General features: G+C 69.0%; 206 protein-coding genes, 6 tRNA genes, 1 other RNA gene and 1 riboswitch (1 of these 214 running past the window's edge). Of the genes, 91 read left to right on the top strand and 122 right to left on the bottom strand.

Features of this window, described 5'->3' with window-relative positions; genetic code table 11:
* The first annotated feature begins 87 nt into the window (after nt 1–87).
* A complete protein-coding gene (locus tag F8O03_RS12090; RefSeq protein WP_151424087.1) occupies nt 88–738 on the top strand; it encodes a Maf family protein in 651 nt (216 codons plus the stop codon).
* A gap of 165 nt (nt 739–903) precedes the next feature.
* Complete coding sequence (locus tag F8O03_RS12095) at nt 904–2,964, top strand: glucose PTS transporter subunit IIA (protein WP_151424088.1); 2,061 nt, start codon at nt 904–906, stop codon at nt 2,962–2,964.
* A 36-nt stretch (nt 2,965–3,000) separates the two neighbouring features.
* Here the strand turns inward: F8O03_RS12095 and F8O03_RS12100 are convergent, their stop codons facing one another.
* Nucleotides 3,001–3,930, bottom strand: coding sequence for a glycosyltransferase family protein (locus tag F8O03_RS12100; protein WP_151424089.1), 930 nt, complete (start codon nt 3,928–3,930; stop codon nt 3,001–3,003).
* Nucleotides 3,931–4,043: 113 nt separating this feature from the next.
* Complete coding sequence (locus F8O03_RS12105; protein ID WP_151424090.1) at nt 4,044–4,604, bottom strand: SDR family oxidoreductase; 561 nt, start codon at nt 4,602–4,604, stop codon at nt 4,044–4,046.
* Between the two features lie 107 nt (nt 4,605–4,711).
* Here F8O03_RS12105 and F8O03_RS12110 point away from each other — a divergent pair, with 107 nt between their 5' ends.
* A complete protein-coding gene (locus F8O03_RS12110; protein WP_151424091.1) occupies nt 4,712–5,200 on the top strand; it encodes a MarR family winged helix-turn-helix transcriptional regulator in 489 nt (162 codons plus the stop codon).
* A 6-nt stretch (nt 5,201–5,206) separates the two neighbouring features.
* Here F8O03_RS12110 and F8O03_RS12115 read toward each other — a convergent pair whose 3' ends face one another.
* Nucleotides 5,207–5,761, bottom strand: a complete 555-nt coding sequence (locus F8O03_RS12115; RefSeq protein ID WP_167516563.1) for a TetR/AcrR family transcriptional regulator — start codon at nt 5,759–5,761, stop codon at nt 5,207–5,209.
* 116 nt (nt 5,762–5,877) lie between these two features.
* Here F8O03_RS12115 and F8O03_RS12120 point away from each other — a divergent pair, with 116 nt between their 5' ends.
* Complete coding sequence (locus F8O03_RS12120) at nt 5,878–6,939, top strand: SDR family NAD(P)-dependent oxidoreductase (RefSeq protein ID WP_151424093.1); 1,062 nt, start codon at nt 5,878–5,880, stop codon at nt 6,937–6,939.
* Nucleotides 6,940–7,217: 278 nt separating this feature from the next.
* Here F8O03_RS12120 and F8O03_RS12125 read toward each other — a convergent pair whose 3' ends face one another.
* The gene (locus F8O03_RS12125) at nt 7,218–9,290 is read right to left on the bottom strand and encodes an ABC transporter ATP-binding protein (RefSeq protein ID WP_151424094.1); all 2,073 of its coding nucleotides are present in this window, start codon (nt 9,288–9,290) and stop codon (nt 7,218–7,220) included.
* Nucleotides 9,287–11,020: an ABC transporter ATP-binding protein gene (locus F8O03_RS12130; RefSeq protein WP_151424095.1), complete on the bottom strand. Its 1,734-nt coding sequence runs from the start codon at nt 11,018–11,020 to the stop codon at nt 9,287–9,289. The genes F8O03_RS12125 and F8O03_RS12130 overlap by 4 nt, the downstream gene beginning before the upstream one ends.
* A gap of 363 nt (nt 11,021–11,383) precedes the next feature.
* On the opposite strand from F8O03_RS12130, the gene F8O03_RS12135 reads away from it, so the two are divergent.
* Entirely contained in the window at nt 11,384–13,168 is a 1,785-nt protein-coding gene (locus tag F8O03_RS12135) for an ATP-binding protein (RefSeq protein WP_151424096.1), read from the top strand.
* 129 nt (nt 13,169–13,297) lie between these two features.
* Nucleotides 13,298–14,062 carry a sulfite exporter TauE/SafE family protein gene (locus tag F8O03_RS12140; RefSeq protein ID WP_151424374.1) on the top strand — a complete coding sequence of 255 codons (765 nt, stop codon included), beginning with the start codon at nt 13,298–13,300 and terminating at the stop codon, nt 14,060–14,062.
* Between the two features lie 89 nt (nt 14,063–14,151).
* Here F8O03_RS12140 and F8O03_RS12145 read toward each other — a convergent pair whose 3' ends face one another.
* The gene (locus F8O03_RS12145) at nt 14,152–15,600 is read right to left on the bottom strand and encodes an NAD(P)H-quinone dehydrogenase (RefSeq protein ID WP_104252218.1); all 1,449 of its coding nucleotides are present in this window, start codon (nt 15,598–15,600) and stop codon (nt 14,152–14,154) included.
* Between the two features lie 128 nt (nt 15,601–15,728).
* Between F8O03_RS12145 and F8O03_RS12150 the strand changes: the two genes are divergently transcribed.
* Both F8O03_RS12150 and F8O03_RS12155 read left to right on the top strand, forming a co-directional pair.
* The gene (locus F8O03_RS12150; protein ID WP_104252217.1) at nt 15,729–16,559 is read left to right on the top strand and encodes a purine-nucleoside phosphorylase; all 831 of its coding nucleotides are present in this window, start codon (nt 15,729–15,731) and stop codon (nt 16,557–16,559) included.
* Nucleotides 16,559–18,280 carry a phospho-sugar mutase gene (locus tag F8O03_RS12155; RefSeq protein WP_151424097.1) on the top strand — a complete coding sequence of 574 codons (1,722 nt, stop codon included), beginning with the start codon at nt 16,559–16,561 and terminating at the stop codon, nt 18,278–18,280. The genes F8O03_RS12150 and F8O03_RS12155 overlap by 1 nt, the downstream gene beginning before the upstream one ends.
* 723 nt (nt 18,281–19,003) lie before the next feature.
* On the opposite strand, the gene F8O03_RS12160 is transcribed toward F8O03_RS12155, so the two are convergent.
* The 12 genes from F8O03_RS12160 to F8O03_RS12215 form a co-directional block, all read right to left on the bottom strand.
* Nucleotides 19,004–19,552 carry a methylated-DNA--[protein]-cysteine S-methyltransferase gene (locus F8O03_RS12160; protein ID WP_151424098.1) on the bottom strand — a complete coding sequence of 183 codons (549 nt, stop codon included), beginning with the start codon at nt 19,550–19,552 and terminating at the stop codon, nt 19,004–19,006.
* Entirely contained in the window at nt 19,549–21,249 is a 1,701-nt protein-coding gene (locus tag F8O03_RS12165; RefSeq protein WP_151424099.1) for a DNA-3-methyladenine glycosylase 2 family protein, read from the bottom strand. Before F8O03_RS12165 ends, F8O03_RS12160 begins: the two co-directional genes overlap by 4 nt.
* A 130-nt stretch (nt 21,250–21,379) precedes the next feature.
* Nucleotides 21,380–21,865 (bottom strand): PTS sugar transporter subunit IIA, encoded by a 486-nt coding sequence (locus F8O03_RS12170; protein ID WP_151424100.1) that lies wholly within the window; start codon nt 21,863–21,865, stop codon nt 21,380–21,382.
* Nucleotides 21,862–23,004: an adenosine deaminase gene (locus F8O03_RS12175; protein ID WP_244296238.1), complete on the bottom strand. Its 1,143-nt coding sequence runs from the start codon at nt 23,002–23,004 to the stop codon at nt 21,862–21,864. Before F8O03_RS12175 ends, F8O03_RS12170 begins: the two co-directional genes overlap by 4 nt.
* Nucleotides 23,005–23,142: 138 nt before the next feature.
* Nucleotides 23,143–24,465 carry a thymidine phosphorylase gene (locus F8O03_RS12180; RefSeq protein WP_151424101.1) on the bottom strand — a complete coding sequence of 441 codons (1,323 nt, stop codon included), beginning with the start codon at nt 24,463–24,465 and terminating at the stop codon, nt 23,143–23,145.
* Entirely contained in the window at nt 24,462–24,881 is a 420-nt protein-coding gene (locus F8O03_RS12185; protein ID WP_151424102.1) for a cytidine deaminase, read from the bottom strand. Before F8O03_RS12185 ends, F8O03_RS12180 begins: the two co-directional genes overlap by 4 nt.
* Nucleotides 24,882–24,889: 8 nt before the next feature.
* Nucleotides 24,890–26,200 (bottom strand): ABC transporter permease, encoded by a 1,311-nt coding sequence (locus F8O03_RS12190; protein ID WP_151424103.1) that lies wholly within the window; start codon nt 26,198–26,200, stop codon nt 24,890–24,892.
* Nucleotides 26,197–27,522, bottom strand: coding sequence for an ABC transporter permease (locus F8O03_RS12195; RefSeq protein WP_151424104.1), 1,326 nt, complete (start codon nt 27,520–27,522; stop codon nt 26,197–26,199). Before F8O03_RS12195 ends, F8O03_RS12190 begins: the two co-directional genes overlap by 4 nt.
* On the bottom strand, nt 27,519–29,018 hold the full coding sequence (locus tag F8O03_RS12200) for an ABC transporter ATP-binding protein (RefSeq protein WP_104252208.1): 1,500 nt from the start codon (nt 29,016–29,018) through the stop codon (nt 27,519–27,521). Before F8O03_RS12200 ends, F8O03_RS12195 begins: the two co-directional genes overlap by 4 nt.
* Nucleotides 29,019–29,203: 185 nt before the next feature.
* Nucleotides 29,204–30,289: a BMP family lipoprotein gene (locus tag F8O03_RS12205; protein WP_244296240.1), complete on the bottom strand. Its 1,086-nt coding sequence runs from the start codon at nt 30,287–30,289 to the stop codon at nt 29,204–29,206.
* Between the two features lie 239 nt (nt 30,290–30,528).
* Nucleotides 30,529–31,614: a BMP family lipoprotein gene (locus F8O03_RS12210; RefSeq protein WP_151424105.1), complete on the bottom strand. Its 1,086-nt coding sequence runs from the start codon at nt 31,612–31,614 to the stop codon at nt 30,529–30,531.
* A gap of 91 nt (nt 31,615–31,705) precedes the next feature.
* Nucleotides 31,706–32,818, bottom strand: a complete 1,113-nt coding sequence (locus F8O03_RS12215; RefSeq protein ID WP_151424106.1) for a mannose-1-phosphate guanylyltransferase — start codon at nt 32,816–32,818, stop codon at nt 31,706–31,708.
* 124 nt (nt 32,819–32,942) lie between these two features.
* Between F8O03_RS12215 and F8O03_RS12220 the strand changes: the two genes are divergently transcribed.
* The 8 genes from F8O03_RS12220 (at nt 32,943) to F8O03_RS12255 (ending at nt 41,880) form a co-directional block, all read left to right on the top strand.
* Nucleotides 32,943–34,088, top strand: coding sequence for a glycosyltransferase family 4 protein (locus F8O03_RS12220; protein WP_151424107.1), 1,146 nt, complete (start codon nt 32,943–32,945; stop codon nt 34,086–34,088).
* Between the two features lie 302 nt (nt 34,089–34,390).
* Entirely contained in the window at nt 34,391–34,723 is a 333-nt protein-coding gene (sdhC, locus tag F8O03_RS12225; RefSeq protein WP_104252310.1) for a succinate dehydrogenase, cytochrome b556 subunit, read from the top strand.
* A 12-nt stretch (nt 34,724–34,735) separates the two neighbouring features.
* The gene (gene sdhD / locus F8O03_RS12230) at nt 34,736–35,179 is read left to right on the top strand and encodes a succinate dehydrogenase, hydrophobic membrane anchor protein (protein WP_179557903.1); all 444 of its coding nucleotides are present in this window, start codon (nt 34,736–34,738) and stop codon (nt 35,177–35,179) included.
* A 55-nt stretch (nt 35,180–35,234) separates the two neighbouring features.
* The gene (gene sdhA / locus F8O03_RS12235) at nt 35,235–37,037 is read left to right on the top strand and encodes a succinate dehydrogenase flavoprotein subunit (RefSeq protein WP_104252203.1); all 1,803 of its coding nucleotides are present in this window, start codon (nt 35,235–35,237) and stop codon (nt 37,035–37,037) included.
* A gap of 14 nt (nt 37,038–37,051) precedes the next feature.
* The gene (locus tag F8O03_RS12240; protein WP_104252202.1) at nt 37,052–37,813 is read left to right on the top strand and encodes a succinate dehydrogenase iron-sulfur subunit; all 762 of its coding nucleotides are present in this window, start codon (nt 37,052–37,054) and stop codon (nt 37,811–37,813) included.
* Between the two features lie 155 nt (nt 37,814–37,968).
* Nucleotides 37,969–39,036 (top strand): YihY/virulence factor BrkB family protein, encoded by a 1,068-nt coding sequence (locus F8O03_RS12245; protein ID WP_151424108.1) that lies wholly within the window; start codon nt 37,969–37,971, stop codon nt 39,034–39,036.
* A gap of 64 nt (nt 39,037–39,100) precedes the next feature.
* Nucleotides 39,101–40,639 carry a class I adenylate-forming enzyme family protein gene (locus tag F8O03_RS12250; RefSeq protein WP_151424109.1) on the top strand — a complete coding sequence of 513 codons (1,539 nt, stop codon included), beginning with the start codon at nt 39,101–39,103 and terminating at the stop codon, nt 40,637–40,639.
* A gap of 11 nt (nt 40,640–40,650) precedes the next feature.
* Nucleotides 40,651–41,880: a beta-ketoacyl-[acyl-carrier-protein] synthase family protein gene (locus tag F8O03_RS12255; RefSeq protein WP_244296244.1), complete on the top strand. Its 1,230-nt coding sequence runs from the start codon at nt 40,651–40,653 to the stop codon at nt 41,878–41,880.
* A 230-nt stretch (nt 41,881–42,110) separates the two neighbouring features.
* Here the strand turns inward: F8O03_RS12255 and F8O03_RS12260 are convergent, their stop codons facing one another.
* The 4 genes from F8O03_RS12260 to ptsP all read right to left on the bottom strand — a co-directional run bounded on the left by F8O03_RS12260 (nt 42,111) and on the right by ptsP (nt 46,400).
* Nucleotides 42,111–42,926, bottom strand: a complete 816-nt coding sequence (locus tag F8O03_RS12260; protein ID WP_151424111.1) for a MetQ/NlpA family ABC transporter substrate-binding protein — start codon at nt 42,924–42,926, stop codon at nt 42,111–42,113.
* Nucleotides 42,927–42,983: 57 nt separating this feature from the next.
* Nucleotides 42,984–43,643 carry a methionine ABC transporter permease gene (locus F8O03_RS12265; RefSeq protein WP_244296247.1) on the bottom strand — a complete coding sequence of 220 codons (660 nt, stop codon included), beginning with the start codon at nt 43,641–43,643 and terminating at the stop codon, nt 42,984–42,986.
* Nucleotides 43,644–43,663: 20 nt separating this feature from the next.
* Nucleotides 43,664–44,404 (bottom strand): methionine ABC transporter ATP-binding protein, encoded by a 741-nt coding sequence (locus F8O03_RS12270; RefSeq protein WP_244296249.1) that lies wholly within the window; start codon nt 44,402–44,404, stop codon nt 43,664–43,666.
* A gap of 304 nt (nt 44,405–44,708) precedes the next feature.
* Nucleotides 44,709–46,400, bottom strand: coding sequence for a phosphoenolpyruvate--protein phosphotransferase (gene ptsP, locus F8O03_RS12275; RefSeq protein ID WP_104312849.1), 1,692 nt, complete (start codon nt 46,398–46,400; stop codon nt 44,709–44,711).
* A gap of 154 nt (nt 46,401–46,554) precedes the next feature.
* Between ptsP and F8O03_RS12280 the strand changes: the two genes are divergently transcribed.
* From F8O03_RS12280 to F8O03_RS12310, 7 genes are all read left to right on the top strand, one after another.
* Nucleotides 46,555–47,643 (top strand): YihY/virulence factor BrkB family protein, encoded by a 1,089-nt coding sequence (locus F8O03_RS12280; protein ID WP_271984557.1) that lies wholly within the window; start codon nt 46,555–46,557, stop codon nt 47,641–47,643.
* A gap of 61 nt (nt 47,644–47,704) precedes the next feature.
* Nucleotides 47,705–48,553 (top strand): exodeoxyribonuclease III, encoded by an 849-nt coding sequence (locus F8O03_RS12285; RefSeq protein WP_151424114.1) that lies wholly within the window; start codon nt 47,705–47,707, stop codon nt 48,551–48,553.
* A gap of 49 nt (nt 48,554–48,602) precedes the next feature.
* Complete coding sequence (gene trpS, locus F8O03_RS12290; RefSeq protein WP_151424115.1) at nt 48,603–49,610, top strand: tryptophan--tRNA ligase; 1,008 nt, start codon at nt 48,603–48,605, stop codon at nt 49,608–49,610.
* A 91-nt stretch (nt 49,611–49,701) separates the two neighbouring features.
* Nucleotides 49,702–50,439, top strand: a complete 738-nt coding sequence (locus tag F8O03_RS12295) for a polyprenol monophosphomannose synthase (protein ID WP_151424116.1) — start codon at nt 49,702–49,704, stop codon at nt 50,437–50,439.
* Between the two features lie 15 nt (nt 50,440–50,454).
* On the top strand, nt 50,455–51,087 hold the full coding sequence (gene ribA / locus F8O03_RS12300; RefSeq protein ID WP_151424117.1) for a GTP cyclohydrolase II: 633 nt from the start codon (nt 50,455–50,457) through the stop codon (nt 51,085–51,087).
* Nucleotides 51,088–51,323: 236 nt separating this feature from the next.
* Nucleotides 51,324–52,736 (top strand): MFS transporter, encoded by a 1,413-nt coding sequence (locus F8O03_RS12305; RefSeq protein WP_104252189.1) that lies wholly within the window; start codon nt 51,324–51,326, stop codon nt 52,734–52,736.
* A gap of 187 nt (nt 52,737–52,923) precedes the next feature.
* Nucleotides 52,924–54,945 (top strand): ABC transporter ATP-binding protein, encoded by a 2,022-nt coding sequence (locus F8O03_RS12310; protein WP_151424118.1) that lies wholly within the window; start codon nt 52,924–52,926, stop codon nt 54,943–54,945.
* A 653-nt stretch (nt 54,946–55,598) separates the two neighbouring features.
* Here F8O03_RS12310 and F8O03_RS12315 read toward each other — a convergent pair.
* The 14 genes from F8O03_RS12315 to F8O03_RS12380 all read right to left on the bottom strand — a co-directional run bounded on the left by F8O03_RS12315 (nt 55,599) and on the right by F8O03_RS12380 (nt 69,479).
* Entirely contained in the window at nt 55,599–56,165 is a 567-nt protein-coding gene (locus F8O03_RS12315; RefSeq protein ID WP_151424119.1) for an isochorismatase family protein, read from the bottom strand.
* Nucleotides 56,166–56,228: 63 nt separating this feature from the next.
* Nucleotides 56,229–57,692, bottom strand: a complete 1,464-nt coding sequence (gene dacB, locus F8O03_RS12320) for a D-alanyl-D-alanine carboxypeptidase/D-alanyl-D-alanine endopeptidase (protein ID WP_167516565.1) — start codon at nt 57,690–57,692, stop codon at nt 56,229–56,231.
* A 92-nt stretch (nt 57,693–57,784) separates the two neighbouring features.
* The gene (locus F8O03_RS12325) at nt 57,785–58,567 is read right to left on the bottom strand and encodes a dihydrofolate reductase family protein (protein ID WP_151424121.1); all 783 of its coding nucleotides are present in this window, start codon (nt 58,565–58,567) and stop codon (nt 57,785–57,787) included.
* 62 nt (nt 58,568–58,629) lie between these two features.
* Nucleotides 58,630–59,556, bottom strand: coding sequence for a dihydropteroate synthase (gene folP / locus F8O03_RS12330; RefSeq protein WP_151424122.1), 927 nt, complete (start codon nt 59,554–59,556; stop codon nt 58,630–58,632).
* A gap of 71 nt (nt 59,557–59,627) precedes the next feature.
* Nucleotides 59,628–59,703: transfer RNA gene (locus F8O03_RS12335), tRNA-Thr, on the bottom strand.
* Nucleotides 59,704–59,790: 87 nt separating this feature from the next.
* Nucleotides 59,791–61,386 carry an alpha/beta hydrolase gene (locus F8O03_RS12340; RefSeq protein WP_151424123.1) on the bottom strand — a complete coding sequence of 532 codons (1,596 nt, stop codon included), beginning with the start codon at nt 61,384–61,386 and terminating at the stop codon, nt 59,791–59,793.
* The gene (locus tag F8O03_RS12345; protein ID WP_151424124.1) at nt 61,383–62,552 is read right to left on the bottom strand and encodes a DNA polymerase III subunit delta'; all 1,170 of its coding nucleotides are present in this window, start codon (nt 62,550–62,552) and stop codon (nt 61,383–61,385) included. The genes F8O03_RS12340 and F8O03_RS12345 overlap by 4 nt, the downstream gene beginning before the upstream one ends.
* A gap of 2 nt (nt 62,553–62,554) precedes the next feature.
* On the bottom strand, nt 62,555–63,193 hold the full coding sequence (gene tmk, locus F8O03_RS12350) for a dTMP kinase (RefSeq protein ID WP_151424125.1): 639 nt from the start codon (nt 63,191–63,193) through the stop codon (nt 62,555–62,557).
* Nucleotides 63,190–66,087, bottom strand: a complete 2,898-nt coding sequence (gene topA / locus F8O03_RS12355; protein WP_244296250.1) for a type I DNA topoisomerase — start codon at nt 66,085–66,087, stop codon at nt 63,190–63,192. The genes tmk and topA overlap by 4 nt, the downstream gene beginning before the upstream one ends.
* Before the next feature lie 152 nt (nt 66,088–66,239).
* The gene (locus tag F8O03_RS12360) at nt 66,240–66,608 is read right to left on the bottom strand and encodes an Rv3654c family TadE-like protein (protein WP_151424126.1); all 369 of its coding nucleotides are present in this window, start codon (nt 66,606–66,608) and stop codon (nt 66,240–66,242) included.
* Nucleotides 66,605–66,961: a TadE family type IV pilus minor pilin gene (locus tag F8O03_RS12365; RefSeq protein WP_244296252.1), complete on the bottom strand. Its 357-nt coding sequence runs from the start codon at nt 66,959–66,961 to the stop codon at nt 66,605–66,607. The genes F8O03_RS12360 and F8O03_RS12365 overlap by 4 nt, the downstream gene beginning before the upstream one ends.
* A gap of 8 nt (nt 66,962–66,969) precedes the next feature.
* On the bottom strand, nt 66,970–67,188 hold the full coding sequence (locus F8O03_RS12370; protein WP_151424127.1) for a DUF4244 domain-containing protein: 219 nt from the start codon (nt 67,186–67,188) through the stop codon (nt 66,970–66,972).
* A gap of 60 nt (nt 67,189–67,248) precedes the next feature.
* A complete protein-coding gene (locus F8O03_RS12375) occupies nt 67,249–68,289 on the bottom strand; it encodes a type II secretion system F family protein (RefSeq protein WP_151424128.1) in 1,041 nt (346 codons plus the stop codon).
* The gene (locus F8O03_RS12380; protein WP_151424129.1) at nt 68,286–69,479 is read right to left on the bottom strand and encodes a TadA family conjugal transfer-associated ATPase; all 1,194 of its coding nucleotides are present in this window, start codon (nt 69,477–69,479) and stop codon (nt 68,286–68,288) included. The genes F8O03_RS12375 and F8O03_RS12380 overlap by 4 nt, the downstream gene beginning before the upstream one ends.
* 573 nt (nt 69,480–70,052) lie before the next feature.
* Here F8O03_RS12380 and acs point away from each other — a divergent pair.
* On the top strand, nt 70,053–72,020 hold the full coding sequence (gene acs / locus F8O03_RS12385; RefSeq protein ID WP_151424130.1) for an acetate--CoA ligase: 1,968 nt from the start codon (nt 70,053–70,055) through the stop codon (nt 72,018–72,020).
* Nucleotides 72,021–72,107: 87 nt separating this feature from the next.
* Here acs and F8O03_RS12390 read toward each other — a convergent pair whose 3' ends face one another.
* Together F8O03_RS12390 and sp36 are read right to left on the bottom strand one after the other, a co-directional pair.
* Nucleotides 72,108–72,569: a RidA family protein gene (locus tag F8O03_RS12390; RefSeq protein ID WP_104312868.1), complete on the bottom strand. Its 462-nt coding sequence runs from the start codon at nt 72,567–72,569 to the stop codon at nt 72,108–72,110.
* The gene (gene sp36 / locus F8O03_RS18095; protein ID WP_167516566.1) at nt 72,566–72,730 is read right to left on the bottom strand and encodes a Sp36 family protein; all 165 of its coding nucleotides are present in this window, start codon (nt 72,728–72,730) and stop codon (nt 72,566–72,568) included. The genes F8O03_RS12390 and sp36 overlap by 4 nt, the downstream gene beginning before the upstream one ends.
* 163 nt (nt 72,731–72,893) lie before the next feature.
* Here sp36 and F8O03_RS12395 point away from each other — a divergent pair, with 163 nt between their 5' ends.
* From F8O03_RS12395 to F8O03_RS12430, 8 genes are all read left to right on the top strand, one after another.
* Nucleotides 72,894–75,350, top strand: coding sequence for a transglycosylase domain-containing protein (locus F8O03_RS12395; protein ID WP_167516567.1), 2,457 nt, complete (start codon nt 72,894–72,896; stop codon nt 75,348–75,350).
* Nucleotides 75,351–75,383: 33 nt separating this feature from the next.
* Nucleotides 75,384–76,367, top strand: coding sequence for a metallophosphoesterase (locus F8O03_RS12400; protein WP_151424132.1), 984 nt, complete (start codon nt 75,384–75,386; stop codon nt 76,365–76,367).
* Between the two features lie 4 nt (nt 76,368–76,371).
* Complete coding sequence (locus F8O03_RS12405; protein ID WP_151424133.1) at nt 76,372–78,900, top strand: transglycosylase domain-containing protein; 2,529 nt, start codon at nt 76,372–76,374, stop codon at nt 78,898–78,900.
* 85 nt (nt 78,901–78,985) lie between these two features.
* A tRNA-Pro gene (locus tag F8O03_RS12410) sits at nt 78,986–79,059 on the top strand.
* A gap of 89 nt (nt 79,060–79,148) precedes the next feature.
* Nucleotides 79,149–80,036 (top strand): aminoglycoside phosphotransferase family protein, encoded by an 888-nt coding sequence (locus tag F8O03_RS12415; RefSeq protein ID WP_167516568.1) that lies wholly within the window; start codon nt 79,149–79,151, stop codon nt 80,034–80,036.
* A 116-nt stretch (nt 80,037–80,152) separates the two neighbouring features.
* Entirely contained in the window at nt 80,153–81,274 is a 1,122-nt protein-coding gene (gene solA, locus F8O03_RS12420; RefSeq protein ID WP_151424135.1) for an N-methyl-L-tryptophan oxidase, read from the top strand.
* On the top strand, nt 81,271–82,173 hold the full coding sequence (locus tag F8O03_RS12425; RefSeq protein ID WP_151424136.1) for a LysR family transcriptional regulator: 903 nt from the start codon (nt 81,271–81,273) through the stop codon (nt 82,171–82,173). The genes solA and F8O03_RS12425 overlap by 4 nt, the downstream gene beginning before the upstream one ends.
* Nucleotides 82,174–82,237: 64 nt before the next feature.
* Nucleotides 82,238–83,614 carry a sodium/glutamate symporter gene (locus tag F8O03_RS12430; protein ID WP_244296253.1) on the top strand — a complete coding sequence of 459 codons (1,377 nt, stop codon included), beginning with the start codon at nt 82,238–82,240 and terminating at the stop codon, nt 83,612–83,614.
* Between the two features lie 93 nt (nt 83,615–83,707).
* Here F8O03_RS12430 and F8O03_RS12435 read toward each other — a convergent pair whose 3' ends face one another.
* The gene (locus tag F8O03_RS12435; protein WP_151424137.1) at nt 83,708–84,220 is read right to left on the bottom strand and encodes a mycothiol transferase; all 513 of its coding nucleotides are present in this window, start codon (nt 84,218–84,220) and stop codon (nt 83,708–83,710) included.
* The gene (locus tag F8O03_RS12440; RefSeq protein ID WP_151424138.1) at nt 84,217–85,323 is read right to left on the bottom strand and encodes a glutathione S-transferase family protein; all 1,107 of its coding nucleotides are present in this window, start codon (nt 85,321–85,323) and stop codon (nt 84,217–84,219) included. Before F8O03_RS12440 ends, F8O03_RS12435 begins: the two co-directional genes overlap by 4 nt.
* 153 nt (nt 85,324–85,476) lie before the next feature.
* Between F8O03_RS12440 and F8O03_RS12445 the strand changes: the two genes are divergently transcribed.
* Both F8O03_RS12445 and F8O03_RS12450 read left to right on the top strand, forming a co-directional pair.
* Nucleotides 85,477–86,259 (top strand): glucose 1-dehydrogenase, encoded by a 783-nt coding sequence (locus F8O03_RS12445; RefSeq protein ID WP_104252167.1) that lies wholly within the window; start codon nt 85,477–85,479, stop codon nt 86,257–86,259.
* 68 nt (nt 86,260–86,327) lie between these two features.
* Nucleotides 86,328–86,720 (top strand): DUF1801 domain-containing protein, encoded by a 393-nt coding sequence (locus F8O03_RS12450; protein ID WP_151424139.1) that lies wholly within the window; start codon nt 86,328–86,330, stop codon nt 86,718–86,720.
* A 58-nt stretch (nt 86,721–86,778) separates the two neighbouring features.
* On the opposite strand, the gene F8O03_RS12455 is transcribed toward F8O03_RS12450, so the two are convergent.
* The 3 genes from F8O03_RS12455 to F8O03_RS12465 all read right to left on the bottom strand — a co-directional run bounded on the left by F8O03_RS12455 (nt 86,779) and on the right by F8O03_RS12465 (nt 89,861).
* Complete coding sequence (locus F8O03_RS12455) at nt 86,779–88,437, bottom strand: polysaccharide deacetylase family protein (protein WP_151424140.1); 1,659 nt, start codon at nt 88,435–88,437, stop codon at nt 86,779–86,781.
* Nucleotides 88,434–89,096, bottom strand: coding sequence for a hypothetical protein (locus F8O03_RS12460; protein WP_151424141.1), 663 nt, complete (start codon nt 89,094–89,096; stop codon nt 88,434–88,436). Before F8O03_RS12460 ends, F8O03_RS12455 begins: the two co-directional genes overlap by 4 nt.
* Nucleotides 89,097–89,246: 150 nt before the next feature.
* A complete protein-coding gene (locus F8O03_RS12465) occupies nt 89,247–89,861 on the bottom strand; it encodes a TetR/AcrR family transcriptional regulator (RefSeq protein WP_151424142.1) in 615 nt (204 codons plus the stop codon).
* 219 nt (nt 89,862–90,080) lie between these two features.
* Here F8O03_RS12465 and F8O03_RS12470 point away from each other — a divergent pair, with 219 nt between their 5' ends.
* The gene (locus F8O03_RS12470) at nt 90,081–91,343 is read left to right on the top strand and encodes an MFS transporter (RefSeq protein WP_151424143.1); all 1,263 of its coding nucleotides are present in this window, start codon (nt 90,081–90,083) and stop codon (nt 91,341–91,343) included.
* The gene (locus F8O03_RS12475; RefSeq protein WP_151424144.1) at nt 91,340–92,998 is read left to right on the top strand and encodes an amidohydrolase; all 1,659 of its coding nucleotides are present in this window, start codon (nt 91,340–91,342) and stop codon (nt 92,996–92,998) included. Before F8O03_RS12470 ends, F8O03_RS12475 begins: the two co-directional genes overlap by 4 nt.
* Before the next feature lie 97 nt (nt 92,999–93,095).
* On the opposite strand, the gene F8O03_RS12480 is transcribed toward F8O03_RS12475, so the two are convergent.
* The 3 genes from F8O03_RS12480 to F8O03_RS12490 form a co-directional block, all read right to left on the bottom strand.
* Nucleotides 93,096–93,353: a type II toxin-antitoxin system RelE family toxin gene (locus F8O03_RS12480; RefSeq protein WP_151424145.1), complete on the bottom strand. Its 258-nt coding sequence runs from the start codon at nt 93,351–93,353 to the stop codon at nt 93,096–93,098.
* Nucleotides 93,350–93,613, bottom strand: coding sequence for a type II toxin-antitoxin system Phd/YefM family antitoxin (locus F8O03_RS12485; protein WP_151424146.1), 264 nt, complete (start codon nt 93,611–93,613; stop codon nt 93,350–93,352). The genes F8O03_RS12480 and F8O03_RS12485 overlap by 4 nt, the downstream gene beginning before the upstream one ends.
* 91 nt (nt 93,614–93,704) lie before the next feature.
* A complete protein-coding gene (locus F8O03_RS12490) occupies nt 93,705–94,646 on the bottom strand; it encodes a LysR family transcriptional regulator (protein WP_151424147.1) in 942 nt (313 codons plus the stop codon).
* 121 nt (nt 94,647–94,767) lie between these two features.
* On the opposite strand from F8O03_RS12490, the gene F8O03_RS12495 reads away from it, so the two are divergent.
* Nucleotides 94,768–95,760 (top strand): DUF1852 domain-containing protein, encoded by a 993-nt coding sequence (locus F8O03_RS12495; RefSeq protein ID WP_151424148.1) that lies wholly within the window; start codon nt 94,768–94,770, stop codon nt 95,758–95,760.
* 20 nt (nt 95,761–95,780) lie between these two features.
* On the top strand, nt 95,781–96,815 hold the full coding sequence (locus tag F8O03_RS12500; protein ID WP_104252304.1) for a methionine synthase: 1,035 nt from the start codon (nt 95,781–95,783) through the stop codon (nt 96,813–96,815).
* 52 nt (nt 96,816–96,867) lie between these two features.
* On the opposite strand, the gene F8O03_RS12505 is transcribed toward F8O03_RS12500, so the two are convergent.
* Together F8O03_RS12505 and F8O03_RS12510 are read right to left on the bottom strand one after the other, a co-directional pair.
* Nucleotides 96,868–97,470 carry a thymidine kinase gene (locus F8O03_RS12505; protein WP_151424149.1) on the bottom strand — a complete coding sequence of 201 codons (603 nt, stop codon included), beginning with the start codon at nt 97,468–97,470 and terminating at the stop codon, nt 96,868–96,870.
* A gap of 91 nt (nt 97,471–97,561) precedes the next feature.
* Nucleotides 97,562–98,071 (bottom strand): GNAT family N-acetyltransferase, encoded by a 510-nt coding sequence (locus tag F8O03_RS12510; RefSeq protein WP_151424150.1) that lies wholly within the window; start codon nt 98,069–98,071, stop codon nt 97,562–97,564.
* A gap of 88 nt (nt 98,072–98,159) precedes the next feature.
* On the opposite strand from F8O03_RS12510, the gene F8O03_RS12515 reads away from it, so the two are divergent.
* Nucleotides 98,160–99,398 (top strand): APC family permease, encoded by a 1,239-nt coding sequence (locus F8O03_RS12515; RefSeq protein WP_151424151.1) that lies wholly within the window; start codon nt 98,160–98,162, stop codon nt 99,396–99,398.
* A gap of 319 nt (nt 99,399–99,717) precedes the next feature.
* On the opposite strand, the gene F8O03_RS12520 is transcribed toward F8O03_RS12515, so the two are convergent.
* The 7 genes from F8O03_RS12520 to pta all read right to left on the bottom strand — a co-directional run bounded on the left by F8O03_RS12520 (nt 99,718) and on the right by pta (nt 111,140).
* Entirely contained in the window at nt 99,718–101,208 is a 1,491-nt protein-coding gene (locus tag F8O03_RS12520) for a malate:quinone oxidoreductase (protein WP_151424152.1), read from the bottom strand.
* Nucleotides 101,209–101,398: 190 nt separating this feature from the next.
* Entirely contained in the window at nt 101,399–102,451 is a 1,053-nt protein-coding gene (locus F8O03_RS12525) for an aspartate-semialdehyde dehydrogenase (protein ID WP_151424153.1), read from the bottom strand.
* A gap of 25 nt (nt 102,452–102,476) precedes the next feature.
* Nucleotides 102,477–103,748: an aspartate kinase gene (locus F8O03_RS12530; protein WP_104252152.1), complete on the bottom strand. Its 1,272-nt coding sequence runs from the start codon at nt 103,746–103,748 to the stop codon at nt 102,477–102,479.
* A gap of 183 nt (nt 103,749–103,931) precedes the next feature.
* On the bottom strand, nt 103,932–104,528 hold the full coding sequence (gene recR, locus F8O03_RS12535; protein ID WP_104252151.1) for a recombination mediator RecR: 597 nt from the start codon (nt 104,526–104,528) through the stop codon (nt 103,932–103,934).
* A 42-nt stretch (nt 104,529–104,570) separates the two neighbouring features.
* Nucleotides 104,571–107,549 (bottom strand): DNA polymerase III subunit gamma and tau, encoded by a 2,979-nt coding sequence (locus F8O03_RS12540; RefSeq protein ID WP_151424154.1) that lies wholly within the window; start codon nt 107,547–107,549, stop codon nt 104,571–104,573.
* 234 nt (nt 107,550–107,783) lie between these two features.
* Nucleotides 107,784–108,971: an acetate/propionate family kinase gene (locus F8O03_RS12545; protein WP_151424155.1), complete on the bottom strand. Its 1,188-nt coding sequence runs from the start codon at nt 108,969–108,971 to the stop codon at nt 107,784–107,786.
* A gap of 54 nt (nt 108,972–109,025) precedes the next feature.
* Nucleotides 109,026–111,140, bottom strand: coding sequence for a phosphate acetyltransferase (gene pta / locus F8O03_RS12550; RefSeq protein ID WP_151424156.1), 2,115 nt, complete (start codon nt 111,138–111,140; stop codon nt 109,026–109,028).
* Nucleotides 111,141–111,242: 102 nt separating this feature from the next.
* Here pta and ffs point away from each other — a divergent pair.
* From ffs to F8O03_RS12565, 3 genes are all read left to right on the top strand, one after another.
* Nucleotides 111,243–111,339, top strand: an RNA gene (gene ffs, locus F8O03_RS12555) — signal recognition particle sRNA small type.
* 94 nt (nt 111,340–111,433) lie between these two features.
* Nucleotides 111,434–112,087: an SDR family oxidoreductase gene (locus F8O03_RS12560; RefSeq protein WP_151424157.1), complete on the top strand. Its 654-nt coding sequence runs from the start codon at nt 111,434–111,436 to the stop codon at nt 112,085–112,087.
* A 106-nt stretch (nt 112,088–112,193) separates the two neighbouring features.
* Nucleotides 112,194–112,281, top strand: a tRNA-Ser gene (locus F8O03_RS12565).
* A 282-nt stretch (nt 112,282–112,563) separates the two neighbouring features.
* Here F8O03_RS12565 and F8O03_RS12570 read toward each other — a convergent pair.
* From F8O03_RS12570 to F8O03_RS12590, 5 genes are all read right to left on the bottom strand, one after another.
* Complete coding sequence (locus tag F8O03_RS12570) at nt 112,564–113,703, bottom strand: hypothetical protein (protein WP_151424158.1); 1,140 nt, start codon at nt 113,701–113,703, stop codon at nt 112,564–112,566.
* Between the two features lie 267 nt (nt 113,704–113,970).
* Entirely contained in the window at nt 113,971–115,320 is a 1,350-nt protein-coding gene (locus F8O03_RS12575) for a hypothetical protein (protein ID WP_151424159.1), read from the bottom strand.
* A gap of 249 nt (nt 115,321–115,569) precedes the next feature.
* Nucleotides 115,570–115,953 (bottom strand): 50S ribosomal protein L7/L12, encoded by a 384-nt coding sequence (rplL, locus tag F8O03_RS12580; protein WP_104252146.1) that lies wholly within the window; start codon nt 115,951–115,953, stop codon nt 115,570–115,572.
* A 45-nt stretch (nt 115,954–115,998) separates the two neighbouring features.
* Nucleotides 115,999–116,514 carry a 50S ribosomal protein L10 gene (gene rplJ, locus F8O03_RS12585; protein WP_104252145.1) on the bottom strand — a complete coding sequence of 172 codons (516 nt, stop codon included), beginning with the start codon at nt 116,512–116,514 and terminating at the stop codon, nt 115,999–116,001.
* Nucleotides 116,515–116,792: 278 nt separating this feature from the next.
* Entirely contained in the window at nt 116,793–117,665 is an 873-nt protein-coding gene (locus F8O03_RS12590; RefSeq protein WP_151424160.1) for a LysR substrate-binding domain-containing protein, read from the bottom strand.
* 113 nt (nt 117,666–117,778) lie between these two features.
* Here F8O03_RS12590 and F8O03_RS12595 point away from each other — a divergent pair, with 113 nt between their 5' ends.
* From F8O03_RS12595 to F8O03_RS12610, 4 genes are all read left to right on the top strand, one after another.
* Nucleotides 117,779–118,930, top strand: a complete 1,152-nt coding sequence (locus F8O03_RS12595) for an FAD-dependent oxidoreductase (RefSeq protein ID WP_151424161.1) — start codon at nt 117,779–117,781, stop codon at nt 118,928–118,930.
* Between the two features lie 23 nt (nt 118,931–118,953).
* Nucleotides 118,954–120,201, top strand: a complete 1,248-nt coding sequence (locus tag F8O03_RS12600) for an allantoate amidohydrolase (RefSeq protein WP_151424162.1) — start codon at nt 118,954–118,956, stop codon at nt 120,199–120,201.
* A 117-nt stretch (nt 120,202–120,318) separates the two neighbouring features.
* On the top strand, nt 120,319–121,311 hold the full coding sequence (locus F8O03_RS12605; protein ID WP_244296254.1) for a YqaJ viral recombinase family protein: 993 nt from the start codon (nt 120,319–120,321) through the stop codon (nt 121,309–121,311).
* 48 nt (nt 121,312–121,359) lie between these two features.
* The gene (locus F8O03_RS12610) at nt 121,360–122,385 is read left to right on the top strand and encodes an NADP-dependent oxidoreductase (protein ID WP_244296255.1); all 1,026 of its coding nucleotides are present in this window, start codon (nt 121,360–121,362) and stop codon (nt 122,383–122,385) included.
* Here F8O03_RS12610 and F8O03_RS12615 read toward each other — a convergent pair.
* On the bottom strand, nt 122,382–123,050 hold the full coding sequence (locus F8O03_RS12615) for a FadR/GntR family transcriptional regulator (RefSeq protein ID WP_151424163.1): 669 nt from the start codon (nt 123,048–123,050) through the stop codon (nt 122,382–122,384). The genes F8O03_RS12610 and F8O03_RS12615 overlap by 4 nt on opposite strands.
* A gap of 188 nt (nt 123,051–123,238) precedes the next feature.
* Here F8O03_RS12615 and F8O03_RS12620 point away from each other — a divergent pair, with 188 nt between their 5' ends.
* Nucleotides 123,239–125,026 carry a 2-isopropylmalate synthase gene (locus tag F8O03_RS12620; RefSeq protein WP_151424164.1) on the top strand — a complete coding sequence of 596 codons (1,788 nt, stop codon included), beginning with the start codon at nt 123,239–123,241 and terminating at the stop codon, nt 125,024–125,026.
* A gap of 122 nt (nt 125,027–125,148) precedes the next feature.
* On the opposite strand, the gene rplA is transcribed toward F8O03_RS12620, so the two are convergent.
* The 5 genes from rplA to F8O03_RS12645 all read right to left on the bottom strand — a co-directional run bounded on the left by rplA (nt 125,149) and on the right by F8O03_RS12645 (nt 127,942).
* Complete coding sequence (gene rplA / locus F8O03_RS12625; protein WP_068482355.1) at nt 125,149–125,835, bottom strand: 50S ribosomal protein L1; 687 nt, start codon at nt 125,833–125,835, stop codon at nt 125,149–125,151.
* 103 nt (nt 125,836–125,938) lie between these two features.
* Nucleotides 125,939–126,370: a 50S ribosomal protein L11 gene (rplK, locus tag F8O03_RS12630; protein ID WP_104252140.1), complete on the bottom strand. Its 432-nt coding sequence runs from the start codon at nt 126,368–126,370 to the stop codon at nt 125,939–125,941.
* 112 nt (nt 126,371–126,482) lie between these two features.
* Complete coding sequence (gene nusG / locus F8O03_RS12635; RefSeq protein ID WP_104252139.1) at nt 126,483–127,412, bottom strand: transcription termination/antitermination protein NusG; 930 nt, start codon at nt 127,410–127,412, stop codon at nt 126,483–126,485.
* A 75-nt stretch (nt 127,413–127,487) separates the two neighbouring features.
* Nucleotides 127,488–127,799, bottom strand: coding sequence for a preprotein translocase subunit SecE (secE, locus tag F8O03_RS12640; protein ID WP_104252138.1), 312 nt, complete (start codon nt 127,797–127,799; stop codon nt 127,488–127,490).
* Nucleotides 127,800–127,869: 70 nt separating this feature from the next.
* Nucleotides 127,870–127,942: transfer RNA gene (locus tag F8O03_RS12645), tRNA-Trp, on the bottom strand.
* Nucleotides 127,943–128,134: 192 nt separating this feature from the next.
* Between F8O03_RS12645 and F8O03_RS12650 the strand changes: the two genes are divergently transcribed.
* Nucleotides 128,135–129,346 carry a pyridoxal phosphate-dependent aminotransferase gene (locus tag F8O03_RS12650; protein WP_151424165.1) on the top strand — a complete coding sequence of 404 codons (1,212 nt, stop codon included), beginning with the start codon at nt 128,135–128,137 and terminating at the stop codon, nt 129,344–129,346.
* Between the two features lie 106 nt (nt 129,347–129,452).
* Here the strand turns inward: F8O03_RS12650 and F8O03_RS12655 are convergent, their stop codons facing one another.
* The 4 genes from F8O03_RS12655 to F8O03_RS12670 form a co-directional block, all read right to left on the bottom strand.
* Nucleotides 129,453–130,241 (bottom strand): hypothetical protein, encoded by a 789-nt coding sequence (locus F8O03_RS12655; protein ID WP_151424166.1) that lies wholly within the window; start codon nt 130,239–130,241, stop codon nt 129,453–129,455.
* 588 nt (nt 130,242–130,829) lie between these two features.
* Nucleotides 130,830–132,563, bottom strand: a complete 1,734-nt coding sequence (gene poxB, locus F8O03_RS12660; protein WP_151424167.1) for a ubiquinone-dependent pyruvate dehydrogenase — start codon at nt 132,561–132,563, stop codon at nt 130,830–130,832.
* Between the two features lie 81 nt (nt 132,564–132,644).
* The gene (locus F8O03_RS12665; protein ID WP_151424168.1) at nt 132,645–133,049 is read right to left on the bottom strand and encodes a VOC family protein; all 405 of its coding nucleotides are present in this window, start codon (nt 133,047–133,049) and stop codon (nt 132,645–132,647) included.
* Between the two features lie 10 nt (nt 133,050–133,059).
* The gene (locus F8O03_RS12670; protein ID WP_151424169.1) at nt 133,060–133,554 is read right to left on the bottom strand and encodes a helix-turn-helix domain-containing protein; all 495 of its coding nucleotides are present in this window, start codon (nt 133,552–133,554) and stop codon (nt 133,060–133,062) included.
* 207 nt (nt 133,555–133,761) lie between these two features.
* Between F8O03_RS12670 and F8O03_RS12675 the strand changes: the two genes are divergently transcribed.
* From F8O03_RS12675 to F8O03_RS12700, 6 genes are all read left to right on the top strand, one after another.
* Nucleotides 133,762–134,685, top strand: coding sequence for an ABC transporter ATP-binding protein (locus F8O03_RS12675; RefSeq protein ID WP_151424170.1), 924 nt, complete (start codon nt 133,762–133,764; stop codon nt 134,683–134,685).
* The gene (locus F8O03_RS12680; RefSeq protein WP_151424171.1) at nt 134,682–135,572 is read left to right on the top strand and encodes an ABC transporter permease; all 891 of its coding nucleotides are present in this window, start codon (nt 134,682–134,684) and stop codon (nt 135,570–135,572) included. Before F8O03_RS12675 ends, F8O03_RS12680 begins: the two co-directional genes overlap by 4 nt.
* A 54-nt stretch (nt 135,573–135,626) precedes the next feature.
* Nucleotides 135,627–136,862 carry a sensor histidine kinase gene (locus F8O03_RS12685; RefSeq protein ID WP_244296289.1) on the top strand — a complete coding sequence of 412 codons (1,236 nt, stop codon included), beginning with the start codon at nt 135,627–135,629 and terminating at the stop codon, nt 136,860–136,862.
* Entirely contained in the window at nt 136,859–137,572 is a 714-nt protein-coding gene (locus F8O03_RS12690; RefSeq protein WP_151424173.1) for a response regulator transcription factor, read from the top strand. Before F8O03_RS12685 ends, F8O03_RS12690 begins: the two co-directional genes overlap by 4 nt.
* A 10-nt stretch (nt 137,573–137,582) precedes the next feature.
* A complete protein-coding gene (locus F8O03_RS12695) occupies nt 137,583–138,029 on the top strand; it encodes a hypothetical protein (protein ID WP_151424174.1) in 447 nt (148 codons plus the stop codon).
* A 390-nt stretch (nt 138,030–138,419) separates the two neighbouring features.
* The gene (locus F8O03_RS12700; protein WP_151424175.1) at nt 138,420–138,671 is read left to right on the top strand and encodes a hypothetical protein; all 252 of its coding nucleotides are present in this window, start codon (nt 138,420–138,422) and stop codon (nt 138,669–138,671) included.
* A 110-nt stretch (nt 138,672–138,781) separates the two neighbouring features.
* Here F8O03_RS12700 and F8O03_RS12705 read toward each other — a convergent pair whose 3' ends face one another.
* From F8O03_RS12705 to F8O03_RS12715, 3 genes are read right to left on the bottom strand one after another with little or no spacing between them, the layout of a single operon-like run.
* Complete coding sequence (locus F8O03_RS12705; RefSeq protein ID WP_151424176.1) at nt 138,782–139,837, bottom strand: UDP-N-acetylmuramate dehydrogenase; 1,056 nt, start codon at nt 139,835–139,837, stop codon at nt 138,782–138,784.
* Nucleotides 139,834–140,325, bottom strand: coding sequence for a MaoC/PaaZ C-terminal domain-containing protein (locus F8O03_RS12710; RefSeq protein WP_151424177.1), 492 nt, complete (start codon nt 140,323–140,325; stop codon nt 139,834–139,836). Before F8O03_RS12710 ends, F8O03_RS12705 begins: the two co-directional genes overlap by 4 nt.
* Nucleotides 140,326–140,329: 4 nt before the next feature.
* On the bottom strand, nt 140,330–140,782 hold the full coding sequence (locus F8O03_RS12715) for an FAS1-like dehydratase domain-containing protein (protein ID WP_416375799.1): 453 nt from the start codon (nt 140,780–140,782) through the stop codon (nt 140,330–140,332).
* Nucleotides 140,783–141,003: 221 nt separating this feature from the next.
* On the opposite strand from F8O03_RS12715, the gene F8O03_RS12720 reads away from it, so the two are divergent.
* From F8O03_RS12720 to F8O03_RS12740, 5 genes are all read left to right on the top strand, one after another.
* A complete protein-coding gene (locus F8O03_RS12720; RefSeq protein WP_151424179.1) occupies nt 141,004–141,588 on the top strand; it encodes a hypothetical protein in 585 nt (194 codons plus the stop codon).
* Nucleotides 141,585–142,157 carry an OmpA family protein gene (locus F8O03_RS12725; protein WP_151424180.1) on the top strand — a complete coding sequence of 191 codons (573 nt, stop codon included), beginning with the start codon at nt 141,585–141,587 and terminating at the stop codon, nt 142,155–142,157. The genes F8O03_RS12720 and F8O03_RS12725 overlap by 4 nt, the downstream gene beginning before the upstream one ends.
* Before the next feature lie 9 nt (nt 142,158–142,166).
* Nucleotides 142,167–142,772 carry a hypothetical protein gene (locus F8O03_RS12730; RefSeq protein WP_151424181.1) on the top strand — a complete coding sequence of 202 codons (606 nt, stop codon included), beginning with the start codon at nt 142,167–142,169 and terminating at the stop codon, nt 142,770–142,772.
* Between the two features lie 168 nt (nt 142,773–142,940).
* A complete protein-coding gene (locus F8O03_RS12735; RefSeq protein ID WP_208851866.1) occupies nt 142,941–144,161 on the top strand; it encodes a glycerate kinase family protein in 1,221 nt (406 codons plus the stop codon).
* Nucleotides 144,158–145,720, top strand: a complete 1,563-nt coding sequence (locus tag F8O03_RS12740; RefSeq protein WP_151424182.1) for an SLC13 family permease — start codon at nt 144,158–144,160, stop codon at nt 145,718–145,720. The genes F8O03_RS12735 and F8O03_RS12740 overlap by 4 nt, the downstream gene beginning before the upstream one ends.
* 147 nt (nt 145,721–145,867) lie before the next feature.
* Here F8O03_RS12740 and F8O03_RS12745 read toward each other — a convergent pair whose 3' ends face one another.
* The 3 genes from F8O03_RS12745 to F8O03_RS12765 all read right to left on the bottom strand — a co-directional run bounded on the left by F8O03_RS12745 (nt 145,868) and on the right by F8O03_RS12765 (nt 150,180).
* On the bottom strand, nt 145,868–146,758 hold the full coding sequence (locus tag F8O03_RS12745) for a class II glutamine amidotransferase (protein ID WP_167516570.1): 891 nt from the start codon (nt 146,756–146,758) through the stop codon (nt 145,868–145,870).
* Nucleotides 146,759–147,103: 345 nt separating this feature from the next.
* A complete protein-coding gene (locus F8O03_RS18100; RefSeq protein WP_167516571.1) occupies nt 147,104–149,281 on the bottom strand; it encodes a chorismate-binding protein in 2,178 nt (725 codons plus the stop codon).
* Complete coding sequence (locus F8O03_RS12765) at nt 149,278–150,180, bottom strand: aminotransferase class IV (protein ID WP_167516572.1); 903 nt, start codon at nt 150,178–150,180, stop codon at nt 149,278–149,280. Before F8O03_RS12765 ends, F8O03_RS18100 begins: the two co-directional genes overlap by 4 nt.
* 163 nt (nt 150,181–150,343) lie before the next feature.
* Here F8O03_RS12765 and F8O03_RS12770 point away from each other — a divergent pair, with 163 nt between their 5' ends.
* Nucleotides 150,344–150,793 carry an arsenate-mycothiol transferase ArsC gene (locus tag F8O03_RS12770; protein ID WP_151424185.1) on the top strand — a complete coding sequence of 150 codons (450 nt, stop codon included), beginning with the start codon at nt 150,344–150,346 and terminating at the stop codon, nt 150,791–150,793.
* A 28-nt stretch (nt 150,794–150,821) separates the two neighbouring features.
* Here the strand turns inward: F8O03_RS12770 and F8O03_RS12775 are convergent, their stop codons facing one another.
* The 7 genes from F8O03_RS12775 to F8O03_RS12805 form a co-directional block, all read right to left on the bottom strand.
* Nucleotides 150,822–151,493, bottom strand: coding sequence for a riboflavin synthase (locus F8O03_RS12775; protein ID WP_151424383.1), 672 nt, complete (start codon nt 151,491–151,493; stop codon nt 150,822–150,824).
* Between the two features lie 2 nt (nt 151,494–151,495).
* Nucleotides 151,496–152,005, bottom strand: coding sequence for a 6,7-dimethyl-8-ribityllumazine synthase (gene ribH, locus F8O03_RS12780; protein WP_151424186.1), 510 nt, complete (start codon nt 152,003–152,005; stop codon nt 151,496–151,498).
* A complete protein-coding gene (gene ribB / locus F8O03_RS12785) occupies nt 152,002–152,700 on the bottom strand; it encodes a 3,4-dihydroxy-2-butanone-4-phosphate synthase (protein WP_151424187.1) in 699 nt (232 codons plus the stop codon). Before ribB ends, ribH begins: the two co-directional genes overlap by 4 nt.
* Complete coding sequence (gene ribD / locus F8O03_RS12790; protein ID WP_244296256.1) at nt 152,697–153,803, bottom strand: bifunctional diaminohydroxyphosphoribosylaminopyrimidine deaminase/5-amino-6-(5-phosphoribosylamino)uracil reductase RibD; 1,107 nt, start codon at nt 153,801–153,803, stop codon at nt 152,697–152,699. The genes ribB and ribD overlap by 4 nt, the downstream gene beginning before the upstream one ends.
* A 109-nt stretch (nt 153,804–153,912) precedes the next feature.
* Nucleotides 153,913–154,037, bottom strand: a riboswitch (FMN riboswitch).
* Nucleotides 154,038–154,124: 87 nt separating this feature from the next.
* On the bottom strand, nt 154,125–154,904 hold the full coding sequence (locus tag F8O03_RS12795) for a PIG-L deacetylase family protein (protein WP_151424188.1): 780 nt from the start codon (nt 154,902–154,904) through the stop codon (nt 154,125–154,127).
* Nucleotides 154,897–156,159: a glycosyltransferase gene (locus F8O03_RS12800; RefSeq protein WP_151424189.1), complete on the bottom strand. Its 1,263-nt coding sequence runs from the start codon at nt 156,157–156,159 to the stop codon at nt 154,897–154,899. The genes F8O03_RS12795 and F8O03_RS12800 overlap by 8 nt, the downstream gene beginning before the upstream one ends.
* A 177-nt stretch (nt 156,160–156,336) precedes the next feature.
* Complete coding sequence (locus F8O03_RS12805) at nt 156,337–156,810, bottom strand: hypothetical protein (RefSeq protein WP_151424190.1); 474 nt, start codon at nt 156,808–156,810, stop codon at nt 156,337–156,339.
* 241 nt (nt 156,811–157,051) lie between these two features.
* On the opposite strand from F8O03_RS12805, the gene F8O03_RS12810 reads away from it, so the two are divergent.
* Both F8O03_RS12810 and F8O03_RS12815 read left to right on the top strand, forming a co-directional pair.
* A complete protein-coding gene (locus F8O03_RS12810) occupies nt 157,052–157,405 on the top strand; it encodes a DUF7882 family protein (protein WP_151424191.1) in 354 nt (117 codons plus the stop codon).
* Nucleotides 157,406–157,491: 86 nt separating this feature from the next.
* Nucleotides 157,492–157,899, top strand: coding sequence for a DUF7882 family protein (locus F8O03_RS12815; RefSeq protein WP_151424192.1), 408 nt, complete (start codon nt 157,492–157,494; stop codon nt 157,897–157,899).
* Here the strand turns inward: F8O03_RS12815 and F8O03_RS12820 are convergent.
* Nucleotides 157,881–158,138, bottom strand: coding sequence for a hypothetical protein (locus F8O03_RS12820; protein ID WP_151424193.1), 258 nt, complete (start codon nt 158,136–158,138; stop codon nt 157,881–157,883). The two genes, F8O03_RS12815 and F8O03_RS12820, sit on opposite strands and share 19 nt — an antisense overlap.
* Before the next feature lie 166 nt (nt 158,139–158,304).
* On the opposite strand from F8O03_RS12820, the gene F8O03_RS12825 reads away from it, so the two are divergent.
* From F8O03_RS12825 to F8O03_RS12845, 5 genes are all read left to right on the top strand, one after another.
* The gene (locus tag F8O03_RS12825; RefSeq protein ID WP_151424194.1) at nt 158,305–159,012 is read left to right on the top strand and encodes a GAF and ANTAR domain-containing protein; all 708 of its coding nucleotides are present in this window, start codon (nt 158,305–158,307) and stop codon (nt 159,010–159,012) included.
* Nucleotides 159,009–159,722: a GAF and ANTAR domain-containing protein gene (locus F8O03_RS12830; protein WP_244296258.1), complete on the top strand. Its 714-nt coding sequence runs from the start codon at nt 159,009–159,011 to the stop codon at nt 159,720–159,722. Before F8O03_RS12825 ends, F8O03_RS12830 begins: the two co-directional genes overlap by 4 nt.
* A gap of 166 nt (nt 159,723–159,888) precedes the next feature.
* Nucleotides 159,889–160,149, top strand: coding sequence for a hypothetical protein (locus tag F8O03_RS12835; RefSeq protein WP_104252104.1), 261 nt, complete (start codon nt 159,889–159,891; stop codon nt 160,147–160,149).
* Nucleotides 160,150–160,222: 73 nt separating this feature from the next.
* A complete protein-coding gene (locus F8O03_RS12840) occupies nt 160,223–161,608 on the top strand; it encodes a cytochrome P450 (RefSeq protein WP_151424195.1) in 1,386 nt (461 codons plus the stop codon).
* 124 nt (nt 161,609–161,732) lie between these two features.
* Nucleotides 161,733–162,023, top strand: coding sequence for a hypothetical protein (locus F8O03_RS12845; protein ID WP_104312938.1), 291 nt, complete (start codon nt 161,733–161,735; stop codon nt 162,021–162,023).
* Between the two features lie 22 nt (nt 162,024–162,045).
* Here F8O03_RS12845 and F8O03_RS12850 read toward each other — a convergent pair whose 3' ends face one another.
* The 3 genes from F8O03_RS12850 to F8O03_RS12860 all read right to left on the bottom strand — a co-directional run bounded on the left by F8O03_RS12850 (nt 162,046) and on the right by F8O03_RS12860 (nt 164,191).
* Nucleotides 162,046–162,387: a DUF7882 family protein gene (locus F8O03_RS12850; RefSeq protein WP_104252101.1), complete on the bottom strand. Its 342-nt coding sequence runs from the start codon at nt 162,385–162,387 to the stop codon at nt 162,046–162,048.
* A gap of 88 nt (nt 162,388–162,475) precedes the next feature.
* Complete coding sequence (locus tag F8O03_RS12855) at nt 162,476–163,153, bottom strand: DUF6766 family protein (RefSeq protein ID WP_151424196.1); 678 nt, start codon at nt 163,151–163,153, stop codon at nt 162,476–162,478.
* Nucleotides 163,154–163,303: 150 nt separating this feature from the next.
* Nucleotides 163,304–164,191: an SDR family oxidoreductase gene (locus tag F8O03_RS12860; RefSeq protein WP_151424197.1), complete on the bottom strand. Its 888-nt coding sequence runs from the start codon at nt 164,189–164,191 to the stop codon at nt 163,304–163,306.
* 171 nt (nt 164,192–164,362) lie between these two features.
* On the opposite strand from F8O03_RS12860, the gene F8O03_RS12865 reads away from it, so the two are divergent.
* Genes F8O03_RS12865 through F8O03_RS12875 form a run of 3 tightly spaced genes read left to right on the top strand, consistent with a single transcriptional unit; the run spans nt 164,363 to nt 168,819 of the window.
* Complete coding sequence (locus tag F8O03_RS12865) at nt 164,363–165,355, top strand: cation diffusion facilitator family transporter (RefSeq protein WP_151424198.1); 993 nt, start codon at nt 164,363–164,365, stop codon at nt 165,353–165,355.
* Nucleotides 165,356–165,412: 57 nt separating this feature from the next.
* Nucleotides 165,413–166,444: a PfkB family carbohydrate kinase gene (locus F8O03_RS12870; RefSeq protein ID WP_151424199.1), complete on the top strand. Its 1,032-nt coding sequence runs from the start codon at nt 165,413–165,415 to the stop codon at nt 166,442–166,444.
* Nucleotides 166,441–168,819 carry a glycoside hydrolase family 65 protein gene (locus tag F8O03_RS12875; RefSeq protein ID WP_151424200.1) on the top strand — a complete coding sequence of 793 codons (2,379 nt, stop codon included), beginning with the start codon at nt 166,441–166,443 and terminating at the stop codon, nt 168,817–168,819. The genes F8O03_RS12870 and F8O03_RS12875 overlap by 4 nt, the downstream gene beginning before the upstream one ends.
* Here the strand turns inward: F8O03_RS12875 and F8O03_RS12880 are convergent, their stop codons facing one another.
* The gene (locus F8O03_RS12880; protein WP_167516573.1) at nt 168,820–169,875 is read right to left on the bottom strand and encodes an ankyrin repeat domain-containing protein; all 1,056 of its coding nucleotides are present in this window, start codon (nt 169,873–169,875) and stop codon (nt 168,820–168,822) included.
* 206 nt (nt 169,876–170,081) lie between these two features.
* Between F8O03_RS12880 and ppk2 the strand changes: the two genes are divergently transcribed.
* Both ppk2 and F8O03_RS12890 read left to right on the top strand, forming a co-directional pair.
* Nucleotides 170,082–170,987, top strand: a complete 906-nt coding sequence (ppk2, locus tag F8O03_RS12885) for a polyphosphate kinase 2 (protein WP_151424202.1) — start codon at nt 170,082–170,084, stop codon at nt 170,985–170,987.
* 28 nt (nt 170,988–171,015) lie between these two features.
* Nucleotides 171,016–171,798, top strand: coding sequence for a maleylpyruvate isomerase N-terminal domain-containing protein (locus F8O03_RS12890; RefSeq protein WP_151424203.1), 783 nt, complete (start codon nt 171,016–171,018; stop codon nt 171,796–171,798).
* Between the two features lie 18 nt (nt 171,799–171,816).
* On the opposite strand, the gene F8O03_RS12895 is transcribed toward F8O03_RS12890, so the two are convergent.
* From F8O03_RS12895 to F8O03_RS12910, 4 genes are all read right to left on the bottom strand, one after another.
* Complete coding sequence (locus F8O03_RS12895) at nt 171,817–172,995, bottom strand: Gfo/Idh/MocA family protein (protein ID WP_151424204.1); 1,179 nt, start codon at nt 172,993–172,995, stop codon at nt 171,817–171,819.
* A complete protein-coding gene (locus F8O03_RS12900) occupies nt 172,992–173,837 on the bottom strand; it encodes a sugar phosphate isomerase/epimerase family protein (protein ID WP_151424205.1) in 846 nt (281 codons plus the stop codon). Before F8O03_RS12900 ends, F8O03_RS12895 begins: the two co-directional genes overlap by 4 nt.
* A gap of 98 nt (nt 173,838–173,935) precedes the next feature.
* Nucleotides 173,936–174,520, bottom strand: coding sequence for a TetR/AcrR family transcriptional regulator (locus F8O03_RS12905; RefSeq protein WP_167516574.1), 585 nt, complete (start codon nt 174,518–174,520; stop codon nt 173,936–173,938).
* A gap of 35 nt (nt 174,521–174,555) precedes the next feature.
* The gene (locus F8O03_RS12910; protein ID WP_244296260.1) at nt 174,556–175,038 is read right to left on the bottom strand and encodes a hypothetical protein; all 483 of its coding nucleotides are present in this window, start codon (nt 175,036–175,038) and stop codon (nt 174,556–174,558) included.
* 182 nt (nt 175,039–175,220) lie between these two features.
* Here F8O03_RS12910 and F8O03_RS12915 point away from each other — a divergent pair, with 182 nt between their 5' ends.
* Nucleotides 175,221–176,066 (top strand): PhzF family phenazine biosynthesis protein, encoded by an 846-nt coding sequence (locus F8O03_RS12915; RefSeq protein WP_151424207.1) that lies wholly within the window; start codon nt 175,221–175,223, stop codon nt 176,064–176,066.
* Nucleotides 176,067–176,177: 111 nt separating this feature from the next.
* Here the strand turns inward: F8O03_RS12915 and F8O03_RS12920 are convergent, their stop codons facing one another.
* Nucleotides 176,178–177,149: a pentapeptide repeat-containing protein gene (locus F8O03_RS12920; RefSeq protein ID WP_244296263.1), complete on the bottom strand. Its 972-nt coding sequence runs from the start codon at nt 177,147–177,149 to the stop codon at nt 176,178–176,180.
* Between the two features lie 155 nt (nt 177,150–177,304).
* Here F8O03_RS12920 and F8O03_RS12925 point away from each other — a divergent pair, with 155 nt between their 5' ends.
* From F8O03_RS12925 to F8O03_RS12935, 3 genes are all read left to right on the top strand, one after another.
* Entirely contained in the window at nt 177,305–178,255 is a 951-nt protein-coding gene (locus tag F8O03_RS12925; RefSeq protein WP_151424208.1) for a metal ABC transporter substrate-binding protein, read from the top strand.
* Entirely contained in the window at nt 178,252–179,043 is a 792-nt protein-coding gene (locus F8O03_RS12930) for a metal ABC transporter ATP-binding protein (protein WP_151424209.1), read from the top strand. Before F8O03_RS12925 ends, F8O03_RS12930 begins: the two co-directional genes overlap by 4 nt.
* A gap of 112 nt (nt 179,044–179,155) precedes the next feature.
* Nucleotides 179,156–180,019, top strand: a complete 864-nt coding sequence (locus tag F8O03_RS12935) for a metal ABC transporter permease (protein ID WP_151424210.1) — start codon at nt 179,156–179,158, stop codon at nt 180,017–180,019.
* A 136-nt stretch (nt 180,020–180,155) separates the two neighbouring features.
* Here F8O03_RS12935 and F8O03_RS12940 read toward each other — a convergent pair whose 3' ends face one another.
* Both F8O03_RS12940 and F8O03_RS12945 read right to left on the bottom strand, forming a co-directional pair.
* Nucleotides 180,156–180,836, bottom strand: coding sequence for a metal-dependent transcriptional regulator (locus tag F8O03_RS12940; RefSeq protein WP_151424211.1), 681 nt, complete (start codon nt 180,834–180,836; stop codon nt 180,156–180,158).
* Nucleotides 180,837–180,908: 72 nt separating this feature from the next.
* Nucleotides 180,909–181,241: a tryptophan synthase subunit alpha gene (locus tag F8O03_RS12945; protein ID WP_244296265.1), complete on the bottom strand. Its 333-nt coding sequence runs from the start codon at nt 181,239–181,241 to the stop codon at nt 180,909–180,911.
* Nucleotides 181,242–181,388: 147 nt separating this feature from the next.
* Here F8O03_RS12945 and F8O03_RS12950 point away from each other — a divergent pair, with 147 nt between their 5' ends.
* Both F8O03_RS12950 and F8O03_RS12955 read left to right on the top strand, forming a co-directional pair.
* Complete coding sequence (locus tag F8O03_RS12950) at nt 181,389–182,957, top strand: sensor histidine kinase (RefSeq protein WP_151424212.1); 1,569 nt, start codon at nt 181,389–181,391, stop codon at nt 182,955–182,957.
* Entirely contained in the window at nt 182,954–183,610 is a 657-nt protein-coding gene (locus F8O03_RS12955) for a response regulator transcription factor (RefSeq protein WP_151424213.1), read from the top strand. Before F8O03_RS12950 ends, F8O03_RS12955 begins: the two co-directional genes overlap by 4 nt.
* 63 nt (nt 183,611–183,673) lie before the next feature.
* On the opposite strand, the gene F8O03_RS12960 is transcribed toward F8O03_RS12955, so the two are convergent.
* From F8O03_RS12960 to F8O03_RS12980, 5 genes are all read right to left on the bottom strand, one after another.
* A complete protein-coding gene (locus F8O03_RS12960; RefSeq protein ID WP_151424214.1) occupies nt 183,674–184,033 on the bottom strand; it encodes a hypothetical protein in 360 nt (119 codons plus the stop codon).
* Nucleotides 184,030–185,307 carry a phosphotransferase family protein gene (locus F8O03_RS12965; RefSeq protein ID WP_151424215.1) on the bottom strand — a complete coding sequence of 426 codons (1,278 nt, stop codon included), beginning with the start codon at nt 185,305–185,307 and terminating at the stop codon, nt 184,030–184,032. The genes F8O03_RS12960 and F8O03_RS12965 overlap by 4 nt, the downstream gene beginning before the upstream one ends.
* A 135-nt stretch (nt 185,308–185,442) precedes the next feature.
* On the bottom strand, nt 185,443–185,811 hold the full coding sequence (locus F8O03_RS12970; protein WP_151424216.1) for a hypothetical protein: 369 nt from the start codon (nt 185,809–185,811) through the stop codon (nt 185,443–185,445).
* Nucleotides 185,812–186,009: 198 nt separating this feature from the next.
* Nucleotides 186,010–186,558 carry a type 1 glutamine amidotransferase domain-containing protein gene (locus tag F8O03_RS12975; RefSeq protein WP_151424217.1) on the bottom strand — a complete coding sequence of 183 codons (549 nt, stop codon included), beginning with the start codon at nt 186,556–186,558 and terminating at the stop codon, nt 186,010–186,012.
* 137 nt (nt 186,559–186,695) lie between these two features.
* Nucleotides 186,696–187,673 (bottom strand): DNA topoisomerase IB, encoded by a 978-nt coding sequence (locus F8O03_RS12980; protein WP_151424218.1) that lies wholly within the window; start codon nt 187,671–187,673, stop codon nt 186,696–186,698.
* A gap of 202 nt (nt 187,674–187,875) precedes the next feature.
* Here F8O03_RS12980 and F8O03_RS12985 point away from each other — a divergent pair, with 202 nt between their 5' ends.
* On the top strand, nt 187,876–188,106 hold the full coding sequence (locus tag F8O03_RS12985) for a hypothetical protein (RefSeq protein WP_151424219.1): 231 nt from the start codon (nt 187,876–187,878) through the stop codon (nt 188,104–188,106).
* Nucleotides 188,107–188,109: 3 nt separating this feature from the next.
* The gene (locus F8O03_RS12990; protein ID WP_151424220.1) at nt 188,110–188,613 is read left to right on the top strand and encodes a hypothetical protein; all 504 of its coding nucleotides are present in this window, start codon (nt 188,110–188,112) and stop codon (nt 188,611–188,613) included.
* A 212-nt stretch (nt 188,614–188,825) separates the two neighbouring features.
* On the opposite strand, the gene F8O03_RS12995 is transcribed toward F8O03_RS12990, so the two are convergent.
* The 3 genes from F8O03_RS12995 to F8O03_RS18275 are packed head-to-tail and all read right to left on the bottom strand — an operon-like array spanning nt 188,826 to nt 191,962.
* Nucleotides 188,826–189,731, bottom strand: coding sequence for an IclR family transcriptional regulator (locus tag F8O03_RS12995; protein WP_151424221.1), 906 nt, complete (start codon nt 189,729–189,731; stop codon nt 188,826–188,828).
* A 9-nt stretch (nt 189,732–189,740) separates the two neighbouring features.
* Nucleotides 189,741–191,342, bottom strand: a complete 1,602-nt coding sequence (locus F8O03_RS13000; protein ID WP_151424222.1) for a GMC family oxidoreductase — start codon at nt 191,340–191,342, stop codon at nt 189,741–189,743.
* A complete protein-coding gene (locus tag F8O03_RS18275) occupies nt 191,339–191,962 on the bottom strand; it encodes a gluconate 2-dehydrogenase subunit 3 family protein (protein WP_208851867.1) in 624 nt (207 codons plus the stop codon). Before F8O03_RS18275 ends, F8O03_RS13000 begins: the two co-directional genes overlap by 4 nt.
* A gap of 317 nt (nt 191,963–192,279) precedes the next feature.
* Between F8O03_RS18275 and F8O03_RS13010 the strand changes: the two genes are divergently transcribed.
* Both F8O03_RS13010 and F8O03_RS13015 read left to right on the top strand, forming a co-directional pair.
* Nucleotides 192,280–192,843, top strand: a complete 564-nt coding sequence (locus F8O03_RS13010; protein ID WP_151424223.1) for a DJ-1/PfpI family protein — start codon at nt 192,280–192,282, stop codon at nt 192,841–192,843.
* An 823-nt stretch (nt 192,844–193,666) separates the two neighbouring features.
* Nucleotides 193,667–194,221 (top strand): hypothetical protein, encoded by a 555-nt coding sequence (locus F8O03_RS13015; protein ID WP_151424224.1) that lies wholly within the window; start codon nt 193,667–193,669, stop codon nt 194,219–194,221.
* A gap of 437 nt (nt 194,222–194,658) precedes the next feature.
* Here F8O03_RS13015 and F8O03_RS13020 read toward each other — a convergent pair whose 3' ends face one another.
* The 5 genes from F8O03_RS13020 to F8O03_RS13040 form a co-directional block, all read right to left on the bottom strand.
* Nucleotides 194,659–195,444, bottom strand: coding sequence for an SDR family NAD(P)-dependent oxidoreductase (locus F8O03_RS13020; RefSeq protein ID WP_151424225.1), 786 nt, complete (start codon nt 195,442–195,444; stop codon nt 194,659–194,661).
* A gap of 242 nt (nt 195,445–195,686) precedes the next feature.
* On the bottom strand, nt 195,687–197,366 hold the full coding sequence (locus F8O03_RS13025) for an SDR family oxidoreductase (protein WP_151424226.1): 1,680 nt from the start codon (nt 197,364–197,366) through the stop codon (nt 195,687–195,689).
* Between the two features lie 134 nt (nt 197,367–197,500).
* Nucleotides 197,501–198,499, bottom strand: a complete 999-nt coding sequence (locus F8O03_RS13030) for an anti-sigma factor (RefSeq protein WP_151424227.1) — start codon at nt 198,497–198,499, stop codon at nt 197,501–197,503.
* Nucleotides 198,496–199,056, bottom strand: a complete 561-nt coding sequence (sigK, locus tag F8O03_RS13035) for an ECF RNA polymerase sigma factor SigK (protein ID WP_249312354.1) — start codon at nt 199,054–199,056, stop codon at nt 198,496–198,498. The genes F8O03_RS13030 and sigK overlap by 4 nt, the downstream gene beginning before the upstream one ends.
* Before the next feature lie 97 nt (nt 199,057–199,153).
* Nucleotides 199,154–200,950 carry a cytochrome c biogenesis protein CcdA gene (locus F8O03_RS13040; RefSeq protein WP_151424229.1) on the bottom strand — a complete coding sequence of 599 codons (1,797 nt, stop codon included), beginning with the start codon at nt 200,948–200,950 and terminating at the stop codon, nt 199,154–199,156.
* A gap of 285 nt (nt 200,951–201,235) precedes the next feature.
* On the opposite strand from F8O03_RS13040, the gene F8O03_RS13045 reads away from it, so the two are divergent.
* Nucleotides 201,236–201,925 (top strand): fasciclin domain-containing protein, encoded by a 690-nt coding sequence (locus tag F8O03_RS13045; protein ID WP_104252061.1) that lies wholly within the window; start codon nt 201,236–201,238, stop codon nt 201,923–201,925.
* Between the two features lie 283 nt (nt 201,926–202,208).
* Complete coding sequence (locus F8O03_RS13050) at nt 202,209–202,481, top strand: GlsB/YeaQ/YmgE family stress response membrane protein (protein ID WP_151424230.1); 273 nt, start codon at nt 202,209–202,211, stop codon at nt 202,479–202,481.
* A gap of 317 nt (nt 202,482–202,798) precedes the next feature.
* On the opposite strand, the gene F8O03_RS13055 is transcribed toward F8O03_RS13050, so the two are convergent.
* The 4 genes from F8O03_RS13055 to F8O03_RS13070 form a co-directional block, all read right to left on the bottom strand.
* Nucleotides 202,799–202,872, bottom strand: a tRNA-Met gene (locus tag F8O03_RS13055).
* Nucleotides 202,873–202,904: 32 nt separating this feature from the next.
* Nucleotides 202,905–202,979 (bottom strand) — tRNA-Thr (locus tag F8O03_RS13060).
* Nucleotides 202,980–203,075: 96 nt separating this feature from the next.
* A complete protein-coding gene (locus F8O03_RS13065; RefSeq protein ID WP_151424231.1) occupies nt 203,076–204,329 on the bottom strand; it encodes a M23 family metallopeptidase in 1,254 nt (417 codons plus the stop codon).
* 228 nt (nt 204,330–204,557) lie between these two features.
* On the bottom strand, nt 204,558–205,427 hold the full coding sequence (locus F8O03_RS13070) for an inositol monophosphatase family protein (protein ID WP_151424232.1): 870 nt from the start codon (nt 205,425–205,427) through the stop codon (nt 204,558–204,560).
* A 126-nt stretch (nt 205,428–205,553) separates the two neighbouring features.
* Between F8O03_RS13070 and F8O03_RS13075 the strand changes: the two genes are divergently transcribed.
* The 4 genes from F8O03_RS13075 to F8O03_RS13090 all read left to right on the top strand — a co-directional run bounded on the left by F8O03_RS13075 (nt 205,554) and on the right by F8O03_RS13090 (nt 211,045).
* Nucleotides 205,554–206,339: a DeoR/GlpR family DNA-binding transcription regulator gene (locus tag F8O03_RS13075; RefSeq protein WP_151424233.1), complete on the top strand. Its 786-nt coding sequence runs from the start codon at nt 205,554–205,556 to the stop codon at nt 206,337–206,339.
* Nucleotides 206,336–207,343, top strand: a complete 1,008-nt coding sequence (locus tag F8O03_RS13080; RefSeq protein WP_151424234.1) for a 1-phosphofructokinase family hexose kinase — start codon at nt 206,336–206,338, stop codon at nt 207,341–207,343. Before F8O03_RS13075 ends, F8O03_RS13080 begins: the two co-directional genes overlap by 4 nt.
* On the top strand, nt 207,340–209,376 hold the full coding sequence (locus tag F8O03_RS13085; protein WP_151424235.1) for a PTS fructose transporter subunit IIABC: 2,037 nt from the start codon (nt 207,340–207,342) through the stop codon (nt 209,374–209,376). The genes F8O03_RS13080 and F8O03_RS13085 overlap by 4 nt, the downstream gene beginning before the upstream one ends.
* Nucleotides 209,377–209,575: 199 nt before the next feature.
* Entirely contained in the window at nt 209,576–211,045 is a 1,470-nt protein-coding gene (locus F8O03_RS13090; RefSeq protein ID WP_151424236.1) for an alanine/glycine:cation symporter family protein, read from the top strand.
* Nucleotides 211,046–211,147: 102 nt separating this feature from the next.
* On the opposite strand, the gene nhaA is transcribed toward F8O03_RS13090, so the two are convergent.
* From nhaA to F8O03_RS13120, 6 genes are all read right to left on the bottom strand, one after another.
* On the bottom strand, nt 211,148–212,473 hold the full coding sequence (nhaA, locus tag F8O03_RS13095; RefSeq protein ID WP_151424237.1) for a Na+/H+ antiporter NhaA: 1,326 nt from the start codon (nt 212,471–212,473) through the stop codon (nt 211,148–211,150).
* Nucleotides 212,474–212,617: 144 nt separating this feature from the next.
* Entirely contained in the window at nt 212,618–215,644 is a 3,027-nt protein-coding gene (locus F8O03_RS13100) for an aminotransferase (protein ID WP_151424238.1), read from the bottom strand.
* A 383-nt stretch (nt 215,645–216,027) separates the two neighbouring features.
* On the bottom strand, nt 216,028–217,608 hold the full coding sequence (locus tag F8O03_RS13105; protein ID WP_151424239.1) for a GMC oxidoreductase: 1,581 nt from the start codon (nt 217,606–217,608) through the stop codon (nt 216,028–216,030).
* A 46-nt stretch (nt 217,609–217,654) separates the two neighbouring features.
* On the bottom strand, nt 217,655–219,160 hold the full coding sequence (locus F8O03_RS13110; protein ID WP_151424240.1) for an MFS transporter: 1,506 nt from the start codon (nt 219,158–219,160) through the stop codon (nt 217,655–217,657).
* 161 nt (nt 219,161–219,321) lie between these two features.
* Nucleotides 219,322–220,206, bottom strand: a complete 885-nt coding sequence (locus F8O03_RS13115) for a hypothetical protein (protein WP_151424241.1) — start codon at nt 220,204–220,206, stop codon at nt 219,322–219,324.
* Nucleotides 220,203–221,240, bottom strand: a complete 1,038-nt coding sequence (locus F8O03_RS13120; protein ID WP_151424242.1) for a Gfo/Idh/MocA family protein — start codon at nt 221,238–221,240, stop codon at nt 220,203–220,205. The genes F8O03_RS13115 and F8O03_RS13120 overlap by 4 nt, the downstream gene beginning before the upstream one ends.
* Nucleotides 221,241–221,351: 111 nt before the next feature.
* Here F8O03_RS13120 and F8O03_RS13125 point away from each other — a divergent pair, with 111 nt between their 5' ends.
* The 3 genes from F8O03_RS13125 (at nt 221,352) to F8O03_RS13135 (ending at nt 224,187) form a co-directional block, all read left to right on the top strand.
* Complete coding sequence (locus tag F8O03_RS13125; protein ID WP_104252046.1) at nt 221,352–222,629, top strand: ROK family protein; 1,278 nt, start codon at nt 221,352–221,354, stop codon at nt 222,627–222,629.
* A 143-nt stretch (nt 222,630–222,772) separates the two neighbouring features.
* Entirely contained in the window at nt 222,773–223,174 is a 402-nt protein-coding gene (locus tag F8O03_RS13130; RefSeq protein WP_151424243.1) for a hypothetical protein, read from the top strand.
* Nucleotides 223,171–224,187, top strand: coding sequence for an apurinic/apyrimidinic endonuclease family protein (locus tag F8O03_RS13135; protein ID WP_151424244.1), 1,017 nt, complete (start codon nt 223,171–223,173; stop codon nt 224,185–224,187). The genes F8O03_RS13130 and F8O03_RS13135 overlap by 4 nt, the downstream gene beginning before the upstream one ends.
* Before the next feature lie 102 nt (nt 224,188–224,289).
* Here the strand turns inward: F8O03_RS13135 and F8O03_RS13140 are convergent, their stop codons facing one another.
* The 4 genes in view from F8O03_RS13140 to F8O03_RS13155 are tightly spaced (at most 45 nt apart) and all read right to left on the bottom strand, a layout consistent with a single transcriptional unit that may run on beyond the window.
* Complete coding sequence (locus tag F8O03_RS13140; protein WP_151424245.1) at nt 224,290–225,300, bottom strand: sugar phosphate isomerase/epimerase family protein; 1,011 nt, start codon at nt 225,298–225,300, stop codon at nt 224,290–224,292.
* A 45-nt stretch (nt 225,301–225,345) separates the two neighbouring features.
* On the bottom strand, nt 225,346–226,500 hold the full coding sequence (locus F8O03_RS13145; RefSeq protein ID WP_151424246.1) for a Gfo/Idh/MocA family protein: 1,155 nt from the start codon (nt 226,498–226,500) through the stop codon (nt 225,346–225,348).
* Complete coding sequence (locus F8O03_RS13150; RefSeq protein ID WP_151424247.1) at nt 226,497–226,895, bottom strand: C-glycoside deglycosidase beta subunit domain-containing protein; 399 nt, start codon at nt 226,893–226,895, stop codon at nt 226,497–226,499. The genes F8O03_RS13145 and F8O03_RS13150 overlap by 4 nt, the downstream gene beginning before the upstream one ends.
* Nucleotides 226,896–226,914: 19 nt before the next feature.
* On the bottom strand, nt 226,915–227,513 hold the 3' portion of the coding sequence (locus F8O03_RS13155) for a sugar phosphate isomerase/epimerase family protein (RefSeq protein WP_104252287.1). The gene runs 445 nt beyond the window's last position; the window shows 599 of its 1,044 coding nt (coding positions 446–1,044); its start codon lies beyond the right edge, outside the window — the gene reads right to left on this strand; its stop codon occupies nt 226,915–226,917.

The following is a 227,513-nucleotide window of genomic DNA, read 5'->3' on the forward strand; positions in this document are numbered from 1 at the left end:
CTGACCGCGCCCTGACCGGCAGCATCGAGAGCTGTCTCGCGTGCTCTCCACCGCCGCGTCGTCCCACAGCCCCGGTACCCTCGCCTCATGCGCCTGTACCTCGCCTCGACGTCGCCCGCCCGTCTCATGCTGCTCCGCCAGGCGGGCATCGAGCCCGTCGTCATCCCGTCGAGCGTGGACGAGGACGCCGTGATCGAGGCCCGCCTCGCTGAGGGTCCTCTCGAGCCGAGCGACTACGTGCAGCTGCTCGCTCGGGCCAAGGCGCTTGCGGTCGCGGATGCGCCAGACCCGTCGACGGGAGAACCCATCGACGGGCTGGTGCTCGGCGGCGACTCGATGTTCGAGATCGACGGCCGGATGCTCGGCAAGCCCCACGAGCCGCAGGTGGCCCGCGAGCGCTGGCTCGCGCAGCGAGGACAGACGGGCACGCTGTGGTCCGGGCACTGGCTCGTCGACCGCCGTGGCGGTTCGAGCGCGTCCGGGGACGGGGTCGGCAGCACCGCGAGCGCGAGCGTGACGTTCGCCGGCGACCTCGACGACGCCGAGATCGACGCCTACGTCGCCTCGGGCGAGCCGTTGCACGTGGCCGGCGCCTTCACGATCGACTCGCTCGGGGCGCCGTTCATCGACCGCATCGAGGGCGACCCGTCGACGGTTGTTGGACTCTCGCTGCCCGCGCTCCGACGGCTCGTGCGCGGGTTCGGCGTCGAGTGGCCGGAGCTCTGGAACCGGGCCTGACCCTCCGCGACCCACGGGCTCGCGGCATGCCCCGAGCAAGCGGTTTCGCGCATTCGGACACAAAATGAGCACAGACGCTCCTCGCGTCTAGCGGATGTCGGAGGCCGGGCGTAACGTCGCGCTCGAGTCGTCAACGGTGACGTCTCACAGGGGAGGGGTCCTGCCATGTCCGCACCATCATCAGGAGCTTCTGGGCCAGCCCAGGAGATCGTCGACCAGCTCGGTGGGGCCGGGAACATCGACAACCTCACACATTGCGCCACCCGGCTGCGATTCCAGTTGCGCGACGCCTCCGGCATCGACCAGGCGGCCGTCGAAGCGATTCCCGGCGTCATGGGGGTCGTGCCCCAGTCTGGCGACCGGTACCAGGTCGTCATCGGCGGCGGCGTTCAGAACGTCTACAACGACATCCAGGCGCTGCCCTCCATGTCGGGAGGCGGCGCGCCCGCCGATCCGGAGGACGCGGCCTCCATCAAGGCGGCGGCGAGAGCGAAGGGTCCCCGCGGCAGGTTCGCCTGGCTCGACAGCGTCTTCGAGTTCCTGTCCGACTCGTTCCGGCCCATCCTCGGGGCGCTGCTCGGCGCATCCCTGTTCATCACATTCATGGCCCTCATGAGCACGCTCGGCGTCATTCCCAACTGGGCCGACCCTCGCACGGATCTGCCGCCGTCCTGGCGCTTCCTCAACCTGTGCTGGCAGGCGGTGTTCGTCTTCCTCCCCCTCTACATCGCCTACAACGCGTCGAAGCGGGTCGGGGCCGACCCGTGGATCGGGTTCGCCATCATGGGCGTCGTCATGCTGCCCGGCTTCACGGGGCTCGCCGATGGCATCGACCCGATCGAGGTGTTCGGCTCCGAGGTGTCGGTCGTGCCGATCTTCGGACTGCCGCTCACGGTCTTCGACTACAGCTCGCAGGTGTTCCCGCCGCTGCTCATGGCCGCGCTGCTCGGGCCCCTGTACAAAGGCTTGAAGAAGCTCATCCCCGAAGACCTGCACCTCATCTTCGTGCCGTTCCTGAGCATGCTGATCATGATCCCGCTCACTGCATTCCTCATCGGCCCGATCGGCGTCTACACGGGAGCCGGGCTCGCGAACCTGCTGCGGGCGATCAACGACTTCTCGCCGCTCATCTTCGCCATCGTCATCCCGCTCGCCTACCCGTTCATGGTGCCGCTCGGCCTGCACTGGCCGATCAACGCGATCATGCTCCTCAACATCCAGACGCTCGGCTACGACTACATCCAAGGCCCCATGGGTGCATGGAACTTCGCGTGCTTCGGCGCGACCGCCGGCGTGCTGTACCTGTCGATCCGCGAGAAGGATGCGCAGATGCGGCAGACCTCCACGGGCGCTCTCGCGGCTGGCCTCCTCGGCGGCATCTCGGAGCCGTCGCTGTACGGCATCCATCTGCGCTTCAAGCGCATCTACGGGCGGATGCTCGTCGGCTGCCTCGTGGGCGGCGTCATCATCGGCATCGGCGGCGGCGTCAAGACGAGCGCCTTCGTCTTCACCTCGCTCCTCACGATCCCCGCCTTCGATAACATCCCGCTGTACGCCACCGCGGTCGGCGCGGCGTTCTTCGTGGCGATGTTCCTCGTCATCTTCTCCGGGTACCGCAGCCCCGAGCAGCAGGCCGCCTTCGAGGCGGCCCGCGTGCCCGTGGCCGATCTGGAGGCCGCAAAGAAGGGCGAGAGCACGGACGATGTCATCGCGGCAGCCGGCTCCCGCGAGGCCGAGGCGCAGCCGCGCACCATCGAGGTGCTCTCTCCGCTGGACGGCGAGATCGTGGCACTCTCCGAGGTTCCAGACGCCGTCTTCAGCCAGGGCATCATGGGCCCGGGCGCCGCCATCAAGCCGAGCGGGAACGTCGTCTACGCGCCCGGAACCGGCACGGTCGCCGTCGCGCAGCCGACCGGCCACGCCTTCGGACTCCAGCTCGACAACGGCCTGGAGGTGCTCATCCACGTGGGCATCGACACGGTCGAACTCGATGGCAAGGGCTTCGACGTCAAGGTCAAGGCGGGTGACAAGGTGACGCCGGAGACCGTGCTCGTCGAGTTCGACCGCGGCATCGTGGAGGCGGCCGGCTTCTCGCTCGTCACGCCGATCATCGTGCTGAACGCGGCCGCGTTCGCGTCGGTCGAGGCCGTTGGCCTCGGGGGCGGGAAGGTCGGCACCCCGATCCTCGAGGCGGTGACGAAAGTGACCGCGCCGAGTGAGGCGTAGCCGGAACCGCTGGTCTCGACCACGGAACGGCGCGCGTCACCCCCGGGCGGCCAGGATCTCCCTCGCTGAGATGAGCAGCGTCAGCGCCCGCGCGTCGAACGAGTGGAACTCGGCGACCGTGCGCGCGGTCGCCAGTCGCTCCGCGGGAGTCGGCCATCCGGTCGCCCCTTCCGCGAGGAGAGCACGGAGCTCGTCGACGGAGGAGTAGGTGCGCACGGAGCCGCCGAACTCGACGGGGAACCCACCGGTGATCTCGTCGGAGACGACGGCGGCGCCGGCGGCGACCGCGTCGAACAGGCGGTTGGAGACGAAGCCGTGCTGCGCCATATCGTCCCAGTGATCGTTGAGCACGACGCGCGCGCCGCGGTACGCACCGGGCGCCGCGGCGTTGTCGAGGTACTCGGATCTGATGTGGCGTGCGTCGATGAACTGCTCCCACAGGTCGCCGTACACCTCGAGGTCGGCGCCAGCGGCGATGGAGTCTCGCACGATGGGCCGGAAGACGTTGCGCGAGCGCCCGACGAACAGCACTCCGGACTCGAGGTCGCCGGGCTGAGGCTCTGGCGTGAACCGCTCAGCGTTGGTGGCCTGGAGCAGCGGCCGGATCTCGCGGTCCGCGCGCGACATGACGGCGGCCCACGGCACGCTCGCGGCGAGGCGCAGGTCGAAGGGCAGGTCGAGCTCCTCCTCGCTCACCCAGTCCGGGTGGCTGATGATCCAGAGGATATTGACGGCTCCGTCGACGAGTTCGGGGCGGTGGAACCCGCGGAGGTGCAGAGCAACATCGTCCTGCACGCTCGGGTCAGGCCGGTTGCGCGTCCCCCAGCGGTCGACGTACACGGTCTGCCCGAGGCGGCGCAGGGCGGCCGCGAGGTCGTCCGCGTAGAACACGTCCCCCCAGACGTCACCTTCCGGGGAGTCTGGAGCCGGCACTTTGATGGCCCACGTCAGCGGGGGTTCGTCCATGGTCGCTCCGACGGCACGCCTGGCGCGGGACAGCAGAGCACGAAGGAGGTTCTCGGCGCGGGGGGACACCGGGTCAGCTTAACCGTCGGAGACGGTGTCGGCCCGATCCTCGGTCATCGCGGCGCGACGACGGATGCGCCTCGGATGAGCTCCTCGAGGTCGCGGACGTGGACAGCCGGAACGGGGAGGTTCGACCGTTCCGCGGCGAGGCGGATGCGCTGCTCGATATCGGCGTTCTCCGCGAGCTGGTCGGCGGCCCCCGACTCGGCTGCGACCTCGCGGACGAGGATGAGCTGCGCATCGGCCGGCCAGCGGTCGGCGCGTTCGTCGACGCGCGCTGCGTCGCTGGCGCCAGCCACCCGGAGCTTGCCGAGAAGGCGCTCCGCCACCTGCTCGGCGGTCCCCTGACCGAGCTCGCCGAGCAGCACCCCGAAGTGCGTGACCTCCCCGATGTTCAACTCGATGCTCTCGCGCAGCTCCGCGAGCGCCTGCGGGGTGGTCGCGGTGAGCTCGACGGGCATGATCGCGTCGGCGTAGTCGTCGACGAGCAGCGCGAAGGGCGCGACGTCGCGGCCCACGATGGCAACCGTGCTGCCCCCGCGCAGGAGGGCATCGGCGAGGCGTCGGTCGGCCCCGTTCTCGCCGCCGGCGATGCACCAGGTCTCATTGCTCATGATCGACTCCGTTCTCTGCGGCGCGCTCGCTTGGCACCTGCACCCCGAACTATACTTAGCTAGATCCTCACTATTAGAGTGATGCTCGGCAATCTCAGGAGGTTCCCATGGAGGCAGACGCTGCACGCGACGAGCTGCTCGCGCAGCTGAACGACGTCCGAGCCGAACTCACCCGTGGCCTTTCTGCCCGACACATGGCCCCCTTCCTCGAGCTCGACATCACGGCGCAGCAGCTGAAGACCGTCTTCCTCGTCACAACCGGCACCGTCACGACGATCTCCCAGGCCGCCGAGCACCTGGGCGTCGCCGTCCCCACAGCCTCCGCGAGCATCGACAAGCTCGTCGAGCACGGGCTCCTGACCCGGACCGAGGGCAAACCCGACCGGCGTATCAGGCACCTCGCCCCGACGCGGAAGGCCATTCGACTGCACGAGCGCTTCCTGGGACTCCGGACCGACACCGACGAGTTCGCCGCGCACTTGAGCGACGACGAGCTGCGTGGACTGGTGCTCGGCTTCCAGGGCATCCGCCGCGTGCTCCGCCAGCTGTCGGACGGAGCCGACGCGGCAGACGGAGCCGACGCGACCGGCGCCTGACCTCGCTCAGGGCGCGAACGACCGCCAGAACAGCTCGAGGGACCTGCGAGCAACGGCCTCGCGCTCCCCGCGGGGCGTGCGAGGCAGCACCCCGGCGAGCATCGAGAGCAGCAGGAGCACGTCCTCAGCACTGATGTCGCTCCCGACTCGGCCAGCCGAGCGCTCCCGCGGGAGGGCGATGTCGAGCACCGCGAGCATGCGTTCGCGCACCGTCGAGCCGTGTGCATCACCGACGTCTGTCAGCGTGAGCTGGATGAGCCCGACCGACACGAGCATCTGCTGGACGATGAGGTCGAGGAGATCCGCGAGGCCGGAGCTCGGCGACTGCATGAGCTCCTCCAGCTCGACGATGGCGTCGCCGAAGACCGCGAGCGCCAGTGCGCCCCGCGTGGGAAAGTGCCGGTAGAGACTCCCCTGGCCGACGCCTGCCAGCTTCGCGACGGCACTGAGCGGCGCCTCGACTCCCCCCTCGGCGAAGACGACGCGCGCGGCCTCGATGAGGGCGCGGCGATTCTCGGGCCCCGCGCTTGGTCCTCGATTGGCTTTCGCTGGAGTCGACACCGGGATAGCATAATCCGGACAGTGTTGTCCGGTTCGTTCGATCCGGCGCTGTCGCCGCCTATCTCGAGGCTCCAGCGAGCGGCGAGGGGCGGCCCGAGCAGAAAGCTGGCATCCAGATGACCTCGAGCGCACACCCCCTGACCGCCGACAACACCATCGGCGAATGGCTCACCGACCCGACAGGCGGCGTGGTGATCCGCGAGATCCTCGCCCAGGGCGGGCAGGACGCCTCCTCCCTCGCCCCCGTCGCTGGCGTACCGCTCTCACAGCTGGTCGAGCTCAGCCAGGGCAAGTTCCCGCAGGAGATGGTGGATGCGATGATCGCGCGCGTCAACAGCGGCGAGGTCACCCCCGCCTCCCCCGGCGACTTCGGCCCCGTCGCCGACCTCGACGCACCGCCCGCTCCCCGCGCCGCCGCCTGGGTCGAGGCGGTGACCGGGGGACGCTTCGCCGGCAAGACCATCATCGTCACGGGCGCAGGCTCCGGCATCGGCAAGGCCACGGCATCGCGCATCGCGCGCGAGGGCGGGCGGGTCATCGCGGTCGACGTCTCGTCCGAGCGCCTCACCGCTCTCGTCACCGAGCACGAGGGTGCCGACATCGTCACCCTCACGGCCGACATCACCGACGACGCGGGCGTCGCCCAGATCGTCGAGGCAGCAGGGACGCAGGTCGACGGCCTCGCGAACATCGCCGGCATCATGGACAACATGACCCCCGTCGGCGAGGTCAGCGACGAGATCTGGAACCGCGTCTTCGCTGTCAACGTGACCGGCACGATGAAGCTCATGCGCGCCGTGATCCCGGCGATGCTCGCCGTCGGCAAGGGCGCGATCGTCAACGTCGCCTCCGAGGCGGCCCTCCGCGGGTCGGCAGCTGGCGCCGCCTACACCGCGTCGAAGCACGCCGTCGCCGGCCTCACGAAGTCGAGCGCGTTCATGTACGGCCCGAGCGGACTCCGCATCAACGCCGTCGCCCCAGGCGGCGTCGCCACCAACATCGAGGCGCGCTTCGACTCCGAGCTCGGCGCGAAGCGCGTGCAGCAGGGCATGGCGATCATGCCGACGCCGACGAATGGGACGGCGCTCGCCGCATCCATCACCTTCCTGCTGAGCGACGACGGCGTCAACGTCAACGGCGTCATCCTCCCCTCGGACGGCGGCTGGTCTGCCGCGTAGGCCCCGGCGCCACCCGGAGTGCCCGCCGCACGCACGGCGGGCACTCCTCCGCACGTAGGCTTCCCGCATGAGCAAACCCGTCACGCGCACGCGCAAGTTCTTCTGGATCGGCCTCGTCGTGATCGCACTGGTCTTCATCGGCTCCGGCGTCTACGAGATGCTCGCCTGACCGCATCCGTCGCCCCACCCCCTGAACGCAGTTTCGGGATGGGCTTCTCGCTTCGGGATGGGAAAGAACCCATCCCGAAGCGCGGAACCCATCCCGAAACGGTGGAGGACTACGAGGTGAGCTGGCTCTGCTCCGCGTCCAGGTCGCTGACGGCCTGCTCGAACTGCGAGTTGTAGAGCCTCGCGTACGCGCCACCCTGCTTCACGAGCTCATCGTGCGTCCCCTGCTCGACGATGGAGCCGTGCTCCATGACGAGGATCAGGTCGGCGTCGCGGATCGTCGAGAGGCGGTGCGCGATGACGAAGCTCGTGCGCCCCTGGCGCAGCGCAGCCATGGCCTGCTGCAGGAGCAGCTCCGTGCGGGTGTCGACCGAGCTCGTCGCCTCATCGAGGATGAGGACCTGCGGGTCGGAGACGAACGCGCGCGCGATCGTGATGAGCTGGCGCTCACCGGCGGAGACGTTCGACGCGTCCTCGTCGAGCACGGTGTCATACCCCTCGGGGAGGGAGTGCACGAAGCGGTCGACGTAGCAGGCGGTCGCGGCTGCGAGGACCTCCTCGTCGGTCGCGTCCTGACGTCCGTAGCGGATGTTCTCGCGGATCGACCCGGCGAACAGCCACGGGTCCTGCAGCACCATGCCGGTGCGGCTGCGGACATCTTCTCGCCGCAGCTCGGCGATGTCCTGCCCATCGAGCAGGATGCGCCCGCCGTCGAGCTCGTAGAACCGCATGATGAGGTTCACGAGCGTCGACTTGCCAGCACCCGTCGGTCCGACGATCGCGACCGTCTGCCCCGGCTCGACCGAGAAGTTGAGGTTCTCGATGAGCTTCTGCTCGGGGGTGTACGAGAAGGTGACGTCGTCGAAGACGATCTCCCCCGCGCCGTTCGCCGGCTCGGGGGCGTCCTTCGAATCGGGCTCCTGCTCCTCCTCGTCGAGCAGCTCGAACACGCGCTCGGCCGAGGCCGTTCCCGACTGCAGCACGGCGGCCATGCCACCGAGCTCCGCGAGGGGCTGCGTGAACTGCTGCGAGTACTGGATGAACGCCTGCACGTCGCCGAGGCGGAGGTTGCCGCTCGCGACCATGAGGCCACCGAGCACCGCGATGCCCACGTAGGAGAGGTTGCCGATGAACATCATCGCGGGCATCATGACGCCAGCCCAGAACTGCGCCTTGAAGGCGGCCTGGAAGAGCTGCTCGTTGTCGACCTGGAACTGCTCCTGCGCATCCTTCTCGCGCCCGAAGACGCGGACGAGCGCGTGGCCGGAGAAGGACTCCTCGACGCGTGCGTTGAGGCGCCCAGTCTTCTTCCACTGCTCGGCGAAGTTCTTCTGCGACTTCGGCCCGATGACGCCGAAGATGACCCCCATGAGGGGCAGCGTGACCAGCGCGACGAGCGCGAGCTGCCAGGAGATGGAGAACATCATGACGAGCACGCCCACGACCGTCAGCACGCTCGTGACGACCTGCGACAGCGACTGCTGCATGGTCTGCGTGATGTTGTCGATGTCGTTCGTGACGCGGCTCAGCAGCTCACCGCGCTGCACGCGGTCGAAGTAGCTCAGCGGCAGCGAGTTGATCTTGCGCTCGACGTCTTCGCGCAGCTTGTACATCGCCTTCATCATGATGATGTTGATGACGTAGCCCTGCAGCCACATGAGCAGCGCCGAGAAGACGTACAGCGCGAGCACGGAGAGCAGCACCATGCCGAGTCGCTCGAAGTTCACGCCCTCGCCAGGGGTGATGTCCATGGCCGCGACCATGTCGGCGAACTGCGTCTGGCCGGAGTCGCGAAGCCCCGCGACGACCTGCTCCTTGGACGCTCCCGAAGGCAGCTGGCTGGAGACGACGCCCTCGAAGATGAGGTTCGTCGCCTCACCCAGCACGCGGGGGGCGATGACTGAGAGCACGACGCCGACCGCCCCGAGGAACGACACGATGATGAGCGCGGCCCGGTACGGGCGGAGCCTGCCGAGCAGCCTGCCGAAGCTCTGCCCGAAGTTCTTCGCCTTGCCGGGAGCCACGCTGTCCCAGTCCCCGGACGACTGGCGAGCCTGTTCGGCGAGCTCGAGTTCGAGCTGCTCCTCCTCCGTCAGCACCTTCTCGACGACCTCCTTTGGCTTGCGTCCGCGTCCGCGCGATGCCTTCGCATCCTGCTTCTGGTTCTCTGCGTCACGGCTCATGACTGTGCCTCCACTGCAAGCTGGGAATCCACGATCTCCTTGTACGTCGTGCAGCTCTCGAGCAGCTCGTCGTGTGTTCCGAGACCGACCATGTGACCGTCATCGAGGACGACGATGCGGTCGGCCTCGACGATGGTCGAGATGCGCTGGGCGACCACGATCTTGGTGACGCCCGGCAGCTGCTCCCAGAGGGCGCGGCGCAGCCTGGCGTCGGTCGTGAGGTCGAGCGCCGAGAACGAGTCATCGAAGACGAACACCTTCGGCTCGTGCACGATGGCTCGCGCGATGGCGAGTCGCTGCCGCTGCCCACCCGAGACGTTCGTGCCGCCCTGGGCGATGCGCGATTCGAGCTGCTTGTCCTTCTCCTGCACGAACGCGGTCGCCTGCGCGATGTCGAGCGCCTTCCAGAGCTCGTCGTCCGTTGCAGCCTCGCGACCGTAGCGGAGGTTGGACGCGATCGTGCCGGTGAAGAGGAACGGACGCTGCGGAACGAGGCCGATGCCGTCCCAGAGGAGCTCCGCATCCGCCTGGCGCACGTCGACCCCATTGACTTTGACGGTGCCACCCGTCGCATCGAACAGGCGCGGGATGAGCGACACGAGGGTCGTCTTGCCCGCACCCGTCGAGCCGACGACGGCGACGGTCTCCCCGGGGGCCGCACGGAACGAGATGCCGGTGAGGACAGGCTCGTCGGCGCCCGGGTACGTGAACTCGACGTCGTCGAACTCGATGACTCCTGGCTCTGGGAAGTCGGTGACCGGGTTGGCCGGCATGATGAGCGTCGACTCGGTGGCGAGCACCTCGGAGATGCGGTCGGCGCTCACCGCGGCGCGCGGGATCATGATCGTCATGAAGCTGGCCATGAGCACGCCCATGAGGATCTGCATGACGTAGGCCATGAACGCGAAGAGCGTGCCGATCTCGACCGTGCCCTGGTCGACCTGGATGCCGCCGAACCAGATGACGCCGACCACGGTGATGTTCAGGACGAGCATGGCGAGCGGGAAGAGCGTGACGAAGAGGTCGCCGACGCGCTTGCCGAGCAGGAAGAGGTCGTTGTTCGCGACCTCGAAGCGCTGCTCCTCGATGGGCTCGCGCACGAACGCGCGCACGACGCGCACGCCCGTGAGCTGCTCGCGCAGGATGCGGTTGATGTTGTCGAGCTTCACCTGGAACTGGCGGAACAGCGGCACCATGCGGCTGATGATGATGCCGACCAGCAGGAGCAGCACGGGTGCCGCGACGCCGATGATCCAGGACAGGCCCACGTCCTGCTGCAGGGCCATGATGATGCCGCCGATCGCGAGCATCGGGGCGGAGACCAGCATGGTGGAGGCCATCATGGCGAGCATCTGCACCTGCTGCACGTCGTTCGTGTTGCGCGTGATGAGCGAGCCCGCGCCGAAGCGCGAGACCTCGCGCTCGGAGAAGCTGCTGACTCGGGCGAACACGTCGGCGCGGATGTCGCGGCCGAGCGCCATGGCCGCGCGGGCTGCGAAGACCGTCGCGATGATCGAGCAGGTGATCTGGCCGAGCGAGATCGCCAGCATGACCGCGCCGGTCGACCAGATGTAGTCGGTGTCGGCGTTGGCGACGCCCTTGTCGATGATGTCGGCGTTGAGTCGCGGAAGATACAGCGACGCGAGCGCTTGGAGGAACTGGAAGACCAGCACGCCCGCGAGGAGCGGCCAGTACTTCCGTAGGTAACGGGCGAGGAGCTTACCGAGCATCGATTCTCCGGAACGACGAGGCCTCTTCGACGGCGCATCCGCTAACGTGGTGGATGCGCGTCACCGAAGACGCGGAGTGGACGGCAGTGTGGGCGGGCCCGGAGCGGACCTGGCACGAATGACCATTGCTGGCTAGGTGCCTGGCTGGGCAAAAAACCGCAGCCCTGTAGCTAAGCACGAGGTGACATCACCTGCAATCGGCTTCCCACCCCATGGGAATGTGCGGCGACGCCAATGTCGCCCAACTGACAGCACCTCGGCGTGGTGAGAACCTCCAACCGCGCGCATCTGACAACCTTCTCCGGATAAGTTTGTCGAATCGAGCCAAATCCGGCCGCCCCGACCTCAATAGGCTTAGGAACCATGTCGCGAATCTCGAAGCTCCTCATCGCCAACCGTGGCGAAATCGCCGTACGCATCGCACGGGCTGCTCGAGACGCGGGTATCACCTCCGTCGCCGTGTACGCAGACCAGGACCGCGACGCACCGCACGTTCGCCTCGCCGACGAGGCCTACGCGCTGCGCGGCGCCACCAGCGCCGAGACGTACCTCGTGATCGACAAGCTCCTCTCCATCGCGCGCCGCTCCGGTGCTGACGCCGTGCACCCCGGCTACGGCTTCCTGGCCGAGAACGCCGACTTCGCTCGCGCCGTCATCGGCCAGGGCCTCACCTGGATCGGCCCCTCCCCGGAGGCCATCGAGGCGCTCGGCGACAAGGTCACCGCCCGCCACGTCGCCGAGAAGGTCGGCGCACCGCTCGCCCCAGGGACGCTCAACCCCGTCGAGGGTCCGGACGAGGTGCTCGCCTTCATCGACACGCACGGTCTGCCCGTCGCCATCAAGGCCGCGTTCGGCGGCGGCGGACGCGGACTCAAGGTCGCCCGTGAGCGCGAGGAGGTCGCCGAGCTCTTCGAGTCGGCGACGCGCGAGGCGATCACGGCGTTCGGCCGCGGCGAGTGCTTCGTCGAGAAGTACCTCGACAAGCCGCGCCACGTCGAGACGCAGTGCCTCGCCGACGCCCACGGCAACGTGGTCGTCGTCTCGACCCGCGACTGCTCGCTGCAGCGCAGGCACCAGAAGCTCGTCGAAGAGGCACCGGCCCCCTTCATCACCGCCGAGCAGGAGGCAGAGATGCGTCGCGCGTCGAAGGCCATCCTCAAGGAGGTCGGCTACGTGGGCGCGGGCACCTGCGAGTTCCTGCTGGCCGCAGACGGCACCGTCGCGTTCCTCGAGGTCAACACGCGACTCCAGGTCGAGCACCCCGTCTCCGAAGAGGTCACCGGCATCGACCTCGTGCGCGAGCAGTTCCGCATCGCACAGGGCGAGGCGCTCGGCTACGACGACCCCCAGGTGAGCGGTCACTCCTTCGAGTTCCGCATCAACGGCGAGGACCCGGGCCGCGGCTTCTTCCCAGCCCCTGGAACGATCACGACCTTCCGGGTGCCCGGCGGCCCCGGCGTCCGCGTGGACTCCGGTGTCCGAGAGGGCGACGTCGTCTCCGGCGCCTTCGACTCGCTGCTCGCGAAGCTCATCGTCACGGGCGCCACGCGCGAGGAGGCGCTCGAGCGCTCCCGTCGTGCCCTCGAGGACTTCGAGCTCAACGGCATGCCGACGGTGCTCCCCTTCCACCGCTCGGTGGTGCGCGACCCCGCGTTCACGGCCGAGAACGGCGAGTTCGGCGTGTACACGAGCTGGATCGAGACCGAGTACAACAACACCATCGAGCCGTGGGGCGGTGAGGCCGGTGACGTCAACGAGCCCATCGCTCGGCGCAACGTGGTCGTCGAGGTCAACGACAAGCGCCTCGAGGTGTCCCTGCCCGAGCGCCTGCTTGCGGTGACCGGCGCAGGCCACGGCGGAGCGGGCCGCACCATGGCCGGCCACGCCCCGAAGCGTCGCACCCACACCAACGTCGAGACGCATTCGAGCGGAGACATCACCGCCCCCATGCAGGCGACGATCGTGAAGTTCGCCGTCGAGGAGGGCCAGAAGGTCGTCAAGGGCGACCTGCTCGTCGTCCTCGAGGCCATGAAGATGGAGCAGCCCATCCAGGCTCCGCGTGACGGCGTCGTCGCGGCCATCACCGGCGCTGCGGGCGAGACGGTCTCGAGCGGCACGAAGCTGCTCGAGCTCGCCGACGCCGAGTAGCCTCGACTGGTGCTCGATGCTCCTCTCCTGACCTCCGCGCTGCTCTCGTCACCCCTCGACGCATCTGTCGTCGCGGCTGACCCGAGCTGGCTCGAGTCGTTCACCGGCCTCGAGGGCTTCAACGGCTGGCTGCTGGCGCTCGTCATCGCCGGCGGCTTCGCCGCCGGCTGGGTGGATGCGGTCGTCGGGGGCGGCGGACTCATCCAGCTCACGATGCTCCTCACCCTGCCCGGCGTCACGCCCGTGCAGGCGCTCGCGACCAACAAGCTCGGCAGCATCGCCGGTACGACCACCAGCTCGATCACGTACTTCCGGCGCGTGAAGCCCGACCTGCGCACCGCGCTGCCCATGGCGGCGATCGCGCTCTTCGGCGCCTACGGCGGCGCGATCCTCGCCTCCAGCATCCCCGCCGCCGCCTTCAAGCCCATCATCGCCGTCGCGATCCTCGGCATCGGCATCTTCACGGCATTCAAGCCGAGCGTCGGGCAACTCGACAAGCTCAAGTACGAGGGCCGCAAGCACCACGTCGTCGCGGGACTCATCGGCTTCGCGATCGGCGTCTACGACGGCGTGCTCGGACCAGGCACCGGATCGTTCCTCGTCATCGCCCTCGTGTCGCTGCTCGGCTACTCGTTCCTGCAGGCCAGCGCGAAGGCGAAGATCGTGAACCTCGGCACGAACCTCGGCGCGCTGCTCTTCTTCGCACCACAGGGGTACGTGCTGTGGGGTCTCGGCGCCATCCTGGCGGTCTCGAACGTCGCCGGCGGCTACCTCGGCGCGCGCACCGCCATCCGCGGCGGCAGCAAGCTCATCCGCTGGGTGTTCCTCATCGTCGTCGGCGTGCTGTTCATCAAGCTCGCGTTCGACATCTGGAACGAGTACGTCGGCGCGTAGCTCGAGCAGCGCAGAGCAGCGCAGACGGCAGATGCTCAGGGCCGACACGCGAGCCAGGCCCCGAGCATCCGGTCAGCTGCTGTCAGCCGCTAGCTCTTCGTCTGCTCCGAGTACGGAACGTGCATGGCGTGCGCCGCATCCGAGATGCTGCTCGCGAGCGACGGGTAGACGGCCCACGCGCGCGCGACCTGATCGACCGTGAGGCGCTGCTCGATCGCGATCGACAATGGCAGCACGAGCTCCGAGGCGCGCGGCGCGACGATGACCCCGCCGATGACGGTACCGAGGTCGTTGCCCGCGATGAGCTTCACGAAGCCGTCGCGCACACCCTGCATCTTCGCGCGCGGGTTCTCACTCAGCGGCAGCTTGTAGACGCGCCCCTCGCGGGTGCCGTCCTCGATCGAGCGCTGCTGCCACCCGACCGTGGCGATCTCCGGGTAGGTGAAGATGTTCGATGCCACGTTGCGGAGGTTGATGGGACGAACCTCATCGCCGAGTGCGTGGAACACCGCCGTGCGCCCCTGCGTGGAGGCGACGGATGCGAGCGGGAAGAACTCCGTGCAGTCACCCGCCGCGTAGATGTTCGGCACGGAAGTGCGGGCGACGCGGTTGACGCGGATGTGGCCGGAGGGCGTGACCTCGACGCCGGCGCCCTCCAGGCCGATGCCAGAAGTGTTCGGGATGGATCCGACCGCGATGAGGCAGTGCGAGCCACGCACCTCGCGCCCGTCGTCGAGCGTCGCCACGACCTCGTCGCCGTCGCGGACGACGGTCGCCGCGCGGGACTTCGACAGGACCGTCATGCCGCCCCGCTTGAAGACGTCCTCGATCACGTCGGCCGCATCCGCGTCCTCATTGGGAAGCACGCGGTCGCGGCTCGAGACGAGCGTGACCTTCGCGCCCAGCGCCGAGTATGCGGAGGCGAACTCCGCGCCCGTGACACCGGATCCGACGACGATGAGATGGCTCGGCATCTCCTTGAGGTTGTAGAGCTGCGTCCACGTGAGGATGCGCTCGCCGTCCGGCTTGCACGAGTCGAGCGTGCGCGGGCGAGCACCGACCGAGATCACGGCGGAGTCGAACTCGATGCGATCGAAGTCCTGCCCGCCGGAACCCGTACCAACCGTGACCGCCGAGTTGCCGTCGAGCTTGCCCTCACCCTGGATGACGTTGACGCCCGCCGCCTCGAGGGTGCGCTGCATGTCATCCGACTGGTTCTGCGCAAGACGCAGCAGACGCTTGTTGAGCTTCGAGAGGTTCACCGCCACCTCGGGCTTCAGCGGCTTGCCGCTGTCGCCCTTCGCGAAGAACTGCACGCCCAGCTCCCCGGACTCGCGGATCGCCGTCGCGGCCTCCGCACTCGCGATGAGGGTCTTCGACGGAACGACGTCGGTGAGGACTGCGGAGCCGCCGACGCCGACGCGCTCGACGAGAGTGACTTCCGCGCCGAGGCGGGCTGCCGACAGTGCGGCTTCGTACCCGCCTGGCCCCCCGCCGACGACGACGATGCGGTGCTTGCGATCAAAGGGCGTGGCCATGAGCCCATTCTGCTCCTCCCGCATGAACCCGCCAAACCGGGCCGGTATCCGGGCCATTTCCGGTCGCCCGCGGAGTTCATCAGCCCACGCTCCCCGTTCGCCGCGCCACGGTCGCTACGCTGGTGAGCATGTCAACGCACGAAGCAACCTCGATCGACGACCCAGCCACCTCACCCTTCGAGTTCGCGCAGGCAGCTGCCGCGGTCATCGCCGAGAAGACGGGTGTCGAACGCCACGACATCGCGCTCACCCTCGGCAGCGGGTGGGGCCAGACCGCCGATCTGCTCGGCGAGACGATCGCGACCATCCCGGCCGACGAGGTGCCCGGCTTCGCGAAGTCGGACATCCCCGGTCACTCCGGGACCCTCCGCTCCATCCGCCTCGCGAACGGCAAGCACGCGCTGGTCATCGCCGCGCGCACCCACTACTACGAAGGCAAGGGCGTGCGCCGGGTCGTGCACTCCGTGCGCACCGCCGCCGCCGCCGGTGCCTCCGTCATGATCCTCACGAACGGCGCAGGCGGCGTGCGGCCCGAGTGGGGCCCCGGCACGCCCGTGCTGATCTCGGACCACATCAACCTCACGGCCGACTCGCCGCTCGAGGGCGCGACGTTCATCGACCTCACCGACCTGTACTCGGCACGCCTCCGCGAGCTGGCGCTCACGGTGCGCGAGCTCGACGAGGGCGTCTACGTGCAGTTCCGCGGCCCGCACTACGAGACGCCCGCCGAGGTCAAGATGGCGCGCACGATCGGCGGCGACATCGTCGGCATGTCGACCGCGCTCGAGGCGATCGCCGCACGCGAGGCAGGCATGGAGGTCCTCGGCATGTCGCTCATCACGAACCCAGCAGCCGGCGTCTCGCCGAACCCGCTCAGCCACACCGAGGTGCTCGAGGCGGGCAAGGCGGCAGAAGCCGACCTCGCCGAGCTGCTCTCGCAGATTGTCGTGAAGCTCTGATGAGCGGCCTCGCCCGCCAGCTCCAGGTCGCCCTGCGACACAACGCCGTCGCCTGGCTCGCCCAGGACCCAGACGAGCTCACGCGCGCCGAACTGCAGGAGCTCATCCACGCCGCGGGCGACGTCTCGCCCGAGCTCACCGTCATCGAAGACACCGACACGAGCGAGCGAGCGCGCGCCTGGCGCGAGCTGCACGACCGGTTCTCGGCACGTCTCGCCTTCGGGACCGCGGGCCTCCGCGGCAGGCTCGGAGCCGGACCCAACCGCATGAACCGCGTGCTCGTCGCCCAGGCCGCGCGTGGCTTCGCCGACTTCCTGCTCTCGCGCGAGGAGTCGCCGTCGATCGTGGTCGGCTACGACGCCAGAAACAACTCGAAGCGGTTCGCCGAGGACACCGCCGAGATCATGCAGGCCGCAGGGGTGGCCGCGACGATCCTGCCGCGGCAGCTGCCGACCCCCGTGCTGGCCTTCGCGGTCCGCCGACTCGGCGCATCCGCCGGCGTCATGGTCACCGCGTCGCACAACCCGAAATGGGACAACGGCTACAAGGTCTACCTCGGCGGCGCCGATGACGGCTCGCAGATCGTCGCGCCCGTCGACGCCGAGATCGCGGCGGCCATCGGGGCCGTCGCGGCCGGCACGACCGTGCCCGAGATCCCACGCTCGACCGACTACGCGACGGCCGACGAGTCGATCGTCAGCGAGTACGTGTCCGCGACGGCTTCGCTGCTGCGCGGAACACCGAGCGACGTCCGCTTCGTCTACACGCCCCTGCACGGCGTCGGATGGGAGACCTTCCGCGCCGTCATCGCCGAGCTCGGCGTCGCCGAGCCCGTGGTCGTCGCGCAGCAGGTCGAGCCGGACGGGGCCTTCCCCACGCTCGACTTCCCGAACCCCGAAGAGCCGGGCGCCCTCGACCTCGCCTACGAGACGGCGGATGCGGCCGGCATCGACCTCGTCATCGCCCACGACCCCGACGCCGACCGACTCGCGGTCGCCGTGAAGGACGCAGCCGGATGGCGCCGATTCGGCGGCAACGACATCGGCAAGATCCTCGGCTGGCGCGCCGCCGAGCAGGCGAAAGCGGACGGCGTGCACGGCACGCTCGCGACCTCCGTCGTCTCCGCACCGGCGCTCGGACGCATCGCGCACGAATACGGGCTCGACTACGCCGAGACGCCGACAGGATTCAAGTGGATCTCGCGCGCCCCGAACATCCTCTACGGCTACGAGGAGGCCCTCGGCTACCTCGTCAACCCCGAGACGGTGCACGACAAGGACGGCATCTCCGCGTCCGTGGCGATCCTCGAGCTCATCATGGGGCTGCAGGCCGAGGGGCGCACGCTCATCGACCACGACGACGCGTTCGCCGAGCGGTTCGGCACGTTCGTGTCGACGCAGGTATCGGTGCGCTTCGACGACATCACCGAGATCCCGCGCGTCATGGCCGTGCTGCGCGGCAACACCCCCACCGAGGTCGGCGGTGTCGAGGTGCTCGAGACCGGCGACCTCTCGGGCGACGAGGTGCCCATCGACCTGCTCCGCTACCAGCTCGCTGACGGCACCCGCGTCATGGTGCGCCCGTCCGGCACCGAGCCCAAGATCAAGGTCTATGTCGACGCGTCGAGCGAAGACGGCTCGCCCGCAGAACGAGCGGCCGACGCCGAAGCGAAGGCAGCGCGCGCCGGCGAAGCACTCCGCGTGACCCTCACCACCGCGTAGGCACCGCACCGCGCGTCCTCGGAGCCCCTCGGGTTGGAGATCTCTCCATCCCGAGGGGCTCTTGTCGTTCTCCCGCTGCGTCGTCTCCCCTGGCCCGCGCCGCCCTCTGTCGTTCCCGCGCTGTCGCCCCGCATCCGCCTCGCATCCGCCCCACATCCGCCCCACATCCGCCTCGTGATGGGAACCTCGCAGTCTTGCGGGAACATTCCCCAAACGAGGCGAGGTTCCCATCCCGAAACTGCGAGCGTGGCCCGAGGCGACGTTCCCTCCCGACGCGACCCTCCCGGCCCGACCCTCCCGGCCCGACAACATCGTCTCGGGATGGGTTCCACCCTTCGAGATGGGTTGCAACCCATCCGCGTGCGCGAAACCCATCCCGAGTAGGCCCCGATCAGAGTGCGGTCACGCACATCCACGCTCGCACCACCCAACCCAGACTTCGGGATGGGAACCTCGCAGTCTTGCGGGAAACTTCCCACAACGAAGCGAGGTTCCCATCCCGAAACCGCGCGCGTGGCCCGTCGCGACCCTCCCGGCCCGCCCCGACCCTCCCGGCCCGACAACGTCGTTTCGGGATGGGTTCCACGCTTCGAGATGGGTTGCAACCCATCCGCGTGCGCGAAACCCATCCCGAAGCTGGCGAGGTGAGCTACAGGTCGGCCAGAGCTCCGTGTCCAACCGTGGCGAGCACGGGCGAACGCCGTCGCGCGTGGATACGGCGTGTCAGGCTGCGTGGGCGAGTTCGCGCTGCAGCAGCGAGCGCTTCACGTCGACGCCCCACGCGAAACCGCCGAGGGTGCCGTCCGAGCGCAGGACCCGGTGACACGGCACGAACAGCGCCGGGGCGTTGCTCGCGCAGATGCTCGCGGCGGCCCGCACGGCCGTCGGACGGCCGAGGGCTGTCGCGAACTCCGTGTAGGTGAGCGGATGCCCGGCTGCGATGTCGCGCAGGCCCCGCCACCCCTGCATCCTGAACTCCGCGCCGAACTGGGCGACGGGAACGTCGTCGATGGCATCGAGCTCGCCGTCGTAGTAGGCACTGACGGCGTCGGATGCTGCCAGGCGTCCGCGGGTGAGGACCATCGGCCTGGCTCTCGGCGTGATGCGGGCGACGACGAGCTGCTCGTCGTCGCTCCACCCGGATGAGAGGACCGCGCCGTCGCTCTCGCGGGCGACGATCGTGAACGGGCCGTCCGGGGTGCCGAACGTCTCGATGACGGCCCGCTGCTCGACCGCTGCTGCCGGCGTGCCTGGGGTCTGGTGTGTGCTCATGCTGGGTTCTCCGTGCTGTGAGGTGCGGACCGGCGTGCCACGGCCGCAGACGGCTGCGTGGCGGGCCCTGTCCTGGTGGTCTTGTCGGCAACCGCCCGCGCCCTGGGTGGCGTCGCTCCCCAGAGGTGCAGCGAGAGGTAGCTTCGCCATGGCCTGAACTGGTCCGCGAACGCGACGAGGGCCTTCGGCTCTGATGGCAGGCCGAGGGCCTTGGCCCCGCTGCGCAGGGCCACGTCACCGGTGAGCAGCACGTCCGGGTTGCCGAGCACGCGCATGCTCACGTAGCCGGCGGTCCAGTCTCCGATGCCTCGGAACGCGGTCAGCGCCGAGTGCTGCTCAGCGACATCATCGCCGTGCGAAAGACGCAGCTGGCCGCTGGCGATCGCCTCCGCGACGCTCGTGATCGTCGCCGAGCGAGCGCGGGGGCCAGCAAACGACTCGTCGCCGAGCTCTGCGATGGCGGAGGCGCTCGGGAAGAGCCGAGTGATGCGACGGCCCGGACCCGGCTCAAGAGCGGCGTCGACGCCAGCGACGGCGGTGCCCGCCGTGTCCACCTCGTCCGGCCGGGGAGGGTCGCCGTGTGCCGCGAGCCCGACGCCGGCGCGCGCCGTCAGTCGGCCGAGGGCCGTGCGGGCCGCTGAGACGGTGATCTGCTGTCCGATGATCGCGCGGAACAGCATCTCGTCGGGGTCCACCGCCCCGGGGAGGCGCCTGCCGGGGCGAAGACGCACGCGCTCGGCGATCTCCGGATGCACGGAGAGGGCCGCGTCGATCGCCGTCGGGTCAGCATCCAGGTCGAAGAGCCGGCGGACGCGGGTGACGAGCGTCTGCAGGTCGCTGAGATCGGTGAGCTGGGCCCGGAGGCGCAAAGACGAGGGTTGTGCGCCACCCGCGTCCACGCTGAACCAGGCTGGGCCGCCCGGCAGCAGGAGGCTGCGCTCGTAGCTGTTCCCCGTCGCGACCTCCACGCCGTCGATGGCGCGCTCCCCCAGCCAGGTGAAGACCCCGGCGGCGTCGTACGGCTCGCGGTAGGCGAGAGCGAGGGTCAGCGGGACCCCACCGGCCCCGAGGACAGGGCGCTCGCCGTCGACACCGGGGCTCGCAGCCCGCGCTCTGGCCGATCGGCCACGCGTCGCGTCGCGCACCTGCGTGGGCGTCAGCTGGAAGACCTCCTGGACGGTCTCGTTGAACTGCCGGACGCTGGAGAACCCCGCCGCGAACGCCACATCGGCGAAGGGCAGGTCCGTGGCTCCGAGGAGGGTCGCGGCCGTTCGGGCGCGTTGCGCGCGGGCGAGCGCCAGCGGGCCCGCGCCGAGCTCCGCCGCGAGGACGCGTCCGAGGTGCCGAGAGGAGTAGCCGAGCCTCGCGGCCAGACCCGGGACGCCCTCGCGTTCGACCACCCCGTCGGCGATCAGTCGCATGGCGCGGCCGGCGACGTCTCCTCGGAGGTTCCAGGCGGGGTCGCCGGGCGCCGCATCCGGCAGGCAGCGCTTGCAGGCCCGGTAGCCCGCCTCGTGCGCCGCTGCACTGGTCGTGTAGAACGTGACGTTCTCGCGGTTCGGTGTGCGCGCGGGGCAGCTCGGTCGGCAGTAGATCCCGGTCGAGCCGACGGCCGTGATGAACTGGCCGTCGAAGCGGCGGTCCTTGGCGAGGATCGCTCGGTACCGGTCGTCTCCGGTCAGGTCGGTGCTTGCCATGCGACGAGTCTGGCAGGTTCGAAGCGCATCCACTCGCGGAAATCGGACACGACGGTGGAGGATTGCTGGCGACCGATCACGGTCGCGTCGGGTGGGGCTCGCAGGCCCCGGGGCATACGGAGCGCCGGCGTCAGGCGATGACGAGTCCCGCAGCCGCGAGGCGCGGTTTGAGCAGCTCGACCAGCGACGCGGGCGACTCCGCTGCGATGAGCTCGCTGAGCACTGCCTCGTTGTCGAAGGTCTTCGCGAGGGCCGCGATGAGCTTCAGGTGCTCGGATGCGCTGGTCGCCGTCATGCCGACGACGACCCGCACCGGGTCGTAGCGCGCGTGACCGAAGCCGACTCCCTCCGGGTAGGTGATGACGGCGAGACCGTTCTCGATGGTCTCCTCGCCGGGTCGCGCGTGCACGAGCGCGACCCCTGGGCCGACGACGACGTAGGGGCCGAAGCGCTCGATGACGCGGACCATGTTGCTCGTGTACCCGCGCTTCGCGAACCCGCGCTCGGCGAGCAGCTCGCCCATCTGGCCGACGGCCTGCCGCCAGTCGAGGGCGTGCTCCGCGAGGCGCACGCTGGTGGGGTCGAACTGCAGCTCAGGTGTGGCCTGCGCGTTCATGCTCCCGCCTCGTCGAACCCTTCGCTCACGATCTCCGCCAGCTCTTCGCGATCCTCGATCGGCAGGAAGGCGCCTTCCGCGGCGTTGAGCTGGAATGTCTCGAGGTCAGCGAGGTCGTAATCGAAGGTGTCCGCGAGCAACGTCAATTCGCGGGAGATGCTCGTGGCGCTCATGAGGCGATTGTCGGTGTTGACGGTCACGGTGAACCCGAGCTGGTAGAGCAGATCGAAGGGGTGGTCTTCGATGTTCTCACCCCAGGCGGCGATGGCGCCGGTCTGCAGGTTCGAGGACGGGCTGAGCTCGAGCGGGATGCGGCGGTCGCGCACCCACTGCGCGAGTCGCCCGAGCGACACGTAGGTGCCGTCCTCGTCTTCACCCTCGAGGTCGATGTCTTCCGCGATGCGCACGCCGTGGCCGAGACGCAGCGCGTGTGCGTCGAAGATGGCGCTCTCGATGGAGTCGAGCCCGGCTGCCTCGCCCGCGTGCACCGTCGTCGGGAAGCGCTCAGACATGAGGTAGTCGAAGGCCTCCTGCAGGTTCGTGGGCGGGAAGCCGTCTTCCGGGCCGGCGATGTCGAAGCCGACGACACCCTGCTCGCGGTGGCGGACGGCGAGCTTGGCGATCTCGAGGCCGTTGCCCGCGTGGCGCATCGCGCTGACCAGCTGGCCGATGCGGATGCGCTTGCCGTGCGAACGCACGTCGTCGATGCCCTCGTTGATGCCTGCCTGCACGGCGTTGACCGCGTCGTCCAAGCTCAGTCCGCGCTTGAGGTGCTGTTCGGGAGCCCAGCGGACTTCGCCGTAGACGACGCCGTCGGCGCCGAGGTCGTTGACGAAGTCGCGGGCGACGCGGCGAAGGCCGTGTGCGGTCTGCATGACGGCCGTGGTGACGTCGAAGGTCTTCAGGTACTCGACGAGCGAGCCGGAGTCGGACTGGTCAGCGAACCAGTTCGAGAGCTCGGGCGCGTTCGCTGCGGGGAGCTCGAGGCCGATCTCGTCGGCCAGCTCGATGATCGTCTGGGCGCGGAGTCCGCCGTCGAGGTGGTCATGCAGCGACACCTTGGGCAGCGCGCGGATGTTGGTGCCGTCTCGCAGCGTGAAATCGTCCTCGTCGTATGGCGCGGAGCTCTGCACAGACACGGTGTTCCCCTTCGAATGTGGCCGCGATCCAGAAAGTGCGGCCGTCCAGAGCCATGATTCTATCTGGCGGAGGCAACCAGCGCGCGACCTGGCGTGGCGGTGTGGAGAAGGTCTCCCTTCTCCACACCGCGAGCTCGACTACTCTGCGCCGACGCGGCCAGCGATGAGCGGACCGCCGGTGAGGATCTCCGAGCCGGCGTCGCCGATCTCGTACGCCCCCTCGAGCGCCTCGAGGGCACGTGGGAAGCGGGCCGCATCCTCGGCGGAGAGCGTGAAGAGCACGTCCCCCTTCTTCACGGCGTCGCCCGGCTTGGCCGCGAGGTCGATGCCTGCCGAGTGGATGACCGGGTCCTGCTTGCGCGCGCGTCCGGCCCCGAGGCGCCACGCCGCGATGCCGAACGGCAGCGCTTCCTGGCGGACGAGCACACCGTCGCGGTCGGCGCGCACCTGGTGCGTCTCGCGCGCGACGGGCAGCGCCCCATCCGGGTCGCCGTCCTGCGCCGAGACCCACCGGCGCCACACGTCCATCGCCGCGCCGTTCTTCAGCGCGCCCTCGACGTCGGCGTCCGGCTGCCCCGCGAGGCGGAGCATCTCGCGAGCCAGTTCGACGGTGAGCTCGACGACATCGGCGGGGCCGCCACCGGCGAGCACCTCGACTGACTCTCGCACCTCGTTGGCGTTGCCGATCGCGAGCCCGAGCGGCACGTTCATGTTCGTGAGCAGCGCCGAGGTGCGGACGCCGGCATCCTCGCCGAGCGCGACCATCGTCTCGGCGAGCGCCCGCGAACGCTCGATGTCGCCCATGAACGAGCCGGAGCCGAATTTCACGTCGAGCACCAGCGAGTCGGTGCCCTCGGCGATCTTCTTCGACATGATGCTCGATGCGATGAGCGGGATGCACTCGACGGTTCCCGTGATGTCGCGGAGCGCGTAGAGCTTCTTGTCTGCGGGAGCCAGGCCGGCGCCGGCCGCGCAGATGACGCCGCCGATCTCCTGCAGGAGGGTGAACATCTCCTCGTTCGAGAGCTCGGCCCTCCAGCCGGGGATGGCTTCGAGCTTGTCGAGGGTGCCGCCCGTGTGGCCGAGTCCGCGGCCCGAGAGCTGCGGCACGGCCACGCCGAACGAGGCGACGAGCGGCATCAGCGGGAGCGTGATCTTGTCGCCGACGCCACCCGTGGAGTGCTTGTCGACCGTGACCTTGCCGAGCCCGTCGAAGTTCATCCGCTCACCAGACGCGATCATCGCGAGCGTCATGTCGCGGATCTCGGTGCGCTCCATGCCGTTGAGGAAGATGGCCATCGCCATCGCGGCCATCTGCTCGTCGCCCACGTAGCCGTTCGCGTAGCGCGAGATGAGCCAGTCGATCTCGGGCGTCGACAGCACACGGCCGTCGCGCTTCGCCTTGATGAGGTCGACGGCGTCGAACGCCTCGATTGCGGACTGGGCGGGGGTGGAGCTCATTTGATCCCTTCGAGATCTCTGGGGCCGAACGCGTCCGGCAGAACCTGGTCGATGGTGCGGATACCCGAGACGGTCTCGAGGAGCATCCCCGGTGCCGAGAACTCGTACAGCAGCTGGCGGCAGCGGCCGCACGGCATGATGACGTCGCCGTCGCCGTTGCAGCAGGTGAAGGCGACGAGCTTGCCGCCTCCGCTCGCCTGGAGTGCCGATACGAGTCCGCACTCGGCGCAGAGGCCGACCCCGTAGCTTGCGTTCTCGACGTTGCAGCCGACGACGATGCGACCGTCTTCGACGAGCGCGGCCGCGCCGACGGAGTAGTTCGAGTAGGGCGCGTACGCCTTCGTCATGATGTCGCGCGCAGCCTCGCGGAGGGTCGCCCAGTCGGGCTCGAGCGCTTCGGTTCCTGTTGCCGTCATGGCTGCACCTATGCCTTCACGTAGGGTTTGCCCGCCGCGGCGGGGCCTCTGGACTGGCCGACGAAACCGGCCACGGCGAGGATCGTCACGATGTACGGGATCATCGCCATGAACTCGGGCGGGATGTTCGCCCCGACCTGGCTCACGAGGGTCTTCAGGTTCGAGGCGAACCCGAAGAGCAGCGCGGCGAGGGTCGCGTAGACCGGGTGCCAGCGGCCGAAGATGAGGGCGGCGAGGGCGATGTATCCCTGGCCGCTCGTCATCTCCTGGCTGAACGACCCGACGCTGCCGAGTGTGAAGAAGCTGCCGCCCGCGCCGGCGATGGCGCCGGAGAGCAGGACGTTCCAGAAGCGGGTCTTGTTCACCTTGATGCCAACCGTGTCGGCCGCCTTCGGGTGCTCGCCGACGGCGCGGAGGCGCAGGCCCCAGCGGGTCTTGAAGAGGGCGAAGGTGAGGACGGGCACCGTGATGAACATCAGGTACACGATGAACGTGTTGTCGAACAGCAGCGGCCCGATGACCGGGATGTCACTGAGCAGGGGAATCGCGAAGCGCGGGTACTTCTCGTCCTGGGCGATCGTGTTGAGGAATCCGCTGTCGCGCGTCATGACGCCCGAGTAGAGGAAGTTCGTGAGTCCGATCACGAGCATGTTGATGACGACACCGACGACGACCTGCTCGACCAGGTAGCGGATCGAGAAGACGGCGAGGATGAGCGACACGAGCATGCCGGCGAGGATCGCGCCGAGGAGGCCGAGGAACGGGTTGCCCGTCATCGATCCGATGAGCGCGGAGGTGAAGGCACCGGCGAGGAGCTGGCCCTCGATGGCGATGTTCACGACGCCGACGCGCTCGGAGACGAGGCCGGCCATCGAGCCGAAGATGAGCGGGGTCGAGATCGCGAGCGTTCCCGTGAGCAGCCAGGTCAGCGGCACGTTGGCGTTCGCGCCGATGAAGACGATGAGCGCCCACACCCAGAGGATGCCGAAGACGACCATGACCCACATGGGCAGCTTCGCGCCTGCCGCGGTGCGGAGGAAGGCGACGACCGTGATGCCGGCGAGGATCACGCCGATGACGAGGTTCGTGACCATGGTCGGGAGGACCAGCGGGTCGAACTTGATCGGCACGCCGTCCGAGTTGAGGTCGATCGTGCTCGAGGCGCCCGCGGGTGCGAGGAGCCCGAAGACGACGAGGACGAGCGCGCTGAAGAAGGCGTACGCGATGGGGGCCTTCCAGCTGCGCGTCGTGCGGACCTCAGCCTTGGTGCTCGCGCCTACCGGGATCTGCTCCTCGGTGCTCGGCGTCACTGCGGTCATGCGTTCACCTCGTTCTTCTTGCCGTTGCTGCCTTTGCCCGTGCCGTCCTTCGTGCTCGACGGCCCGTCATCCTGCCCTTCCCTCGCTGCGCGGATGCGGTCGAGCAGGCGGATGCCGGAGGGCTTCGGCAGGCGGAAGATCGCCCGGATGAGCGGAGGCGCCGCGATGAAGAGGACGATGAGGCCCTGGATGACGGCGACGATGTCGATCGGGATGCCCTCGACGACCTGCATCGGGAAGGAGCCGGCCTTGAGCGCGCCGAAGAGGAGGCCGGCGAGGATGATGCCGACGGGGTGTCCCGCGCCGAGGAGCGCGACCGTGATGGCATCGAAGCCGATGCCGGCGTGGACGCCGGGGTCGTAGCCCGCGGTAGCGCGTCCGAGCACCTGGGTGGCTCCGGCGAGGCCGATGAAGGCACCGGCGATGGCCATGGTGAGGAACGTGATGAAGGCGACGTTGATGCCCGCGGTGCGAGCGGCGCTCGGGTTGAGGCCGACGGCTCGCACCTTGAAGCCGATCGTCGTGCGCTCCATGATCCACCAGTAGACGAAGGCGGCGATGATCGCGAGGATGAAGCCCCAGTCGGCGGCGCCCACGAGGTCGGGCAGCTGCGCCGACTCGACGATGGGCTTGGCCTTGGCGTTTCCGCCGGCGCCTTCCGCCTGGAAGGCCGGGGTCTTGAGCAGGTACGTGAGACCCCAGAACGCGATCCAGTTGAGCATGATCGTGACGATCACCTCGTGCGCACCGGTCTGCGCCTTCAGCCACCCTGCGATGCCGGCCCAGATCGAGCCGCCGACGATGCCGGCGAACGCTGCGACGAGCACGTGCACGACGAAGGGAAGCTGCAGGCTCGCGCCCACGAAGCCGGTGAAGAGCGCGGCGATGAGGATCTGTCCCTGACCACCGATGTTGAACAGGCCAGCGCGGAACGCGAAGGCCACCCCGAGGCCGGCCGTGATGAGCGGCGTCGCCCACATGAGCGTGTTCGTCAGCGGGACGAAGCCGTTGCGGGGCGAGTAGATCGCGCCCTCCCACAGCGCGCGGAACGCACCGCCGATGACGCCGCCCGCGGCGGTGAAGAGGTCCATCGGCCGCGAGAAGAAGTACCCGGTCGTCTCGAGCACATCGTCGCTGGTGAAGACGACGAGGAGCGAGCCGATGAGCAGCGCGAGCACGATCGCCAGGATGGAGCGCAGCGGCCCGCCCCCGAGGATGTCGCGCCAGAGGCCGTGCCACGGCGACTGCTCGCTCGCGGTGACCGGCACCTGCGTGCCGGGTGGTGGCGGCGTCTCGGCCGTCACGTTCTGGAGCTGGCTCATACTTCGACCCCCGCCATCATCTGGCCGAGCACGTCGCGCGACGTCTCCGGTCCAACGATTCCCATGCTCTTGCCCTGGTACATGACCATGATCCGATCCGCCAATTGCACAACCTCGTCGAGCTCGGTCGACACGATGATGACCGGGATGCCCGAGTCGCGGACGCGCACGATCTGCTCGTGCACGAACTCGATCGATCCGACGTCGAGACCGCGCGTCGGCTGCGAGGCGATGAACATCCGCAGGTCCCGGCCGAGCTCGCGCGCGAGGACGACCTTCTGCTGGTTGCCACCGGAGAGGCGGCCGACGGCTGTCTCGATGGAGGGTGCCCTGACGTCGAAGTCCTTGACGTTCTTCTCGGCGAAGGCCGTGATCTCGCGCAGGTTCAGCGCGATCCCGTTCGAGAACGGTGCACGGTCGGCGCGGTCGAGCACGAGGTTCTCGGCGATCGTGAAGTCGCCGACGATGCCGTCTTCCGTCCGGTCTTCCGGCACGAAGCCGAGCCCGGCATCCAGCGTCTTCTTGACGGTCTGCCCGATGAGCTCGTTGCCGTCGAGGCTGATCGAGCCGAGAGCCTTCTTGTGGAGGCCGAGGATGGCCTCCGTCAGCTCGGTCTGGCCGTTGCCCTGCACACCGGCGATGACGAGGATCTCGCCCTCGCGAACCTCGAAGCTGAGGTCGTCGACCTGCTTGGCGCCGACCTCGTCGAAGACCGTCAGCTCGGAGACGACGAACGTCGTCTCCCCCAGCTTCGGGGCCTCCTTGTCGACGTCGAGGTCCACCGCACGGCCGACCATCTTCGCGGCGAGCTCCTCGTTGGACTCGCTCGGGAGTGCTGTGCCGACGACCTTGCCGCGGCGGATGACGGTGATGCGGTCCGCGACCTTGCGGACCTCGCGCAGCTTGTGCGTGATGAAGACGATGGACGTGCCCGCCTTGCGCAGCTGGTCCATGATGACGATCAGCTCGTCGGTCTCCTGCGGCGTGAGCACGGCGGTTGGCTCATCCAGGACGAGGATCTTCGCGTCTCGCGAGAGCGCCTTGATGATCTCGACGCGCTGCTGCGCGCCGACGGGCAGGTGCTCGACCAGCGCATCCGGATCGATGTTGAAGCCGAACTGCGCCGAGAGGTCGCGAACCTTCTGGCGAGCGCTGTCGATGTCGAGGACACCCGCACCGTTCGCTGGCTCGTGGCCGAGCATGAGGTTCTCGGCCACCGTGAAGACGGGGATGAGCATGAAGTGCTGGTGGACCATGCCGATGCCGGAGGCCATTGCGTCGCCCGGCCCGGAGAAGTGCTGGACGGCGTCGTCCAGCAGGATCTCGCCCTCGTCGGCCTGGTACAGGCCGTAGAGCACGTTCATCAGGGTCGACTTGCCAGCACCGTTCTCGCCGAGGAGCGCATGGATCTCGCCCTCCTCGATCGTGAGGTTGATGTTGTCGTTGGCCGTGAAGGCACCAAATCGCTTGGTGATGCCTCGAAGCTCGAGTTTCATAGCGGTCCACTTCGCTGTGCGGTAGTGCGGGATACGGCCTGGTGGGCCGGTCGTGCTGGAGCCGGGACGGCGGGTGGCCGCCACCGGCTCGGATTGCATGCGTAGGCATGCTACGGGGCCGCCGCGAGTTGCGCGACGGCCCCGCATCCATGTTGTGCCCGGACGTCAGTCCAGACACCGGAGGGTCAGACCTTTGGTGAGGAAGGCGACAGTTCCGGGTACTTGCCGTCGATGACTTCCTGCTTCAGCGACTCGATCTCGTCGAGCGTGCCTTCCGGCAGCTCCGACTCGAAGGCGCCGAAGCCGGAGAGGCTGACGCCCTCGTTCTCGAGGACGCCCGTGTAGGTCGTGCCACCCTCGAAGGTGCCGTCGACGCTCTGGGAGATGGCGTCGAGAACGGTGACGTCGAGTCCCTTCATGATCGAGACGAGGATGATGTCCGCGTACTGCTCGTCGGCGATGGCGAGGTCGGAGTCGACGCCGAGGATGACGGCGTCCTGACCGCCTTCGCGGATCGCTTCTGCTGCGCCCTGGTAGAGGGGCCCGCCGACGGGGAGGATGACGTCCGCACCCTGGCTCAGGAAGCCGGTGGAGATCTCCTTGGCACGGGAGACGTTCGTGAAGTCATCGACGAACGAGCCCTGCTGCGAGTCGACGTCCCAGCCGATGACCTTGACGTCCTTGCCCTTGACCTCGTTGAAGTGCTTGACGCCGTTGGCGAAGCCGTCCATGAAGATCGTGACGGTCGGGATGGCCGCGCCGCCGTAGGTGGCGACGGTGCCCGTCTTCGAGTACGCGGCTGCTGCGTAGCCGGCGAGGAACGCGGCCTGCGCCGTGTCGTAGTTGAGCTCGAGCACGTTCGGGATGCCGAGGCCCTCGACGTCGACGATCGCGAAGTCGACCTCTGGGTTCGCCTCTGCTGCGGCAGCCGTCGCGTCGGCCAGCTTGAAGCCGACGGGGACGATGATGTTGCAGCCCTGGTCGACCATGGTCGTCAGGTTGGCCGCGTAGTCGTCCGGCGTCGCCGACTCTGCTTCGAGCACGCTGACTCCGAGCTCGGACTCCGCGTCCTCGAGACCGGTGTGCGCGAGCTGGTTGAAGGAGCGGTCGTCGAACCCGCCCTCGTCAGACACCATGCACGCGGTGAAGTCGGATGCACCTTCAGCTGGCGCGTCGCCCGCGTCCGGAGCTGGGGCACAACCGGCGAGCACGAGGGCTGCGACGCCCATGGTGCCAATTGCAGCGAAGCGCTGCTTCGAAGAGATAGCCACTCTCGATCCTCCTGAGTTGGATGTCCGTCGCACCGCAGAACGCGGATGCCGACGAAGCTGGTGATTGCCCGAGCATAGCCGTAGCCCGGCGTCACAATACGGCCGAGATCGGAATCGAAACCCGACCGTTGCACAGTTACGAGTGTGTTTCTCGGCGCGTCGGGCACCGATTCTCACGGGGTCGGAATTCTCCGAGCCGATCGGTCGGTGCGGGGTGCTGGATCGGGTCGCGAATCCGCTCAGTTCGCGCCCGTCGGCGACGACGGCGACTCGACGACGACGTCCCCCGCCACGATCTTGGCCTTCAGATCCTCGACCTCGGCCTTCAGCTCGGCGGGGATCTTCGAGTCCCAGTCGTGGAAGGAGGAGAGCCCGACTCCGTCGTTCCCGAGCGTGCCCACGTTGTTGCCCGGCTCGAAGGTGCCGTCGATGTCGGAGCCGATGACGCCGAGGATGGCCGGCTCCATCCGCTTCTCGACGGTCGTCACGAGCAGGGGGCGGTACTCCTCGCCGAGGAGCTCGTAGCCGTCGGAGTCGACCCAGATGATGCCGACGTCGCCGGCCGCGAGCGCTGCCGCGGCGGCGCCTTCACCGGCTTGGGCTGCGACAGGCATGATGATGTCCGCACCCTGCGAGATGAGCCCCTGCGCCGTCGTCTGCGCGGCGTTCGTGTTGGTGAAGTCGTCCGTGAACGAGCCCTGCTGCGTCTTCGGATCCCACCCGACGACACGCACCGACGCGCCCTTGGCGGTGTTGTACTGCTCGACGCCCGCCGCGAAGCCATCCATGAACACGGTCACGGGTGGCTGGTTGCCGCCGCCGAAGGTCCCGACGACGCCCGTCTGGCTGACGCCGGCCGCGAGGTACCCGGCGAGGAACGCGGCCTGCGCGGTGTCGTGCACGATCGAGGCCACGTTCGGCCCTTCGACGACTTCGTCGACGATCGAGTACGTGATGTCGGGATTCGCCTCGGCGGACGCCCTGGTCGCGTCGGCGAGCTCCCACCCGACCGTCACGATGTAGTCGCAGCCCTCACCGACCATGGTCTCGAGGTTCGTCTCGTAGTCGGCCTGCGACTGCGAGACGGTCTCGCGCATCTCCACGCCGTACTCCTCCTGCGCCGCCTCGAGCGACTCGAAGACGGCCTGGTTGAAGGAGCGGTCCTGGATGTTGCCGCTGTTCGCGACCATGCACGCGAGGTAGTCGCTGCCAGCGCCCGCCGCATCCGTCGAGCCCGGGGCGTCCGGCGGAGCCTGGCAGGCGGTCAGAGCGAGGGTGGCGACGGCGAGGGCACCGAAGGCGCCTGGGATGCGAGAGCGTGACATGCCGGAAGAGTAGTGGGCGCCGAGCCCAGACCGCTACGCGCGTGCACGGATCGTTGTGACCGTGCACGCGCGCAGAGAAGAAGGAGGCGGACTACAGGACTTCCGGGCGCCTCGACTCCTTGATCTCGGCGACCAGCTGCTTCACCTTCTGCGCGTTGGCCGCGGTCGTGACGAGCAGCGCATCCGGCGTATCGACCACGACGATGTCCTTGATGCCGGCGATGGCGACGACCCGGTCGGTGTGGTTGACGATGAGACCCGAGCCATCGACGACGACGACGTTGCTCTCGTCTCCGTGCACCGTCACCCCATTGCCGTTGGTGCTCTTGCGGAGTCGGCTCACCGCTGCGAAGTCACCCACGTCGTCCCACTGGAAGTAGCCGGGGATGACGGCGAGCTCACCACGCGCGGCGGCTGGCTCAGCCACCGTGTAGTCGATGGCGATCTTCTCGAGGCCAGGCCAGACGCGCGCCGTGACCTCGGCCTGCTGCTCGGTGCCCCAGGCATCCGCGATCTCGTTGATGCCAGCGGCCAGGGCCGGGTTCGACTCGGCGAGCGCCTCCATGAGGCGGTCGACGCGCGCGAAGAACATGCCGGCGTTCCACAGGTACTCGCCTGAGGCCAGGTAGCGACGCGCGGTCGCCTCCTTGGGCTTCTCGACGAACGCGTCGACCTTGCGGGCGCTCGGTGCGGCCGGGATCTTGAGGGGCTTGCCGGCGCGGATGTAGCCGAACGCCGTGGACGGCTCGATGGGCTGGATGCCGATCGTCACGATGACGCCGGCGTCGGCAGCCTCGACGGCCTCGCGGACTGCCGCGGCAAAGCGATCCGTCGCGCCGATGAGGTGGTCAGCGGCGAACGAGCCGATGATGGCGTCCGGCACACGACGCTGCAGGATCGCGGCAGCGAGTCCGATCGCCGCCGTCGATTCGCGACCCTCGCTCTCGAGGACGATGTTCTCCTCGATGAGCTCGGGAAGCTGCGCGCGCACCTCCTTCGCGTGCGCTTCACCCGTGACCACGAGCAGCCGGTCTTCAGCGCACAGCGGCGCGAGCCGGTCCCAGGTCGCCCTGAGCAGGGTCGAGCCGTTTCCGACGACGTCGTGGAGGAACTTCGGGGCTTCGGCCCGCGAGAGGGGCCAGAGTCGGGAACCGACGCCTCCCGCTGGGATCACGCCATAGAACCGATCGATCGCATCTGCCATGCGCAACACCATAGGGGAACACTGTCTCCTGCTGGTTTCGGCGTGACGAAGCTGTGGATATGTCGTCGGGAACACGTCGCCGGGAGTTCACCTCGACGCCACGCCGACCGCCTACCTTCGCATCATGCGCATCGCGGTCGTCACCGAGAGCTTCCTCCCCACTGTCAACGGCGTGACGAACAGCGTGTGCAAGGTGCTCGACCACCTCGCACTGCGCGGCCATGAGGCGATGATCATCACCCCGGCCGCCGGCTCGCCGAGCGAGTATCGCGGGTTTCGTGTCGTCGAGGTGCCGGCGCTCGACTACCGCCAGTTCCCCGTGGGCCTCCCTTCCCCAAGGGTGGACCGACTCCTCGCCGAGTTCGCGCCCGACATCGTGCACGCGGCGAGTCCCCTCTTTCTGGGATCGCAGGCGATCGCCGCCGCGAAGCGACGCGGCATCCCGAGCGTCGCCGTCTTCCAGACCGACGTCGCCGGGTACACGAAGCGCAACCGCCTGAGCGCCATGGAGGGCTTCGCCTGGTGGTTCATCCGCTGGCTGCACAACAACGCGGATCTGACCCTCGCGCCGTCGAGCGCGGCGCTCGGTGATCTGCGTCGCGCGAAGATCACCAACGCCACCCGCTGGGGTCGAGGCGTCGACCTCGAGACCTATCACCCGCGGAACAAGCACGAACAGGCCGTGCAGAACAGCCGCCGGCGGCTGGGCGCCGACTCCCGCACGATCATCGGCTACGTCGGTCGCCTCGCACCGGAGAAGCAGGTCGAGCGCCTCGCCTCGCTGCGCGGCCTCGATGGGGTGCAGCTCGTCGTCGTGGGCGATGGGCCTTCTGAACCGAGCATCCGCAAGGCACTGAAGGGCGTGCCCGTGCACTTCGCCGGCAGACTCGGTGGCCGCGACCTGGCTCTGGCCTACGCGAGCTTCGACGTCTTCGTGCACACGGGAACAGAGGAGACGTTCGGTCAGACCATCCAGGAGGCGCACGCGAGCGGCCTCCCCGTCGTGGCACCATACGCCGGTGGCCCGATCGACCTCGTCGAGCACGGCGTCGACGGCTTCCATTTCGATCCTGACCGAGCGGGCGACCTCGACCTCAGGGGCATGCTCGAGCAACTCGTCGATTCCCCGGGTCTTCGAGCGCGCATGGGCGAGGCCGGCCGACGGCGCGTGCTCTCCCGCTCGTGGACGAGCGTCTGCGACGAGCTCCTCGCGCACTACGCTTCCGTCATGGCGGATGCGCGGCAGCCGAGCGTTCTGCCCCACGCCTGAGCGTTCGGGCCCAGGCGCGGACGCCACCGCCGAATCATCACAAAGGAAGGTAAACCTTCCCAGCTGAGAAGCGCGGGAGGCGTAGTCTAGGCGGGTATCAACATGCCCAACGCAGTGTGGTTGGGGCCTGCCGCTCATCTTCACCTCCTCGGCGCAAGAGTCCTGAGCGGAAGAACGCAACGCGACAGAAGGGCAATCCCGTGTCAGCCGTACAGACACCAGCTCCGGCGGGCTCGACAGCCCCGAAGAAGTCAGCGAAGAAGCCGCATCGCGGCGGCACGCTGTACCGGGGGAACGAGGGCATGTGGTCCTGGGTTCTCCACCGCATCACCGGCGTCTCCATCTTCTTCTTCCTGATCGTGCACGTGCTCGACACGTCGCTCGTGCGCGTCAGCCCTGAGGCCTACAACGCGGCCATCCACACCTACCAGACGCCCATCATGGGCATCGGCGAGGTCGGACTCGTGGCAGCCATCTGCTACCACGCGTTCAATGGCATCCGCATCATCCTCATCGACTTCCTGCCGGGCGGCGCGAAGTACCAGAAGCTCATGTTCTGGATCGTCATCGGCCTGTGCGTCGTCACGATGATCGGCTTCACGCCCCGCCACCTCATCAACGTGTTCAGCCACTAGGAGGGAGCTGCCATGACTATCGAAACCATCGAGTACCCGCGCTCGGCAGCTGCCGCCAAGAACAGCACCAACTGGGAGCGCATCGGATGGGCGTTCATGCGCGTCTCCGGCGTGCTGCTCGTCATCCTGATCTTCGGCCACCTGTTCACGAACCTCATGGTCGGGCAGGGCGTCGCGGCGATCGACTTCGCCTTCGTCGCCGGCAAGATGGCCGACCCGTTCTGGGTCGTCTGGGACACGCTCATGCTCGTCCTCGCGTTCATCCACGGCGCCAACGGCATGCGCACGATCATCAACGACTACGTGTCGAAGGCCAGCACGCGCCGCGCCCTGCAGGTGACGCTGTTCATCGTCACGACGGTGCTCATCGTCCTGGGCCTCCTCGTGATCTACACGTTCGACCCGTGCCCCGCCAACGGCGCCGCCGAGAACCTGCCGAGCTTCTGCCCGGCCTAGCCGCGGCGTTCGGCCACACGACTTCCACCACCTGAGAAAGAAGAGCCACAGACATATGGCAGAGAAGCTCGCTCCGACGCGCACCGTCGACGGCGTCCACTACCACCAGCACGAGATCGTCATCGTCGGCGCTGGTGGCGCAGGGATGCGCGCGGCCATCGAGGCCGCCCAGGGCGCAGACACGGCTGTCGTCACGAAGCTCTACCCGACTCGCTCGCACACCGGTGCGGCCCAGGGCGGCATGGCCGCGGCCCTCGCGAACGTCGAGGACGACAACTGGGAGTGGCACACCTACGACACCGTCAAGGGCGGCGACTACATCGTCGACCAGGACTCTGCCGAGATCCTCGCGAAGGAAGCCATCGAGGCGGTCATCGACCTGGAGAACATGGGCCTCCCCTTCAACCGCACGCCAGAGGGCAAGATCGACCAGCGCCGCTTCGGTGGCCACACGCGCGACCACGGCAAGGCGCCGGTTCGCCGCGCCTGCTACGCGGCCGACCGCACCGGCCACATGATCCTCCAGACGCTGTACCAGAACTGCGTCAAGCACAACGTGAAGTTCTTCAACGAGTTCTACGCGCTCGACATCGTCATGACCGAGGTCGACGGCCAGGAGGTCCCCGCGGCCATCGTGGCGCTCGAACTCAAGACAGGCGAGCTGCACGTCTTCCAGGGGAAGGCCTTCATCTTCGCGACGGGCGGCTTCGGCAAGGTCTTCAAGACGACGTCGAACGCGCACACGCTCACGGGCGACGGCATGGGCATCGTCTGGCGCCGTGGCCTCCCGCTCGAGGACATGGAGTTCTACCAGTTCCACCCCACCGGTCTTGCCGGCCTCGGCATCCTCCTCACCGAGGGCGCACGCGGCGAGGGCGCGATCCTCCGCAACGCCTCCGGCGAGCGCTTCATGGAGCGCTACGCGCCCACCATCAAGGACCTCGCACCCCGCGACATCGTCGCCCGCTCCATGGTGCAGGAAGTCCTCGACGGTCGCGGCGCCGGCCCGCACAAGGACTACGTCTACCTCGACTGCACCCACCTCGGTGCCGAGGTCCTCGAGACGAAGCTGCCCGACATCACCGAGTTCGCGCGCACCTACCTCGGCGTCGACCCGGTCACCGAGCCCGTGCCCGTCTACCCGACCGCGCACTACGCGATGGGCGGCATTCCCACGAACAACGCCGGTGAGGTGCTCTCCGACAACGAGACCGTCATCCCCGGCCTGTATGCAGCCGGCGAATGCGCCTGCGTCTCGGTGCATGGCTCGAACCGACTCGGCACCAACTCGCTGCTCGACATCAACGTCTTCGGCAAGCGAAGCGGCCGCAACGCCGTCGAGTACGTCAAGACCGCGGAGTTCGCTCCCCTGCCCGACGACGCCGCCGCGTTCGTGAAGAGCATGGTCGACGACCTCCAGGCATCTACCGGCACCGAGTCCGTCGCCGGCCTCCGCCGCGAGCTGCAGGAGACGATGGACAAGAACGCCCAGGTCTTCCGCACGTCGGAGACACTGACCGAGGCGACCAAGGTCATCCACTCGCTGCGCGAGCGGTACACGCAGATCGCCGTCTTCGACAAGGGCAAGCGCTACAACACGGAGCTCCTCGAAGGCATCGAGCTCGGCTTCCTGCTCGACCTCGCCGAGGTGCTCGTCTACTGCGCACTCAACCGTGAGGAAAGCCGTGGCGGCCACATGCGCGACGACTTCCCGAAGCGCGACGACGTCAACTGGATGCACCACACCATGGCGTACCTCACCGGCGACCGGAAGTCCCCCGACCCCGCCGACCACATCCGACTCGACAAGAAGCCCGTGCGCGTGACGCGCTACGAGCCGACCGAGCGCAAGTACTAGGAAGGGCGGAACGAATGACTGCTGCAACAACTGAAGCCCCCGAGGCGGCCATCGAGGCTCCCAAGCCGTTCACGGTGACGCTCAACGTCCGCCGCTACAGCCCCGAGACGGACACCGAGCCGTACTGGGAGGCGTTCGACGTCGAGATGTACCCGACCGACCGCATCCTCGACGCGCTGCACCGCATCAAGTGGGACCAGGACGGCTCGCTCGCGTTCCGCCGCTCCTGCGCGCACGGCATCTGCGGTTCCGATGCCATGCGCATCAACGGCCGCAACCGCCTCGCCTGCAAGACGCTCGTCAAGGACCTCGACATCTCGAAGCCCATCTACGTCGAGGCCATCAAGGGGCTCCCCCTCGAGAAGGACCTCATCGTCGACATGGAGCCGTTCTTCGAGGCGTACCGCGAGGTCCAGCCCTTCCTGAAGGCACAGGCTGAGCCCGAGAAGGGCAAGGAGCGCTTCCAGTCGATCGCCGACCGCGAGCGCTTCGACGACACCACCAAGTGCATCCTGTGCGCCGCGTGCACCACGTCGTGCCCCGTCTTCTGGACCGACGGCCAGTACTTCGGACCCGCCGCGATCGTCAACGCGCACCGCTTCATCTTCGACTCCCGTGACGAAGACGCGAAGGTCCGCCTCGACATCCTCAACGACCGTGAGGGCGTGTGGCGCTGCCGCACCACCTTCAACTGCACCGAGGCCTGCCCCCGTGGCATCCAGGTGACCAAGGCCATCGCCGAGGTCAAGCAGGCGATGCTCAAGGGCCGCGTCTAGCGGTCCAGCGACCGCACGCGAAGAGGGGCAGCCGAGATCGGCTGCCCCTCTTCGCGTCTCCACTCGTCACGCCTCACCGCGTCCCCCGAATGCGACTCCGGCTCCGGAGCGCGCGCCCTCCCCCTCGACTCGCCGCCCCCGCCTAGCCTGCTCCTATGACCACTCCCGGCTCACCCCACGAGACCAGCGTCGTCAAGGCGCAGACGGCCCCGGATGCGAGGGATCCGCGCAAGCCGGAAGGGCTCAAACCGGTTCTCGGTCCGGCATGGCGCTACATCCTGGCGCGCGCCGTCCGCGAGTTCCTGCGCGACAAGAGCACGGTGCTCGCCGCCGCGCTCACGTTCTACATGCTGCTCGGGGTCTTCCCCGCCCTACTGGCGCTCATGTCCGTCATCGGCCTCTTCGGTCTGACGGAGGAGGCGGTGTCGTTCATCGACGAGATGTCGACCTACCTGACCGATCCGACCTTCGCCGAGACGCTGCGGAACACGGTCGAGCAGCTCGGCGAGTCCAGCGGCGCAGGAACTGCGTTCGTGGTCGGTCTGCTCGGTGCCCTCTGGTCGGCGTCCGGGTACGTGAACTGCTTCTCGCACGCCATGAACACGGTCTACGAGATCGACGAGGGTCGCCCGTTCTCGAAGCTCCGCCCGATCATGATGATCTGGACGATCGTCCTCCTCGTGCTCATGCTGCTGATCTTCGGGATCCTGGCGCTGTCCGGGCCCGTGGCCGCGGCGGTCGGCGGTCTCATCGGCCTCGGTGACGCATCGCTCACGGTCTGGAGCTTCGCCCGCTGGCCCATCGTCCTCGTCGTCGTGATCGTGATGATCGCGGTGCTCTTCTACGGAACGCCCAACGTGAGGCTGCCGAAGTTCAAGTGGATGACGCTCGGCGCGTTCATCGCACTGGTCGTGACGGTCGTCGCGAGTGGCGGCTTCTTCTTCTACGTCGCGAACTTCAGCAGCTACGAGCGGCTGTACGGCGGCGTCGCCGGTGTCATCATCGCCCTGCTCTGGCTGTCGATCGTCAACCTCGCACTCCTCTTCGGCGCGCAATGCGACGCGGAGATCGAGCGGGTGCGGGAGCTGCGCGGGGGCATCGAGGCTGAGCAGAGCATTCAGCTGCCGCCCCGCGACACGAAGGCGAGCGCGAAGCGGCTCGAGCAGATCGACAGGGACATCGCGAAGGGTCGCGAGCTGCGGAACGGCGTGGGGCTCGACTGAGGTGCCCGCGCCGGGATGCCCGCTCGCCCCGGTCGTGCTGAGGTTCACGACTTAGACTCGTCCGGTGCCCATCACTCGCACGCTCATCGACACCGCCGACCGCTGGCCCACCCGCACCGCGCTGGCCGGTGACGGCGAGCGCTTCACCTACGGCGAGCTGTCGAGCTCCAGCACCCAGGTGCGGGCAGGTGTCGAGACGCTGCTCGGCTCGTCGGAGCCGGCCGCGAGCGGTGCGTCCGCCGCCGAGACAGGGGGCGTGCCGATCGTGGCGCTCTCCTTGTCACGCGCCATCGACGCTGCCCGCCTGCTGACGGGAGTCATCAGCTTCCGCGGAGTCGCCACCGTGCTCGACCCGCTCTGGCCGCTCGAGCACCGCCTCGAGATCCTGCGCCGAGTCGAACCGGCGCTCGTCATCACCGACGACCCGGAGTTCGCCGAGCAGCTGGACGCCGCAGCCTGGGGTGGGACGGTGACGTCGCTGGCGTCGTTCGACCTAGCCGCCGCGGAGGCGCTCGCCAGGCGAGGCGAGGCGGCACCTGGCCCCGAGGTCAGGCCGCGGGACGAGCCCTTCCTGCTGCTGTTCACCTCGGGCACCACCGACCTCCCCAAGGGGTTCCTCCGCACGCGCGGCAGCTGGGACCACAACGTCGACATCAGCCGCCGCTACCTCGGCACCGCCGACGGCCGCTCGACGATCGCGCCCGGCCCACTCTCGTACAGCCTCACGCTGTACGCGCTCGTCGAGGTGCTCGGGACTGGTGGTTCGCTCCACCTGCAGAGCACGTTCGATGCGCGAGCGGTTGCGCGCACCATCGCGGAAGAGCGCATCGAGCGATTCGTCGGTGTGCCCGCCATGCTGCCTGCCCTCCTCCAGGCGGCACGCCGGACCGAGCTGTCGCTCGACTCGCTCGTTGAGGTCATCACCGGCGGGGCCAACCAGCCCGCGCACATCCGCAGCGGCTTCGAGGAGGCCGTCCCAACGGCTCACCTGCGCAGCTACTACGGGGCCTCCGAGATCGGGTTCATCGGGTACAGCGACGAGGGCGACGGCACGAACCTCGCCCCATTCGCCGGCGTCGAGGTGAGCGTGCGCGACGACGCTGGGGCGGACGTGCCAGCCGGTGAGACCGGCACGCTGCACATCCGCGTGGGGTCAGCCGTCGAGCGATACCTCGCTGCAACGAGCGCAGACCGCATCACCGATACCGAGGGGTGGGCGAGCGTCAACGACCTCGCGTCGTTCGCGGACGGGCGCATCCAGCTGCTCGGCCGCGCCGGTGACGTCGCCGTCTCCGGCGGGCACAAGGTGTCGCTCCCCCAGGTCGAGCGCACCCTGGCCTCGCTGCCGGGTTGCGAGCAGTGCTGCGCCGTCGCGCTGCCGGACGACACGCTCGGCTCGCTCGTGGCGGTCGTGATCGAGGGTGACGCGGATGCGCTCCCCAGCAAGGCGCGGATGCTCGGCCACCTGCGGGCGCGCCTCGCGCCACAGTTCGTGCCCCACCGCCTCTATCGCGCATCCCTGCTGCCACGAACGGCAGGTGGCAAGATCCGCCGCTCGGCCGTCCTCGACCTCGTCACCGCAGGCGACGCGGGGCGGCTGTGAGACGCGCCGTCGTGACCGCCGTCGGTGCGGTCGCCCCGAACGGGCTCGATGTTCCGAGCATCTGGTCGTCGCTGCTCGCGGGCCGCAGCGGCATCCGACGGATCGAGAGCGTTGATGTCGCCGACCTCGCCGTGCGAGTCGCGGGCGAGGTGCGCGGCTTCGTCGCAGCCGACCACCTCCCCAAGCGGGACATCGCCCGCCTCGATCGGCACGCGCACTACGCGGTGGCCGCCGCCGACGAAGCCATGCGCTCGACGGGCATCACGCCAGGGTCGCTGCCATTCGACTCGGCCAGGTTCGCGGCGACCATCGCGACCGGCTCCGGTCCCGTCTCGCTCACCCAGGACGCCGCGCGCATCCTCGACAGCTCCGGGCCTCGCCGCGTGCCACCAGGCGTCGTCGTGTACGGCGGCCCGGACGCAGCCGCCGCGTACCTGAGTGAACGGTATGGCGCGCGCGGCGCCACCGCCGGGCTCTCCGCGACCTGCGCGAGCGGCACCGTCGCCCTCGGCGAGGCGATGCGCACCATCAGGCACGGGTACGCCGACGCCGTGCTCGTCGTCGCAGCGGACGACTGCCTCAACCGCGTCAACCTCGCCGTCAACGCCACCCTCGGCGCCCTCGCGCTCGGGCACGACGATGCCCCGGAAACTGCCAGCCGCCCCTTCGACCGCGGCAGGCACGGATTCGTGATGTCGGCGGGTGCGGCCGCGCTGCTCGTCGAGTCAGAAGACAGCGCACTCGCGCGCGGTGCCGACATCCTCGCGGAGATCGCCGGATACGGCGCGACATCGGATGCGTACCATCCGACGGCTCCACGACCCGACGGCAGCGGAGCACTCGCCGCCATGCGCGCCGCCCTGGACGACGCAAGCCTCGACGCGAGCGGGCTCGACCACGTCAACGCGCACGGCACGAGCACGCCGCTCAACGACGCCATGGAGACCGCCGCGCTTCGCGAGCTCCTCGGCGCACGCCTGGGCGAGGTTCCCGTGACCGCGAACAAGTCCGCCACGGGCCACCTGCTGGGCGCCGCGGGGGCCCTCGAGGCGGTCATCTCGCTACTCACGATGCGCGACTCCGTGATCCCGCCGACCCTCAACCTCGACGACCCGGAGTACCCGGACCTGGACCTCGTCGCGCACGAGGCGCGCCCCTCCCGCATCCGCACCGTGCTGTCGAACTCGTTCGGCTTCGGCGGGCACAACGCGTCGCTGCTGCTGCGCGAGTTCAGCGCCTGACCGCCGCGCCGAGCCCACGGCTCCACTCCCCGCCGACCGCGCGCCCGCACGTGCGCCCACGCGCCCGCCCGCACGCTCGCCCGCGAACGCTCCCAGCCCGCCCGCGAACGCTGCCAGCCATCTGGTCCGAATGACGCCCCGAGAAGGGCGCATCGACTGGCGGTGATCGCCTCAGCGAAGGCCGTCTGGGCCATTCGCCTGGCAGCGATCCGCGGCGGTGACCCTGCTCGCTAGAAGGCCGGCGGGACGTCCAGCGACTCGAGGGTCTCCCGAACCTCGTCGCTCGTGAACGCCTTCTCGAGTGCCGTGATCTCCGGAGTGCCGAGCTTGTCCTCGCGTGTCACGAGCGTCACCGCGAACTGCTCATCCTGCTCGACGGCGAGCCCGTTGTCGACGGGCGTCAACCCGAGCTGCCGCGCGAACGACGGCAGGTTGAAGACCGCGTCCGCCTCCTCGTAGGCCGTGTTGAGCTGCAGCAGGTCGACCTGCGTGATCGCAAGCTCGCGCGGGTTCTCGATGATGTCCGTCACCTTGGCCGTGAAGCGGTCGACGCCCTCGTCGAGGGTGATGATGCCGCCATCGGCAAGCAGCTGCAACGCGCGTCCAGCGTTCGCGCCGTCGTTGGGGATGACGACGCTGCCACCCTGCGGCAGCTCGTCAAGCGAAGACAAGGTCTTCGAGTAGAACGCGACGACCGTCGAGTAGATCGGCGTGACGCCCGCGAGCGACGCATCGTTCTTGGTGTTGAACTCCTCCATGAACGGCACGAACTGCACGAAGTTCGCGTCGATCTCCCCGTTCTCGACGAGGACGTTCGGCTGCACGTAGTCGGAGACTGGGACGAGCTCGATCTCGTAGCCGTCCTCGATGGCCTCGGCCGCCGCCTCCACGACATCCGTCATCGGGGTGACCGTCGCCGCCACCTTGATGGTGACGACGTCGCCACCGCCGCTCGCCCCGCCGGCGGTCGGCGCGCATCCGGCGGCGAGGAGGGCGAGGGATCCGACGGCAAGCGCGGCCCCGATCGTGCGGAGTCGAAGTGTCATAGCTGGTGGTTCCTTTTCGGTGCGTTCGAGGGCTGGATGCGGGGGGGCGGGATGCGGTCAGCGCCGGTCGAGCGCCACCGAGAGCCGGTGGCCGCCGGTCTGCAGCAGCTGGACGCACACGATGACGATCACGATGGTCGTGTACATGAGCGGGTAGTCGTACTCCTGGTATCCGAACCGGAGGGCGAAGTCGCCGAGGCCGCCGCCGCCGACGACGCCGAGCACCGTCGAGTAGGAGAGCAGGCTGATCGCGGCGGAGGTGAGCGCGTAGACGAGTCCGCTGCGCGCTTCGACGAAGAGGAACCGGGTGACGATCTGCCCGGTGTCGGCCCCCATCGACCTCGCCGCGTGCAGCACGCCGGACGGCACCTCGAGCAGGATCTGCTCGACGAGCCTCGCGTAGATCGCGACGCCGACGAAGCACAGCGGGAACGTCGCGGCCTGCGTGCCGAACGTCGTGCCGAACACGAGGCGGGTGAGTGGGATGAGGAAGACCACGAAGAGCAGGAACGGGAACGAGCGCACGACGGTCACGTAGAGGTTCGCTGCGCGCCAGATGACGCGGTTCTCGCGCACCCCGCCGGGGCGGGTCAGGAAGATGACCACGCCGAGCGGCAGCCCGAGCACGATCGCAGCCGCGAGGGAGAAGACGAGCATGTAGCCCGTCTCGCCGAGCGCCTGCCAGATGGCGTCGGCGTTGGCGGTGAGAGAGGTCACGATGCTGTCGAGGAGCTCCATCACGAACCGAGCACCCGCTTGGCGTGCTCGACGTACGAGCCGCGGTCGTCCCGAGCGCTGTGCTCCACCGTCACGATGCCCTGCAGCCGCCCCTTGTCGAGAATGGCGGCGCGGTCGCAGATCGCCTTGACGGCGGCGAGCTCGTGCGTGACGAGCGCGATGGTCGTGCCGAAGTCGTCCCTGGTGGAGGCGAGCAGCCGCAGGATGTCGCTTGTCGTGCGCTCGTCGAGCGCGGACGTGGGCTCGTCGCAGAGCAGCAGCGGGGGCCTCGTCACGAGGGCCCGAGCGATGGCGACCCGCTGCTTCTGCCCGCCGGAGAGCTGGGCTGGATAGGCGCTGCCGCGGTCGCTGAGACCCACGTAGTCGAGCAGCTCATCGACGAACGCGGGCTCGCGGCGCCGTTGGAGCCGAAGCGGGAGCTCCACGTTCTGCCGAGCCGTGCGGTTCGCGAGCAGGTTGAAGCTCTGGAACACCATGCCGATGCGGCGGCGCAGAGCCCGGCGCTCTCGTTCGCGCATCCCGGACGGGTCGGCGCCCTCGATGAGCACCCGACCCGCGCTCGGCGTCTCGTCGGCGTCGAGCAGCCGCAGCAGCGTCGACTTGCCGGCACCCGACTCCCCCACGATGCCGATGATCTCACCGCGGTGCAGCTCGAGGTCGATGCCGTCGAGCGCAGGCGCGCCGGCCCCGTACCGCACCGTGACGCGTTGGAGAGCGGCCACGGGGCCGAGTTCAGGCATGCGCATCCCGTCGTTTTTTGGATTGTGTGCAACTATACGCGAACCGCGCTCGCCGTGCCGATCGAGGGTGGACACTCGCGATCGAGCGTCCACCCTCGACTCGGGATGGCTTCCTCGCTTCCGGATGGGTTGCAACCCATCCCGACGCGCGTGGCCCATCCCGAGACCACGGGTAGTGAGCCCGCCGCAGCTGGCGCAGAGAATGAGCGCACAGCAGAGCGGGGTGCGTCCGGAAGGTTCCGGATGCACCCCGCTGGGGATCTGGTCAGCCGGGCGGAGATCCGCTCGGCTTCAGAACGAGTGGCTAGACCTCGACGACGGGCACGGCCGTCGTGATGACGCCGCGCGTCGCGAGCGCGTCGACGACGCGGCCCTTCGCGCCCTCCGCGGACTTCGCGAAGATCGCGAGGTGCGCGATCTCCTTCGCCTGCTCGAGCGTGACGCGCTTGAGCGCCGCGCGGACCTCGACGAACGCGGGAGGCGCCATCGAGAGAGAGCGCACGCCGAGCCCGACGAGCACGATCGCGAGGTTCGGGTCGGCCGCAGCCTCGCCGCACACGCCGACATTCTTCTGGTGGTGCTCGCCCGCGTCGCCGATGCGCTCGATGAGTCGAAGCACGGCCGGGTGCCACGGGTCCTGGAACGCGGCGACGCTGCCAAGCAGGCGGTCCGCGGCCAGCGTGTACTGCGTCAGGTCGTTGGTGCCGACAGAGACGAAGTCGCTCGTCTCGAGGATCTGCTCGGCCAGGAGCGCGGCAGAGGGAACCTCGATCATGCTTCCGGCCGTCATGAGGCCGTACTCGCGGGCGAGCGACGTGAAGTGCTCGCTCTCGTGCGCGTCGGAGACCATCGGGGCCATGACCCAGACCTTCGCCTCGGTCGCGGCCTGAGCGTTGGCGAGCGCCTGGAGCTGATCGCGGAGGATCTGCTCCTTCTTCATGAGCACGCGGATGCCGCGGAGTCCGAGAGCCGGGTTCGGCTCGTCGGCCTCGGTGAGGAACGCGAGGGGCTTGTCGGCCCCGGCGTCGAGGACGCGCACGACGACCTTCTTGCCAGGGAAGTGGGCGAGCGCGGCCGTGTAGTCAGCCGTCTGCTTCTCCACCGTCGGCGCGGTGTCGCTGTCGAGGAAGAGGAACTCGGTGCGGAAGAGGCCGACGCCCTCGGCGCCGAGAGCGGCTGCGCGCTCCGCATCCGCCGGCTTGCCGATGTTGGCGAGGATCTGCACGGGTGTGCCGTCTGCGAGCTCACCCGGCTCGACCGGGGCGGCCTTCATCGCCGCGACGCGGTCGATCTCGGCCTGCGCCTCAGCGATGCGCTCCGCACTGGGCTCGGTGATGACCTGCCCCTTGGCCGCATCGACGACGATCGTCATGCCGTCGAGCAGGCTGTCGGCTTCCTTGACGGCGACGACGGCGGGGAGGCCCTTCTCGGCCGCGAGGATGCCCGTGTGCGCCTTCGGGCTGCCGTCGCGAGTGACGAGCGCGAGCACCTTCGACAGGTCGAGCTTCGCCGTATCGGCAGGCGCGAGGTCGTGCGCGACGAGGATGAACGGGGTGTCGCTCGAGGGCACCTCGGGGGCGGGGACGCCGCGGAGCAGCGCGATGACGCGCTGCGAGACATCACCGAGGTCGGTGGCCCGCTCAGCGAGGTAGCCGCCGAGGCTCTTCAGCATCTCGGCGAAGGAGGAGAAGGATTCGAAGACGGCGCGCTCGGCGGTCTTGCCGGCTTCGGTGGCCGACTTGATGCTGTCTGCGAGCGACGGGTCCGCAGCCATCATGGCCTGCGACTCGAGCACGTTCTTCGCGGCGCCGTCGACCGTCGCCGCGCGAGCGGTGAGGGCCTCGCCGGTTTCACGGAGTGCCTCGATCGCTCGCTCGTACTCGGTCGCGGCGTCGCCAGTGGCGCGCTCGTCGGCCGGCTCGGGGAGCGGATCAGGCATGCGCAGGACTTCACCGAAAGCGACGCCGGTCCCGACGCCAAACCCCGTGTATTTCATAGCAACTCCTTCGTGCTGGTAACTCAGACAGCGTATCGGCACAGCAACGTAGGCTTCGACCGTGACCGAGCAAAACTCAGGCAAGAGTTCGCGCAGTTCCACGTTCGCGCCGCCGTTTCCGAAGTTCCCCCCGGAGGCGCCGTTCGGCGAGCGCATGAAAGCGCTGATCGCCTGGGCTCAAGCTACTCGCCCTGCCCGAGTCTTCGCTCATTTCGGGGCAAGAAGCGCCTCGGTACTCGCTGGCGGCATGGCCTATTCCGCTATCTTCTCCATCTTCGCGGGTATCTGGCTCCTCTTCTCTGTCGCGGGCATCTTCCTCGCGACCAGTCCGGAGCTGCGCGACGGGCTCATCGGAGTGCTCAATTCCTCGCTTCCGGGCCTGATCGGCGAAGACGGCGCCATCGACCCGAGCCTGCTCGAGAACACCGGCGCATTCGGCTGGGCGAGCGCCATCGCACTGGTCGGTACCCTCGGCACCGCGCTCGGCTGGCTCGCCCAGGCGCGCACGGGCATCCGCACGATCTTCGACGTGCCCGTCGCCACGAAGCGCAACTTCGTCGTGCAGAAGCTCATCGACCTGGGCTTCCTCCTGGCGTTCGCGATCGCGCTCGCCATCTCGGCGGCGCTCACCGTGCTCTCCTCCACGTTCCTGTCGTCGCTGCTCGAGACCGTGGGCATCGACGAGTCGAGCGGCTTCGCGCTGGTCGTCATCCGCATCGTGACGGTGCTGATCCTCCTCGCATTCGACACCGTCGTCCTCGCCGGCATCCTGCGCATCCTCGCCGGCCTGCGCATCCCGACCCGTTCCCTGTTCTTCGCCGCGTTCCTCGGGGCGATCATCATCGGCGTCCTGAAGCAGATCTCGACCGCGCTCATCGGCGGTGCGACGAGCAACCCGCTCGTCGCCTCCTTCGCGGTCCTCCTGGGCCTCATGATCTTCCTCAACCTGCTCTGCACGGTGCTGCTGCTCACCGCCTCGTGGGTCAAGGTGACGATGGATGACATCGGAGCGTCTCCGAGGCTCCTCACCGCGAAGGAAGCCAGGGAGGAGTCGACCGACACCATCCTGCGCGCCGAGCGTCAGAAGATCGCGACCGAGGTCATCGAGGCGAGGGAGCGCCTCAACGCGGCGCCGCGCTTCTTCCGCTGGAAGGCGATGGCCGAGTACCGCTCCCTGCTGCGCGAGCAGCGTCGCGTCGAGGCCGAGGCCCAGCGTCGCCGCTTCGAGGGCGGACGCGTCTAGCGTCGGTCGCAGCGACAGCGCCCGGGACCCCGTGTCGGTGGTCGCGTCTAGACTCGAACCCATGCCAAAGACCATTCGCATCGCGTCAGTGAACGTCAACGGAGTCCGTGCCGCCTACAAGAAGGGCATGGGCGAGTGGCTCGCTGAGCGCGACGTCGACATCCTCGCGCTGCAGGAGGTGCGTGCACCCACCGACGAGCTGCACAAGCTCATCGACACGGCCGACTGGGAGCTGCACGACCACCTGGCCACCGCGAAGGGGCGAGCCGGTGTCGCGATCGCATCGCGCATCCCGATCCGCGAGGTCCGCACCGACCTCGGGGCGGACGACTTCGACTCGGCCGGCCGCTGGCTCGAGGCCGACTTCGACATCGACGGCACTCCGCTGACCGTCGTGAGCTGCTACGTGAACTCGGGCGAGGCAGACACGCCGAAGCAGGACGAGAAGTGGAAGTTCCTCGACGCCATGAGCGCGAGACTCCCTGAGCTGCAGGCGCACAGCTCGCACTCGCTCGTCGTCGGCGACCTCAATGTCGGGCACACGAAGCTCGACATCAAGAACTGGAAGGGCAACGTGAAGCGCGCGGGCTTCCTGCCGCGCGAGCGCGCCTACTTCGACCGCATCTTCGGGGAGAGCGGTGCCAGCGTCGAGGGTGCGGACGGCTCCACCGGCACCGGGCTCGGCTTCGTGGATGTGGGCCGCCGCCTCTCCGGCGAGGTCGAGGGCCCGTACACGTGGTGGTCGCAGCGCGGCCAGGCCTTCGACAACGACACGGGCTGGCGCATCGACTACCACGTCGCCACCCCTGACCTCGCGCAGCGGGCCGCCACCTACGCCGTCGACCGTGCGGCGAGCTACGACACTCGCTGGTCGGACCACGCGCCTGTCGTCGTCGACTACACGTTCTGAAGCACCTTCACACTCGCGTCACCAACCGCACGACCCCGAGGAACAACAGATGACCAAGCCCGTGCTCTTCTCCGGCATGCAGCCCTCAGCCGACTCGCTCCACCTCGGCAACTTCGTGGGCGCGCTCAGCAACTGGGTGCCCATGCAGGAGGACCACACGGCCATCTACTGCGTCGTCGACCAGCACGCCATCACGGTGCCGTTCGAGCCGGCGTCTCTGCTCGAACGCACCCGGGTGACGGCGGCGCAGTACATCGCGGCCGGGATCGACCCCGAGCGTTCGATCCTCTTCGTGCAGTCTGCCGTCCCCGCGCACGCGCAGCTGCAGTGGGTGCTCTCCACGATCACCGGCTTCGGCGAGGCAAGCCGCATGACGCAGTTCAAGGACAAGTCGCAGCGGTACGGCACCGACACGACCACCGTCGGCCTCTTCACCTACCCCGTCCTCATGGCTGCCGACATCCTCCTGTACCAGGCCGCCTCGGTGCCGGTCGGAGAAGACCAGCGCCAGCACATCGAGCTGACGCGCAACCTGGCGGAGCGCTTCAACAGCCGCTTCGGGACCACCTTCGTGGTTCCGGAACCGCACATCATGAAAGAGACCGCGAAGGTCTATGACCTGCAGAACCCGACGGCGAAGATGTCCAAGTCGGCCGAGTCCGACGCCGGACTCCTGCGGCTCCTCGACGATGAGAAGGTCACGCGCAAGAAGATCATGCGCGCCGTGACCGACGCCGACGGTGAGATCCGCTTCGACCGCGAGGCCAAGCCCGGCGTCTCCAACCTCCTCACGATCGCCTCGGTCCTCTCCGGATCGACGATCGACGACGTCGCCGCCCAATACGCTGGTGGTGGGTACGGCGACTTGAAGAAGGGACTCGCGGAGCTGGTGGAGTCGACGTTCGCGCCCATCCGCGAGCGCACCAACGAGCTCCTCGCCGACCCGGCCGAACTCGACCGCATCCTCGCCCGAGGCGCTGAGCGCGCCAACGAACTCGCAGTCAGCACGCTCGATCAGGTCTACGAGCGGGTCGGGTTCCCCAAGCCGATCCGCTGAGCCTCCTCCCCCGCCGGCCTCTGGATCGTGGGCTGTGCACAGCCCACGAGGTCGCATCATTTCCGGCTCCTCCCCGCGCTAGGATGACGCAATGCCCGAAACGCTCGTCATCATCCCCACCTACAACGAACGCGAGAACGTCCGCTCCATCGTGGACCGCGTTCTTGGTGCCGACTCGCGCATCCATGTGCTGGTCGTCGACGACAACAGCCCGGACGGCACCGGCGATATGGCCGACGAGATGGCCGCGGCGGATGAGCGCGTCAGCGTGCTGCATCGCGCAGGCAAGCTCGGGCTGGGCACTGCCTACCTCGAGGGCTTCGCCATCGCAGCCGAGCGCGGGTACACCTACGTGTTCGAGTTCGACGCCGACGGATCGCACCCGCCGGAGCGGCTGCCCGAGATGATCGACGCCCTCGACGCCGGCGCTGGCCTCGTCATCGGCACACGCTGGATGCCGGGCGGACGCACCGAGAACTGGCCACTGCAGCGCCAGATCCTCTCCCGGGGAGCGTCGATCTACGCGCGCGTGCTGCTGCAGAGCAAGATCCGCGACATCACGGCCGGCTACCGCGGCTACCGCGTCGCCCTCCTCCAGGGCTTCGACCTCACCCGCATCAAGAGCGCGGGCTACTGCTTCCAGATCGAGATGGCCTGGCTCTTCGAACGATCCGGCATCCGCGTGAGCGAGGTGCCGATCACGTTCGTCGAACGCCAGGAAGGCGCCTCCAAGATGTCGAGCGACATCATCGTCGAGGCAGTCTGGCGCGTGTTCGCGTGGGGCCTCGGCTACCGACTCGGCGCATTCTCGCGTCGAGCCGCTCGGTAGAACGAAAGCGACCCCATGAGCGATTCCCCAGCGTCCATCACCTTCGAGGCGGAGACCTCGATCCCCACCAGGCACGGCGTGCTCCGCTTCCGCGCCTACACCGATGACGCGAACGGACAGCTGCACCTCGCCATCATCTCCGGCGAGCCGGAGAACGGCGCCATCGTCCGAGTGCATTCCGAGTGCCTCACCGGGGAAGCCTTCGGCTCGCTGAAGTGCGAGTGCGGACCACAGCTCGACGCCTCCCTCGAGGCCATCGGCCGAGACGGCGGCATTGTCCTGTACCTGCGCGGCCACGAGGGTCGAGGCATCGGCCTCCTCAACAAGCTCCGCGCCTACGCCCTCCAGGAGCAGGGGCTCGACACGGTGGATGCGAACCTCGCGCTTGGCCTGCCCGCCGACAGCCGTGCCTACACGGCCGCCGCGCAGATGCTCGACGACCTCGAGATCTCCCGCATCCGCCTGCTCACGAACAACCCGGCGAAGGCTGAGGCGCTCGAGGCCCACGGCATCACCGTCGAGGAGCGCGTGCCCCTCGAGGTCGGCCGTGAGGATGCGAACCTGGCGTACCTCACGACCAAGGTCCAGCGCATGGGGCACATCATGAGCGAGCTCCCGCAGCTTCCGGGTGACGACGCAGCGAGCTGAGCTGCGCCACGCCGTCGCGGCCAGGCCACCGCGCTGGGTAGGGGGCCAGCGAAAGCGACGAATGCGGTGTAACCTCTTCTCGGCCGGAAGCCACAAGCATCCGGTCGAACTCGCGTCAGCAGACCTGCAATCAACCGGGCCGGGCGCGTTCCATCCACCGCTGCTCTGAGTTCCTGCACCGCGCAACCCGCACCGAAACCGCGTCTCACCAGCGAGCCAGCTGTCTCAGGAGCAACGTGTCATCCCCCAGCAAGACCACGCCAGGTGCATCGGCCGAGGAGTTCGAGGTCAAGAACTCCCGCGGGAAGGTCCTCACCGCGAGCCTCGTCGGAACTTCCATCGAGTTCTACGACTTCTACATCTACGCGACCGCGGCGAGCCTCGTCTTCCCCGCCCTGTTCTTCCCGAACGACAACGAGACGACGGCGCTGCTCGCCTCGTTCGCCGTCTTCGGCGTCGCGTTCATCGCACGCCCCATCGGTTCCATCCTCTTCGGCCACTTCGGCGACCGGATCGGCCGCAAGGGCACCCTCGTCGCGACGCTCCTCACCATGGGTATCGCGACCTTCGCGATCGGCCTCCTCCCCACGGCGCTCACGCCCGGCTGGGAGATCCTCGCGCCGACACTGCTCGTCATCATGCGCTTCTGCCAGGGCCTCGGGCTCGGCGGCGAGTGGAGCGGCGCTGCCCTCCTCGCCACCGAGAACGCACCAGCGGGCAAGCGCGCCATCTACGGCACCTTCCCGCAGCTCGGCGCCCCCATCGGCTTCATCCTCGGCAACCTGCTGTTCGTGCTGCTCTCCCACTTCATGAGCGACGAGACGTTCTTCGCCTGGGGCTGGCGTGTGCCGTTCCTCCTCAGCGCGATCCTCGTCATCGTCGGCCTCTGGGTGCGGATCAGCCTCATGGAGACACCCGCGTTCGAGAAGGTCGTCCAGGCCGGTGAGGTCTCCAAGGTCCCGCTCTTCGCGGCCTTCAAGACCAGCTGGCGCCAGATCATCCTCGGCACGTTCATCATGCTCGCCACCTACGTGCTCTTCTACATGATGACCGCGTTCACGCTGTCCTTCGGCACCAAGGCAACCCGCGAGCAGGCTGCCGCGAAGGCTGCAGAAGCCGGCGAGCCCTTCGACCCCAGCACCTGGGTGCCTGGGCTCGGGTACCAGCGCGAGACGTTCCTCATCATGCTCATCGTGTCCGTCGTGTTCTTCGGCATCTTCACGCTCGTCTCCGGCCCGCTGGCCGAGAAGTACGGGCGCCGCAAGATGCTGCTCTGGACCACGGGCGCGATCTTCGTCTTCGGCTTCGCGATGACGCCGCTCATCGGCCTCCACGAGTTCTTCGGCCCGCAGGCGATGCTCATCATCGGCATGACCCTCATGGGCCTCACCTTCGGACCCATGAGCGCCGTCCTGCCCGAGCTGTTCCCCGCCAACGTGCGCTACACGGGCAGCGCGATCGCCTACAACCTGTCAAGCGTGTTCGGCGCCGGCTTCGCGCCGACCGTCTTCATCGCCCTCTGGGCGTTCGGCGACGGCAGCCCCTTCTGGGTCGGCGTGTACCTCGCCGGTGCGGCCGTGCTGACGTTCGGTGCGCTCCTGCTCTCCAAGGAGACTCGCGACATCGCCTACGTGACCAACACGAAGTAGCTCTCGCACCTCGTCGACGGGGCCGTGCATCCACCGCGGATGCTCGGCCCCGTCGTCGCTGCTGGCCCGCGCCCAGCCAGGCAAGTCGTTTCAGGTCGCGCCGGGTACCCTTGGCGGGTGCGCGCACACGACTGCGCGCCATCGGCGTGCGCGCACTCCAGCGCGCTGCGGGCGAAAGGCCAGGAGTTTGGGCGACAAGCCAGTAGGTTCAGCATCCGTCGGCGGCGAGGACACGTCGCAGAAGAAGCGGGGTGGCTTCCTCGGGCGCCCGCCTCGCAAGGAGTCTGGGGCGCCGAGGGCCACGTTCAAGCAGCTCCTCCCCCACCTGCTCGTCAACAAGCCGCTCCTCGCCGGCATCATCGCGATCAGCATCTTCAGCTCGGCGTTGAGCCTCGCGCAGCCGCTGCTCGTCAACGTGCTCATCGGGCAGGTCGAAGTCGGCACGATCGCCGCCTGGGTCGTCTGGGTGCTCGTCGGCGCCGTTGTCCTCGGCGCGATCGCGAACGGCGTCCAGCACTTCCTCCTCCAGCGCACTGGCGAGTCGATCGTCCTCAACACCCGCCGCCGTCTCGTCGCGAAGCTGCTGCGGCTGCCCGTCGCGGAATTCGACGCCCGCCGAACGGGTGACCTCGTATCGCGCGTCGGCAGCGACACCACGATGCTCCGTGCCGTGCTCACGCAGGGTCTCGTCGAGGCCATCGGCGGCGCGCTCACCTTCATCGGCGCCGTGATCGCCATGATCGTGCTCGACGGCGTGCTCTTCCTCATCACCTTCGCCGTCGTCGTCGTCGCGCTCCTGCTCGTCGTCGGCATGTCGATGCGCATCCGCGAGGCCAGCGCCGCAGCACAGCAGAAGGTCGGCGACCTGACCGCATCCGTCGAGCGCGCCATCTCCTCCGTCCGCACCGTGCGGGCGTTCGGGGCGACCGAGCGTGAAGAGCGCCTCGTCGACGCCGACGCGGTCGGGGCGTACGAGCGCGGCCTCGACGTCGCCCGCATCTCGGCGTTCATCGTGCCCGTCGCGGGCTTCGCCATGCAGGGCGCGCTCATCGCAGTGCTCGGCGTCGGCGGGCTCCGCGTCGCCGCGGGCGACCTCAGCATCGCCAACCTCATCGCCTTCATCATGTTCCTGTTCATGATGATCATGCCCCTCGGCCTCTTCTTCGGCGCCCTCACCGCCGTCAACACTGCACTCGGCGCCCTGGGACGCATCGAGGAGATCATCGCCATCCCCGAAGAGGGATCCGGCGACCGCACCGAGGCGCCGCTTGCTGTCCTCGAGGGACCGGCCAACGAGCACGCGGCTCCGGATGCGCCCGCCGTCGAATTCGACGCGGTCTCCTTCCACTACCCGGAGAACGTCGTGCGCGCACGCGCCGCGCGCGAGCGCGCTGCCGCGAGACTCGAGACGATCCGCCGCGAGTCCTCGCGCGGCGGCATGGCAGCGGCCATGACGGGTGCCGCCTCCGATCCCGACGCCCGCCTCTTCGCCGAGGACGGTGCACAGGCCCGAGTCGAGGCGCCCCTCGTGCTCGACGGCGTCAGCTTCGCGCTGCGTCGCGGTGAGCGTCTCGCCCTCGTCGGCCCCTCAGGCTCCGGCAAGTCCACGGCCCTCGCCCTGCTGGAGCGCTTCTACGACCCGACAGGCGGAAGCATCCGCCTCGGCGGCGTCGACCTGCGGTCCATCGACCGGCAGCAGCTGCGAGCGCAGCTCGGCTACGTGCAGCAGGATGCGCCCATCCTCGCCGGCTCCCTGCGCGAGAACCTGCTCCTCGGGCGGCCGGACGCCGACGACGTCGCCTGCGAGCAGGTGCTGCGCGAGGTGAACCTCGGTGACGTGCTCGACCGCAGCGACGACCGCCTCGACACCCAGGTCGGCGAGTCCGGCGTCATGCTCTCCGGCGGCGAGCGGCAGCGCCTCGCCATCGCGCGCGCCCTGCTCTCGGCCCCGCCCATCCTGCTGCTCGACGAGTCGACATCCGCACTCGACGGCGCCAACGAACGACTCATGCGCGACGCACTCGACAAGGTGTCCGAGGGCCGAAGCGTCATCGTCATCGCGCACCGCCTCTCGACCGTCGTCGACAGCGACGAGATCGTCGTCCTCGAGCACGGCCAGGTGCTCGGCCGCGGCAAGCACCTTGAGCTCGTCGACACCGTGCCGCTCTACCGGGAGCTCGCGCAGCACCAGCTGCTGCTCCCTCGCTGACGCCGCGGCGGCCCGCACCTTCGCCGACGCCTCCGGTCCGGCCCGGCCCGGCCCGGCCCGGCCTGGCCTGGCCTGGCCTGGCCTGGCCTGGCTTGGCCTGACCCACGCCCCGCCCACGCCCCCGAGTTCGGGATGGGAACGTGACTTCGTTCAGGAAAACTATCCAGCACGAAGCGACTTTTCCATCCCGAAGCCCGGAGGTCGAGACCCGATCAGCGCGCTCGGGGCACAAAGCATGCCAGTTTCGGGATGGGTTGCGCGCTTCGGGATGGCTTGTACCCCATCCCGAAGCGTGCAGGCCATCCCGGATCGAAGGGCCGGTCGACGCGGCAGCAGCCGGCACGCCCGTGACCACGCCAACGCGCAGCAGCTCGGCGCGAACACGGACGCAGACACACGGGCACAGACACACGGACACAGACGCGCCCCCATCCGTTCCGCCCGCGAAACGCTGCTTTCGGGATGGGAAGATCGCCGCGGTCTGGGATGGGAAAATCGCCGCGGTCTGGGATGGGAAAATGGCCGCGTTCGGGGAAGTTTCCCCGAACGAAGCGACTTTCCCATCCCGAGACGCGGAAGACGGAACCGGTCAGCGCGGAGGCGCCGAGGCGACTCGGGCGACGGCGGACCGCCGTCGCGCGAGGGAGCCGGGGCTACTCGACCGTGATGCCGGCGGCGCGGAGCTCCTCGAGGGCAGCGGCTCGCGTCTCGGCGCTGACGGCGGAGGTGAGTCCGTCGATGACGCGCACCGTGAACCCGGCCCGTTGTCCGTCGAGGGCGGACGCGCGCACGCAGTGGTCGGTCGCGATGCCGACCACGTCGAGCTCGTCGACGCCTCGTGCGCGCAGCGCGTCGGCGAGCGTCTCGCCCTCTGCCGTCGCACCGTCGAACGCCGAGTACGACGGTGACCCCTGGCCCTTGAAGATGTGCAGGTCGACGAGCTTCGTGTCGAGGGCTGGGTGGTAGTCAGCGCCAGCGGTCCCGGCGACGCAGTGCTCCGGCCAGCTGTCGACGAAGTCGGGCTGCGCGTGGAAGTGTCCGCCGTTGTCGCTGTCCGCGTCGTGCCAGTCTCGGGACGCGGCGACGACGTCGTACTGCTCGCGACTGCTGGCGAGGTGCTCGGTGATGCCGGCTGCGACGGCCGCACCGCCGTCGGTCTCGAGGGCGCCGCCCTCGGTGAAGTCGTTCTGGACGTCGACGATCAGCAAAGCACGGCTCATGTCACCAGTCTGCCGCAGGCCGCCTGGATGGGCCAGGCGCACCCGGATCGCGCCCGGCGGACGTCACCAGTTGGCGAGGGACGCTCCGCACGAGTAGGTGCGCGCGGCGATGGTGTCGAGCGCGTCGCGGTTCGCGGGGGTGACGGCACCGACGACGAAGAACGCGAACGTGAGCCTGCTGCCGTCGGCGGCGGTCAGGTATCCGGCCAGGCCGTAGACCTCGTTGATCCAGCCGGTCTTCGCGGTGATCGCCCCCTGGGGCACTCCGAGCGGAGTGAGCCTCGATTGCAGGGTGCCCGTCTGGCCTGACGCGGGGAGGTCGTCGAGCAGCTGGGAGGCGGCGACGTCGGGCTGCGAGATGGTCTGGAGGAGCTCTGCGACCAGCTCGGGAGGCACACGGTTGTCGGCGGAGAGGCCGGACCCGTCAGCGAGCACGAGTCCGCTCGTGTCGAGGCCCAGCGTCGTGAGCGCCTTGCTCGTCGAGTCCTGGATGGCGCCGAAGTCCGTTCCGACGCCCTGTTCGATCGCCACGAGACGCGCGAGCATCTCGGCGACGTTGTTGTCGCTGTCGATGAGCGCGTAGTGCACGAGTTCGGAGACGGGTTGGGACCAGACCTCGCCGAGCAGCTTGGCGCCGTCCGGCGCAGACCCGTTCGCGCCCGTGGTCGAGGCGCCGAGCCTCGTGGCGAACGCGGCGGCCGCGGCCCCGCTCGGATCCTCCGTGCGGGGCGAGACGAGGCTCGCCGGGTCCTGGCGTCCGCCGTCGACCATGAGCGCGGAGATGGGGCTGATGTAGCCGTCCGTGCGGTCGGCCTGCGACCAGGACGGCTGCCATTCGGCGCCGCTGAACGCCGACTCGTCGACGAGCACCTGCGTGAGCGCGGTGCCGGAGAGGCTCGGGTCGTTCGCCCATGCCGTCCGGGTCTGCGCGGCGAGGTCGGCGAGCGTCGCCGTGGCGCCGGAGTAGTAGCTGGCCGCGCCGGTATCGGTCGAGGCGAGCGTCACGTCGCCCCCGCCGACGATGACGACGCTTCCGGGCTCGCTGCCTGCGTAGACGCGGGTCGGGATGCGGAAGTCGGGGCCGAGCACCTCGATCGCGGCAGTCGTCGTGAGGAGCTTCATGACGGAGGCCGTCGGCACCGCATCCGTCGCCTTCCGTTCGTAGACCGTCTCGCCGCTCTGGGTGTCGACGACGACACCGTGGAAGTCGAGTGCGGCGCCGGCACTGGCGACGTCTTCGATGGAGCATGTGCGGACGGGCTCTGCCGCGGGGGCCTCGACGGGGGTCTCCCGGACGGCACCGAGTGTCTTCGGGCCGAGCTCATGGGCCTCGCCCGCGAAGGCAGGGGCCGCGACGGCGAAGCCGCCTCCGCCCGCGGCGAACCCTGCACCGAGCGCGAGGACGCCCGCGAGGGCGAAGCCGATCAGGCGGCCAGCACCTGGGCGCCGCGTGCGCGCGCTGCCTGAGCCGGCCATGTCACCTCCGAATGGAACCTGGGCGATCCGCGTCTCGTGACGCCGCGCCAAGCTGCCAGTCTAGCCAGCGCTCGGGTGCGTGCCGCCTGACGTCCCGCACGCGACCCGGGCCGCCGGTTGCGCAGTGCGATCTCGAGATCGGGTCAGCTGAGCCCGGCCGAGCGCCGGTAGTGGAGCAGCAGCGTGTGATCGCTTTCGAGGACCCCAGCGAGAGCCAGCGGATGCTGCGCGAGGGTCTCCGAGTGCGCGATGCGCCCTTCCGGCCCGCCCACGAGCACGGGCGACACGGTGAGGCAGAGCTCGTCGAACGCACCCTGCGCGTTGATCTCGCCGAACAGCGAAGGCCCACCCTCGCAGAGCACCTCGGTGTGGCCGATCTCTCGCAGCATGGCGCGCAGCTCGGTGACGTCGAGGGTTCCTGGGCGGTCCGGATGCTCCGGCACGGTCAGCACGGTCGCGACCTCACGGAAGGGTGCGAGCCGTTCCGGGTCGGAGACCGGGGTGACGACGATCGGCGGAACGGGTGCGTCCGCGAACATCTCGTGCTTGGGGTCGAGGGCCAGGCGGCTCGAGACGATGCCGAGCGTCGGGTGCGCCGGCCGTCCCCGCGCTTCACGCCACGCGACAGAGGCCTCGGAGACGCGCAGGCCGACGTATCCCTCGTCTCGGAGCGTGCCTGCGCCGACGAGCACGAGGTCGGCGAGGCGACGCAGCAGCTCGAAGACCCGATGGTCGGCTGCCGTGCCGAGGCTCCCCGACCGGCCGTCGCCGCCCACGGCGGCGCCGTCGACGCTCGCGACGAAGTTCAATCGGAACGCGCCGTTCGCGGGGTAGGCGTAGTGGGCGAGCAGCTGCTCGTCGTCGAGCCACCCGTGCTCGCCTGCTGGGCCGAGCAGCGAGCGGATCGCCGCGGATGGAGCGTTCATGGTGAGAGCATGCCACGCCGATGTGCGCGGCAGTGGTGAGTTGGATGCGAGCGGGGTGCGCGCTACAGGTTGTGGCGGGTGTAGGCGGGAGCGCGGAGCCCGAGAATCGCTTCGGTCATCCTCGTCGCATCCACAGCTTCTGGCACGTTGTGCATGCGGACGATGCGAGCGCCGAGCAGGATGCACGCGACGGCGGATGCAAGGGAGCCCGCGACCCGGTTCCGCTTCTCCCGATCGAGGGTCTCCCCGATGAAGTCCTTGTTGGAGACGGCGGCGAGCGTGGGGAAGCCGATCGATGAGATCTCGTCGAAGCGCCTGGTCAGCTCGAGCGTGTGCATGGTGTTCTTGTTGAGGTCATGCCCGGGGTCGATGATGAGCTGCTCTTCACCGACGCCGAGTTCGAGGGCACGTTCGGCGCGTGCTTCGAGGAACGCCCGCACCTCGCCGACGACATCGTCGTAGTGCGGGCGCGTGAGCTCCGCCCTCGGCGCCGCGACGCTGTGCGTGATGACGAGCTGCACGCCGGAGGCCGCCACGACTCTCGCGAGGTCCTCATCGCGGAGGCCGCTCGTGTCGTTGATGATGCCCGCGCCCGCCTCGATGCAGGCCTCCGCGACGCGCGCACGGTACGTCTCCGCGGAGATCGGCACGCCCGTGCGCTCGCGGACAGCGCGGATCACCGGAACGACCCTGGCGATCTCATCCGCCTCCGAGAGCTCTTCCCCTGGAGCGAACGGCTGCCCGCCGATGTCGACGATGTCGGCGCCTGCGCGCTCAGCGGCGAGCACCGCATCCACCGCGCTCTGGAGACCGAATGTCGCCCCGTCGTCGTAGAAGGAGTCGGGGGTGCGGTTGACGATCGCCATGACGGCGACCCGTCGCGAGAAGTCGAACGGCTCGCCGGGTCCCAGCTGGTGCACCGGGCTCCGCAGCGCCGGGAACGCGAGTGGCGGATGCTGATCGGGGAGGTGGTGCCTGCGCTCGAGCATCTGCTCAGCGTACGGGAGGCGGGGTGACCGGGAAGACAAGAGCCCCTCCGCACCGAAGTGCGGAGGGGCGATGGGGCCGCCTGCGAGAATCGAACTCGCGACCTATTCATTACGAGTGAATCGCTCTGCCGACTGAGCTAAGGCGGCCTGCCTGCAGCTCAGCTCCCTGGGGTGCTGAACTCGACACCAAAGCATAACGCACACTTTGCTCAAGTGCACATCGGGGTGTCGCGGTCAGCAGACCAGCCCTTCGGCGGGCACGGTGCCGTCGATGAAGTAGGCGTCGACAGCTCCGGTGATGCAGCTGTCGCCCTGCGTGTAGGCGAGGTGCCCTTCGCCCTCGAAGGTGAGCAGCGTGGCCGACTCGAGCTGCTCGGTCACGGCTTCCGCCCACGCGTACGGCGTGGCTGGGTCGCCCGTCGTGCCGATGACGAGGACGGGGTCGGCTCCTGCACCCGTGACGGGTGCGAGCTCGTTCGTGGATGGGAATGCCCACTGCTGGCAGGTCGTGTCGCCGAGCGCTTCGGGTCCCGGAATGCCGATCGGGGTCGACTCTGCGATCTGTCGGTTGAAGTCGGCGATCTTGGCCGGGTCGGTCTCGACGGGGTAGTCGAGGCAGTTGATGGCGGTGAAGGCCTCGAACATGTTGTCGGCGTATGTGCCGTCTGGCCCGCGTCCGTAGTAGGAGTCGCTGAGCGCGAAGAAGCCTGCGGGGTCGCCTGCTGTCTCGAAGGTGGCGAATGCGTCGCTCAGGTACGGCCAGCTCTGGTCGTTGTAGAGGGCCGAGCTGATGGCCGTGTCGATGACGCCGCTTGTGAGCTTGCGGCCGTCTGCGTTCACGGGGAGGGTGTCGTCGGCCTCTGCCATGAGGGTGTTGATCTTCGCGATCGCCTCGTCGACGGTGCCGGTGAACGGGCAGCTCGTCGTGGTCAGGCAGTCTTCGAGGTAGGTGCGGGTGGCCTCTCCGAAGGCGCCCTGCTGGGCGAGCACCACCTCGAACGTCGACAGCGTCGGGTCCGTGGCGCCGTCGAGCACGACGCGGCCGACGGTTTCCGGGAACATGTCGATGTACTGCGCGCCGATGTCGGTGCCGTAGGAGAACCCGAAGTAGTTGACCTTGGGGTCGCCGACGAGCGCGCGCAGCAGGTCGAGGTCCTGCACGGTGCTCTTCGTGTCGACGAACTCGAGGAGCGCTCCCGTGTTCTCGAGGCAGTCGTCGGCGAACTCCTTCGAGTTCGCGGTGACCTCGGCGATGATCTGCTCGTCGGTCGCGGTGTCCGGGTCGAGGTCCTCGTCGACGCCGTAGAACCACTCGTCCATGCCGGCGTCGTCCCGGCACTCGACCGCGCTCGATTCGCCCACGCCCCGCGGGTCCCAGCCCACGATGTCGAAGTCCTCCATGAGCTCCGGCGTGAAGACATACTGGGCGCTGTCGCGCACGAACGAGACTCCGGATGCGCCGGGGCCGCCGGGGTTGGTGAAGATCGTCCCGATCGGGTTGCCGCTCGATGCGGGTACCTTCACCATGGCGAGTTCGATCTGCTCCGAGGTCCCGTCTGCCCAGTTCATGGGAGCTTCCGCGGTTGCGCATTCGAGACCGCTGCCGCACTCGTCCCAGCCGAGGTCCTGCTCGTAGAAGGTCTGGATGCTGGGGTCGAGGCCGGTCGGGATGACGTCGACGTCCTCCGCCTGCCCGCCGCCCCCGCCGGAGCCTCCGCCTGCAAGCGTCGTGACGAGCGTGCATCCGCTGAGCAGGAAGACGGCTGCGCCGGTGAGGAGCGAGGCGCGGATGCTGCGCGTCGTCGCGCGACGAGTGGTGGGTCTGGTCATGATGCTCCCTGCTGCTTCGTCGTCCAGCTGATCAAGAATGCCTCGAGGACAAGCGCCACGGGAACGTTTGCGGCGAGTCGTGCTCTGGCTCTGCTCGCCGCGTCGATGCTCGTGAGCACGTCGTCGGAGCTGCGGGAGCTGGTTGCGGATTCCAGTTCGCGCCGTCGGTGCTCGTTGACGAGCTCGACCGGGAGTGCGAGCTGCAGCATGAGCAGGTCTCGCAGCAGGGAGACCGAGTCGGTCAGGATGCGATCGATCGCGTCGACCTGACCGCGCTTGGCTCTGCGCTTCTGATGCTCTTCGAGTTCGCGGATCTGTCCGCGCAGCTGCCTCGGCACTGCCTGCCCCGGGGTGAGCCCGAGGGACCGGAATGCGGCTGCCCGCTCCTTGTCGTCGCGGTCTGCCGCGTTCGCGGTGGCGTCCTCGTCGGCGATGGCGACGAGTTGCGCGGCCTTCCGCACCGCGTCACCGGTGGTGCGAATGTCGAGCAGGCCGTCGAGGGACGCGTCGCGGCGGCCCCACGCCTCTTCGCTCGTGGCAAGTCGCTTGGCCATGCCGACGTGGCTCTGCGCCTCGCGTGCGGCCCGCAGGGCGATTTCCGGTTCGATGCCGTCGCGACGCACGAGCAGTCCGGCGACGTCTCGGACTTCCGGCACCCGAAGCCGCACGCTGCGGACGCGTGAGCGGATCGTGGGCAGCAGGTCGGCCTCGCTGGGCGCGCAGAGCACCCACACGGTCGACTCCGGTGGCTCTTCGATGGCCTTGAGCAGCGTGTTCGAGGTGCGTGCGACCATGCGGTCGGCGTCTTCGACGAGGATGACCCGATAGCGCCCGGTCATCGGCGACATGGATGCGCGCTCGACGAGTTCGCGTGCCGTCTTGATGTCGAGCTGCACGGTTTCCGTGACGACGGCCGTGAGGTCGGGGTGCGAGCGGGCGCGCACCTGCACGCAGGACGGGCATACGCCGCATCCGTCGTTCGGGCACAGCAGTGCCGCCGCGAAGGCGTAGCCCATGTTGCTTCGACCGGAACCGGGTGGGCCGGTGATGAGCCACGAGTTCGTCATGCCGCTCGTGTCCACTGCCCCGCGCTTGGAGGCCTTCGCCGCGTTCGAGAACAGGGCGATCGCGTCGTCCTGACCGGAGAGGTCGTCCCAGACGGTCATGGCTACGCGCCGACCGGGCGCCGCTCGAGGAGCTCGGCGACGCGGGTGCGGATGCGCTCGGCCACACGCTCTCGGGGTTGGGTCGCGTCGATCACGAGGAATCTGTCCGGCTCGGCGGAGGCAAGGCCGAGGAAGGCGGATCGGACGGCGTCGTGGAAGTCCTTCGATTCGGCTTCGAGCCGGTCGTAGGTGCCGCGGGTCGCGCCGATGCGTCTGCGCCCCTCTTCCGGATCGAGGTCGAAGAGCACGGTGAGGTCGGGGAGCAGGCCGCGCGAGGCCCACAGCGAGAGGTCCCTGACCTCGTCGGCACCGAGCTCGCGGCCCCTGCCCTGGTAGGCGATGGAGGAGTCGAGGTAGCGGTCCTGCACGACGATGTCGCCGCGCTCGAGCGCTGGCCGGACGACGGTTGCGATGTGGTGTGCACGGTCGGCGGCGTACAGGAGCGCCTCGGCTCGGGCATCCATGTGTCCCTTGCGGTGCAGCACGAGCTCGCGGATGTCGGCGCCGAGGTCGGTGCCGCCGGGTTCGCGCGTGCGCACGACGGTCTGCCCGAGGCCTGCCAGCCAGTCTTCGAGCAGGGCCGAGTGCGTTGATTTGCCCGCGCCGTCGCCGCCCTCGAGCGTGATGAAGAGGCCCGTCATTCGCTGCTTGCTGCCCCGCTGGCCTTGGCCGCAGGCTTCTTGGCTGGCGCGCGCTTCGCGGCAGGCTTCTTCGCTGCCGTCGTCTTCGTCGCTGCTGCCTTGGAGGCGGCTGGCTTCTTGGCGGCGGGCTTCTTCGCTGCGGGCTTCTTCGCTGCCGTGGTCTTGCGTTTCACCGGACCCTTGGCGCGCTTGTCGGCGAGCATCTGCACGGCTTCCTCGAACGTGACGTCCTCCGGGTTGGCGCCGCGTGACACGGTCACGTTGGTCTCGCCGTCGGTGACGTACGGGCCGAAGCGACCGTCCTTGATCTTGATCGGCTTGCCGCTCACGGGGTCGGCTTCGAACTCCTTGATGGCCGCCTTCGTCGTGCGTGCCCCGTACTTGGGCTGGGCGAAGAGCTCGTTGGCGGCCTCGAGCGTGACGGTGAAGATCTCGTCCTCGCTCGTGAGGGACCGCGTGTCGGTGCCCTTCTTCAGGTACGGCCCGTACCGGCCGTTCTGGGCCGTGATCTCGGCACCCGTCTCGGCGTCGACGCCGACCACCCTGGGCAGCTCGAGCAGCCCGATCGCCTGCTCGTAGGTGACCTGCTCTGGGATCATCGATTTGAAGAGGGACGCCGTGCGTGGCTTCTCGGCGGCGGCGGCCTTTTTGGCGCGCGGCTTCTTGACCGGACGACCCTCGGCAGCGGCTGCCTTCGCTTCGGCTTCCTCCGCGAGGGCCTTCGCCTTGGCCTCAGCTTCAGCGGCGGCTTCCTCGGCCTCAGACGGAGCCTCGGTCACGTACGGGCCGAAGCGGCCGTCCTTCACGACGATGCGCTTGCCGGTTTCGGGGACGACGCCGAGCACGCGATCCGTCTGGATGGGCGCTTCGACGAGCTCGACGGCCTTCTCCGCCGTCAGCTCGTCTGGAGCCAGGTCCTCGGGGACGTTGACGCGCCGCGGGGTCTCGCCCTCGGTCTCGGGAGCGACCTCGAGATAGGGGCCGTAGCGTCCGATGCGCAGGACGATGCCGTCGGCGAGCGGGGTCGAGTTGATCTCTCGCGCATCGATCTCGCCGAGGTTGTCGATGACGCCGCGGAGCCCCTTGTGGTCGTCGGTTCCGAAGTAGAACCCGCGCAGCCAGTCGTTGCGCTGCTCGGTGCCTGCGGCGATGCGGTCGAGGTCGCCTTCCATCTGCGCCGTGAAGTTGTACTCGACGAGGTCGTGGAAGTGCTCTTCGAGGAGGCGCACGACGGAGAATGCCGTCCAGCTGGGGACGAGCGCGCTGCCGCGCGGGGCGACGTATCCGCGGTCGATGATGGTGGAGATGATGGACGCGTACGTCGACGGGCGGCCGATGCCGAGCTCGTCGAGCGTCTTGACGAGGCTCGCCTCCGTGTAGCGCGGGGGCGGGCTGGTCTCGTGGCTCTTCGCGTCTGCCGTCTCCGGGTCGAGCTTCTGCCCCTTGGTGAGCGGCGGCAGCTTCGCTTCTGCTGTGGTCGAGTCGTCGCGCGCCTCGTCTTTCCCTTCCTCGTAGGCGGCGAGGAAGCCGCGGAAGGTGATGACGGTGCCGGACGCCTGGAACTCGGCGACGCGGCTGGTGACGGTGCCCTGCGCATCGGAGACGTCGATGGGCGAGGCGTCGATCGTGACGGTCGCCGTCTGGCCCTTGGCGTCAGCCATCTGCGAGGCGATGGTGCGCTTCCAGATGAGGTCGTACAGCTTGAAGTCGTTGGGGCTCAGCTTGGGTCGAAGCTCGCTCGGCAGCGCGAACGTGGACCCGGCGGGCCTGACGGCCTCGTGCGCTTCCTGCGCGTTCTTCGACTTCGAGCCGTAGAGGCGAGGCGCCGATGGAACCGTCTCGGCTCCGTAGAGCTTGGCGGCCTGCGTGCGCGCAGCATTGAGCGCCTGCGACGACAGCGACGAGGAGTCGGTACGCATGTACGTGATGTAGCCGTTCTCGTACAGCGACTGGGCGACGCTCATCGTCTGCCGTGCAGTGAAGCGCAGCTTGCGGGCGGCCTCCTGCTGCAGGGTCGAGGTCGTGAACGGCGCGGCGGGGCGTCGAGTGTACGGCTTGGACTCGACGGAGGACACCGTGACGGGGACCGTGCCGGCCGTGAGCTGCACGGTCATGGTGGTCGCCTCGGCTTCGCCGAGGATCACGGAGGAGTTCTTGAGCACACCGTGGTCGTCGAAGTCGCGTCCGGTGGCGACGCGCTCGCCGTCGAGCTTCGTCAGACGGGCGACGAACGCCGAGCCGTCCTTGCCCTGCTCTGGCGCGAAGCGGGCTTCGACACCCCAGTAGCTGGCCTTCACGAATGCGAGACGCTCGCGCTCGCGGTCGACGATGAGGCGTGTCGCGGCTGACTGCACGCGGCCGGCGGAGAGCCCGGGGCCGACCTTGCGCCACAGCACGGGCGACACCTCGTAGCCGTAGAGGCGGTCGAGGATGCGCCTGGTCTCCTGCGCGTCGACGAGGTGCACGTCGATGTCTCGTGTGCGGTCCTTCGCGGCTTCGATCGCCTCGCGGGTGATCTCGTGGAACACCATGCGCTTGACGGGGACCTTCGGCTGGAGGACCTGCAGGAGGTGCCAGGCGATGGCCTCCCCTTCGCGGTCCTCATCAGTTGCGAGGATGAGCTCGTCGGCGTCCTTGAGCGCCCGCTTGAGCTCGGCGACGGTCTTCTTCTTCTGGTCGGAGACCACGTAGTACGGCTCGAAGCCGTTGTCGACGTCGACGCTGAACTTCCCGAGGGAGCCCTTCTTGAGTTCGGGCGGGAGGTTCTTGGGCTCGATGAGGTCGCGGATGTGTCCGACGCTGGCGAGCACGGTGTAGTCATCACCGAGATACTGCGAGATGCTCTTCACTTTGGTCGGCGACTCGACGATGACCAGTGTGTTGCTGCCTGACACAAGCGTTCCTTGGATGGGTCTGCGTGCTTTCGCACGACGATTCCGGCTGGCCGGAGTTATGTGGGGGCTGTTGCCACCCGTGGGCGTCATTATATGGACGGGGTGGCTGGGCGGAAGGCCTCCGACTGCCGGCGGCTCCGCTTCACGGCTTCTCAGCGAGGTGGCGGTCCTGCCCTCGATGGTTCCGAAAAGACGAACGGGCCGGACTCTACACGAACTCGCACAACGGCCTCACGGCCGCTGATCGTGCAGGCCTCGAGCGAGGCGCCGTTCGCGGTGACGACACGGGCGGCTTCCTCGCACGGATCGCCCGACTTCAGCCCTGACGCGACGTCGGCGGCGGCGAGGGCGCCGGCGTCGGCCGCGGCGTGTGCTGTCTGCTTGGCGGGGAATGCCGACAGCACGTTGACGGCTCCGACGGTGAGCGCAAGGAGAAGGAGCGAGACCGCCAGCATGACAACTCCACCGGCGCCTCGTTCTCCGCCCAGGTTTCGGGGAGGTGCCGACGCCTCGGCGCTCATCGTCCGCCGCCGAGGGCGCAGGCGCGGGCGCCGATGTCCACGGGGAGTACGCGCTCGCCGAGGACGAGTGGCGTGGATGCGCGCGCACAGACGAGGCCGTCTGGCCGGCTGATCTCGAGTTCCGCGTCGGGTACGAGCGAATGCACGTGCTCGCGAGCGATGGCCTCGTCGTCTCCACGTGCCACGAGCCTGACAGCGTCGGCGACGGCATCCTGCAACCGGATCTGCACGACGACGCCCTGCAGTCCCGTCAGGCAGAAGGCGAGCAGGAGGACGACCACGGGTGCCGCGATGGCGAACTCCGCCGTCGCCGACCCACGTTGCGAGCTCGCGGGCGGGAGCCATCGGGGCACCCGGCGCATCATTCGTCCAGCGTGAGTGCGGTGCGGATGATGTTCTCGAGCAAGCCCTTGACCTCATCGCTCTGCATGATGACGACGAGGAGCCCCGCGAACGCGACGGCTGCCATCGTCGCGATCGCGTACTCGGCTGTCGCCGCCCCCTCGTCCTCGCGCATCCGCTGCCGGAGTCTGCTCAGCGGGCCGCGGGATGCGTCGCCGAAGGTCGTGATCTGGAACATGGGTGTACCTCTCTTATTGCGTATCGACGGTTCGAATGCGGCACGGGCGTCTCGGGCGGCTCAGAGCCGCGAGATGGTCTGGGTCACGACGGCGAGGATGAGCGGAGCGACGCCGAGCAGGAGAAAGGCCGGGAGCACGCACAGGCCGAGCGGCAGCATGAGTCGCACGCCGAGTTCGGCCGCCTTCTTGCTCGATGCGGCGCGGGCGTCGCGTCGCTCGAGCGCGGCTTCGCTGCGCAAGAGGGATGCGGCGGGCACCCCGGCCTCGCGGGCGAGCTCCAGCACCCGGTCGACGCGCCCGCCGCCGAGGCCCGTTCGCGCCGTGGAATGCCGACCGGTACCGAGCGCCGCGTCGTCGAGCGCGCGCTGCACCAGTGGGCGGACGGCGGCGACGGATGTGCCTCCCAGCATCCCGAGTGCCGTCAGGTCCATGGCGAGGCCGGGCAGCTGCTCTCGTCGTGACGCCGCTGCGATGAGTGCCCTGTTCCAGACGTGCGCGGTGACCATGAGGGCGGCCCCTCCCCCAAGGCAGGCGAGGCCGATCGGGGTCCCGAAGAGCATGCCGAGGCTGTCGAAGCCGAGCGCGAGCCCGAGAAGGATTCCGACGGCGGGCAACGCCATGACGAGCCGTGCGGCGCTGCTCGGGCCCGCGAGCGCGAGTTGGACCTCCCGTTCGGAGGCGCCGAAGTCGCGGAACGTCTGGGCCAGCTCGCCGAGACCCCGGGCAAGCGGGGCTCCCGTGCTCTCGGCGAGGGACCAGGCGCACCCGAGGGCTCGCCAGCTCGGCTCCTCGCGCTCCCGGAGCATCGTGCCGACTCGCTCGCCAGCGCGCACGCCTCTCGCGATGGTGAGCTCGACGGGATCGTCGGCGCCGGCGCGCCACCGCGCGGGCCGAGGAATCCCCACGCGCAGCCTGGCTTCCACCCACGATGCGCGCCGCCTCCAGCCGGTTCGTCCGAGCCTCGGCGATTCCTCGGAGGCAGCGAAGCTCGCGACGTGCTGCCACGCAGAATCCGACGTCGTGCCGCCTGCGAGCAGGGCCGCGAGTCGCTCGACGACCGCCGCGGTGCGCTCCGCAGCGTCGACCTCATGCTGGGTCATCGCCGGCCGAGACTCCGGTGACCGGGATCGTGCCGGCTACCATCCCCGTGGCCGACATCAGCCGCACCGGTGGTGGCATGCGAGAGGGTCGTGACGTTCTCCGCCTGGCCCGATGCCCGACGCAGGACCGATGCGATCGCCAGGCGTCCGGCCTCATCGAGGCAGAACTCCCCGATGTCGGCGAGCCGCCGGTGCCCGACGGACGAGCGCTCCACGTGCATGACGAGGTCGATCGCGCTCACGGTCTGCCTGGCGACCGCATCCTGCGTCATGCCGGCAAGCGCGCCGAGCGCCTCGAGGCGCGAGGGCACATCGGCGAGGGAGTTCGCGTGGAGCGTCCCAGCGCCACCGTCGTGTCCCGTGTTGAGCGCGGCCAGGAGCTCCCGGAGTTCGGCACCGCGACATTCGCCGAGCACGAGCCTGTCCGGGCGCATCCGCAGCGACTCGCGGACGAGGCGTTCGAGCGGCACGCTCCCTGCACCCTCGATGTTCGCCTGTCTCGCCTCGAGCGAGACGCTGTGGGGATGCGCGATGCGGAGCTCTGCGACGTCCTCGATCACGACGATGCGGTCGCGGGGGTCTGACTCCGAGAGGATCGCGGAGAGGAACGTCGTCTTCCCGCTTCCGCCGGCGCCGGTGATGAGCACGTTGGCGCGAGCCCGCACCGCTTCCCTCACGAGCTCCTCCGCGCCAGGGGAGAAGAACGCCTGCCGGTCGAGCTGTTCGATGGTGAGCTGGCGGACTCTCGGCGCCCGAATGGAGAGGAGCGTGCCGGAGATCGACACCGGCGGCAGGACGGCGTGCACGCGGATGCCGTCGGCGATGCGCACGTCGACGCACGGCGCGGACTCGTCGAGGTGCCTGCCGCCTGCAGCGACGATACGGACGGCCAGTTCACGCAGCACCCGCTCGCTCGGCGCCACCCAGGAATCCTCCCGCTCGGCACCGCTGCCTCGATCGACGAAGAGCCCGTCGGTGCCGTTGACGAAGAGGGCGGTGACGTCGCCGTCGGCGACGTACATCGCCAGGGGACCGAACGCGTCGGCCTGACCTCGCGTCAATGTCCGAACGGATCGCGGAACACTCTCCGCGGTGCGCGGCGGCAACGGCAGCGAGGCCGCACGCTGCGAGGCCGGACGAGCGACGAAGCGCTGGCCTGATGTCGTTTCAAGAGCTGAGCCGTGTGCCATGCACGAAGCGTACGAACGCCAGAGACCGTCGAGTTCGATCGATGTCGCGGCTGTGCATGGGCCACTGTGCACAGGGCAGGCGACGACGAAGTCGCGCCGCACCGGACCGGGGTCGCAGGAGAATTGAAGAGGCGCCCGGACAGGGGGATATCCGAGCGCCTCAGCTCATGCAGCGTTCAGGGGGGGTTGATTGCTGCAGAGCGACGATAGTTGCGACAGAGAGCGAAACCATCGAGGTCCATGGTAGTGCATATTTGGTCTGGAAAAACAGCCAGGCGGCTGGCTATCGAAAAATGTTCGGCTGCAGCCCGCACTTCCGCGCGAGATCACGGTATCTGCCGCATTTTTCACCCTCGACACGCCGCGCGCTGACGCGTCCACGTGGCATGGACTGGGCCACGGCTGGCACAGGTTCGGGTTCACATGCGCCCGAAGCGAGATGGCCTGCCACCGAAGCCCGCGGACATTCCCCCCGAAAGGCGGGAGTCACGGCACATCCTCGCTCCGTAGACTTCTGGCACGCTGCGCCGCATTGAGGCGGTGCCGGATCGCAATGACGCGAAAGGACCTGTGGTGGCTGACAAGATCGAACACCTCCTGGAAGACCTCGAGACCTTCCCGCCAAGCGACGACTTCACGTCCTCCTCCCCCGTACCCGCAGACCTCATGGCGCGCGCCGAGGAGGACAGGCTCGGCTTCTGGGCAGACCAGGCCAGGGAGCTGCACTGGTCGACCCCCTTCACGGAGGTCCTCGACTGGAGCGACGCCCCGTTCGCGAAGTGGTTCGGCGACGGCACGCTCAACGCCAGCTACAACTGCGTCGACCGCCACGTGCTCGCAGGCAACGGAGACCGGGTCGCGATCTATTGGGAGGGCGAGCCTGGCGACAAGCGCACCATCACGTACTCGGACCTCCTCGGCGAGGTCAAGCGTGCCGCGAACCTCCTGGAGAGCCTCGGCGTCGCGGCAGGGGACGTCGTCGCGATCTACATGCCGATGATCCCAGAGACCGTCGTCGCGATGCTCGCCTGCGCGCGCATCGGCGCCGTGCACTCCGTCATCTTCGGCGGGTTCAGCGCCGACTCAATCCGCAGCCGCGTCGAGGATGCGAACGCCAAGCTCGTCATCACGAGCGACGGCAGCATCCGCAAGGGCCGCATCTTCCCACTCAAGGAGACCGTGGATGCGGCGCTCGAGGCCGATGGGCACACCGTCGAGCACGTCCTCGTGGTGCGTCGTGCCGACAACGAGGTGTCGCTCACGCCGGGCAGGGACCTGTGGTGGGACGAGGAGATCGCGCAGGTCGGCGACGAGCACGTCGCCAAGCCGTTCCCCGCCGAGCATCCGCTGTTCATCCTCTACACGTCGGGCACCACGGGGAAGCCGAAGGGCCTGCTGCACACGACGGGCGGCTACCTCACGCAGACCTCGTTCACGCACCGCACGATCTTCGACCTCAAGCCGGAGCAGGACGTGTACTGGTGCTCGGCCGACGTCGGCTGGGTGACCGGGCACAGCTATTTCGTCTACGGGCCCCTGGCCAACGGCTCGACGCAGGTCATGTACGAGGGCACGCACGACACTCCGGACCTCGGCCGCTGGTTCGACATCATCCAGCGCTACGGCGTCACGATCTTCTACACGGCGCCGACGGCGATCCGCGGCTACATGAAGTCGGGCAGGCAGATCCCCGCCAAGTACGACCTCTCATCGATCCGCCTGCTCGGCTCGGTGGGCGAGCCGATCAACCCGGAGGCGTGGGCCTGGTACCGGGAGGTCATCGGCGGCAACCGGGTGCCGGTCGTCGACACGTGGTGGCAGACGGAGACGGGGGCCATCATGATCTCCGCGATCCCCAGCCAGGTGGCGCTCAAGCCCGGTGCCGCGCAGGTGCCGGTGCCCGGTGTTGTCGTCGAGGTCGTCGACGACCAGGGTGAGCGGGTCAATCCGGGTGAGATGGGCCTGCTCACGATCACCGAGCCGTGGCCTTCCATGGCGCGCGGCATCTACGGGGACCGCGAGCGGTTCATCGAGACGTACTGGTCGCAGTTCCCCGGGCGCTACTTCGCGGGCGACGGCGCGGGCGTCGACAAGGACGGCCACCTGTGGCTGCTCGGTCGGGTTGACGACGTCATGAACGTCTCCGGGCACCGGCTCTCGACGACGGAGATCGAGTCGGCGCTCGTCGACCACCCGTTCGTCGCCGAGTCGGCGGTCGTCGGCGCGAGCGATGAGACGACGGGGCAGGCGGTCGTCGCGTTCGTCGTGCTCAAGGAGAGCAAGAAGGCCGAGATCGAGGCGTCGGACGCACCCCAGGTGCTGCGCTCGCACGTCTCGACGAAGATCGGCGCGATCGCCAGGCCGCGCCAGGTGTACGTCGTCGCCGAGCTGCCGAAGACGCGTTCCGGCAAGATCATGCGCCGCCTGCTTCGAGACGTGGCGGACGGCAAGGCCGTGGGTGACACGACCACGCTCACCGATGCGTCCGTGATGTCCGCGATCTCCGCGGGCGTCGCATCCGGGACCGCTGACGACGACTGATCCGCACGGCGGGACGAACGAAGCCCTGCACCTCCCGGAAGAGGGGTGCAGGGCTTCGTGGCGTGCGGATGCTCGCGGGCGAGCTCGCTATTCGTACGCGACGATGAGGTCGACCTCGACGGGCGAGTCGAGCGGCAGCACGGCGACGCCGACCGCGGCGCGGACATGCTTGCCCGCATCGCCGAACGCGAGGCCGAGCATCTCGGAGACGCCGTTGGCGACCAGGGGCTGCTCCGTGAAGTCCGGAGCGGAGGCGACGTAGACCGTGACCTTCACCACGCGCGTGACGCGGTCGAGGTCGCCGATGACGGACTTGATGGCGGCGAGCGCGTTGAGGCCGGCGAAGGCGGCGAACTCGATCGCATCATCGCGCGGCACCTCGGCGCCGACCTTGCCCTTCTCGGGGATGGCGCCCTCGATGAACGGCAGCTGGCCGGACGTGTAGACGAGACCGCCGTGCTCGACAGCCGGGACGTAGTCGGCGACCGGAGCGGCGACGGGCGGCACCGCCATTCCCATGGCGCCGAGACGCTCTTCGACCTGGCTCATGACTGCTCCCCCGCGATCGGACGCTTCATGTAGGCGACGGAGCCGCCCTCAGCGTTGGTGGAAACCTGGACCAGTTCCCAGCCCTGAGCACCCCAGTTGTTGAGGATGACAGTGGGGGTGTGCAACGGGAGCGGGGTGATGAAATATTCCCACTTCTGCATGGACGTCCTCCTGTGCGTGAGCGCTCAGGCGCTTCATGGGGTTCTCATTGAACACTCCTGAAGACGCCGAGAGCGGGTGTGACTTACCCTTGATCCTATGTCTGTCACGAATCCAGGGGCGCCCAAACGCAACATTCTGGGTGGCCTCCTAGGGCTGCTCGGTATGAGCGGAGTCGCGGGCGTGCTCGTCACGGCCATGATCACGCCGCTCATTGCCGTCACCGGTGTGGCCGCGAACAGCACCATCTCGCTGTTCGAGAACCTCCCGACGTACCTCGAGATCGGCTCGCTGCAGCAGAAGACCGAGCTGTACGCCTCCAACGGACAGAAGTTCGCCGAGTTCTACAACCAGAACCGCGAGGAGGTCTCGCTCGACCAGATCTCCCCGTACGTCGCAGCGGCGGCTATCTCGGTGGAAGACCCGCGCTTCCGTGAGCACGGCGGCGTCGACGTGATCTCCGCGGCACGAGCTCTCGCGCAGTCCGTCATCGGCGACGGCGCGGCGGGCGCATCCACGATCACCATGCAGTACGTCCGCAACGTGCGCGTGCAGACGGCCGAAGCGATCCCGAACCAGGAGGAGCGCGACAAGGCCTACCTCGAGGCGACCGAGACCACCACCGGCCGCAAGCTCCAGGAGATGCGCCTCGCGATCGGCGTCGAGAAGCAGTTCTCGAAGGACGAGATCCTGCAGGGCTACCTGAACATCGCCCTCTTCGGCGGCACGACGTACGGCATCGAGTCGGCGGCACAGCGCTACTTCGGGAAGTCGGCCCTCGACCTGAACCTGCAGGAGTCGGCCAGCCTCATCGCCATCGTGCAGGAGCCCAACGCCTACCGCCTCGACGTGCCAGAGAACATCGAGGCGAACAAGATCCGCCGCGACTACATCCTCATGCGCATGATGGAGGAAGGCGCGATCGACCAGGCGACCTACGAGGCGACCATCGCGACGCCCGTGGAGCCCCGCCCGACCGAGCCGAGGCACGGCTGTGGCGCCGCCGAGGGCAACGCGCAGTACTTCTGCGACTACGTCCGGCTCATCATGGTGCAGGACCCGGCCTTCGGCGAGACGTACGAGGAACGGCAGTTCAACTTCCAGACCAAGGGCTACCAGATCAAGACCACCCTCGACCTCGACATGCAGGCGCAGGGCCAGGCCTCGATGGCCTCCGCGGTTCCCGCGTACGTCGAGGGCATGGACATGGGGTCGGCTGCCTCCATGGTCGAAGAGGGCACGGGCCGCGTGCTCATGATGGTGCAGAACACCGCCTTCGGTGACACGGAGGAACTGGCTGGTCAACCCGGCTACACCTCGGTGAACTACAACACCGACTACGAGTACGGCGGATCCACCGGCTTCCAGGTCGGCTCGACGTACAAGATGTTCACGCTCGCCGAATGGCTCGCGTCGGGCAAATCGCTCAACGCGTCGGTCAACGGCAAGGACCGCGCCTTCAACCTCATCAACTTCCAGAACTCGTGCCTCGGCGCCGACGGCGGCTCCTGGTCCCCGACGAACGACGGCGGCGCGAAGGTCGGCAACGTCTCCGTCCGCCAGGCCACATCGCAGTCCATCAACACGGCCTACGTGGCGATGGCTGAGCAGCTCGACCAGTGCCGCATCCGCGACACGGCCATGGCCATGGGCGCGCACCGCGCCGACGGTGCGGTCAACGAGTCGAACCCGGCAGCCGTGCTCGGCACGAATACCATCGCGCCGCTCTCCATGGCGACCGCGGTAGCCGGCTTCGCGAACGGCGGCGTCACGTGCTCGCCCATCGCCATCGACAGCATCACGCTGCGCGACGGATCCTCCCTCGAGGCACCGAAGTCGACGTGCAACCAGGCCGTCACCCCGGAGGTCGCCGCCGGAGTCACCTCGGCGCTCCAGGGCGTCGCGAACGGCGGCACCGGCAGCGCATCCAACCCCGGCATCGCCCCCCTGATGGGCAAGACCGGCACGACGGACAGCGGCCTGCAGACGTGGATGGTCGGCGCGACCTCGAAGGTCGGCCTCGCCGTCTGGGTCGGCAACGCGAGCGGACAGGTGCCCATGTACGGCGTGGACCTGCCTCGCGCCGTCGGCAGCCAGACCCGTCACGTCATCTTCAACGATGTCATCGCGCAGGCGATGCGCGTCTACGGCGGCGACTCGTTCCCCGAGCCCACCGGCAGCGCCGTCCAGAACGAGCAGGTGACGGTCCCAGACCTCGCCGGCAAGTCGACGGCTGAGGCGAAGACGTCCCTCGAGGGGCTCGGTTTCAGCGTCTCTGTCGGCAACCCGGTCGAATCCGACCAGCCGGAGGGAACCGTCGCGAGCACACTGCCGAGCGCCAACACGCGCGTCACGCAGGGCACGACGATCACGATCAACCCGTCGCGCGGACCGGACACCGCGCCGACGTCCGACGCCCTCGCCGCCCCTGACCTCGCCGGTCAGACCCAGGAGCAGGCGCAGTCGACGCTGTCCCAGCTGGGGTTCAACGGCACGATGGCGATCCTGACCGAGAAGAGCGAGACCGTGCCGAGCGGGCAGGTCATCCGCACCGACCCGGCCCCCGGCGCAGAGCTCGAGCGCACCGGGTCCATCCAGGTCTACGTCTCTTCCGGCCCCTAGCGGGTCATCGCACTGACTGAAACGAGTTCCACCATGGCGAATTCCGTCGCCACCTCGAGCTCCGGGAGACCTCCCGGACTCAAACCTGGCTCATCCCCTCTCGGGGCAGCCAGCGCCGTCGCCCTCACCCTCCTCGGGGTGGGGGCGGCGACCGCCGTCTACGGCACGATGATCGAGCGCCGGGCCTTCCGTCTGCGCCGCGTCGAGTCGCGCATCCTGCCGCCCGGCTCGGCCCCGCTGCGCGTGCTGCACCTCAGCGACTTCCATGTCGCGCCGTGGCAGCGGAAGAAGCAGGACTTCGTGAGGGGCCTCGCCGCGCTGAAGCCCGACCTCGTCGTCGGCACCGGCGACAACCTGGGCCACGTCGACGCCATCCCAACGGTCGCGCACATGCTGGAGCCGTTCGAGGGCATCCCCTCGGTGCACGTCTACGGCTCGAACGACTACCTGGGGCCCGTGCTCAAGAATCCCTTCACCTACTTCGGCCGCTCCGCGCACGTCGCGAAGAAGGCCCCGCACCTCGACACGAAGACCCTCACGGGGCACTTCAACCGCCTCGGATGGACGCCACTCAACAACATGGCGGCCGTCCTCGAGGTCGCCGGCAGGCGCATCCGCTTCTTCGGGGTCAACGATCCGCACATCGAGGCCGACGACTTCGCCGCCGCAGGCAAGGCGCTGCGGGAGGCATCGGAGGGCCAGGACTGGGACCTCACGATCGGGCTCGCGCACGCCCCATACCAGCGGGTGCTGAGCGGCCTCGTCGACCTCGGTGCGGATGCGATCTTCGCCGGGCACACGCACGGCGGGCAGGTCTGCGTGCCCGGCTACGGCGCACTCGTCACCAACTGCGACATCCCACGCGAGCAGGTCAAGGGCCTGAGCACGTGGACCTCGCGCGGCCGCACGGCCGCACTCCACGTCTCCGCCGGCCTCGGCACGTCGATATACGCCCCCGTGCGTTTCGCGTGCCCGCCGGAGGCGACGCTTCTGACCTTCCTACCCCGGGTATCGTGACGCCATGGCAACAAAGAAACGTGGAAGCTGGAAGCGCGGTCCGTTGACGCGCGTCCTCGGCCTGGTCGGGGTGAGCGGCCTCGCCGCCGTCCTGATCACCGCGCTCGTGACTCCGCTCGTCTCCGTCGCCAACATCGCGGAGAACAGCTCGATCAACCTCTTCGAGAGCCTCCCCGACTACCTGGAGATCAACGAGCTCCAGCAGGTCACCGAGCTCTACGCGAAGCAGGGCGGGCAGGACGTCAAGTTCGCCCAGTTCTACAACCAGAACCGCGTCGAGGTCCCGCTCGACAAGATCTCACCGTGGGTGCCGCTCGCGGCGATCTCGGTCGAGGACCCGCGCTTCCGCGAGCACGACGGCGTCGACGTCATCTCCGCGGCCCGCGCGCTCGTCACGTCCGTCATCGGCGACGCCTCCGCCGGCGCCTCCACCATCACCATGCAGTGGGTCCGCAACGTGCGCGTGCAGGAGGCCGAGGCGATCCTCGACCCGGCCGAGAGCGAGAAGGCCTACATCGAGGCGACCGACCCGAACACGGGCCGCAAGCTGCAGGAGATGCGCCTCGCCATCGGCGTCGAGCAGCAGTACTCGAAGGACGAGATCCTCCAGGGCTACCTCAACATCGCCCTCTTCGGCGGCACCACGTACGGCATCGAGTCGGCCGCGCAGCGCTACTTCGGCAAGCCGGCGATCGACCTGAACCTGCAGGAGGCTGCGAGCCTCATCGCCATCGTGCAGGAGCCCAACGCCTACCGACTCGACCGCGAAGAGAACATCGAGGGCAACAAGGAACGCCGCGACTACATCCTCATGCGCATGATGGAAGAGGGCGCCATCGATCAGGCGACCTACGAGTCAACCATCGCGCTGCCGGTCGAGCCGAACGTCAAGGACCCCAACCACGGCTGCGAGTTCGCCGAGGGCAACGCGAAGTACTTCTGCAAGTTCGTGCAGCTCTCCGTGCTCCAGGACGAGGCGTTCGGCGCCACCGAAGCGGAGCGCAACTTCAACCTCGCCGGCAAGGGCTACAAGATCTACACGTCCCTGGACCTCGACATGCAGAGCGTCGCGACGCAGTCCATGCAGAACGCGGTGCCGTCGACCTACCCGGGAACCGACCTGGGCGCCGCCGCCTCCATGGTCGAGAACGGCACGGGACGCATCCTCGCGATGGTGCAGAACACCCAGTTCAGCGAGGTCGCCGAGAACCAGGAGCAGCCCGGCGTCACCTCGGTGAACTACAACACCGACTACGAGTACGGAGGCTCGACGGGCTTCCAGACCGGATCGACCTACAAGATCTTCACGCTCGCCGAGTGGATCGCGTCTGGCAAGTCGCTCTACTCCTCCGTGCCAGGCCAGAACCGCACGTTCTACCTGGAGAACTTCTCCAACACCTGCGACGCCGAATCCGACGGCCCCTGGGCACCGACCAACGACAGCGGCCAGCGGGTCGGCACCGTCTCCGTGAAGTCGGCGACGGCGTCGTCGATCAACACCGCCTACGTGACGATGGCGGAGCGCCTCGACCAGTGCCGCATCCGCGACACCGCGATGGCACTCGGCGGCCACCGCGCCGACGGAGCCATCAACCAGTCCGTTCCCGCCGCCATCCTGGGCGCCGCCAACGAGATGGCGCCGCTGTCCATGGCGACCGTCATGTCGGGTCTCGCGAACAACGGCGTCTCCTGCTCCCCCACGGGCATCGACCGTGTGACGCTGCCGGACGGCACGGAGGTCACCGGACCCAAGTCGCGCTGCATCCAGGCCGTCTCGCCGCAGGTCGCGGCCGGCGTCGACGAGGCACTCGCCGGAGTCGTCAACGGGGGCACCGGTTCCCGGTCGAACCCGGGCATCGTGCCGCTCATCGGCAAGACGGGCACCACCGACAACGGCCTGCAGACGTGGATGGTCGGGGCGACGACGAAGGTCGGCCTCGCCGTCTGGGTCGGCAACGCCAACGGCCTCGTGCCCATGTACGACGTCGACCTGCCGCTCGCGGCGGGAAGCCAGACGCGTCACGTGCTCTTCAACGACATCATCGGGCACGCGATGAGCACCTACGGGGGTGGGGACTTCCCCGAGTACGTCGAGGATGAGGACGCCCTGGTTCTCGCGACGATCCCGGACCTGACGGGACGCTCCACGGAGGAGGCGCGCCAGGTGCTCGAGAGCCTCGGCTTCGGCGTCTCGATCGGCCCCTCGGTCGACTCGGACCAGTCTCCTGGCAGCGTCGCGAACACCCTGCCGACCGCGAACACGCGTGTCGACAAGGGAACGACGGTCACCATCCATCCCTCCGCGCTTCCCGATGATTCGACGACCGGCCTGCTGGCTCCTGACGTGACCGGGAAGACGCAGGACGAGGCGACCTCGCTTCTGGCGGGTGCGGGGTTCACCGGAACAGTGACCGTCATCTCCGAGGCGAACGCCACCGTTCCGAGCGGCCAGGTGATTCGCACCGACCCTGCAACGGGCACGCCGATCGAGCCGACCGGGCAGCTTCGCCTGTTCATCTCGTCCGGCCCCTAGGAGTTTCCGCGGCTCGCGCCCTCGGTTGGCGGCGCGAGCCAGCTTCGGGTACTCTTGGGGAGTTCGCCGCTCGGCGGTGAGCGATCGGGGTGTGGCGCAGTTTGGTAGCGCGCTTCGTTCGGGACGAAGAGGTCGTGGGTTCAAATCCCGCTACCCCGACAGACAGGCCCGAGTTCGCATTGCGAACTCGGGCCTTTTTGCGCGATCAGCATGGTGTAGCTTCGGCGCATGTCGAACGCGAGGGCAAAGTGCTGATTCCGGACGACCTCGTGCGGCGCCTCTCGGGGCGGCCCGCGGACATCACGGATGACGGCGACGCCTGGCTGCGCCGACTGCCCTCGCTCATCGACGAGCGGCTCGACGCCTGGGATCTCGCCGTGGCAGGTGACGCCTGCAACGGGCACAATGCGATCGTCATCCCGGTCACGCGGCGCGGTGAGCCGCACATGCTGAAGCTCAGCTGGCCGCACCGGGAGGCGGCGTCCGAGCACCTCGGCCTGCGGCATTGGAACGGCGCCGGCATCGTGCGGCTGGCTGCCGCCCACCCGGCGGACTTCGCGCTGCTTCTCGAGCCGCTCGACTCGGATCGGGACCTGCACGCGATCGAGACGGACGACGCCTGCCTCGTGATCGGCGGCCTGCTGCGTCGGCTGAACGTCGCTCCCCCGCACTCGGTTCCTGACTTCCGCGCAGAGGCGCGCGGGTGGATCGAGCCGTTGCGCGCTCATCCGCCGTCGGTGCCTCGCCGCTGGGTAGACCGGGCGCTCGACACGTTCGACTCCCGGCCCTACGACCAGAAGCTGCTGCATCTGGACCTGCACTATGGCAACGTCCTCGCTGCCGAGCGGGAGCCGTGGCTGGCGATCGACCCGAAGCCCGTGGCGGGTCCGGCCGGCTTCGAGGTGTACCCGGCGCTGCGCACCCGCGTCGAGGACTACCGTGGCGGGTCGCTCATGCATGCCGAGGTGCGGAGTCGAGTCGAGCTCATCTGCGGCGAGGCGGGCATCGACCTCGACGACGCGAGGGAGTGGTGCATCGCGCACGCCGTGCTGAACGCGCATCAGGTTGCCGAGGAAGGATGGGCGACGCTCGTCACCATGCACCTGGCCATCGCGAAGGCCCTCTCGGACATCTGACGGCGCACGCGGCACGGGTGTGTGGCAGGCGGTCAGCTGTTTCTCGTTTGTAAACTCTTCTCTCCCATCTGTTTTACGTCTTGTGTCGCGGGAGAGATCGTCGCAGTATCGTCAGCATGGATGCAGACGTCATTGTCATCGGCCTCGGGGCCGCCGGTTCGTACGCGTCCTGGAACCTCGCCTGCAACGGCGCGAGCGTGCTCGGCCTCGAGGCGCAGTCGCTCATCCACGACGACGGGGCCTACGCGGGCGAGAGCCGCCTGTTCCGCGCGGCGTACCACGAGGGCGCCCACTACGTGCCGCTGCTCCTCGCATCCCGTCGGGCGTGGCTTGAGCTCGCAGACGAGAGCCTCGCGCCGATCTTCCACCCGACCGGGGTGCTCTCGATCGGGTCGCCGGCAGATCCCCGCATGGAGCAGGTCCGTCGTTCGCTCGCCGCGGCTGACATCCCGCACACCACGTTCACGACGGCCGAGCTCGCGGCGCGCTACCCGCAGCACCAGGGGCTGAGCGACGAGATCGCTGTGCTCGACGAGCTAGGTGGTGCGCTTCGACCGGAATCGGCGGTCACCGAGATCCAGCGGCGCGCGACCGCGGCCGGTGCCGAGCTCCGCGGCAACTCGCCGGTGCTCTCGATCGAGGAGACCGGGGACGCAGTCCGCGTCGTGACCCCCGAGGGTACGCTCACGGCCAAGCAGGTCATCGTCTCGGCGGGCATCTGGACCCCGATGCTCCTGCCAACCCTCGACCGGCACCTCACGATCAAGCCCATCGCCCTCACCTGGTTCGCCCCGCAGAACCCCAGCGACTTCGACCCCGCGGTCTTCCCCGCGTTCATCCGCGACCACGGCGCGGTGCACATCTTCGGCGTCCCCACGCTCGACGGTTCGCTCGTGAAAGCCGGCTACGACGCGAAGTGGGGAGACATCGATGCCCCAGAGCACCTCGAACGCCGGTTGAGCGCCGCGGAACGCGCGAAGATCTCGCGAGACATCCACACCCTCATCCCCGGACTTCCGGACGGGATCGCGAAGCACTCCGTGCACGCCGACATCTTCACAGCCGACAAGACTCCGGTCATCGGGAGGATCAGCGACCGGGTCACGGTCGGCACCGGATACTCGGGGCACGGGTTCAAGTTCACCCCCGCCTTCGGCGACCTCCTCGCGGATATCGCGCTCGGCCGCACGCCCGAGTTCGACATCTCCCGCCTGTCCCCGCACCGGTTCGCCGCATGAGCGAGATCAGCCTCAAGCAGCTCCGCTGCTTCGTCGCCGTCTACACGGAGTGCAGCTTCACGCGCGCAGCAAAACGGCTCGGCCTGGCCCAGTCGCCCGTGAGTCAGGCCGTGGCCGCCCTCGAGACCCAGCTCGGTGTGACGCTCTTCGAACGCGGCGGCCGCGACGTCACCCCGACGGCCGCCGCCGAGGCCCTGTACCCGGAAGCCGTCGAGATTCGCCGCCGCGCCGAAGGGCTCCAGCGACTCGCGTCGGCCGCCAGCGAGCAGCCCGCGACGCGGGTGCTGCGCATCGGCTCGGTCAGCTCGCTCTTCTCCAGCGCGCTGCCCGCGCTCATCCGCTCGGAAGCGCTTGCACCCTTCGCCGTCGACGTCGCAGACGGCAGCAACGCCGACCTGACGACGTCCGTCGACGATGGCGACCTCGACGTCGCCCTGCTCCGCGACCTGTCCCCAGACAGCGACCGGCACGTGGTCGCCTTCCGCGAGCGCCTCTGCGTCGCGGTCGCCGAGGGGCACGAGCTCGCAGGCCGAGAGGCGATCTCCACCGACGAGCTGCGCGACCATCCCCTGGTGCTCTTCGACCGCGGCCGCGCTCCGCTCGCGTTCGATCTGACGGTCGGCGCGTTCCTCCGCTCGGGCAACCCGCTGCGCATCGCCTCCCGGGTGACCAGCGAACAGGCGATGCTCGGGCTCGTGAGCTGTGGGCTCGGGGTCGCCCTCGTCCCGCAGTCCCTCGCGGTGCATCCGTGGCCCGGGGTGGCGTTCCGCGAGCTGCAGGACGCGGAGCACAGCTACCCCCTGGCCGTTCGGGTCACCGCAGGCGATCCGCTCGGGCTTCTCGAACCGCTGACCGCATCCCTCCGCTCCTGGGCGTCCGCGCACGCCCTCATCAGCTGACCGCACGACCCAGCCGGTCACCGTCGACCGGGCCGAAGATCCCTCACCACAGAAAAGAGTCCCCGTGGAGTACACGCCTCAAGCTCTCCTCGTCGATGCCGGCCTCATCGGCATGCTGCTCATCGTCGGCACGCTCGCGAGAGCCACGATCAAGCCCCTGCAGACCATGATGATCCCGGCTTCCGTCATCGCGGGAGCCCTTGGCCTGCTGCTCGGCCCGAACGGGCTCGGCCTGCTTCCCTTCTCCGATCAGCTCGGCACGTACGGCTCGCTGCTCATCGTCATCGTGTTCGCGTGCCTCGCGCTCACCGATGACTTCAACATCTTCAAGATCGGCCGCAACGTTGCCGGCTTCGCCGCGTACGGCGTGCTCATGTACTCGCTGCAGGTCGTCATCGGCCTCGTGCTGGTGCTGCTCCTGCTCGGTCCGCTGCTCGGGGCACCCGACAGCATCGGCCTGATGCTGTTCGCCGGCTGGGCTGGCGGCTTCGGCTCCGCGGCTGCGATCGGGGCGGTGTTCGCGGATGCAGGGCAGCCGGAGGTGCAGTCGATCGCGTTCACGGCGGCGACCGTCGGCATGCTCGTCGGCGTGGTCGGCGGCATCATCCAGGCGAAGATCGGCGCGATGCGCGGCCACGCGAAGGAATTCGCGGGGATGAAGGGAATGCCGGACGATCTGCGCACGGGCGTGCTCGACCAGGTGAAGGCTCGCCCCGTGATCGGCACGCACACCTTCTCGGGTGGCACGATCGAGTCGCTCGCGTTCCAGGCCGCGATCGTCGCGGCCGTCGCCGCAGGCGCCTACGGCATCAACCTGGTGCTCGGCGAGCTCATCCCTGCGGTTGCGTTCCCGCTCTTCTCGATCGCCTTCATCGTCGGCCTCGCCCTCCGGGGCCTCATGGCGGTCACCAGGACCCGCAAGTACATCGACCCCGACTCGCTCCGTTCGGTCTCGGGCGCGGCGACCGACGTCCTCGTCGTGTGCGGCATGGTGTCGATCGTGCCGAGCATCGTCGCCGACAACTGGCTGGCGCTGCTCATCCTGTTCCTCGTCGGGCTCGTCTTCTGCCTGGTCCTGGGCTTCGTCGCGGCGCCGCGTCTCATGCAGGACGGCTGGTTCGAGCGTCAGCTCTTCACGTGGGGCTGGGCAACCGGGGCCGTCGCGACGGGCATCGCGCTGCTGCGCATCGTGGACCCGCGCATGAAGTCGCGCACGCTCGAGGACTTCTCGATCGCCTACCTGCCCGTGGTCCCCGTCGAGGTTGCCGCCATCACGTTCGTCCCGCTGCTCGTCATCGGCGGGGCCGCGTGGGCCGCGGTCGGCATCTGGGGTGCGATCGCGCTCGTCGCGGCGATCGGGGGCGCGATCGTGATCTTCACGGGTCGCAAGGGCAGTCGCAGCGCTGGGTCTGAGGCGAATGAGGCCGTGAGCACGTTCTAGGCGCGTTGCCGCCGATGGGTCGCCTTCACCCCGTTTCGTGCATCGAAACGGGGTGAAGACGACCGGTCGGGCGTGGATGCGCCCGGCGCGTCCTCAGCTGCGCAGGATCCCGGCCGCGTAGGCGGCCTGCCCGATGTGCTGCGCCGCGTCGTCGATGATGCTGACGAGGCGGGCGGCTCGCGTGACGGGCGGGTCCCAGTCCTCGTCGATGACCTCGCCGAGGGCGTCTGCGCTGAGCGAGCGGATGTGCGCGCGCAGCGCATCCGTCGCAGCACGCAGGTAATCGAGCAGCAGCGCCGCGTCGTCGACGACCACGGCCCGCGCCTCGGAGGGCGTGTGCCCGTATCCAACTGAATCGCCCAGCTCGCCGAGCCCGAAGCGGCTGTCGAATCCTTGAGAGGACCAGACTTCCTGCCCCTCGGTGAGCCCGGCGACCTGGACGTCGATCTCGCGTCCCGTGTGCCAGAGCAGCCAGGCGATCGAGTTGTCGTGGCCGCCGGGATGCGCGTTGAGGGTTCCCCCGGTCAGGTCGCGCGCGAGGCGCTCGGCGGCCTCGAGGGGGCGCCCGGCGAAGTCGTCGAGCACGTCGACCACGGAGGCGCTCATGCGTGCGACCGCCCGAGGTGCACGAGGTCGTGGCCAGCTTCGATGGGTTCGAGGTTCGGCCCCGGAGGGGTGCCGTCGCCGAACGGGGAGCCGCCGAGCTGCTCGCGGAAATGCGGCAGGTTCCAGTTGTGCAGCTCGGGGCCAGCTGGCACGATGCCGCTCGGGTTGATGTCGCGGTGCACCTCGTAGTAGTGGCGCTTGATGTCGACGAAGTCGGTGGTGTCGCCGAAGCCTGGAGTCTGGAACAGGTCGCGCGCGTAGGCCCACAGCACCGGCATCTCGCTGAGCTTCTGCCGGTTGCACTTGAAGTGGCCGTGGTAGACGGCGTCGAAGCGGGCGAGCGTCGTGAAGAGTCGCACGTCGGCTTCGGTGATGGTGTCGCCCATGAGGTAGCGGCGGGTCTCGAGCCGCTCGGAGACGATGTCGAGCGCCGTGAAGAGCCGGTCGTAGGCCTCGTCGTAGGCTTCCTGCGAGCCCGCGAAGCCGCACCGGTAGACGCCGTTGTTGATCTCCGTGTAGATGTGCTTCATGACGGCGTCCATCTCGTCGCGCAGCGGCTCCGGGTAGAGGTCGGGCGCCCCGTCGCGGTGGAACTCGGTCCACTCCGTCGAGAAGTCGAGCGTGATCCACGGGTAGTCGTTGGTGACGACTCCGCCGCTCGGCACATCCACGATCGCGGGCACCGTGATGCCGCGCGGGTAGTCGGGGAAGCGAGTGAGGTAGGCGTCCTGGATGCGCGGGATGCGGAGCACGGGGTCGAGTCCGTCCGGGTCCTTGTCGAACGTCCACGAGCGCTTGTCGTGGACGGGTCCGCAGACGCCCATCGAGATCGCGTCCTCGAGGCCGAGGAGGCGGCGCACGATGATGGCGCGGTTCGCCCAGGGGCAGGCGCGGGCGACGACGAGTCGGTAGCGGCCGGCTTCGACGGGCCAGGTCTGGATGCCGTCGCCCACCGGGCGCGCGTCCTTCGTGATGCGGTCGCCGATGTAGTTCGTGTCGCGGTCGAAGGGCTGACCCGCTTTCGAGTACACGCCCTGCTCGTCCGCTTCGTCGCGTGCCGCTTCTTCGCCGTCTGGCCGTGCATCCTGCGTCGCCTGAGTCATGCGGCAATCCTAGGAAGCGGATGTGGATGCTCCCTGGGGGCGGAGGTGTGGGGTGGCAGCGCGTCAGGCTCGGGGAATAAATTCACTGGCCCACGACATAACTAAAGTGTCGTCCTGCGACTGCCGGGCGATGCGATTCAACGAAGGAGCAGCATGTCCCGGTTCACCAACAAGGTCGTTCTGATCACTGGCGGAGGGTCCGGTCTCGGCCGCGCGACCGCCGTCCGCGTCGCGAGCGAAGGTGGGAAGCTCGCGCTCGTCGACATCTCCGAGCAGGGGCTGGAGGCGAGCAGGGCCGCCATCCTCGAGGCCGCGCCAGACGCCGAGGTCTTCACGACGACCGCGGACGTCTCGAGCGAAGCCGAGACCGAGGCGTACGTCGCGGCCACCGTGGAGCGCTTCGGCCGTATCGACGGCTTCTTCAACAATGCCGGCATCGAGGGCCGCCAGAACCTCACCGAGGACTTCGGCGCCGAGGAGTTCGAGCGGGTCGTCTCCATCAACCTCCGCGGGGTGTTCCTCGGCCTCGAGAAGGTGCTCAAGGTCATGCGCGAGCAGGGCTCCGGCTACGTCGTGAACACGGCCTCCGTCGGCGGCATCCGTGGCGTCGGCAACCAGTCCGGCTACGCGGCCGCGAAGCACGGAGTCGTCGGCCTCACCCGTAACTCGGCCGTCGAGTACGGGCAGTTCGGCGTGCGCATCAACGCCATCGCGCCCGGCGCGATCTGGACCCCGATGGTCGAGAACTCCATGCGCCAGCTCGACGCGGAGAACCCCAAGAAGGCCGCAGAGCAGTTCATCCAGATCAACCCGACGAAGCGCTACGGGCAGCCGGAGGAGATCGCGGCCGTCGTCGCGTTCCTCCTCTCGGACGACGCGAGCTACATCAACGCGGCAGTTGTGCCGATCGACGGCGGGCAGTCCGCGAAGTACTAGCCGGGCGCCCGTCCCGGACCGGGGCGGCGAGCCCGACCGTCAGCAGGCCACGGGTCTACGCTGACGGCATGACCGCTGCCCCGTCGCCGGATGTCGACGCCTACTTCGCCGAGCTCGAGCATCCGCTGAAGGACGTCGCGGTGGGCCTGCGGGCGCTCTTGCTCGACGCGCACCCCGCCGTCGTCGAGAGCATCAAGTGGAAGGCGCCGAACTACGAGGTCGCCGACGACTTCGCCACCCTCAACCTGCGGCGCCCGAGCGCCGTGCAGCTCGTGCTGCATACGGGCGCGAAGGTGAAGCCGGAGCATCCCGAGGTCGTGGTGCCCGCTCCACCGAAGCTGCTCACGTGGCCCGGACGAAACCGGGCCATCGCGTCGTTCTCGAGCCTCGCTGAGTTCGAGGATGCGCGCGCGGCACTGGCGGGCATCGTGCGGTCCTGGGCCGGGCAGGTCGAGGCCTGACCGACCGCGGGCCCTGCAAGGTCCGACCCCTGAGCCGCGCCTCGCAGCACGCGGCCGCTCAGCGCGCCGAGGTGTAGCTGTTCCCCGCGGCCGGGGCGCCGCCGAAGATCTGGTCGATGGTGACGAGCACGAACCCCCGGTCGTGCAGGCCCGTGAGGATCTCGGGCACCGCATCCACGGTCGAGTCGTGGATGTCGTGCATGAGGATGATGGAGCCGGCCTCGGCTTCGTTCGCTCCGCGGTCGACGATCGTCTCGTGGGGCGGTCCCTCCCAGTCGAGGGTGTCGATGTCCCAGAGGATCGAGGGCATGCCGACCTTCGTGAGCACACGCGCGTCGACGTCGCCGTACGGGGGCCGGAAGACGCTCGGCCGCTCGCCGGTCGCGGCGAGGATGGCGTCGTTCGTCTTCTTGACCTCTTCCTCGATCTTCTTGTCGTCGAGGGTCGTGAGCTGCGGATGCGACCAGGAGTGGTTGCCGAGCTGGTGCCCGTCGTCGTCGATCTGCCGTGCGATCTCGGGGTAGCGCTGCACGTTCGGGCCGACGAGGAAGAACGTGGCCGTCGCGTCGTGGTCCCGGAGCTGCCCGAGCAGGGTCTCCGTGATCGGGGCTGGGCCGTCGTCGAAGGTGAGGGCGACGCACGCGAACAGCTCGCAGTTCACGTCTCGTTCTCCCGCCAGCGGCCGTTCGCCAGCGAGCAGCGGCTGCGGCGTCGCGGAGGCCGCGACGAGCTCGCGGCCGAGGTCGGTGAGCATGGGGGCCGCCGCGTCGGCTGCGATGTGGATGCTCGGGAAGCGGTGCGAGATCGGCTCGCCGACCACGAGCGTCGTCTCGCCGTCCGGGGAGATCGGCGGGGCCGCGTCCGCGCCGCCGGACACATCCATCTCGGGGGTGAGCAGCCCTGCGGGGATGCCGATGCGCAGCCCGCCGTCTGGCGTCGGCGTGACGTCGGCGAAGCCCTGCGCGAGCACGGCGGCGTTGGCCTCGCTCGGCGGCGCGACCTGCGTGTCCCAGAGCGCTCCGAGCTCGCGGCGCGCGGCGAGCACGAGCTCGTTCCAGATCGAGAGCGCCGCGTCCGCGGTGATGACGTCGGCGCCGCCCGCCTGCTGCGCGGTGGCCGTATCGGCGAAGAACACGAAGCTCTCGTCGCGGGTCACGGCCGGCGTCGTGCCGACGGTGCCTTCCACGACCCGCACGCGTTCGCCGAACTCGCTGCCGCTCGCCACCACGATCTCGCACGTGATGACGAGCGCATCCCCCTCGGTGGCGCCGCCCTGCGCGAGCGCTTCCGCCGCGGGGGTACTGCTCGAACCTGCTTCGCAGCCGCGGCTGCCGAGGCCGGCGCCGGCAGCAGCGGCTTCAGGCTCGTAGACCGTGCCGAGGCGGGAGGCGAACGCGCCGACGGTGTCGACCACGAGCGAGCGGACGCGCGTGTTCAGGTCGGTCTGACCCGGCACCTCCGTCCATCTCGCGTCGACGGCGGGCGCTGAGTCGCGGATGCGGTAGTGGTCGAGCGGGGTGGAGCCTGGTTCTGCACCGGCGACGTCGCCGACGGCCTCGTCGAAGCTCGTGACGGCGGCGCGCACGGGCGGCTGCCAGGCGAGATCGGGCGCGGGCGTGCACGCCGCGAGCGCGAAGGTGGCCACGCCGAGCATGGCGATGCCGAGCAGGCGCCGGACAGGTCGGCGCTTGGAGCGCTGTCGGGACGCATCCGTCATGCGACCGACCCGTCGATGCTCTCGAGGATCTGGGCGATCGCCGGACGGTAGCGGTCGAGGTCGTCGGCGCTGGCGCTGAACAGCACCGACGCGTTCGGCGAGACGGCGCCCGGGCTCGACACGGCCGCGGCCCCGACCATCACGCCGGGTGCGCCCTGCCCTTCAGCGGCGGGCTGCCCGTACTCGTAGCTGCCGTGGCGAACCGAGAGTCCGTCCTTCGGCGATTCGTCGATCCAGAACAGGCTGCCGAGCCCGGAGGTCAGCGCCCCCTCTGGCACCTTGCCATCGCGCACGAGCGACTCGGCGGCCTCCACGCCCGCGGCGCCGGAGGCATCCACCATGGACAGCGGCTGCGCCGGCACCCGCAGGGTGATCTCGAGGCGCGCATCCGGGCTGCGAAGCGTGACGACGTCTGTTCCGAAGTAGTGGGGCACGATGACCCACCCGGCTGGCGCGACGACCGAGACTCCGGCCTCCTCGCCGCCGACGGCGACGGTCTCATCGACCTCCGCGGCCCGACTCGTCATCTGCGTGAGCAGCGAGCCGCCGAAGAAGAACCCAAGCACCGCGAGCGCGGCCACCAGCACGACGCCGAGCGCGACGTACAGCCACGGGGTGCTGCGCGTGCGCTCAGGCGCGGCGTGATGCGGGGTCGTCATCGGAGACTCCGGTCTGTCGGGACGCGGGCGGATGCACCCAGGCTACTGACTCGAGGGCCCTTCCGATCGGCTCGGACGCGGAAGTTCGTGCCGCTCGCTCTGCCCAGGGCGGACCTGTGGTCGCTTCACCGGCGCGGGACCAACCACAACTCATCCCTGGTCGCCCGCGGGGAGGCGGTCTCGCAGAGCGGCCAGCAGGACTTCGAGGGCCAGTTCGAACGAGCGCTCGACGCGTTCAGAACCCGATCGGGAGGCGGCGAGGAGCTTTCCGAAGAGCTGAGTGGGCGAGTCCGGCTGCCAGACCTGTTCCGGCGAGGCCAGCTCCAGCCCGAAACCGAGGGCGAACGCGTCGATCATGCCGATGAGCGTGAGGATCTCGTCGTCCGGGAAGCCTCCGGACTGCAGGGCGAGAGCGAGGTCGTCATACGCGTCGATCACCGTTGGGCTCGTGATGGTCTTCCCGATGAGAAAGGGCAGCAGCGCCGGATGGTCGGCGTACATTCGCCGCTGTCGACGCACGGCCTCTTCCACGAACGCATCCCAGGGGCGCTCCCCGGGCGCCGTGCGATACCGCTCGACGAGGTGACCACGCATGAGCTCGACGATGTCGTCGAGCCCGGAGACGTGCTTGTACAGCGACGAGGGCCGGACGCCCAGCTTGCGGGCGATGGCGTTGACGCCGAACGGCTCGCCTCCCTCGACCAGCTCGAGCCCGGCGTCCGCGATGAGGGCCGGCGTGAGGCCCACGATCCTGCGTCCGTCCATCCACTCGCTCCTTCGCGCGCTGCGACGTTGTGCATCCCGATTCGGGCATTCGAGGAAAATGTTCGGGGTGTCTTCCACTTCGCGCCGTCTCCGTGCATACTAGCGAACACCATTCACTGGCGAATGGTGTTCGCCAAATCTGTTCCCCGCCTCCGCGGCGCCCCACGACTCACCACAGCGACCCGGCCCCGGCCGAGCCCGGACCCCTCCAGGAGCCACATGACTACTGCAGCCGAACTCAGCACGAGAGTGCCCCTGCGTCTCGCGCCGGCCTCCGCGACGTTCGCCATCGCGATCGCGGGGTACCTCGCCGTGAACCTGTCGCCCTACATGATCAGCGCAGCACAGGAGGCCATCGGCCTCGATGTGCTCGCCGCGAGCTGGCTCGTCACCGGCACGCTCCTCCTGACCGCCGTCGCCGGCCTTGCCGCCGCGGGCCTCTGCGCCGGGAGGCATCGGCACCTGGTCGCCCGCATCGGGCTCGGCGTCGCGACCCTCGGCTTCCTCGCGGCCGCCCTCATCCCGGCGCTCACCATTCCCGGCCTGCTGATCGGCGGCGTCGGCGCGGGCGGTGCGGTCGCCTCCGCCGGAGCGGCCATGGCGTCGTTCCGGAACCCGGATCGTGTCGCGGGATGGAATGGCTTCGCGAACCGAGGCGTCATCACGATCGTCCTCGCGGTCCTCCCCATCCTGGGACTCGCGCCCCTCAACGTCTTCGGCGCGCTCGCGCTCTTCTCAGCCATCGGCCTGGTCGTGACGACGTGGCTCCCCCGCGCGCCCATCCTCGACCAGGGCGCCAACCTCGGAACGGCAGGGGCCGCGACGGGCGAGGCCATGCCCATCGAGATCCCGCCGACCGGCGCGATCCGCACCCAGAGCGCCGCGCCCTCGCGCCTCCTCACGATCAGCGGCTTCGTCCTGCTCATCGTCTTCGCCCTCTGGGCCGCGAGCGAGGATTCGCTGTGGGCCATGATCGGCATCATCGGCGCGGAGACGAGCGGCCTGACCCCGGAGGGGCTTGGCGTCGCGCTCTCCGGCGCCACGGCGGGTGGGCTCCTCGGTTCACTCGCGCTCATGGCGGTCGGCAACCGCCTCGGCCGCGCCGTCCCGCTTGTCGTCCTGCTGGTGCTCGGCGGCATCCTCAAGATCGTGCAGGGCACGCTCACCGACGAGACGGCGCTCATCGTGGCGTTCGTCGCCTGGAACTCGATCTACGCCGTCGCGTTCATGTACTTCCTCTCGACGGCGGCGGCGCTGGACGCTCGCGGCCGCTGGTCGGGCCCGCTGCTGTCGGTCTACCTCGTCGGATCGGCCCTCACGCCCCTCATCGGCGCCAGCCTGAGCGAGCTCCTCGGCGCGCAGGGCTTCACGTTGGCGCTCGGCATCACGAGCTTCGTCCTCGCCGTGCCGACCGGCATCATCGCGGCCATCTCCACTCGCACCGAACGCTCCATCCCGAACACCGCGGAGGCACTCGCATGACCACCACCCTCTACCTGAACGCTCGCGTCTTCCAGGGGGCCGCATCCGGTGATCCCGTGGATGCCGTGGACGCCGTGGACGCGGGCGCGTTCGTCGTGCGCGATGGCGTGTTCGCATTCGTTGGCAGCGAGGCGGACGCTCGCGACTTCGCGCCCGCCCCTGATTCGACCGTCGACCTCGGCGGGCAGCTGGTGCTCCCGGGCGTCACGGATGCGCACACGCACCTCGTCATGATGGGAGAGGCGCTTGGGCAGGTCGGGCTCACCGATGCCCGCGATCTCGCGGGTATCCAGCGCCTGCTCGCGGAGGCTCGGGCCGCTGACCCGGATGCGAGGGTCCTTCGGGGTCGAGGCTGGCTCTTCGATTCGATCCCTGGCGGCGCCCCGACTGCGGCGATGATCGATGAGGTCGTGCCCGATGTGCCCGTGTACCTCGATGCCAACGACTACCACTCGTGCTGGGTCAACAGCGCGGCACTGCGTGAGCTGGGCATCACGAGGGACACGCCTGACCCGAGCGGCGGCCGCATCGAGCGCGACGCAGACGGGGAGCCGAGCGGCATGCTCTACGAGACGGCCGCGGTCGAGTACGCGTGGGTGCAGCGCGACCTCGCGATGACCGACGCCGACCGCGACGCCGCGGTCGAGCGTGTGCTCGCCGCGTACAGCGAGGCGGGGGTGACGGGGGTCGTCGACATGGCCCTCAACGAGGTTGCGCTCGAGGCCCTGCAGCGTGCCGCCGAGCGGAGGGGCGGCGAGCTTCCTCTGCGGGTCGCCGCGCACTGGCTCGTCTCCAATGCCGACGACGATGCGACGAACCTCGAGCAGGTCGAGCGCGCTGCGTCGCTGGCGGCCAGCTTTAGCTCGCCGTGGCTGCGAGTCGTCGGCATCAAGCTCATCCTCGACGGCACGATCGACGCCTGCACGGCGGCCATGAGCCAGCCGTACTCCGACGGCTCCAACGCGGACACCATCTGGCCGGCGGAACGTCTGTTCCCCGTGGTCACGGCGGCGGATGCTGCTGGCCTGCAGATCGCGATGCACGCGATCGGAGACGCCGCGAGCAGCATGGCACTGGATGCGCTCGAGCACGCGTTCGAGGCCAACGGCGACATCGTGCGTCGGCACCGCATCGAGCACCTCGAGTACGCCGCGCCCGGCACGGCGGAGCGCATGGCCGCCCTCGGCGTCACCGCATCCATGCAGCCCGTGCACGCCGACCCGGCGATCCTCGGCAACTGGATCGCGCAGCTCGACGACGACCGTGTGGAGCGCGGCTTCGCGTGGCACGAGTACGAAGACGCGCAGGCGACGCTCGCGTTCTCGACGGATGCGCCCACCGCTCCCTACGGTCCGCTCGCGAACCTGTACGTCGCGGCGACCCGCGAGTCGGCGCTCGACCCGAGCTTCCCTGCCGCGCAGACACTTGGCCGCACGGTGCCGATCGAGCGCGCGATCGTGCACGCGACGAGGGATGCGGCCGCCTCGGTCGGCGACGCGAGCTGGCGCGGTGAGATCCGCGAGGGCTTCGCTGCCGACTTCTTTGTCATCGACACCGACGTGCTGAGCGAGCCCGCCGCGAGCCTGCTCACGGCACGGACGGTGCTGACGGTTGTCGCCGGGCGGGTGACGTTCGAGGCCGGAGGTCGCGCCTAACCGAGGACAGGTGATCGCGCAGAAACGGGGTCAGGACCACACGGGAAGCAGCGCTGGCCGCCCCAAGTGTGCGCACAGGAGCGAGTACTCGCCCCGCCTACTTGTCGTAGACCTCACGCCGGTGGTCAGCGTGAACGATCACCACGGTCAAGACGTCGTCCTGAATGCGATACAGCACGCGGTAATCACCGGTCCGAACGCGCCACTCAGGGCGTCCGGTGAGCTTCTTCGCGGCAGGTGGTCGTGGGTCCTCCGCGAGCAGCTCGACCGCGGCCTGGATGCGACGCTTCGCTTCCGGCGGGAGCTTCTTGATGGCTCTGGCCGCCGCCGGGAGGACCAGGATCTGGTAGCTCACGGAGCGAGGCCGAGGTCACGCTTGACGGCATCCCACGGAATCGGCTCCTCCCCCAGCGCCTCGGTCTCTTCCCACGCAGCGTCCACTGCTCGAATGTCCGCGAGTTCCTCTGCGTCCTCGAGGAGCTGCTGCAACTGGGCGGCGTCGATCACGGCCGCGACGGGCCGGTTCCGCCGAGTCAGGTACACGGGCTCGAGGCGCGCGTCGTCGATGATCGAGGCCAGGCGAGCACGGGCATCGGTGATAGCGATCTGACTCATGGGGACAGCGTACGTCGAATCGAAGAAAACGTACAGAGTGCGCGATAATGCACTGAAAGTTCGAGACCTGGGAAACGATCTGAGGTTGCCCCTACCCGAGCAGTTCCACACCCGCCTCCGCGACGACCGCCCGCACCTCGTCGAGGTACCGCTGCGCCTGCTCGGTGAGGGGGATCGCGGAGTGGCCGATCCAGCCGATCTCGATACGTTCATCCACCTCCAGGGGCACGGCGACGATGCCGGGGTCGAGGTCGTCGCTGATGATGCCGGTCGAGATGGTGTAGCCGTCGAGGCCGATCATGAGGTTGAAGATCGTCGCCCGGTCGGAGACGCGGATCTCTCGTCTGCTCGACAGGGTCGAGAGGATCTCCTCGGCGAAGTAGAACGAGTTGTTCGCGCCCTGATCGAAGGTGAGGCGCGGCAGGTCAGCCAAGTCGTCGAGCGTCGCGCGCTTCCGAGACGCGAGCGGGTTCCGCCGCGAGACGAAGATGTGCGGCTGCGCGAGGAACAGCGGATGGAACACCAGGCCGGAGTCCCGCAGCAGCTTGTCGATGACGTTGCCGTTGAAGTCGTTCCGGTACAGAAGGCCGAGCTCGCTGCGGAGCGTCCGCACGTCCTCGATGATCTCCCACGTGCGGGTCTCGCGAAGCGAGAACTCGTACTCGACCGCCCCGGTCGCCTTCACCATCCGCACGAACGCATCCACCGCGAACGAGTAGTGCTGCGCCGACACCCCGAGCAGGCGTCGCGACGGCGGACGACCCAGATACCGCTGCTCGAGGAGCGCCATCTGCTCGACCACCTGCTTCGCGTAGCGGAGGAACTCGGTGCCGTCAGTGGTCAGGGAGACGCCGCGGGCCGACCGCACGAGGAGGGCGCGGCCCACGCGCGCCTCGAGGTCCTTCATCGCCGCCGACATCGTCGGCTGGGCGACGAAGAGGACGTCGGCGGCGGCGCTGATCGAGCGTTCCGCCGCAACCTCCACGAAGTAGTGGAGCTGCTGCAGGGTCACGCCGTTCGATCGCCGACTCATAGCCCAAAACTATAGTGACGAATAGTTGCGACGGATTACCCGATAGCCACCGCCCGCCTGCACAATAAATGCATCCACGCCCACAGGCCTGCCGGCCTCACGACTCCCGGATTGGCCTCACATGGCGAACGACATCACGTTCAACATCACCACCACACGCTTCGACGAGCACTACGCGCCGTCGGAAAGCTCCCGCATCACCACGAACTTCGCCAACCTGGCCCGCGGCGAGCACCGCCAGCAGAACCTGCGCAACGCCCTCACGATGATCGACCGGCGCTTCAACGACCTCGCCCGGTGGGACAACCCCACCGGCGACCGCTACACGCTCGAGCTCGACATCATCTCCGCCTCACTGCAGTTCGACGACGACGGCGACGACCGGGAGTTCCCCCTGCTCGAGGTCCTCGACATCGGCATCGTCGACCAGCACACCGGCAAGCGCCACCAGGGCATCGTCGGCAACAACTTCTCCTCCTACCTCCGCGACTACGACTTCAGCGTGCTGCTGCCAGCCGCCAACGCGGGCGGCACCGGCTTCACCCTGCCCGACGGCTTCGGCGAGCTCCACGGCAAGCTCTTCCAGCACTTCCTCGACTCCCCCGCCTACCAGCAGCGGTTCCACAAGTCGCCCGTCATCTGCATCAGCGTCTCCACCAGCAAGACCTACACGCGCACCGACAACCACCACCCGGTCCTCGGCGTCGAGTACCGACAGGACGACTACTCGCTGACCGACCAGTACTTCGGCAAGATGGGCCTCCAGGTCCGCTACTTCATGCCGCCAGGCAGCGTCGCACCCCTCGCGTTCTACTTCCGCGGCGACCTGCTCAGCGACTACTCGCTCCTCGAGCTCACCGGCACGATCAGCACCATGGAAGCGTTCCAGAAGATCTACCGCCCCGAGATCTACAACGCCAACTCAGCCGCGGCCAACGTCTACAGCCCCACACTCGACCAGCAGGACTTCTCCCGCACCGAGATCGGCTACGACCGCGAAGAGCGCAGCCAGCTCGCGAAGACACAGGGCGCGTACACGGCCGAGCACTTCGTGAAGCCCCACGGCGACGTGCTGGATGCGTGGGCCGCCAACTACTCCGTCTCCGCCCGATGACCGACGAAGGATCGACGACCATGAACACCCTCCTCCCCGTTGCCAGCGTTGGCAGCCTCCCCAAGCCGTCATGGCTCGCCAAGCCCGAGGTCCTCTGGTCGCCCTGGGAGCTCGAGGGCGCGGCGCTCGTCGAAGGCAAGCAGGATGCGCTGCGCATCGCCGTGCAGGAACAGCGTCGGCGCGGCGTCGACATCATCAGCGACGGCGAGCAGACCCGCCAGCACTTCGTAACGACGTTCATCGAGCACCTCGAGGGCGTCGACTTCGAGAACCGGGAGACGGTCCGCATCCGCGACCGCTACGACGCGAGCGTCCCCACGGTCGTCGGCGCCGTCAGCCGCAAGCAGCCCGTCTTCCTCGACGACGCGAAGTTCCTGCGCGCACAGACCGACCAGCCCATCAAGTGGGCGCTCCCAGGGCCGATGACGATGATCGACACCCTCTCCGACCGGCACTACAAGAGCCGCGAGAAGCTGGCGTGGGAGTTCGCGACCATCCTCAACCAGGAAGCCAAGGAGCTCGAGGCGGCCGGCGTCGACATCATCCAGTTCGACGAGCCCGCCTTCAACGTCTTCTTCGACGACGTGGCGGACTGGGGAGTCGCAGCCCTCGAGCGCGCGGCAGAGGGCCTCCGCGCCGAGACGGTCGTGCACATCTGCTACGGCTACGGCATCAAGGCGAACAACGACTGGAAGGCGACCCTCGGGGCCGAGTGGCGCCAGTACGAGCGGACGTTCCCGCTCATCCAGAAGTCCTCCATCGACATCGTCTCCCTCGAGAGCCACCACTCCCACGTGCCGACGGACCTCGTCGAGCTCATCCGCGGCAAGAAGGTCATGCTCGGCGCCATCGACGTGGCAAGCGAGCAGATCGAGACGCCGGAAGAGGTCGCCGACACCCTCCGCAAGGCCCTCCAGTTCGTGGATGCCGACAAGCTCATCGCGAGCACCAACTGCGGCATGGCTCCCCTGCCGCGCGACGTCGCCTACGGCAAGCTGAGCGCACTATCCGCGGGCGCTGCGATCCTTCGGGCAGAGCTGGGCGAGCAGGCCTAGCCGCCAGCCCGGGATGAACGCGACGGGGTCGGGTGCGCCGGTCCGATACGACCTAGGCGCGCCCGGCCCCGAGGCGTCCGTGCGACGCCTCGAGATAGCAGTTGCCGCACATCGACTCGTAGCTGACCTCTCCCTGGTCGATCGCGACCTGGCCGCCGTCGAACACGAACTCGCCAGCAACGCGGCGGCCGTTGAAGATCGCCTTCCGTCCGCAGCGACAGATCGTCTTGAGCTCCTCCAGCGAGTGCGCGATCTCGAGCAGCCGCTGGCTGCCGGGGAACGCGATCGTCTGGAAGTCGGTGCGGATGCCGTACGCGAGCACGGGGATGCCGTCGAGCACCGCGATGCGCAGCAGCTCGTCGACCTGCCAGGTCGTCAGGAACTGCGCCTCGTCGACGAGCAGGCACGAGATGGGCTGGCCGTCGGCAACCAGCGCCGCGAGCTGCTCGCGGGGGCTGTCCTCGGCACCCACCAGGATCTCCACGCGCCTCGTCATACCGAGGCGAGACGCGATCTCACCCTCAGCCTTCGTGTCGACCGCGGGCTTCGCGAGCACAACCCGGTGCCCACGCTCCTCGTAGTTGAACGCGGCCTGCAGCAGCGCCGTCGACTTGCCCGAGTTCATCGCCCCGTAGCGGAAGTACAGCTTGGCCATGGTCCTCCTCGTTTCAGGGCTGAGCCCGGTCGATCGTACCCGCCCGCACCGACATCCGCCCAGCTCGCGCCGCCGCCACCGGCGGACAACGTCAGAGCCGCTTGACCATCTCCAGCTCCCGCTGCCGACGGTTCAACGGGTACGGGATCGTGGAGCCCGTCGCGACGAACCCGCGCCGCTCGTACGCGGCCCGGGCCCGCGCATTGTCCTCGTGCACGTGCAGCATGAGACCGGATGCGCGCGACGACGCCCACGCCTCGACCTCCCCGAGCAGCGCATCCGTCACCCCCGCCGCCCTGCCACGGTAGCCCTCCGCCACGTAGACGCTCACGAGCATGGGCCACGGCTCGTCGCGGAAGGAGACGCACCCCATCGTGCCCACCCAGGTGCCGCCGTCGAGCTCGGCGACAAGCGAGATGCCGTCGGCGGCATCCCCCCGGGCACCCCGCCTGCGCCACTCCCGCTCATCGTGGCCGAACGCCTCCGACAGGGTCTCCGTGTACGCGATCGGAGTGTCCTTGAGCATCTCGAGCCTGATCGCCCGCACAGCCCGCCAGTCGTCTGGCATCGTCGCACGAATCGTGAACTGAGCTTCGGTCATCGCACGAGCGTACTCGCCGCGCGGCGTTCACCTGCCGCCTCTATCGTCACCTGAACGGCAGAGTGACACGGACGAGGTGGGGCAGCGGATGACGACAGGTGCGGGGCCGAAGAAGATCGGCACGCTCGGCGCGACGGCCATCGGCGTCTCCGCGATGCTCGGCGCCGGGGTCTTCTCCGCCTTCGCACCGGCGGCCCAGGCGGCGGGCGGCTGGCTCCTCCTGAGCCTCGCGATCGCGCTCGTCGTCGCCGCGAGCAACGCCGCCTCGACCGCGCAGCTCGCGCGCCAGCACCCCGGAGCGGGCGGCGTGTACCTCTACGGTCGCGAGCAGCTCGGCGAATGGCCAGGGTTCCTCGCCGGCTGGGGGTTCGTGATCGGCAAGACGGCGTCCGTCGCCGCCATGGCCATCACCGCCGCCGCCTACCTCGTACCCGAGCCCTTCGCGCGGCCGGTCGCCCTCGCCGTGCTCGTCGCCGTCACGGCGGCCGGGATGCTCGGCATCACGCGCACCGCCGCCGTCGCGACCGTCATCGGCAGCGTCGTGATCGCTGGGCTGATCGGCGTCCTCATCGTCGCCCAGGTATCTCCACCGCTGTTCGGCTCATCGAACGAAGACGACAGTGTCTTCTCCGCACTCGGGGTGCTGCAGGGCGCCGGCATCCTGTTCTTCGCCTTCGCCGGCTACGCCCGCGTCGCGACGCTGTCCGAAGAAGTGCGAGATCCGCGACGCACTGTCCCCCGCGCGATGCTCCTGTCGTTCGTCATCGTCAGCAGCTTGCTGGCAGTCCTCGGCTGGGCCCTGCTCAACACCCTCGGCCCGGGCAGGCTCCCGCTCACCCCGGCCCCGATCGCGGCGCTCGTCGAGACGCAGCCCGTCGCGGTCGCCGCGGTCAGCGTCCTCGCCGCCGTCTCGTCGATCGGCGCGCTCTCGGCCGTACTCGCGGGCAGCTCCCGCACCGCGATGGCGATGGGACGACGACGCGACCTCCCTGCTGCGCTGGCGCAGCAGCATCCGTTGACCGCAGTGCCGAGGGCCGCGGTGCTCGCCGTCGCGCTCGGCGCCGCGCTGCTCATCTGCGTCGGCGACATCCGCGAAGTCATCGGCTTCTCGAGCGCCGGCGTGCTCGTGTACTACCTGATCGCCAACCTCAGCGCCCTCACGCAGGCGCGTGAGCACCGTAGTGTCCCTCGCGGTGTGTCGGTGCTCGGCGCTGTGGGCTGCGTCACCCTCGTCGTGACCCTGCCGCCACTGGCCCTCGTGTCGGCCCTCGCGGTCTTCCTCGTCGGCGTCGTCGCGCGCCTCGCGCTTCGGGCGAGACGCGGCTGACCGAGCGCTCGCAGCCATGCGACGGCGACCGCGGCAACGCGGCCGCGCCACGGCCGCTCGCGGCACGAACGGGGTCGACGCGGACAGTCAGGGTGACGAGGCGACGACCATCGCCGTCTGAGGCAGCATTTTCGACCTCACGTCACCTTGATTGGCACGTGAGGTGTCGACAACGACGCAGACCCACCTCACCATGACGCGCTGGCGCGGTGAGAGCTCGAAGGCCCCAGCGCTCCGCACGCAGCGAAGCCGCCCCGCTTGCGCGGGACGGCCTCAGGAGCGTGCGTCGACTGGCCGGGTGCTGCCCCGGCCGAGTCGCCTAGTGCGCGTTCAGCTCGAGCGCCTCAGCGCTGGCGGTCTGCGTCGAATCTGCGAGCTCGGCCGACGAGTTCACGTCGGTGCCGAGGCTCGGCACGAGCGCCTCGAGCTTCGGCGCCCACTCGGCCTTCTTCTCCGGGTAGCAGCGACCGAGCAGGTCGATCATGACCGGAACGGCGACGGATGCGCCGGGCGAGGCGCCGAGGAGACCGGCGATCGAGCCGTCCTTCTTCGCGACGACCTCGGTGCCCATCTGCAGGATTCCACCGCGCTTCGGGTCCTTCTTCATGACCTGCACACGCTGGCCGGCCGTGATGAGACGCCAGTCGGCGGCGTTCGCCTCGGGGAAGAACTCCTTCAGCTGCTCGAACTTCTTGTCCTTGCTCGCGAGCACCTGGCCGACGAGGTAGGTGACGAGGTCGAAGTTGTCCTTCGCGACGGCGAGCATCGGGATGAGATTGTGCGGTCGCAGCGACTTGACGAGGTCGAGGTAGCTGCCCGTCTTCAGGTACTTGGGGCTGAAGCCCGCATACGGCCCGAACATGAGGGCCGGCTTGCCGTCGACGACGCGGGTGTCGAGGTGCGGCACCGACATGGGCGGAGCGCCGACCGACGCCTTGCCGTAGACCTTCGCGAGGTGCTTCTGGACGACCGCGGGGTTGTCGGTGCGCAGGAACTGACCCGAGATCGGGAAGCCGCCGTAGCCCTTGATCTCCTCGATGCCTGACTTCTGGAGGAGCGGGAGCGCCCCGCCGCCGGCCCCCACAAACACGAAGCGGGCGCGGGTGACGTTCTTGCGACCCTTCTGCTCGCCAGCGAGCTGCTGCGTCGCGATCTGCCAGATGCCGTCGCGCTGCTGGCGGAGCGCGATGACCTCCGTGTTGAGGCGCAGCACAGCGCCCCGGTCGACGAGGCCCTGCACGAGCTTGTGGGTGAGCGAGCCGAAGTCGACGTCGGTGCCCGCGGCTACGCGAGTCGCCGCGATCTTCTCGCCCGCCGGCCGGCCCTCGACGAGCGTCGGAGCCCAGGCCTTGATGACCTCCGGGTCGTCCGAGAACTCCATCGTCGAGAAGAGCGGCTCGGTCTTGAGCAGCTCGAAGCGGCGGCGCAGGAAGTCGACGTTCTCAGCACCGCGCACGAACGTCATGTGCGGCACGGAGTTGATGAAGCCTGACGGCTCGGGCAGCTCGCCGGCCTCGACGAGGGTGGCCCAGAACTGGCGCGACACCTGGAACTGCTCGTTGATCTGGATCGCCTTGGACGCGTCGATGACGCCGTCTTTCTCAGGCGTGTAGTTGAGCTCGCAGAGGGCGGCGTGGCCCGTGCCCGCGTTGTTCCACGGGCTCGAGCTCTCCTGAGCGAGCCCGTCGAGTCGCTCGATGATCTTGATGCTCCACTCGGGCTCGAGCTTCGAGAGCAGCGAGCCGAGGGTGGCACTCATGATGCCCCCGCCGATCAGAACGACGTCGTAGATCTTCTGTGAATCAGTCACCGAATCAGTCTACGACGGGGGCGGATGCGCATCCGCTTCACGTGGGCAGCGGGGCCTGCACATTCGTCGGTTTTTGCTGTTTTCGAATGGTCTGCACCCGAAACAGGGGCCAGGCCGCCTCGACCACTCCCGTGAACGCAAAAACGGACACCCGTGAGGGGTGCCCGTTCTTGCGTCTGCGACGTGGTGACTACGCCTTCGCGGCGACCAGCTCCGCGATCTGCACCGCGTTGAGCGCGGCGCCCTTGCGGAGGTTGTCGTTCGAGATGAACAGCGCGAGACCACGGTTGCCGTCGACCGACTGGTCCTGGCGGATGCGGCCGACGAGGCTCGGGTCCGCACCGGCTGCCTGCTGCGGCGTGGGCACGTCGACGAGGGCGACGCCGGGTGCCTCGGCGAGGAGCTCGCGGGCGCGGTCGGGCGTCAGCGCCTCTGCGAACTCGGCGTTGATCGACAGGGAGTGGCCGGTGAAGACGGGCACGCGCACGCACGTTCCGCTCACGCGCAGCTCGGGGAGGCCGAGGATCTTGCGGCTCTCGTTGCGCAGCTTCTGCTCTTCGTCGGTCTCTTCCGTGCCGTCGTCGACAACCGAGCCGGCGAGCGGGATGACGTTGAACGCGATGGGCGCGACGTACTTGTCGGGGGCCGGGAACTCGACGGCCGAACCGTCGTGCACCAGCCCGAGGAGCGCGTCCTCACCCTGCCCGACCGCCGCGACTGCCTGCCCCGACAGCTCGCGGGCGCCCGCGAGGCCAGAGCCGGACGTGGCCTGGTAGGTCGACACGATGAGGCGCTCGAGGCCGGCGGCCTCGTGCAGCACCTTCAGGACCGGCATGGCGGCCATCGTCGTGCAGTTCGGGTTCGCGATGATGCCCTTGGGCGGTGCGACGATCTCTTCCGGGTTGACCTCGGAGACCACGAGCGGCACCTCGGGGTCGCGGCGCCAGGCGCTCGAGTTGTCGATGACCAGCGCGCCGGCGGCGGCGAAGCGCTCGGCCTGCGCACGCGATGTGGTCGCTCCAGCGGAGAAGAGGGCGATGTCGATGCCGCTCACGTCAGCGACGGCCACGTCTTCGACCGTGATGTCCTCGCCGCGGAACGGGAGGGTCGTGCCTGCCGAGCGGGCCGACGCGAAGAAGCGGATGCTCTCGACCGGGAAGTCGCGCTCCTCGAGGAGGGTGCGCATGACGGCGCCGACCTGGCCAGTCGCGCCGACGACGGCGACGTTCAACTTGGTGCTCATGAGTGCTCTTTTCTGCTCGACCGCGTCAGCGGCCGGTGCCTGCGTAGACGACTGCCTCGGCGTCGCCGTCGAGGTCGAACGCGGTGTGGATGACGCGGGTTGCCTCGGTGACGAGGTCGGCCTGCGTGATGATCGAGATGCGGATCTCGGAGGTGGAGATCATGTCGATGTTGATGCCGGCATCCTTGAGCGCCGTGAAGAGCTTCGCGGTGACGCCGATGTTCGTGCGCATGCCGGAGCCGACGAGGGAGATCTTGCCGATGTCCTCCGTGAGGCGCAGCGACGCGTAGCCGATCTGCTCGCCCTCCGACGCGATGGCGTCGAGCACGCGCTGCGCGTCCGCCTTCGGCAGCGTGAAGGAGATGTCGGTGACCTTCGTGTCCTGCTCGGACACGTTCTGCACGATCATGTCGATGTTCGCGCCCTGCTCGGCGACGATCGTGAAGATCGCGGCCGCCTTGCCTGGCACGTCAGGGACGCCCGCGATGGTGATCTTGGCCTGGCTCAGGTCGTGGGCGACACCCGCGATCATTGCTGCTTCCACTTCGTACTCCTCTGCCCGATCTGGGTTGTAGACGATGGTGCCCTCGTGGTCCGAGAACGACGAGCGGACGTGGAGCGTGACTCCCTGTCGGCGTGCGTACTCGACGGCGCGGATGTGCAGGACCTTCGCGCCGGAGGCGGCGAGCTCGAGCATCTCCTCGCTGGAGATGTAGTTCAGCTTGTGGGCCTTCGGCACGATGCGCGGGTCGGCGGAGAAGACGCCGTCGACGTCGGTGTAGATCTCGCAGACGTCCGCACCGAGGGCGGCCGCGAGCGCGACGGCCGTCGTGTCGGAGCCGCCGCGGCCCAGCGTGGTGATGTCTTTCGAGTCGCGGTTGAAGCCCTGGAAGCCGGCGACGATCGCGATGGCCCCTTCGTCGAGCGCTTCGCGAACACGCACGGGGGTGACGTCGACGATGCGCGCGTCGCCGTGCGTGGAGTCGGTGATCATGCCGGCCTGGCTGCCCGTGTAGCTCCTGGCGTCCATGCCGAGGTCCTTGATGGCCATAGCGAGGAGTGCCATCGAGACGCGCTCACCGGTCGTGACGAGCATGTCGAACTCGCGTGCGTCCGGAATCGTCGCGATCTGGTGCGCCAGGTCGATGAGGTCGTCGGTGGTGTCGCCCATTGCGGAGACGGCCACGACGACGTCGTTGCCCGCTTTGCGGGTCTCGACTACTCGGCGGGCCACTCGCTTGATGCTCTCCGCATCCGCGACCGATGATCCGCCGTACTTCTGGACGATCAGACTCACGTGTCTTGTCTCCTCCGGTTCAGGATGCGCGTCGAGCTGTGCCCGCGCGCCACAAGCTCCCATCCTATCCGGCGGGGGCATGCCGTTCCTAGCGCGGGCGGCGTTCGTTTCCGTTGATTGCAGGGCCGTGACCGAGTCGCGACAACCTGGAGGACGGTGAGGGCGGCGGGTGTCGTGAGCCGGTCAGTCGATGGCGCGGCGTCCGGAGAAGGCGCGGCCGAGGGTGATCTCGTCGGCGTACTCGAGGTCGCCGCCGACGGGGAGGCCGGACGCGAGCCGCGAAACGGGCACTCCGATGCTCGTGAGGAGCCTGCTGAGGTAGGACGCGGTGGCGTCGCCTTCGAGGTTCGGGTCGGTCGCGACGATGACCTCCTTCACCTCGCCGGATTCGAGCCTGGCGAGGAGGGTGCGGATGTTCAGGTCGTCGGGGCCGATGCCCTCCATGGGGTTGATGGCTCCTCCGAGAACGTGGAAGAGGCCGCCGAACTCGCGGGTGCGCTCGATGGCGGCCACGTCCTTCGGCTCCTCGACGACGCAGATGACGGTGCGGTCCCGGCGCGGGTCCCGGCACACGTTGCACTCGGGACCTTCGCTGACGTTGCCGCAGACGGTGCAGAACTGCACCCGCTCGCGGACGGTGGCGAGGATCTGCGCGAGCCGCGACACGTCGAACGACTGCGTCTGCACGATGTGGAACGCGATGCGCTGCGCCGATTTGGGGCCGACGCCTGGCAGCCGACCGAGTTCGTCGATGAGGTCCTGGATGATGCCTTCATACATGGGTCAGAGTCCCCGGCCTTCGGATGATGCTGCAGACACGGCTCAGTAGCCGCCGTCTTCAGGTGGTGGTGGTGCGGAGAAGTCGTCTTCGGGTGGCAGCTCGACCGCTTCGGGCTCGGGCACGATGATGTCTTCGCCGATGAAGCGGGCGCCGAGTCGTTCGCGCACGATCGCCTCACCGTAGCGCTCGACGCCGGGAATGACGGGCGCGCTCGCGACGCGCTGGGTGCGCTTCGGGGCGGGCGGCACCGCGGGCGCCTGGGCTTCGTCGACCGCTGCGGTCTGCGTCGCGACAGGCGCTTCGGCAGGGGCCGAGGCGACGGCGGATGCAGCTGGCGCGGACGCTGCTGACGCCCGCGTCGCGGAGGCCGCACCCTGCGCGGTCCCTGCCCCCGGGATCGCGGCGGTCGCCCATCCGGACCCTGGCCCGTCGTCGGGGAGGGACTGTTGGCCGGGGATCTTCGCGACGGTCCAGTTCAGGCCGCTCGAAGGGCCGGCGGCCGAGGTGGCCTGGGCGGAATGCGCGGCGGGAGCTTCCGCGTTCGCTGCTGGGGTCGCTGCAGCACGCCCACGCTGTCCGGCCTGTCCGGCCTGCGACCGAGGAGCCGCCGCACCCCCGGACGCTCCCTGCGCGCGGGCCGCGTCGGACTGTCGGCCTCGCGCCGGGTCGGGCTCCGCGGGGGCTGGCGCTGGCTCGTCGGCGCGGTTGGCCGCCTGGGCGCTGCCTGCCCCGCCCGTCGCTGCCCCGCCAGGGCGCTGCGGCTGGAACTTCACCGTGATGCCGAACATCTCGTTGATCGCGGTGCGGAGCACGGCGCTCGGGGAGTCGGTTGCGCCCCGCTCGCCGCGGAACTGGTCGAGCACGGCTCGGGACGGCACCTCGAAGACGAGCAGGTCGCCGGCGAGGTCCCGCGGGTGCACGGATTGCGCGACGCTCCAGGCGTGCGTGCCGCCGAGGTCGCGCATGCGCTCGAGCAGCGTAGGCCAGGCGTCGCGCAGCTGCGCGAAGACGGGGGGTTCAGCGGATGCGCGAGCCGCCGTCGCGTGCGGAGCGGGAGCGGGAGCGGGAGCGGCGGCTCCGCCGGGCGCAGCCTCTGACGCCGGCGCGGGTGGCGGCGCGGGCGCAGGCGCGACTTCGGACAAAGGCGCCGTTTCCGGCGCCGATGCGACGTCCGGAGCCGACGCAGGTTCCGGCGCTGGCGTGAGGTCAGGATCCGGAGCGGATCGCGGCGCTGACGAGGTGTCTCGCGCAGTTCCGAGTGCAGCAGCTTCGATCTCCGGAGCCGTTTCGGTGCCGGGCGCGGACTCGACGTCCGACGCAGGTGCGCCGCCCGAGACGGAATCTGCGGCGGAGTCTGCGACGGGCGGGGCGGCGGCCTCGGCGTCGGCGTCGGCCTCGGCCTCGGCGGGAGCGTCGGCCGGCGCGTCGCTGCTGCCCGGAGCGAGGACAACCGGCTCCGGCGCAGCCGGCGCGGACACGGTCGCAGCCGTCGCCGGCACGGTCGGCTGCGGCGCAGACACGGTCGGCTCCGGCGCAGCCGTTGCCGGCGCAACTCCGGAGCCCGGAGTGGCCGCGGCCCACGATGCTGCGGCCAGACGTGCGGCGGAGGCGGTGTCCGGCTCTGCCGCTGAGGGGACAGAAGGAGCAGCCGGAGTGACGGGAGGCGCTTGGCGCTCACTCGGCGCCGAGTCGGCATTCTGCACCGGACGCGGTGCGGACTGGGCCTCGGGCTGTCGCTCCGAGGAGGGCTCCGGCGCTGCCGCGGGAGCGGACTCCTGGACAGGCGCAGCAACAGCGGAAGCGGGCAGGGCAGCAGGCGCGGCAACAGCAGGCGCGGCCGCCGCAGCCGCGAGTCGCATCGGGGACGTGCCTGGCGCATCCGCCACCGCGAGCAGCGTGCCGCTGTCGATGAAGTCAGCGCGCGACGCGACGAGGATGCGCGCGACGAGCAGCTCGAGGTGGAGCTTCGGCGAGGTGACGCCGCTCATCTCGGTGAGCGTCTCGTTGACGAGGTCGGCGATGCCGGTGAGCGCGGCGGGCGAGAACCGGCCGGCCTGCACGCGCAGGGCCTCGACCTCATCCGCCCCAAGGCCGCGAAGGACCGCTCCGGCGCCTGGCCCTGTGGCCTTGGCGACGATGAGGTCGCGCAGACGCTCGAGGAGGTCCTCGACGTAGCGGCGCGGGTCCTGGCCAGACTGGATGACGCGGTCGACGGCAGTGTAGGCCGCGGCCGGATCTGCGTCGGCGAAGGCGTCGATCGACTCGTCGAGCAGCTCCTGACCCGTGAAGCCCAGCAGCGCAGCGGCGCGCTGGTAGCCGAGGAGGCCCGTCTCGGAGCCGGCGATGATCTGGTCGAGCAGCGAGAGCGTGTCTCGCGCCGAGCCACCGCCTGCGCGCACGACGAGCGGGAGCACGCCGGGCTCAGCCGTGACGCCCTCGCTCGTGCAGAGCTCTTCGACGTACTCGAGCATGAGGGCCGGCGGGATGAGCCGGAACGGGTAGTGATGCGTGCGCGAGCGGATCGTGCCGATGACCTTCTCGGGCTCGGTCGTCGCGAACACGAAGCGCACGTGCTCCGGCGGCTCCTCGACGACCTTGAGCAGGGCGTTGAAGCCGGCCGAGGTCACCATGTGCGCCTCGTCGATGATGAAGATCTTGTAGCGGTCGCGGCTCGGCGCGAGGATGGCGCGCTCGCGCAGCTCGCGCGCGTCTTCCACGCCTCCGTGGCTGGCCGCGTCGATCTCGAAGACGTCGAGCGACCCCCCGCCATCGCGCGCCAGCTCGACGCAGCTCTGGCAGACACCGCACGGGGTGTCGGTCGGCCCCTCGGCGCAGTTCAGGCAGCGGGCGAGGATGCGCGCGGAGCTCGTCTTGCCACAGCCGCGTGGGCCGGAGAAGAGATACGCGTGGTTGACGCGGCCGGTGCGCAGCGCGGTCATGAGGGGTTCGGTGACCTGCGACTGCCCGATCATCTCGGCGAAGTTCTCAGGCCGATAGCGGCGGTACAGGGCTGTGGCCATGCGCTCCATCGTAGACGGCACCACCGACATCCGGCGCGGCCCCGGCTTCACCTGTGGGCGACTCCGATGTCCGCGGCGGCGCAGACACCAGCTCTGCCAGCAACGTGGCCCTGCACAGCGTCCGAAACGGAATCGCCGCCAGCCAAGTGGCCCTTCAGAGGACCCCAGAAGGGCCACTTCGCTGGCAGCAATCGCTCCGGTGGGACGAGCATGGGCGGCGCGCCCCAACCGGGCTCAGGCGATCGCGGCCAGACTCTGGCGCGCGATCTCGAGTTCCTCGTTGGTCGGGACGACCAGCACCTCGATGCGCGAGTCGTCGGCCGAGATGCGGCGCGCATCCCGCGATGCCGACTCGTTGCGCTCGGGTGAGAGCTTCACGCCCAGCCATTCGAGGCCGTCGAGCACCTCGGCGCGCAGCTTGGCGTCGTTCTCGCCGATGCCCGCCGTGAAGACGATCGCGTCGGCGCCGCCGAGCAGCAGCATGTACGCGCCCAGGTAGTGGCGGATGCGGTGCGCGTAGACCGCGAGGCCGAGCTGCGCGCGCTCGTCGCCGGCGCTGGCCTTCTGGCGCACGTCGCGCATGTCACCGGAGCCCGTGAGCCCCAGGAGTCCCGACTTGCGGTTGAGGAGGTCGTCGAGCTGATCGATCGTGTATCCGCCGCGGCGCGACAGGTGCACGAGGACGGCGGGGTCGAGGTCGCCGGTGCGGGTTCCCATGACGAGCCCCTCGAGCGGCGTCATGCCCATGCTCGTCTCGACGGAGCGGCCCCCGTCGACCGCGCACATGCTCGCGCCGTTGCCGATGTGGAGCACGATCGTCTTGAGGCCGGCGAGGTCGCGCCCCAGGAAGCGGGCGGTCTCCTCGGACACGAACTTGTGGCTCGTGCCGTGCGCTCCGTACTTGCGCACGCGGTGCTCCTTCGCGACCTCCGCATCCAGTGCGTACAGCGACGACGCCTCGCTCATGGTCGTGTGGAACGCGGTGTCGAACACCGCGACGTGCGGCGTCTGCGCGAACACGTCGCGCGCGCCCACGATGCCCTCGAGGTTCGCGGGGTTGTGGAGCGGGGCGAGCGGGATGAGGTCCTCGATGTCCTGCAGCACCTTGCCGTCGATGACGGCCGCGTCGAAGAAGCGACGCCCACCGTGCACGACGCGGTGCCCCACGACGACCGGCGGGAACTCGGCGAGGTCCGGCCCGTGCTCCTCGAACCCCTCGAGCATCGCCTCGAAGCCCCGGGTGTGGTCGGGGATGTCCGCCTCGCGGGTGATGATCGCTCCCCCGGTCTTGTGGGTGACGCTCGCGACGCCCTCGCCGATGCGCTCCACGAGGCCGGACGCGAGCGTCTCCTCGCGTTCCATGTCGATGAGCTGGTACTTGAAGGACGACGAGCCGGAGTTGACGACCAGGACGATGCTCATGGGCACCCTTTCTCGAGACCCGCGGGGAGCGGGAAGAACGTGCGGCTGAGGCCTCTACGAGCCTTGCGCCTGGATCGCGGTGATGGCGACGGTGTTGATGATGTCGGAGACGAGCGCGCCGCGGGAGAGGTCGTTGATGGGCTTGTTGAGCCCCTGCAGGATCGGGCCGATCGCCACGGCGCCGGCGGAGCGCTGCACCGCCTTGTACGTGTTGTTGCCCGTGTTGAGGTCGGGGAAGATGAAGACCGTCGCACGGCCGGCCACCTGGCTGCCCGGCATCTTCTTGCTCGCGACCGCAGCATCCGTCGCCGCGTCGTACTGGATCGGCCCCTCGACGAGCAGCTCCGGCATGCGCTCACGCACGATGCCGGTCGCCGTGCGCACCTTGTCGACGTCGGCGCCGGAGCCCGACTCGCCCGTCGAGTAGGAGAGCATCGCGACGCGAGGCGCGATGTCGAACTGGCTCGCCGTCTCGGCCGAGGAGATCGCGATGTCGGCGAGCTGCTCCGCCGTCGGGTCCGGGTTCACGGCGCAGTCGCCGTACACGAGGACGCGGTCGGCGAGGGCCATGAGGAACACGCTCGAGACCACGGAGACGCCAGCCTTGGTCTTGACGATCTCGAAGCCGGGGCGGATGGTGTGCGCGGTCGTGTGGGCCGCACCCGAGACCATCCCGTCCGCGAGGCCCAGGTGCACCATGAGGGTGCCGAAGTAGCTGACGTCGCGCACGCGCTCGGTCGCGGCCTCGATGGTGACGCCCTTGTGCGAGCGCAGTCTCGCGTACTCATCGGCGAAGCGCGCGACGTAGTCGGGGTTGCTCGTGCTGAGCACGTGGGCGGCGGAGATGTCGACGCCGAGCGCGGACGCACGGCCACGCACCTCCGACTCCTCACCAAGGATCGTGATCTCGGCGACCTCGCGGGCCAGCAGAGAGCCCGCGGCCACGAGGATGCGGTCGTCGCTGCCCTCCGGAAGCACGATGTGCTTGCGGTCCGAGCGTGCACGGTCGAGGAGCGTGTTCTCGAACATGAGCGGCGTGACGACCAGCGACTGCTTCACGTTGAGGAGCGCCACGACCTCGATGGCCGGGATGTGCTGCTCGAACTTCGCGAGGGCGAGGTCGATCTTGCGGCGCGAGATTCCCGCGGCCGCGAGTCGGCCGCGCGTCTGCATGATGCGCTGCGCCGTGTCGTAGGTGCCGAAGTTGGTGCGGATGATCGGCACCTCGACGTTGAGCCCGTTGATGAGCCGCTCGATGGCCGGCGGGAACTCGAACGGGCCGTTCACGACGATGCCCGTGAGGGACGGGAAGGTCTCCGCGCGCTGCGCGAGGAGCACGGCGAGCAGCACCTCGGTGCGGTCGGCCGCGATGACGACGACCGCGCCCTCCTTGAGGCGTTCGAGGACGTTCTGCATCGACATGCCCGCGAGGACGATGCCGAGCACCTCGCGACCGAGCAGCTCGCGGTCGCCGTAGACGAGCTCCCCGCCCACCGCATCCAGCAGCTGCGAGAGCGAGGGGGCCATGAGCAGCGGCGTCTCGGGGATCGCCCACACGGGCACCTTGTGGCCCAGCTCGCGCAGAGCCCGCTCGGCGACAGCTCGACGCACCTCGTCCGTGGCGTTCTCGTCGGCGCGGTTGATGGTGATCGCGAGCAGCGTCGCGTGCGCGGCGTCGAGTTCGGGCAGGGTCACCTCGAGCGCCTGCGCGAGCTGCTCCGGGGTGCGCGGCTGGCCCTTGTCGGCGTCGAGGCCGGTCAGGACGAGAAGGACCGGCGCGCCGAGGTTCGCGGCAACCCTCGCGTTGAAGCCCAGCTCGGCCGGGTTGCCGACGTCGGTGAAGTCGCTGCCCACGATGACGACCGTGTCGCAGCGGCGCTCGAGGGCGCGGTACCGGGTGACGATGCGGGAGAGCGCCTCATCAGGGTCGGCGTGCACGTCGTCGTAGGTGACGCCGAAACCGGATTCGTACTCCGGGCCGCGGTTCTGCGGGTCGAGCTGCGAGAGGAGCAGCTCGAGGATGTCGTCGCGAACTTCGGCGCTCTGCACGATGGGCCTGAACACACCCACGCGCCCGATCGAGCGGCTCAGGGCGTTCACCACTCCGAGCGCGACGGCTGACTTGCCAGAGTGACCCTCTGATGACGTGATGTAGATGCTTGTCCCCACGCCTCGCAATGCTAGTCGGGTGATGAGTCAGCGGGCTGTCGCGATCCTGCCAATTGCGGATGCACCGGATTCGCGTCTCGCGCCCATCGCGCTATGATGGTCGACGGCTCCTCGCGTGGCGCCATCCAGGCCAACTCCCCCAGGGCGGAAACGCAGCAAGGGTAACCGGGCTCTGGCGGGTGCGCGGGGGGTCTTTTCTTTTCCCCGCCGAACTCTGCCACTCCCGCGGCCTGGCAGATCGCCCGCGGCGAACGCTGGCCTCGAACTCAGACTCACCAGCTTGACTGGGCGGCATGAGAATCGCAGTCATCGGTGGAAACGGTCAGATCGCACGCCTTCTTACGACCCAGCTCCTGCAGCGCGGGCACCGTGTCACGAGCGTCGTCCGAAACCCGGAGCACGTCGACTCCCTCAAGGAGCTCGGCGCGGATCCGGTGATCGCCGACCTCGAGCAGAGCACGCCAACAGACCTCGCGAAGCAGCTGGGGCACGTGGACGCGGTCGTCTTCGCGGCGGGCGCCGGCCCCAACAGCGGTCCCGAGCGGAAGCTCACGCTCGACCGTGACGGGGCGATCCTGTCGGCGGATGCGGCGGAGCTCGCCAACATCCGGCGCTTCGTCGTGGTCTCGGCGATGTCGACGGATTCCTTCGATCGCGACTCCGACGACACGTTCCAGGTGTACCTGCGGGCGAAGAGCGAGGCCGACGCGAACATCCGCGCCCGCAGCGCGAAGCTCGACTGGACCATCGTCCGCCCGGGGGGACTCACCGACGACGACGCCACTGGCAGCGTCAAGATCGGCGAGCAGGTCGAACGCGGGTCCATCCCCCGCGCCGACGTGGCAGCGGTGATCGCCGCCCTCCTCGACCGCCACGCCGGCATCCACAAGCAGTTCGAGGTCGTCTCCGGAGACGAAGAGATCGGCGCAGCAGTCAAGAAGCTCTAGCCGAGGGCCCGCCGGGCCTCCCTCTCTTGAGCGATTTGGTGCTCGCGTTCACGAACGGTCGCGGGAACCGGTATGCTCTTTCGAGGTGAGCGCCTGGCGCTCCCGTGGAGGATTCGCCTAGTGGCCTATGGCGCACGCTTGGAAAGCGTGTTGGGTGAAAGCCCTCAGGGGTTCGAATCCCCTATCCTCCGCCATGTGCACGAAAGCCCCGACCAGGGATCCCCGGTCGGGGCTTCCGTCATTCGCCCACCCTCGTCGACGTGCCGACCACAACTCCGCCCTGCTGGGCGCCGGCGGGCGCAAACACGTGGAAAACACACGCTCGTGGCTCGAGGAAGCTGCACTTCCCGCATGTCTGTGGTGAGCCGGCGCATGCAGAGCAGAGCCGAGCGGATGCGGGCGAGCGGATGCGGGCGAGCGCACGAAAGAGGGCGCCACCCGAAGGTGACGCCCTCTCAGCGCAACTCGATGAGGCGCTAGGCCTTCTTGGCTGCCAAACGGCGAGCGACGAGCACGCCGGCGCCGGTCGCGAGCGCGAGGAGGCCGATGCCAGCTGCACCGAAGACGTCCTCGGCGCCCGTGGTGGCGAGCTCAGGGGTCTTGTGGCCCGTGTTCGTGCCACCGTTGCCCGCGGGAGCCGCGGTCGACGTGGGCGCCGTCGTGGTGCCAGGCGTCGCCTCGGCGATCAGGAACGTGAACGTTGCGGACAGGCCGCTCGACTGCGAGAGCGTCACCGTGTACTCACCGACGGGCAGCGGGGCACCCGACTGGTTGATGAGGACGCCCGGGTAGGTGCCGTCCTCGGCGACGACGGAGTCGTCGGTCGGGTCGACCGTGACCGAGGAGCCGTCCGGGTAGACCACGGTGATGTCGAGCGCGAGGCCAGGCGTGAAGTTCTGCGCCGTGTACGTGATGTTCTCCGTGGGGAGGAAGCTGTCCGCGTTCGCGTAGGCGACAGGGGCTTCGACCGTCGGGGTCGGCTCAGCGGTCGGCGTGGGCGTTCCCGTGGACACAGCCGCGACGTTGAAGCCGAACGTGACGACGTTCTGTGCGGGAGCGCCAGCCGCGTCGACGTAGTCCTGGGTGACGGTCACCGAGTAGTCGCCCTCGTCGAAGAGCGCCGTGTTGGTGATCTCGCCGGCGTAGGAGCCGTCTTCTCCGACGTTCCAGCTGTTGCCGGCGCCCGCGGGCACCGCCTGTGCGGTTCCGTCGGGGAACGTGAGCGTGATGCTCGAAAGCGGAGCCTCGGGCGCGAGGCCCGTGAGGACGTAGGTGATGCCCTCGTCCGGCGTGAAGCTCGGCTTCGTCGCCGCGCCCGCAGCGGCCGGAGCCTCTGCCGTCTCGGTGGGCTCGGCCGGCGCCGACTCGTCGGGGGTCGACGTCGGCGTCGACTCCTCGGTCGGGGGCGTCGTGGCCGGGGCCGACTCGGTGGGAGTCGTCGTCTCGGTCGGCGTCGCCGACTCGGTGGCGGCCGGCGTCTCGGCGGGCGTTGCTGGCGGCGTGGTGGTCGCTGCAAAAGCGGGTGCAGCGGTCAGCACGGCGCCGCTGGCGAGCACACCGAAGGCGATCGTGAGGGCGGATGCGCGCTTGCGCGACGAAGAGAATGAGGAAGCCATAACCCAAGACTGGCCTGACTCACAGGTGATGTCCAGAAGGCTTCAGACGATTTCGGTGGGTTCCGCCCGGATTTCGAGTGCCGCATTCGGGACAAACCCCAGATGAACGCCACTTTCTTCGACCATTGGTTGACCGCTTTTGAACGTGGGGACTTCTTCCCACTTGATTGAAAAATCATGGGAGATCACCCCCGCCGTAACGCACGAGCGGGGCTGGACACCGTATGGTGCCAGCCCCGCTCAGCGTCAGTGCAGGTCGTGCGGTCGTCAGCTCTCGCGACGGCGACTCAGGAAGCGCGCCCCGGTGACAGCCGCCGCGCCGAGCCCGAGGACCAGGAGGCCGATGCCGGCGGCACCGAACGCATCCTCGGCGCCCGTCGTCGCGAGGGACTTGCTCTGGGCCTTGCCCTTGGTGTCCGCGTTCCCGCTCCCGGTGCCGCCATTGCCAGCCGGTGCGACTGTCGAGCTCGGCGAAGCGTCGGAAGTCGCGGGCGTCTCACCGGTGACGGCGAAGGACGTCGTCGCCGTCTGCTCCTCTGCCGGCGCATCCGCCTCGAGCTCGACCGCCGCGGACGACTCCGCGGGGGCCGTCAGGTCGGACTCCTCCTGGACGATCAGCGGCACACCTCGTGCGGAGTCAGCCGCCGGAGCGCCAGTCTCTTCACCCACGGCCGGGTTGATGCTCGTCAGGGTGATGCCATAGTCGCCAGCATCCCAGGCACCGTCGTAGGTGATGATTCCCGCGTAGTTGCCTTCCGCATCCGGAATGATCGGCTCGGCCGACTCGAACTCCGCAGTCGTGTTGTCGGGGAGCAGCAGCGTGAGGCCGAGCTCAACGCCAGGCGTGAAGCCGGTGGCGACATACGTGATGCCCTCAGCAGCCTCCTCCTGTGTGTAGCTGGCCTGCTCGGTGGCGACGGCCGGTGCAGCGGTGGGCGCCTCGGTCTCGGTCGGCTCCGGAGTCACCGTCTCGGTGGCGGTGGGCGGAACGCTCGCCGTCTCGGTCGGCTCGAGCGTCGGCTCTTCGGTGAGCGTGGGCTCTGGCGTCTCCGTGGAGGTCTCGGTCGGCTCAGGCGTGGCCGTCTCGGTCTCCGTGGGCTCAGGCGTGGCCGTCTCGGTCTCCGTCGGCTCAGGCGTGGCCGTCTCGGTCTCGGTGGGCTCAGGGGTGGCGGTGCCGGTGGGCGCCACGGCCGAGAAGCCCGTTGAAGCCTGCACGTCGTCCGACTCGAAGAGCACGACCGAGTAGTCACCCTCGCTCCAGTCCTCGTCGCTGGTCAGTTCGGCGCTGACGGCGCCTGATGCGTCGACTTCGTGCGACTCGGTGCCCCAGGACCAGTTCGTCTGGCCCTCTGGTCCGACGACTCGCACGTACACGAGGTTGCCCGGCGTGAATCCCGAGCCGGTGACCGTGAGGCCGGGGGCATCAGCGGAGATCGAGTCCGCAGAGACCGATGCGGATGCAGTGCTGGTCTCACCATCGACGCTCGCGTCTACCTGGTCGCCGTTGGCGGCGAACGAGGGCGCTGCCGTGACGGCGACTCCACCGGCAACGACGCCGAAGGCGATGACGAGGGCCGTGGTGCGAGCGCGAGCGCTCTTGAGGGTGTCGGAAAGCATGAAAGGACGCTAACACGGCGGATTATTGTCCGTCGAGGCCGAAAACGGGTCAAGCGACACGCGGAAAGTCGCGATTCTCGGTCGACACACCAGTCACATTCGTCACACTGACCTCAGAAATCGCATCTTCAACAGGGATTTCCCGGGGAAACGGAACGAGGCACCGCATCCGGAAACCGGATGCGATGCCTCGTGAAAAAAGTTCCTTCGGCGTGTCGGAACACGCCGCGAAGAACAGCTACGGGATGACTACTTGACGGTCACCGAAGCGCCGGCAGCCTCGAGGGCGTCCTTTGCCTTGTCAGCAGCTTCCTTGTTGACGCCTTCGAGAACGGGCTTCGGAGCGCCGTCAACGAGTGCCTTCGCCTCACCGAGACCGAGGCTCGTGAGGGCGCGCACCTCCTTGATGACCTGGATCTTCTTGTCGCCAGCACCCTCGAGGATGACGTCGAACTCCGTCTTCTCCTCCTCTTCGGGTGCGTCAGCTGCTGCAGCAGCAACGCCTGCAACTGCAACGGGAGCAGCAGCGGTGACCTCGAAGGTCTCCTCGAACGCCTTGACGAACTCGGAGAGCTCGATGAGCGTGAGCTCCTTGAATGCTGCGATGAGCTCGTCAGTCGTGAGCTTTGCCATGTGTTTTCTCCTTGTGTGTTGTTCTAGCCGCGAGATCCCGGAGGACTAGTTCGCGGACTCCTGCTTTTCGCGCAATGCCTCGACCGTGCGAACAGCCTTGGCTGCAGGCGCGGTGAACAGGTATGCGGCACCGAACAGCGAGGCCTTGAAGGCGCCGGCAAGCTTGCCGAGCAGAACTTCGCGGGACTCGAGGTCGGCGAGCTTGTTGACCTCTTCTGCGCTGAGAGCGTTTCCGTCGAAGAAACCGCCCTTCAGAACCAGCTGAGGGTTGTCCTTGGCGAAGGTACGAAGACTCTTCGCGACCGCGACGGGGTCGCCGTGCACGAACGCGATTGCGCTCGGTCCGGCCAGCTCGTCGTCGAACGCGGTGATTCCGGCGTTGTTCGCCGCAATCTTCGTCAGCGTGTTCTTCACCACGGCGTAGCTTGCGTGCTCACCGATCGTGCGACGCAGCGTCTTGAGCTGCGCAACAGTGAGACCGCGGTACTCAGTCAGCAGGACGGCGGTCGAGTTCTGGAACAAGTCCTGAAGCTCGGCAACTGTTGCTTCCTTGGTCGCCATGGCACTCCTCTCTCTCTTGCACGTGAATCACGTTTGTCATTCACGCACCGCAGGCGCATCTTCGATGCACAACACACAAAAAACGCTCCGGCCGCAGATGGCCGGAGCGGAGAGGATGCGATTGCTCGCACAACAACTTTGCTTCGTACACCTGCGCGGGACGTTCTTGCGAACTCTTCGTTCGTGTACGTTCTCACGCACAACGAAGACCTGCGGTCTTGGGCTTCGGAAAGAGTACATCGTCGCGGGCGTCTCGTCAACGCGGGTCGCGAGACCCGTCACCGCGGCTCGCGGAGGCTGTCGACGAGAAGGTGCGCGCTCGGATGGGAGCGCTGGCTCTCGACTGCGTGGAGCTCCGTTCGAGGCGACCCCAGCAGGGGGCGCGTGATCACTCCGGGCATGTGGAAGCGGGCGACCGACGCGGGCAGGATCGACGCACCGACACCCGCTGCGACGAGACCGAGCACCGTCTCCTGGTGGATGACGCTCTGCACGATGCGCGGCACGGCCTGGGCTTCCCCGAGCCAGGTCATGACGGCGGACACGAAGCCGGGCATGAGCTCGAAGGGGAAGAGCACCACCTCTTTCTCGTGGAAGCGCGCCGGTGCCACGGTCGACTCCGCGGCGAGCGGGTCGCGGGCCGGAAGCACCGCGACCAGGTCCTCGCTTTCGAGGAGTGTCGACCGCAGGCCAGGCACGGTGAGCGGGTCGCGGAGGATCCCCACGTCGAGTTCACCCTCGAGCAGGAGCGTGATCTGCTCGGCACTCGTGAGCGACCGGGGCTCGAGACGGACGCGCGGTCTCAGTTCCTGGAACGCCCGCAGCCCCCTGGGCAGCACGCTGTAGCTCGCGGAGCTCACGAACCCCACGCGAAGCCTGCCTGCGGTCCCGGCCGCGACGTCGGCGAGGTCGGCGACTGCGTCGTCCAGGTCTTCGAGGACCACACCGATGCGCTGACGGAACATGCGACCGGCCGCCGTCAGCGAGACAGTGCGAGTCGTTCGCTCGAAGAGCTGCGCACCGAGTTCCTCCTCGAGCCTGCGCACGGCGACGGTCAGTGGCGGCTGAGTCATGTGCAGGCGCGCGGCGGCGCGACCGAAGTGCAGTTCGTCGGCGACGGCGACGAAGTACCTGAGCTGGCGCAGCTCCATGTGATCCATTCGAGAGGGCTATCAAAGCGTGTCGCAATGATATTGGACGCGGCGCGCCGGGGATGCGGTAATCGATGCACAGCACCACCCGGACGACCTCTCGAGGAGTGGACATGACCGACACCATCGTCATCGGCGCGGGGCTCGCGGGCGCCGCAGCGGCCTGGCAGCTCGCCGAGCGCGGGCACCACGTGACGGTACTCGAGCGCACGACGCCCGCCAACGAGCACGGCAGCTCGCACGGGTCCGCGCGCATCTTCCGCTACGCGTATCCCGAGCAGACGTACACCGATCTCGTCGTGCGCTCGAAGGCAGGGTGGGACGAGCTGCAGCGCACGACCGGAACCCGGCTCATCCGACCGACGGGTGCACTCGACCACGGCGACATCCGCAACCCCAGCGGCCTCGCGACCGTGCTGGAGGCAGCTGGCGTCGAGCACGAGCTCCTCAGCCCAGGCGAGGCGCGTGCGCGCTGGCCGCAGTTCCATTTCGAGACCGACGTGCTCTGGCACCCCGGGGCCGGCGTGCTCGACGCGGGCAGCACTGTCGACGCGATGCTGTCGGCCGCCTCCGCGACCGGCCGGCTCGAGGTACGAACCTCGTGGCCAGTCGCTCGAGTCGAGCGCCGAGGCGCCGGCTACCGCGTGCACTCGGCGACCGGCGAGGTCGCCGAGGCGGACGCGATCGTGGTCGCTGCCGGCGGCTGGCTCCCGGCGCTCCTCGGGGAGCTCTCACTGCCGAGCGCATTCCTCGACCAGTTCCCGGCGCTCGAGGTGCGGCAGGAGCAGGCCTACCACTTCCCCTACCGCGAGGCGGAGGACGCCGGGACCGACGCCGCCCCCTGGCCCACCTTCATCTTCAAATCGCGCGAGCTGCAGACCTACGGACTCCCCGGTGGCCGCGACGCGGACTGGCGCGGGCAGAAGGTCGCGCAGTTCAACGGCGGCAAGATCATCGACTCCGCGCTCGCGCAGGACGGGGTCGTGGATGCGGCCAATCGGCGCGCTCTCGTCGCCTACGCGGAGACGTTCCTGCCAGGCGTGGAGCCGGAACCCTACGCAGAGACCACCTGCCTCTTCACGACGACACCGACGGAGGACTTCGTGATCGACCGAGTCGACAACCTGGTGGTCGTCTCCGCCTGCTCCGGGCACGGCGGGAAGTTCGCCCCGCTGCTCGGGGAGCTCGCAGCTGACGTGCTCACGGGAACCGGAAGCGTGCCGGCCGAATTCCGCGTCACGGCCCAGGCCGGTGCGCGCGCATGAACGGGGAGAGCATCATGGAGAGCATGGAAGCGACCAGCAAGGCCAAGCAGCCCACGAGCGTCTCCTCGCTCATGCGCGAGATCGAGCACCTGGGCCGCGATCGAACCCGCGGCGGCTACAGCAGGCCCGTCTACTCGCATCCCGAACTCGAGTTGCGCGAATGGTTCCTCGCCGCCGCCCAGGCTCGAGGCCTCGACATCGAGGTCGACGCCAACGGCATCATCTGGGCCTGGTGGGACCGAGCAGACGGAGCCCGTTCCGGCGCGCTCATCACCGGCAGCCACCTCGACTCCGTCCCCGGCGGGGGTGCGTTCGACGGGCCCCTCGGCGTGACGGCGGCCCTCGCCGCGATCGACCTGCTGCGCAGCGAAGGGCGCACGCCGAGCGTCGCCGTCGCGATCGCCGTCTTCCCCGAAGAGGAAGGGTCGCGCTTCGGCGTCGCCTGCCTCGGGTCCAGGCTCCTCACGGGCGCCATCGACCCGGACCGCGCGCGCTCGCTCCGGGATGCGGACGGAACGACCTTCGCCGAGGCCTCCGCCGCGGCCGGATTCGACCCAGAGCACCTCGGCCCCGACCCCGCTCGTGTCGCACAGTTCAGCGCGTTCATCGAACTGCATGTGGAGCAGGGCCGCGGCCTCATCGACCTCGCGGGCCCAGTCGCGATCGGATCCTCCATCCTGGGCCACGGCCGCTGGCGCGTCAGCTTCACCGGCCAGGGCAACCACGCCGGCACCACGCTCATGGCCGACCGGCGCGACCCCATGGTGGCCGCGGCGCGCCTCATCGTCGGCATCGAGGAGATCGCCCGGTCGGTGCCAGGCGCCCGAGCGACCGTCGGTCGGCTCGAGCCCGTGCCCGGCGGAACGAACGTCATCGCCTCCCGCGTCGACGCGTGGCTCGACGTGCGCCACCCCGACGACGAGGTGACCACCGCCCTCGTCGAGCGCATCCGCGCCCGGGCTATGGAGGTGGCCGGAGAGCAGGGCTGCGAGGCGACGCTCGTCGAGGAGTCGCTCTCCCCCACCGTGTCCTTCGACGCGAGCCTCCGAGACACACTTCAGCGCGCGCTCCCCGACGCGCCGGTGCTCGACACAGGCGCCGGCCACGATGCCGGTGTGCTCGCCGCGCACCTGCCGACCGCCATGCTGTTCATCCGCAACCCGAGCGGCATCTCCCACTCGCCGGAGGAGTACGTCGAAGACGTGGATGCGGACCACGGCGCGCGCGCCCTCGCCACTGCGATCATGGCCGCCGGAGGCGACGAAGCCTGAGCTGGCGCCCGCCGCCCGTGTCGTCCGGTCCGCTCGCGCACCGATCGGCGACGACATTCTTTCGGTGTCTCGGCGCTTGGTACCGCGACTGTCGGTGGTGTGGGAAAGAATAGGCGGATGGTCATGTTCCGCCCGAGCCACGACGTCGACGAGACGTCCTGGTTCGGCGAACCCCAGGAGGCGCCGAAGTCGCGCCGCCGTGACCGCGAGCTCTACGGCCCGGCCGCGCTGATGGACTACGCGTCGGCACCCGCACCGGCACCCCGGGTGGAGTCCCTGCCGCGCTTCTACACCTCGGAGACCCGCCCGGCGCCGGCGACGACACCACTCTCGGCGAGCGAGGTCGGCGTGTGGCGCGCCCGCGGCCCGGCCTCGGCCGAGAGCACCGCGATCGAGCTTCCCGCGACCCCGGAGGTCGAGGCCATGAGCGCTCACCTCCTGCGGGTCCTCGCCGACTCCAACGACCGTGCCGCGTGGCTCAAAGCCCGCGCCGACGGCGTCACGGCGACCGATGCGGCACGCCTCGCAACACCGTCGTCGGTTAAGCAGGTCGTCAAAGACAAGGTCATGGGCAACTCCTTCAACGGGAACGCCTACACCGACTTCGGACGCCAGCGCGAACCGGAGATCGCCAGGTGGGTCCTCGAGCGCCACGGCATCCCGGCAAGCGGCCTCCTGTTCCACGCCGAGGCGTCCAAGAGCCACCTCGCGACCCCCGACGGCCTGCACTGCGACGAAGAGGGCCGCATCCTCCTCGCCGAGATCAAGACCACCAACAAGGTGTGGAAGCGCATCCCCCGCTCCTACATGCGCCAGATCTGGTGGCAGCAGTACGTGCTCGGCGCCGAACGCACCCTCATGGTGTGGGAGCGACACCAGGACTTCATCGTCGTCGACCGCGAACCGAAGTTCGTGTGGATCGACCGCGACGAGGAAGAGATCGCCAAGCTCGTGACCCTCGCCAACGAGGTGCTTAAGGACGTCGAGAAGTACCGGGGCGAGTTCGCCCAGTACTCGACCGGCAACACTGCGCCCACCCATGGATACGGGAACACGCACAGCACGAGCGACTACACGCAGTCGTTCTACGACGCCGAGACGTACGCGTAGCGAGCATCCTCCCGGCCACGCCCAACTCGTTCACGAGAGAATGGCGCCATGACTGACGCCTCAGACCTCCAGCCGACCTCAGACACCATGCGCGCGGCCCTGCTCACGGGCATCGGCGGACCCGAGATGATGCAGTTGGGCGAGACCGCCGTACCCCTCACCCTGAACTCGGACACGCTGGTGCGCGTCAAGGCCGCTGGGGTGAACCCCATCGACGGCAAGACCCGCTCGGGTGCCGGTGCCGCGAAGGCGATCACCAGCTTCCCGTCGACCCTCGGCGGCGAGTTCTCCGGTGTCGTCGTCCGGGCTTCCTACGAGCTCGCGCCCTTCCAGCCCGGCGACGAGGTGTACGGGATGTTGCTCTTCCCCCGCTACTCGGGTGCGTACGCCGAATACGTGTCGGTCCCCTTCATGAGCCTCGCGAAGAAGCCCAAGAATCTGTCCTTCATCGAGGCTGGCGGCGTCCCGCTCGCCGTGCTCACCGCCTGGGCCGCCGTCGTCGAAGCAGGCGGCGTCTACACGGGACAGCGCGTTCTCATCCACGCAGGCGCTGGCGGGGTCGGCCACTTCGCAGTGCAGCTCGCGAAGTACTACGGCGCGCACGTCATCACCACGGCCTCCGAGCGCAACCACGAGTGGTTGCGCGAGCTCGGCGCGGACCAGGTCATCGACTACCGCAACGAGCGCTTCGAGCACGTCATCGGCGAGCCCGTCGACGTCGTCATCGACCTCATCGGCAACGTCAAAGACCAGACCGGCAGCCGGTCCCTTCACGTCCTCCGCGACGGTGGCACACTCATCAACGTGCCGACCGGCAGCTACCCGGAGCTCTTCGACGAGGCCGCCGCCGAGAACCGAGGCATCGTCGCCTCCACGCTCAAGCTCTCGCCAGAGGGACGCATCCTGCAGACCATCACGCAGCTCTTCGAGCAGGGAGCCCTGCAGACGCACGTCGACCGGGTCTTCCCCCTCGCCGAGGCCGGCGCCGCGCAGGAGCTCATCGCCGACGGCCACGTGCGCGGGAAGGTCGTCCTCGACATCGACGCGGAGTCAGGGGCACCCCGACGCGACTAGCTCGTCGTCGCTTTGAGCTCGAGCAGATGGTCCCGAGTGAGGGCGGCGGCCGTCGGGGCGTCCTGCGCCTCGATCGCGTCCAGGATGCGGAGGTGGACGTCGTGGTCGGCGTCGCCGCCGAACTCGCCGCGAAGGCGCAGCATGCCGATCATCGCCTGCCTGCTTCGGGGCGCGAACCCGTCGAAGAGCTCCGTGAGGATCTCGTTGTGCGCGGCGATGACGATGCTGCGGTGCAGCGCGATGTCCGCGTCGACGTGCGCTTCGACGCTCGCGCGCTGCGCCTTCCGGGCGTCTGCGGCGCGGATCATCGTCTGGAGCTCCGCAGCTGTGCGCCGTGCGGCCGCGAGCCCTGAGGCTTCCACTTCGATGGCGATGCGGGCCTCGATCACTCTCTCGATGTCCGCGCGCCCCACGATCTCATCCAGGGGCTCAGCCGCGTCGAGAGCGGTGACGAACACCCCCGCCCCCTGCTTGGTTGCCAGCACGCCGCTCCCCGCGAGCTGGCGGATGGCCTCGCGGATCGTCGACCGCCCGACCCCGAGTTGGGGCGCGAGGGTCGTCTCGCCCGGCAGCTTCTGTCCCAGCTCCCATTCCCCTTCGCGGATTCGCTCGAGGAGCAACTGGGCGGCCTGCTCGGCGAGGGGTTCACGGCGGAGTGCGCTCATGCCCCCATCATCCCCCATCCCGAATACTCCTCTACTTGTCTGAGGAGTTGTGCTAGATTCTGTCGCATGCTCGACGCACCGCTCCTTCTCCTTCGCCGCCACGACGGGTCCTAGCCTGACCGGCTCCCCGTCGTGGAGCCGAAACGCGCGCCGGTCGTCACCCCCGCACGACCGAAGAGGACAAGAACATGCACAGCACCGAATCCCGGATCTCCACACCCGCCGGCCCCGTTCCCGACCAGGCGCCGCACTGGAACCGCCAGCGACACTCGCAGATGCCCTCCCACCGCTACCGCGACGTCCACTCCCGAGTAGACGTGCCGCTCACCGAACGAGACTGGCCCGCGAACCGGCTCACGACCGCGCCCCTCTGGGTCCCCGTCGACCTGCGGGACGGAAACCAGGCGCTCTCCGAGCCCATGGACCCCGACCGCAAGCACCGATTCTTCGAGCTCATGATCCGCATGGGATACAAGGAGATCGAAGTCGGCTACCCCTCCGCCTCCCAGACCGACTACGACTTCGTCCGTCTCATCGCGACCACCGAACTCGCACCGGAGGACGTCACGATCGTCGTGTTCACACCAGCGCGTCGTGACCTGATCGAACGAACAGTCGCCTCCATCCAGGGGATCCGGAACCCAGTCGTCATCCACCTCTACACGGCGACGGCCCCCGCCTGGCGCGACGTGGTTCTCGGGAAGAGCAAGCAGCAGCTCAGAGAGCTGATCCTCGCCGGCGCGAGCGACGTCCTCGAGCTCGCCGGCGACCTGCCGAACGTGCGATTCGAGTTCTCACCGGAGGTGTTCAACCTCACCGAACCCGACTACGTCCTCGACATCTGCAATGCCGTCACGGAACTCTGGATGGCGACCCCGGAGCGTCCGGTCATCCTGAACCTCCCCGCCACCGTGGAAGTCGCAACCCCGAACATCTACGCGGACCAGATCGAATACATGCACAAGCACCTGGCGCGACGCGACTCCGTGATCCTCTCCGTGCACCCCCACAATGACCGAGGAACGGGAGTCGCGTGCGCAGAACTGGCGGTGCTCGCGGGTGCGCAGCGCGTGGAAGGGTGCATCTTCGGCAACGGCGAGCGCACGGGCAACGTCGACATCGCAGTCCTCGCCCTAAACCTGCACGCGCAGGGCATCGACCCCATGATCGACTTCTCCGACATCGACGAGATACGCCGCACCGTGGAAGACAGCAACCGCATCGAGGTCCACGCCAGGCACCCGTACGTGGGCGACCTCGTCCACACCGCCTTCAGCGGCACGCATCAGGACGCCATCAGGAAGGGGTTCGCCGAGCAGCGCTCCCGCGCCGCGCACGAGGGGCGACCAGAACGTGACATCGAGTGGCGGGTCCCCTACCTGCCCATCGACCCGGCGGACATCGGTCGCAGCTACGACGCCGTCATCCGCGTCAATTCGCAGTCCGGCAAGGGCGGTATCGCCTACCTGCTCGAAACCGAATACGGCATCGAACTCCCCCGGCGCCTCCAGATCGACTTCGCTCGACGCGTTCAGGAGCACACCGATGCGAACGGCCAGGAGGTGGGGGCCGCACAGCTGCTCGAGCTCTTCGAGCGCAGCTACCTGGGCGGCTCGTCTCCGGACGTCGAACTGCTCGATCTCAGCGTCGAGACCCACGCGGGCGCATCACGCACGAGCATCCGCGTTGGCATCGACGGCGCTGAGCACAGCGGCACCTTCGACGGCATCGGACCAGCAGAGGCCGTCACGAAGCTGCTCGCGAGCGCCGGCGTCACCGTCGACATCCTCTCGCTCCACCAGACAGCGCTCGGGGTGGGCAGCAGCAGCGAAGCGCTGACACTCCTGGAGTACCGGGCCCCCTCAGGCACACGCTGGGTCGCCGGCCGAGACCGGTCAGTGCTGTCGGCAACCGTCACCGCGATCCTCAGCGCCGCACGCAACAGCATCTCGATGCACGCCCACGCGCACGCGTAGCCGGGGTGGGCGCGGGCCGGTGGGTGCTCTCACCGGGAACGCACGAACGGCCCAGTCCGAAGACTGGGCCGTTCGTGCTGGCGGATGCATGCATCCGCCTGAGCTGTGCAGCTCGCGACAGACTAGATCGCGTTGACGTCCAGCGGGATGCCGGGGCCGAAGGTCGTCGAGACGACGGCCTTCTGGATGTAGCGGCCCTTCGAGCTCGACGGCTTGAGGCGGACGACCTCGTCGAGGGCTGCGCGGAGGTTCTCTCCGAGCTGCTCCGACGTGAACGCCGACTTGCCGACGATGAAGTGCACGTTGGAGTGCTTGTCGACGCGGAACTCGATCTTTCCGCCCTTGATCTCGGTGACAGCCTTGGCCGGGTCGGTCGTGACCGTTCCGGTCTTCGGGTTCGGCATGAGGCCACGGGGTCCGAGGACCTTTCCGAGGCGTCCGACCTTGCCCATGAGGTCAGGGGTGGCGACTGCGGAGTCGAAGTCGGTCCAGCCGTCTGCAACGCGAGCGATGAGCTCGTCGCCGCCGACCTCGTCGGCGCCAGCAGCGATAGCTGCCTCAGCCTTGTCACCCGTCGCGAAGACGATGACCTTGGCCGTCTTGCCGGTGCCGTTGGGCAGGCTGACGGTGCCACGAACCATCTGGTCGGCCTTGCGCGGGTCTACACCCAGGCGAAGAGCGACCTCGACGGTGCTGTTGAACTTGGACGAGCCGGTCTCGCGTGCGAGCTCGACGGCCTCGGCGAGACCGTAGAACTTGTCCTCGCCGATCTTCTCTGCCGCGGCACGGTATGCCTTGGACTTAGCCATGTTGTTCTCCTTCAAGAGTTGCGGTTGCGAGCCTGGCCGGCTCTCCCGCGGTGTTCAATGCCGCGCCCGAGGCGCGACGTGTGGTGTTGGGAGCGGGAAGGCCTTAGCCCTCGACCGTGATTCCCATGGAGCGAGCCGTACCGGCGATGATGCGCGACGCCATGTCGAGGTCGTTCGCGTTCAGGTCGGACTGCTTCGCCTCCGCGATCTCGCGGACCTGGGCGGCGGTGAGCTTGCCGACCTTGGCCGTGTGAGGCGTCGGGGAGCCCTTCTTGACGCCGGCAGCCTTCTTGATCAGCTCGGCAGCAGGAGGGGTCTTCAGGATGAAGGTGAACGAACGGTCTTCGTACACGGTGATCTCAACGGGGATCACATTGCCACGCTGCGACTCGGTAGCCGCGTTGTAGGCCTTGCAGAACTCCATGATGTTGACGCCGTGCTGACCGAGCGCGGGGCCGATAGGAGGAGCCGGGTTAGCGGCGCCAGCCTGGATCTGAAGCTTGATCAGACCCGAGACCTTCTTCTTGGGTGCCATGTCTTTTCCTTCTTTCGATTCGAACTCCGCGCAGACGCGCGGTGCTCTCCCGGTGGCCCGGCGGTTCCGGACTCCGGTGGTTTAGGGGCAGTCGCTTGGGGGGGAGCGAGTGCTAGAGCTTGGTGACCTGGTCGAAGCTGAGCTCGACGGGGGTCTCGCGCTCGAAGAGCGACACGAGGACGGTGAGCTTGCCGCTCTCCGGCTTGATCTCGCTGATCGAGCCGGTGAGCCCCTCGAAGGAGCCCTCCTTGATCGTGATGGTCTCGCCGATCTCGAAGTCGATCTCTGCGATCGGCTGGCGCTTCTGCACGCCACCCTGACCTGAAGCGTTCGCCTTCGCGGGTGCTTCTGCGATCTCGACAAGACTCTTCAGCATCTCAAATGCCTCGTTGAAGCGCAACGGGGTCGGGTTGTGGGCGTTGCCCACGAAGCCCGTGACACCCGGGGTGTGGCGCACGACGGACCAGCTGTCCTCGTTCAGCATGAGGCGTACGAGCACGTAGCCGGGGATGCGGACGCGCGTGACCATCTTGCGCTGGCCGTTCTTGATCTCGACCACGTCTTCCATGGGCACTTCCACCTGGTAGATGAAGTCGCTCATGTTCATGGACTCGGTGCGCTGGTGCAGGTTCTGCTTGACGCGACGCTCGAAGCCGGCGTACGTGTGGATGACGTACCACTTGCCAGGCTTGAGGCGCAGCTCGCGCTTGAAGGTCTCGTACGGATCGACGTCAGGGTCTTCCTCGCGAGCCTCGACCTCTTCATCCTCGGTCGCGGCGGCCGCAGCAGCCTCTTCCTCGCTCGTGTCGATCTCAAGGACATCGTTGACGATCGCGTCGACCTCGGGGTCGACGACATCGGCGCCTTCTCCGTCGTCGAGGTCTTCCTCGGTCACGACTTCGTCGGACTCTTCGATCTCGTGGGCCTCATCGAACTCTGCGTCGATGTCGCGGTCACCCTCCTGGGCCTCTGCGACTTCGGAGTCCTGCTCCAGCGCGGTCTCGTAAAGACCGTTCGGGTCGGCGACGTTCGGGTCTGACACGATTCCTCATCTCGATTGTGTGGTGCGGGGCTGCTCGCCCTTTTCGGTGGAGGCTCGGGAGCCGGAGCGGTGCGACTATTCCGTCGGAACGGGCGTCGCCGCCGGCTCGCTCGGGAACAGCGAGCTGCCCTGACCGAAGACCCACGATGCGCCCCACCCGAAGAGCAGGTCGAGCACCGTGACGAGCAACATCATGAAGATGACGAAGACGAGCACGACACCCGTGAACTTGAAGAGCTCCGCGCGAGTCGGTGTGACGACCTTCTTGAGCTCGCCCATGACCTGGCGGAAGAAGAGAGCGATGCGGCCGACAAGGCCGCGCTTGGGCTCGGAGCCTCGCTTTGACTCGGCGACGTCGGTCGCTTCGTCGGACTTGCTTGGACTCACGCGCTCTCCCTTTCGATGGTTGAGACCTTCGATGGTGGGCCCCGTAGTGGGTGCGTTCAGCACCGAAATGCAGGGCGGACAGGACTCGAACCTGCAACCTGCGGTTTTGGAGACCGCTGCTCTACCAATTGAGCCACCGCCCTTTGCGTGAACACCGGATGCGTGCATCCGTTCACCCTGATACCGTCTGCAGCCGCTCCACAGGGAACGGTTTCAGGCGCGGTTCAGTATGTCGCTTTCGGCAACCAGGAAAGCATACGACAGGTGCGCGCCGGAAGTCCAACGCGGGCGCAACTCGCGGACGGTGACGCGCCTCCGGACCTAGACTCAGGGCCATGGTTTCCGACTCACGTCTCTCTCCTCGCATCGCCGCGATCGCCGAATCCGCAACGCTCAAGGTCGACGCGAAGGCCAAGGGCCTCAAGGCCGCCGGCCGACCCGTCATCAGCTACGCAGCTGGCGAGCCCGACTTCCCCACCCCGCAGCACGTCGTCGAAGCGGCACTCGTCGCCGTCAGCGACCCGAAGAACCACCGCTACACCCCGGCGGCCGGCCTGCCGGAGCTCCGAGAGGCCATCGCCGAGAAGACGAAGCGCGATTCCGGCTGGGATGTCCCCGCCTCGCAGGTCATCGTCACGAACGGTGGCAAGCAGGCCGTCTACCAGGCCATCAACACGGTCGTCGGCGCTGGCGACGAGGTCCTCCTCCCCGCCCCCTACTGGACCACGTACCCCGAGGTCATCCAGCTCGCCGGCGGCACGACCGTCCCCGTCTTCGCCGGCGCCGACCAGGAGTACAAGGTCACCGTCGACCAGCTCGAGGCGGCTCGCACGCCCGCCACGAAGGCGATGCTCTTCGTCTCGCCGTCCAACCCGACGGGTGCCGTCTACTCCGAGGAGGAGACGCGCGCCATCGGCGAATGGGCCGCCGAGCACGGCATCTGGGTCATCGCCGACGAGATCTACCAGAACCTCACCTACGACGGCGTCCGCGCCGTCTCCATCGTCGAAGCGGCCCCTGCCGTCGCCGACCGCACCATCCTCGTCAACGGCGTCGCCAAGTCCTTCGCGATGACCGGCTGGCGCGTCGGGTGGATGGTCGGCCCTGCCGACGCCATCAAGGGCGCAGGCAACCTGCAGTCCCACCTGTCGAGCAACGTCAACAACATCGCGCAGCGAGCGGCCATCGCAGCCCTCACGGGGCCGACCGAGCCCGTCGAGGAGATGCGCCTCGCCTTCGACCGCCGCCGCAAGACGATGGTCGAGGAGCTCAGCAAGGTCAACGGCTTCCGCGTCCCGACGCCTGAGGGCGCCTTCTACGTCTACGCCGACGTGCAGCAGCTCATCGGCAAGGAGATCGAGGAACGCCAGATCACCTCGTCGCTTGACCTCGCCGACCTCATCCTCGACGTCGCTGAGGTCGCCGTCGTGCCGGGTGAGGCGTTCGGGCCGTCCGGCTACCTGCGCCTCAGCTACGCGCTCGGCGACGATGCGCTGCTGGAAGGCGTGCAGCGCCTGCAGAAGCTCTTCGCCGGCGTCGAGCTCTAGGCACGCGGCCGCCCGCTGCGCTGAAGAGGCCGGTTTCGCCCCATCCTGACGCTCAGGACGGGGCGAAACTGGCCTTTCGCGGTTTCAGGCCCGCGGGGAGGCGCGACTACGGCGTCGTGAAGCTGATCTCGGCGACCTTCTGCGAGATGCGCGAGTTCGGGTCGTCGAGCTCGCCGCCCCATGCATTCGCCAAGATGGTGATCTTCGTGCCGGTCGACGGCATGTAGCGCGTCGCCATCATCCCCTCGGATCCGTCCGACCAGCGGAGGCGCTGCGCGAGCAGCTCCAGCTCGTACCCTCCCTGCCCCTTGAGAACCAGCGGCACGGGGTCACCGATCGGCTCGGGCTTCGCCGTGAACTGCAGCGAGGCAGAGTTCAGCTCCGACCGCGTCATGTCCTCGTCGCGGTACTCGCTCTTGTGCAGGTTCTCCTGTGCCACCGAGAAGTACGCGCCGGACTGCGGGTCGCTCAGGATGTACAGGTTCGGCTGCCGCTCCGAGACGTCCTGCTCCCAGCCGCCGACCGGCGGATTCACCACCGTGATGCCGTTCGGGAACACGACGTCCGTCGTGATCGGGATGTACCCGGGGGCCGCGTCCTGGGGCGCGGCGGGCATGAGCGTGCTCGTCGGGACGGGAGTCGAGGTCGGAGCCTGCGGGTCGGCGCCCCCGACGGGGATGGTCGGGTCATTCGGCGAGGTGAACGCCATGAAGAGGCCGACGACGAGGGCGACGATCGCGACACCGCTGATGCCGATGCCGACGAGGAGGCCGACCGGGCGCTTGCGCTGCTTCTGCAGTTCCGGGTCCTCCCCCAGCTCGCGGCGCCTCGGCTGCGCTGCCTCCTGCTGCTGCGGCGCGAACCGGGGCGGCGGGACACCGGCGGGGAGATTCACGGGAGGACCCTGCACGAATGGACCCTGACCGGGGACCCGGGCGGCCGGCTGCCCTGGATCCTGCCCGGGACGAGGCGTCTGAGCCTGCGACGGGAAGTTCCCCTGAGCCGACGGGAAGTTTCCCTGAGCAGGGAAAGGACCGTTCGCAGGGCGCTGACCGTGCGCGGGGTATTGGTTGTTCGGGGAGTACTGGCCGTTCGCCGGGTGCTGGGCCGGCGCGGCGTGCTGGGCCGGCGCGGGCGCCTGTCCCGGCGCGGGGAACTGGCCAGGCGCGGGGAACTTCCCTTGCTCCGATCCGGAGGCGCGCGGTGGTGCGGAGAACTGCCCGGGCACTCGGGCGTGCCCCTGCGGCACGCCGGCCGACGGCACACCCCAGGGGGCCTGCGAGCCGGCACCCTGCGCGGGTGGCACTGGCCCACCTCCTCGCGGCCGATCCCGGCGTCGGTCCTGACCGCCGTTCTGGCCCGGCGGTGGTGTGAGGGGCGGTTGCGTCATGCCTGCGAGAGTACCGCCCGCGTCAGGCAGTCGCCTTGGCGCGGGCGGTCCTCACCGAGCGAGCTTGGCCGTCCTCATTCGGAGAGCTGCGACTCAGTCGAAGATGCGGCGAAGCAGGTTCGTGTCGGCGAGGTCGACAAGCTCGTCTCCACGCCCGGACAGGACGGTGCGCAGCGCGTACAGCGTGAATCCCTTGACCTGCTCCGCTGAGATGGTCGGGGGAATAGACAGCTCCTGCCTCGCCGTCACCACATCGATGAGCGCCGGCCCGTCGTGCGCGAACGCCTCCCTGAGGGCACCCTCGAGATCGTTCGGGTTCTCGACCCGCTGGCCGTGGATTCCGACTGCCTTCGCGACGTCCGCGAAGTTCGGGTTCTCGAGGTCCGTGCCGTAGTTGACGAAGCCGGCGGCCTTCATCTCGACCTCGACGAAGTTCAGCGACGAATTGTTGAAGACGACGATCTTCACGGGGAGCTTGCTCTGCCTGAGCGTGAGCAGCTCACCGAGGAGCATCGCGAGTCCGCCATCGCCCGCGAGCGCCACCACCTGGCGGTCGGGGAACGCCGACTGCGCGCCGATGGCCTGCGGCACGGCGTTGGCCATCGTGCCGTGGCTGAACGAGCCGATGAGCCTTCGCTGCCCGTTCATCTCGAGGTAGCGGGCGGCCCAGACGACGGGTGAGCCAACATCCGGGATGAACACGGCGTCTTGCGTCGCGAGCTCGCTGACAAGACGGGCCACGTACTGCGGGTGGATGGGCGTGCGCCCGTGGTCGTTGTCCGCGAGCGAGTCGAGCTCCTTGCGCGCCTTGCGGTAGTGCTTGACGGACGTCTCGAGGTGCTTGCCGCTCTTGTCTCCCGCGAGGAGCGGGAGCAGCGCGTCGAGGGTGTCCCCGACGTCGCCGACCAGTCCCAGGTCGAGCGGCGTGCGCTTGCCGAGCTGCTCGCCGCGGATGTCGACCTGGATGATCTTCGCCTTCGATGGGAAGAACTGCTGGTAGGGGAAGTCGGTACCGAGCATTAGGAGCGCGTCGCAGTCCTCGATGGCGCGGTAGCCGGACGAGAAGCCGAGCAGCCCCGTCATGCCGACGTCATAGGGGTTGTCGTACTCGATGAACTCCTTGCCGCGGAGCGCGTGGACGATCGGGGCCCGGAGCGCCTCTGCCGCTGCCAGCAGCTGCGCGTGCGCTCCCTGCGTGCCCGCGCCGCCGAGAATCGTGACCTTCTTCGCCGAGTTGAGGATGTCCGCGGCCCTCGCGAGGTCCTCGTCCGCCGGGCGCACCACCGACCTGGTGGGGAGGATCGGCGCTGACTTGCGCCGCCCGGCGCTCTCCTTCAGGAAGATCTCCCCCGGGATCACGACCACGGCCACGCCCTGTTTCTCGACGGCGGCGCGCATCGCGATCTCGAGCACCCGTGGCAGCTGCTCGGGCACGCTGACCATCTCGCAGTAGACGCTGCTCTCGCGGAAGAGCTCCTGCGGGTGCGTCTCCTGGAAGTAGCCGCTGCCGATCTCAGCGGAAGGGATGTGGGCGGCGATCGCGAGCACGGGCACGCGGCTGCGGTTCGCATCGTAGAGGCCGTTGATGAGGTGCAGGTTGCCCGGCCCGCAGCTGCCAGCGCAGACGGCCAGGTCCCCGGTCAGCGCGGCGTCCGCAGATGCAGCGAAGGCAGCCGCCTCCTCATGTCGCACATGCGACCAGGCGACGTGCCCGTTCCGGCGGATGGCGTCGGTGAATCCGTTGAGCGAGTCACCGGGAAGCCCGTAGACCCGCTCGACTCCGGCATCGTGGAGGATATCGACGATCGTGTCAGCGACTGTAGTCATGGCGCGATCTTCTGCCTCGAACCGGGGAGCCAGCCGAGCAATCGACAGCCTGTCACCGCGAGACCGTGCTAGGCGTTCCGACTACGCCTGACTCACCCTCACCAGGTTGCCAGAGGGGTCACGGAACGCCGCGTCCCGCACGCCCCAGAACTGGTCGGTCGGCTCCTGGAGCACTTCGACCCCACCCCTCGCCTGCACCTTCTCGAAGAGCGCGTCGAGGTCGCTCGTGCGGAACAGGAGACCGGGCAGCTCACCCTTCGCGAGCATCGCCGACAGCGTCTCGCCGTCCTGCTCGGAACGACCTGCCTTGGGATGGGAGAGCACGATCTCGAGCTCTGGCTGCTCGGGGGTCGACAGGGTGATCCACCGGAAGCCCTCGTTCGGGACCTCGCTGCGCACCTCGAGGCCGAGGGCGTCGCGGTAGAACACGAGCGCAGCATCCGGATCGTCGGCGAACACGTGCACGTGGCTGAGTGAGAGTGTCATGTCTCCGATGCTAGGACGGGCCACCGACATTCACTTCTTGGAAACTGCTCGGAGCCTCGACGACCGGCACGGCAGCCCGGTCCCGAGCATTGCCTGCGCGCTCGTGGACCCGCCGGGGCCGCCCCCAGATCTGCGACGTGCAGCTGGGGATGACGACGCTCTCGCTGTGATCGCGGGCCCGGTACGCGCTCGGCGACTCTCCCACGATCTCCGTGAAGCGGCTGCTGAACGACCCCAGGCTCGTCGCGCCGACTGCAGTGCACGCATCCGTCACGCTCACATCGCCTCGGCGCAGCAGCGCTTTCGCCCGCTCGATGCGCCTCGTCATGAGGTGCGCGTACGGCGTCTCGCCGTAGGCCTCCCGAAATCGGCGGCTGAAATGCGCCGTCGACATGTGAGCCGCCTTCGCCATGGCCGGAACGTCGAGCGGCCGAGCGTACTCGCGGTCGATGAAGTCGCGTGCGCGTCGGAGGCGGCGCAGCTCGTCGAGGTCGGTCGAGGCCATGCCCCCAGTATGCGCGGGCGCCGTCGTGGCCTCGGTCGCCGCGTGATCGGCGAACTTCGGTGACAGAACGCGGTGAAGCGCGAAGTCGCGCGACGAACCCGCTGCGTTGTCACCGAAGTCTGCGGGCCAGCGCCTCCCCCGATCGGTGGAGGCGAATCAGCCGGTCGGGCCCTGCCGCTGCGAGGAGGCTCGCCGTTGGATAGGAGCATGAGCACACAGGCAGCCATAGAGGTCACCGACCTCGTCAAGCGCTACGGAGACCGCGACGTCGTCGACGGCCTCTCCTTCGAGGTCCGCCACGGCGAGACCTTCGCACTGCTCGGCCCGAACGGGGCCGGCAAGAGCACCACCATCGAGATCCTCGAGGGCTTCCGCACGGCAACGTCCGGCAGTGCGCGCGTGCTCGGCCACGACCCGGCGCACGGCGACGCCGGATGGCGCGGCCGCATCGGGGTCGTCAGCCAGTCGAGCGCCGACATCGAGCGCTACTCGGCGCGTGAGGTGCTGCGTCACTTCGCGAGCCTCTACCGACAGCCTCGCGATGTCGACGAGACCATCGAGCGCTGCGGAATCGCGCCGTTCGCGACGCAGCGGGTCGGTCGCCTCTCGGGCGGCCAGAAGCGCCGTGTCGATGTCGCGCTCGGCATCATCGGCAACCCGGAGGTGCTGTTCCTCGACGAGCCGACAACGGGCTTCGATCCCAACGCCCGCCGCGAGTTCTGGGGGCTCATCCAGGAGCTGAAGGGCGAGGGCATGACGATGGTGCTCACGACGCACTACCTCGACGAAGCGGAGCACCTCAGCGACCGAGCGGGGATCATCGCGGCGGGGAAGCTCGTGGAGATCGGCGACATCACGACGATCGGTGGGCCTGCCTCCCGCACTCCGCGGGTGCGCTGGCAGGACGCCGACGGGCGATGGCGAGAGCAGCAGACGGATGCGCCAGCCCAGCTCGTTGCCGCGCTCGCGGGCAGGCTCGGCCCGGAGCCCGCCGGCCTCACCATCACACGGCCCTCGCTCGAGGATGTCTACCTCGAGATCATCGGCCAGCACCCGGTCGCCGGCCCGGCGCACCCGGCAGAAGCCACCGCTGCAGCACTCGCGCCCGCACTCCTCGGAGGCACGAAATGACCCAGACCTCAGCGCCCAGCAGCGCCGGCAGCAGCACACACGACGCCCCTTGGTCGAGGCTGCGTTCGGCGGCCCGCCCCAAGTCGACGATCGGCAACGGGCTGCGTCGCATCTCCTTCGAGCTGCGAGGGTACTTCCGCCAGACCGATCAGGTGTTCTTCGTCTTCCTGTTCCCTCTTGTCATGTTCGCGCTCTTCGCGTCGATCTTCAGCGGTGAGGCGGTCGTCGACGATCCGAGGTTCGCCGACGTGACGATGTCGCAGTACTACCTGACGGGCATGCTCGCGATGGCGATCCTCCTCTCGGGCATGCAGTTCCTCGGCATCGACATCGCCACCGAGAAGCATGAGGGCGGCCTCGCCCGCCTCGGCGCGACCCCGCTCAGTCCCGTCTCGTTCTTCATCGGGAAGATCGGGCTCGTCCTCCTCACCTGCACGGCGCAGCTCGCACTGGTCATCGCGCTCGGCGTCGTCGCGTTCGACATCACGCTGCCGGACTCGAGCGAGCTGTGGATGCGGTTCGCGTGGCTGTCGCTCCTGGGCATCCTCTGCTTCGCCGCCCTCGGCATCGCGATCTCCGCGATCCCTCGGTCTGCCAGGTCCGCATCCGCGATCGTCCTGCCCCTGGTGCTCGTCCCGCAGTTCCTCTCAGGCATCTACGTGCAGTTCTCGGTCCTGCCCGAGTGGATGCAGCAGGTCTCGAACCTCTTCCCCCTCGCCGGGCTCGTTCGGGGCATGCGCAGCGTGTTCCTGCCAGACGCATTCGCGGCGGCGGAGGTCGGCGGCACGTGGGGTCTCGGCAGCGCGGCGATCACACTCGGCGTCTGGACGGTCATCGGTCTCGTCGCGAGCCTGCTGACGTTCCGGTGGAGTCGCGGTCGCAGCTAGCCGGCGGCACTCGGCGGGATGGATGTCGGTGGGTCGCGAGAGGATGAGCACGTGATGGATTTCCTGGTTCGGAACGGCCGCTGGTGGCACGTGCTCATCGTGGGCACGGCGCTCGCGAACGCCGTGGTCGCCGGCTTCGTCGCGGCCACGGCCCGGACTCCCGCAGAGCGCGCGGAAGGCCTCATCGCAACGGGAGCTCTGCTCCTCATCCCCGTGGTGTGGCTGGTCTTCGGAGTGAGGTCCGTCGGCGACCGACGCCGGGGCGCGGCGCTCATCGTGCTCATGACGCTCCTCGTGACGGTGGCGATGGTGCTCGTGCCCTGGACCGGGTTCGTGCAGACCCTCATCTACCCGCTTGTCTGGCTCGTGTGCGTGAGCGCGCGGCGGAGCATCCTCGTCTCGATCGCCATCGCGTTCGGCATCGGCGCCGTGTCGGCGCTCTACAACGGTGTCGAGGAGATCCCCGACATCCTTCCCGGCCAGCTCTTCAGCATCGCGGCGACCTGCGGCATCGGACTCTCGATCAGCTACGCCTGGCGCGTGGCGGATGAACGCCGTGAGCTGCTTGAGCAGCTCACGGCCGCTCATGATCACGTGCAGGAGCTGTCACGGCAGAGCGGCGCGTCTGTCGAACGTGAGCGCATCTCTCGCGACCTGCACGACACACTCGCTCAGACCCTCGCGGGGCTCGCCATGCTCGCCGACCGGAGCGCGAAGGACATCTCCCGCCTGCGGGACGAGGAGGGCGCCGCCGGTGAGGTTGCGCAGGCCGCGCTCCTGGCCCAGGAGGAGCGAGCCGACCTCATCGCGTCGCTTGCCCGCGATGCCCTGGCAGAGGCCCGGGTACTCATCGCCGAGAACGCGCCTGTGCGGTCGGCCGACCCAGCCGTCGCCACCTTCCCCGATGCTGTCGCGCGCCTCGTCGAGCGGTTCCGGCGAGAGACGGGGGTGCTGGCTGAGTCGCAGATCGAGGTCGCGCCCGGCGCTCTCGACCGGGAGAGCGAGGTGGTGCTGCTCCGCTGCGCCCAGGAGGCCCTGTCCAACTCGAGGCGGCACGCGCACGCGTCGAACGTGCATCTTTCCGTGACGTTGCTGGGCACCAGCGTCCGCCTGCAGATCGAGGACGACGGCCGCGGGTTCGCACTCGACGCCGAGCCCGCCGGATTCGGTCTCGCCAGCCTCCGCGACCGTGCCTCGGCCATCGGCGGCCTCGTCTCCATCTCCAGCGAACCGGGCCGTGGCACGATCGTGACCGTGACGATTCCGGCGAGGGCAGGTGACCACGCGTGATCCGCATCCTGGTCGCCGATGACCACCCCATCGTCCGCGCGGGCCTGGTCGGCATCTTCGAGGACGAAGCTGACATCGAGGTCGTGGCTGAGGCGGCAGACGGCGCCGAGGCGGTCACCCGGGCGCTCGCGACGGCACCGGCGGTCGTCGTCATGGACCTCCGGATGCCGCGCACCGACGGCGTCTCGGCGACACGGCAGATCCTGGCGACCCTCCCGAGCACTCGTGTGCTCGTCGTCACGACGTACGACAGCGATGACGCGATCATCGGTGCCATCGAGGCCGGTGCGAGCGGTTACCTGCTCAAGACCGCGAGCGGCGCGGAGCTCGTCGAGGCCGTGCGTCGGGTCGCCGCGGGCGAGCTCGCACTCGCGCCCTCGGTGACCGCGAAGCTGGTCGCGCAGACCCGGGCGGCTGCTGCCGCGGCGTCCGGCGGTCCTGGTGTCGCGCATCCGCCCGCCGGTTCGGACGACGTGGGGCCCGCGCTGAGTGGGCGTGAGCTGCAGGTGCTGCGGCTCGTCGCCGACGGACTCTCGAACCCTGAGATCGCGATTCGCCTCCACATCGGGGAGGCGACCGTGAAGACGCACCTCGGCAAGGTCTTCGCCAAGCTGGACGTCAACTCGCGGGTGCGCGCCGTGACCCGCGGCCTCGACCTCGGACTGCTGCGGCGAGGTGAGACGCCGGAGCATCCCAGGCGCCCGTCCTAGGGTTGAAGTCATGAAGTCTGCGCGTCGGGCCCTGCTCACCCTCCCCGTGATTGCCGTGGCGGCGCTTGCGCTGAGTGGATGCGCGGACCCGTCCGTGCCGACGAGCGTCGCGACAGACAGCTACGGCGGCCTGCCTCCCGAGCACAGCGGAGACGTGGGTGCCGGAGACATGGAGGGGCCGCTCGTGCTGTGGCTCGACGAGGGCAGTTCGATCTCGGTGACCACGTGGGGAAGCTCGGGGTGCCCTGCGATCCTCACCGAAGTCAACGCGGTGGATGCGCAGACGCTCGACCTGCAGTACGCGGACACCACCGCCTACGTCGACCAGGTCTGCACCGCAGACTATGCGCCGCACACGAGCGAGATCGACCTGCCTGCAGACATCACTGGCTCGCCGCTGACCGTCTCGGTCAGCTTCGACGGCGAGAAGCCGAGCGCCTCCGTCGTCCTCGACTGAGCCCTCCGCGAAGGGGTCGCGTTTCGATCGTGCTGAGGTTCACCTCTCATTCCGGATGCGTCCCTCGCCCGAGACACGATTGACGGGCAACCGCAGTATCGATAGGGTCGCAGCACGCGCCTAGACAGAGAGGAGTCCCGATGATGCGTACGATCACATTCAACAAGCAGCGTCCGGTGACCCGTCTGCTGGGCGCCCACATCTCCTAAGCTCCGCGTCGCGGGTGGACTCTGTCCCCGCTCAGCCCGGATGCGCCTCGGCACAGCAGCCGAAGCTCTCCCCTGCCGCCCCGGCAAGCACCTCCGCCGTGCCATCCCCGCGCAGCGCCGCTCATCGAGAGCCCCTTTTCGCACGTCCTCTTCAAGAGAAACGCCTCTCATGCACCACGTCATGACCACCGTCCAGACCCCGACGCCGAGCACCGTGCTCGTCACTTTCACACCCACCACCACGACGACGTCCTCGCTGCTCCAGCGCCTGGAGCTGCGAGTCGCGCTGTGGCTGATCATGCGCACAGCGCGGCGCCAGCGCCCCGAGCTGAACCACGCTGAGCAGCATCGCCGCCGCCGCAACAGCGCGGCGCGAGCCCGCCGCGAGCAGGCAGCCCTCCGCGCCTGGTGCACACAGTGCATGCACCACTGAAGCGCGTTCCAGGCGAACGTCCGCGGAACCACCATGGAAGCCCCGAAGCCCCGAAGCCCCGAAACGCTGTCAGCGCTTCGGGGCTTCGGCCGCACCAGCCCTTGCGGGCTCTAGAGCTCGAGGCCGACGAGGACGGGCTCGTTGACGAGCCGCACGCCATACTCGGCTTCGACGCGGGCCCGCACGTAGCGGGCGAGCTCCACGATCTGCTCCGCCGTCGCGCCCCCTCGGTTGGTGATCGCGAGGGTGTGCTTCGACGAGATCGCCGCGTTCGAGCCCGGCAGCGAGAAGCCCTTCTTCACCCCTGCGTGGTCGATGAGCCAGGCGGCGCTGAGCTTCACGAGCGGGGCACCGCCCTCGTCCTTGCCAGCGTCGAACTTCGGCATCTCCGGCAGCTCGCTCGCGAACGACGAACGCACGATGGGGTTCATGAAGAACGAGCCAGACGAGACGGAGTCCTGGTCGTGCGCATCCAGCACCATGCCCTTCGACGCCCGCAGTCGGACGACGGCGTCGCGCACGACGTGCACGGGCATCCGCTCGCCGAGGGGCACGTCCAGGGCGCGGGCGAGCTGGTCGTAGCGCACGGGTTCGCTCTGGCCTTCCGGCATCTCGACGAGGTCGAGCTCGACGCGGGTGACCACGCCGCGCAGCTCACCGCGCTTGATGGCGGACGTGCGGTAGCCGAGGTTCAGGTCGGCTGCGTTGATCCAGCGCACGGCGTCGAGGTCGGCGTCGTAGAACTCGACGCGCGCGAGCACGTCGGAGAGCTCCTGGCCGTACGCCCCGATGTTCTGGACGGGCGTCGCGCCAACCGAGCCTGGGATGCCCGCGAGGGCCTCGATGCCGCTCCAGTTGCGGGCGACCGCGTAGTCGACGAGCGCCGTCCACGACTCCCCCGCATCGACGCGTACGCGCGCCTGACCGACCTTGTCGACGGGGCCGTCGAGCTGGTGGATGCCCCGCGTCACGACGTGCAGGACAGGCTCGTCGATGCGGTCGTCGGTCGCGATCGTGTTGGACCCGCCACCCAGGACGAGCGGCTGCTCGTAGTTCGCGAAGAGCTTCCTGGCAGCGTCGACCAGCTCGTCGCGGGTCGCGGCGGCGACGAGGTTCGTCGCCTCGCCACCGACCTGCGTGGTCGTCAGCTCGGAGAGCCTCGTCACGCGACGATCTCCTCAGGGAGCCCCGCGGGCACCTCGCCCTGGAAGTTCGCGCGCACCTGCGATTTGGCGAGCACCGTCTGTCCGCCGAAGGAGACCACGAGATCGATGCGCCCGATGCCGTCATCCCCCGCGAGCTGACCGATCTTCGCCACGATCGACACCTCAGCGCCGTCCTGCGGGTCGACGACGACGGGGCGAGTGAACCGCACCTGGTAGTCGACGACGCGGCCGGGATCGCCGAGCGCGTCGACGACCGGCTGCAGCGAGACCCCCATGGTGAGCATCCCGTGCGCGAGCACCCCGGGGAGGCCGACCTCTTCGGCGACGTCATCGCGGTAGTGGATGGGGTTGAAGTCGCCGGATGCGCCGGCGTAGCGAACGAGGTTGTCCCGCGTGAGCGTCACCGTGCGTTCCGCGATGACCGTGCCCACCTCGAGCTCGGTGAAGTCGGGGCGAGGGAGCTTCGCGATGGCAGTCGAATCGGTCATGCGGCTACTCGCTCTCGTTGGGGGTGGCGCGGACGACGAGGGTGGCCGAAGCCGTCACGACCGTCTCGCCTGCGGCATCCGTCAGCACCGTCTCGGCGGTGATCATGGAGTTGCCGCCAAGCGACTTGACGCTCTTGACCTCGAGGGCGGCTCGCAGCTCGTCGCCGGCGACGATGGGCCGCACGTACGTGAAGCGCTCGTCGCCGTGCACGATGTGCGAGAGCTCGATCTGCGCTTCAGGGTCGGAGAGCAGCAGCTGCAGCCCGGCGTCCTGCAGCACGGCAGGGAACGTGGCGGGCGCGACGAGGTCAGCGTATCCAGCGGCCTGCGCGGCAGCCACGTCGAAGTGCGTCGGGTGCGAGGCCAGCACGGCCTTCGCGAACGAGCGGATGTGCTCTCGGCCCACGAGGTACGGCTCGGGGAGCTCGTACCGGCGGCCAGCAAGTTCAGGGTTCACAGACACGGCCGCCAGTCTACGGGGCGGCACCGACACTGGCATGAGGCCGCCTACGCTCAGGCCGTCGGGGAGTTCTGCCCTTCCCAGTGTCGGTGGGTCGTTCTAGGGTGCCGATGACGGCGTTCGGGGGAAGGACGCCGCTGCACCAAGCTCCTGGGGGTTCCGCCTTGTCACGCACACAGACACCGCCGAGCGGCGCGAAGAGACCGAGAGCTGTGGCGATGCGGGCCATCGTCGTGGCGGCCACGCTCACGTCGGCGCTCGCGCTCACCGGATGCACCGCGCCAGAAGGCTCCGACGGTGCGGCTGAAGGAGGGGCTGACGGAGGCGCGGCGCAGACCGAAGCCACGCTGGGAGGCAGCGGGCCAGGCGCAACCGGGACGCCGGGCGTCGAGTCGATGGAGAAGGGCGACATCGTCGCCACGCAGGAGGTGACACTGACGGGTGACCGCGGAACCGCGACGGTCGAGATCGAGGCACTGCGCGTCGATGGCCAGGTGCAGACGCTCACGGTGTTCGTCACCCCGCATCTCACCGACACGAGCGGGTCGCTCAGCCTGTTCCACTTCCTCGACATGCACGGCTTCCGGCCTCGGCTCGTCGACAAGGCGAACCTGAAGGAGTACTCGACGCTCGAGAAGGGGGCCGAGGCGTGGTCGAGCGACTCAACTGCCACGGAGGCGGGTGACGGTGAGACGTTCAAGGCGTGGGCGGTGCTCGCGGCACCGGAAGACGGAGCGACGAGCTTCGACGTGACGATCTCACACATCTACCCGCGCTTCACCGATATCCCGGTGATCTCGTGAGCGCCGTCGGCGCGATCGGTGGGCTGACCCTCGCGACGGTGCTCGCGTTCGGCGGCGCGCATCCGCTGACCGTCGACTCGCCAGACGACCTGCCGGAGCCGACGCAGGAGATGCTCGACGCGTCCGTCACCCGGTGGAACCCGGAGGGCTCGGTCACGCAGTGGTCGCTCGACGGCAGCGTCGACGAGCTCTCCAAGGAAGTCGACGAGGGGCCGAACACCGTGGTGACGCTGAAGAGCGACATCCTGTTCGACTTCAACAGCGCCACGATCCCCGACACAGCGGGGACCGCGATCATCGAAGCCGTCGAGGCGGCACCCCAGGGCGCGGCGATCGCGATCGACGGGCACACCGACAGCGTGGGCGACGCGGCCGCCAACCAGACACTGTCGCAACAGCGGGCGGATGCGGTGGCGAACGTCATCCGCGCCCAGCGACCCGACCTGCAGATCACGGCCACCGGCTACGGAGCGACGCAACCCGTCGCCGAGAACACCACAAGCGGCGAAGACAACCCCGAAGGGCGCGCGCAGAACCGCCGCGTCGAGATCACGTACGCGAAGGCCTAGAGCACCACCATGAGCAGAACACGCACCACAGCCCTGGCCAGCATCTTCCTCGTCGGCACGGTCGCGCTGAGCGGATGCTCCTTGCTCGGCGGCGGGGACGGCGCCTCGCAGCAGACCACGGGCACCGACAGCACCTCGCAGACAGACGGCTCGCAGGGCCAGGCCTCTGGGGAGCCTGGGGTCGTCGCCTACGACGAGTCGAAGGTCGTCGCGACGCAGGAGGTCACGCTGCCGAACGGGCTCGGCACCGCGACGGTCGAGATCTACCCGCTCAGAGTCGAGGGCAAGACGCAGATCATGACGGCGTTCATCACGCCGCACCTGGCGAACGCGGATCCGAGTTCGCCGACGTACACGGACTTCACGCTGTACGACTTCAACGGCGAGCGCAGATGGGAACCTGTCCTCATCGATCAGGGGAACCTCAAGCAGTATTCACCCCTCGAGAGCACCGGTCTGGATTTCTGGACCACCGACTACACCACGGCGATCGCCACTGACGGCGTCCCGATGCCGGTCTGGGCCGTGTTCGCGGCGCCCCAAGATGGCACGACGAGCTTCGACGTGGTCATCGGCGAGAGCTACCCCCGCTTCGCGAACATCCCCGTCGAATAGCGGCCCCGCCCGCCGGGCAGTGCTGCTCGCCCGAGGACGCGCGGGACCGTCGCAGCTCGCGCCGTGAGATCTTCCTCATGAACGGGTCATGAATGGTTTATGAACGACGACCAGTGTCGTACTCACGCCGCAGCGATTGGCGCTGTGGCCTCGAGGAGGTCGGCGAAGATGACACAGGTTCCAGGACGCATTCTGGTTGCCCCAAGCGGTTTCAAGGAGAGCCTCTCGGCGGAGCAGGTCGCGGACGCCATCGCGTCCGGTGTGCGCCGAGTGCTCCCCGGCGCGGTGATCGACCGCGTCCCGGTCGTCGATGGCGGTGAGGGGTCGGCGCGGACGCTCGCGGCAGCCACGGGGGGTCGACTCGTCGAGCGCACGGTCACGGGCCCCGTCGGCCTCCCCGTGACCGCGGTCCTCGCCCTCCTCGGGGGTGATGCGAAGGGCACGGCGGTCGTCGAGATGGCCGAGGCCGCGGGGCTCCGCCTCGTGCCGCAGGACCTTCGAGACCCGGGCGCGACGACCACGCGCGGAGTTGGCGAGCTCATCCGCGCAGCCCTGGATGAGGGGGCCAAGCGGATCCTCGTGGGCTGCGGCGACTCGGGAACCTGCGACGGCGGGGCGGGCGCCCTGCAGGCCCTTGGCGCACGCATCACCGACTCCTCCGGTGCGGAGATCGGCGACGGTGGCAACTCCCTCGCCGACGTGACGGCACTCGACCTCTCGGGACTCGACGGGCGCCTCGCCGGCGTCGACGTCTTCGTCGCCTGCAACCCGCACAACGTGCTCACTGGGCCTCGCGGCGTCGCCCGAGTCTTCGGCCCGCAGAAGGGGGCGACGCCCGAGCAGGTCGAGACCCTCGACGCGGCGCTCGAGTGCTGGGCCGGCGTGCTGAGCCGCGATGGGGTGCAGCCGAAGTCCTACGACCTCGCGACCGGAAGCTGCACCGGCGCATCCGGTGGCCTCGGCGCTGGCCTCGCGGGCGGCATCGGGGCGCGCCTCATGCCGCGGTTCGAAGTCATGCTCGACCACGTCGACCTGGATGCGCTCGTTCGGCAGGCCGACCTCGTCATCACGGCTGAGGGGTCCATCGACGAGCAGACGCCGCACGGCAAGGTGCCCGCCGAGGTCGCGCGGCGCGCCAAGGAGCAGGGGAAGCCCGTGTTCGCGCTCGCCGGCACCATCGGCCGGCACGCGAGAGACGTGCACGACATCGGCATCGACGCGATCGTGTCGATCGTGCCGCTCCCCCTGACCCTGGAGGAGTCGATCGCCCGCTCGCCGCAGCTGCTCACCGACGCGGCAGAACGTTCCATGCGGCTCATGATGATCGGCTGCCAGCTCGGGCAGGTCGAGCGCTCCGAGCCGGTGCCGCTGCTGCGGAGCGTGTCGTGAGCACGCGGGTCGAGGTCGGCCAAGAACGAGAACGGGAACACGAACCGGGCCAGGTCCCGGGGCGAGGACAGGAGCAGGCGGGGAGCGACGAGCGTCCAGCACGGCCGACGCGCGCCTTCTCGGCCCGCGCGTCCCTCGCCGCGCCTCTCCGCGCGTGGGCGCGCCTGCACATCCGCACGCGCTGGGCGCTCGCCCTCATCACGGCCATCGGGGCCGTGGCCTGTCTGCCCGGCGAGCTCCCGGCGGAGATGCGGCTGGCGTTGTTCGCCTTCGGCGCCGCCACGGTGCTGTGGACGCTGACGGAACTCGAACCCGGCTATGTCGCCCTCGGCGCAGGCCTGCTGGCGTGCATCCCGGCGGGACGTCAGGAGCAGTTCTTCTCCGCGCTCGGCAACGACGTCGTGTGGCTCATCGTCGGGGCGTTCATCATCGGCGGCGCGACGGCTGGCTCGGGGCTCGCCGCTCGTCTGACGAGCGCGATCGTCGGGCGGGCACGGACCGTGCGCGGACTGATGTGGATGGTCACCGCGGCCGTCGTCCCGCTGTCGTTCCTCGTGCCATCCACTTCGGGCCGTGCCGCAGTGCTGTTGCCCGTGTACCGCTCGCTGACGGAGCGGCTGGGCGACGCGCGGATCGCGAAGGCGCTCGCGCTGCTGATGCCCACGGTTGTCCTCGTCTCGACGACGGCGACGCTCGTCGGCGCGACGTCGCACCTCGTCGCCGTCGACCTCCTGCAGCAGACGACCGGCGACACCATCTCCTACCTGCAGTGGGCGCTCTGGGGTGCCCCGTTCGGCATCGCCGCGAGCGTCGTCGTGTGCGTCGCTGTACAGGCCCTCTTCCTGCGCCGCGAAGAGCGTCGCCGACCGATCGCGCAGCAGGTGCGCCTGCAGCCATCGGGCCGGTCGCCGCTCACGCGCGCCGAGCGCATCGTGGCCGCGGTCGTCGGCCTGGCGCTCGTCGGCTGGCTGACGGAACCCCTGCACGGGCACGGCATCGCGGCCGTCACGATCATCGCCGCGGTTGTGCTCTGCGCGCCAGGCATCGGCGTGATGAAGTGGAAGGAAGGCGTGGCCGCGGTGTCCTGGCCGCTCGTGCTGTTCGTCGCGGGTGCACTCGCCCTCGGCGGAGCGCTCGTCGAGACGGGGGCCGGCGACTGGATCGTCTCCAGCCTCTTCGCGGTGAGCGGTATCGAAGGGCTCACGTCCGCCCTCGCGCTCATGGTCATCATCGCGGCACTGTCGGTCACCGCTCACCTCTACGTCACGTCGCACACGGTGCGCGCGATCGCGCTCATCCCGCCGTTCCTCGCGCTCGCTGCGACGGCAGATCTTTCCCCCGTCGCGGTGGTGTTCATCGTGAGCATCGGCCTCGACTACTGCCTCACGCTGCCGGTCAGCTCGAAGGCGCTGCTCGTGTTCACGAATGCGGACGGTGACGGCCAGGGACTCGACCCGCGCGACCTGCTCCGACTCTCGCTCGTGCTGCTGCCCGCCTATATCGCGCTCATGGTCGTCACGTACGAGCTCTGGTGGAAGCACACCGGGCTGGCGCTGTAGCCCCGAGCCCGGCGCGGGAACGCTCCCGGGATGGGAAACTCGCTTCGTGGTGGAGAACTTCCCGCAACGAAGCGAGGTTCCCATCCCGAGACCGTGCGGGCGGGGCCGACGAAGCAAGCCAGGCCGAGGCGGGCCGGGTGCGGAGGGCTAGACGGCGACGAGGCGCGGCTGCGTGGATGCGGTGGCCGCGGCTGCTCCGGACACCGAGGCGCGGGCGTCGGCTGCGCTCGAGAAGAGTGCACGCTGCGTGAAGTCGAGCGAGTCGAGGTCGACGCGGGAGATCGTGTCTTCCGGAACCGAGGTCCACCCGGCCGTGTCGATGCCCGTCGACGAGAAGACGGTGGTGCCGTCGGCCGCGCGGAGCATGCTCAGCCGGTAGTACTCGTCGGTGTGCCCGTTGGGGAGCGTGGATGCGTCGATGCCGTACCGCGCGAACGTCTCCTCGGTGACGTGCGCCGTGCTCGAGGCGTGGACGACGACGAGCTCGTCGGCGGACAGGATGGTCGCGTTGAGGCTCGACTCGGGGAACTCGGCGCGGAGCACGCGCACGGCGGAAGCTGCCGCGTCCTCGAGCGAGAGCCCGTCGCGGACGCGCTGCCGGACGAGGCCGAAGTACAGCTCGCTGTCGGTGTCGCCAGCGACGGTCGCGCGGATCTCCGGGCGGAGCAGCTCCTCGAAGCGCCACGTGGGAACGATCGATCCGTTGTGTGCGAAGGCGAGCCCATCGGCCACGAACGGGTGCGTGTTGACCTTGGTGCGCTTGAAGTCGTCGGTGGCGAGGCGCAGGTGCACGATGCGGGCGTTGGAGGGGGCATCCGCGAGGAGTGTCGACAGCAGCGGGTCGTTCTGACCCGGCGTCGAGACGCGCAGCGATTCGATCTCGCGCTCGGTCTCGCCGAACCCGGCGGCGAGCCAGGCGGTACCCCAGCCGTCGTTGTGCACGCTGGTCATGCGCTGGAAGGCGTCGCTGTTCATGTCTCCGATCACCTTCGTGACGGTGGTGTCACGTGGGGCTGCGTAAGCGAGCAGACGGCACATGTGCGAACTCCTTCCAGGTTGTCGAGCTTGCTGTCGGGTGTTGTTCGGAGCCGAGCGGCTCACGAGCATCTGACAATCCTGTGACAGTCGTGTCGCGCGGTCCACCTTCGCGACGCTGTGTGACGGACGATTGCGGCGGCCTACGCGGCTCGTGCCCGCGGTGCCTGTCCAACATCAGTGCGATTTACGGCCGAATCGGGCCCGGAACGCCGAAACGGGCCGATATTGCACTGATGTTGGTCAGGCATCGGCGGCATCGGCGCCCGCGACGGGGCGGCGACCTCGGTCCGGCGAGGGGCCCAAGAATCGGGTCCGCACGGACGCCGCGGCTTGACGAGACCCGCCTCAGCTCCGCGACGACCTCGCGAAGGCGCGCCGCAGGGCACTCGCCTTCAGCTCGACCTCGAGCGTCTCGGCCTCCGGGTCGCTTGCGAGCACGATCGCGCCGCCTGCCCCGATCGACCAGCCGCGATCATCTCGGACGGCGGTGCGGATGACGATGCTCAGCTCGGTCGAACCGTCGGCGCCGAGCACGCCGAGCGCGCCCGAGTAGACGCCGCGGTCGCGGCCCTCGATGTCGCGCAGCAGCTCGACGCTGCGCAGCTTCGGCGCGCCCGTCATGGACCCACCCGGGAACAGCGCCCGCACGACGTCGAGCGGCGGTACGCCAGGCGCCGAGCCGCGAACCGTGGTGACGAGCTGGTGCACGGTCGCGTACGACTCGACGGCCATGAGGCTCGGCACGTGCACGGAGCCTGGCGCGCAGACGCGGCCGAGGTCGTTGCGCAGCAGGTCGACGATCATGAGGTTCTCGGCGAAGACCTTCGGGTCGTTCGCGAGCTCGCGGGCGGCTGCCGCGTCGAGCAGCGGGTCGGATGCGCGGGCGGTGGTGCCCTTGATGGGCTTCGTCTCGTAGTCGCCGTCTGGGGTGCCCCGCAGGAACCGCTCCGGGGAGGCGCTCACGACGGCGCCGCCGTCGAACTCGAGCAGCGCGGCGTACGGCGCGGGATCGGAGGCGCGCAGCTCGAGGAAGAGGTCGAGAGGGTCCGGGTCGGTGTCCGGCCTGAACTCGTTGGTGAGGCACAGCTCGTAGGAGTCGCCGGCGAGGAGATGCTCACGGCACCGCGCGATGTCGGCGGCGTACTGGCCTCTTGACGTGTGCCAGGTTCCGGCGATGAGCGCGTCGGATGTGGTCGGTTGGCGCGCGCCTGCCGCCTGGGCGTCAAGCGTGGCGCGGACTTCCTCACCGAAGCGGTCTGCCGCCGATTCCGCGAGCGCGGAGCTCGTGGCCGTAGTGACAATCGTGACCGCGCCGGTCGCCCGGTCGACGATGACGGCGCGCCGCGGGTCGAGCCACCACGCATCCGGGAGACCGGGCTCGGGGGTGTCACCGCGCGGGGGCAGAGCACCGAGCATGCGGACGCCCAGTTCGTAGCCGAAGTAGCCGAGCAGCCCGCCGCGGAACGCGAGCCCCTCGCCGCCGACCGGGAGCATCCTCTCGAGGGTCTCCTGCACGGCCTCGAAGCTGCCGTCGCCGAACAGCCGCAGCACTCGCGCGGGTTCGCTCGCCGACCCTTCGCCCGAGATGGGGGCGTCGTCGGCGAGGATGCTCCACTGCGCCTGCCTGCCCGACTCGTCCGGCACATCGACCCAGGCACTCGCGGGTCTCTGCCTCAGCAGGTCACGGTAGATCTGCGCGGCGGCGGCCTCGGCGGCCGCACGCCCGTCGGCCTGCGGCCCGCGCACGACGCGGCTCGCGACGAAGAGGTCGCGCGCGGTCAGCTGAGCGGTGGCCTCGAACTCCGCCGGTCTTCCCGTCACCACGGACGCACGTCTGTCCCCCGTCTCGGCCGGCGCCTCATCGCCCCGGGCGCCGTCGTTCGCGGCTGACTCGACGCCTGCCGGCGCTCCTCGACCCGCCGCATCCACTGCGGCCACGAAGTTCGCGACCATCTGCCGTCCGTGCTCGCTCGCGATCGACTCCGGGTGGAACTGCACGCCCCAGACGGTCCTGCCCGCGACTTCGAGGCCCTGCACAACCCCGTCCTCGCTGCGGGCGGTCACGCGCAGGCCTGCTGGCAGCGGTTCCTTCACGACCAGGGAGTGGTAGCGGGTGACCAGCGTGCCCTGCGGGATCCCTGCGAAGGGTCCAGTGCCGTCGTGCTCGAGCGGGGAACGCCAGCCGTGCCTCGCCTCGGGGGCGGCGACGACCTCACCGCCGAAGCGGGTGGCGATGCCCTGGTGCCCGAGGCACACCCCGAAGACGGGCAGATCCACCGCTGCCGCGAACGCAGCATCCAGCACCGCTGCGGCCCCCTGGAAGTCGGCGGCGTTGACCGGATGCCCCGGTCCGGGCGAGATGACGACCCCCGAGACGAGGCCGTCGGCGACCCAGCCGAGGCACCTGCGGATGGCAGCGGGGTTGCCGGCATCGACGACGCGCACCTCACGGTCGCTGAGCTCGAGCAGCAGCTGCACGAGGTTGTAGGTGTAGGAGTCGCGGTTGTCGACGACGACGATCACGCGCCGCGCCCGTCAGACGGGCGGCCGTCGAGGAGCGGCACTGCGCTCGTCTCCTCGAGGCGGGGACGCCAGCGTCGCACACGGGCGACGTCGAGGCCGAGGCGAGTGCCGTCGAGCATCGAGACGGGGCTGATGCCGTGGAGCGTGTTGAGGTACCAGAGCTCGTCCCACCCCCGGTCGGCGGATGCGGCGAGCGGGTCGGCGCGCAGCTCGCCTTCCACGCGCGGGACGCCCGCCATGGCGAGCAGCTTGTCGAGCACGCCGAGCGTGGTCCCCGGAACGCGGCGACGTCCGTCGGGGATCACGAGGGTCTCGCCGCGCCAGCCGACGACGGTGCCGTGGGCGGCCTCGGTGATGACGCCGCGATCGTCGACGAGCAGCGCATCCGCGGCGCCTTGCTCGGCAGCGCTCGCCCGGACCTCCGACAGGTACGGGAAGTCGGGGCCCTTGACGGTCGGCCAGCGGCGTTCGTCGAGCCGCGTCACGAGCTTGGTGAGCGGCCGCGCCTCCGGGGCCGGCCGCAGGGCGAGCTCGACGAGCACGCGGTCGCCGCCAGCCTCGCCCTCACCGGCGAGGTGCGCCGACAGTCGTGGGAACCACGAGTCGGCGAGGGGCACGCTCTCGAACACGTCGGCCCAGATGCGCCGCCAGTCGGCGTCGACGGTGTTGGTGCCCGCGGGGCTTCCCGACCAGAGCAACGGGTGGGCGGTCGCCGCGTCTCCGAACAGCTCGCCGACGGATCGCTCGAAGCGCTCGCGGTGGGCGGCGTGGGCGATGACGCGGCCCGAGTCGACGCGCCACGACTCGACGACGCTGACTACCGAGGCCTCCCGGCCGGCGGCGCCGCTGTCGTCGCGCGCGGCGCCTTCGCCTGCTTCGGCTGCACCATGACCCTGCATCGCCCCATTCTGCCCCAGGAGCGGGGCTGCAGAGCGAAGGCGAGGACCAGGCGAGGGCGCACTCGTGGTCGCTTCCGGGGTGTTCTGACGACCACGACGCCGCCCCGAACCGTGTGGACTGCCCGGGAACCTCGTGGTCACCAGCGTGACGGAGAATGCTCGCATGAGCGTTCCCATCCACCCAAGCAGCCCAAGCGCCCCAGGCACCACAACGAGCGTCGTCTTCGTCTGCAAGAAGAACGGCGGCAAGTCGCAGCTGGCGGCCGCCCTCCTGCGCGCCCTCGGCGACGAGTCGGTCAGCGTCGCCTCCGCCGGGACGGTGCCGGGCGGCTCCCTCAACGCCGAGTCGGTGGAATCGCTCGCCGAGTTGGGCATCGACGTCGGCGACGAGCGCCCAAAGCCGCTCACGCCGGCGATGCTCGACGGCGCGGACCTCGTCGTGGTCCTCGGCGACGAAGCGCAGCTGCCGGACGGCGTGACGGTTCCCGTCGAGCGCTGGATCACCGACGAGCCCTCCGAGCGCGGCATCACCGGCATGGAGCGGATGCGGCTCGTGCGCGACGACATCCGCGCGCGCGTCGCGGAGCTGCACGCGCGGCTCCGCGACGCCTGAGCGGACGGCCGCCCGTTCCATCCTCAGCTCACTGAGTCCGCGCAGCTCCATCACTCGCGGAGGTCGCGAAGCTCGCGAGCCGAGCCACGTGCCGCGCGAGGATGTCCGTCTCGACGTTGACGCGGTGGCCCACTTCGAGCGTGCCGAGCGTCGTCGCGCTGAGCGTCTCGGGGATGAGCGACACCTCGAACCAGTGACCGTCCCCGGGCACGCCGCTCGAGCCGGCAGCTCCCACGGCGCTGACGGCCCCGACCGCGCTGACGGTCAGGGACACCCCAGACACCGCCACCGACCCCTTGTCGACGAGCAACCCGGCGTGTACCGGGTCGATGGCGAAGCGGATGCGCCGCCACGCGTCGAAGTGCTCGACCTCCAGCACCTCGCTCGTCGAATCGATGTGCCCCTGCACGATGTGGCCGCCGAGCCGGTCGCCGAGGCGCATGGCCCGTTCGAGGTTCACGGCGTCACCTTCCGCTCTGTCGCCGAGGGTGGATGCGCGCAGGGTCTCCCCCATGACGTCGGCCGTGAACGCATCGGCGTGCAGCTCGGCGACGGTGAGGCACACGCCGTCGACGGAGATGGAGTCGCCCACCTTGGCGTCGCTCACGCTGAGCGGACCGCGCACCGTGAGGCGCGCATCCGTGTCGCGCCTGACGATGCTCGTGATCTGGCCGAGCTCTTCGATGATGCCGGTGAACACGGTCACTCACCCGCCGCGGCGGAGGGAACCGGCACGGATGCGGCCGGGAAGTCGCGCAGTGCGGTGGCCGTGGCGATGGCGGCGAGTGCCGCGTCCGCTCCCTTGTCTTCGAAGCTGCCGGGCAGGCCGATGCGCGCCTGCACCTGCTCCTCGTCGTCGCAGGTCAGCACGCCGAACCCGACCGGGATGCCCGTGCGCACGGCGACGTCGGTGAGACCGGCGGTCGCGGCCGAGCACACGTACTCGAAGTGCGGGGTGCCGCCGCGGATGACGACGCCGAGGGCGACGATCGCATCCGGCCCGCTGGCGGCGACCCGGCTCGCGGCGACGGGCAGCTCGAACGAGCCTGGCACCCGCACGACTCGCACGTCGGTGACGCCGGACGCCGCAAGGGCCCGTTGGGCGCCGTCGAGCAGCGCCGCCATCGCCGTGTCGTGCCACCGAGCCGCGACGATCACGACCCTCATCCCGGTACCGTCTGCCTGCACCGCCGGTGCTCCCTGTCCGCTCATCGCAGTGCTCCTCTCGTCAGCGCCTCCGCGGCGCGCGTGCTCGTTTCGTGGTGGTGCTGGCTCTGCGTGCCGGTCAGGGCCGGGAAGCCCGGGTGCCGCATCCGGTAGCCGACGATGTCGTCGACCTGCAGCAGCACGAGGTCGTGCGCCGATGCGAGCGCGCCTGCCTCGGCGTACGAGAGCATCTCGCCGTCGTCGCGCACGAGCTCCGCGATGACGCCGACCTCGCCTGCACCGGCCAGGCGCACGAGGTCGACGGCCGCTTCCGTGTGCCCCGGTCGCTCGAGCACGCCGCCGTCGACGGCGCGCAGCGGCAGCACGTGTCCGGGGCGGATGAGGTCGCGCGGCGTCGAACCGGCGGCCGCGAGCGCGCGCACGGTGGTCGCGCGGTCGCTTGCCGAGATGCCGGTCGTCACGCCAGCGGCCGCATCCACGGTGACCGTGTAGGCGGTGCCGCGCGCATCCTCGCTGCGTTCGACCATGAGCGGCAGCTCGAGCCGATCGGCGAGGTGGCCGGGCAGCGGCGCGCACAGGAGTCCGGACGAGTAGCGGATGATCCACCCCACCCACTCGGGCGTCGCCGTGGTGGCGGCGAGGATCGCGTCGACCTCGTTCTCGCGCGAGGCGTCGTCGGCGACGAGTACCGGCCGCCCGGCCCGCAGCGCTTCGAGCGCGCGGGCGAGCTGGGCGCTCATGCTGCGACCCCCTCGGCGGCGACGGCGCGGTCGTACTCCGCGTTCGCGCGCGTGTCCCGAACGAGGTGGATGAGCGTGTCGACGCCAAGCGGACGCACGGACTCGGTGGCCCATCGGCTCGCGTCGCGCAGACGGCCGATGTCGAGTGACGAGACGGAGCTCGCGCCGTCGCCCAGGAGGATCGGCGCGACGTAGGCGTCGATCTCGTCGACGAGACCAGCTCGCAGGAACGCCGCCGAGATGGTGGGACCGCCCTCGACGATCACGTGGCGGACGCCGAGCAGGCGCAGCTCCTCGAGTGCGGTGACCGGGTCGTGGGTCCTCAGGTGGACGAACAGCTCGGGGTCCGCGCGAACGGCGGCGTCTGCGGCCACGTCCCGCAGCCCCATCACGACACGGAGAGGTTGGGGCGCATGGCCGGCCGCGGGCCCGCGGACGGAGAGCGTCGGGTCATCGGAGCGCTGCGTGCCCGTGCCGACGAGGATCGCGCACGCCTCGCTGCGCCGCTGGTGCGCGTGCAGCCTCGCGGCTTCCGAGGTGATCCACCGGCTCGACCCGTCTGCGGCGGCGATCCGCCCGTCGAGCGTGGATGCGAGCTTGAGCGTCACGAACGGCCGACGCTCGATGACGCCGGTGAGCCAGACGCGCAGGAGCGCCTCGCCTTCGGCAACCCGGAGCCCCCCGAGCGCGTGCACCCCGCGCGTGCGCAGGCGTGCCGCTCCCCCGGCCGCGACCGGGTTCGGGTCGGCGACCGAGTAGACGACCTCAGCGACGCCGGCGCCGAGCAGGGCATCCGCGCACGACGGCGTCCGCCCGGTGTGGGAGCACGGTTCGAGCGTCACGACGGCCGTCGCACCCCGCACCTCCGCGCCGGCAGACCGGGCGTCGTCGAGCGCGGCGGCCTCCGCGTGCGGGGTGCCGGCCCCTCGGTGGAAGCCGCGTCCCAGGATGCGGCGCGGGCCGCCGCCCGGAGACGGCGGTGCGAGCAGCACGCACCCGACCCTGGGGTTCGGGTCTCTCAGTGGCCCGCGGGCCGCGAGGGAGAGCGCCAGTTGCATGGCGGCGTCGACAGACTCGACGCGGTTGGATTCTTGGATCGGCATCGCCGGTGACCTCCGCATTTCGCGTGCCACGGGGCCATATCCCGGTGCCGGCGCAGCCGGAGATTCCGGCAGCCGACGCCAACGAAGGCCCTCGCCGAAACGAGCGCCTCCCATGCACCTACCATCCGGACTTTAACCGTCGGTCCCAGAATTTCACTGAGTCAACCGCTCGCGGACGAGCGGGTCGCGGACTCTCACCGCCGGTTCGGACTTTCACCGACCCCGGAGCATGTTGCACGGCGAGCCTAGACGAGCCGACCATCGGAAGACAGCGTGTGACGCCCCGAAACCGACTTCGTCGCCAGATTCCAGGAACGCGGCCTACGCGACCACTTCGCGCAGGCCGATCGCGAGGTGCACGTCCTGGCGCTGACCGCCGGAGTGCACCAGCGCGGAACCGTCATCGTCGACCGTGAGCTGCGTGCGGTGGCTGCGCAGGGCCGCGACGACGGCGTCGCGGTGCTGCTCGAGGTCGAACCATTCGAGGTCGCCGATCTCGGCCGCGAGATCACGTTCGCTCTGCTCGACGAGCTCGGCGAACCGGACGCCGGCACCCTGCGCGGCGGCGAGGCTCGCTTCCCGAGCTCGAACGTGGTCGGGGTGCCCGTAGCCGCCCGTCGCGTCGTAGCTGACGACGAGATCCGGCTCGTCGTGCGCGATGACGGCGGCGAGGTCGGTCGTCACCTCCTCGATCGGGGCCACGCTGAACGCCCGCAGGTCGGTGTCATCGGCGGGACCGGCGAGACCTGGCCGCAGCCAGCGCATCCCGGAGTCGCGGTACTCGCGCGACTCGAGGCCCGCTGCCCGTGCGGGCGGCGTTCCGAGCCACCGGTGCTGGTCGATGCCAAGCGCATCGAGGGACCCGCGCAGCTCGCGCTCGCGCACGTCTGCGAGGTCCGCGACCGACGTGTCGGCGGGAAGGACGCCCGCGACGATCTCACCGAGCTCACCCCGCGTGCAGGTCACGAGCGTCACCTTGGCGCCGCGCTCGTGCAGCTCGCGGAGCAAGGCGCCGCCCGCGAGGGCTTCGTCGTCGGGATGCGCGTGCACGATGAGGACGTGGCGCACGGAGTCGAGCAGGCTTGCACGCCGCTCAGGCATGTGTCGATCCCGGCTCTGCGCGGGCGACCAGCTGGCGGAACACGGCCAGGAGCCCTTCGGCGCTGAGGTCCCATGAGTGGGCGAGCGCGTGCTCGCGCGCGGCCACGCTCATGCGCTCGGCACGCGCCGGGTCGCGCAGGATGCCCGCGATGGCAGCCGCCCAGTCCGCAGGGTCGCGGGTCTCGAGCAACGTGCCGGTGACGCCGTCGACAACGGCTTCGCGAAGCCCGCCAGCGGCGGAGGCCACAACCGGCACTCCCGAGGCTGCGGCTTCGAGCGCGACCAGACCGTACGTCTCGGAGTGCGAGGGGATCAGCACGACGTCGACGAGCCGCAGCTGGGCGGCGAGCGCGTGCCTGCTGAGCGAGCCGATGTACTGCACGTGCTCGGCGAGCCCGTGCCGCGCGACCGCCTCGTGCAGCTTCGCTTCGTAGGCGCGCCCGTCGTCGTCCGGAGGGGCGGCGCCCACGAGCACGTAGTCGGGGCGCACGTCGTCGTCGATCTCGGCGATCGCGTCGAGCGCCAGGTCGAAGCCCTTGAGCGGATGCAGGCGACCGGCGGACAGGGCGCGCTTGGGTCGCGACTCCCGGGCGGCTGGCTCGGCCCGCGCATCCCGGGCCGGGAAGAAGAGGTCGGCGTCGACACCGGGCGGCACGATGTGGGTGATCGCCGGGTTGCCGCCGAGCCTCGAGAGGACGGTGTCGCGCTCCGCTCTGCTCACGACGACGATGGCGTCGACCGACTTCGCGAGCATCGCCTCGCCGGCGAGGCGGCCTGGCGACTCGGCGCGCTCCCCGTCGGCGAGCGGCGTCGAGCTGCCGGCGGCGATGGAGTGGAAGCTCTGCACGATCGGGATGCCCAGCTCGCGTGCGACGGGGAGGGCGGCGACGCCAGAGAACCAGTGCTGGGCGTGGAGCACGTCGACGGACAGCTCGACGAGGAGGACGGCCAGCGCATCCCGGAACTCGTCGATGACGTGCTCGTGCTCGCCTTTCGAGATGAGTCGAGCGGGGCCCGCCTGGAGATTGTGGAGACGCAGATTGTCGCCGAGCCGAACGGTCGGCGCGGAGCCGTCGTCGCTGCGCCTCGTGACGAGCTCGACCTGGTGGCCGCGGTCCGCGAGCGCCTCCGCCTGCGCCAGCACCACGACGTTCATGCCACCCGCGTCCTTGGTGCCCGGCTCGTCGAGGGGGGAGGTGTGGAGCACGACAAACGCGATGCGGAGGGGGCGCTCATCGGGGAGGACGTCAGGCATGCCTCCGACCGTAGGCGTCGCGGCCCCGCTTCGCCATTCGGGATGCTTCGCGTTACGAGTCCCCGTGCTCTCCTCCCCCTCAGCAGCGGCAGCCTGAGCGGCATCACGAAGAGCGAGCTCGGCGGCGCCTCGAGCATGCCGAGTTCCTGGTGGCTGCTCGCGCGCCGTCGCCTCGTGTCAGATATGCAGGCAGCGGCACACGGCGTGGCAGCCGTCGAAGGACCTGCCGCGTGCGTTCCGGAGCACGTCGATGGCAGGCGGCGACAGGTGGCGGCGCACGGCCTCGCGCAGCAGATCGTCCCCTGAGGCCGGATACTCGATCTGCCACAGCAGCTCTCGGATCTCGCCGCGCAGGGGCGCCTCCACAAACGACTCCCGGATGTCGATGATCCCGGCGAGCGCAGTCTCGGATGTCGAGCCGGCGGCGGCTGGACGCTGGTTGGCTTTCATGAGGACCTCCTTGTCCGTCTGATTCCAGGGTCCCGTATCCAGGTCACGGGCGGCAGTGGTAGCACGATTCGAGGGAACGTGGTAGCGGATCCAGTGTCGAGCTCGCTTGGCGAGCTGCCAGGCGGCGCAGCCCGCGGCGCACGCCCAGAGCACCGCGAACTGGATGAGGGTCACGACCCCCGTCAACTCGAGAACCGTCATCGATCACCACCTCCTCGGACTCGGCACCCAGCGAACCTAGAGGGGGACGGAGGAACCTGAAACGGCTTGCGCCAGCGTTGCCGTGCCGCTAGTGATCGCGACGGCTCGCCGGCAGCCGACCGCCTGGGTGCCCCCGCCCTTAGCGCGAATCGGAGCCGGAGGGAATCCTCGCGTCGCCGTTCGGCGCACTTCCTAGGCTGGACGCACGTGCCACACACGCGCCGACCGGAAAGGCAGCACGATGGGAACCCTCACGTACGCGTCCTTGCACCTGGAGTTCGAGGACCGACTGCTCCAGCATCTGCAGATCGTGATCATCCAGAAGTTCCGTCGCCATGAGGCGTTTCTCATGTCGTGGAAGGAGTCCGCGAGCGCGGGCGATGGGCGGGCGGCGATCTGGCTCACGCCGAACGTCCCGATCTCCTTCAAGTTCTACGGCAGCAAGGCACCGTCGGTGAACCGCGACTGGCTGTCGTCGCTCGGGCGGTCCGCGGACAGCTCGACGGGCCTTATCGTCACCGGGGAGGACGGCGAGCTCGCGCTGGCGTCCCCCGACAGCGGGCAACCAGGAACCGCCCACCAAAGGTGGCACTAGCACAACTCGCCAGCGATCTCTACCCCTCGAATTTTCAACTCGGCCTCGGGACGCTACCAGAAGGCCACGAAGGTTGGGGGACCGCGTTGGGATATCTGTACTACGGGGCTGATGCCCACGCGATCGAGATCGAAGATCGACCCTTGGCGCACCTGCGGGTCGCGATCTTGAGCCTCCTCCGGGCCGGGCACAGCGTCGCCTTCACCTGCCCACGCTCGAAAGACCTCGGCGGTGGACGCGAGTCGATCTGGATCACGCCGCAGACCGACCTGCGGTTCCGGTTCCGCGGCAGCCGTGCACCGAACCTCAACGAGCACTGGGTACGTGCCATCATCGCGACGAACGACTCAGCCGCGGGGTTGCATCTGGTTCCCGAATGCACGCAGTCCAACGAGCCGGTCCCCTATCAGCCGGCGGCTCGGCAGAGCGCGCCACCGACGGAATCGAAACTCGAGCATCGGTCAGCACACGAGCGTCAGCTCTCGAAGTCGTAGAAGGAGATGTCCGCGAACGGCGCGCCATCATCCTCCTCGGCGGCGGCGACCGGCACCTCTCGGACACTCACGGACGAGGCAGTGGTGATGAGCTCCCACCGCTTGAGGCGCCCGCGCGCCGGGAACCGAACCAGGTCCCCTCCCTGCCTGACCGCATCCACGATCATGTGCTGCAACGTCGGCATCACGTCATCGTCGACGTAGTGCGCACGGTCATCAACCGTCACTAGGAATGGCATGTCCACCTCCGCCGGGAAAAGATGTCTCCGTCAAGTGAACGCCCTCGCGGGCCAGGAATCTGGGCCTGGATCGACGCGAAGTCATGTGCTATCGAACACGCCCCGACAAGCTGGTGATCTCCCCTAGGATTGTTCCGAGCTTTTCGAGACTGAGAACGGAATCAACATGGCACGAGACGCTTACGACGCGGCAGTGCAGACGCTGCAGGCGCCGCTCGATTCTGTCGATGGCGTGGCTGACTCCCTCGTCGGTCTGTTCCCCGTCTCGGGCGCGGCCGTCTCCACGATCGGCGAGCTGCTCGGCAACCAGACGGTCTCTGCGTCGAACGAGGTCGCCGCACGGCTGGACGAGCTGCAGTTCGACCTCGGCGAGGGACCATGCTGGGACACCCTCGCCACAGGGCGCCCTGTTCTCGAGCCGAACCTCCGAGAGCTGCCAGACACCCGCTGGCCGGCGTTCGGCCCGGCCATCCCCCGCGACAAGGTGGGAGCTCTCTTCGCGTTCCCGATGCTGGTCGGCCCGCTGCGGGTCGGGGCCATCGACCTCTACGCCGCCGCCCCGATCGGCTTCGAGCCGCTCCAGACGCGTCAGGCCACTCACCTCGCCTCGCTCGTCGCGCGCAACGTCCTCCGCCTCGCGCTCGCCTCCTCGGGCGACGAACCCCAACCGGAGGGCAAGCACTCGCGTCGCAAGATCCATCAGGCGACCGGGATGGTGCTGGCGCAGCTCGAGACGACCGCGGACGAGGCGACCCTCGTCATCCAGGGACACGCCTTCGCGACAGGTCGATCCATGATGGAGGTCGCCGAGGAGATCCTCGCCGGACAACTGGCGTTCCGAGCGGGGCCGTCCGGAATCGAGGAGCGGCGATGATCCGCGATGCAAGGGACACGCAGCTGCTCGAGACCTTCGCGGTGCTCGCCGACACGCTCGTCGCGGGCTACGACGTCGTGGACCTGCTGCAGTCGCTCGTGGACCGCTGCCAGTCGCTGCTGGAGGTGACGGCGGCTGGGATCCTGCTCGCCGACGAGCACGGCGACCTCGAGCTGGTGGTCTCCACGAGCGAGGCGGCGAGCGTCGTCGAGACGATGCAGATCTCCGCGGATGCGGGTCCGTGCATCCAGAGCTTCAGCGAGGGACGCATCGTCGCGATCGAGGACATCCGGGAGGCCCCGGAATCATGGCGAATGTTCAAGGAGAGTGCGCTCGAGCACGGCTACCTGGCCGTGCAGGCGGTTCCGCTGAAGCTGCGGGACACCACGATCGGCACCCTCAACCTCCTGCGCGCGGCGCCCGGTGAGTTCCCGCGCCAGGAGACCGTCGCTGCTCGCGCGCTCGCGGACGTCGCGACCATCGGCATCATCCAGGAGCGCACGATTCGTCACGCCGACACCGTGCGCGAGCAGCTGCAGAACGCGCTGAAGAGCCGCGTCGTGATCGAGCAGGCAAAGGGAGTCGTCGCCTACCGCCGCTCCATCACGCCCGAGGAGGCGTTCGATGTGATCCGCGGATACGCGAGATCGAATCGGCTGTCGCTCTCGCAGGTCGCCGCGCAGCTCGTGGCGCGCACGCTCGACATCTGACCCACCCATTCTCACGTTGAGGGCGTACGCTCTCGGTGTTGGCCCAGACCTCGCCGACGCGCCCCGTGCACTCCGCCGGGGCGCACGGTCGCCGCCAGCCGCTGAACTCGGACCTTGGCGTCGAAACACGAGAGGCCTCCGCCGGGAGGCCGAACCGGGGTCAGCCATGTCCATTCTCATCACCGTCAATCGTGAGCAGTTCGTGCTGCGCGACCCGGACGCGATCACTCGTGTGCGTGCGGAGATCGAGGACGCGGCCCGGTCCGGTGGGCGCATGCTCGTGATCGGCGACACCGCGGACGGCCCCGAGGTCCTCGTCACGCCGTCCACGAACGTGCGCATCGACATCCTGCCGCTCGACTCGCCAGACCCAGGCACGAGCGACGACCGCGACGAGATCGTCTTCGTCGACTTCGACGAGTACTGATCCAGACGGGACACTCACCTCGCGCGGAGTAGTTCCCCAGCGATCTGCCGAGGGGATTTGCCAGCCTGGAGGCATGTCCGACGCAACCGCACTGGCCACCGACAACCGCTCGACCGGAGAGTCCGACGCCCCTGCCTGGCGGGCTGCCCTCGACGACGAATCACTGTCGTTGATGACGAGAGGCTACGGGTTCGGGGCACACATCTGGAGCAGGGCTCGCGCGCAGGCCAGGGCGGTGCCACTGCGGCTCCTCGGCAGGGAGGCCCTGCTGGTGCGCGGCAGCCACGCCGTCCGGCTGTTCTACGAGGAAGGCAGCATCGCGCGCCACGGGGCGATGCCCGCGTTCGTGCAGGAGTCCCTCTTCGGCCACGGCTCGGTGCACAGTCTCGACGGGGCCGAGCACCGGCACCGGAAGGCGACGTTCCTGCGCGTGGCCTACGACGACGATCGTGTCGAGGAGCTGGTCCCCCACTTCGAGCGCGAGTGGCGAGAGCAGGTGGAGGCCTGGGCCGGTGGCGACCACGACGCATCGGCGTACGACGCGGCGGTGGCCGCGTTCGGCCGGGCATCCATGACCTGGGCGGGCTTGCCGGGCACGGCGGCCGCGAAATCGCGGTGGGCGGCGCGTCTCGCCCAGATCGTCGACGGGTTCGGTGTCCCCTACTCTCCCGAGTTCCTGCTCGCGTTCGGCAATCGGATGTGGTCGGACCGGCACGCTGCACGCCTCGTCGATGCGGCACGCGCAGGGACGATCCCTGCCCCCGCTGGAACCGCGCTGCACGAGTGGGCCTGGCACGTCGACGAGCACGGTGAGCTGCTGTCGCCGCGACTGGCGGGGATCGAGCTGCAGAACAGCATCCGCCCGATGATCGCCGTCGCCCGCTTCGTGGCCTTCGCCGCGAAGGAACTGCACGATCGACCCGACTGGAGGCGACGCATCGGCGACGAGGCGGCGGCCCGCGGCTCCCTGCACGGGGGCCCACTCGCCACCGCGTTCGCGCAGGAGGTGCGGCGCACCGCGCCTTTCGTACCGTTGCTGCCCGGCTGGGCGCGCCACGACATCGAGCTCGACGGTGCGCGGGTTCCGGCCGGTGGACGGCTGCTCCTCGACATCCTCGGCACGAACACCGACGACAGCTCCTGGGAGGACGCTGGTGCTTTCCGGCCAGAGCGCTTCCTCGACGTCGACGACTACGAGTCCATCACCGAGTTCATCCCCCACGGCGGGGGCGACGTCGCGGCCGGGCACCGCTGCCCCGGAGAGAAGCTCGCGATCGCGGGCCTCGCGACCGCCATCGCAGCCCTCAGCGACCCCCGCGTCGACATCTCGGGCGTCGGCCTGGAGGTGAACCGGAGGCGACTGCCCACGAAGCCCTCCTCCGGAGGGCTCATCCGCCCGGCTGCGCCATCGAGCCGGTCCAGGTCGGAGCCCGCTGCAGGCCGCTGCCCCGTGCACTGATCGTGCGACGGGGCACCGCGGGATGCGTCAGCGCGTCGAAGCGCCCGCATTCCCATCCGAACCGGCTGGGGTTCCGAAGAACCTTGCGACGCCCCCGTCGGTGGGGGCCGAAGCGAGGTCACCGATGTCGATTGTGCTCACGGTCAACCATGACCGGTTCGTGCTCCATGACGCCGAGTCGATCTCCCGCCTGCATGGCGACATCCGCGCCGCCCTTCAGGCGGGCGGCAGCCTCGTTCCCATCGGCAGCCGGCCGGGGAGCCCTGAGGTGCTGATCACGCCAGCCACGCATGTTCGCATCGACGTCCTCGATGTGCGCGACGTTGATCGCTCCGTCGACGGCTCCGTGGACGGCGCCGACACCGAGGGTGCCGACCATGGCGACGTGGTGTTCATCGACTTCGATCAGTACTGACCCGCCGGTTAGCTCGACTCGCTCAGCGGAGCGTGCCGGGGTAGGGCGCGTCCGTGCCGACGAGTGCGAGCTTGCCCTCTTCATCCGTCACGAGAAGCCCCGTGCTGCTCTCGGCTGACTCGCCGAGCCGCTTGAGCCACTCACGATTGATCTCCGGCACCTTGCCGCCCAGGAACTTGAACTGCATGGACGTGTTCGGGGTCAGCCAGATCGCCGAGCGGCCGTCACCGACTGATGGCGAGTCCTTCCAGGACATCAGGAACGACTCGTTGCGACTCAGCTTCTGGACGATCACGATCTGCAGGTGGGTCAGCAGACGGTCGTCGAAGTGGATCGACGTGCTGTCGTAGACGAGCGTGCCCATGGTGTGCTCCTGTCAGCCTGGGGGATGCGTCCAAGGATACGGACCGTCGCCGGGAACGCCCAGGGCTTGTGCTGGGTGCGCTGAGCAGTCAGTCGGCCTCGACGCTGCTCGTGCGGTGCGGCACGCCGACCGGCTTCGACTCGCTGGAGCCCCGCTGGCGCAGGTAGATGGAGAACACCACCATCGCCCCGACCGCGAGGAACTCGGACTGCCAGTTCTGCAGTGATCGATTCCAGAAGTCGGCCGACACCACGTACTCGACCCAGGTCCCGGGAGGCTGGCCGTGCTGCGCACCCTCCTCGTTCGCGACCACACGCCCAGCGATGGACTGCGCCAGCCAGGAGGCCAGGAAGACGCCGCCCATGACGAGCAGCAGGGAGTTCGAGTAGACCCACAGCCTGATCCCTCGACTCTTCGCCCACTTCGGCGAGTCGGCTCGGGCGTGTCGGCCGACGGACTGCTCCGCGTCGGTGCCGACGCCCTCATCACCCGGCTGCTTCGATTCCGGCGATCCGCGCTGCACGAGCCAGATCGTCGCGAGGATGAAGAGGAAGAACTGCAGGAACTCGGACTGCCAGTTCTCGGCGACGTCCACGATGAAGTCCGAGGAGGACACGTACTCGAGATACCCGACCTTCGCGTCCCCGTGCTGCGCCTGCTGCTCGTTCAGGTATGCGTGACCCGCGATCGACTGACCCAGGAGCGCCAGGACGAAGATCACGAGGAAGGCGAGGCTGAGCCCCGCATCGCGGATGCCGCGCCGCATGGTCAGCGCCCCACCAGAGGCAGGATCAGCATGGCCGCGAGACCGGAGCCGATGAGCAGCGTCCAGGCCCAGAACACCACCCTGGGCCCCGACACACCGGTCCTCGTGCGCTCGCTCATCGCCTCGCCTTCCCGTTCATCGCTCCGCGTCCTAGAACGCGGGCGTGCCTCCGGCGATCGTGATCGTCGCCCCGCTCGTGTAGCTCGACTCCGGGCTGACCAGGTGCACGTACGCGGCGCCCAGCTCAGCGGGCTGTCCCGGTCGCCCGTACGGGGCCTGCTCCCCGAAGTGCGCCACGGTCTCGCCGTCAGATGAGGCTGGCTGCAGTGGCGTCCAGATCGGGCCCGGCGCGATCGAGTTGACTCGGATGCCCTTCGGCGCGAGCTGCTGCGCCAGTCCAGCGGTGAAGACGCCGATCGCGCCCTTCGTGAGTGCGTAGTCGAGCTTGTCAGGCGACGGCTCGGCGCCCTGGATGGAGCCGGTCGTGACGATGGATGAGCCCGGTTCGAGGTGCGGGAGCGCCGCCTGCGTCAGCCAGAACAGCGAGTAGACGTTGGTCTTCATCGTCTGGTCGATGCTCTCGGTGGTCATGGTGGTGATGTCGCCGTTGCTCTCCTGATGGCCGGCGACCATCACGAGCGTGTCGAGCCCGCCGAGCTCCGCGACGGCGCGTTCGACGAGGTCACGGCAGAACTGCTCGTCGCTGATGTCGCCCGGCAGGAGCACGACCTTCCGCCCCTCGCGGACGAGCAGGTCGCGCACCTCCTCCGCATCCGCCTGCTCGCTGGGGAGGTAGTTCAGGGCGAGGTCGGCGCCTTCTCGGCTCAGGGCGATCGCTGCCGCTCGGCCGATGCCCGAGTCGCCGCCCGTGACGATGCCGCGGAACCCCTTCAGCCGGCCGAGGCCGACGTAGCTCTCCTCACCGTGGTCTGGTCTGGGGGTCATCTTCCGCGCCAGGCCGGGGAGCTGCTGCTCCTGTTCGGGGAACGGCGGCTTCGGGTAGAGGTCGAGCGGGTTCTTCTTCTCGTAGTGGCTCATACCCGCGACGCTAATTTCGGGCAGGGCGTGCCGACAACCGCTTGACCTCCCAGCCTTCTCCCGCCATGGCACCGGCGAGGGTCCACGTCAAGGTCTCGCGGCGCGTGGGCGCATTCGTGACACTGATTCGGAGTCGACCGATGGGTCGCGCACGACGGCGAGGAGAATCCAGTGGGGAGCACCGGCCGCACGGACCTGCCACAGGAGCAGCGGGAGGCGCTGAGGGCCGCGGTCCGCTGGGAGTGGGCGACCATCGCCTTCACAGCCTGCACCATCACGATCGTCGCGTTCGTCGTAGGCAACTCGCAGGCGATGAAGACCGCCTGGATCGAGGACATGCTCTCCCTCATCCCGCAGTTCGCGTTTCTGATCGCGCTCGTGTTCATCCGGCGCAAGCCGACCCGCACCTTCCCGTTCGGGCTGCATCGGGCAATGGGCATCGGGCATCTCGTCGCCGGTGTCGCTCTCCTTGCCGTCGGCGGCCACCTCGCGGTGGAGTCCGTCCTGGGGTTGGTGAACGCCGAGCATCCCACCATCGGCAGCGTCCAGCTCTTCGGGACCGTCATCTGGCAGGGGTGGCTCATGGTCGCCGTCATGGCGGTCATCGTCGTCGGACCGCTCGTCTACGGTCGCGCGAAGGCCAGGCTCGCCCCGAAGCTCCACAACAAGCTGCTCGCGGCGGACGCCGACATGGCGAAAGCCGACTGGCAGACGAACGCCGCGTCGATCCTGGGCGTGCTCGGCATCGGGGTCGGACTCTGGTGGCTCGACGGCGTCGCGGCGCTCTTCATCTCCGCAGGGATCGTCTGGGACGGGGTGAAGAACACCCGCTCCTCGGTGCGCGACCTCCTCGACGAGCAGGCGCGCACCCATGACGATCAGGAACCGCATCCGCTCATGAAGCGGGTGATCCTGCGCCTCCAGGACGAGACGTGGGTCGACGACGTCGGCATTCGGATGCGCGACCAGGGTCAGGTGTTCCACGTGGAGGCCTTTGTCGTGCCCGTCGATCGTCGTCCCCCGACCGTGGATGCGCTGCAGGACGTCGCACGGGATCTCGCGCGACTCGACTGGAAGATGCAGGACGTGGTGCTGGTTCCCGTCGCGAGCATCCCGGACGGGGCGCAGACGCTGGCGTCGATCCGAGGGACCGGTCGGACCTGACGCCGCTGCACGCTCACCACCATGAGATGTTCAAGGGGACGTCGGTACCCTCTCCTCATGTCGAACGGCACCCCGGGCATCCCCGCGCGCACGGCCCAGCCCGTCTCGCCGGCGCGCGTCGCGGTGGTCGGGCAGGCCGGCCGGGATCTTGTGCTGCGCGTTGCGGGGATCCCCGACGCGGGGGCGAGCGCCGTGGTCAGCGAGCGCATCGAACGTCTGGGCGGCAAGGGCGCGAACATCGCCGTCGGGATCCGCCAGCTCGATCCCACCGCGCGGGTCTCGCTTGTCGCTGTCCTCGGCGACGACGGTGCCGGCGAGGAGATGCTGGGCGACGCCGCCCGCCAGGGGCTCGACACGGGACACGTCGTCAGACGCGGGGTGACGGCGCTGCTCACGGATGTCGTCGCCGATGGCGGCGTGCGCCGACTGCTCGAGCACATCCCGGAGCAGGCGCTCCTCACCCCTGACGACGTCCGCGCCGCGACGGCTCTGACGACGGCGGACGCCGTCGTCCTGCAGCTGCAGCAGCCCATCGACACGCTGCTCTTCGCTGCGCAGCTCACGAGGCAACGGCCCGCGAACGGTGCCCCGAGAGCGCTGCTGGTCCTCGACGGAGCCGTCGACGCGACCGAGGACAGGGCCCGACGAGACGAGCTTGTCGGATTCGCCGATGTGGTGCGCGCGAACGCGAGAGAGGCGTCGATGCTGTCCGGGTCCGAGGTCAGGAACCGGGCAGACGCGCTCCGCACAGCCGAGACGCTCCTCGACCTCGGCCCCCGCGTCGTCGCCCTCACGGTCGACGATGCTGAGCTCATCGCCTGGCCTGGTGACCACGTGTTCCTGCCGCACGAGCGCACCCGAACGGTCGACCCCACCGGCGCGGGTGACGCGTTCGTCGCGGCGCTCACGACCGCGCTGCTCTCTGGAGCGAGCCCCCGCGAGGCAGGGCAGCGCGCGACGCAGGCTGCCGGCGCGAGCGTGCAACACCTTGGCGGGCACCCCAGGCTCCGACGGCTCTCTCCCGACAGAAAGGGCAGCATGCTCCCCTCTTCCGACCTCCCCTCGACCGACGGCGAGACGCGCGCGTGACCGGCGCGATCCCCTTCGATGTCGCACCATGGAGCCTCGGCTTCACCGGGCTCGACCTCGACGCACCCCAGCTCGCGCACCTCGAGTCGGTGTTCGCCCTCTCCAACGGCCACATCGGCTGGAGAGCGAACTTCGACGAGGGCGACCCGCACGAGGTGCTCGGCACCTACCTGAACGGCGTCTTCGAGGACCACCCCATGCCGTACGCCGAGGACGGCTACGGGTATCCGGACACGGGGCAGAGCGTCGTGAACGTGCAGAACGGGCAGGTCCTCCGCCTGCTCGTCGGCGATGAGCCGCTGGATCTCCGCCGCGGCACGGTCGTCCACCACGAGCAGCGCCTCGACTTCCGCGCGGGCACGCTGCGTCGCGACCTCGAATGGACCTCTCCCGCGGGAGACACGGTGCGGGTCACCAGCGTCCGCCTCGTCTCGCTCACCCACCGATCCATCGCGGCCGTGCACTACGAGGTCGAGGCGCTCGGCGACGGCGTGCACGTGAGCGTGCAGTCCGAGGTCGTCGCCAACGAGGACATGCCGGAGGTGCACCCCGACCAGCGGGTCAACGACCAGCTCGACGAGCCGTTCGAGGGCCTCGGACACTTCTCGCTGGGAAGCGCGGCCACGCTCGTGCATCGCACCTTGAAAAGCGGCATCAGCATCGCCGTCGCCATGGACAACGTGGTGACGGGCACCTGCGCGACGCCCCCGAGCATCGAGACCGAGACATCCCGCGACCTGGCGCGCACGACCGTGAGCGTGGAGCTGAAAGCCGGGGAGTCCCTGGATATCACGAAGTACGTCGGCCACGAGTTCTCGTCGACGCTCTCCCCGGAGGCGTTGCGCGACCGGGCGGAGGGAGCCGTCGACGACGCGAGGCGAGACGGCTGGGAGCAGGTGCTCGCCGACCAGCGCTCGAACCTCGACGAGTTCTGGGCGTGCGCGGACGTGGAGATCGACGGATCGCCGCGGCTGCAGCAGGCGACCCGCTTCGCGCTCTTCCACGTCTACCAGTCGGCAGCCCGGCTCGAGGCGCGTTCGGTGCCAGGCAAGGGCCTCACGGGCGCTGGCTACCTGGGGCACACGTTCTGGGATTTCGAGAGCTACGTGCTGCCATTCCTCTCCGCGACGGTACCGGCCGCCGCCGAGCAGGCGCTGCGCTGGCGGCACTCGACGCTCGAGTACGCCCGCGAGCGCGCGAAGCTCCTGAAGCTCGAGGGGGCCGCGTTCGCGTGGCGCACGATCGACGGCCGGGAGAGCTCCGGATACTGGCCCGCGAGCACCGCCGCGTTCCACGTCAACGCGGACATCGCCGCGGCGATGGTGCACCACATCCGCACGACCGGTGACGAGCGCTTCGAGCGGGAGGTCGCCGTCGACGTGCTCGTCGAGACCGCCCGGCTCTGGTGCTCGCTCGGACGCTGGGACCCGGACGGGGGCCTGCACTTCGACGGCGTGACCGGCCCGGACGAGTACTCGGCGCTCGTCGACGACAACACGTACACGAACCTCATGGCGCGCCTGAACCTGCGCGCCGCGATATCCGTCGCCGAACGTCACCACGCCGAAGCGGGCGCGCTCGGCGTCGATGACGACGAGATCCGACGGTGGATGCACGCCGCCGACGCCATCGTGGTGCCGTTCGACGAGCGCCGCGGCGTCCACGCGCACGCGGCCGGGTCGACGGACCTCGCACAATGGGACTTCGCCGGCACCTCCGCATCCCAGTACCCCCTGCAGGAGCACTTCCCGTACTTCCACCTGTACCGCAAGCAGGTGATCAAGCAGGCCGACCTGGTGCTCGCCCTCTACTTCGCACACGAGGCGTTCACCTTCGAGGACAAGAAGCGGGCCTTCGAGTACTCGGAGGCGCTGACGGTGCGTGACTCTTCACTGTCCGCCTCCGTGCAGTCGATCCTCGCGGCCGAGGTCGGGCACCTGCAGCTCGCCGCCGACTACCTGGCCGAGGCTGCCACGCTGGACCTCGATGACCTCCGCGACAACACCTCGCAGGGGCTGCACATGGCGTCGCTCGCCGGCATCTGGACGGCCGTCACGGCTGGTCTCGGCGGCTTGCGCGAAAGCGACAGGGGGCTCCGATTCGCGCCTCGCCTCCCGGATCAGCTGACACGCATCCGCTTCGGGATGCTCGTGCAGGGTCGACGGCTGCACGTCGAGATCAGGCCAGAGGCGACCGTCTACCAGCTCAGTGCCGGCGAGCCCCTCCTCATCCGCCACTTCGACGAGGAGTTGGAACTGCGGGCGGGGGACCCGGTGAGCGCATCCACTCCCCCGCTGACCAACCCGGGCACCGCCCCGGCGCAGCCGAAGCACCGGGCGCCGAGACCCTTCGCTGAGGCCATGCGGGAGGAGTGACTACCGCCGGTAGCTCGGCGTCGGCAAGTCGACGCGGTCCGGGTTCCGGAGCACCCACGTCACGGCGAGCTCCGTGAGCGTATCGACGGCCGGCTCGTCGAAGGATCCGCCGGCGAGCCGATCGACTGCCTGGTCGACGCTCACCAGCTCCTCCTCCTCGAGCGGTGCCCCCGTGCGCACGTGCGCACGGTACGCCTGGAGCATCTTGTCGAAGTCCCTATCCCAGTTGCCGCCGCCGTTGCCGAGGATCTCGTTGCCGACGCGACCCGCGATGCGCACGACCTCGCCCTGCACGCTCTCGGCGGCGCCACCCCCTGGCACCAGCATCTTCCACAGCTCGCTGTACTGCGCCTTCCATCCCTCAGCGGTCACGGTGATGGGCTCGCCTGGCGCGAGGACCCTCGGCGGCACCGTCGGTTCCACGCCGAGCAGCTCGAACAGCTCGACCAGAATCGCGAGGTTCTCCTCAGACCCCTTGCCCCTGGCGATGAGTCCCTGCAGCTGCGACATCGTCTGACGCAGGTACTTGGGGGTGTCCCCGGAGATGGTCGCGCCGCGGGCGACGAGGATCCGCGCCACCTTGAGCGCCCGAGGCGCGTGGTAGTCCTTCATCCTCGTCATCGCGCGGTCGAGCGCCGTCTCATCGCGACGCCCGAAGTCAAGCAGCGGGTCCGCGCCCGCCTCGAGGAGCAGGGTGAGGCCGTCGATGTTCCCGTACTCGGCCGCAGCGGCCAGCGGCGAAGAGTGACCGGTGATGTTGGGGTCTGCGCCGTGCTCGAGAAGCACGGCCACGACGTCGAGCTTCGCCTTCCACATCGAATGGTGGGTCAGCGCGGTGTTGCCGAAGCGATCGACGGCGTCCACCTCCGCGCCGTGCTCGATCAGCCAGCGGATGCCAGCCGCGTCCAGCCGGTCGCTCATGAGTGCGGACTCCTTGTTGAAGTCACGGCCGAGGGCGGTCGTCTCGACCTTCTCGAAGATCTCCTCGAGCTCGGCGACCGTGTAGGTCTCGCCCCGCCTGAATTCCTTGGGCAGGGTGATGCGCTTCTTCGGCAACGTCGTCTCCTCCGGTCGGTTCGCTCTCGTTTTCGAGCGAATTCCCCAAGGGTGATCGAACCCCCTGAGCGGTTCGTGCACGTCGTCGGTGTGCCCACCCGCGCTCGTACACATCCCGTTTGCCTTCACGGCGCAGTATGGTCGCCGCATCCCCCACCGCAGGCCGCGGCGGGTGGATGCGCGGCACCTGAACCTCGGAGGAACGCATGGCCATCGAACAACCCCAGGACCTGCGCGAGTACATCGAGCACCTGCGCACGCTCGGCTACTCGGTGCGCGACGGCCACACGAACGACCCGGACCTCATCGACCCGCAGGGCAACCCGGTGTACACGTGGCAAGAGGGGTACCCGTACGAGGAGCGCCTCAGCCGCGACGAGTACGAGAGCGAGAAGTACCGCCTGCAGGTCGAGCTGCTGAAGTGCCAGTACTGGATGGAGGACAACGACCAGCGCGCCGTGATCCTCTTCGAGGGGCGAGACGCGGCAGGCAAGGGCGGCACCATCAAGCGCTTCACGGAGCACCTCAACCCGCGCAAGGCGCGCGTCGTGGCTCTCGCGAAGCCGAGCGACCGCGAGCGCGGCCAGTGGTTCTTCCAGCGCTACATCCAGCACCTCCCCACCGACGGGGAACTCGTCATGTTCGACCGCTCCTGGTACAACCGTTCAGGCGTGGAGCGCGTGATGGGCTTCTGCACCGACGACGAGTACACGCAGTTCATGCAGCAGGCGCCGGCGTTCGAGAAGATGCTCGTCGACTCGGGCATCCACGTCACGAAGTTCTGGTTCTCGGTGTCGCGCACCGAGCAGCGCACGCGCTTCGCGATCCGCCAGCTCGACCCGGTGCGCCGCTGGAAGCTCTCCCCCATGGACCTCGCCTCGCTCGACCGCTGGGAGGACTACACGGCGGCGAAGGAGGAGACGTTCCGCCTCACCGACAAGAAGCACGCGCCGTGGACGATCATCCGCTCCAACGACAAGAAGCGCGCCCGACTCAACGCCATGCGATTCTGGCTCGGGCAGTTCGAGTACGAGGGGAAGGACCACGACGTCGTGACGAAGCCGGACCCGCTGCTCGTGATGCGCGGCAAGCAGGAGACCGCCGACGAGTAGGCGCGGCGTCACGGCCTAGGATCCGACCATGCGCCACGCAGACTTCATCGACACGACCGAGGACGCAGCGACCGGGTTCGGCCTGCTCCTCGAGTCGGCAGATCTCGCGACGCCCGTGCCGTCCTGCCCGGGCTGGTCGCTCGCCGAGCTCGCAAGCCACCTCGGCGGCGTGCACCGGTGGGCGCGTGCGCAGCTGCTCGGCGGCGGGCCGCAGGTCGACCGTCAGACGCCGGATGCGCCGCTCGCCGACCGGGACGCGCTCGTCGCGTGGTTCCGCGAGGGCGCCACGGACCTCGTGGCGACGCTGCGCGAGCTGCCGGAGGACGCACCATGCTGGGCCCTCTACCCGCCCGAGCATGCCTCGACGTGGGCGAAGCGTCAGGCGTTCGAGACGGTGCTGCACCTCTGGGACGCGAGCGACAGCCTCGGTATCGCCGTGCCGATTCACCCGAGCCTCGCCGCCGCCGGTGTCGCGGAGGTCGCCGAGGACATGTACCCGCGGCAGGTCGCGCTCGGGCGGATGCCGTCGCTCGAGGAACGCGTCGACTTGAGGTTGCGAGACCGGCTCGAGCGCTCAGGCGACAGCGGCAGCTTCGGCGTGCGCGTCCGACTCGGCCCCGTCGACGAGGCACCGGCGGACTCCTCGACGGCCGCGAGCGAGACGACGCCGGCCGACGTGACGCTCGAGGTCACCGCCGGGGACGCGCTGCTCCTGCTCTGGAAGCGGCGCGACCTCACGGCGGTGGATGCGCGGATCACCGGGTCCCGAGCGGTGCTCGAGCGCGTGCTCGCGCAACCGCTGGCCCCCTGAGCGCAGGAGAGCAAGCCCCTACACGCTGAGCGTCGCCGCGAACGGGTCTCGCGTGTGGTCGACGAGCGGGACCGGATCGACCGTGCTTCCGATGGCCACGACCTCACCGGCCGCCGCCGACTCCTCGATGGCGAGCATGATGTCGAGCACGTGCAGCGCCAGTTCCCCGGTCGCGACGTGCGGGAGCCCCTCGCGGATGCCCCGCGCCATGTCGAGCGCACCGTAGCCGCGGCCCGTGACGGTGCCCTCCTCCGGGTAGTCCTCCCAGGTCGGTTCGAGCACCTCCGCGTACTCCTGCGGGTGCCGCGCGACCCTCGTGCCGCCATCGGCGTGGTTCGGATCCGGGGCCAGGAGCATCCCGCCGGCCCCGATGATCTCGACCGTGCCCATCTCCGCCAACGGGGAGTCGTTGCTGAAGGTGAGCTGCGCGCTCGCCCCGCTCTCGAACGTGACCAGCGCATCCACGTGCGTCAGCACCGAGACGGGGAACGACTGCCCGGTGAGCGGGCCGAGCTTGACGGTGCGCGTCTCCTTGGCCGTCGATCCCGTCGCGTAGACCTTGCGGACAGGACCGAAGGCGCTCACGAGCGTCGTCACGTAGTACGGCCCCATGTCGAGCAGGGGGCCGCCACCCTGGGCGAAGAGGAACGCCGGGTTCGGGTGGAAGAGGTCGGGGCCCGAGTAGCGCATCATGGTGCGCGCCGTGAGCGGGGTGCCGATGGCACCAGCCGCCAGGTGCCGCAGGGCGGTCTGGATGCCCGGGTTCAGCACCGTGTCGGGCGCCACTCCCACGCGCAGGCCGGCCGCGTCGGCGGCCACGAGGAGGGCCTTCGCCTCCTCGCGGTTGATGCCGATGGGCTTCTCGATCCACACGTGCTTGCCCGCCGCGATCGCGTCGAGGGCGACCGGCACGTGCGCTGCAGGGATGGTGAGGTTGATGACGATCTCGACCTCTGCGTTCTCGAGCACAGAAGCCGGGGACCCCGAGAACGGAACACCATATGCCGCCGCTTTCTCTGCGGCCAGCGCCTCGTTCAGGTCGCCGAGCGCCACCACGCGGACGTCGGGGAAGCGGATGAGGTTGTCGAGGTAGGCGTTGCTGATCATGCCCGTGCCGATGATGCCGATGCCGACGGGGCCGCTCCTGGCGGATGCGGATGCGCCTGCTGCTGCTGCTGTTGCCTGCGGGAGGCTCATGCGCGGTTCTCCAGGTAGTCGAAGCTGGCGGCGATCGCCGCGAAGATGTCGCCGTCGTAGTGGTCGAACTCGATGACGGCGAACTCCGCCGACGGGGCGGCGTCGAGGGCCGCACCGAGCGGGATGACGCCCTGGCCGGCCGACACCTGGCCGAGACCGGACGGGTCGAAGGGTGCATCCGTCAGGAACGGGTTCTCGACCTGGGGGCCGTCCTTGATGTGGAGCGCCTTGACGCGGTCGCCGAGGCGAGCGAGCAGAGCGGGTGCCTCTACGCCGCCGATGTGCGCCCAGTAGACGTCGACCTCGAGCACCACCTCGTCGTCGAGGAGCCCAGCGAAGTACTCGAGGGCCGGGACGCCGTCGATGCGGTTGCTGAGCTCCCACGCATGGTTGTGATATCCGACGCGGAGGCCATGCTCGGCGGCGGCCTTCGAGGCCTCGTTGAGCGCCGCGGCCGTCGCCTCCACCGCCTCGCGAGTCGACCAGTCGAAGACGGCGGGGTCGATGACGTACCGCATGCCGAGTTTCTTCGCCGCCTCGAACGTGGTCGCGTGGCTCGGCACCTGCGTCGTCACGCCGTCTCGCGTGACCTCGTTCGCGACGAGCATGGCGTGTCCTGTCGGGGCGGCGATGCCGTGCCGCTCGAAGGCCGCGGCGAGCTCGTCGGCGCGGTCGACGAAGGCGAAGGCCTCGACGTTGCGCAGCCCGATCTCACCGAGCCGAGCGAGGGTGCCGTCGAGGTCGGCCTCGAGGTGCGAGTTGATGCTGTAGAGCTGCAGCGACGTCGCCGGGCGCTGTGATTCCTGTGGGGTGCCGGGTGCTGCTGGTCGGGTGGTGGGCACGTTGACTCCTGTGTCGGTGGGCGCCCGCCGCGTCGCGGTTCGCTCTCAGGAGAGACGCTACTAGAAAATTGCCAGTTGGCAACTTTCATTGTTCGCGTTCAGCCGGTTCGTCCGAGCCGCTCCAGCAGCCCGAGCGTGCCCGCAACATCGACGCTCGGCTCCAGGAGCCATCGCACCTGCAGTCCGTCGGATGCGGCCATGATCAGGTCGACGAGCATGGCCGCGTCCGCGCGGCGCTCCTCTGGCAGCGCCGCGAGCTGGCCGCCGAGCTCGGCCGCCAGCTCGACCCGCGCCCGGGCGAACCGCGCCGTGAAGAACGAACGAGCAGGGCCATCCCCAGCCTCGACCGATTTCGCGAGCATCTCCGTGAACAGCGAGACCATACCGGGGAACTGCACGTTGAACTCGGCGCTCAAGCGCATCCGCTGCACAAGCGAGACGGAATCGGGCATGCGCTCGTCGTTGACGCGGTCGTGCTCGCGGATGACCTCGACGAGCAGCCCCTCTCGGGAGCCGAAGTAGTGCGTCAGCATGCCGTGAGAGACCCCGATGGACTCGCCTATCGCGCGCAGCGAGGCCCCGCTCGCGCCCGTCTCGCGGAGCCTCTCGTACGCCACCGCCAAGATCTCGCGCTTGCGCTCGACACCCTTCGCGTACCGACCCCGCACTCCGTCTGCTGCCACGCCCAGCATCGTAGCCGGGGAGGTGGCGGGGCCTGCTACGCTCCGCCGCTGGGCCGCGCCTCGTGGTGGCGCGCACCGTGCGTGGGCCGATCCTCCTTCATCGCCGCCTCGGCAAGGTGGCGGCGGCCTGCGACGAGCTGCTCCCTGACGTCGCGTTCTGCCGCCCGGAACGGCTCCCAGTAGGTGTCGTCGTAATCCTCGACGATCTGGAACGTCCACCGCCCCTCGATCACGTTGCGGCCGACCAGCTCCGAGTCGAGCCGGTCGGCGAGCTCAACGTGGCCCGCGTCCCGCAGCGCATCGGATGCCTCGCCCAAGGCCAGGTCAGCAGCCCCCGTCAACCGGTGGAAGCTGTAGAGCAGCCCGCGCGCCTGGTCGACCATCTCGAGCGCCTCGGTGAGCTTCCCCACGGCAGCGACGGTCGCCTCGTCGACACCTTCCGGCGGCAGATGCTCGGCGCCCCGGCGCTCCCGCTGATCGTCGTCGGCCCCGGATGCTCGCGTGTTCTCGTCGCTCATGGTGCGATTGTTGCGGCCGAGCCTGAGCGATCCGTGGACCCCCGCGCGGGACAGGTCCACACCTCCGGATTGGACCTCAAGTCCAACTGCGCGCGATTGGCACGAGCGCTTCCCGCCACCGCACCCTTACGGTTGCCGCACGCGCTTCGTTCGTGCCGCATCCCCTCCGAAAGGATCCACCCGTGACCACCCCGCGCCCCTTCGCCCAAGTCGACGTCTTCTCCGAGACCCCCTACCTCGGCAACCCCGTCGCGGTCATCCTCGACGGCGACGGGCTCACGGGCGACGACATGCAGCGCATCGCACGATGGACGAACCTCTCCGAGACGACGTTCGTGCTGCCCACCACCGACGACGCGGCCGACTACCGACTGCGCATCTTCACCCCGGGCGGAGAGCTGCCGTTCGCCGGGCACCCGACGCTCGGCTCGGCGCACGCCTGGCTCGAGCACGGCGGCAGTCCGAAGACGGATGGGCGTATCGTCCAGGAGTGCGGTGCCGGACTCGTGGAGGTGCGCGTCGATGCGGGGCGCCTGTCGTTCGCGGCCCCGCCCACGCTCCGCAGCGGGCCGCTCGAGCCGGAGCTCCTCGCGCGCATCGTCGACGCGTATGGCATCACTGAGGAACAGGTCGTGGCCCACCAGTGGATCGACAACGGGCCCGGGTGGGCTGTCGTGCAGCTCGCATCCGCTCAGGAGGTGCTCGATCTCGACCCGGACTTCTCACTGCTCCCCGACGACATGGTCGGCGCCGTCGGCGCGTACCCGACCGGGGCGCCGCACGCGTTCGAGCTGCGCAGTTTCGCGCCGCGCATCGGCGTCGACGAGGACCCGGTCTGCGGCAGCATGAATGCCTCAACAGCCCAGTGGATGGACCGCACGGGCACGGCACCGGGCTCGAGCTGGCGGGTATCCCAGGGCGCACGCCTCGGCCGCGCTGGCGACATCACCGTGACCGTCGACGACTCCGGCGCCGTCTGGGTGGGCGGCGCCACGACCACCCTCTTCACGGGAAGCGCGCTCGCGTAGGCGCTGCCGACCCACCGCACCGCTCACGCGAGATGCGCCAAAGGGTCGCCGAAATCGATCCGAACCGGCCGCTCGCGGCATGTCGCGTGATGGGAGAGCTCAGCCCCGGTCTCAGTTCCAGTGACGGGGCCGCGTCAGCGAATCCGGCAGCCGGGTCGTCTCGTCTCCGAACGCCGCCGCCAGCTGCGGCTGCGTGAGGTGCAGCACGTGGCGCAGGTCGGCACCGTGCAGCTCGGCGTCCCGCAGGTCGGCGCCGAGGAGGTCGGCCCATCGCAGGTCCGCGCCACGAAGCTTCGCCGCGATGAGCAGAGCCCCGCGCAACTCGACGGCGCGCAGGTCTCCTTCGGAGAAGTCGGTGCCGAGGTAGGCGCCGCGCGGCTCGACCCGCGACCAGGCCCCGGATGCGCGGCGGCGGGGCGCGTGCGCCCGCCTCACCTCGCGGCTCACGGCTCCCAGCAGCTCGCCCGCGGCGGGCCTGCTCGATTCGACTGCCGCTCGCAGCACGGCCACGCTGGGGGACGCGGCCTGCGCGTCCACACGATCGAGCAGGGCGTCGATTCGGCGCAGCAGCGGCCGGTCGGCTGTGCGCCGCCTGGCCTCGGTCAGTAGCCACAGCACCTCGTGCAGTTGACGCACGAGCGGGAACACCGCGAACATCGCGTCGCGCAGCCCCTCGCCCTCGCGCCAGTCGCCACCGCCGAAGGTCTCCTGCGTGACCCGCTGTCCGGCGCCGTGGCACTCGAAGACGGTGCAGCCCCGGTACCCGCGCTCGAGGAGCACCGCGTGGATGCTGCAGCCGAGGTTCTCGTCGAGGTTGCGGCACGGTTTGCCTGCTGGCTTCTCGTGGGCGAAGTCGTCGCCCCGAGAGAAGGCGAGGGCCGAGCAGCAGAGCGCCACGCAGCGCGCGCAGTCGCTCTGGAAGCGCGTCTCGTCTGCATCCGCGCCACGCCGAGCGCCGGAAGCGCCCCCGGCGGATCCTCCCGAGCGAGGCCCGGCCGTTCGACCCGAAGCGGGGTCGACAGTCAGCGGCATCGGCACGCTCGGCCGGTGCCGCAGCTCCTCGCCGGGGTCGCCTGGTGACATCGTGGCCACAGCCTACGTTCGCATCCGCATGCTCGCGCTGAGCGTCTTTCACCCTGTGGATCACTCCGGGCGAGCGCGGGTCGCCCCGACTCCGGCACGAAAGTTCGGCGCACCGAACATTGTTCTTCCCCAAGCCGTAGCGCTATGCTCTGGGCATGCTGACCCCCGTGCTGCATGCAGCCAGACGGAAGGCCACCCGCATCGTCGCGGCCGGCCTCGCACTCGTCGCGCTCGCATCCCTCACCGCTTGTGCCCCCGCCGCCGAGGACGACGACCGCCCCGTCGTCCTCACCACCTTCACGGTGCTCGCCGACATCGCCAGACAGGTCGCCGGCGACGAGCTCCGGGTCGAGTCGATCACCAAGGTCGGCGCGGAGATCCACGGCTACGAACCGACCCCCCTCGACGTCGCGAAGGCCTCCGAGGCCGACCTGATCCTCGACAACGGCATGAACCTCGAGGCGTGGTTCGAGCAGTTCGTCGCGAGCATGGATGTGCCGCACGTCGTCGTCAGCGACGGCGTCGAAGAGGTGCCGATCGTGGGTGACGCCTACGCGGGGCTCCCCAACCCGCACGCCTGGATGTCGCCCCTCAACGTGCAGCTCTACGTCGACAACATGGTCACGGCCTTCTCCGACCTCGCGCCAGCAAGCGCGAGCATTTTCCAGGAGAACGCCGCCGCCTACAAGGCCGAGCTGCAGGCCGTGCACGACGAGCTCATCGCCGCGATCGAGCCGCTCCCCACCTCGCAGCGCGCACTCGTCACGTGCGAAGGAGCCTTCTCCTACCTCGCCCGCGATGCCGGGCTGCAGGAGGTCTACATCTGGCCCGTCAACGCGGAGCAGCAGGCCACGCCGCAGCAGATCGCGGGCGTCATCGACCACGTGCGCGACAACGACGTACCCGCAGTCTTCTGCGAGTCGACCGTCTCGGATGCACCCATGCGTCAGGTCGTGGACGCCACGGACGCCGAGTTCGGCGGCACGCTCTACGTCGACTCGCTGAGCGAGGAGGACGGCCCAGTGCCCAGCTACCTCGACCTCATCCGGCACGACGTCGACACGATCGTGGCCGGCCTCACCGGCGAGCAGGGACGCGAGTCGTGAGCCGCGCATCCAGCTCCGCCCCCAGCGGCGCATCCGCATCCGGCACCGCCGCGTCGCCCGCCATCGAGGTCGACGCCCTCACGGTGCACTACGGCGAGGTGCTCGCGCTCGACGGCGCCAGCCTCGCCATCTCGCCGGGGCGCGTGTGCGGCCTCATCGGCATGAACGGCTCCGGCAAGTCGACGCTCTTCAAGTCCATCATGGGCGTCGTGCGCCCCGATGCGGGCACGGTCCGCATCCTCGGCGGCTCGTCGGCGGATGCACGCAAGCGGGGCAGCGTCAGCTACGTCCCGCAGAGCGAGCAGGTCGACTGGGACTTCCCGCTGTCGGTGCGGGACGTCGTCATGACGGGCCGCTACGGGCACCTCGGCATCACCAGGAGGCCGAAGGCGCGCGACCACGCCGCCGTCGATGCGGCGCTCGAGCGCGTCGAGCTGAGCGACCTCGCGGGCCGCCAGATCGGGCAGCTCTCCGGCGGGCAGCGCAAGCGCGCCTTCGTCGCCCGCGGCATCGCCCAGGAGGCCCAGGTGCTGCTGCTCGACGAGCCCTTCGCGGGCGTCGACACCCGCTCACAGGCGACCATGACGCGCCTCCTCCGCGAGCTCGCGGCGCAGGGCGTCTGCATCCTGATCGCCACGCACGACCTCGGCTCGCTGCCCGAGCTCGCCGACGAGGCCGTGCTCTTCAACCGGCGCGTGCTCCTGCACGCCAGCCCCGAGGAGATCATCAGGCCGGAGAACCTGGCCCTCGCCTTCGGCATCGACACGGGCAAGGGGGCGGCCGCATGAGCCCCGCATCCGCCGACAGAGTTGTGGCGACGTGCAGCTCCCCGCCGCCGCGACAGCAAGCATCCACAACTCTGCGCCGCGAGCGCCGCGAACCCCGAGATGGAGACCGCGCATGAATCTCGTCGACCTCCTCCTCGAGCCGCTGGGCTACGAGTTCATGGTGCGGGCCCTCATCACGACCGTCATCACAGCCATCGTGTGTGCCCTCCTCAGCTGCTGGCTGGTCCTCATCGGCTGGTCTCTCATGGGCGACGCCGTCTCGCACGCCGTCCTCCCCGGCGTTGTGCTCGCCTACATCGCCGGAGCGCCGTTCGCGCTCGGAGCCCTCGTGTTCGGGCTGCTCGCAGTCGGCCTCATCGGCGTCATCCGAGACACGAGCAGGGTGAAGGAGGACGCGGCGATCGGCATCGTCTTCACGACCCTGTTCGCGTTCGGCCTCGTCCTCATCTCGGTCACCCCGAGCCAGACCGACCTCAGCCACATCCTCTTCGGCAACCTCCTGGGCGTCAGCAACACGGACCTCGTGCAGATCGGCATCCTCGCCGCCATCGTCGCGGTCGTGCTGCTCGTGAAGCGTCGCGACTTCACGCTCGTCGCCTTCGACGCGACCCACGCCCACGCGATCGGCCTCAACCCGCGACTGCTGCGAGGCGCGCTCCTCGGGCTCCTCGCGCTGACGGCCGTCGTCGCGTTGCAGACCGTCGGCGTCATCCTCGTCGTCGCGATGCTCATCATCCCCGGCGCAACCGCGACCGTGCTCACGCGCAGCTTCGCGCGGATGCTCGTCATCGCCCCCATCGTGTCCGTCGTCTGCTCCGCCATCGGCCTCTACGCCAGCTACTACCTCGACGCGGCGTCGGGCGGCATGATCGTGCTCGCACAGGGCGTCGCGTTCCTGCTCGCCTACCTGCTCTCGCCGACGCAGGGACTCGTCACGTCGCGCTTCGTCGCGCGTCGCCGCGCGAAGGTCGCGTGAGCGACGTAGCCATCAGGTCGACGCCCATCCCCGCCGCGAGTTGCCGCAAAGGGTTGCCACGTGAATTTGAGAACGACCCTTTGAGGCGACTCGCGTATCGGATCGGCCGCACAGCGGGAGACGCCCAACGGGGTCCCTAGACCGAGGTCACCCAGACGGCGCGAGCGGCCACCGGGCCGAGCGCGAACGGGGCCGCGGCCGCCGCATCCACGACGCCCACCAGGAGCGACTCGGAGTACGGGTCGCTTTCGCCGATCTCGAGTCGCGCCCCGACGGTGAGCCCCTTGGCGGCGAAGTACTTGAGCAGCTCGGGGTCGGAGTCGGAGATGCGCTCGACGACAACACGCGTGCCCGCGTCGAGGCTGCCGAGCAGCACAGCCTGCGGGATGCTCACCTCGCCGGTCGCTGACGGGATCGGGTCGCCGTGCGGGTCGCGCTCCGGGTGCCCGAGCAGCGCGTCGATTCGATCGACCATGAGGTCGGACACGGAGTGCTCGAGGTTCTCGGCCTCGTCGTGCACCTCATCCCACCCGTACTGCAGCACCTCGACGAGGAACGTCTCGAGCAGCCGGTGCCTGCGAATCATGGCGAGCGCGTGCGCGCGCCCTTCCGCCGTGAGCGAGATGCTCCCGTAGCGCGCGTGCTCCAGCAGGCCCTGGTCGGCGAGCTTGCGGATGCCCTCGGAGACGGTCGAGAGCCGGAGCTGCAGCCGCTCGGCGACGATCGTTGCCGTGACGGGCGCATCCGACCACTCTTGGAGACTCCAGACCACCTTGAGGTAGTTCTGCGCGCTCACCGAGAGTTCTGACACCGACATGCGGCCAAGCCTACGGGCAGGGGTGTGCTGCGCGCGGATGCGCCGGAACGCGGATGCCGCGACGGCGGACGGTCAGGCGCTCCACCGGTCGCCGAAGCGGCTCTCGCCCGCGAGCATCGTCCACACCGTGGTGCTGAGCGGCGGATACTCCGTCGCGATACGGCGCATGAGCTGCGCGTCGTGCGCGCCGCTCTCCGGCGCCTCGTCGCCACCCCGCTCGAGCGCTTCGGCGCGCATGAGCAGCACGACCAGCTCGTCGACGGTCGGCAGCTCCTGCATGAAGCGCCACGGGTCCTCCCCGTTGCGGGCACGTGCGTAGATCATCGTCTCGCGCTCGTCCTGCGCTTCGGCGCGCAGGACCTCCAGGCTGGCTCGCCTGGTCAGTTCATAGCGCTCGGTTTCCACGCGACGAGCCTACGCGCCACCTCGTCATCCCGCTGGGACTTGTGGAATGAGCAGCGTTGCCTGTGGACAGAGGTCCGCCAGGGGCGTCCGCGTGAGAGTCTTCTCACCTGCCAGGCTCCGGACTCCTGCGCCCCGGATAATCGATGGATGCGGGTGATGACGGCGGGCGAGGCACGGCTGGAGGTGCGGCCGCGCTCTTCGGTGCGGGTGCGCATCCTCGCGTCGATCCTGCTCGTCACGATGCTCGGCATGGTCGTCGCGGGCGCCACGAGCTACGTCGCCGCCCGCGAGCGCGTGCTCACGGGCGTCGACGAACGACTCATCACCGTGGCCGAGAGCGTACGCGGGCTCGTGAGCGGGCAGGAGCTCGCGGCGCCGACGACACCTGACTCGGCCAGCCCGACCGCGACCTCCAGCCCATCAGCGACCGCGCCAGACGCCGCCCGAACGTTCGCGAGCTCGACGGAGGCGCTCGAGCTCGTCATGCAGCGCCTCATCCCGGAACGCAACGAGGGAGCGCTCGGACTCATCGACGGAGCGCCCGCGTTCATCCCATCGACCGCGACGCCCTTCTCGCTCGTCGAGCTCCCCGCCCTCGTCGAACGCGCCGTGGGCGAGACCGCCGACGGCTCGGTGCGCATGGGCACGTTCGTCGACGCCACCCACGCCCTCCGGTACGTGGCCGTGCCGTTCACCGTGGGTGACGGCACGAGCACGGCCCTCTACCTCGCGGCCTACGACCTGCGTGCCGAGCTCGCCGACACCAACAGCACCTTCCAGACGTACGCCCTGGTCGCCGTCGCCGCCCTCGCCGTGATCGCCCTCGTCGGCTGGTTCGTCGCGGGCCGTCTGCTCAGGCCGCTGCGCGAGCTGCGGGAGACGGCGGCCTCCATCACGGGCAGCAACCGATCCGCGCGCATCCCCGTCGTCGGCCACGATGACGTCTCCGCGCTCACCGCCACCATCAACGGCATGCTCGACCGTCTCGACGGCTCCCTCACCGCCCAACGGCAGCTGCTCGACGACGTGCGCCACGAGTTGAAGACCCCCATCACGATCGTGCGCGGGCACTTCGAGATCCTCGACCCGACAGACCCCGCAGAGACCCGAGAGACGGTTGCCCTCGCCCTCGACGAGCTCGACCGGATGAGCGAGCTCATCGACGACATCGAGGCGCTCGCCGTCAGCGAGCAGCAGGGCCTGCTGAGCCTGGCGCCGTGCGACGTGCTCGAGCTGACCGAGCAGGTGCACGCGAAGGCGAGCGCGCTCTCGGCGCACCGGTGGGTGCTCGAGCAGACGGCGCCGGTTGTCGTCGATGTCGACGCGCGACGCATCACGCAGGCCTGGCTGCAGCTCGCCGACAATGCAGCGAAGTACTCGCCGCCGGGCTCCCGGGTCGGCCTCGGGAGCCTCGTGGATGCGCGCGGCGAGCTGCGCCTGTGGGTGCGGGACGAGGGCGTCGGCATCCCCCCATCAGCCCAGGACCGCGTCTTCGACCGCTTCGGGCGGGCCGAGACGGGACGCAGCCAGACCGGATCGGGCCTCGGGCTGTCGATCGTGCAGTCCATCGCCCGCGGCCACGGCGGGCGCGTCGAACTCGAGAGCGAACCGGGCGTCGGGTCGACGTTCACCATCGTGCTGCCCGGCGCTGGCGCCGCCTTCGGTCCGGAGCCGGCTGACACGACATCCGAACCCCAGCGAGAGGACCCCGCATGAGCAGCATCCTGGTCGTCGAAGACGAGGCGCGCATCGCCTCGTTCGTCGAGAAGGGCCTGAAGTCGAGCGGCTACGCCGTGACGGTCGCGGTCAACGGCACCGACGGCTTCGAGCTCGCCCGCGGCGGTGACTTCGACCTGGTGCTCCTCGACGTCGGACTCCCGGGTCTCGACGGCTTCGAAGTCCTCGACCGACTCCGCGCCGAAGGCAACGCCGTCCCCGTCATCATGCTCACGGCCCGAACCTCGGTCGAGGCGACGGTGCGGGGCCTCGATGGCGGGGCCAACGACTACCTCGCGAAGCCGTTCAAGTTCGACGAGCTGCTCGCGCGCATCCGCCTGCGGCTTCGGGATGCGGGCCAGGTGGCGGCCACCGAGCTCACCCATGACGACCTGCTGCTCGACCTCCGAACGCGGCGTGTGCGGGTGAATGGCGCCGACATCGACCTGTCGGCGCGCGAGTTCGGCCTCGCCGAGCAGTTCTTCGGCAACCCAGGGCAGGTGCTCAGCCGAGAACAGCTGCTGAGCCGAGTGTGGGGATTCGATTTCGATCCAGGTTCGAACGTCGTCGACGTGTACGTGCGGTACCTGCGGGGCAAGATCGGCGCGGACCGGATCGAGACGGTGCGGGGCATGGGCTACCGCCTGCGCTGAGCCGAGCCCGCGCGCAGCGACGGGTGCCCCTCGGCGCCCCAGGTCAGTCCTCGTCGTCCCAGGTCAGTCCTCGTCGTCCCCGTCGTCGTCGTCATCGTCGTCGTCATCGTCGTCGATCTGCGACGGCGCGACCGGGTCGACCGGCACTGGCGCCTGGATGCTTCCCGTCGGCAGTGAGGGCTGCACCGGGTCGGGCACGCTGCTGGGCAACGGGGAGGCCGGGGCAGTCGGTGACGGGGTCACGCTGATGGTCGTCACGGGCGACTGCGCGCCGACGATGGGTCCGACGTCGAGAGACTCACCCGGTGCCGAGCGCAGCGACATGGCCTGAGCGAATGTGACCCCGGCGAGCGCGATCGCGAGCGCTCCGGCGCCCGCGCAGGCAAGGATCAGCCAACGCGGGCGGGGCTTCTGGGTGGTCATCGTCTCGGCTCCTTCGAGAGTGCGACGGCGAAATCGAGGATGCGGTCCGGCAGTGCGTCGAGCCCGGCCCCGCCGCGGACCGCGGCGCCGAAGGCGTGCGAGAGCAGGTGGGTGAGGGCGACCGCGTTGGCGCGGATGCTCAGGTCGGGGTCATCGGTGAGCGTTCCGACCTGTCCTGGGCTGTTCCAGGTGTGTGCGAAGTCGCCCCACGCGAGGCGCACGAGCTCGGCGAGCTCGAACGTCGAGGTCCGGAGATCGGTCCTCCCGCAGAGGTCGTGGGTGAGGGCTGTCACGATCGCGTGCGCGTAGAGACCGCCGAGGTCGTCGGCGAGGTCGCCCACGCCCGCCGTGTCGATGTCGACGACGCCCGTGATCGTGGCGCGGCCGTCGGTCTGGGCGTGCGGCTCGACGAAGATCTGGCCGAGGTGGAGGTCACCGTGCACGGTGCGCGCCGGCCCCGGGCGCGCACGGGCGACCTCCGCGCGGATGCACGCGGCCACCCCATCGATGTCGGTCCTCCGCGCGGGGAGGAGGTCGTGGAGGCGCAGCAGGTACCAGTCGAGTCCCGCCGTCAGGCTCGCGCGGGCTCCACGGGTGACTCTGGCGGCGCCGATGGACGCGACCAGCGACTGCAGCTCTCGCAGGAACGCGAGCCGCGCATCCGGCGTTCGGGGCACGTGCGAATCGGCGGGAACGCCCGGCATGCGCTCGAGGGCGACGAGGCCCGCCTCACTCCAGCCGCGGCTTCGCGGCACAGCCACGCCGGCACCGGCAAGCTCCTCGTGGATTCGGTGGAGCGGTTCCGCATGCCCCGGTCGGACGACCTTGAAGAAGAGGGTCCCCTCGGGGCCGGCGAGGCGCAGCACCGCCCGGCGGCCTGGCCGGTACGCGAGCATCTCGAGCTGCCCCTCGCCGACGGCGCCGAAGCGCGCCGCGGTCTCGCGCGCGGAGTCGGGAAACGCCGTCGCGGGAAGGGCGGGCAGCGCGGGATCGTGCGGGTAGCGCCACACGCGCACCTGCTCGCGAGTCGCAGGGTTCTGCACGGTGGTCCACTGCTGTGATTCGCCCGCGACCGAGGCGGCCGCGGGGTTCGTCGCCGTGTCGATGAACAGGCGGATACGCTCGTCCGGGCCCTGCAGCGACGCGAGCTCGACGTCGTAGCCGGCGAGCACGCCATCCCCGCTCGGCTCAGCGCAGGCGAGCGTCACAGACGCCACCTCGCGGCCGGTGCCCGCGGCGACGGCCTCGATCACCTGCCTGGCTGCTGCGAACATGTGCTCCTTCTGCTGCGCTGCGCTGAGCTGCTGTCGTGCTGAGTTCTCCGCGACCGCGTCCCGCGGCGCTGCCTCGAACCTACCGGGGTCGCTGCGCGACAGCCCGGGAACGTGCTCAGCTGTGGAGAACGGCGACTACGCGCTCGGCACGGACGGCGGGGTCTGCGCGCTCACCGGGCTCTGCGCACTCACGGGGCTCTGCGCGGAGACGGGACTCTGAACAGTCGGCACGCTCTGCGGGGTCTGCGCCGAGACGGGGCTCGGGGAGCTGAAGACGGGTGTCGCGGTCGGTGAGGCGCTGGTGCCCGTCGTGGGAGAGGCCGATGGGGTGGTGGATGCGGCTGGGCTGCTCGTCGCGGACGGCGTCGAGAGGTTGAGCTGCTCGCCGGGCACGTCGCGCACTTCGAGGGCGTTGGCGACGCCAGCCCCGCCGACGGTCAGGATGCCGAGGCCGAGGGCGCTGGCCGAACCGACGATGATCCACGTGTTCTTCTTCTTGTTCATGGCTGCTGCCTCCTGTTGTCTGCCGAGGCGTGACTTCGCCTCGGTAGCCCCAAGTTTCGTGAGCGTTCATGAGACGCACAGTGCCCTGAAGATGAGAGCGGCCTCATCTTCGCGCGGACGCCGTCGTGCAGACGCGCGAGGGGCGAGTGGATGCGTGCATGCATCCACCCGCCCCTCGCGTCGGGAGCCCGAGCCGGGTCAGGCGGTCTGGCCCCGGTGCTTGCCCTCCGCGACCTCTTCGACGAGCTTCGCGTTGAACGCGGGGAGGTCGTCTGGCGTTCGGCTCGAGACGAGGCCCTGGTCGACATGGACCTCCTCGTCGACCCACGTCGCGCCTGCGTTGATGAGGTCGGTCTTGAGGCTCGGGAAGCTCGTGAGCGTGCGCCCGTCGAGCACCTTCGCGTCGGTGAGGATCCACGCGCCGTGGCAGATCACCGCGACCGGCTTGTGCGCCTCGAAGAAGTCGCGCACGAAGCTGACCGACGCCTCGTCGAGGCGGAGCAGATCAGCGTTGCCGACGCCGCCGGGCAGGACGAGCGCGTCGAAGTCGGCCGCTCTGGCGTCGCCCGAGATGAGGTCCACGGACTGCTCATGCCCGTTCTTGCCCTTCACGCTGCCGGACTCGGGAGAGATGAGTGAGGCGTCGCCTCCAGCCTCGGTCACGGCGCCCCATGGGCTCGTGAGCTCGCTGTCCTCGAAGTCGTTCGTGAGGAGGAAGGCCACGCGCTTGGTGTCGAGAGTCGTCATTGCTGATCGTCCTTTCGTCGGGGGGAAAGAGTGTGCTGCTCGATCGAAGCCGGGACGTCGACCCGCGACGAGCAGGCATCCACCGTCTCGCACGGACCTCCCCGAAACGTGGACGGCCCGTGTGCGCGACCTGGCTGTCAGCTGGACGAACCCAGGAGGAGCTTCCGCAGCGCCGCCTCCCCAGACCCACGCCCCACCTCGACGACCCGCCCCTCGTCGTAGGCCTCGATGACCCTTGGATCGATGTAGCTCGAACGCGCGACCGCCGGCGTGTTCCCGAGCAGCTCTGCGGTATCCCGCACCGCCTGCGCGACGAGTGACGTGCGCTCGCGCACCGTCGCCCCGACGCCCAGCTCGGCCAGTCGCCCCGCGGCGAAGACCGTGCCGTGCAGCGTGCGGAAGTCCTTCGCCGTGAACTCGCCCTTCGTTCGCATCCTGATGTCGTCGTTGACTTCCCGAGCCGAGAGGCGACGCCAGGCGCGGCCGTCCCTCCACGACAGGATGCGCCGCCCCGGCGACCCGCTCGCCTTGCGCTCGCCGAGGAACGAGACGAGCTCGAGGTCCTCGATGAGGGCGCTCCACGGCACCCCGCTCTTCCCCTTGAACTCGAGCAGCACCTGCTCGTCCTGCAGCGAGATGTGCCGGTTCAGGAGCGTCGTCAGGCCGCGGTGCCCGAACTGCTTCGCCGACCGCTCACTGCCGACGCGAAGGAACGCCGTGTCGAGAAGCTTGAAGCTCGCCGCGAGCGATGCCTCGCGTCCGTCATGCACCGTGCGGAGCGCCCTCGTCGCCGCGCGCCGCGCCGACGGCAGCACGCGCGAGAGCTCCAGGGCCCGGTCGAAGGTCACGATCTGGCGCTTCGCGGTCCAGTCGGGATGGTAGATGTACTGGGTGCGGCCGAGCGCATCCACACCCACCGCCAGCACGTGGGCGTTCTCGTGGGGCGCAATGCGCACGTCCCGCCACGCCGGCGGGATGGCGAGCGATGCGAGTCGAGCGCGCACCACGGGGTCGACGATGCGCTCTCCGCGCTCATCCCGATAGCTGAAGCCGCTCCCCGCTGCATGCCGCGTCCACGCGGACTGAGTCGGCGTCCACCTTCGCAGTCGAACCATCTGTCTTGGGTAGCATCTGCCCGGCCCGGGAGGCAAGAGCCGCACGGTCATCGGCTGGATGGCGTATTTCTGGAAGGTATCGCCTTCCCACAGATGTGGTGAGAACCCTCCACAGATCCCGTGGAAGCGGCTCCGCGCACATGTCGATGCGCGAGGATGCGACTATCCGTTCGAGACGGTCGCCAATGACGGCAGGAGCCTCATGCCATTCCCAGTTCCACCTCTCACCGCGACGATGCCCGCTGAGGGCCGAGTCGACCGCCTCTCCGAGCACACGTATCGCGTCGTCAAGGACGGCCGCATCCTGGGCTTCATCAACAAGATCGACGAGCTCTGCGTGGTCTCGGCCGGATCCGACGCGGGGGCCGCCCTCGAAGTGCTGCAGACCCGCGACTTCGCGCGCGCCGTCAAGGAGCTCCAAGACCGAGCCTGACCCATGACCTCACGCCGCAGCTCCCCGGCCCGCTGGACGACAGCGGGTGTCGGGGTCCTGGCCGCCCTCATGGCGGTCGTCGGACTGACCGGATGCACCGCGTACGGTTCCGGAGCGAGCTCCGAATCAGCCACCAGCACGTTCGCGCCTGGCTCCCCGGCCTCGTCGGCGGCCCCCGACCAGTCCGGAGACTCCATGGAGGCCGACGGCGACCTGATCTTCGCAGCGACCGCCGACAATCGGCATTCGTGGATCACGGCTGAGGCCCGCGTCTCGGGCGTCACACGATCCGGCACCTGCGAGTACAACGCGAGCGCCGAGGGCGTCGACACGATCACGCGCACCGCCAAGGCGCTCCCCAGCAACTACGACACCGTCTGCGGCGACATCTCCTTCGAGCTCGGCACGCCGGGCACGTACACGATCACGGTGACCGTCACGGATGTCACCGACGAGCCGCTCACGGCCAGCACCGATGTCGAGTTCCTGGGCGCATCCGCCGACTGACCCGGCTCGTCAGCCTTCGCGCCCCCTGCGCCCCTCCCGCTCGCCGCGCACGCAGGCTTCCCCGAGTGAGCGTCTCCGTCGCACGCAAACACACGAAGAGCGCATGCTCGTTCCGCGACGAACCAGCATCTCCCGCGTGCCTGCATCCGGATGAACGCCGAAACACGACGCCCTTCCGCGAGCTCGGGCTGCGCGGGCTCGAGATCGCGCGCTCAGCGCCCGCGGCGAACGAGGTGGCTGGCTCTGGCACCCGCGCCGCGCAGGAGCCGCTCGAGCTCATCCGAGCGGTGGCCAAGACGCGGTGACTCAAGCGAAAGCGCCACCGCTCCGATCACCTCGCCCGAGGCGCTGCGCACGCCGACGGCCGCGCACGTGTGACCCGGCACGAACTCCTCGCGCTCCCAGGCCACGCCGCGCAACCGGACCCGTTCGAGGTGCCGCTCGAGCTCGTCGCGTGACGTGATCGTCGCATCCGTGAAGGAGGGCATGCCGTTCGCGTCGAGGAACGAGTCGCGCTCCTCCACGCTCATGCCGGCGAGGATGATCTTGCCGAACGCCGTCGCGTGCGTCGCCTCGTGGAAGCCGAACTCAAGGGGGCGGATCCGCTGTGCACGCGCCGAATCGGCCACGTGCGCCACGACCACGTCCGTGCCCCGGTAGACCGCGAAGTACGCCGCGACGTCGCCTGCCTCGTGCAGCGCCTGCACGACCGCCCGCATGGGCGGCGAGACACCGAGCTGCTGGTGCAGCGCCCGCCCGAGCTCGTGCACCTTGTACCCCAGTTCGAACCGGCGCTCCTCGCGCAGATGCACGAGGTAGTCCGCATCCACCAGCAGCTGGGCGAGCCGGTAGACGGTGGGCAGCGAGAACCCGAGCGTCTCCTTGATCTCCGTCGCGCTCGCGCCGCCGTTCTGGGCGACCAGTTCCAGCAGCGACAGCGCCTTGAGCGTGCTCGAGGAAGGCGCGGCCGACGCCACGCCCGGACTCGCGTCCAGCTCGAGGGGTGGCACGGCGGCGACCGAGGGGGCGGATCTGTTTGCGGGGGCATCCACGTCGACACTCACCGCAGCAGTATGCGCAGCGAAGACTGGGCCCGCGGTGAGTGTCGCGTGGCTCATGACCGCTCCCTACAGCTCGCCGGCGCGCAGCTGCGTCGCCAGGTAGTCGGCCTGGCGCATGGCGAGCGCCACGATCGTGAGCGTGGGGTTGGCCGCGGCGCTCGTCGTGAACACAGAGCCGTCGCCCACGAACAGGTTCGGCACGTCGTGGGATGCACCCCACCGGTCGACGACACCGTCCTCGGGTCGCTCGCTCATCCGCGCCGTCCCGAGGTTGTGGGTCGACGGATATGGCGGCGTGCGGTGCACGTGCTCCGCGCCGACGGCCTCGTAGAGCAGCGTGCCGCGGTCGTAGCCGTGCTCGCGCATGGCCGCGTCGTTGGGATGGTCGTCGTAGTGCACGTTCGGGACGGGCAGCCCGTTCGCGTCCGTCACCGAGCGGTTCAGGGTGATGCGGTTCGACTCCTGCGGAAGGTCCTCACCGACGATCCACATACCCGCCGTGTTCTCGTACGCGTCGAGCACCGAGGTGAAGGACTTGCCCCACGCGCCGGGGTCGGCGAAGCTCGCCAGGAACGCGGGCCCGAGCGACAGCGTCTCCATGAAATAGCCGCCCACGAAGCCGCGGCTCGGGTTGTGGCCTGACTCATCCCGGATCACGCCGGCCATCGTCTCGCCGCGATACATGCGCACGGGCTTGTCGAAGCGGGCGTACAGCGAGCCGGTCGTGTGGCGCATGTAGTTGCGGCCGACCTGGCCGGACGAGTTCGCGAGGCCGTCTGGGAACAGCGAGCTCGCGCTCAGCAGCAGGAGGCGTGGCGTCTCGATCGAGTTGCCCGCGACGACGACGACCCTGGCGCGCTGGCGCTGCAGGTTGCCGTCCCGGTCGAGGTAGAGCACCCCATCCGCTCGCCCGTCGACATCATGCGTGATCTGCACGGCGTGGCTCTCGGTGCGCAGGTCGAGCAGCCCCGTCTCGAGGGCGCGCGGGATCTCGCGCACCATCGTGCTCCACTTCGACTTGTTCTTGTCTCCCTGGAAGTTGAAGCCATCCTGGATGGATGCGGGCCGCCCGTCGTACGGCTCCGCGTTCGTCCCGTATGGCCCCGTCGAGTAGTGCGTGTACCCGGCCCGCTTCGCGCCCTCTGCGAGCACCTTGTAGTTGTTGTTCGCCGGCAGCGGCGCCCTCCCACCCGTGTGGGTCGACCCGATCGCGTCCTCCGCCTTCACGTACCAGGGCGCGAGCTCCTCGAGCGTGATGGGCCAGTCGAGGAGGTTTGCGCCGTCGACGCGGCCGTACGTGCTGCGCGCCTTGAACTCGTGCTCGTAGAAGCGCGGCGTCGCACCCGACCAGTGCGTCGTCGTGCCACCGACCGCCTTCACGATCCACGCGGGCAGGTTCGGGAAGTCCTTCGCGATGCGCCACGAACCGCTCGTGGTGCGCGCATCGAGCCACGCCATCTGGTTGAACGCCTGCCACTCGTTGTTCTCGTAGTCCTCGTTGCGCAGGTACGGCCCGGCCTCGAGCACCACCACGGGGATACCCTTCGCCGTCAGCTCGTGCGCGATGGTGCCGCCTCCCGCTCCGGACCCGACGACGACGACGACCTCGTCGTCCTGCGAGATGGGCTTCCCGAACTGCGTGGGGCGTGCGCCCGTGTCCTCGGTCATCGCTCGACTCCTTCGTGGCTCGCGGCGAGTTCGCCTGGCTGGTTGGTGGAGATGGGGGTGCCGTCGCCGGTCGCACCGGCTGCGGATGCCGTTGCGGATGCTGCAGGGATGCGCACGGCGCCCGTCTGCGGACGCTTCAGTCCGGGCAGCGGCGAGAAGGGCACATCCGCCGGCTCCTCGATGAGCGGCTCGGGCACCCAGTCGAGGTCGTTGAAGCCGCGGTGCACGTACCCGCCGAGCTCGAACGAGGAGCCCTCGTAGCCGACCGCCTGCCACACCTCCGGGTCGTCGTAGAGGTTCAGCACCGTCGTGCGGCGGATGAAGCCGAAGAAGTCGGTGTGCTCGATGCTACGCAGCACCGCGGTCGCCTGATCCTCGTCGAGGGCGGTGAAGTCACCCGCCGACAGGGAGTCGAGCGTGAGGAGCCCCTGCGTGAGCGTGACCCGCAGCCACGTCGACGACTTCGACTCCTCGAGGATGATGTTGGCGGTCCGCTGGTACGGCGAATCGGGGAAGGTCGGGTGCGGGAATGCCACCCGGATGACGCGCACGAGCAGATCGCGCGCATGCTCGGTCAGCTCCGTCTCGTTGAGCTGGGGGTATTTGGCCGGATATGCCATGGGTGTCGCTCTCCTCTCCATTGAGGTTTCACTGTGCATTGGTCACTGAAAGGTCCGTCGATGCCGGACTTGAAACGCCCGGTGCGGGGCCAGCATCCGCCTCGTGTCAACGGCGACGCGGTGGTGGATGCGGTGCTCATACGGTGCCCCGCAGGCCCTTTCCCTCACCACTCGCATTCTCGACATGCAAGAAACGGCGTTGCCTGGGCGGTCGCCGCGACGGGAGTCTGTGACGTGTCGGGGCGGATGAGAACGGCCCCGCGCATCCCACAGACGGCGCCCTTCGCGCCCGCAGCAACTGAGAACAGGAGACAACGATGTCCAAGGTCCTTATCCTCGCCGGTGACTTTTCCGAGACCCTCGAGGTGTTCTACCCGTACGAGCGGCTCCGTGAGGAGGGCTACGAGCCCGTCATCGCCGCGCCGACCAAGAAGCGCCTGCAGTTCGTGGTGCACGACTTCGAGGGCTACGACACGTTCACGGAGAAGCTCGGCCACGGCTGGAACGCCGACATCGCCCTTGCCGACGTGAACCCCTCCGACTACGTCGCGCTGGTCGTGCCCGGTGGGCGCGCCCCCGAGTACCTGCGCAACAACGAGGACGTGAAGCGCATCGTGAAGCACTTCTTCGGCGAGGACTCCCCCGTCGCCGTCACCTGCCACGGGCCGATCATCCTCGCCAAGGCGGGTGTGCTCGAGGGGCGCACCACGTCCGGCTTCCCCGAGATCGCAGCCGACATCGAAGCTGGGGGCGGCACCTACCAGAGCTCGGAGGCGCTCGTCGACGGCAACCTCGTGAGCGCCCGCGCCTGGAACGACAACGGCCCCTGGTTCGGCAAGTTCATCGCGCTCCTCCGCGAGAAGGCCCCCCTCTCCGCGTAGCGCCTGGGGCGCCCCGCTCGCGCCTCGCCCCGCTCGCGCCCCGCCCCGCTCGCGCCCCGCCCCGCTTGCATCCCTGTCCCCGCGTAGACCTGGGGCTTGCGCATCCGCCATACTCGCCCGGCGTGCGCAAGCCCCAGGTCTCACCCACGCCTCCCGCCGCGCCAACGCAAACCTAGGGCCAACGCACCCAAACCACCCCACCAGCATGCGCAACCCCCAGGTCTCGCCACGTGTGACGCCGTCAGCGCCGGGGTTGACTGCGTTGTCACAGGAGTACAGCCCGTTGTCTCTCCACAGGCATGAGTTCCCCAAGACCGTGGATGCTGGCCCGCGTCTAGCTTCGGCCTATGACTTCCGGCCAGAGACCCCCGCGATTTCGGACAGAGCTTCCGGCTGAGCTCCGGGGGCAGAGCTTCACAGTTGCGGATGCGCGAGCGCTCGGGGTGGGCCGGGGCCGACTGCAGAACCGCAGCCTTGAGCGCCCCTTTCGCGGAGTGCGCGTCGACGCCATCGCGCTCGAGCCGACGATTGAGCATGAGGCCAAGGCCGCTGCCATCCGCCGCAGGTTGCGAGCCCACGACCTGCAGTACGCACCGCTCTTAAAAAGTCGCAGGCATACGGGGCGATCTCGGCGGCCCGCGTGCTCGGTCTCCCGCTGCCGTGGCCGCTGCTCAACGACACACGCGTGCATCTCATCGTGCCGGAAGGCAGGAACCTCCCGCGGCGACCCGGCGTGGTCACACGAATCGTGCCGCTGCGACTCTGGCGCACGTTTGCGTTCGAGGGAGTCCTACTGCCGCACCCGACACTGCTGTACTGCCTGATGAGCCGTGATCTGCTGCGGTCGAATACCTCCGCCGCGCGATCGGACCTGCTCAGTCTCGGCGACGCGCTCGTGACGGTCGCACGGAACTACCCGAACCGTGTCTGGAATGGCAACCTCACGACTCGCGCGGCCCTCGCCAGCGCAGTCGCTGAGTGGTCGCCCGGTTACGGCTCCTCCCTGCTCCGCGAGATGACCCCGCAGATTCGCGAGAAGGTGGAGTCGCCGTATGAGAGCCTCATGCGCTTCGCGCTCCACGATTCCGGGTACCCGGAGCTCGCGGTGCAGCACTCACTGCAACTTGGCGGCGTGGAGCTGGCTCGGCCCGACTGCGCCGACCTCAAAGCCAAGATCGCCTACGACTTCGAGGGCCTCGGTCACTTGGTGAGCCCAAGCCAGTGGCGACGGGACGTGAAGCGAGCGCGGCTCGTCACCAACCTGGGCTGGCACGGTGAACGCCTCACGCACTCGGACCTCTGGCCGGACCCCAGTGAGTTCATCAGGCACGCGCACGGCCTCCGTGAGCGGCGATTGCATCTCCTCGGCGAGATGTGACTCCCGGCGTGCGGTGAAATCTGACGCAATCCGCGCGCGCATCCCCAAGGTCTCCGCAGGCGACGCCACAGACCTCGGCCCGGTGCGCCCACACCGCAGAAAGCGAATGCGCACGACCTAGGTCTGCCGACGGGCTGCTTCAACAGTGCTGGCCGGGACCGGCCCCCGGCCCGGGCGGGCGGTACACAACGCGCGGATCCGCCACCCCTCAGCCAATCCTGTGCGTAGATCTGGGGCTCCCGCATCCACCCTTCGCGCAGGCCCTGCGCAACCCCAAAGTCTCCGCGGGCGACGCCGCAGACCTTGGGCAAGCGCACCCACAGCTCACAGAAAGGATGCGCAATGCCCAGGTCTGCGGCGAGGCCTCGCGGGGGCGGAACCCCGGCGAGTGTTGCAAGGGGCGCGGGAGTGGCGCGGCCGTGCGGAGGGGCGAGTTGCTAGCTGAACTGGATGCCGCCGTCGACGAGGATCGTCTGGCCGGTGACGTAGTCGGAGTCCTCGGAGGACAGGTAGGAGACGAGCTGCGCAACGTCGTTCGGCACGGAGACTCGGCCGAGGAGGATGGACTTCGCGTTCTCCGCGAGCGCCTCCCCCTTCGCGAGCCCCTGCTTCGCGCCGAGCTTCTCGTCGATGAGATCCCACATGGCGGTGCCCACGATGCCGGGGCCGTACGCGTTGACCGTGATCTTGTGCTCCGCCCACTCCATCGCAGCTGCCTGGGTGAGACCGCGCACGGCCCACTTCGACGCCGAGTACGGGCCAAGGAGCGCGAACGGGCGGAACGCGACGATCGATGCCGCCCCGATGATCTTGCCTCCGCCGCCCTGCTTGATGAACTGCCTCGCCGCGGCCCGGTACTGGTAGAAGACACCGGTGACGTTCACGTCGAGCACCCGCTGGAAGTCGGCGCTCGAGTAGTCGAGCAGCGACTCGACCTGCGCGATGCCGGCGTTGGCGATGAACACATCCAGCTTCCCGGCTCTCTCGGCCGTGAACTCGACGAGGGCGTCGACGGATGCTTCATCCGTGACGTCGACGACAGCTCCCGTCGCGCGGCCTCCCGCGTGCTCGATGGCGGTCACCGTCTCCTCGACGCCAGCCTGGGCGCCTTCCAGGTCGGCGACGATGACGTGCAGTCCGTCCCGGCCGAGACGCTCTGCGATTCCCTTGCCGATGCCCCGTGCTGCTCCCGTGACGATGGCGACGCGCTGTTCGGTGCTCATGAATCCTCCTTGACTCGAGCGGCGCCTGCGCTCCGGTGCGCGGCGCTCGCTGCGAGGCTACGGAGAACGAACCGACCGACGAAAGCACCCCTCTCGCTGAGCGAGAACGCGCATCCGCACCCGCACCCGCATCCACGCCAGCCGCCCTTCATCCGTCACCCCGCACGCAGAGACACGGAAAGTGCCGGTTCGTTGAGCAACGAACAGGCACTTTCCGTGTGAATGCTGGGGCCCCAGGGCCCTCAGTCGTCAGCGTTCGCGGCTGCCGTCGCGACGATGCGGGAGGCCATCGTCGCGAAGATGAAGCCGTGGAAGGGGAAGACGGCGGCCCAGTAGAGGCGGCCGAGCAGGCCCTGCGGGAAGTAGACGGCGCGCTGCTCGTAGCGAGAGCGGATGCGCTCGCCGTCCTTCTCGTCGTCGCCGCGCGCGTCCGCCTCGTTGTCACCGTCGCCCACCGGCACGGCCCGCATCTCGAGCCAGGCGAGCCCTGGCACGCGCATCTCGGCGCGCAGGCGGAGCAGCGAGCCGTGCTCGCCTCCACGTTCGATGGTCTCGACGCGCCAGAAGTCGAGGGCGTCACCTTCCGCGAGACGGTCGGGGTTCGTGCGTCCACGGCGCAGGCCGACGCCGCCGACGAGCTTGTCCATGACGCCTCTGGCTCCCCAGAGCAGCTTCGACGAGTACCAGCCGTTGTCACCGCCGATGCCTTCGATGACACGGAACAGCTGCTCGGGTGGCACCGTGCTCTCCTTCGACTGCTCGTCGGTGAACACCGTCTGCCCTGCCCAGTCGGGGTCGGCGGGCAGCGGGTCGCTCGGCGAGTTGTGCACGTTGGCGTCTCGCCAGCTGGTCTCGGTCGCGCGCAGCTTCTCGCGGCCGAGTGCCAGCTCGACGGCTCGCAGGTACGTCGTGAGGCCTTCCTCGGGCGGCGGGATGAGCGCGTCCACGTCCCGGTTCTTGACGACGCATTCGTTCTGCAGCGACTCCACGAGGGGGCGGGCGATGGACTTCGGGATGGGCGTGACGAGGTTCACCCACCTCGATGCGAGGCCAGGGGTGAAGACGGGGAGCGAGGCGATGGCGCGCTGCGGGAGCCCCGCCTTCACCGCGTATCCGTTCATCATCTGCCCGTACCTGAGCACGTCGGGCCCGCCGATGTCGAGTGGGCGGTTCACGTCCGCTTCGACTCGGGCCGCGCCGAGCAGGTAGTGGAGCACGTCGCGTACGGCGATGGGCTGGATGTGGTTGCGCACCCACTGCGGGGCGGGCATGTAGGGGAGCACGTCGGTGAGGTGGCGCACCATCTCGAACGACGCCGACCCTGAACCGATGACGATGCCTGCCTGCAGCACGATCGTCGGCACGGGCGAGTTCAGGAAGACCTCGCCGACCTCCTTGCGGGAGCGCAGGTGCTTCGAGAGCTTCGCGTCGTCGGGATGCAGGCCGCCGAGGTACACGATGCGGGAAACGTTCGCCTTCGCGGCCTGCTCGGCGACGTTCTCGGCGAGCTTCAGGTCGGTGCGCTCGAAGTCGGAGCCGGAGCCCATGGCGTGCACGAGGTAGTAGACGACGTCGACGTCCTGCATCGCCTCCCCCACGGCTTTCGGGTCGTCGGCGTCGCCCACGACGACGTCGACCTGGTCGCCCCAGTCGTAGGCGGCGACGCGCCCCGCGTTGCGGGCGAGCACGCGCACGCGGTAGCCGGCGGTGAGGAGGCGCGGCACGAGGCGCCCCCCGAGGTAGCCCGTGGAGCCGAAGACCAGGACGCGGGGAGCGGACCCGTCGGGGCGCGGCTTGGCCTTGAGCGCGGGCTCGTTGCCGGTCGGTGCGGGGGTCGCGGGAGTGGTGTTGTTGGCGGGGGCGTCGCCGGTCGTGAAGTTGTTGCCTGCGGGGCCGGATGGGGGCGTGCCTGGGGTTGCCATGCTGGCGAGGCTATGACCACAGACTGACCGAAAGGTGATGGGTTGACATCGCGCGTGCTCGTCCGGTGAAACAGGAAGAACCCCCGAGCGGTCGCGCCGCTCGGGGGTTCGTCTCGGGGTGCCCTGCTGGGCGTCTAGCTCTGCACGACCGCGACAGGGTCGGTGGTGGGGAGGCCCGTCTCCGAGCCGCCCTTCGACTCGACGGTGACACCGACGGCCATGCCGGGCGCGAACGTGCCGTCGAGCACGCGCACTGCCGGGGAGCCGTCGGCCATCGTCAGGATGCCGGCTGGTGCCGGACCCTCGCCGTCGATGTACCAGAGCTCGTAGTCGTTTTCGGCGGGGAGCTGGGCCATGCCGTGGGCGACGACCGCCGACTGGCCGAGTTCCTCGGACCAGTAGACGGTGACGGTGCCGCCGCCAGCGACCTCGGTGCGGGCGCTGTCGACGTCGGGGGCGGCGAGGATCAGCGCGACGTCGCCGTCGGCGGTCGGCGACTCCTGCCCATCCTGACCGAACCCGCCGAAGGCGAAGCCTCCGCCGAGGAACAGGCCGACGGCCAGCACGACGGCTGCGGTTGCCGCGAACATCGCCTGCGCGCTGCTGCGGAACCAGCGGCCACGGGCACGCGTCTCGACGGGACCGAAGTCATCCTCTGGGCTGCCGGTGCTGGAAGCTCCCCCGCCAGCCGAGGCGACTCGGCGATCATCGTGGAGATCACGATCGTCGTCCTCGTCGGTCTGCGGCTCCGGGACGAGGGAGAGCTTGCGCTGTCCCCCACCGTCGGTGTCCTCGTTCGCCACGTCGGCGCGCGAAGGCACTTCGGTCGCGTCCGAGGCGTCGGCGGACGTCGCATCCCGCTCGTCGCCGATCGGGTTCTGCTGCGGGAAGCTGTCGAGCTTCGCGAACAGCGAGTCCTTCATGGAGAGGGGCGGACGGATGGGGTCCGTGGCCAGCGCGAGCTGGGCTGCGGCTTCCTGGTAGCTCTCGAATTCCTCGGCGAGCTCACCGTCGGCCAGGAGCTTGTTCAGGAGCGCCCGGTCGGCGGCGTCGTCGAAGTCGTTGGCGGAGAGTGCCTCTGCAGCGAGCAGCTGCTCCAGCTCTTCGCGTTCGCGATCCTGTTCGTTGCTCATGACTCCACCCCCAACTCTCGTCGCAACCGATTCATTCCGTCTCTGATTCTCGTCTTCACCGTGCCGAGCGGCACCTCGAGCCGTTCCGCGATCTCACTCTGCGTGAGACCCCCGTAGTAGGCAAGCGTGACCGCTTCACGTTGTTGATCGCTGAGCTTCGCGAGCGCCTGCTGTGCGCGCTTGTGCTCGATGCTGATCTCCGCGGATTCGGCGACGTCGTCGCGTTCCCCTTCGAAGTCTCGCACCCCGATCTTCAGGTCACGGTCCTTCGACGCCTGGGATGCACGCACCCGGTCGATGGCTCTGCGGTGCGCGACAGTCAGCATCCAGGTGGTCGCCTTGCCCTTGCTCGGCGAGTACGACGCGGCGGTCTGCCATATCTCCAGCAGCACTTCCTGCGCGACCTCTTCGGATTGCGCCTGGTCGACAAGCACTCGCCGGATGAGCCCCAGAACTCGCGGGGCCATGAGGTCGTAGAGGGTGGAGAAGGCTTCCTTGCTTCCTGTGGCGGTACGCACGAGAAGTTCCTCTATCTCTCCGATGGCTTCGCTCACCAGCTCAGCTTGCCATCTCTCGAAGCTTTCGCGAATTCGGTTGAGGTCAACCTGTGAATCAGCGCTGGTTCGGGCGGGGGCTGGGACGTTCGGCCTGGCCTCAACCGAAGGTGAATGAGTAGGCATCCACGCCACCTCCCAGCGTCACGGTCAGCTCTCCCTGCTTGCTCTCGTCCCCTTCGAAGAGGAGGTACGAGCCCGGGTTGCCTTCGACTTGGATCTCGCGGGGGCCCGTGCCGTCGTCGACGGTCACCGTTCCGGATCCGCCGAGCACCATCCGGATGGTCGAGGCGGTGTACGAGAGCTTGATCTTGCCTTCGTCGTCGCTTCTGATGCCCTGCGAGTCGAGGTTGAAGTCGCCCTCGAGCGCGAAGGTGTCCTGCTGCTGCTGTGCGGGGAACGTGAAGCTGCGGTCGCCCTGTCCGTAGTCACCCTCGCCGGCGTAGTTGACGACCTTCGTCGGCATCAGGTAGGTCTCGGGGGTCGTGCTTCCGAGCTCTGGCGTGGTGTCGGACGTGTCGGTCTCGCCCGGCAGCTGCACATCCGGGTTGGCTTCCTTGAGGAGGTCGCGGATCTGGGCTTCCGTCTCCGCGTATCCGCCCTCACCGAAGTGGATGGCGCGGACGGTGCCGTTCGCGTCGATCAGGTAGTGGGCTGGCCAGTAGCGGTTGCGGTAGTTCGTCCACGTGCCGAGGTTGTTGTCGAGGGCGACGGGGTACTCGATGCCGAACTCGTCGATGGCGTTCGAGACGTTGGAGGCTTCCTTCTCGAAGGCGTACTCGGGAGAGTGGATGCCGATGACCTGCAGGCCCGCGTCCTTGTAGGCCTGGTCCCATGCGGTGACGTGAGGGATGGAGCGGATGCAGTTGATGCAGGAGTAGGCCCAGAAGTCGATGAGCACGACCTTGCCCTCGGCTGCCTGCGCTGCGAGCTGCACCTCTTCGCCGTTCGGGGTGTTCATCCACTCCTGGATGTCGAGGATCTCGGGGGCGGGACCGCAGTCGCCGAGCTCAGGATCACCGGGCGTGCAGTTCGTGAGCTGCTCGTTCTGCTCGTTGACGAGGCCACCGAACGCGAGGGCCTCTTCGACCTGCTCGTTCGAGTTGAACTGCTCCTGCAGGCCCGCCGTGTAGTCGGGGACGAGACGCTGCAGGATCTGCGGCAGGTTGAAGACGAGGCCGATCGCGAGGGCGATCATGACGACGCCGGCGGTGATGCGGATGCCGCGCTGGTGCTTGCGGAAGGACTTGACGCGCTCCCCCACCCGACGCCCTGCGAGGGCGAAGATGAGGAGCGGGATGGCCGCGCCGATGCCGAAGGTCACCGTGAGGATGACCGTCTCGATGCCGATCTGGCCCGTCGAGCCTGCGACGGTGATGGCGGCGAGCACGGGGCCGGCGCATGGCACGTAGACGGCGCCGAGGGCGACGCCGAGGAGGAACCCGCCGCGGTCGGTGTTGACCTGCTTCTGCGGGATCCACGAGAACGGCTTCTCGAGGAGGTGCTCGAACTTCGGCACGATGAGGCCGATTCCGATGAGCACCAGCACGATGATGCCCGCCCAGCGGAGCACGTCCTGGGGGAGGCCGAGGAGGCTGAGGAGCAGCGAGCCGAGCAGCGTGAAGACGCTGAAGCTTGTAACGAGGCCCAGGATGACGAGGTACGGACGGGCGGATGCGCGCCGCTTCGTCTTCTGCTCGCTCTTGACTCTCGTCTTGAGCGCGCCCTCGTCGGGCCCATCGGCCCCGGGATCCTGGGCCTCGGCCTGCATCTCCTCGTCGCTGCGCGCACCTTGCACGCCGCCCGAGAAGAAGATGACGGGCAGCACCGGGAGGATGCATGGCGATATTCCCGTGATGAGGCCTCCGAGGAAGCCGATGAGTCCTAGCGAGATCATGTTGCGCTCCCTGCAGCGTGGCTGTCAGGCGGTCAGTGATGCCTGTGAACTGAGTTCGGAGCGGTGTCCGTTTCGGTTTGGTCCCACCACCTCTTCTCTCGCTGGAAGGGGTCACGGACTGGGCCCGGAGCGCCTCCCATATGAGAGGACTCCGAACTCGCGATTCGGGCGTCCCGGAATTTATTCCGAACTTTTCCAATCCGTCCCGGGAGGGCCTCCGAATGTCTCAGTGAACCGCAACGGATGCGGCTCCGGCCCACCGGCCGAGAAATGAGGAGTGAAGTTATGCGCACTATCACCAGGAAGGGCTCACTCGCCCTCCTCTCGCTGGCGGCCATCTCGACCTTCGGCCTGGCAGCCTGCTCGAACTCGGCCCCCACGGCTGAGCCTGACGCCTCGATGGAAGCGTCCCCCATGGAGACGACCATGGAGTCGCCGATGGAGACCTCCATGGAGACAATGGACCCAGCCGCCAACCTCGTTGGCCCCGGCTGCGCCGACTACGCGGCACAGGTACCGGACGGCGCTGGCTCGGTTCAGGGCATGTCCCAGGACCCGGTCGCGGTCGCGGCTTCCAACAACCCGCTGCTCACGCAGCTCACCGCAGCTGTCTCCGGCCAGCTCAACCCTGACGTCGACCTCGTCTCGACGCTGAACGGTGGCGAGTTCACGGTCTTCGCACCAGTGGATGAGGCCTTCGGCAAGATCGACGCCGGCACCATCGAGACGCTCAAGACCGACGCGGACCTGCTCTCGGGCATCCTGACCTACCACGTGGTCGAGGGGCAGATCCTGCCTGACGAGATCGCCGGCGAGCACACGACTGTCCAGGGCGAGACCGTCACCGTCGAGGGCTCGGGCGACGACCTGACCGTCGGTGCCGGTGGCGCCAAGGTCATCTGCGGTGGAGTCCAGACGGCCAACGCAACTGTCTACCTGATCGACTCGGTGCTCATGCCGCCGTCGAAGATGTAAGACAGCAGTCACTACCACGAATAAAAGATAAGGCCCCGGATCTTGCATCCGGGGCCTTTGTCTGCGTTGTTCCGCCGCAGAACCACGCCCAGCTCGCGGATATCACAGGACGGGCACGGGTTTCCGAGTATTCACGCACAGGATTTCCATATACGGATATCGAGGGTCCACAATGGATTGTCCGGTGATCAGCCTGATTGCGCCGCGGGGCGCCACAAGCGCCGCAGAGGCAATCAGCGTCCGACACCGGCGACTACAGTCAACATCGAACTTTGGAGCTCTCATGGGATTCCTCGCATTCCTTCTTCTCGGACTCATTGCCGGGGCCATCGCGAAGCTCATCCTGCCCGGAAGGCAGGGGGGCGGCTGGATCGCGACCCTCATTCTCGGCGTCATCGGCGCACTGCTCGGTGGTTGGATCGGCGGCATGCTCTTCGGTGAGGGCGTTGACGCGTTCTTCTCGCTCAGCAGCTGGCTCCTCGCCATCGGTGGCTCGATCATCGTGCTCCTCATCTGGGGCTTCATCACGAGCCGCGGCAGCAAGAACAAGGCGTAAGACGCCACGCACGATCACGACAGCGGGTCCCGGCAATCGCCGGGGCCCGCTGTTTCGCGTTGCGGGCCCTCTCTTTCCCGGCTGGTCCGCCTGAACGCTGTCGCAGCTCGCGACTGTGGCGTCGTGCACAGCGCACGCGGAACGTCCTCAGCGTGGGCGACGCGCACTGGTGTGGTTTCCCGACCATCACGACGGTCGGGTGCGGAGACTTCACCCCGTCACGATGGCGGGGCGGGCGCCCGCACGCCCCGACTGCTCCGACTGCTCCGACAACGCAGAAGACCCGGCTGCCAGAACGGCAACCGGGTCTTCGTCTGTAGCTGGAGAGAGATTCGAACTCTCGACCTCACGATTATGAGTCGTGCGCTCTCACCAACTGAGCTACCCAGCCAAGGGTTTCTGCAACAGACACCTGCTCCAGAATGGAGCCCCGAGTCGGGTTTGAACCGACGACCCCTTCCTTACCATGGAAGTGCTCTACCACTGAGCTATCGGGGCGAGATGCCAATCGAGCTTGTGGCTCGGAATGGCACCAGATGAGGATAGCACCTCACGGAACCCCGTGAGAACACGACCCTCGTCGTGGACCGAGTGTTACGCGCCTGCGCTTTCGCCAGGCATCGTGACGACCGTGGAAACCACGTTGAACTGCGTGAGGAAGGCGATCGGGTCGATCTTGTTGCCATCCGCCGTGTGCACCTCGAGGTGCAGGTGGGGGCCAGTGGATGCGCCCGTGTTTCCGACCTTGCCGAGCTCGTCGCCGACCTTGACGACGTCGCCGACCTTGACCGAGATGGAACCGGTCAGCATGTGACCGTAGACGCTCTCGTAGCTCTGGCCGTTGATGACGTGCTCGACGATGACGTGCACGCCCAGGCCGCCGTTGTCGGTCGGGGTGACGCTCTTGACCGTGCCACCGGCGATCGAGCCGATCGGCGTTCCCTGAGCGGGTGCGAAGTCGATGCCCATGTGGTTCGTGCTGCCGATGCCACCGGGCGAGACGCGCGGCCCGAAGTCGTCGGTGATCGCGACGCCGACCGGGAACGGCCACTGCACGGTCGAGGACAGGTCGTTCTTGTACGTGCCACGGTCGACGAGGCTCATGAGGTTGGCGGCGGTGGCCGACCCCATCGTGGTGACGGCGTACGCGTCTTCGCGCTCGACCGTCGTGCCTTCGCCACCGGAGACCGTGAGGGTCTGGCCGGGAACCGAGGAGACGGCGTCGGCGAGCGCTGCTGCACTGTCGCCTGCGACCTGGTCTTCCTGGGTGGACGTCGCGTTGGCCGGCATCGTCGAGACGACGGCGATGGTCGCTGCGAAGCCGAGTGCCGTGACGCCTGCCGCGCCGCGGAGGAGGGCGCCGCGCTTCTTGTGCGACGTCTCCGAGTTCTTGACGCGGACGAGGCCGCGGCGGCCGGTCTTGCTGTCGACCTCGGGGCGGAGCGCCTCTTCGTTGCGAGCGAAGCTCAGCGGAACCTCGAGGACCGCGACCGAGGCGCGCTCGATGCGAGCCGTCGACTCGGTCTCGTCGGAGCGGATCTGTGCGACTTCGGCGATGCTCGGCGTGACGATGGAGGCGGGAGCCGGCGCAGGCGCGGAGACGACCGGGGCTGCCTCGGCGACCGACACGAGCTGCGGCGCGAGAGCCGCGGTGATGACGGGGGCCGTCTGCACTGGAGTCGAGGTGCGCTCCGCCTCGCGGCGGGCACGGCGGGAGGTGAATGCCTCCGGCGTTGCCTCTGGCGCGCTAGCCGCGAGCGATGCGAGACGCTCTGCTTCGCGGAGTTCTCGACGGGTCATGGGCGCCGGCTGAGCCTGCTCCTGGCCCGATGTGAGAAGGGAAGTCAACGATTCAAATCCTTACCGCGGTTTATAACGAACTGGTAAATAGTAACGCGCAGGTCACGGAAACTTCAAGGTCTCCGCAGAATCGAGAGCCCGTGCCATCCAGCCGAACGACCCACGCACCGGCCGCCTGGCCAGCAATCACGCGGGAATCCGCGCGTGCCAAAGACGTTTCAAGTCCGGAGATTTCCCTCGGGACGAGCGCACCTCGGGCGTGCCACCGCCACGAATTCAGAGGCTGGCCCCAGGAAGCGCCGTGACCAGATCGGCCAGCTCGAGCTCCAGACCTGGCTTCGCCGCGATGATCAGGCGGCGCCCCTCGCGCCCCATCGCCTCGCCCACGACGACGGCGCCCGCCTCACGGGCGACGAGCGCCGCCCCCGCGTGATCCCACGGATTCAACCCCGACTCGTAGTACGCGTCCAACCGGTTGATCGCGATGTTGCAGAGATCAAGAGATGCGGCGCCAACGCGGCGCAGGTCGCGCACTCGGCCAGCGAGCGTCTTCCACTGCTCCGCCTGCTGCACCCGACGCTCCGCCGAGTAGCTGAACCCGGTGCCGACGAGCGCGAGCTCGAGTGGCGGGGCAGCATCCACGTGCAGTCGCTCGCCGTTGCACCAGGCCCCCTGCCCGCGCATGGCGGTGAATGACTCGCGACCCTCCGGGTTGACGACGGCGGAGGCGAGCGCGGTGAAGCTCGCGGGTTCCGAACCGGGGTCGCCGAGAACGACCGCGACACTGACCGCGTAGTTCGGGTAGCCGTAGAGGTAGTTGACGGTGCCGTCGATGGGGTCGACCACCCACGTCAGCCCCGTCTCGCTCGCCGTTGCGTCCGACTCCTCGCCGAAGAAGCCGTCGCCGGGGCGCAGCTCCTGAAGACGGCGGCGGATGTGCGCCTCTGACTCTCGGTCGGATGCAGTGACGATGTCGACCGACGACGACTTCGTGTCCGCGACGGCCACGCCCTCGTTCCGGCGGGCGGCGACGAGCTCGCCAGCCTCCGTCGCGAGCGTGAGCGCGATATCGAGGAGCTCTCGAAGCTGCTCGAGCGTGAACTGGTCGGCGTCCTGGGCGGGGGCTGAAGCGTCGAGTTGTGGCACGGGTGGAGCGTAGCAAGCCCGCAGTTCCGGCTTGTTTCTGTGTTTGTGTTTGCTTCTCTTGTTTTACGTCCGCTTGGGGCGTACGCTCTCCACCAGAACCAACACTCGGATCGCACAGGAGCATCCATGTACGCAACGGAGCGGCACGCGCTCATCCTCGAACGCATCACCCAGCACGGGAAAGTCGCCGTGCGCGAACTCGCAGGGGACCTCGACGTCACCCCCGAGACCATCCGTCGCGACCTCGACCAGCTCGAGCTCGAGAACCTCGTCAGACGAGTCCACGGCGGAGCGGTCAGCAACGCCCTCGGCAGCCTCGCCGAGACCGCCGTCGCCGAACGCCAGCCGCTCAACCACGACGCGAAGGTCCGCATCGGGGAGGTCGCCGAGCGACTCATCCCGCGCGGCTTCACCGGCTCCATCCTCATCGACGCAGGCACCACCACGGCCGAGATCGCGGCCGCCCTCGTGCGACGCCCCGCCGACGAGCTCGCACGACTCCAGGTCATCAGCAACTCCCTCCCCATCCTCGCCCTCCTCGCCAGCCGGAGCGAGCTCACCACCATCGCCATCGGTGGCCGAGTGCGAGGCCTCACGAGCGCCGCCGTCGGCCCAAGCGCCCTCGCCCAGCTCGCCGCACTCCGCCCCGACCTCGCCTTCGTCGGCACCAACGGGATCAGCGCCGAATTCGGGCTCAGCACCCCAGACCCCGACGAAGCGGCAGTGAAGTCAGCCATGTGCCGCGGCGCCCGACGGGTGGTCGTCGCCGTCGACGCCTCCAAGTTCGACCAGGACGCCCTCACCCACATCGCGCCGCTCTCCGGCGTCGATGCGCTGGTCACCGACCAGCCCCCGCGTGCGGCACTCGCCGCCGCGCTCACCGAGAACGACGTGGAAGCAGTGCTCGCATGATCGTCACCGTCACCGCCAACCCAGCAATCGACAAGACCCTCGCCCTCCCCCACCAGCTCGCGCGAGGTGAAGTCCAGCGGCTCACCGGCAGCGAGTCGCAGGCAGGTGGCAAGGGCATCAACGTCTCCCGCGCCCTCCGCGCCTCCAAGCTCGACAACCTCGCCATCTTCCCCGCGTCCGCAGACGACGACTTCACACGCCTCGTCGAGGCCGAAGGACTCCGGATGCTCCCCGTGCGCATCGAAGGCAAGGTGCGCACCAACTTCGCCGTCACCGAGGCCGACGGCACCACCACCAAGCTCAACGAGCCCGGACCGCGACTCAGCACAGCAGAAGCAGACGCCCTCGTCGCAGCCGTCGTCGCCGCATCCCACGGCGTCGAGTGGCTCGTCCTCGCCGGCTCCCTGCCGCTCGGAGTCGACTCCTCCTTCTATGCAACGCTCATCGAGGCCGTCCGCGCCGAGCTCGGCAGCGCATCACCGCGCGTCGCCGTCGACAGCTCGGACGCCCCGCTCGAAGCGCTCCTCGCATCCGGAACCCGCGTGCAGCTCATCAAGCCGAACGCATTCGAACTCGCCGACCTGAGCGGCATCTCCGACGGAGACACCCTCGAAGCCGACCCGCAGCTCGCCGCCGACGCAGCAGGACGGGCACTCGAGCGAGGCGCCGACGCCGTGCTCGCCACCCTCGGCGGCGCAGGCGCCATCTACCGCGACGCCACCACCAGCCTCTTCGCCACCCCGCCACCCACTCGCGTCCGCAGCACCGTCGGAGCAGGCGACTCGTCGCTCGCCGGCTACCTGCTCGCGAGCGTCACCGGGGCCACCCCCGAACGCGCCCTCGCCCAAGCCGTCGCCCACGGAAGCGCCGCAGCTTCCCTCCCAGGCAGCGGAGTCCCATCCCCCGAGCAGACCCAACCGGACCTCGTCCGCATCGACCACCTCGCCACCACCGGCGACCACAGCAACAGCACCGCAACCAGCACCAAGGAGAACGCATCATGACCACCTACATCACGCCAGGGCTCGTCGCCCTCGACGTCGACCTGGGTGCGGACAAGACCGATGTCATCCGCAACCTCGCCGAACGCGTCGTCTCGCAGGGCCGCGCGACCGACGCCGCAGGGCTCGCCGCCGACGCCCTCGCCCGCGAAGAACAGGGAGCCACCGGCGTGCCCGGCGGCATCGCCATCCCCCACTGCCGCTCCGGCGCCGTCACCGAGGCCACCCTCGCCATGTCACGCCTGAACCCCGGCGTCGACTTCGGCGCCCACGACGGGCCAAGCGACCTCGTCTTCTTCATCGCCGCCCCCGACGGCGCCCACGACGAGCACCTCCAGATGCTCTCCAAGCTCGCCCGCTCCCTCATGGTCCCCGAGTTCAACGACTCGCTCCGCGCCGCGACCACCCCGGAAGAGATCGTCGCGATCGTCGAGAAGGCGCTCGAGCCAGAGGAAGCGAAGCCAGCAGCGGCAGCCGCGGCCCCCGCGCCTGCCGACAGCGGCGCATCCACCGGCCCCGTCATCGTCGCCGTCACCTCCTGCGCCACCGGCATCGCCCACACCTTCATGTCAGCGGATGCGCTCACCGCGAAGGCCAAGGAGATGGGCATCGAGTTCTACGTCGAGCCGCAGGGCTCCTCGAAGGTCACGCCCCTCGACCCGGCCATCATCAAGCGCGCAGACGCCGTCATCTTCGCCAACGACGTCGACGTGCGCGACCGCGGCCGCTTCGCCGGCAAGCCGGTTGTGCAGTCACCCGTCAAGCGCGGCATCGACCACCCCGACGAGCTCCTCAACGAAGCCGTCGCCGCAGCCAAGGACCCGAACGCGAAGCGCGTCCCAGCCGCCGACTCCAGCGAAGCATCCGAGAACAACGCCAACGAGAGCGTCGGCGCCCGCATCAAGCGCTGGCTGCTCACCGGCGTCAGCTACATGATCCCGTTCGTGGCAGGCGGCGGCCTCCTCATCGCACTCGGCTTCCTCCTCGGCGGCTACGACATCGTCAGCGACGGCCGCAACACCGACATCATCCTGCAGAACTCCCTCTTCAACCTGCCGCCGGACGAGGCAACCCGCTCGGGCCTCCTCGTCTACCTCGGCGCCGTCGCATCCGCCATCGGGCAGGCCTCGATGGGCTTCCTCGTGCCAGCCCTCGCCGGCTACATCGCCTACGCCATCGCCGACCGACCAGGCATCGCGCCCGGCTTCGTCGCCGGCGCCGTCGCAGGCATCATGGGCGCCGGCTTCATCGGCGGCATCGTCGGTGGCCTCATCGCAGGTGGCGCCGCCTACTGGATCGGCTCGTGGAACGTGCCCCGCTGGATGCGCGGCCTCATGCCTGTCGTCATCATCCCGCTCGTCGGCTCCATCATCGCCTCCGGCCTCATGGTCATCCTCCTGGGCGGACCCATCGCAGCCCTCACCAACGGCCTCAACACCTGGCTCACCGGCCTCACCGGCGCCAGCGCCGTGCTCCTCGGCATCATCCTCGGCACCATGATGTGCTTCGACCTCGGAGGCCCCGTCAACAAGGTCGCCTACGCGTTCGCAGTCGCCGGCCTCGGCGCCGGGTCGTTCGACAACCAGGCACCCTGGATGATCATGGCCACCGTCATGGCAGCCGGCATGGTCCCACCGCTCGCCATGGCACTCGCGACCACCATCGCGCCTCGCCTCTTCTCCCCCGTGGAGAAGGAGAACGGCCGTGCCGCCTGGCTCCTCGGCGCCGCCTTCATCTCCGAAGGCGCTATTCCCTTCGCCGCAGCCGACCCGCTGCGCGTGATCCCCGCCAGCATCCTCGGCGGCGCGGCCACCGGTGCCATCACCATGGCGACGGGCGTCACCTCACAGGCACCCCACGGCGGAATCTTCGTGTTCTTCGCCATCGGCAACCTGCTCTGGTTCGTGCTCGCGATCCTCATCGGAACCGTGATCTCCGGCCTCACCGTCGTCGCGCTCAAGAAGTGGGTGCGCAAGGCTCCGGTCGACGCCGACGTTCCGGCCGCCGCCTCGCTGCAGGGCGAGATGGCGCACTAGGTCGCTCGCATCGCGGACACCTCCCTCTGACTCGGGATGGGTTCCCCGCTTCGGGATGGGTTGCAGCCCATCCGGAAGCGTGGAACCCATCCCGAGACTCGTTGCAAGAGCGTCCGCGCACGGGACCGGTGCGATGTCGTCCATCCCAGTAGTCCGCATCGTTACTCCAGCGAAACTTCCCTGCGGGCATACTCACACTATGGACTTCATCAACGAACTCATACTCGCCGGCGGTGATCTGCTGTGGACGTGGGCAGTGCTGCCCATCCTGGCCCTGCTCGGTGTGTACTTCACCATCCGCTCCGGCGTGGTCCAGTTCCGCCTCATCCCGGAGATGTTCCGCACCCTCACGAACAAGACCCCCCTCAACGAGGCGGGCGAGCCGCAGTCGGTCTCCGCGTTCCAGGCGTTCACGATCTCCGCCGCGTCGCGAGTCGGAGTCGGCAACATCGCCGGCGTCGGCACCGCGATCGCCATCGGCGGGCCAGGCGCAGTGTTCTGGATGTGGGCGATGGCGTTCATCGGCGGCGCGTCGAGCTTCGTGGAGTCCACGCTCGGGCAGCTCTACAAGGTGCGCGACAAGGACAGCTTCCGCGGCGGGCCCGCCTACTACATGCAGTACGGGCTGAAGTCGCGCTGGATGGGCATCCTCTTCGCCGTCATCCTCGTCATCTGCTTCCCCTTCGCCTTCAGCTCCCTCCAGGCGAACACCATCTCCGCGACCGTCTCGGCGAGCTTCGACGGCGACGTCAGCTGGATCCCATGGGTCGTCGGCATCGTCCTCGCCGTCCTGACCGCGCTGGTCATCTTCGGCGGCGTGCACCGCATCGCCTCGATCACGCAGGCCGTCGTGCCCCTCATGGCCCTCATGTACCTGCTCATGGGCATCGTCATCGTCGGCATGAACATCGACCAGCTGCCGGTCGTGTTCGGACAGATCTTCACGCAGGCGTTCGGCTTCAACGAGGTGCTCGGCGCAACGGTGGGCACCATCATCATGACCGGCGTCAAGCGAGGCATGTTCTCGAACGAGGCAGGCCTCGGCTCAGCCCCGAACGCAGGCGCCAGCGCCGCGGTCACCCACCCCGTCAAGCAGGGCCTCGTGCAGACGCTCGGCGTCTACTTCGACACGTTCCTGGTCTGCTCGATCACCGCCTTCATCGTCCTCGTCTCGACGCCGGACCTCGCGGGGGCAGAACGAGGAATCGCGCTCACGCAAGCGGCCGTCGTCGGGGCGCTTGGGCCGTGGTCGAACATCCTGCTGAGCATCATCATCTTCCTGCTCGCGTTCAGCTCGATCATCGGCAACTACTACTACGGCGAATCGAACATCGAGTTCATCAACCCGAACAAGACCGTGCTCCGCGTCTACCGCTTCGCCGTCGTGGCCGTCGTCCTCCTCGGATCCATCGCCTCGGCCGACCTCATCTGGAACACGGCAGACGGCATCATGGGGCTCATGGCGCTCGTGAACCTCGTCGCCATCGGTCTCCTCTCCGGCGTGGCCTTCAAGCTGCTGAAGGACTACACCGATCAGCGCAAGCTGGGCAAGGATCCCGTCTTCACGCGCTCACGCCTCCCGGAGCTCCAGGGCGTGCACTGCTGGGAGAACGAGCTCAGCGTGACGGGCCCCGTCGCCGTCGTCGACGAAGCCAAGGCGCGCGGCTGACCCGGCGTACCTGACGCAGCGCAGCTGCCGCGCAGAACAGAGCCGGGCCCGCATCCACTGATACGTGGATGCGGGCCCGGCTCTTCTCGGTTGGCGCTGGAGTCAGCTCTCCTTGGTGTGCGGCTGCGAATCGCGCCCGTCGACGTGGGCGTCGATCTCGGACTCGTCGGCGTCGCTTCCGATCGGCGTCCTGTCGATGTCGGGGATGCCGTCCTCGTTCATGTCGTCGCTGCGAGCGCGCTTCGCGTCGTGACGCAGGGTGATGGCGGCGAGCACGGCTGCGAGGAGGCTGCCACCGAGCACGGCGAGCTTGGCAGCCGCCGTGTGCTCCGAGTCGGGGAACGAGAGCTCGGCGATGAGCAGCGAGACGGTGAAGCCGATGCCGGTGAGGAAGCCGACCGGAAGCAGGTCTCTGACGCCGATCGCGTCGGGGAGCCTCAGCGGTGTCAGCTTCACGACGAGCGCCGTCATGCCGAGCACGCCGATGAGCTTTCCGAGCACGAGTGCCGCTGCGATCGCGATGAACACGGGCTGCGCGACCACCGCTCCGAGCCCATCGCCATCCACGATGTTCACACCGGCGGCGAAGAACGCGAAGACGGGCAGCGCGAAGCCCGACGAGAACGGACCGATCTTGTCGCCGAACCGATGCGTGCGCGAATCGGTTTCACCGTGGACCTTCTTGGATGGCACGCAGAACCCGAGCAGCACACCCGCGATGGTCGCGTGCACGCCCGCCTCGTGCATGAGCACCCAGGCGATGATCGCGATCGGCAGCAGCAGCCACCAGGAGGGTCGCTTGGAGCGGACGACGAGCAGGAAGACGCCGACCGCGACGAGCGATCCGAGCAGCGCGAGCAGGTTGATGCCCGCCGTGTAGAAGATGGCGATGATGACGATCGCAAGGAGGTCGTCGACGACCGCGAGCGTCAGCAGGAAGGTGCGGACTCCGCGCGGGAGGCCTCGTCCGAAGATGGCGAGGACTCCGAGGGCGAAGGCGATGTCCGTCGCTGTCGGGATCGCCCAGCCGTGGAGCGCGGAGGTGTCGCCGAGGACGGTGACCGCGATCACGTAGAGGATGGCCGGCATCGCCATTCCCGCGACGGCGCCGAGGACGGGCACCGCCGCCTCCTTCGGCTTGCGGAGGCTGCCCGAGACGAACTCGTGCTTCAGCTCCACGCCGACGGTGAAGAAGAAGACCGCGAGCAGGCCGTCGGCCGCCCAGGTCGCGAGCGACAGGTCGAGGTGGATGGCGGCTGGCCCGATCGTGATCGCGCTGAGCGCCTCGTAGCCTCCGCGCCACGGCGAGTTCGCCCAGATGAGGGCGATGGCGGCCGCGAACAGGAGGAGGGCCCCTCCGGTGGTCTCGCGCATGATCCACGCGTTCAGTCGCGCGAAGCCTGTCGGTCGAGTGGCGGGTGCTGTCATGGTTCTCCTGACGTCTGAGACCGGCCGCGGAAACCGGCACGGCCGCCGACCAGACTTCCCGGCACACCGGGAGACGAGTCTACCGCTCAGCTGGCATCCGTGGCAGCCCGCGCGGGGCGGGCGGGGCGGGCGGCGTGGGCGCGGTCAGAGGCCGCGGGTGAGGACCTCGTCGAGGGCGGCGACGAACGTGTCGGCGCTCTCCTTCGTGAAGCACAGCGGCGGCTTCACCTTCAGGACGTTGCCGCGGTCGCCGGTGGGCTGCACGACGATGCCGATGGCGAGCATCCGGTCGCAGAGGGCGAGTGTCTCGGCCGCGGCCGGCTCGAGCGTCTCACGATCGCGCACCAGCTCGATGCCCTGGTACAGCCCGCGTCCGTGGATGGCGCCGATCAGCGGTTGCCGTTCGGCGAGGCCCAGCAGCTGCTCGCGCAGGTAGCCGCCGACCTCGCGGGCGTTCTCCTGCAGCCGGTCGTCGCGCATGATGTCGAGCACGGTCACGCCGAGCCTCGCGCTGAGCGTGGAGCCACCGGCGGAGGAGAAGAAGGTGCCCTGGTCGGCGAGGGCCTGCGCGATCTCGGAGCGCGTGATGACGGCGCCGAGCGGATGCCCGTTGCCCATGGCCTTCGCGACGGTGACGACGTCGGGCACGATGGGCTCACCACCCGGGCCGGCGTGCTGTTCGAACCCCCAGAACACATCGCCCTGCCGCCCGTACCCGACCTGGACCTCATCGGAGATGACGACTCCCCCGCCGGCCCGCACCGCCTCGTAGACCGCCGACAGGTAGGCGGTGGGCACCTCGATGGCACCCGCGTTGCCGTTCCGCGGCTCGGCGATGAACGTGCCGACCGGCGTTCCGGCGGCGGCGAGGCGCTCGAGCTCAGCGACGGCATCCGCCGCGTACCGCTGGCCCGCGTCCTCACCTCGATGCGTGCCCCGGTAGGCGTTGGGCGCGTCGAAGGCGTGCACCCATGGGGCGCGCAGCTCGGCGGCGAGCGGGTTGTCGGACGTGGATGTGGAGACGGCATCGGCCGCGTACGACCAGCCGTGGTACGACTCCTCGACGCAGGCGACGTCGTCGCGCCCCGTGAACGCCTTCGTGAGCCGGAGTGCGAGGTCGACTGCCTCGGTGCCGCTGTTGACGAGCAGCACGGTGTCGAAGCCGTCTGGCAGGGTCTCGAGGAGCCGGGCGCTGAGTTCGGCGACCGACGCGTAGTTGAACCGCGAGTTGGTGTTGAGCATGCGCCATTGCTGCGCGACCGCATCTGCGAGCACGGGATGCCCGTGGCCGAGGGCGGTGACGTTGTTGACCATGTCGAGGTAGTGGCGGCCCTCGGTGTCGATGAGCATCTCGCGCCAGCCGCGCTCGAACTGCGGCGGATGCGCGTAGTAGTGGCCCTGCAGGGGCGCGTAGGTGTCGAGTCGCGCGCGGAGGGTCTCGTCGGCTCCGGCTCCCTCCGCTCGGGCCTCGCTCGGGGCCAGCCCGATGAGCTCGCTCGGGTCGCCGAGGACGGCGAGCCAGGCCGGGAACTCCTCTGCCGTCACGAAGCGCGGCACCGGTACGGCGGCGGCATCCGGCGCCGACACCTCGCCGAGCTGCAGGGAGGCGTGCGCCCAGCCGTCGATCTCGGCGAAGGGGTCACCCTCGTCGACTCGAGTGGGGACAGCTGCGCTCTCTCCTTCGAGCGAGCGGCCCTCGATGAGCCCGCGGGCTCCGGCGATGACCAGGGTGCGGGCGCCGTCCGTCAGCGTGACGTGCCCCTCAGCCGATGACACGAGTCCCGCGAAGGGCGCCGTGAGCGCGAGCCCGGCCGTGCTGTAGAGCTCGATGCCGGTGGCGACGTTGACGGGCGCGTCGTGAGCGACGCCGACCGAGCGGGTGAGTCGCGGCTCCCCGAAGCGAGTCGCGGCGACCCCGCCTGTGCGAGCGGCGAGCAGCAGCAGCTGCGCCTCAGCCTCCGCCCCCTCGTCACCGAGCCAGGAGCCGTCGCGCAGTGCCGTGCTCGTGTGGTCGAGCGTGATGATTCGGGTGCGGCGCGCGAGCTCGGCGTCGAGCAGCGTCGCATCGCGGGATGTCGTGGCCGGCCCTGGGGCGACCGGACGTCCGAGCGCGCGACGGATCGCGGCCGTCGCGACGCGCGAGTCGAGGGCGGCCGGGACGGCGAAGATGGTCCATTCCCGCTCGAGCGCCGCTTCTGCGTAGTCGTTGCCCTCGTCGATGGCGACCTGCTGCAGCCCGCTCACCACCAGGGTCGCGCCTCTGAGCACGATGAGCGGCCATAGTGCGTCGATCTCGGCGTCGGTGAGCGGCACCACCTCGTCGAAGGCGCGGATGAGCGGCAGGACGGCGAGCGGCCTGGCCGGGTCGTGGTGGAACACGGCGGTGCAGGCGACGGCGAGCTCGGCGACGCGCCACCCCGTTCCCACATCGCCGAAGTCGATGATGCCCGAGAGCTCGGGGCGCCCGAGGGCGCCGGCCGTCGCGACGAGGTTGTCGTCGGTGAGGTCGCCGTGGATGGCCTGCAGCGGCAGCTCGCCCTTGAGCGGCGCCAGCGATGCGGTGATGTCCTCGAGCGCGCCGAGCATGAACGCTCGCCGCTCGGGGTCGGCGACGTGGTCGATGAGCTCCTCGACGAGCTGCTCGCCGAGCCGCAGGTCCCATTGGAGCTCGCGGTCGAGACCGGGATGCTCGAAGCCTGCGAGCGTCGCGGCAACCGTCCCGACGAGTGCGCCCATCGACGCGATCGTGTCGGCGGAGAAGTGCTCGAAGTCGATGAGCGGCGTGCCCTCGACGAACGTCAGCAGGCGGATGCTGTGCGCTGCCCCGTCCACGTCAGCCGTCTCGATGTCGCGGCGGTTGACACTGGGCAGCGGTGCGGGCGACGGGTGTCCCGCCGCGTGCATCCGCCGCATGGCCTCGTTCTGCGCCTCGATCTCGTCGCGGCGCACGGTGCGGTTGCTGATCTTGAAGAGGACGCGGCGGCCGTGCGCCTCCGTGGCGGAAGCAGACTCGGTGAACAGGAAGTTGCGGTCCTGCTGGCTGCCGAGCTCGCGCACCTCACCGGAGACGCCGTAGAGCTCAGCCGCGAGTCGTCGAACCTCGTCGATCGTGACGTTCGGGCGCGGCAGGCCGTCTGCGAACGACGGAACGCCCTCTGCGAATGCGGCCATGACTGCTCCCCCTTCGAGTCGCCGACCGGTGCGCGGTCGAACCGAGGCAATGCTAGCGGCGGCCGCCGACACTGCGGGTGTCGGTGAGCACCCGCCAGCGCCAGGAGTTTCGAGTTGGCAACCTCACTTCGTTGTGGGAACTTTCCCCGCACGAAGCGAATCTTCCAGCCCGAGAAGGCTGGTCCTGCCGTTGCAGCCATCAGCGCGGGGGGACGCCGATGCTCGAACCACGCCCAGCGCGCGCGGCTGGGGATGGGTTCCGCACTTCGGGATGGGGAGCACCCCATCCCGAAGTGCGGAACCCATCCCGAGACCCCGACGACGAAGCATGCTCGACGAGGGCACCCCGACGACGCTGGACGACGCCCGGGAGCGGGCGTGCCCTACGCGAGCTCCTCCGCGAGCTTGCGGGCGCCGCGCACCGCGATGGCGACGCTCATGAGCGTGGGGTTCATCGTGGTGGCGGTGGGGATGAGTCCGTTGCCGCCGACGTAGAGGTTGTCGATGCCCCAGACCCGCGAGTAGGGGTCGGCGACGGTGGTGCCGTCGTCGTTCGCGCCGGCGCGCATCGTGCCCTGGTAGTGGAGGCTCGACCCGTTCGGCAGGAGGCGCGGTTCGGCGATGAAGGTGCCGAGCGCCTCGCCGGCGCGGCGCAGGTGCGCTTCGCCGGCGGCGATCTCCGTCTTCTCCACGTCGGTGAGCGCGTAGTCGACGGTCATGTTGGGGAAGCCGCGGTAGTCGAGTTCGTCGTCGTGGAACGTGATGCCGTCTTCGACGCGCGGGTGCTTGCGCATCCCGTACCCCATGTTCACGTATCCCCAGCGGTTGCCGGCGTGCGGATGCGCGGGGTCGAGCGGGAACGGCGGGTTCTCGGCGTACATGACCTGCAGGGAGAAGGGGTGGTCGGGTTCGGAGAAGGGGATGCGGTTGACGGCGCCGACGGGGTCGGCCGGGTTGAGGGCGCGGCGGGCGAGTTCCTCTTCGAGGTCGGCGTCGGTGGCGAATCGCGCCATGCCCTCGGGGTCGAGCGCGACCGTCGAGATGACGACGGGGTGCTCGGTGAGGTAGCGGCCGAGCGCGGCCGGGCGGATGCCGGAGGCCCAGAGGAGCTGCGGGGAGCGGAAGGCGTCGGCGGCGACGACCACGGCGTCGGCGGCGAGGAAGCTCGTCTCTCCCGTGCGGAGGTCCTCGACGGTCAGGCCGGTGACCCGAGCGTCGGCGCCCGGACCGTCGCGTTCGACGCGACGCACGAGGGTGAGGTCGCGCAGCTCGAAGCGCTCCGCGAGGGGGTTGCCTGCTTCGACGAGCGGGCCGAAGACGACGTCGGCGCCCGCCCAGCGGACGGTGCCGTCTGGCTGCGCGTCGCCCGCGACGGGGAGCGTGCTCGGCCCGAAGCCCTCAGGCAGTTCTGCGGAGAACTCCTCGGACAGGAGCGAGCGGATCGCAGCACCCACGCCGGAGTCGGCGAAGGCAGCCGACTGCACGTGCAGCAGTCGCTCGGCGTTCGCGAGCAGGTCATCCCATTCGGCGTTCTCGATGAAGTCGACGCGCTCGCTGAACTCGGGGGCGGGGGTCGCGCAGGTCCAGTGCGCGCCCATGCCGCCGACGTTGGTGGAGGCGGCCGCGGCGGGGAACGTCTCGGTGTGCGCGGAGCCCTCGCCGCCGAAGTCGAGGAGGTGCGTGCCCTGTCGGGCCGTGAATATGCCCTCGACGACGGCCGCCTTGGGTATGCCGAGCGACTCGCGGAAGTCGCCGGCCTGTGGCCCCTGCGACCGCTCACGGGCCAGTTCCTTCTCGGCGGGGTCGGCGATGTTGCGCACGCTCTCACCTGGGATGTCGGTGAGCTGTGGGCCCGCCTCGAACATCGTGACGCGCACGTCGGGGTTCGTCTCGAGGAGGATCCGCGCGTAGGCGGCCCCGATGGGTCCGCTGCCGACGATCGCGACGACTGGGTTCTTGGTCATGTGCTTCCTCCTTGGAAGTGAGGGTGAGTGGATGCGGCTGCCGTGCTCAGGCGCGCGGCGCCGGCTCGTTCTGGGGTTCGACGACGACGGGGATGCTCCCCGTCTCGTTGGAGAGGCGCCCTGGCGGGAGCAGCAGCGCGGCGACGAAGCCGACGGCGTACGCGGCGGAGAGGCCGATGAAGATGGGCGCGAAGACGTCGCGGTAGATCTGTGCGACGGTGGCCTGGAAGGCCGCGTCGCTGCCGTGCACGAGCTGCGGTGTGAGGCTTGCGGCGTCGAAGCCGATGGGCAGCATGGCGGCGACGCCGGCCCCGATGACCCCGCCGATGATGGCGGTCGTGACGGTCGACCCGACTTGGCGGACGATGTTGACGCTCGCCGTGACGGCGCCCGTGGCGTTTTTGGGGGCGGCGCTCTGCACGACCGCGACGATGAGGCTCATGAACGAGCCGGTGCCGAGCCCGACGGCGAACATGACGACCATCGGCGCCCAGAGCGGGAGCCCGACGGGGAGCATCGACATGATGAGGAGCCCGACGGCGCCGAGTGCCGTGCCGACGATCGGGTAGACGCGGTAACGGCCTGAGCGGCTGGCGAGGAAGCCCGTGAGGAGGTTGCTCACGAGCATCCCCATGACGGTGGCGATGGGCACGAGTCCCGAGACGGTCGCGGTGGTGCTGTACGCCATCTGCACATAGGTGGGAAGGTAGGCGGTGATGGAGAAGAGGCCGACGCCGATGATCGCAGAGAGCGCCGTGCCCGCCGCGACGGTGCGGTTCTTGAAGATGTGGAGCGGCACCACCGGGTTGGCGGCGCGCACCTCGGCCCAGAAGAACAGCGCGAACGCTGCGAGGGCGATGCCGAAGGCTGAGAGGGCGGAGGTGAGCAGCTCGGGGTCGGCGACCCAGCTCACGCCGAGCACGAGAGCGACGAGTGCCGCGGTGAAGGTGACCGAGCCGAGCACATCGAACCCGGGAGCCGACGCGCGGGGGATGCTCGGGATCGCGACGAGCGCGAAGACTAGGGCGGCCACACCGACGGGGAGGTTCACCCAGAACACCCACTGCCAGCCCCAGTTGTCGGCGATGATGCCGCCGAGCAGGGGTCCGATGAGGATCGCGACGGGGAACGCCGCCCCGATGATGGCCATGTACTTGGGGCGGGCGCGCGGGCTCGTGACCTGCGCGATGATCGTCTGCGACATGAGCTGCAGCCCGGCCGAGCTCATGCCCTGGAAGACGCGAGCGACGATGAGCAGGCCCATGTTCGGGGCGAACCCGCACGCGAGGGAGGCGATGAGGAACAGGACGAGCGACGACAGGAACACGGCGCGTGGCCCGACGATGTCGCCGAGCTTGCCGAGCACGGGCAGGAGGACGGTGCTCGCGAGCGTGTAGCTGACGACGACCCAGCCCATCTGCTCGAGGGCGCCGAGGTCGCCCGCGATGGTCGCGAGCGAGGTCGACACGACGGTGTGGTCGAGGGCGCCGAGGAAGGAGACGGTGAGGAGGGATGCGACAAGGAGACGGAGTCTCAACGGTGAGAGTGGCATAAAAGGGCCCGAACGATCGGACGATCTACGCGACATGGTGTGCCCTCGGCCGCTGCGTCGCGGCCGGTGACGGGTTCGTGGAACCCCTGCGTCGTGGCCAGCTTAGCGAGACTTATGTTGAAAAACAACTAAAGAAGGCGCGCAACTGTCGCATCTCGGCGCTAGGGACAAACGTTCGACGGCCCCGCATCCCCGAGCTGGCGCGCCAGCTCGAGGTCGGAGAGCACGTGGCGCAGGTCGGCGCACTCGCTGCGAAGCTGACCCGAGGCGCGCACCGTTGCGATCGCGCGACGCAACTCGACACGCGCCGGCTCTTCGTAGCCAGGACCGACCACCTGCTCGCCGCGCACGGACCGCACCGCACCCCTCACGACCCCCACCTCAGGGTCGACGACCACCTCGACCTCCGTCGCACCGAGTGCAGCGACGCGCAGCCACGCAGCACCGGTTCCACGCCGCCAGGAGACCGTGACCGGGATCCCGGACTCCGACTCAGCCAGCGCCGTCGCACCCCGCGCGTCCCCCCGCACATTCGCGAGGACCAGCGACGACCCAGTGAGCGCACGAGCCCAACCGAGCGCGTCCCGCAGGACGCCGCTCGACGCAGCGCCCCGGACCTCGACGGTCACCAAGCGAGCCACATCCGCCTGCGCGCCTACGAGCGCCAACACCGCGTCGACGAGCACTCCGGGGAGGAACCGACGCGCGACCAGCACGGGCGGATGGCCCGCCGTCGCCCCGACGCCAGCCCCCACATCCAGCCCCACGCCCGCAGCTGCACGCGCACCTGCGAGCGCATCCGCAGCGGGCGGCATGGCCTCATCCACGACGACCCCGAGCGCCCCACTGGCCAGAGCGTCCCCGACCTCGGGGAGCCAGCCGCCCGCGGCGCGGCCGTCCACGACGACCACCGCTCCGGCTGGCCGCCGCGCGACCTCCGCGCTCGACGGCAGCGAGCCGATCGCCGCACGGTAGGCGCCGAGAGTGTCGGCGCCGGTCGCGTCGCGCTCACGCGGCGGCACGAAGATCGGCGTGCGAATGCTCACGATGCGCTCGCTTCGATGAACTCCGCGGCGGCCGCCGCGAGCTCGATGGCGTAGCGGGTGTCCTCCAGCTGCTCTTCATACTCGAGCGGAGCACCGCCGGAGAGCAGCTCTGCGAGGGCGAGCCACTCTGCCTCATAGCCGTCACGCGGCGACCTCGGTGGTGAGCCGACCGACCCGTCAGCATGACGCACCATCACGCGTGCGGCCCCGGCGTGCACGAACGCCGGCGGGAAGTCGACATCGACGCGTGCCTCCCCCGCCGACGCCGTCAGCCGCCACCGCGCATCCGCCCCGCCCTCCCGCATGACGGCCGCGATCTGCACGCTGGCGCCACCCGAGCGGTAGCCGAGAACGAACCCGAGCGGGGCGACGAAGCGCGCGTAGTCGATGCCATCGAACCCGGGAAGCAGGTCGCGGACAGCGGGCAGGTCATGGATCGCGAGGCCAGACACGAGCTGCCGCACGATGCCCGCCTGCACGTGGGCGGGGAGCCCGGGCGGTGGATGCCGCACGGAAGAAGCCTCGCCTGCAGGAACCTCGGTGACCAGCCGGTGGTAGCGGTCGTTCGGGGGCAACGACAGCGTGACCTGCACGCTGTCGACTGGCGCGCGCAACTCCCCGATCGCCCGCCGAGCCTGCACCCACCCGGGGTCATGGAGATGATTCGTGCCGATGAGCAGCGCGACTCCCCGCTCGCGACAGGCGGCAAGCAGCGCTTCCGCCTCGGCGACGGTCGTGGCGAGGGGCTTCTCGCACAGGATGCCGGTGACCCCGCCCTCGATGGCGGCCAGCACGTGCGCCGCGTGCTCGGTGGGCGGCGAGCAGATGAGCGCCACCTGCACACGCGCATCCTGGAACACCTCGTCGGCACTGGAGCTGCTGCGGGCACCGACGGAATGCGCGAGCGCGGCCGCACGGCCACTCCCCGAATCGGCGATGTGCACAACCTGGAACAGCTCAGGCAAGCGAGCCAGGGTCGGGAGGTGGAGCGCAGAGACGCCCGGCCCGGCCCCGATGACGCCGACTGACCACATGCGATGACTTCCTTGTCCGCTTTTGTATGTTTCGTGCGAAAGATCGTTGTGGACGAACGTATCTGGGCATTCCCTGCGACGCAAGGTCGACATATTGGGTACAGTTCGGCCATGAGAGAGTCAACGCTGCGCTTCGGTGCTCAAACCGACGAAGTCACGAGCCTCCTCCGCGTCGTCAACCTCGTGCGAATGGGCGAGGCCCAGACCCGCCCGCAGATCGGCACGGTCACGGGCCTCGGCCGAGGGGTCGTCACCCAGCGAGTCGAGCAGGCGATCAGCATGGGCTTCCTCGAAGAGGGCGACGTCGGCCCCTCGTCTGGCGGCCGCGCCCCACGCACGTTGCGCTTCCGTGGCGAGAGCGGCCTCATCGTGGTCTGCGCCCTGGGCGCGCTGCACATCCACGTCGGCCTGGCGCAGCTCGAAGGCGACGTGATCGCCCAGGCCCACCTCGACTGGGAGATCTCGAGCGGACCGGCCGCGACACTGGACGCCGCCCTCGAGCTCGTCGAGGAGCTCCTCGCCGCGGACGCGAAGAGCCGGGGCAGCGAGCTTCCCGTCTGGGGAATCGCCGTCGGCGTTCCAGGTCCCGTCGACTTCGACTCCGGCCGCCCCGTCGCCCCGCCGATCATGCCGGGCTGGAACGGCTTCGACATCCGCCGCCGTTTCGAGCAGCGCTTCGACGCGCCCGTCTGGGTCGACAACGACGCGAACCTCCTCGCACTCAACGAGCGCACGAATCGTCAGGTGCCGTCGGTCGACCTCATCTACGTCAAGGTCGGCTCGGGCATCGGCGCAGGCCTCGTCTCACGGGGGCGCATCCACCGCGGCGCGAACGGCGCGGCGGGGGACATCGGCCACGTGAAGGTGTTCGGCTCGACCTCGCAGTGCCGGTGCGGCAAGATCGGCTGCCTCGAAGCGGAGGCTGGCGGCTGGGCGCTTGTCCGCGACGCCCAGCTCGCGATCGATGCAGGGGACGACGGACTCCTCGCACGGCGCGCCCGTGCGGGGGAGGAACTCAACCCCGAGCTGATCGCGATGTGCGCGGAGGACGGCGACGCCCTCGCCATCCAGCTCGCGCAGCGCTCGGCGAAGATCATCGGCGAATCGATCTCAGCCCTGGTCAACATGTTCAACCCGAAGGTCATCGTGGTCGGCGGCGCGCTCGCCTCCGCCGGCGAGATCTTCCTCGCCGAGGTCAGGCAGCGCGTCTACGAGCACTCACTCCCCCTCGCCACGCGCGACCTCAACATCGTCGTCTCCGCCAACGACGTGCGAGAACCCCTGCGTGGCGGGGCGGCGATGGTGCGCGAGCAGCTCTTCGAGGAGACGTTCACCCGCTGGTTCGCGGATGGACGCCCCACGATCGCAGGGCTCGCGCTCGGTCGCTGATCCCCGTAGCGCCACCGGCATCCACTTCTTCCGATTTTCGACATAAGCAGGTAGGTTCACTTCTAAAGCCGAAGATGGCCGTCACAAAGGAGTGTCATGCCCACCAACGCCACGCGCGTCCGCGCACCCCGGGGAGCGCGCTCGTGAGCCTCGCGATCCTCCTCGACGACGCACTGCGCAGCGACGGCGCAGGCTTCTCCCTGCGTGTCTCACTCCCCTGGATCCGCTCCCTGCCGCTCGCGAGCCTCCACGACCTCCGCGTGACGATCGATGGAGACACCGTGCCGCTGCCCGAGCTCGCACCCAGCCCGACGTGGTGGTTCGTGCAGGACAGGATCGTCGTGCGCTCCGACGTGACCCTCGACCCGGGCACACATGAGGTGCTCGTCGCCTTCAAGCTGCTCATCCCCAACATGGGCGCAGGCCCAGGCCAGCCGCTCATCCTCCCGTTCGCGGCCGCCCGCAGGCTCGAGTTGGACGCACCGCTCGCCGCCCCGCGCGCATCCCGTGACGTGGCACTCGACGCCGTCGGGAGCCCGGTGTGAGCGCGCAGCTGCCCGAGGAGTGGACCCTCGCCGCGTCCGCGTTCAACTGGTCGCCCGAGCTCATGGTCGCCGACCGCACCTCCCCCGAGATCGCGGCGTCGATCGGCGCATCAGGCGTAGCGAGCGTCATCGAGCTGGAAGCCGCGCAGACCTGGCGCACGTTCCCCCATCTCGACGACGCGGAGACCGCGAGCATCCGCGAGACCCTCGACGCCACGGGAACCTCCGTGAGCATCGTCGGGGCGAGCCTCGACGACTGGCTGACGGCGACAGCACGTCGCTCCGAGGACGAGCGTCACGAGTTCCTCCTCCCCCAGCTGCGCGGTGCCCAACGACTGGGCGCCGAGGGCATCCGCCTGCCGATCGGCCAGGCCGGCCCCGCACTGCTCGAACGGCTCCTCCCCGACCTGCACGAGCACGGCCTCACGCTCTACGAGGAGCTCCAGGGCCAGCAGTCTCCCGACAAGCCACAGCACGCCGCCGCCGTAGAAACGGTCGCCGCGATCGACGACCCCCGCATCCGCCTGCTCGTCGACATCAGCATGCTCATGCCGTCGCTGCCGCCGAGCTACCTCGCGAAGCTGCGGGCCGGTGGGGTCGACCCGGCACTCGTCGATGCGCTCGAGCGCGACTGGCGGAACCCGGCGACACTCGCCGCCGTCCAGGACGCGCTCCGCGACAGCACCGTGCCGCCGCAGGTGCACACCATGTTCATGAACCTCGTCATCCGGTTCGGGCGGTCGGATGCACGTGAGCTGCGCGACATCCTGCCCCTCGTGAGCGGCGTGCACCTCAAGTTCTGGGACCTCGACGACAGCCACGGCCGCATCTCGAACCCCATCCGAGAGATCTCGAGTGAGCTCGCCGCCGTCGGCTTCACGGGCACGCTCTGCAGCGAGTGGGGCGGCCACGAGTGGATCGACTCGCTCACGCCGGAGCAGGCGACCCGCGCCCACCTGGCGCTCGCCCGCGAGGCCATCGCAGACGGCGCATCCACGCCCGCGCCGGCCTGACTCACCCGCCCCGCCCACGCAGAAAAGTGCGGCAGATGCAGGCTCCCACCCTCGGGAGCATGCAGCTGCCGCACTCTTGTCGCCGGACTGGGCTGGCCCTGCTTAGTCCTGCTTGGTCGAGAAGGCCGAGTCGAACGCCGCCTCCGAGGGGCGGTACGTGGAGAGCTTGCGCACGAAGTCCAGCGCTTCCGGCGCGCCGATCAGGCGGTCCATGCCCGCATCCTCCCACTCCACCGACAACGGACCCTCGTAACCGATCGCGTTCAGCATGCGGAAGCAGTCCTCCCACGGCACATCCCCGTGCCCGGTCGAGATGAAGTCCCAACCCCGGCGCGGATCCGCCCACGGCAGATGCGACGACAAGCGACCATTCCGACCATTCGACAGGCGCTTCTTCGTGTCCTTGCAATGCACATGGAAGATGCGGTCCTGGAAGTCCCACAAGAACCCCACCGGGTCGATGTCCTGCCACACCATGTGCGACGGATCCCAGTTCAACCCGAACGACTCCCGATGCCCGATCGCCTCCAACGCGCGCTTCGTGGTCCAGTAGTCGTACGCGATCTCCGACGGATGCACCTCATGCGCGAACCGCACCCCGACCTCCTCGAACACGTCCAGGATCGGGTTCCACCGGTCCGCGAAGTCCTGATACCCCGCATCCACCATCGCCTCCGTGGCGGGAGGGAACATCGCCACGTACTTCCAGATGCTCGACCCCGTGAACCCGGTCACCGTCTTCACACCGAGCGCCGCTGCCAACCTGGCCGTGTTCTTCAGCTCCTCCGCAGCCCGCTGCCGCACACCCTCCGGGTCGCCGTCACCCCACACCCGGTCGGACACGATCTCCCGATGCCGCTGATCGATCGGGTCATCGCACACCACCTGCCCCTTCAAATGGTTCGAGATCGTCCACACCTTCAACCCATTGCGCTCCAGGACCTCCAGCTTGGAAGCGACGTACTCGGCGTCATCCCACCGCCACGGATCCAGGTGATCACCCCAGCAGGCGATCTCCAAACCGTCGTACCCCCACTCCCCCGCCAGCCGAGCAACCTCCTCGAACGGCAGATCAGCCCACTGACCGGTGAACAACGTGACAGGACGAGACATGCTTCTCCTTTTAACTGACGTTCTCGAATGCGGAAGCCGCGCTGCTCAGACAGCGACGGCAGACCGGGTCTCGACCCACGCGCTCTCGGCGGCCGAGCTGCGCTCGACGGCGTCGAGCACCCGCTGCACGCCGAGCCCCTCTTCGAAGCTCGAGTGCAGCGGGGCGCCGTCGGCGATGGCGCCCACGAGGTCGACAACCTGGTGCGTGAAGCCGTGCTCGTAGCCGAGCATGTGGCCGGCCGGCCACCAGGCCGAGACGTAGGGATGGACTGGCTCGGTCACGAGGATCTGCGCGAACCCCTGCGCCCGGCTGTCCGCCGTGCCGTCGTAGTACTGCAGCGAATTGAGGTCCTCGAAGTTCCACGCGAGGGCGCCGAACTCACCGGAGACCTCGATCGCGAGCGCGTTCTTGCGGCCCGTCGCGAACCGGCTCGCGTCGAACGAGGCGAGCGCCCCGCCCGAGAGACGGCCCGTGAAGAGCGCGATGTCGTCGACCGTCACCGACCCGGTGCCAGAGCCGTCGGCGAGCGGCCGTTCCGCGATGATCGTGTCGATCGTGCCGGAGACGCGGTCGACGCTCTGCCCCGTGACGAACTGCGTGAGGTCGATGGCGTGCGCCCCGATGTCGCCGAGCGCACCCGAGCCCGCGAGCTCCTTCTGCAGGCGCCACGAGAGCGGCGCGGCCGGGTCGACGAGCCAGTCCTGCTGGTACGAGGCGCGCACCCGGTGGATGCGGCCGATCTTGCCCTCGGCGATCAGGTCGCGCAGGAGGGTCACGGCCGGCACGCGACGGTAGGTGAACCCGACCATCGACTTCACGCCGCGCTCAGCTGCGCGAGCAGCCGCATCCGCCATCGCCTCGCCCTCGGCGACCGTGTTGGAGAGCGGCTTCTCGACGATGACGTGCTTGCCCGCCTCGAGCGCCGCGATGGCGATCTCTGCGTGCGAGTCACCTGGCGTGACGATGTCGACGATGTCGATGTCGTCGCGCCCGATGACCTCACGCCAGTCGGTGGCCGACTCCTGCCAGCCCCACTGCGTCGCGGCCTCTGCGACGGCCTTGCCGTTGCGCCCGACCACAACCGCCATCTCCACCTCGGCTGGCAGGCCGAAGACGCGAGGCGCCTGCCGCCAGCCGACCGAGTGAGCGGCTCCCATGAAGCCGTAGCCGATCATGGCCACGCGCAACGGCCGGGTCATGCGAGCACTACCTCACGCTCGACGGGGACGCGGTTGGTGACGTACCGGCCCGGCGCGATCTGCATGTAGAGGAGGCGCATCGTGAGCACGACCTCGACGGTGAGCCTGTCACCGGCGGCGGGCACCTCGTCCAGCGGGATGACGATGTCGGGCCGGTCGGACAGGAACCAGAGCGTCTCGGACTGCTCGGGCAGCTCGTCGATCGTGTACGAGCGGCCCTGCAGCTCGAAGCGCAGCTTCTCCTTCGGGATGGCGACGCCGTTGACGTTGACCTCGACGTTGTCGACGGCCGACAGCCAGAGGCTGCGGTACCAGGGGATCTGCACGGAGACGCTGATGCCGTCTTCGCGACGCGTGACATCCTTCTCGGCGAAGAGTGAATTGTGTGTTGCCATGTTGTTCTCGTCCCTTGACTCAGGCGACCGTGAGGCTGTTCGCCTCGGCCGCGGTCTCTTCGATGGCACGGCGCATGAGCGCGTGCTGCTGGCGCACCTGCTCGACCGGGTCGCTCTCGCCGAGGTCGGCGAACGCGTGGCCCTCCCACTCGCTGGAGAGGTAGCCCTGGTAGCCGCCCTTGACGAACTGGCGCACGATGCGCGCCGTGTCCATGGCCGGCTCCTCGCCGTGCTCGTCGATGTCGTAGAACTTCGCGTGCACGTGGAACATCTGCGGCATGATGTCGAGCCATTCCTCCGGCTCGACGAGGCCGTGCATGTTGAAGGCCAGGCGCGTGAACGGGCCGAGGCGGGCGAAGTCGAACTTCTCCTCCGTGAGGAAGTCCTCGAAGGCCTGGTTGCGCACGTGCATCGGCTGCGGGCGGCGCCAGATCTCGTCCATGACGGGGAAGTACTCCTCCGGCATGCCCATGCTGCTGAGCGTGCGCAGCAGGCGCGGCGAGAGGCTGTGCATCGTCGAGCTGAAGTCGGCCGTGAAGCCGAGGCGCTCGCTGCCGAGCTCCTCGTACATCTCGCGGATCGCGTGGATCTGCGGGGCGTTCGGGCCGGAGGGGGCGT

This window comes from Pseudoclavibacter terrae (assembly GCF_008831075.1).
GTDB lineage: Bacteria > Actinomycetota > Actinomycetes > Actinomycetales > Microbacteriaceae > Pseudoclavibacter > Pseudoclavibacter terrae.

Bases quoted from the DNA above. Each gene is read 5' to 3' on its own strand.
- F8O03_RS12090 (WP_151424087.1), top strand. From the start codon at position 88: ATGCGCCTGTACCTCGCCTCGACGTCGCCCGCCCGTCTCATGCTGCTC.
- F8O03_RS12095 (WP_151424088.1), top strand. From the start codon at position 904: ATGTCCGCACCATCATCAGGAGCTTCTGGGCCAGCCCAGGAGATCGTC.
- F8O03_RS12100 (WP_151424089.1), bottom strand. From the start codon at position 3,930: ATGGACGAACCCCCGCTGACGTGGGCCATCAAAGTGCCGGCTCCAGAC.
- F8O03_RS12105 (WP_151424090.1), bottom strand. From the start codon at position 4,604: ATGAGCAATGAGACCTGGTGCATCGCCGGCGGCGAGAACGGGGCCGAC.
- F8O03_RS12110 (WP_151424091.1), top strand. From the start codon at position 4,712: ATGGAGGCAGACGCTGCACGCGACGAGCTGCTCGCGCAGCTGAACGAC.
- F8O03_RS12120 (WP_151424093.1), top strand. From the start codon at position 5,878: ATGACCTCGAGCGCACACCCCCTGACCGCCGACAACACCATCGGCGAA.
- F8O03_RS12125 (WP_151424094.1), bottom strand. From the start codon at position 9,290: ATGAGCCGTGACGCAGAGAACCAGAAGCAGGATGCGAAGGCATCGCGC.
- F8O03_RS12130 (WP_151424095.1), bottom strand. From the start codon at position 11,020: ATGCTCGGTAAGCTCCTCGCCCGTTACCTACGGAAGTACTGGCCGCTC.
- F8O03_RS12135 (WP_151424096.1), top strand. From the start codon at position 11,384: ATGTCGCGAATCTCGAAGCTCCTCATCGCCAACCGTGGCGAAATCGCC.
- F8O03_RS12145 (WP_104252218.1), bottom strand. From the start codon at position 15,600: ATGGCCACGCCCTTTGATCGCAAGCACCGCATCGTCGTCGTCGGCGGG.
- F8O03_RS12150 (WP_104252217.1), top strand. From the start codon at position 15,729: ATGTCAACGCACGAAGCAACCTCGATCGACGACCCAGCCACCTCACCC.
- F8O03_RS12155 (WP_151424097.1), top strand. From the start codon at position 16,559: ATGAGCGGCCTCGCCCGCCAGCTCCAGGTCGCCCTGCGACACAACGCC.
- F8O03_RS12160 (WP_151424098.1), bottom strand. From the start codon at position 19,552: ATGAGCACACACCAGACCCCAGGCACGCCGGCAGCAGCGGTCGAGCAG.
- F8O03_RS12165 (WP_151424099.1), bottom strand. From the start codon at position 21,249: ATGGCAAGCACCGACCTGACCGGAGACGACCGGTACCGAGCGATCCTC.
- F8O03_RS12170 (WP_151424100.1), bottom strand. From the start codon at position 21,865: ATGAACGCGCAGGCCACACCTGAGCTGCAGTTCGACCCCACCAGCGTG.
- F8O03_RS12180 (WP_151424101.1), bottom strand. From the start codon at position 24,465: ATGAGCTCCACCCCCGCCCAGTCCGCAATCGAGGCGTTCGACGCCGTC.
- F8O03_RS12185 (WP_151424102.1), bottom strand. From the start codon at position 24,881: ATGACGGCAACAGGAACCGAAGCGCTCGAGCCCGACTGGGCGACCCTC.
- F8O03_RS12190 (WP_151424103.1), bottom strand. From the start codon at position 26,200: ATGACCGCAGTGACGCCGAGCACCGAGGAGCAGATCCCGGTAGGCGCG.
- F8O03_RS12195 (WP_151424104.1), bottom strand. From the start codon at position 27,522: ATGAGCCAGCTCCAGAACGTGACGGCCGAGACGCCGCCACCACCCGGC.
- F8O03_RS12200 (WP_104252208.1), bottom strand. From the start codon at position 29,018: ATGAAACTCGAGCTTCGAGGCATCACCAAGCGATTTGGTGCCTTCACG.
- F8O03_RS12210 (WP_151424105.1), bottom strand. From the start codon at position 31,614: ATGTCACGCTCTCGCATCCCAGGCGCCTTCGGTGCCCTCGCCGTCGCC.
- F8O03_RS12215 (WP_151424106.1), bottom strand. From the start codon at position 32,818: ATGGCAGATGCGATCGATCGGTTCTATGGCGTGATCCCAGCGGGAGGC.
- F8O03_RS12220 (WP_151424107.1), top strand. From the start codon at position 32,943: ATGCGCATCGCGGTCGTCACCGAGAGCTTCCTCCCCACTGTCAACGGC.
- sdhC (WP_104252310.1), top strand. From the start codon at position 34,391: ATGTGGTCCTGGGTTCTCCACCGCATCACCGGCGTCTCCATCTTCTTC.
- sdhD (WP_179557903.1), top strand. From the start codon at position 34,736: ATGACTATCGAAACCATCGAGTACCCGCGCTCGGCAGCTGCCGCCAAG.
- sdhA (WP_104252203.1), top strand. From the start codon at position 35,235: ATGGCAGAGAAGCTCGCTCCGACGCGCACCGTCGACGGCGTCCACTAC.
- F8O03_RS12240 (WP_104252202.1), top strand. From the start codon at position 37,052: ATGACTGCTGCAACAACTGAAGCCCCCGAGGCGGCCATCGAGGCTCCC.
- F8O03_RS12245 (WP_151424108.1), top strand. From the start codon at position 37,969: ATGACCACTCCCGGCTCACCCCACGAGACCAGCGTCGTCAAGGCGCAG.
- F8O03_RS12260 (WP_151424111.1), bottom strand. From the start codon at position 42,926: ATGACACTTCGACTCCGCACGATCGGGGCCGCGCTTGCCGTCGGATCC.
- F8O03_RS12270 (WP_244296249.1), bottom strand. From the start codon at position 44,404: ATGCCTGAACTCGGCCCCGTGGCCGCTCTCCAACGCGTCACGGTGCGG.
- ptsP (WP_104312849.1), bottom strand. From the start codon at position 46,400: ATGAAATACACGGGGTTTGGCGTCGGGACCGGCGTCGCTTTCGGTGAA.
- F8O03_RS12280 (WP_271984557.1), top strand. From the start codon at position 46,555: ATGAAAGCGCTGATCGCCTGGGCTCAAGCTACTCGCCCTGCCCGAGTC.
- F8O03_RS12285 (WP_151424114.1), top strand. From the start codon at position 47,705: ATGCCAAAGACCATTCGCATCGCGTCAGTGAACGTCAACGGAGTCCGT.
- trpS (WP_151424115.1), top strand. From the start codon at position 48,603: ATGACCAAGCCCGTGCTCTTCTCCGGCATGCAGCCCTCAGCCGACTCG.
- F8O03_RS12295 (WP_151424116.1), top strand. From the start codon at position 49,702: ATGCCCGAAACGCTCGTCATCATCCCCACCTACAACGAACGCGAGAAC.
- ribA (WP_151424117.1), top strand. From the start codon at position 50,455: ATGAGCGATTCCCCAGCGTCCATCACCTTCGAGGCGGAGACCTCGATC.
- F8O03_RS12315 (WP_151424119.1), bottom strand. From the start codon at position 56,165: ATGAGCCGTGCTTTGCTGATCGTCGACGTCCAGAACGACTTCACCGAG.
- F8O03_RS12325 (WP_151424121.1), bottom strand. From the start codon at position 58,567: ATGAACGCTCCATCCGCGGCGATCCGCTCGCTGCTCGGCCCAGCAGGC.
- folP (WP_151424122.1), bottom strand. From the start codon at position 59,556: ATGCTCGAGCGCAGGCACCACCTCCCCGATCAGCATCCGCCACTCGCG.
- F8O03_RS12340 (WP_151424123.1), bottom strand. From the start codon at position 61,386: ATGACCAGACCCACCACTCGTCGCGCGACGACGCGCAGCATCCGCGCC.
- F8O03_RS12345 (WP_151424124.1), bottom strand. From the start codon at position 62,552: ATGACCGTCTGGGACGACCTCTCCGGTCAGGACGACGCGATCGCCCTG.
- tmk (WP_151424125.1), bottom strand. From the start codon at position 63,193: ATGACGGGCCTCTTCATCACGCTCGAGGGCGGCGACGGCGCGGGCAAA.
- F8O03_RS12360 (WP_151424126.1), bottom strand. From the start codon at position 66,608: ATGAGCGCCGAGGCGTCGGCACCTCCCCGAAACCTGGGCGGAGAACGA.
- F8O03_RS12370 (WP_151424127.1), bottom strand. From the start codon at position 67,188: ATGTTCCAGATCACGACCTTCGGCGACGCATCCCGCGGCCCGCTGAGC.
- F8O03_RS12375 (WP_151424128.1), bottom strand. From the start codon at position 68,289: ATGACCCAGCATGAGGTCGACGCTGCGGAGCGCACCGCGGCGGTCGTC.
- F8O03_RS12380 (WP_151424129.1), bottom strand. From the start codon at position 69,479: ATGGCACACGGCTCAGCTCTTGAAACGACATCAGGCCAGCGCTTCGTC.
- F8O03_RS12390 (WP_104312868.1), bottom strand. From the start codon at position 72,569: ATGAGCCAGGTCGAAGAGCGTCTCGGCGCCATGGGAATGGCGGTGCCG.
- sp36 (WP_167516566.1), bottom strand. From the start codon at position 72,730: ATGCAGAAGTGGGAATATTTCATCACCCCGCTCCCGTTGCACACCCCC.
- F8O03_RS12395 (WP_167516567.1), top strand. From the start codon at position 72,894: ATGAGCGGAGTCGCGGGCGTGCTCGTCACGGCCATGATCACGCCGCTC.
- F8O03_RS12400 (WP_151424132.1), top strand. From the start codon at position 75,384: ATGGCGAATTCCGTCGCCACCTCGAGCTCCGGGAGACCTCCCGGACTC.
- F8O03_RS12405 (WP_151424133.1), top strand. From the start codon at position 76,372: ATGGCAACAAAGAAACGTGGAAGCTGGAAGCGCGGTCCGTTGACGCGC.
- solA (WP_151424135.1), top strand. From the start codon at position 80,153: ATGGATGCAGACGTCATTGTCATCGGCCTCGGGGCCGCCGGTTCGTAC.
- F8O03_RS12425 (WP_151424136.1), top strand. From the start codon at position 81,271: ATGAGCGAGATCAGCCTCAAGCAGCTCCGCTGCTTCGTCGCCGTCTAC.
- F8O03_RS12435 (WP_151424137.1), bottom strand. From the start codon at position 84,220: ATGAGCGCCTCCGTGGTCGACGTGCTCGACGACTTCGCCGGGCGCCCC.
- F8O03_RS12440 (WP_151424138.1), bottom strand. From the start codon at position 85,323: ATGACTCAGGCGACGCAGGATGCACGGCCAGACGGCGAAGAAGCGGCA.
- F8O03_RS12445 (WP_104252167.1), top strand. From the start codon at position 85,477: ATGTCCCGGTTCACCAACAAGGTCGTTCTGATCACTGGCGGAGGGTCC.
- F8O03_RS12450 (WP_151424139.1), top strand. From the start codon at position 86,328: ATGACCGCTGCCCCGTCGCCGGATGTCGACGCCTACTTCGCCGAGCTC.
- F8O03_RS12455 (WP_151424140.1), bottom strand. From the start codon at position 88,437: ATGACGGATGCGTCCCGACAGCGCTCCAAGCGCCGACCTGTCCGGCGC.
- F8O03_RS12460 (WP_151424141.1), bottom strand. From the start codon at position 89,096: ATGACGACCCCGCATCACGCCGCGCCTGAGCGCACGCGCAGCACCCCG.
- F8O03_RS12465 (WP_151424142.1), bottom strand. From the start codon at position 89,861: ATGGACGGACGCAGGATCGTGGGCCTCACGCCGGCCCTCATCGCGGAC.
- F8O03_RS12470 (WP_151424143.1), top strand. From the start codon at position 90,081: ATGACTACTGCAGCCGAACTCAGCACGAGAGTGCCCCTGCGTCTCGCG.
- F8O03_RS12475 (WP_151424144.1), top strand. From the start codon at position 91,340: ATGACCACCACCCTCTACCTGAACGCTCGCGTCTTCCAGGGGGCCGCA.
- F8O03_RS12485 (WP_151424146.1), bottom strand. From the start codon at position 93,613: ATGAGTCAGATCGCTATCACCGATGCCCGTGCTCGCCTGGCCTCGATC.
- F8O03_RS12490 (WP_151424147.1), bottom strand. From the start codon at position 94,646: ATGAGTCGGCGATCGAACGGCGTGACCCTGCAGCAGCTCCACTACTTC.
- F8O03_RS12495 (WP_151424148.1), top strand. From the start codon at position 94,768: ATGGCGAACGACATCACGTTCAACATCACCACCACACGCTTCGACGAG.
- F8O03_RS12500 (WP_104252304.1), top strand. From the start codon at position 95,781: ATGAACACCCTCCTCCCCGTTGCCAGCGTTGGCAGCCTCCCCAAGCCG.
- F8O03_RS12505 (WP_151424149.1), bottom strand. From the start codon at position 97,470: ATGGCCAAGCTGTACTTCCGCTACGGGGCGATGAACTCGGGCAAGTCG.
- F8O03_RS12510 (WP_151424150.1), bottom strand. From the start codon at position 98,071: ATGACCGAAGCTCAGTTCACGATTCGTGCGACGATGCCAGACGACTGG.
- F8O03_RS12515 (WP_151424151.1), top strand. From the start codon at position 98,160: ATGACGACAGGTGCGGGGCCGAAGAAGATCGGCACGCTCGGCGCGACG.
- F8O03_RS12525 (WP_151424153.1), bottom strand. From the start codon at position 102,451: ATGAGCACCAAGTTGAACGTCGCCGTCGTCGGCGCGACTGGCCAGGTC.
- recR (WP_104252151.1), bottom strand. From the start codon at position 104,528: ATGTATGAAGGCATCATCCAGGACCTCATCGACGAACTCGGTCGGCTG.
- F8O03_RS12540 (WP_151424154.1), bottom strand. From the start codon at position 107,549: ATGGCCACAGCCCTGTACCGCCGCTATCGGCCTGAGAACTTCGCCGAG.
- F8O03_RS12545 (WP_151424155.1), bottom strand. From the start codon at position 108,971: ATGAGCATCGTCCTGGTCGTCAACTCCGGCTCGTCGTCCTTCAAGTAC.
- F8O03_RS12560 (WP_151424157.1), top strand. From the start codon at position 111,434: ATGAGAATCGCAGTCATCGGTGGAAACGGTCAGATCGCACGCCTTCTT.
- F8O03_RS12570 (WP_151424158.1), bottom strand. From the start codon at position 113,703: ATGGCTTCCTCATTCTCTTCGTCGCGCAAGCGCGCATCCGCCCTCACG.
- F8O03_RS12575 (WP_151424159.1), bottom strand. From the start codon at position 115,320: ATGCTTTCCGACACCCTCAAGAGCGCTCGCGCTCGCACCACGGCCCTC.
- rplL (WP_104252146.1), bottom strand. From the start codon at position 115,953: ATGGCAAAGCTCACGACTGACGAGCTCATCGCAGCATTCAAGGAGCTC.
- rplJ (WP_104252145.1), bottom strand. From the start codon at position 116,514: ATGGCGACCAAGGAAGCAACAGTTGCCGAGCTTCAGGACTTGTTCCAG.
- F8O03_RS12590 (WP_151424160.1), bottom strand. From the start codon at position 117,665: ATGGAGCTGCGCCAGCTCAGGTACTTCGTCGCCGTCGCCGACGAACTG.
- F8O03_RS12595 (WP_151424161.1), top strand. From the start codon at position 117,779: ATGACCGACACCATCGTCATCGGCGCGGGGCTCGCGGGCGCCGCAGCG.
- F8O03_RS12600 (WP_151424162.1), top strand. From the start codon at position 118,954: ATGGAAGCGACCAGCAAGGCCAAGCAGCCCACGAGCGTCTCCTCGCTC.
- F8O03_RS12605 (WP_244296254.1), top strand. From the start codon at position 120,319: ATGGTCATGTTCCGCCCGAGCCACGACGTCGACGAGACGTCCTGGTTC.
- F8O03_RS12610 (WP_244296255.1), top strand. From the start codon at position 121,360: ATGACTGACGCCTCAGACCTCCAGCCGACCTCAGACACCATGCGCGCG.
- F8O03_RS12615 (WP_151424163.1), bottom strand. From the start codon at position 123,050: ATGAGCGCACTCCGCCGTGAACCCCTCGCCGAGCAGGCCGCCCAGTTG.
- F8O03_RS12620 (WP_151424164.1), top strand. From the start codon at position 123,239: ATGCACAGCACCGAATCCCGGATCTCCACACCCGCCGGCCCCGTTCCC.
- rplA (WP_068482355.1), bottom strand. From the start codon at position 125,835: ATGGCTAAGTCCAAGGCATACCGTGCCGCGGCAGAGAAGATCGGCGAG.
- rplK (WP_104252140.1), bottom strand. From the start codon at position 126,370: ATGGCACCCAAGAAGAAGGTCTCGGGTCTGATCAAGCTTCAGATCCAG.
- F8O03_RS12650 (WP_151424165.1), top strand. From the start codon at position 128,135: ATGGTTTCCGACTCACGTCTCTCTCCTCGCATCGCCGCGATCGCCGAA.
- poxB (WP_151424167.1), bottom strand. From the start codon at position 132,563: ATGACTACAGTCGCTGACACGATCGTCGATATCCTCCACGATGCCGGA.
- F8O03_RS12665 (WP_151424168.1), bottom strand. From the start codon at position 133,049: ATGACACTCTCACTCAGCCACGTGCACGTGTTCGCCGACGATCCGGAT.
- F8O03_RS12670 (WP_151424169.1), bottom strand. From the start codon at position 133,554: ATGGCCTCGACCGACCTCGACGAGCTGCGCCGCCTCCGACGCGCACGC.
- F8O03_RS12675 (WP_151424170.1), top strand. From the start codon at position 133,762: ATGAGCACACAGGCAGCCATAGAGGTCACCGACCTCGTCAAGCGCTAC.
- F8O03_RS12680 (WP_151424171.1), top strand. From the start codon at position 134,682: ATGACCCAGACCTCAGCGCCCAGCAGCGCCGGCAGCAGCACACACGAC.
- F8O03_RS12685 (WP_244296289.1), top strand. From the start codon at position 135,627: ATGGATTTCCTGGTTCGGAACGGCCGCTGGTGGCACGTGCTCATCGTG.
- F8O03_RS12695 (WP_151424174.1), top strand. From the start codon at position 137,583: ATGAAGTCTGCGCGTCGGGCCCTGCTCACCCTCCCCGTGATTGCCGTG.
- F8O03_RS12700 (WP_151424175.1), top strand. From the start codon at position 138,420: ATGACCACCGTCCAGACCCCGACGCCGAGCACCGTGCTCGTCACTTTC.
- F8O03_RS12710 (WP_151424177.1), bottom strand. From the start codon at position 140,325: ATGACCGATTCGACTGCCATCGCGAAGCTCCCTCGCCCCGACTTCACC.
- F8O03_RS12720 (WP_151424179.1), top strand. From the start codon at position 141,004: ATGCGGGCCATCGTCGTGGCGGCCACGCTCACGTCGGCGCTCGCGCTC.
- F8O03_RS12730 (WP_151424181.1), top strand. From the start codon at position 142,167: ATGAGCAGAACACGCACCACAGCCCTGGCCAGCATCTTCCTCGTCGGC.
- F8O03_RS12735 (WP_208851866.1), top strand. From the start codon at position 142,941: ATGACACAGGTTCCAGGACGCATTCTGGTTGCCCCAAGCGGTTTCAAG.
- F8O03_RS12745 (WP_167516570.1), bottom strand. From the start codon at position 146,758: ATGTGCCGTCTGCTCGCTTACGCAGCCCCACGTGACACCACCGTCACG.
- F8O03_RS12765 (WP_167516572.1), bottom strand. From the start codon at position 150,180: ATGCAGGGTCATGGTGCAGCCGAAGCAGGCGAAGGCGCCGCGCGCGAC.
- F8O03_RS12770 (WP_151424185.1), top strand. From the start codon at position 150,344: ATGAGCGTTCCCATCCACCCAAGCAGCCCAAGCGCCCCAGGCACCACA.
- ribH (WP_151424186.1), bottom strand. From the start codon at position 152,005: ATGAGCGGACAGGGAGCACCGGCGGTGCAGGCAGACGGTACCGGGATG.
- ribB (WP_151424187.1), bottom strand. From the start codon at position 152,700: ATGAGCGCCCAGCTCGCCCGCGCGCTCGAAGCGCTGCGGGCCGGGCGG.
- ribD (WP_244296256.1), bottom strand. From the start codon at position 153,803: ATGCCGATCCAAGAATCCAACCGCGTCGAGTCTGTCGACGCCGCCATG.
- F8O03_RS12795 (WP_151424188.1), bottom strand. From the start codon at position 154,904: ATGCCTGAGCGGCGTGCAAGCCTGCTCGACTCCGTGCGCCACGTCCTC.
- F8O03_RS12800 (WP_151424189.1), bottom strand. From the start codon at position 156,159: ATGCCTGACGTCCTCCCCGATGAGCGCCCCCTCCGCATCGCGTTTGTC.
- F8O03_RS12805 (WP_151424190.1), bottom strand. From the start codon at position 156,810: ATGACGGTTCTCGAGTTGACGGGGGTCGTGACCCTCATCCAGTTCGCG.
- F8O03_RS12810 (WP_151424191.1), top strand. From the start codon at position 157,052: ATGGGAACCCTCACGTACGCGTCCTTGCACCTGGAGTTCGAGGACCGA.
- F8O03_RS12820 (WP_151424193.1), bottom strand. From the start codon at position 158,138: ATGCCATTCCTAGTGACGGTTGATGACCGTGCGCACTACGTCGACGAT.
- F8O03_RS12825 (WP_151424194.1), top strand. From the start codon at position 158,305: ATGGCACGAGACGCTTACGACGCGGCAGTGCAGACGCTGCAGGCGCCG.
- F8O03_RS12830 (WP_244296258.1), top strand. From the start codon at position 159,009: ATGATCCGCGATGCAAGGGACACGCAGCTGCTCGAGACCTTCGCGGTG.
- F8O03_RS12835 (WP_104252104.1), top strand. From the start codon at position 159,889: ATGTCCATTCTCATCACCGTCAATCGTGAGCAGTTCGTGCTGCGCGAC.
- F8O03_RS12840 (WP_151424195.1), top strand. From the start codon at position 160,223: ATGTCCGACGCAACCGCACTGGCCACCGACAACCGCTCGACCGGAGAG.
- F8O03_RS12845 (WP_104312938.1), top strand. From the start codon at position 161,733: ATGTCGATTGTGCTCACGGTCAACCATGACCGGTTCGTGCTCCATGAC.
- F8O03_RS12850 (WP_104252101.1), bottom strand. From the start codon at position 162,387: ATGGGCACGCTCGTCTACGACAGCACGTCGATCCACTTCGACGACCGT.
- F8O03_RS12855 (WP_151424196.1), bottom strand. From the start codon at position 163,153: ATGCGGCGCGGCATCCGCGATGCGGGGCTCAGCCTCGCCTTCCTCGTG.
- F8O03_RS12860 (WP_151424197.1), bottom strand. From the start codon at position 164,191: ATGAGCCACTACGAGAAGAAGAACCCGCTCGACCTCTACCCGAAGCCG.
- F8O03_RS12870 (WP_151424199.1), top strand. From the start codon at position 165,413: ATGTCGAACGGCACCCCGGGCATCCCCGCGCGCACGGCCCAGCCCGTC.
- ppk2 (WP_151424202.1), top strand. From the start codon at position 170,082: ATGGCCATCGAACAACCCCAGGACCTGCGCGAGTACATCGAGCACCTG.
- F8O03_RS12890 (WP_151424203.1), top strand. From the start codon at position 171,016: ATGCGCCACGCAGACTTCATCGACACGACCGAGGACGCAGCGACCGGG.
- F8O03_RS12895 (WP_151424204.1), bottom strand. From the start codon at position 172,995: ATGAGCCTCCCGCAGGCAACAGCAGCAGCAGCAGGCGCATCCGCATCC.
- F8O03_RS12910 (WP_244296260.1), bottom strand. From the start codon at position 175,038: ATGAGCGACGAGAACACGCGAGCATCCGGGGCCGACGACGATCAGCGG.
- F8O03_RS12920 (WP_244296263.1), bottom strand. From the start codon at position 177,149: ATGTCACCAGGCGACCCCGGCGAGGAGCTGCGGCACCGGCCGAGCGTG.
- F8O03_RS12925 (WP_151424208.1), top strand. From the start codon at position 177,305: ATGCTGACCCCCGTGCTGCATGCAGCCAGACGGAAGGCCACCCGCATC.
- F8O03_RS12935 (WP_151424210.1), top strand. From the start codon at position 179,156: ATGAATCTCGTCGACCTCCTCCTCGAGCCGCTGGGCTACGAGTTCATG.
- F8O03_RS12940 (WP_151424211.1), bottom strand. From the start codon at position 180,836: ATGTCGGTGTCAGAACTCTCGGTGAGCGCGCAGAACTACCTCAAGGTG.
- F8O03_RS12950 (WP_151424212.1), top strand. From the start codon at position 181,389: ATGCGGGTGATGACGGCGGGCGAGGCACGGCTGGAGGTGCGGCCGCGC.
- F8O03_RS12955 (WP_151424213.1), top strand. From the start codon at position 182,954: ATGAGCAGCATCCTGGTCGTCGAAGACGAGGCGCGCATCGCCTCGTTC.
- F8O03_RS12960 (WP_151424214.1), bottom strand. From the start codon at position 184,033: ATGACCACCCAGAAGCCCCGCCCGCGTTGGCTGATCCTTGCCTGCGCG.
- F8O03_RS12965 (WP_151424215.1), bottom strand. From the start codon at position 185,307: ATGTTCGCAGCAGCCAGGCAGGTGATCGAGGCCGTCGCCGCGGGCACC.
- F8O03_RS12970 (WP_151424216.1), bottom strand. From the start codon at position 185,811: ATGAACAAGAAGAAGAACACGTGGATCATCGTCGGTTCGGCCAGCGCC.
- F8O03_RS12975 (WP_151424217.1), bottom strand. From the start codon at position 186,558: ATGACGACTCTCGACACCAAGCGCGTGGCCTTCCTCCTCACGAACGAC.
- F8O03_RS12980 (WP_151424218.1), bottom strand. From the start codon at position 187,673: ATGGTTCGACTGCGAAGGTGGACGCCGACTCAGTCCGCGTGGACGCGG.
- F8O03_RS12985 (WP_151424219.1), top strand. From the start codon at position 187,876: ATGCCATTCCCAGTTCCACCTCTCACCGCGACGATGCCCGCTGAGGGC.
- F8O03_RS12990 (WP_151424220.1), top strand. From the start codon at position 188,110: ATGACCTCACGCCGCAGCTCCCCGGCCCGCTGGACGACAGCGGGTGTC.
- F8O03_RS12995 (WP_151424221.1), bottom strand. From the start codon at position 189,731: ATGAGCCACGCGACACTCACCGCGGGCCCAGTCTTCGCTGCGCATACT.
- F8O03_RS13000 (WP_151424222.1), bottom strand. From the start codon at position 191,342: ATGACCGAGGACACGGGCGCACGCCCCACGCAGTTCGGGAAGCCCATC.
- F8O03_RS18275 (WP_208851867.1), bottom strand. From the start codon at position 191,962: ATGGCATATCCGGCCAAATACCCCCAGCTCAACGAGACGGAGCTGACC.
- F8O03_RS13010 (WP_151424223.1), top strand. From the start codon at position 192,280: ATGTCCAAGGTCCTTATCCTCGCCGGTGACTTTTCCGAGACCCTCGAG.
- F8O03_RS13015 (WP_151424224.1), top strand. From the start codon at position 193,667: ATGAGCCGTGATCTGCTGCGGTCGAATACCTCCGCCGCGCGATCGGAC.
- F8O03_RS13020 (WP_151424225.1), bottom strand. From the start codon at position 195,444: ATGAGCACCGAACAGCGCGTCGCCATCGTCACGGGAGCAGCACGGGGC.
- F8O03_RS13025 (WP_151424226.1), bottom strand. From the start codon at position 197,366: ATGGCAACCCCAGGCACGCCCCCATCCGGCCCCGCAGGCAACAACTTC.
- F8O03_RS13030 (WP_151424227.1), bottom strand. From the start codon at position 198,499: ATGAGCAACGAACAGGATCGCGAACGCGAAGAGCTGGAGCAGCTGCTC.
- F8O03_RS13040 (WP_151424229.1), bottom strand. From the start codon at position 200,950: ATGATCTCGCTAGGACTCATCGGCTTCCTCGGAGGCCTCATCACGGGA.
- F8O03_RS13045 (WP_104252061.1), top strand. From the start codon at position 201,236: ATGCGCACTATCACCAGGAAGGGCTCACTCGCCCTCCTCTCGCTGGCG.
- F8O03_RS13050 (WP_151424230.1), top strand. From the start codon at position 202,209: ATGGGATTCCTCGCATTCCTTCTTCTCGGACTCATTGCCGGGGCCATC.
- F8O03_RS13075 (WP_151424233.1), top strand. From the start codon at position 205,554: ATGTACGCAACGGAGCGGCACGCGCTCATCCTCGAACGCATCACCCAG.
- F8O03_RS13080 (WP_151424234.1), top strand. From the start codon at position 206,336: ATGATCGTCACCGTCACCGCCAACCCAGCAATCGACAAGACCCTCGCC.
- F8O03_RS13085 (WP_151424235.1), top strand. From the start codon at position 207,340: ATGACCACCTACATCACGCCAGGGCTCGTCGCCCTCGACGTCGACCTG.
- F8O03_RS13090 (WP_151424236.1), top strand. From the start codon at position 209,576: ATGGACTTCATCAACGAACTCATACTCGCCGGCGGTGATCTGCTGTGG.
- nhaA (WP_151424237.1), bottom strand. From the start codon at position 212,473: ATGACAGCACCCGCCACTCGACCGACAGGCTTCGCGCGACTGAACGCG.
- F8O03_RS13100 (WP_151424238.1), bottom strand. From the start codon at position 215,644: ATGGCCGCATTCGCAGAGGGCGTTCCGTCGTTCGCAGACGGCCTGCCG.
- F8O03_RS13105 (WP_151424239.1), bottom strand. From the start codon at position 217,608: ATGACCAAGAACCCAGTCGTCGCGATCGTCGGCAGCGGACCCATCGGG.
- F8O03_RS13110 (WP_151424240.1), bottom strand. From the start codon at position 219,160: ATGCCACTCTCACCGTTGAGACTCCGTCTCCTTGTCGCATCCCTCCTC.
- F8O03_RS13120 (WP_151424242.1), bottom strand. From the start codon at position 221,240: ATGTGGTCAGTCGGCGTCATCGGGGCCGGGCCGGGCGTCTCTGCGCTC.
- F8O03_RS13125 (WP_104252046.1), top strand. From the start codon at position 221,352: ATGAGAGAGTCAACGCTGCGCTTCGGTGCTCAAACCGACGAAGTCACG.
- F8O03_RS13140 (WP_151424245.1), bottom strand. From the start codon at position 225,300: ATGTCTCGTCCTGTCACGTTGTTCACCGGTCAGTGGGCTGATCTGCCG.
- F8O03_RS13145 (WP_151424246.1), bottom strand. From the start codon at position 226,500: ATGACCCGGCCGTTGCGCGTGGCCATGATCGGCTACGGCTTCATGGGA.
- F8O03_RS13150 (WP_151424247.1), bottom strand. From the start codon at position 226,895: ATGGCAACACACAATTCACTCTTCGCCGAGAAGGATGTCACGCGTCGC.